Consider the following 230,686-nt stretch of genomic DNA (forward strand, 5'->3'; position numbering starts at 1 on the left):
GATGTGGATGACCTGGAACCGGCCCATGTGGTCCGGTTCGGCGAGCAGATGGACCGCGCCGATATTCAGGGACTGGTCCCGGGCCGCAAGGCTGACCGCACCGTCGGCTATGTCACCAAGTACCTGACGAAGTCCATCGCGGAAGTCTTGGAAACCGACTCCGAGCGGACCCGTCGGCACTATGACCGGTTGCACGAAGAGCTTCAGCACACCCCGTGCTCGAAAGGCTGCCCGGTCTGGCTGCGCTACGGCATCGTCCCGGTCGGCGCGAATGAGAAGACCATCCCCGGCCGGTGCAAAAGCAAAGCCCACCGGCGAGACACCCTCGGCGTGCGTGGTCAGCGGGTGCAGGTCTCGCGGCAGTGGTCGGGCAAGACCCTTCCGGACCACAAGGCCGACCGCGCGGAATTCGTTCGGCAACTCCTCGCTTCGGTCGGGATCGTCAAACGCGACGCCCCGAACCTGAAGTTGTCGGTGGTCAAACCCGGAGACCAATCGGCCCCACCTCGCGATCACCTGATCATGGCGGCCGTCGCTCAACGCAAAGTCTGGCGCGCGGAATACACCCGCGTCCTGCTGGAGGCCGGTCCACCAGCACTCCAAGAACATTCGGCAATTCTGGAAGCGGCATAGGGAGAACATGGTGAACGAGGAAGAGACCTACCTGCGGGCCAAGGACTGCGAGGCGCTGACCGGCATTCCGGAAGCTACCTGGCGGTGGTGGGCACATGTCGGTCGTGGCCCGGCAAGCTTCAAACTCGGACCACGTCGGCGGGTGTGGCGTAAGTCGGTGGTTCTGGCCTGGATCGCTGTGCAGGAGGAACTGACCGGAACCGGTGAGGCCGCCTGATGGCTGCCCGTCGTAATCGTCGCTCCGGGGTGGAAGACCGTTGGACCAGGGAGGAGCGCCAGGAGGACGGTACGGTCCGGCGAGTTCCCTCGACGCGCCATGGAACGGGTAAGCGGTGGATGGCTCGGTATGTCGACGGCGCGGGGAAGGAGCACGCGAGGAGTTTCGCCCGAAAGACGGACGCCCAAACCTGGCTGGACGGCCAGACTTCGGCAGTGGTCGTGGGACTGCATGCTCCGCCGTCCGCTGGGCGAGTGACCGTCGATGTGGTGCCACAAGCGTGGTTGGCGGGACATCCTTCATGGGAACGTGGCACACGGTCGCGGTATGAGTCGATTGTGAAGCGGCATATTCTCCCGAAGTGGGGCAGCGTGCGGCTCGCTGATCTGGTGGATATGCACGACGAGCTACAGGCATGGGTCACTGCCCAGGTAGCTGCGGGCGCGGCCGGTGGCACCGTCCGGAAGAACCTCGGTGTGCTGTCCCAGATCTGTGATCACGCGGTCAAGACTCGCAAGATAGCGGTCAACCCGTGTCGCACCCTGGACCGGCCGAAACAGCGACTTGCCAAACGGCGCTATCTGTCCGGCGTCGAGGTAGAGCGGCTGGCTGAGTGCGCTGGTTCCAACTGGCTGACGGTGATGGTGTTGGCCTACTGCGGCCTGCGATTCGCTGAGCTTGCGGGTATGCAAGCCTCGGCAATCAATCTCGGGCGCAAGCGGATCCAGGTCGAGCGGACGATTACCGAGGTGGATGGGCACCTGGTGATCAAAGCCCCGAAGGATCACCAGCGTCGAAGTGTCGCGTTCCCGGCATTCCTGGTCGAGCCGATGAAAGAGCGGGTGGCCGGCCGAAGTGATGACGCGGAGGTCTTCACCTCGTCACAGGGGGCGATCCTGCGGGTGCGGAACATGCGGCGGGATTGGTTCGATCCGGCCGCGAAAGCTGCGGGGTTGGCGGGAATCACTCCGCACGAGCTTCGGCACACCGCCGCCTCGCTTGCTGTGTCGCAGGGGGCCTCGGTGCTCGCACTACAGCGGATGTTGGGCCACGATAAGCCGAGTACCACGCTGGACTTCTACGCGGACCTGTTCGATGACGACCTGGACGACGTGGCCACAAGACTCGACTCGGCCCGGACTGGATTCGCTGCGGACTGGCTGCGGGCTGGGGGAGTGGCGGGACAGGAAGGCTTCGAGAAGAAACCCGCCTGACCTGCACAGATGTCTGTGCCCTCGGCAGGACACACAAAACATGGGCAACTGGAAAACGCCTGGTCATCGGGGGCGTGCACCCAGTCTGACGATTTCGTCGACACCGAGCCGGGGCTATCCCCTGAGGACGCCGACCAGGATTCGAGCGATTCCACCGAACGGACAGGCTCCTGGATTCGCACGAAGTTCCCATCTCTGCCCGGAGTCCGCGGATCGTATTCGGTCACAGTGCTCATCTCACCGATCTGAAAATGAGGGCCATGGCGGTCACCGCGCCACCGGTGACCGCCCACCGAGCTTCCGGTGCCGACGCCGAGCTGGTGCGTGATCGGATGCCCCGGCGCGGGACTCAGGTCCGGGTGCGCTAGCGCTGGTAGACCTCTACATAGGCGTTGGTGGCCACCGCGAGGATGCCGGGGCCTGCCCCGGTGCAGCCGGCGGTGACGCGGTCGCCGGACGGTGTGAAGGGGTAGCTGAGGGTGTGGTACGGGCCCACGGCGTAGAGCGGGAACGGACCGTTGGCGTAGAGGCCGAGGCATTCGACGCGCAGGACGTAGTTGCTGCCGCCGTCGGGCCGGCAGATCGCCGAGGCGCCGAAGAGGTCACGTTCGACGGTACAGTCCCGGGGTGCGGCCTGGGCGGTGCCGGAACCGATGATCGCGACGAAGGCCAGGCCCGAGATACCGGCGGTCGCGAGTCCCGCTGCCGAAACGATGTTCTTCTTCATTGAAGTTCTCCTGTGTCGAGGTGGTTGACGAGCTTCGCCGCATCAGCGGCGTCGGTTTCGATATCGAAGATCTCGGTGAGGAGCTTCGGAACATCGGAAGATCGCACCGTACGGGTCTCGCCGGTGCCGTCGGGGTAGTTGGTGTGCAGGGTGAGACCGTCGAGCATGTGGTGAACCTCTGGGTGGAGGCGCTGCGCGATGGGGCGAGTGGTGAACGGCGAATGCGAGGACGTCGAGACGTAGTAGTTGCCGACGGCCTGGTCGATCGGGTACTGCGGGTTCATCGTGAAAGTGCGACGAGTGAGCCAGCCGTTGCGGGAGAAGTGGCGCAGGGTCCACAAGCTGCCGCCCAGCACATCGGTGTCGCGTTCCAGCGTGAATCGCCATGCACCAGCGGTGAGTTCGCCGTCGACGGGGGTGAGTTCGATCGGTTCCAGCGGTCCGGAGCCGAAACCGACATCACACAACCAGCCTCGTTCGTCATCGGTCGTGGTGACGTGCAGCAGGGCGTGTGTGGCGGGGAGCAGGCGGGTGTCCGCGCCCAGGAAGATCCGTCCGGCCAGGCCGGTGACCCCGAAGCCGAGCCGTTCCAGCACCGCGGCGAACAACGCGCAGTTCTCGAAGCAGTAGCCGCCTCGGCGGTGTCGAACCATCTTGTCCTGCATGGACTCCACGTCCAGCCGGACCGGCCGGCCCAGGATGATCTCGAGGTTCTCGAAAGGGAAGGTCGTGGTGTGCCGATAGACCAAATCGCGCAATGTCGCCAGGGTCGGTGCACGCACGCCGGTGAAGCCGATGCGGGCCAGATACGCGTCCAGGTCCAGGTCCGCACCCCGCCAGGTGCTCATGCGCGGCCCAGTCGGCGGCCGAAGTGTTCGACCAGCCGGGAGTAGCTGTCGTCGCCGTGGCCGGCGACCAGGGCGTCGGCCACGAGTCGCCTGGTGTAGGTCGGTAACGCTATATCGATTCCGCGGGCCTCGCTTTCTGCGATCACATCGTCGATGGAGGGCAGGTGGTGTTTGAGGGCGCCGAACGGGGTGGCGAATTCGGCACGGTCGATCTCCCCGGCGAACAGCCCGAACAGCGACGGCAGCGCCGCCAGAGACGGCTCCGCCTGTTCGGTGTAGCGGCCGATCGGGATTCCGGCGTCGCGCAGCAGCGCCGCGGCGTGCAGGAACCCGTTCAGCAGACCCCACATGATGTCGTGGAATGCCATTCCGTACAGCAGTGGTACTGCGGGGTCGGTGGACACGTGGGTCGCGCGTCCGCCGAGTGCCCGCAGGACCGGTTCGTACCGGTCGAAGACCTGTCGGGGGCCGCCGAAGAAGATCACCGCGTCCGGCGAGCCGATCGCGGGGGCGACGGTCATGATCTGGCCGTGCAAGTAGTCCGCGCCCAGGCCGGTCACCAGATCCGCCGCGACCCCGGCCTGCTCGGACGGGCCGTCGGTCAGGTTGACCACGGTGCGCCCGCCCAGGGCGGTACCCGCCGCCCGCAGCAGCTTCTCGGCCGCTGCGCCGCCCTGGACGTTGACGATCACCAACTCGGCCGCACGCACCGCCGCTTCCGGCGACTCCGCGAGCCGGGCGCCCGCGGCCACCAGTGGCTCGGCCTTCTCGGGGGACCTGTTCCAGACGGTGAGCGGGTGCCCGGCCGCCAGCAGGGTGGCGGCCAGCGCGGAACCCATCTCACCCAAACCGAGCAGTGCGATTGTCATGATTCTCCGATCTCGTTGTTTGGTAGACGACCGTGCAACATCAACTTTTATTGAGGTCAAGAGGTGTGACGTAGGCGGCCTCGGCCGGCAGCGCGCGCCGATTGGGCAGCGACCAGGCCGTGAGGAGGCCGAGCAGGATGAGAGCGGAGGCGACGATGACCGTGCTGCGCAGACCGTCGGCGGTGGCCGTCGGCAGTGCGTCACCGTCGAGACCTGTCGCGCCCGCGTTCGCGATGCCGACGAGCACTGCGAGTCCGGCGCCGATCCCGACCTGCATGGCGGTGTTGGCCATCCCGCCCGCGGTGCCCTGCTCCTGTTCGGCGACACCGGTGCCTGCGGCGGCGTACATGGTCGGGTAGACCGTGCCCATCCCGGCCCCATATACCAGGATTCCGGCCACGATCGTGCGATAGGAACCGTCCGCGACCATCCCGGCGGCGAGCAGGGCGCCGCCCACCGCGCCGAGCAGCAGCCCGGCGATCAGGGTCGCGCGGATGCCGAGCCGCACGATCAGCCGCTCGGCGACGAAGTTCGCGACCGCGATGACCAGCGACAGGCTCAGGAACACCAGCCCGGTGACCAGCGCGCTGTAGCTCCACACGTTCTGCAGGAACAGCGTGAGGAAGTAGACGATGTTCTGCATGGTCGCGCCGAAGACGAAGATGACGGCCAGCACCGGCCCCAGCGCGCGGGCCAGCCGCAGCGGCATGAGCGGGCTGTCGCTGCGCGACTCGATGACCAGGAACGCGGCCAGCAGCGCCACCGCGAGCGCGCCACCGCCGAGGACGGGAACCGAGGTCCATCCGGATTCCGGTCCCTGCGCCACGGTGAACACCAGCAGCGTCACGCCGACGGTCCCCGTGAGCGCGCCGGGCACGTCGAACCGACCCTGATCGCGCGGACCGTCCGCGCGCAGCAGCGGGAACGCCGCCACCACGCCGAACACAACCAGCGGCACGTTGATCAAGAACACTGCCTGCCAGCCGAATGCGCTGGTCAGCACGCCGCCGAGCAGGGCACCGAGACTGAGCCCGCCCGCGCCGGCCATGGCCCACACCGCGAGCGCGTGGATCCGCTGCCTGCCCTCCTCGAACATGGTGTTGACCAGCGAGAGCGTCGCGGGGAACAGCAGGGCAGCGCCGATGCCCTGGATCGCGCGGGCAGCGATCAGCGCGATCGTGGTGGTGGCCAGGCCCCCAAGCAGCGACGCGACACCGAACACCACCATGCCGAGCACGAACATCCGCCGCCTGCCGAGCAGGTCCGCGGAACGTCCGCCCAGCAACAGCAGTCCACCGAAGAAGATGGCGTAGGCGCTGACCACCCACTGCATGGAATGCCCGGAGAATCCGACGTCGCGGGCGATATCGGGCAGGGCGACGTAGATGATCGTGAAGTCCAGCGAGGTGATCAGGCTGGAAAAGGCGAGCAGGGCCAGTGTTGTGGCGGGACGTCTCATGACGGTGTCCTTCTCTACAGCGGGTAGGGCCGGGCTTCGCGGGCGTTGTGCAGCGCGCGGGCCCACCAGGTGAGCTGGTTGAGCAGCGCGGTGGCGGCGGCGCCTGCACCGGCGCTGTCGAGCGGCTGACCGGCGTCGTCGAACTTGTTCCAGCACGAGTGGAAGCTGACGGTGTCGCGGATCGCGACGGCGTGCAGTTCGCCGAACACCTGGCGCAGCTGTTCGGCGGCGCGCAGACCGCCGGAGACCCCGCCGTAGCAGACGAACGCGACCGGCTTGGCCTTCCACTCGTCGACGTAGAAGTCGATGGCGGTCTTGAGCGCGGCGGGATAGCCGCGGTTGTATTCGGGCGAGACGATGACGAAGGCGTCGGCCCTCGCCAGACGTTTCGACAGGGCCGCGACCGTGTCGTCGGGCTGGTCGAGGTCGGCGGGGAGCGGGGTCTCGGCGAGATCGATCAGGTCGAGGTCGAGCCCGCTGTGCTCGACGGCCTGACCGTGGAACCAGCGGGCGACCTTCGGCCCGAATCGCTGGGTTCGGGTACTACCGATGATGATCGCCACGCGCAAGAGATCGGTTGCGGGCATCGGGCCTGCCTTCCGGTCGGGTCGTTGTCGTCACGACCTTCGCCGGTGTGGCCTACGCCGGCCCTACAGACGCCCTACACGGCCCGGAAAGCGGGTACGTATTGTCACGGTCATGCGGTTCGGTGTGCTCGGCCCCTTGACGGTGTGGACGGACCAGGGCGAGCAGGTCGAGATCCCGGCCGGGCAGGTTCGCACGGTGCTGGCCGTGCTCCTGGCGCATCGTGGGCGGTCGGTGTCGACCGATCGGCTCATCGAGATTCTGTGGCCGCGGCGGGTTCCGCGGGATGCGGCGGCCGCGCTTCAAGTCAAGGTCTCGCAACTGCGCAGTGCGCTGGCCGCCGCCGAGCCGGATGCGCGGGCCCTCGTGGTGTCGGGGCCGGCGGGATACAGCCTGGACGTGCCGGCCGGTGCGGTGGACGCGGGCCGTTTCGAGGACATGCTCGCCGACGTCGCCCCGAACCCCCGGCAACGTGTCGATACCCTGACCACCGCGCTCGAGCTGTGGCGTGGCCCGGCGTTCGGAGAGGTGACCGACGCGGAGTTCGCGGAGATAGAGATCGCCCGGCTGGACGAACTGCGATTATCCGCGGTCGAATCCCGGGCCGAGGCGCTGCTCGTACTCGGCGAATATGCCGCTCTGGCAAGCGAATTGGCACCGCTGGTCACTGAACATCCACTGCGTGAACGCTTGCGCGCGGCGCGGCTGTGGGCGCTGTATCGGGCCGGGCGGCAGGGTGAGGCGCTGGCCGAGTTCACCGATCTGCGGGCACGATTGCGCACCGAGCTCGGCGTGGATCCGGGTCCCGAGATCGTTGCCGTGCACCGGGCGATCCTGGCCCAGGACCCGCTGCTCGCACCCCGCTCGGCCACCTCGACGAACCTGCCCGGCCAGCTCACCGAGCTGATCGGGCGAGCCGAGGCAGTGCGCGACGTGCGGACGCTGGTCGGCGCACATCGCTTGGTGACTCTGGTCGGGCCCGGCGGTGTCGGCAAGACGCGCCTGGCCCTCGAGGTGGCGCACTCACTGCTCCCCGGCTGGCCCGACGGCGCGTGGTTCGTCGAGCTGGCCGGGATCGACGACACCGCCGCCGCGCGCGCGAGCGTCGGTCACACTGTGCACGCGGTGCTGGGCATCCGCGACGACGTCCGCTCCCCCGCCGGCCCGGTCGACCAGCTGATCAGCGCGTTACGCGGCAAGCGGGTGCTGCTGGTCCTCGACAACTGCGAGCATCTGGTCACCGTGATCGCCGAACTCACCGAGCGGCTGTTGCGCTCGGTTGCCGAACTGCGCGTGCTGGCCACGAGCCGCGAAGCACTCGGTGTGGCCGGCGAGGCCGTGTACCCGGTGGCCGCGCTCGAATTGCCTTACTCCCCAGCGGATATCGGCCCCGACTCGCTACCGAGATTCAGCGCGATCCGCCTGTTCACCGCACGCGCGGCGGACGCGGCGCCCGGATTCACCCTCGATGCGGAAAACGCTGCGGCCGTCGCCACCATCTGTCGCCGGCTCGACGGAATTCCGCTGGCACTGGAGCTGGCGGCCGCACGGGTGCGGGCGCTCGGCGTGCGGGAATTGGCCGCCCGGATGGACGATCGGTTCGACCTGCTGGTCGCCGGCCACCGCGGCGGGCCGAGTCGCCAGCAAACCCTGCGCGCGGTGATCGACTGGAGCTGGGAACAGCTCGCCGAGCCGGAACAGGTTGTACTGCGACGTCTTTCGGTCCACGCCGACGGTTTCGGACTGGCGGCGGCAGAGCGCCTCTGCGGGATCGGGGAGCTCCCCCGTGGACGGGTCCTCGGTCTGCTCGCCCGGCTGGTGGACCGTTCGCTCGTCACAACGACCGACACCGACGACGGCCCGAGATACCGGCTGCTGGAATCGGTCGCGCTGTACTGCTCGGAACGGCTGAGCGAGGCCGGCGAGGCCGACCTCGTCCACGAGCTTCGCAACGAGTACTACGCGTCGCTGGCCGAACAAGCACGCGATGCGTTACGCGGCGCCGAACAGTGGCGATGGCTCACGGTACTGGACGTCGAATACGCGAACCTGCGTGCTGCCGTGGAGGATTCCGCGCGTCGCGGGGGCGGTGTCGTCGCACTGCGCCTGGTGGAATCGATTGCCTGGTACTGGTTCCTGCGCGGCCGTATCGGCGAGGGCATCCGACTACTCGACGCGGCGCTGGACACCTCCCGCGAGGCCGCGCCCGTGCTGTGGGCCAGGACCAACGGTTGGCGGTCGGCGCTGATGCTGCTCGGCGGCGGCGACGCGAACCGTTCGGGATTGGTGCCCGCCGGGCTGGCCGGGTTCGAGAAGGTGGACGATCCGGCGGGTCGCGCGTTCGCCGAATGGCTACTCGCCGAGGTGCTGCTCGGCGGCGGAGACCAAGCGGCCAGCGATACGCTTGCGCAGCGTGCGCTCGCCGGATTCCGTACAGTCGGGGATCACTGGGGTGTCGCCGCGGGCCTGAGCAGCGCCGCGCACCATGCCATGCTGCGCGGGGATCTCCCCGCCATGGCCCGTGACGCCACCGAAAGCGCGCGGATGTTCACGAGCCTCGGTGATCGGTGGGGACAGTTGCGCGCCACCGAGCTACTCGCCCGCCACGCCGAGATCATCGGCGACTATTCCGAAGCCGCTCGCCTGCGCCGCGACGGCCTGTGCCAGGCCGAGGAGCTGGGGCTCTGGCCGCAGGTCGCCGACATGCTGTCCGGGCTGGGCCGGCTCGCCCTGCTCGCGGGCGATCTGGACCAGGCGCGCCGCCTCCACGAACGCGCGCTCGAGCTGTCGGTGCGCCAGGGCCACGAACTCGGCCGGGTCTTCGCCGAGGTCGGACTCGGCATCGGGGCCCGGCGCGAGGGCCGCCTCGACGATGCCGAACGCCACACCCGCGCATCTTTGGACTGGAATCGGGAAGTCGGCTATGCACCGGGCGTCGCACACAGCCTCGCCGAACTCGGCTTCATCGCAGAACTGCGCGGCGATCCCGAACAGGCACGCGCGCTGCACGAAGAGGGGATCGCGGTAGCCCGGCACACCGGCGACCCCCGCGCCATAGCTCTCGCGCTGGAAGGACTCGCCGGAGCCGCCGCCCTCGCGCGGGATGTCGAACAGGCGAGAACCTTGCTCGCGGACGCCACTGCGGCACGCGACACCGCGGGAGCGCCACTGCCGGAACGGGAACGCGCCGATGTGGACCGCATCGCGGCGGCCATTCACGCGGCCGAGTGATCCGGAGTTCAGCCGAGTTCGCGACTGAAAGCGCACGACGTTGGTTGGGGAAGCTCTCATCTGCGATAAGCGCGCGGTGAGCCGGATACGGTTCGTCACCGATCCTCCGTACTCGTCGGTGCGCTGATTGGTGTAGTCGGTGAGAAACTGGTCGAGCAGATAACCGTTCGCGCCATGGATTTCGACACCGTCGAAGCCGGCCGCTCGCGCGTTCTCGGCGGCGGTGACGAAACCGCCGACTACGTCGTCGATATCGCTTGCCGACATCTCTCGGGGCACACCCACGCGCCACCCGCTCCACCGTAATCGACCATCATCTGTCCGCGTGGCCGAACTGCCGATGGGCCTATGGGCTGGAAACCGCGGGAGTTGCCCTGCGAGATCGCGCCCGCATGCATCAGCTGGGCCGTTATCGCGGCTCCGCCGGAGTGGACGGCCTCGACCACAGCCTGCCAACCCTCGACATGCTGGTCGGTCACCAGGCCCGGCTGATTGAAGTAGCCCTGGCTGTGAGTGGTATCGGTGTAGATGCCCTCGGTGGTGATCAAACCGAAACCGCCCGAAGCGGATTCACGGTAGTGATCGACCATCTGCGCGGTCGGCCTGCCATCGGGTGTCGCGGATACGCGGGTCATCGGAGCGACCGCCAGGCGATTGCGTAGCGGTAGCGCCGCGAGGTGAAACGGCTCCGGGGCCGGGTGGGTCAGATCGCGTCCTGTGGTTGTCAACGGGTCAACTCCTCGTCTGGTGGGGCCGCGTGCACGGCGCCCTGCCGAGCACGCGACGACGAGCTTTCCCGGCCGTGTCGACAGGCACCAGTGCCCGGCGTACCACTGTTCCGAGAGCCTGGGTCCGGCAGACCTAGCTTTGCCGGTCGCGCTCGATGAGCGTGCGCAACGCCTGCTCGGTGCGACTACCGGGCTTGGCGGTGTAGGTCACCAGAGCGCGGACCCCCGGATCGGCTATCGGCGAGAAGAACTCATAGTCGAGCTCGATCCGGCCCAGCTCGGGATGCTCGATGTAATAGGTGCCGAACGCCACATCGTTGACATCATGGCTGGTCCAGAGCTCGTCGAACTGTGTGCTGGCCGCACGCATTCGTGTGATCAGCGCGGTGAGGGTGATATCACCGGGCCGGTGGCCGATCCGCAAGCGCAGATCGGTGGCCACCTGGCGAGCCAGGGCGGGGTACTCGTCGGCGAACAGCGCGCGGATGCGGGGATCCAGGAAGACCAGTTGCGTCCAGTTGCGCCGCTCGCCCGGTAACTCGGCGAAATCGATCCCGAAGACCAATTCCGCCGCCCGATTCCAGCCCAGCAGATTGGTGTGATGGCCGATGATGTAGGCGGGCACGAACTCGAGTGCGGCCAAGAGTACGCGCAGGGCCGGGCGCAAGGTCGGCGAATTCGGCTCGACGAGGTCGGCCGGCGACGGTGGGCGTGCCAGGTTGTGCAGGTGAATGCGCTCATCGGGGCTCAGTTGCAGGGCGGTTGCGACAGCGTCGAGGATCTCAGTGGAGACGTTCTCCAGCCGTCCCTGCTCCAAACGGGCGTAGTAGTCGGCGCTTATACCGGCGATTTGTGCGAGTTCTTCGCGACGCAGGCCAGGCACGCGCCGCCGGGTGCCGAAGTAGGGGAGATCGACGTCTTCCGGCCGTAGCCGCCCACGGCGCGAGGACAGAAAACTGCCGATTTGCTCAACATCGCCCACAAAGGACGATCATAAGGTGGGTCCGTCGGACCCAGGTTGACCAGTCCTTGGTGCATCAGGAGCTGGCTGTCCGAGCCGACGCTGGTCAAGCTCAGTGCTGACACTGCGTACCGACCAGCGGAAGGACTGCCCGATGGCCGCCCGAATCCACAAGATCGCCACCGACCCCGATTGGTATCACCCCTATCGCATCTCCCAGGCCGTCGTGGCCAACGGAATGATCTATGTATCGGGCCAGGCCGGTTTCACCGAGGACGGCACGACAGTGCCAGGAGGCTTCCGTGCACAAGGGCGCCAGGCCTTCCGCAATGTCGAGACCGTTCTGGCCGCGGCGGGCGCGACGCTGGCCGATGTGGTGAAGGTCGGCATTTTCGTGCGCGACATGGCCACCAATCTCCCTGATGTCCTCGAACTGCGCGCCGAGTTTCTTGCCGAGCCCTATCCGGCGGATACCCTCTTGGAGGTGTCTGCGCTGGCCCAGCCGGAATGGCAGATCGAAATCGAAGCGATCGCCCTCTGCCCGGTTGAATAATGTTCCATGCTGCGTGCGTTGATAGGAGGATGTGAGACCCCGAATTCTTCGCCGCGGCGACCGCGGCGAGCTCGGTCCTGGTGTCGGTCTCCGGCCATATCCTGTCGACGGCGACGTTCGATATCGCGTTCGCCGCCCTCGTGTTCTTCGTCGCGCGTGTGGTGCGTACCGGTGATCGGCGCTTGTGGGCGGTCGCCGGGATCGCGCTCGGGCTCGGTCTGCTCAACCGGGTGTTCATCGCCGTGTACGCCGCATGATTGTGCTCGGCATTGTTGTCGCGATGGGTCCGCGGAAGGTACTACGCGGCCCGTGGGTGCCGGTCGGGGTGGTGTTGGCGGCGGTGAGTTTCGGTGTCGCGTTCCTCGCACTGCTGGGACTACTTCTGGTCACCAGCGGTCAGCTGCACTATCTTGTCGACGCCTACCCGCCATTGCTGGCCGCGGCCGGTGTCGCTGCCTCGCAGTGGATGGCCGCCGGCGCTCGACAACTACGCACACTGGCAGTGGGCCTGCTGGTTGCCGTGTCGGCCGCGAACGCAGCGGTGTTCTCGCTGCCGATACGGCCGGTATCGGCGCTCGCGGACACCCTCTGGTCGGTGTGAACGGGGAAATCGGTGAAAAGATCGGTTGGCCGGAGATGGGTCGCACAGTCGCCGAGGTCGTTGACCGACTACCGATAGACGTGCGCGCCGAAACTGTTGTGGTGGCGGATAATTACGGTCAGGCCGGGGCGATCGCGCAGTTAAGTCCCGACTTCTCCGCCCAGGACATGCGATTTCTGCCTGTCTACAGTGGGCATCAGGCGTATGGCTGGTGAGGGCCTCCGCCCGAGCGCTACACAACGGCCGTCGTCATGGGTACCGATGCATCCAGCGATAGTCCCGGCGTGGACCGAGCAGGCATGCGGCCGGCTTACCGAGGTCGCCGTCGTGCACAACGATTACGGCATCGAGAATCAGGAGAACGGCACCCGGGTGTTCCTCCGCCAGGATTTGACGACGTCGTGGGCGCAGCTATGGCCCTCGATTGGTCGCATCGGGCCGGCCGATATTCCAGAATCCCGGCCCGGGTAATGGGATAGCCCGATGTTCGACCGTGATCTCGCCCGGTCGAACTCGCGGACGGTCGATTCTGTTGTCGGCCCGGTTTCGGCCCGGGGTGCGTCGAGTGCAATCGAGACGTGATGGGTGCCGGGGGCGAGTTGTATCCACATCCGTTTCCAGAGTTCCGCGGCGATACCCGAGCAGGGGCAGCACCGCGACGCCGGCCAGTATCGTCCGCACCACCGCGGTGACCCGGCGGTCCGCGGCAGTGGACTTCGCCGGCGGGGAGGTGCCGAACCACACACCCTCGTCTGAGTCCGCGTCCGGGTCCCGGAACCGGTGCGCTCCGGCGCCGAGAACGCTGGAGTAGTAGAGGGTGACGTGACGGTCTCGTCTTCTACGAGGTGGATCCGTGAGTGCGGATTCGCATCTCACCGTCGTCGGCGCACATTGTTGACGTCGGTCAACAGGCCGGTCGGCGAGCAGGCTCGCCGAGGCCGGCTTCGGATTCGGACTCAACCGGCACGATCCGGCACGTCTCGCCGCAGCCTCCATGGAGGCTGCGGTCGTGTCCGTTTCGTACAAGACCGGCGGCGGTTGTGCCCATATCGTCCGGAACGTGAATACGACCTCGGTTCTGGTAGGAGCGGGCGGTCCCGCCGCCCGCCTGGATTATGCCGTCCTTCTCTCACCCGGCAGTCCGGACCAGGGTGAATGCGTATATCCCCGATAGCGACCTGGCTGTGCCCTTCCGACGAGGGCTACCGTAGTGAACTCCACACCGACAACCACTCGGTCGTCCACCACCCACGGGTGGTGTGTCCGGCCGCATCGCCGGCCGAGGTGGCAGAGGCCGTGAACTTCGCGAGTGAGCGAGGCATGTCGGTCGCGGTTCAGTCCACCGGGCACGGAATGTCGCGGGCCGCTGACGGTGTCCTCGTCACCACCGGGCGACTGTCGCGCATCGCGATCGACCCGGTCCGGCGCCGGGCGCGGGTCGGCGCCGGAGTGCGCTGGCGTGAGGTGATCACCGCGGCGGCCGAGTACGGTCTGGCGCCGTTGAACGGATCGAGTCCACATGTCGGGGTGATGGGGTACGTCCTCGGCGGCGGCGTCGGGATGCTGGGCCGTCAGTACGGATACGCGGCGGACCACGTGCACTCCATCGAATTGGTCACCGCCGACTCCGTGGTTCGCACGATTTCACCGACCACGGACCTGGAGCTCTTCCACGTGGTCCGCGGTGGCAAGGACAATTTCGGGATCGCCACCGAGATCGAGATCGGTCTCTTCCCCGTGACCGATTTCTACGGTGGGAGCCTCTACTTTCCGGCGGGTCGAGCGCGGGAGCTGCTCAACCGGTATATCCGCTGGACCGGCGACCTTCCCAACACCCTCGCCACATCGATCTTCCTGCTCGGATCATCCCGATATCCGCCCGGAGCTACATCGCACAGCTGCGCATCGCCTATTTCGGCGCGCCCGAACGGGCCGAATCTCTGCTCGCGCCGATTCGAGCGGTCGGGCCGCCGGTGCTCGACACGGTGCGGCCGATGCGTTACACCGAGATCGGCATGGTCCATCACGAACCGGTCGGGCGGTACACGGTGCACGAATCCGGTTTCTACAGCGGACCTCTCGACGAAGCCGATGTCGACAGTATTCTGTCGATCGCGGGGCCGGGCGCCGCCGAACCACTGAGTTTCGAACTACGCCACCACGGCGGCGCGTACCGGAAACCGCCGGAAGTGCCGAATGTCGTGGGCGGACGCGACGCCGAATTCACGGTCTACCTCGGCTCGGCCATCGACCCCCGCCACGATGCCGACCGGGCCCTGCACGCTTCGGCCCGGGACCGAGTCCGCCGCCTCGACAGGGGCAGCATGCTGAATTTCCTCGGTGCTCACACCGACCCGGTCGTGGTGGCGGCCGCCTTCAGTGCCGCTGACCTGGGTCTGAACGCCTGGATATCGACGAATTGGGAGGATTGTGAGCGATCACAGACCCGGTCGAGATGGTCGGCTGTCCTGGTAGGGGCACATCCACATCCAGCGGTGCTGACAGCCCGCCTCGGGGCCACTGACACCTTCGCCATCTCTGACCTGCGGCAACGTTAACCGCGGACATGTGTGCTCGCAATTGTGACCTGATTGGAACCGTTCCAGGTGTCCAATTCGGTGCCCTCGGCGGGGCACGTCAAAGATGGGAACGTGCGCGACCTGCGGTTATCGGGTGGTCAGTTGGTGATCGAAGCCGAACACCAACTGTAGGCCGGACCCGTCGGTGATCATGAAGGCACATCGAACTGCTGATGGCAGATTACTGATTGTTCTTCGTGGGTTCCTACCTCGGCCGGTATATGCAAGTTCATGCCCGTCGAGGGATCGGCGTGCACGCCCTTCACTCGATGCGGACGAAATCGCCGGGTTTGTAGCGGCGGTCGAAGAACTCCGGTTGTGGTCCGTACCAGCGCAGTAGTCCGAACCAGCCGCGTCCGGGGACGGTTTTCAGCCAGTTCGTTGCTTCTCGGGGTCGTTGCGGGCCTACGTGGATGGTGTAGGTGCCGTCGTCGTTGCCGGTGATCGGATCCATGGAGTTCAGCGACGGGTAGGTTTGCCCGTCCGCGTCCACTCCGGAGGCTGTTTCGGCGTCGTAGATGGTCAGCGACCAGAGGATGCTCGCCGGTGGGCCTGCCGGGAGGTCGATCCGATAGGTGTTCTCCCCGCGGAGATACCGGCCGTCGCTGTCTTTGTAGGCGTTGCAGTACTTGGCGCCTTTACCCGGGGTAACGCTCATCATCCCGGTCGAGATCGAGAAATGGTTTATGAACATGTGCGCTTTCGCGTCGACATCGGTGTGGCCGGTATCGCGGTCGCGGAAGGTCTCGTCGAGCAGGGTGCGGTAGAAGTCGTCGGTTCTGGTGCGGGCGTGGGCTATCCAGTGGCGGTCAGCCCACCACAGCGCATCCTCGCCTCGGTCGAAGTCGGCCGCGATTCGTTTCGCCATGCGCCACGCCGTCTTCGCCGCGAGGTCGAGAAGCTCCCGTTGCCGTCCGGTGGGTGCGAATGTGCGACCCCGGCGAATACCGAGTGCGGCGAGCACACCGTGCATGTAGGGGTCGATCCGGTCGTCGCGCTCGCTCTGGATCATCCGGTCGAGCATCTCGAAGTAGGAGAAGTCGTGGGCGAATATCGCGTCGGCGCACACATCCGAGGCATGCGCATGCACCATCGGCTCGGCCGGGCCGTGCAACGGCCGCAGTGTGATCCCCTCGATACTGGCCACGCCGGGAGCGAGGTCGTCGACCGAACGGAAGAAACCACGTAACAGCAGGTAGATTCCGTTGGTCGGACTCGTGAAGACGTAGTAGCCGCTTTGATCGACACCCGGGTCGTCGCCCTCGCGAACGATCAGATATTTTCCGCCCTTGCCCTGATCGGGACCCGGTATGCCGATATCGGCGAGATACTGCACCTCCTCGATGCGCGGGCCGGGTAGGGGCCGATGCCATGCGTCGTCCACCAGGCCCTGCACGCGCTCCGGCGCCTCGATCACCAGCGGCCCCGTCTCCGACAGATCGACGAAGCACAGTCCGTAGATCACATCGGAGTTCGGGGTCGTGATTGCGGTATTGGGTTTGAGCCGTTTCTCGTAGACGGCCATCACGTTGTAGCCGTGCCCGAAATCGTGCCCGATGCTCTCCCGCATGGCGAAAAGGTTCACCGCGGGCAGAGCCCACAGATAAACCTGAACCGCTCGCTGGAAGAACAGCTCGGCGGCCAAGGCTTCCGCCGCATCGGAGGTGGGATATCCGCCTTCCATCGGCAGCTCCGCCAACGCCCGGTACCTGTCCATGAAGTCCACCAGCACACCTCCGACGATCGATCGCCAATACGGTTCGTATGCACTCCAGAAGACATCGTGCCCGCATTTCCGGCCGCCGCGGATCCGGCGCGCCCGAACGGAGCGGCCCATATGTGGAGCGCGGGCGGCGGCCCATACAACTCGGCGACAAGAGCGACGGGCAGCATTGGTGTGCTGGCACTAGCCGGTGCACACTGTTGCCCCTACCGTCCTCCCGCGGTGGCGCGGGATGCTCATGCCGGGGAATCGATATCGCGCCCGCCGCGGGCCTGGGACTGCTCGCGGTGATGCGCAAACTGGGCGACCGTCGTCAGGCCCGCAGCTGACCGGCCGGGAGCACCGAGCGGCCGAGCCATCGACAGGCGGTCAGGGCCAGCTCCAGGTTCAGCCGGTCCACGTCCAGCGATATCCCGCGGGCCTCGACGGCGTTCTGGCTGGTGCTCCGCACCTACGGACCCAGTGGCCCGATCCTGGACCGGAGCTGGCAGCCACCGACAGTCCAGAAACAGGGCTGACCGCGCCGCATCGGCTCGCGCAACCGGGCCGGCCCACGCGACCTGCCGGGTTACGATGTCCAGCGGACGTGCTCTGTTACAGTCCCGCGCATGAAATCCACCTCGAGCAGTCTTTTTCGGCGTGCGCTGGGAGTGGCGGTGCTTCTTGTTGCACCCATCGTGGCGGCACCGGCCGGACACGCGGAAGTGGTCTACCTGCCACCGCACGAGAAAGCGTTTCATACCGACGGCGGCCCCACTCTCGTCGTGGGTCACCGCGATGAGCAGATCGACAAGGTCCCGCCGCTCAACGCTTCGGGCACCGTGCGCGAGCTGTTCGTGTCCGGTGTCGCCTACAGCTCGGTCGATTCGGGCGGCGGTGAACTTGAGGTCGGCTATCACGTCGGGTGCGCGGTCGAACTGACCGGATCGTCCGGGCGGGGGTCGGTGACGAGCGGTCCGGGTGGTTTCTCGGTCGGAGTGGTACCAGGGCAGGTCGCGGACGTCGAGCTGATCAAGAAAAAGATCGAATCCGGCGTTCCCGGGCAGGTTGTCTACCACGACGTTCATCTGGTGATCAATGGATGTATCGGTCCGGCCGTGATCCGCCAGTACACACAGATCCAGGCGAAATCGAACGATATCGACGAATACGGTGTCGTATACGGGGACCCGCTGTGGATCTGATCATTCGGTGCGGGCGCTGGACGCTACGGGATTGCGACCCTCGGCGGCTTTTCGCGCTCGCCTGAGGACAGCGGGGCGGCCGGGGATTATCGGTGGGTAGACGAGAGTGAGCGTCGCCGCAAGGGTGAAATAGCTCCGCATAACACGGAACGCCAGGTAGGCGGAAATGTACTTCACCGAGCTCGGTCGCCACATCAGGCACACGCCGACGGTCATGATCATCGACATGCCCAGGAGCGTGGCGACGATCGGCTGCCAGCGCATCGAGGTGAATGTCGAGTGGAACGCGAAGCCCGCGATCGCGGCATAGATGAGCAACGGGGCGAGCATGGCGCGGCGAGCCGCGTTGACCAGGTTGAACGGCAGCACGAAAGTCCCGATCATGGTGCGCCGGTCCAGCAGCATGGCGCGGTTGCGGGCGCTGAGATGATAGATACTTCGGAACCAGCGGGTGCGTTGTTCACGAAGGTGAGCGAACGAGGCGGGTGTCTCGCTGTAGTACACGGCCGTCGGATCGGCGACATTGTGGTATCCGGCTGCCGCGAGGCGCATACAGATATCGGTGTCTTCGCCGTTCATCCCCTGGACCATCCCGCCGACGCGCAGGACCTGGCTGCGCCGGTAGATGGCGAACATTCCAGGAATGCCCATGACGCCCTGGTATCCGTCCAGCGATACCTGGAAGAACCCGTGGCGCATATAGACCTCGACCAATCGGCATTTGTCGATCCAGGTTTTCTCTTCGGCCGGCATCGGTATTCCGCCGACGCAGCCCACGTTCGGGTTCGCGAAATGCCGCATCGCGGTCCGCAGGCATCCAGGGCCGATGACGGTGTCGGCGTCGATGCGGACGACGAATTCCTCGGTGAGGTGCTCGATTCCCATGTTGAGGGCGATTGCCTTGCCTGGAGTCGGGCATTCGAGGACCTCACCGGAGATGTGGGAGCATTTCGCGATGGCCGTCTCGGCGACGGTATGCGTCGTGTCGGTCGAGGCATTGTTGACGACGCAGAGGTGGATCCTGCCGGGGTAGGTTGTCGCCGCCTCTTCCACCGAGGCGATGGTGGCGCCGATGCTGTGTGCCTCGTTGTGTGCGGGGACAAGGACCGCGACGGGAGGGGCGAACGCATGCCCGCGTGACCGGGCCAGGGCCCGGGCGCCGAAGAGCGCGGTGCTCGCCGCGAGTATCTGTTGCATGAGGAATACGCCGGCGCCTAGGCCGCCGAGAATTGCCCAGTTTTTGAGGATGTCCACGGCGGCACCGAAAATGTGGAGCGCGATCACGGCGCCGGCGGCCGAGAAAAGCAGGCAACCGGCCAGTGTCAGGAACGCGGTCGGCGGTATCGCCGGATCGAGCGGTCGCGGGCCTTGGGCAGGCAGCGTGGCTTGACGGAGGACCGTATGGGGGAAAATGGCCAGGGCGACCAGGCCGGAAACCATCTGCGCGCCGAAAACCGAAATCGAGAGAATGCCCGCATCGTGCAACAGCCACGCAACGGTGTCGACCACGACGCAGAAAAGCAAGAACTTTCCCAGCATGGACGATACGAGAAACAGCCGGCGCCAGATGTTCGTGTATGCGCGCAGGGCATAGGTCACGAAGAACACGACCAGGAACATCCGCAACGGGAACTGGACATCACCACGGCCCCCGGCGAGGATCACAATGTCGTTCGGTGCGTCGAGCACCTCGGAGTGGGCCAGGAAGGTACGCACACACATCGCCAGAATCGTGATTCCGGTGAAGGTCACCAGGAACCCGTTGACGCCGCCGGCGGGCCGGTCCACCGCGTATCCGGCCGGTGCGCTGTCCACCGACCGGAAGTGGTCGGCGATCGCACCGGTTGCGGGCGGTTCGGCGACCTCGGTCATCGGGGTGACATTTCGCGTACCGGTGTCGCCGGCAGCACGGATCCGTCCGCGCCGACCGCGAAGCTACCCTGCTCCGTCACCACCACAGCAGCCTCCCGGCCGAAATCCGGGAGCTGGGCTTCAACGATGTGGCCGGTGTGCTGAACCATGAGCCCCGGCATCTGTCCCCCGGATGTCACCACTTCGACAAGCAATCCGTTGTCGAACGCCGGGATGTTCAAGATCGAACCACCCGGGCCCGCTACCATGCGGCCGTCCTGGATGGATGCCGGCGCCACGACGTCCGGACTCCGGCCGACCAGGATGAACGGGGCATCCCCGGACGGCTGCTGTCCCCAGCGGAATTCTGGGGTGTACTGCGCAGGAACGAATTCGGTGAGCACCGGTACCACCGCGTCGAGTTGCTGGACCGGATTCCCGCCGTCGTCGGGCAAGTAGATCGCAAACCCCGGCGCGAACGCACGAGGTAACGCGGTGAATCCGGCACCGGGATCGTCACCGAGTTCGAGGGCCGCGCCCGGCTTCAGCTGTATCGGATAGCTGGTCACGCGAACATCGCACCCACCGAGGTTCCGGTCGCGTGCCACCGAGAGGGTCAAGGTGTTGCCCAGTAATGCGTCCTGCGGGGGCAGCTCGACGCGGACCGTGCCCGCGGTCGGGTTCAACGGCCGACTGCCGACGAGCCTGCCGTTGAGTTCGACGTTCAGTAGCCAGGTGAGGTCCGGTGGCGAGGCGGGCAGCTGCATCTCGACCCGGACTGCCCGGGGAATGCGGCCGCCGGGCAGGTCGGAGAGGGAGTACCGGAGGTGCCAGCGGCGAGCCTCGGTGATCTGTGCGGCCGACATATCCGCGCCGAGAGACTCCAGCGAGACCTCGTCTCCGGCCGGCCGAGGGGTCGTCGTGACGGCTGCCGGATCGCTGATCGCCGAATCGGCGGTGCTCACCACCGTTTCTGTCAGGTACTGGGAAACGAGTGTACCGTCCGGGGTCGTGACGCCGAGCGCGGTGTTATCCCCGACCGTTCCCGCCGCGATACCCGGCCCGGATATTCCCAGGGGTGTCCAGCGATAACGGTCTGCCAATGTGGCCGCCGGACCGACAAGAATCGCGTCGCCCACGTCGGTATCGGGCGGTGTTTCGGCGAACGACACCTCGTGTCCCGACCGGATCAATGCCATACCCAGCTGCGCCGCAGTCGTTCGCCAGGGGATTCCCGGATCGGCCGGCACGATTGTCACTCGGCGGTCCCAGGACGCCACGACATCACGCACCGTATGCAACGGTTCGGTGAGTGCGGCCTCCACCACGGAGTCCGAGCCGAGGTGGATCTGCATCCCCGCCGAATGATCCGGTGTACAGGTCTCGCCGTGCCGGGTCCCCTCCGCATGGATCCGGATCCGGACCCGGCCGTCACCGGCAATCTGATCGGGGATAGCGATATACGCATCGATCCCGTGCTCACCGGTGGACAATCTCTGCTCGTATACCTGCTGACCATCCATCGACACACTGAGGAAAACCGTGCTGTCGGCCGCGACCTGCGACGAACCGGTCAGATGCAGCCGAGTCTCCTCGCGTGCGGAATCGGCGGGCAGGCGGACCAGGAAACTCGTCGACGGCGAGTCGTCGGTCAACCAGGCACCGTCGGCATGCCCGGACCCGGCGAGCGTCTTCGTGAAATGCCGATCGGCCGGAACATCGAGACTTTTATCGTCCGCGTCGCGGGTGAACCACTCCGGCCGCAAGAACACGAAGGACACCAGGACAGCCAGCGCGATGCCCAGAACCCACCAGGCCGAACGCGGGACGACACGGTTGCGTTCACCGGGAAAGTACTCGGTCGCGCCCGCCCGGCCCGGGGGCTCGGTTGCCGGCCGGTCCGGCGGCTGGTCCTGGCTCAATCGGTGCGCCCTTCGACCGCGGACCTGCGGTTACGGTTCCAGTAGGAACGGGCGAGGATTCGGTCCCGGTCCACCCGGTCACAGTAGGCCTGCGCGAGTTTCGCCTCCGCCGACAACAGACCGGAATCGAGCATGATCGGCTCCAGCCCGAGGTCGAGCAGGCTGTCGTTACGGGCCGCGAGGTCATTCTCGTCCGCCTCCTGGCGCGGGTTGGTTACCCGGCTCACTTCGCCGCCCACGGTCGCGGCGACCAGATCGGCGAGTTCGGCGATCCGGTGGGTCTCGGTCATCTGATTCATCACCCGCACCCGCCCGCGCACCCGATCGCCCGATTCCACGGCCAGGCGAATGCAGCGCACGGTATCGCCGATATTGATGAACGCCCGGGTCTGCCCACCCGTACCGTGCACGGTCAAGGGGTAGCCGATCGCGGCCTCGACGAGAAAACGATTCAACACCGTGCCGTAGTCGCCGTCGTAATCGAAACGATTGACCAGGCGGGGATCTCGCTCCGTTTCCGCGGTTTGTGTGCCCCATACGATTCCCTGATGGAGATCGGTGACGCGCACGGCGTCATTGCGGGCAAAGAATTGGAACATCAACTGATCGAGAGATTTCGAGAGGTGATATACGCTGCCCGGCTGTGTCGGGTAAAGGATTTCGTGATCGTGCATCTCACCGTACCGGTCCGGGTAGCTCACGGTGAGATATCCCTCCGGGAGGTCCACCGGGACGGTCTCATAACCGTATACGCCCATACTGCCCAAATGCACGATGTGGATATCGAGCCCGGATTCGACCACCGCGGCCAGCAGATTGTGGGTGGCGTTGGCGTTGTTGTCGATCGTATACCGCTTATGCGCCGGCGACTTCATGGAATACGGGGCCGAGCGCTGCTCGGCGAAATGCACCACGGCATCCGGGCGCACGGTCCGCAGCAGCTCTACCAGCGCATCGTAGTCGTGAGCGACATCGAAGTCGGCGGTATCGATCCGGGAACCGGTGGCCTCGTGCCAGGCCCGGACTCGCTCGGAAAGCGAACAGATCGGGGTCAACGATTGCACACCGAGTTCCTCGTCGGCGCGCCGCCGCACAAAATTGTCGACGATCGTCACATCGTGTCCGCTCGCCGAGAGATGCAGCGCACTCGGCCATCCACAGAACCCGTCGCCACCCAACGCCACGATTTGCATCAGATCCCTTCCCTTCGAGGGGGCGGTCGCATGCGGTCTCGAAGAATCGACGCGCAGCGCGAGCCTTTCGTCCAAGAGGCGATCTGGACACACCTCGCCGACCACCCGGTGAGGTGTCGGGTCCGGAGATGGAAGTTCGTGTGAGGGTGTAGATCGCCGATTCTGTAGCCGCCGCCTCAACAGCGGCGAGCGATGCAGTTGTGTATCCGAACCAGGAAAGACCAAACACCTCTGTTGAGGAAGGTCCGACTGTTTCGACAGACTACGCAGCGGGGGCGTCCCCCGACTCCTTTCTTCGACCCTTTGTAGTGCGATCTACACGAAATCGTTTCCTCCGCGCTCCGGGACGTGTCTCTTGTGACATATGTCAGGAGCCGAGTGAGTGACTCCCATTTATGGGAATTGTGGGCGTGGATGAATACGCTTGAGGGGACTCGTGAACCGGCTGAATGATCACGATGATCGGGGCCGAGCTGTCTGCCAGTGGCCGGATGGTTGTGGGGCGTGGAGGCCGCAGCGCAGGTCCTGGACACGCCGATCGGGTCCAGTTAATCGCACAGTATCCGTATGGGACGGTTGTAGAGGTCGATCTCGAGCAGGTCACCCTTCAGGCCGACGACCGATTCGTCCGATCGGTGCTTCGGTACCGACGAACTCCGTTGTCGGTGACTCCGCGCCCGGGGGCCTTCCGCGACGGTGGCCGAGAATGCTCAGCGGGCATTGCCGGCGTGCCCGAAGGGACCAGTTCGGAGCGTGTCGCGGCAGGGGCTATCCAGCTGAGTGGCTCTGGTTCCCTTCAGCTCGTTGACCTGCAAGATTAGCTGTCAGGAACCCCCCAAGGCGCGGACCTGCGACGCATGACCTGTGGTTTTCTGAGCCGTCGCCGCATGCGTGGAAAAGGGGACCGCTTCTACCTGCGTAAACACGCTTCAGGTCTGTGCCCTCGGCAGGACACACAAAACATGGACAACCAGAAAACGCCTGGTCATCGTGGGTGATTATCGAATCCAGGCATCGTGATCTGCCTGTACCCGGTCGTCCGTAGCTCCTATCTTCATCGATACCTGTGCGGAGACATCGAAGACGGGAAGAGTAGACGACCTGGGAATTTACTCTGGTCGGCGGGTTGTCGGAACAGGGTCCGCGCCGACTTGACCGAAGGTGCGGGTTCGGGGTCGGTTCACGGGGAATGGATCAGATGGACTCGGCCTGGTCGTTGAGTTCGGCGATTGTCGCTCGGTTCACCATCGGTTCCGGTTCGGCGAGTTCGAGATGTTGCGGTACCTGTCCGAGCGGCTTCAAACCACGGGCAGCGATCACCGATCGCTCACCTTCGGCGGCCACATCACCGAAACCGGCGTCGACTACTACAGCCTGGCCGGCAACCGCGCCAGACGCAGCTGAAGCGAGGGCGAACGCGCAGGCTACTCGTTTGAACCGGCGTGTTCTCGATCTCTGCAGCTTCCCGGGAAGATGCGGTGATCTGCCGAGGCGATACCCGCAACGACGCGACCCGAAACCGCGCATGCTCGACCTTTCGATCAGGCTTCGGCTCGAGACTGTGCTCGGCGAAACCACGTAGGGTCGGGTAATGAGCATCGAGTGTTCGGCCGTGGTCGCGGCGCCTCGCTCCGAGGTGTTCGCGTGGTTCGCGCGTCCGGGGGCATTCGCGCGGCTCGCACCACCATGGCAGCCGGTGTCGTTGCTCGCCGAGGCCGATTCGCTCGCCGATGGGCGCGCGGTGCTCGGTTTGCCTGCGCGCTTGCGCTGGGTAGCCCGGCACGAAGCCGGTGAATACGACCCGCCGCACCGGTTTGTCGACGGGATCACCGCCGACGGTCCGGCCTCGGTGCCCGTGTCTGCTGTTTTGTCGTGGCGGCATACTCACGAATTCGAGGAGGTGGACCCCGCGCACACTCGGATCGTGGACCGAGTGCAGACGTGGGTGCCTGCCGCGATGCTGCGTCCGATGTTCGCCTACCGGTACCGGCAGCTCGAAGCCGACCTGGCAGCACATGCGCGCGCGGCCGATCACGGGCTAGGCGCGATCACGGTCGCGCTGACAGGTGCCTCCGGCTTGATCGGGTCGGCGTTGGCGGCCTTTCTCAGCTCGGGCGGGCATACCGTGATCCGCCTGGTGCGCGGCGAGCCACGTGATTGCGGGGAGCGGCGCTGGGATCCGGCCGATCCCGCCACTGATCTGCTCGACGGCGTGGACGCGGTTGTTCATTTGGCAGGGGCGCCGATCGCCGGCCGGTTCACCGAGGAGCACAAGAAAGCGATCGCCGGCAGCCGGATCTCGCCGACACGGAAATTGGCCGAACTCAGTGCGAAGGCCGGCGTGGCGGTGTTTGTCAGCGCCTCGGCCATCGGCTACTACGGATACGACCGCGACGAGGAAACCCTCACAGAACAGTCATCGCGCGGCACCGGATTTCTGGCCGATGTCGTCGCCGACTGGGAGGGCGCGGCGGCTGCCGCTTCCGGCACCACTCGCGTGGTGTCGGTACGTACCGGGATCGTGCAATCGCCGCGAGGCGGGACCCTACGGTTGCTGCGCCCACTGTTCAGCGCTGGACTCGGTGGCCGCATCGGTTCCGGGCGTCAGTGGATGTCCTGGATAGGGATCGACGATCTCGTCGATGTTTATCACCGCACGTTGTGGGACGTTCAGTTGCAGGGTCCGATCAACGCGGTGGCACCGCGACCGGTGCGCAATATCGAGTACACGCATACATTGGGCCGCGTCCTGCGGCGGCCAACGGTCCTCGCCGTGCCAGAGTTGGGCCCTTCCGTGCTGCTCGGCCGTTCGGGTGCTCGCGAACTCGCTACCGCCAGTCAGCGAGTCGTGCCGGATCGACTCGGCCGTGCCGGCCACGAATTCCGCGACCCCGATCTGGAATCGGCGCTGCGCCACGTTCTCGGCCGCACCTCCGAGTCGTCACGGTTGCACGTCGAGGGCTGATCGTGGTTGCACATAGCGACCCACACGGACGGGCAAAGTCCCCCGATCGTCCGATGACCGACCCGCGGGACGGACACGAAGTTCGCCGAACGCCACCTCGACACCGCCGTATGCATCATTTCTGCATCTCTATTTCTGTCCCGGTCGTCTAACCACTGCCGGTGGTGTCCGTCATGACCCGCGTGGCGTTGTGATCCGGTCGACCGCCTCGCCGAGCTTGTCGAGGCGGTACGCGAACTCCGGCAAGATCGCCGAATCCCAGCCCGGTCCACCGACGAAGATTCGGGAACCGGCGACGTGACAGGCACGTACCGCAGAGGTCAGCGCGGTGGACTCCTGCTGTGACCAGAGCACGGCGTCAGGCCGCCGATCATTGCGGGTGAGTGCGGCCGCGACAGCGTCGGTGGGTACATCGGCACCGAGCATCAACGCGCCGACATTGCGCTCGGCGAGACCGGCGCGCAGGGCTTCCAGCGGTAGCGCGTGGGTTTCGCCGCTGGTGCACGCCAGCACGACCGCATGGTTGTCCGCCGGAACGGGTGCCGGTGTATGGCGATGCAGCGCAACGGTGATCGACCAGGACAGCAAGTGCTCCACGTCGATGCAGCTTTCGCCGCCGAGCTGGCGTGTGACGACGGCCGCGAAGGCGGGGCGACACAGGAGATCCCACGTATCGACGACTCCGTATGCCTGCAGGTGCGCGGCCAGCAGAGCGGAGGTGGTTCGCGTGTCGAGCGCGAACGCGGCGTTCAGTAGTGGCTCCCACTCTCCGAGCGCGGGGGTGGGCGATGTGGCGGTCACCGCGGCGGCTGCTCCGGCCGGACTCGCGCCCGCGCGGATAAGGCTGAGCATCTGCTCGAGTGCCGCGATATCGGATGCGGTGTAGAGACGGTGCCGGCCCGGCCGGTGCTGGGTCGGGCCGATAGCGTAGCGGCGATTCCAGCTGCGCAATGTCGCGGTCGGAATGCCGAGTCGGTCGGCTACCGCGCGGACCGTATATCCGGCCGCGTCGGAAAGGGGAGCTTGACCGGCGGGCATCAGTCCATTGTGCCCGGTCCGGACGCCGGTTCACCAAGCGCCCGGACCGCTGTGTGCTGTGGGCCGCCTTCTGGAGCGCAACGATGAAGACCCGTCCGAGGCCATGAGGCTCGGATACGGGCCGTCCTCCCTGGGCACGCGACCGATAAATTCCCATGAATCGATTACGCATCGTGTTCTGTTGACGTAGAGCCCCGAGCCAGAGATTCGAGAAGTACCGGGTGTTCTCACATACAAGTTCTGCCTTCGACGAGTCGCGCCGCCGATGGGGACAGCGATTGGCTGCGTTCGGGGTGGCCTCGGCCGCTGTCGTGGTTTCTGTCGCGACCTCCGGCGGAGCGGGCGCGACGCCCGGCCGTGTTTCCGTTACCGGGCCGGCCCCGGTGGAGAAAATTGGAGCTGACCCGCTATCTGGGGACCTGGCATCAACACCGGCCGTCGCGCGAGAACATCAACCACGCCACATACCCGGCACCGATTATCGAGTGCGCAGGTATGTGGCGGTGGCCGGCGGGGTGCGTTAGCTGGTGGGAGGCGTCAGGACGCCGTCGATCAGGTAAACGGTGGCGTTCGCGGTTTCGACACCGCCGCAGAGCACTGTCGCCTCGTTGACGGTGATCTGGTCGCCGGTTCCTGTCACCGTCACCTCGGAGCCCTCGACTGTCTGGTGTGTGCCGGCGACCGCATCGGGTGACATACGACCCGGTACGACGTGGTAGGTGAGAATGCTGGTCAGCATGTCCGAGTCCGTTTTCAGCGTTTCGAGCGTGGCGGGATCGAGCGCGGCGAAAGCATCGTCCACCGGCGCGAAAACGGTGAACTCGCCGCTGTTGAGCGTGTCGACGAGGTTCACCTGCGGATTGAGCTGACCGGATACCGCGGAGGTGAGTGTGGTCAGCAGGGGATTGTTCGCGGCCGCTGTCGCCACGGGTTCCTGCGCCATCGAATCGATCGAGCCGGGCCCACTCGGTACCTGCTCGGCGTACGCTGCGCACCCGGCGCCGACCGGCCCGGCCATGGCACCGTCATCCTGCGCCGGCATCGTGGGCGAGGACGTGGTCATAGCGGGTGGAGACTCGCCGTTGCCTGATTCGTCGGTGTCGGTACACGCCGAGCCGGCGATAGCCATCGCCGACAGTACTGCGATCAGCGCCGCGGAGTGCTTTCGGATTCTCATGTCGTGCCTTCCTGTCAAGAACGGAGCCTGTACGTGCCGACGGCTCGTGGTCTGGTGGGTGTGCAGGAATGCGGCCAGAAACTCGCGACTGCTTTCCGTCATGGATCTCGAAACAAATTCTCGTGATGCGTCGATTCTGCATCATTTAGCGCGTAGTGTGAACCCTTACAGGCGGAAATTTCAGACGGCCGACAACACTCCAAAAGTGGGGCACGGCCAGGGACAAGCTCGGACAATGGAGGAGATCGTCATGTTTCGATTCACTGCTGCCCGCTCGCTCGGTCTGCTGGTGGGCGTAGGGACCGCGTCAGTGTTTGCGCTGGTCGCCGGACCGACGGCGAATGCCGCGCCGATTGCGTCGTGTCCGGCGCCCGGAGCCGCATCCGTGCAGACCGACACCGGTGGCGCGTCCTGCTCCGCGACGAGTAATACGGGCGGTGCGGCCGCCGCGTACGGAGTCGATGGCACCGCGGCTGCCGAAGCGGCCGCGACGAGCCTGTCGCTGGCCATCGCACAGAACGGCGGAACGGCGACATCGAGCTCGGCATTCTTGTCGGGCCCGGCCGCTATCGCCGTGGGACCCGGCGCGCAAGCGACACTGACCGGGGTCCGTCCCGGGCTGTCGATCGGTATCGCCGGGCCGGGAGCGGCGGTAACCGTCACTGGGGTATCCACCCCCACCTGCACCGGCGGTCCCGCATTCGCCGGAGACTTCCAAACATTGCAGGGGTGCTTGTCGCTGCGCTGAGCATCCGAACCGGATATACAACCGACCCCCGCGCCGCGCTCGGCCGTGCCGAGCGGTATGTCTTCTGGTCGCGTGGTGGATTCCAGCCGTTCGACGGTGACGCGGTTTGCGCCGTTTCGTTGAAAGGTGTGCCGAGCGTGGTCGAAGGTGGCGCGAGAGGTAGTGACTCGACATCCGGCTACACCGTCGGTGTCGTGGCGGCAATGCTGGGTATCCCCATCGCGACGCTACGTAGCTGGAACCAGCGGTACGGCCTGGGACCCGCGCACCACCGCCCGGGCAGTCACCGGCACTACACGACGAGTGACGTGGCGATGCTGAGCCGGATGGCCGATCTGGTCCGGTCCGGCGTGAGCCCGGCCAAAGCCGCGAGGGTTGCCCGTGCCGGAGCGGATTCACTGCCCGAACTGGGAAATGTGGCTCCGGTCCTGGCCGCTGCCGAGCAGCTTCGAGCCGCCGATCTCCTCGCCGAGATCACCGCCCATCTGACGTGTTTCGGCGTTGTGGCCACATGGAACCGGTTGTGCCGCCCTGCTTTCACCGACATCGTGAGCCGCCAGCATCGAGGAATCGACTTGATCGATGTGGAGCATGTTCTGTCCTGGGCGATCACCACCGGTTTGCACCGCGCGGTACCGCCGGCGCCCGACGTCGCCGGATTGGCTCCGGTGCTGCTGGCCTGCACTGCGGGCGAGGGGCACGTACTTCCACTGGAGGTACTACGTGCCGCGCTCGCGGAAGCCGGCGTACCGGCCTTGTTGCTCGGCTCCGCCGTGCCCGGTATCGCACTTGCCGACGCGATAGCCAAACAGGCGCGCAGTCCCGTGGTGGTGCTGTGGTCCCAATCGGGCCGGACGGCGGCAGCGGAACCGGTTCCCGCCGGGAGTGGCCGCCTTGTTCGACTACTCCTGGCCGGACCCGGTTGGCCGGCAGCTCCGGCGCTGCCCGGCGGCCGGCGCGTCGGCACGCTCGAGGAGGCAATCTCCGAGATCAGTCGACTGGTGCGGGCCGGCAAGTAGTTCACCATTCGATTAAACGATGCGGAAACGATGCAATTTTGGCGGAAAAGTGCCACAATCGGAGTGGTGAACGCACAACAGGCGGCACCCCTGTCCCCTCCGACGGACAGTGACAGTGACGATTCCGCATGGTTCGAGTCGTGGACGGCGCAAGTCCGGGCCGCGGTGCGCACCCACGTCGAGGACTTCGTACACGCACGGTGCGCGGAAGAGCTGCAGGCAAACGGGTTCGAATATCCGAGCCGGGTACTGCTCGATTTCGTGCCGGGTGGCAAGTCTGTGCGACCGACGTTCATGTACCTCGGCTGGTTGTGCGGTGCCGATGAATCCGAGGCGGCACTCCGGGCCGCGGCCAGTATCGAATTGCTGCACGGGTTCGCCTTGCTGCAGGACGATGTGATGGACGAATCCGATACCCGCAGAGGTCTCCCGGCCGCTCACGTGCGGCTGGCGCGCTGGCATGAAGAGCAAGGGTTGTCCGGATCGCCGGCGCGTTTCGGTGAATCCGCGGCAGTGCTCCTGGGGGATCTGTGCCTGGTGTGGGCGGAACGCATGCTGCGCGAAAGCGGTGTCGAGGCAGCGGCGCTCGGCCGGGTGTGGCCGCGCTACGACGCGATGCGTGCCGAACTGGCAGTGGGTCAGCTCGCCGACCTGGTCAACGACGCCGCAGGGGTGCCGACGCTGGAACAGGTACTCGATATCGCGCGGCGCAAATCCGGTAACTACACGGTGCGCCGGCCGCTCGAACTGGGCGCCGCGATGGCGGGCTGCGCGGAGCCGGTCCTGGAAGTACTGTGTGAGTACGGCGTGTTGATCGGCGAGGCATTCCAGCTGCGCGACGATCTGCTCGGTATCTTCGGTGAGCCTTCGGTCACCGGTAAATCAGCTGACGCGGATCTGCGGGAACGCAAAGCCACCACCGTCGTCGCGCTGGCCGAACACTTGGCCGGGCCGTCCGGGCGAGCTCGGCTACACGATCTGTGGCAGCGCGACACCTTCGATGACAGTGCGGTGCAGACGGCCCGGGAGTTGATCGTGGACAGCGGTGCGCCCCAGCGCGCCGAGCAGATGATCGCCGACCGCGTCGAGGACGCGCGGAAGCTTCTCGTGGACAGTGTTCTCGACCCAACGGTGACCGCTGCGTTGCAGCAGATGGCGCTGCTGTGCACCCGACGTAGCACCTGAACCCGCACACCCTCACGCGACACAGCCAGACAGCCGAACAAAGAAAGAAGGACCCATGCGGACCGTAACCGGGAGCACCGACCATGTCGTCGTGGTGGGCGCGGGACTCGCCGGGCTCGCCACCGCGCTGCACCTGGCGGGACGAGGCCGCGCTGTCACGGTGGTGGAACGCGAACCAGTTCCGGGCGGCCGAGCGGGGCAACTCGATATCGGCGGGTACCGCCTCGACACCGGCCCGTCGGTGCTCACCATGCCGGAAATTGTCGCCGATACCCTCGCGGCGGTAGGCGAGGACATCGAAACCCGGCTCGATCTGCACCCTGTCGTTCCGGCCTACCGCGCCTGCTTCGCCGACGGCAGCGCACTGGACGTGCACAGCGACCGCGACGCGATGGAACACTCCATCGCGGAATTCGCCGGACCGGGTGAGGTCGCCGGCTATCGACGACTGCGGCAATGGCTGACCGAGATATATCGCATCGAGTTCGACCGGTTCATCGCCGCCAACTTCGACTCACCACTGTCACTGGTCACCCCAGCGCTGGCCCGGCTCGTCGCATTGGGGGGCTTCCGCCGTCTGGACCGGGTCATCGCCGAGTTCTTGACCGATCCGCGGTTGCGCCGGGTCTTCACTTTCCAGTCCTTGTACGCGGGTGTGTCACCGCAACGAGCCTTGGCTTTGTATGCGGTGATCGCCTATATGGACACCGTCGGCGGCGTGTACTTCCCGCGCGGTGGGATGCGCGCCTTGCCCGCCGCGCTGGCAGCAGCCGCCACCGACGCCGGGGTGCGGTTCCACTACGGCGAAGCGGTGACCGACCTGGAACGATGCGGCACCCACATCGGTGCCGTACACACCGATAAACAGCAGCGGATCACCTGCGATGCCGTGGTGTTGGCGACCGAACTGCACACGGCCTACCAGCTGCTGGGCCGATCACCGCGGCGGCCGGTGCGGGCGCGGCCCGCGCCGTCGGCGGTCGTCGCGCATATCGGTGTGCCGGCCGGTGCGACGACCGCGCATCACACTCTGCTTTTCGGTGACGCCTGGGAGCAGACATTCGACGAACTGATCAACCAGGGCGTGCCGATGAGCGATCCCTCGCTGCTGGTCACCCGTACCACCGCCACCGATTCGACACTCGCCCCGCCTGGCCACGACCTGTTCTCGGTGCTGGCCCCCGCCCCCAATCTCGACCGTGGCGCACACCTGGATTGGCAGCGCCGAGCTCCTGGATACGGCGCGGACCTGGCCGCGATCGTCGAACAGAGGCTGTTGCCGGGATTCGCTGAGCACGCCGATATCGTGCATCTGGACAGTCCCGACGACTGGGCACAGCGGGGCATGCTGGCGGGTACACCGTTCTCGCTGGCGCACACCTTCGCCCAAACCGGGCCGTTCCGGCCGGCGAACCTGCCGCGCGGCGTATCGAATGCGGTGCTCGCCGGCTGCGGCACAGTACCCGGCGTCGGAGTGCCGACCGCCCTGCTGTCGGGCCGGCTCGCTGCCGACCGCATCACCGGCGCCGCCGGCCGCAACAACCCGGCACCGGCCGCGAACAGCAGCGGGGTACGGCCATGATCAGTTTCGAACTCGACGCCGCCGGCATCAGTGAACCGCGACTGCGTGACGCCTACCGGCGGTGCCGCGGCCTCAACGCCACCCATGGGCGCACGTTCTACCTCGCCACCCGGCTGCTCGCGCCGGCGCAACGCCCGCCGATCCATGCCCTGTACGGATTCGCCCGGTGGGCCGACGATATCGTCGACCTTCCGGGCGGGCAGCCCTTCACCCCGGCAGAACGTTTGGAATTACTGGCACAGCGGCTGTTCGACGGTATCGACAACAGTGCCGACGAAGACCCGATCGTGGCCGCGGTGAGCGACACCGTCGCCCGCTTCGATATCGACCGCGCGTTGTTCCAGGATTTCCTGGCCTCGATGCGGATGGATCTGACGGTGACCGACTACCCGGACCGGGCCGCGCTGGATCGGTATATGCGCGGGTCCGCCGAAGTGATCGGCCTGCAGGTTCTCCCGGTTCTCGGTACCGTCGGCCCCACCGAGAACGCGGCCCCCTACGCGGCCGCCCTGGGCAAGGCATTCCAGCTGACCAACTTCCTGCGAGATATCGCCGAAGACCTCGACCGCGGCCGGGTCTACCTTCCGGCCGACGAATTGGCCGCCTTCGGCGTGGACCGAGACCGGCTGCAGTGGTGCCGCGATCATCGACAGATCGACACCCGGGTGCGCTCGGCGCTGGCGGCCCAGCATGCGATCGCTCGCGACTGGTACCGGACCGCTCGCGCCGGAATCGAGCTACTGCACCCGGTGTCGCGGCCCTGCGTCACAACGGCGGCAATGCTGTACGCAGAGATTCTGGACCGGATCGAGGCAACAGAATTCGCGGTGTTCTCCCAGCGTGCGACCGTCGGCCGCGCCAGGCGCGCCGCCGTGGCGGGGCCCGCACTGGCTCGCGCGTTGTGGGCCCGCCGCGGCGGTCGCGCCGGCACACTCACTACGGCGATGCCGTCATGACGGGGCGATCCGAAGAGCGCGTGGTACTGCTCGACGACAGCGGCGAGCAGGTCGGCTCGATGCCGAAAACGCTTGTACATCACACGGATACGCCACTACATCTCGGGTTTTCCTGCTACCTGTTCGATCGGGACGGGCGACTGCTCGTCACGCGCCGGGCACTGAGCAAACGGACTTGGCCGGGAGTGTGGACGAACTCGTGCTGCGGACATCCAGCACCCGGCGAACCAGTAGGCGACGCTGTTCCACGCCGGGTACGCGAGGAACTGGGACTGGGCATCGACACCCCCACCTGCCTGTTGCCGCGGTTCCGGTATTCGGCCACCGCACCCGACGGGACCATGGAGAACGAAGTCTGCCCGGTATTCTGCGCCCGCGCCGACGGACCGGTGCATGCCGACGCCGCCGAAGTGATGGACTGGCGCTGGGTGCCGTGGCCCGACTTCGCCGTCGCCGCCGGCTTGCGCTGGCCGATCAGTCCGTGGGCCGCTGACCAGGTACCGCAGCTCGCGGCGGCGCCCGGGTTCAGCTTGTGGACGGATAGGAGGTGATCGTGGATCACTGGCAGCACCTGATCCTGATGGGCCTGTGCCTCATGGTGACCGTCCTACGGGAATTCGTCGGACACAGGGGCCACCGGTGTCCGGCGCGTCTTGCCGGTAGCGTGCTGCCCGTCGCGGGCATACTGCTGGTGTGGGACGCGATCGCGATCACCGCCGAAACGAACACCACCTCAGCCGGAAGGTAGCGCCGTGAACTGCGCCCGGCTCGGCCCGGACGGGCTCCCACGCGACCAGGTACCGGCAACCTTCGACCACGGCGCCGCCGAATACGACCGTCTCGTCGGGTACAACCCCGGCTATCACAAGCATCTGCGCCTGTCCGCGCGACGTATGCAGCTACCCGCCAACGGCGCCGGACTCCGGCTGCTCGACGCAGGCTGCGGTACCGGCGCCTCGACCGCAGCGCTGCTGTCGGTTGCCCCGGACGCCGAGATCGTCGCCATCGATGCATCGGCCCAAATGCTCGCCCGCGCCCGCGCGAAGAACTGGCCTTCCACAGTGCGGTTCCACCACACCCGCATCGAAGACCTCGACGCGGCCGGCTGCGGCGGCCGTTTCGACGGGATCTTCGCCGCATATCTGCTGCGCAACCTCGCCGACCCCGACGCCCAGCTGCGCGCGTTCGCCGCGCTGTTGCATCCCGGTGCCCCGCTCGTAGTGCACGAGTATTCGGTGCGCGGGTCACTGCCCGCCCGCGTGGTGTGGAACACGGTCTGCGGCGCAGTGATCATTCCGCTCGGCGCGCTGCTCACTGGCGACACCACCCTGTACCGGCACCTGCGTCGCAGCGTGACCGCGTTCGACAGCGTGCACCAGTTCCGGGCACGGTTACGTGAGAACGGCTTCACCGGGATACGGGTGGCGACTGTGCCCGGATGGCAGTACGACATCGTGCACACCTTCACCGCGACCGTGCCGGGGCCCGGCTCCGAATCAGAAGGGGCTCCATGATGCGTGCCGGCTCCGGACGCGACCGACGTGCTGTCCACCATCGCGCCCCAGCGGCCTCGGGACGCCGCGGCCTCGACCACCGCCCACACGTGGTCGTCATCGGCGCCGGTATCGCCGGACTCGCCGCGGCAACCGGGCTTGCCGAACGTGACATCGACGTGGAAATCATCGAGCGCCGGCCTTACCTCGGCGGCCGGGTCGGTGGCTGGACCGAAAACCTGCCCGACGGCACTGCGATCGCAATCAACCGCGGGTTCCACGCCTTCTTCCGTCAGTACTACAACCTGCGCGCGCTACTGCGCCGCACAGATCCGCAGCTGCATCGGCTCGTCGCGATCGACGACTACCCACTCATCGACGGCCACGGACGCCGCGACACCTTCCGGCGTCTGCCGCGCACACCACCATGGAATGCCCTCGCTTTCGCCGCCCGCAGCCACACTTTCCCCCTGCAGGACCTGCGCCGCATCGACGCGCGCGCCGCGGCACCTCTCGCGGCGGTCTCCGTACCCGGGATCTACGACCTGCTCGACCACACCGACGCCGAAACCTTCCTGCAGCAGATCAACTTTCCGGCCACCGCCCGCCATCTGGCTTTCGACGTGTTCTCCCGCAGCTTCTTCGCGCCACCCGCCCAGCTGTCGGCGGCCGAGCTGGCGACCATGTTCCACATCTACTTCCTCGGTTCGAGCGAAGGTCTGTTGTTCGACGTCCCCACTTCGAACTACGACACCGCACTGTGGTCGCCGCTGCAGGACTACCTCATCTCGCACGATGTCCGGATCCGCACCGGTAGCACGGTGACCGCCGTCGAGCCCGCGGGCGAGGGCGGCTTCCGGGTGCGCGCACAGGACGGTCGTGATATCGCCGCCGACGCCGTCGTCCTCGCCACAGATGCCGCCGGACTGCGTCGCATCGTCGAGAACTCGCCGCAACTCGGCGACCGAGTGTGGCGCGCATCGATCGAACGGTTACGCAGCGCGCCACCGTTTCTGGTGTATCGGATCTGGCTGGACAAGCCGGTCGCGCCGCATCGACCGGCGTTCCTGGCCACCGGAGGCCTCGCCCCCCTCGACAACGTCAGCGTGCTGAACCACTACGAGCAACAGGCCCGCACGTGGGCCGCGCGCCACGGCGGCGCCGTACTGGAACTCCACGCCTACGCCCTGCCCGCACAGCTGACACCGGCCCAGGAGCGCGATATCCCCGCTCGGCTGCGCGCCCGGCTGAACCGCCTCTACCCGGAAACCGCCGACGCCCGAATCCTCGGCGAACACCTGCAATGGAACCAGGACTGCCCCTTGTTCGGTGTCGGCGACCACGCGTACCGGCCCACCATCCGCACACCACACCGTCGGCTCGTGCTGGCCGGCGACGGCATCCGCATCGACCTGCCCGTCGCGTTGATGGAACGCGCCGCCACCACCGGATGGGCGGCGGCGAACGCGTTGCTCACCCAATGGGGCTTACCCGGCCACGATCTGCACACCGTGCCGACCAGCGGCCGCAACGCCCTACTGCGCCGACTCGCCACCCGCTACGCAACGGCAACCGCACCTGCCGAGGACCTCCGATGAACAACCTCCTGTTTCGGCGTTGGCCCGATCGATGGCCACTGCAACCCATCGACCCCGGAAACTGGGCAGACCAGGAACCCACCTACCACGCCGCGAAACCCGCCCTCATCGCCGCCACACTCCAACGCGCACAACAACGCCCGTCCGGGAACTGGTACGTCTTCGCCGCCAGCCGAGACATTCGCCCCGGCCGCCCGTTCGGATTCACGATCGCCGGAGTCGAACTCGTCGCATGGCGAGACCGAGGGCAACGACTTGTCGTAGGTCCGGGAGCGTGCCCACATCTGGGCGCGCCGCTGGCGCAGGCACATATCGACTGCGGTGCCCTCGTGTGCCGATGGCACGGGCTGCGACTGGACAGCGGCGGGGAGGCCGGCTGGACACCATTACCGTGCCACGATGACGGCGTACTGGCGTGGGTCCGCCTCGACCATATCGGCGACAGTAGCCCGCTCGAAACACCTGTTATCGGGGCCCGCCCGCCCGCGCACCGCGCCATCGCCGCGGTAGCAACCCTCAGCGGGGTGTGCGAACCGGCCGATATTGTCGCCAACCGACTCGACCCGTGGCACGGCGCCTGGTTCCACCCATACTCATTCACCCGGCTGGAAGTACTAGAGACTCCGTCCCAGCAACACGATTCGGCCGACTCCGACGACCGGTTCCTGGTTGCAGTCACCTTTCGGGTCGGCGGCCGTCTCGGTGTCCCGGTGCGCGCCGAGTTCACCAGTCCGGAGCCCCGGACCGTCACGATGCGCATCATCGACGGTGAAGGATCGGGCAGTGTCGTCGAAACCCATGCCACACCGCTCGGCCCCGGGCCGGACGGCGAACCACGAACCGCCGTCATCGAAGCCGTAATAGCCGACTCGACTCGCCTCGGCTTCGCCCGAGCCAGCCACGCCGCCCGCTTCCTACGGCCGATAATGACCCGCGCCGCGACCCGGTTGTGGCGCGACGACCTGGCCTATGCCGAACGGCGCTACCGACAGCGGACGCAGAAACCGGGATGACGACGTCTTTCGAGATTCGGTATGTCACCGGTGCGGAAGCAGAGCGCATCACTGCCGCGCAGGCGAAGGCTCTTGTTGCACTGCTGAGGTGGCAGGCAGGCCGCTTCGATGTTGGCTGACCCTGAATTCCATGAATTGCCGGTCCGGTTTCCCTTGTTTTGTGTTTCCTCGAGGATCGAACTAGGGGAACCGTTTGACCTGCACATATTTTGACCTGCACATATTCGGTTCTGCTGACGATTCTCGAGTCGTTCGCGGATCGTGAAGTCCGGTTGACCTGCGGAAACGCTGTCGCAGGTTGTGCCCTCGGCAGGACACACAAAACATGGGCAACCGGAAAACGCCTGGTCATCGTCGGTGATTACCAAATGTAGGTGCCGCGATGTGCGTGTACTGGTTGTCCGTCGTTCCCATCTTCATCGATCACCGGGCGGGGCACATCGAAGTTGGGAAACACGGGTGACCCGGGGATCGGCTTGGTCGGCTGTGTCGGGGTAAGACTTCGAGTCCCCTCAGCTCCACAGAAGTGGCAGGTCATGCCCGATAACATGGCTCGCGCTCATGTGCGCGTCGGATTCGTCAGCAGCTCTCAGCATGGGCGGGAACTCGACGGGTGTGGCGCACGACTAAGTCTGCGGACGGCAGACGGCTGTCGCATGGGCAGGTGGATGACATGGCGAGGCAATGAGCCCAACGATTCCCGATCGGCGATGTGGCGGCTGGTCGCCGGCGGTTCGAAGTTGACGTGGCATGTTGCCATCCCGGTCTCGGTGGACCGTGCGCGCAGCCTGTCGATTGTCTTCGGTTGCGTCACTTCGCAGTTGCGCAACCAGATCGGGCTGTACACAGAGATTTGGAAAAATGAACTCGACTCGGTTCATGGAATGGAGTGATGATGCGCCGAGCTTTGGCGACTCTGGCAGCAGCGCTGGCGTTGTTGGTGTCGTGTTTTGCGGTTACCACCAGTTATGCGGCTCCGGCTCGGGCGCAGGGTCCCTTTACGTTGCCGCCGCTGCCGTATGAGCCGAGCGCGCTGGAACCGGTGATCGACACGGAGACGATGACGATCCATCACGGCAAGCATCATCGGGCCTACGTCGACAGTTTGAATTCGGCGGTGGCAGCCTCTCCCGCACTGCAGGGTAGGCCACTGGAGGATTTGGTCGCTGCCGCGGGGACGCTGCCGGAGGCAGTGCGAAACAACGCGGGAGGGCACTGGAATCACAGTTTCTTCTGGAAGACCATGACCGCTCCGGGCACCGGAGGTGCGCCGTCTCCAGAACTCCGGGCGGCGATCGACCGCGAGTTCGGGTCGCTGGAGACGTTCACGGCAGAGTTCGGCAAGGGCGGAACCACTCGCTTCGGATCCGGGTGGGCGTGGCTGATCGTGGATCATTCCGGTCGGTTGGTTATCACATCGACTGCCAATCAGGACAATCCGTTGATGGATGTGGCGGAGGTCAAGGGCACTCCACTGTTGGGAAACGATGTCTGGGAGCATGCGTACTACCTGAAGCACCAGAACCGCCGCGCCGACTATCTCGGAAGCTGGTGGCAGGTCGTGGACTGGAACACGGTGTCGGACCGGTATGCCGAAGCGGCGATTCGCTAGGTTCCGCTCGGCTATCGATAGATGTCGGTGTCGGGCCGGGCTGCCGCCCTTACTTCCGGAACCGCAGCGCCCCGCTGTCCGACAGATAGACCCGTGCTGAGTGCGCGGGGTCTGGACGAGAAAGCTTCGAAGGGATGTCTATGAACGAGGTCTCCTACAAGGTGTCGGGTATGTCGTGTGCTCACTGCGCAGATGCGATTACTCGCTCGCTGAACGCGCTGCCCGGGATAGACGCCGTCGCCGTCGATATCGCCACCGGAACCGTCCGTGTGTCGGGCTCGGGCTCTGCGGAGGACATCCGTGCGGCCGTGGCCGAAGCCGGATACGAGGTCGTCCACGCGTGACGCGCAACGACGACCGTCACACCGCCGCGCGAGTCATCCGGTTCGTTTTCCTGCTGGTCGTGATATTCGCTATCGCCTGGCTGGCCGGACGACTGGGGCCCTGGCACGGATCTTCTTCGCCCTCGGAAACGAGTCACCACAGCCGGGATGGGACGAGCGATGTGTGGTCGGGACACGCTTCGACGAACGCGCTCGATGTTGCCACCCGGCTCGATATCTGGACGACGTGGCCACAACCGGCGAGTCGAACATCAACCGTCGCAATGTGATCTCGTGTTCTCCGAGCCGAGCCGAGCCGAGCCGAGCCGAGCCGAGCCGAGCCGAGCCGAGCCGAGCCGAGCCGAGCCGAGGTGGCCTGGCGCGAGTGGTCGGCGACGTAGCTCGGTTGCGGTCGGATCCGGGCGGGCATGGTGCATGTTCGAGCCTTGCCGGCTGGTCCGGTGGTGGCCCGGGCTGTGGTTGTCAGCCGGTGTAGGACAGGAACATTGCCGCGGTGGCGGTGGCCATGAGGGCTTGCATCGCGCCGGCGTGGCGGTGGGCCGACTCGGCGGCCGCCGGTCCGCGGTAGCTGTGGGCGATCCAGGTGGCGGCCACAGCGAGGTAGGCGAGTCCGATCGCCAAGTTCAGGTACGCGGCCCAGGACGGTGGTTGCATTGTCATCGTTGTGTGCATCGCCATGGTGCTGCCGTGGCCGGCGTGGGCGGATTCGCCGCCGGTGTGGATCGATGTGCCGCCGATCAATGTGGAGTCCATGACCGCGTACATCCACACCATCGTCGCCATCATCCCCGCATGGTAGATGTACTCGAGGTGGTGCTCGCGACGGGCGGCGAGCAGAGCGAGTGATACCACCGCGGCACCGGCGAACACCGTCATGCCGCCAACTGTGGGGATTTGCGGCAACCGGGACCACACCATTGTGAGCATCGCCAGGGACATGACGACGTGCAGGATCGCGGTGAGCCGGCTGGAGATGGTTGCCGTGCGCGTGGCGGATCGCGCCGCCCAGTACACCGCTGTCACCGTGAATGCGGTGACGGCAGCCCATTTCAGGACGGGATCGGTGATCATGACGCGATACGCTTCCGCCGCCGCGCAATTGCCCCGGCGATCACATCGCCGAGTACGAACGCGCCCAATGTCGCGCCGAACAGTGGAGCCAGCCACCCGACCGCCGCGAGGACGGCCACGGCGATCGCCGCTTCGATCGGGCGTAGGCCGGTGAGCGCGCCGCGCTCGGGTGCGGTGGGCAATCCGCTGCGGGTGGGGCGGCGTTTCCACCACATCCGGTAGCCGCGAACGATCACGGTGATCAGGCCGAGGGCGAGCAGCGCCAGCACGATCTGGTTAGGGAGGCCGAAGAGCACTCCCATGTGGGTATCGATGGCCCAGCCGGTCAGTTTGGCGGTGAGCGGCCAGTCCGCGAACCTGCTCTGGTCGGTGATCGCGCCGGTTGCGGCGTCGACCGCGACGGCGTCGAAACGGGTCGGGGCATCACGTTTTCGTTCGTATACTTCCCAGGCGTCGCCCGGCGCTGCCGGTGGTTTCATCCACATCGGTGGCTGCAGGCCGGCGGCCTGTGCACTGTGCAGGACCGTATCGGCGCTCGCCGCCGGATCGCCCGGTGCGCCGGTGGTGCCGTCGGTGTGCGGCAATGTCGTCGTCACCGACGGCGTGGTCCAGCTGAGTTCGGAACGCAGTTGTGCGATGTGATCGCCGGCGAAGCGTGACCAGGTCAAGCCGGTGATCGACAATCCGAGCAGCCCGACCACGATCCAGATGCCGACGGTGCCGTGCCAGCTGAGGATTCGGGTACGCGACCCTTTCGGGGTCCGGTGCCGGTCGGGCAGTATCAGTCTTTTCCGGCCGTGCCGGCGATTGCGGGAGATCCACATCGCGAGACCGCCCAGCGCGACCACGCTCAGCCAGCTCGCCGCGACTTCGCTGTAGTACCGGCCGGCTTCGCCCAGGTGCAGGTTGCGGTGCATTTCGTCGAACCAGGACCGGATCGGCAGCCACATACCGTAGGTGGTGAGCGTGCCCTGAACCTGCGCGGTGTACGGATTGACGAACACGGTGCGGGTGTAATCGGGCGGCGCATCATCTGTCGTGAAGGCGATCTGTGTCGTCTCGCTCGCCACCGTGGGCGGCTTCACGCTGGTGATCGGGGCCTCGGGATACACGGTGCGCGCGGCCGCTATCTGGTCGGCGAGACTGCGTGCCTGCGGAGCGTATTCGTCGACGGTCAGCTCGTTCCTGAAGACGATCCCGTCCAGCTGCGGCGTCAATGTGTACAGCAGGCCGGTGACGGCCGCGATCAGGATGAACGGCCCGGCGAACATACCGCCATAGAAATGTAGCCTCAGTAGCAGTGGCCGCCATCGCGACCACAAGCCCCGCGCCGCCCATCGGTCTCGTGTTCCGGGGACCGGTTGCTCGCTGTCGGGCGTGGGTGCTTCCGTATTTGCTTCGTGCCTTTCCGGCACCTCCGACACTTGATTCGTCATGCTGCATCCCTCATTCCCGAGCGTCCCTCACGGTGATTAGTCGGATCGAAGCCCGGGTTGGTTCCCGCGTGACGAGACGAATATTCGTCGGGCAGGCGGCATCACCGACGCGGCCGGAAGCGGGCGACTCCGCTCGTCGGCTTCGCTGACCGCAGTGATCGCGAGTCGCGTGCGGTAGGCGGTGGACCCCGCAGCTCAGGAACAGGGCGAGCTGAACCGAAGACTGTTCACTCGATCTTGGTTACCGTGAGATTGTCGCCGAGACTCGGAGGTGCGTATGGCGGAGGATCATTCACCACGCTACGACCGGCGTTCGGCCGCGCGGATACTCGCCGACTTGGCGAGTTCGGCTCTATTCGGTTAATCACCGTCGGTAGTGACGGTGATTGTCTTCTATACGGTTTCGCCGATACATCCGGAGCCGGGCAGTCATCTGACGTTGTCGCAGCGCTTGTATCTGGGATGACGACCGACCACGACCCGATGGAGATATTCCGGGTCGGTATCGAGGCGTGCGGCCGGGTACTGGCCCAGCATTCGTTTCTGACCGCGACCACCGAGTACCGCTCGGGCGTCGATTTCGCTCGTGGCCTGCATATTCCGGTGCACGATATCGACCTGACCAGTAAGCGAGTCGTGGCCGAGTTCCGTAGTCCGCGCGATCGTTTCCAGGCGTTCGAAGCGCTGCGTGACGGGGGATACAACCCGATCGGCACGATCACCGCGCCATGACGGGTTGTCTCCCGCGCCGTCGCTTTCACGACCGGATGGCTTCGGCCAATTGGGCGGGATCGATCGGCCGGCCGTCGAGGAGAACCGAGGGCGTGGATTGGATTCCGCTGTCGAGGATGTCGAGTGTGCGCGCCCGGACGAATTTGCCGTAGGTCTGATCAGTGACGCATTGGGCGAAGGCGGGGTCTGTGTAACCGATGGTCGCCGCGATGTCGACGAGTGTGCTGTCCGGGAGGCCCGCGCCGCCTTCCGGTGGCTGATGTTCGAACATGGTCTTCAGCCAGTCCGGGTAGGCGAGGGGATCTGCGGAGGCGGCGCAGTACGAGGCGTTTGCGGCGCGGGTCGAGTATTCGGTGGACGAGGCTCGGTCGAGGAAGGCGATGATGTTGTATTCGGCGGCTATGGTTCCCGCGTTGACCGCGTCGGTCAGTAGCGGGCCGTAGGTTGTCTCGAACTGGCGGCAGGCGGGGCATTGCAGGTCGGCCACCAGCCGGACTGTTCGGGTGGCCGACGGTTTCCCGATCCTGATGGCGCCGGTGTCGGTGAGGGTTGCGGCGAGACCGTTCGGGTTCGTGTCCGGTGCGGCGGTGACGGTGGGGGTGGCGCCGGGGTCGTCGCGTTCGGCCTTCTTGATCGCCACGTTGATTCCGATGGCGGCGATGAGTCCGACGAGGACCGCGGTGACCGCCAGCTGTACGAGGATTCGCCGGGTGCGGTCCGGTCGAATCGATGACAGCGAATTCTTTCGTTTTTTCTGTGTGCCCATAAGAAACTTCTTGTCGTGCTTTCTGTGTTCGGGGTGTCCGGCGGTGCCGGACGGTGGGAGTGCCGGGCGAGCGGAAAGGTGGTTCGGACGGACCGGCAGCGGGCCGCGCCCGGACCGGTGGGCGACGGCCCGCGCCGCCCACCGGTCACTGCGGGTCTGTCCGGCTGCGATCTCGGACCCGGTCAGCGTGCTCGGGCGACCGGTGTCGGGGACTGGTCACGCCTGGCCGCGCGGGGGAAGGCGTAGACCACGGTGGAGTCGGTATCGACGCTCTGCCACAGCTCGACCAGCGTTTCCCGGGCCCGCGCGACCCGGGAGCGGATGGTGCCGACGGGACAGCCGGCTGTCTGTGCGGCCTCGGCGTAACTGAGGCCCAGGATCTGGGTCAGCACGAACGCCTCGCGACGGTCGTCCGCCAGGTGGCGCAGGAAGTCCGAGACCACCATGTCCTCGCCGATATCGCTGTCGTGCCGGTCACGACGTTGGTCGATCGCTGTTTCCCAGTCCGCGCCGCCGGTGGTGCGCGGGCGTGCCGATGCGTTGCGGAGCCGGTCGATCACTGCGCGCCGGGCGATCGAGAGCAACCAGGTGCGTGCCGTTGAGCGTCCGGCGAACCGCGGCAGGCTACCCATCGCCCGCAGGAAGGTCTCCTGGGTCAGGTCGTCGGCGGACTGCACATCGGTCAGATGGGCGACGAATCGCCACACATCGGCCTGAGTCGTCCGGATGAACTCGGCCAGGGCGGTCCGGTCGCCTGCGCCGGCGGCGAGCGCCAGCGCGGTCAGCTCTTCATCCGAGGACATGGCGGCGAACCGGGTCGTGACCGGTGGATCGCGCGGGGCTCGGACGTGGTGCGGTGTGCTGCCCGGGGACGGGCGGCACGGGAGGGTACGTATCCATGGCGAATTCTTCTGGTCGGGACGCGTGAGCGGTGGCGCGGTCGCACTCGGCTCCGCCCATACACGGCAGCCAGGCGGATTCGGGGGACCACGTCACTGCCTGTTGTGCGCCGGTGACGGGACATCCGTCGCACACCACCGATATCCCGGTGAGGCCGGAAGATCCCGGGCCGCTCGGCCGGTTACGGTGTCACGACGGATTCTTGAAAGAGCACGGGGATACGGTGCGGCGGCCCGCGGCGGGCCAGCGCGTGACGCAGGAACTCGACGGCCGCAGCTGGTGTTCCGAGCTCGGTGGGCGGTCGAGTGACGAGTGTGGCGACGACTGGCGGTAGCGGTGGGATGAGCAGCAGCAGCGGCAGCACGATCCGGGTGTAGATCGACGCGGCGAGTGCGAACGCGGTGCGCTCACCCCACCACAACCAGAGACCACACACCAGAGCCGCCAGGCAATGCGCGGCCAGCATCGCCGGGGCATCGGTGTCGGCGGAGGTGCCGACCGCCGCAGCGTGGGCTGTGTGCCCGCCGGCGGGGTCGGTGGTGAACCACAGGTGCAGGGCGGCTTGGCCGGTCAGGAGCCCGGCGGTGATGGGGAGCAGACCACGCTGCCGGTCGGCGGCCGACCAGGCGAATGCCGCGACGAAGGCGACGGCGAGGCTGAGCGTCGACAGGGAAATCGGGTGGGCGGCCGTGAGTGCGTGTCCCGAGGCCGAGAGCAGGACACAGATCAGCGCAAAGATCCACGCACGGCAGGCCCGGGCAAGGGGCGAACGGTGCGCTGCGCTGATCATGGTGTTGTCTATCGTCGCACCCTTCCAGGGACGATGGCGGGGTGGGCCGCCGCTGCGCACTGCCGCGTCGTCTGCGACGGTGCGCGTTCCGATGCTCAGTATGCCGCAGAGGGATGGTGCGCTCAGCGGTGCCGGCCACGGAGCCAGGTGCCGAGTGAGCCCGGCACCCCGTGGGCGCCGGGGACTCTGCAGAGGGCGCAGATCCACCGGCGGCAGCGTCGCGCCGGAAGGACGGTGGGTCGCAGCGTTCGCTACGCGCGACGCGTGGACCGCTCCGGCAGGGGTATAGCAATCCAATCGTCTACCAGTTCGTTCCGGCGTTATCGGCAGTGCGCTGTCGCGCTGGGGGATTCGTGTCGCCGGGCAGGGCGAACCTGCGCAGCCGGACACTGTTGGACACCACGAACAATGACGACAGCGCCATCGCGGCCGCGGCGGACAGTGGGTCGAGCAGGAGGGCGGCGACCGGGAGCACCAGCAGGTTGTAGCCGAATGCCCAGCGGAGATTGGTCCGGATCGTGGCCAGGGTCGCCCAGGCCAGACCGATCGCGGCGGGTACGCGCGACAGGTCGCGTCCGGCGAGCACGATATCGGCGGCGTCGATCGCGGCATCGGCTCCGGTGCCGAGGGCGATACCCACATCGGCCGCCGCCAGGGCCGGGCCGTCGTTGATTCCGTCGCCGACGACGGTGACGTGCTTGCCCGATTCCTGAAGGTGGGCTACGACCTCGGCTTTGTCCTCGGGCAGGACACCGGCCACGACGTGGCCGATACCGACCTGGTCGGCGACGGCCTGGGCGGCGAACGGGTTGTCGCCGGTCAGCAGGACGGTACGCAGACCTAGACCGTGGAGCTGCGCGACGGTTCGGGCCGCTGCCGGGTGTACTCGCTCGGCCACGGCGATCACTCCCACGACCCGGTCGCCGGCGCCGACGAAGACAGCGGTGCGCCCGAGCCGTTCCTGGGCATGCCGCGCGGCGGCCAGTTCGGCGGGCACCGCGAACCCGCGTCGGCGCAGGAACGCCGGCCGGCCCACCGCCAGCCGGTGCCCGTCCGCGATCCCCAGCACACCGAGCCCTGGGAATTCGGTGACCGCGCGGGCGTCGGGGAGGTCGAGGTGCTCGGCACGGGCCGCCGCGCGCACCGCGAGCGCGACCGAATGCGCGGAGCCGGACTCGGCGGCCGCGGCCCAGCGCAGGACTTCCTGGCGCGTTACCTTTTGGGCCGGGGACACCTCGACCACCGACGGGGCCCCGTCGGTCAGCGTTCCGGTCTTGTCGAAGACCACCACCGCGCCGCCCTCGGCTTGTTCCAGGACCCGCTGGCCCTTGACGAATATGCCCAGTTGCGCGGCCCGGCCCGAGGCCACGAGCAGGGCCATCGGTGTGGCCAGCCCGAGCGCGCACGGGCAGGCGGCGAGCAGGACCGCCAGTCCCGCACGGGCCGCGTTATCCGGTCCACCGCCCGCGAGCAACCACCCGGTGGCGGCCACTGCGGCCAGGGCGAGTACCGCCGGGACGAACCGCCCGGCGATCCGGTCGGCGAGGCGCTGGAAATCACCGCGGTAGGCGTGGGAACGCTCCACCGAACGCAGGAGCCCGGACAGCCGTGTGCGCTCGCCGACCGCCGCCGCCTCCACCATGAGACTGCCGTCGAGCGCGACGCTCCCGGCGGTGACCACCTCACCTGTCTGGATGAGCTGCGGAGTCGGTTCTCCGGTGAGCACACTGATATCGAGGGCCGCCGTCCCGGAGACGACCAGACCGTCGGCGGCGACGATATCGCCGGGATCCACCCGGAAGGACTGACCTTCGCGCAGATCGCCCACGGGAATCCGGGTTTGTTTCCCGGTGTCGTCGAGGACGGTCACCGAACGGGCGAACCGTGCGGCCAGTTCGCGCAGGGCCGCACCTGCGCGTCGTTCGGCGCGACTCTTCAAACGGCGTCCGGCCACCGCGATGGCTGTCACCGTTGCGGCGATACCGGCGTAGCGACCGCCGTCCGTCCCGGCGACCGTGGCGACGGCGGCGTAGGCGAGCGTGCCCAGCAGACCCAGCGAGGTGAGGGTGTCCATGGTGGTGTGTCCGCGGCGGGCCGCCCGCCAGGCCGCGGCATGGATCGGTCCGCCGGCACCCGCGACCACAGCGAAAGCGAGGGCGAGGAACAGGAATTGCGGCGCAGCACCTGTGCCGTCGTGGAGTGCGACAGCCAGAAGAGCCGTAGCCGCAGTGAGTGTAGTGAGTACTGTCACAGTGCGCCGTGGCCCGATGTCCGCGCGCTGCTTCGGGGTCGGTGTGCTGTCGGGAGCGGATGGCCGGAGGTCGGCGGTGTACCCGGCAGCCTCGACCGCACGGTAGAGATCTTCGGTGCCGTAGCGCACCGGTGCGTGGACTTCCGCGGTACCGGTGACGATGTTCACGGTGGCGGTGGTCCCGGCGAGCTGCTCGAGGCCGCGGCGCACCCGATCCGCGCAGGCCGCGCAGGTCATTCCGGAGATGCGCAAGTGAACCAGGTGCCGGGTGATCGTCTCCGGTGGCCGGGTGATCGTGATCGTCACGGGGTGCTCTTTCCGGCGGGCGCCGCGTACGGCCGACGACGTCCGGGCACCGCGCGGGGCGGGAGGGTCAGCGACAGTTCGCTCTCGACCGGCAGTTCACGCCGTGCCGCGCGCCGTGCGACGGCCTGCTGAACCGTGACCGATACTCCGAGCGTGGCGGGCAGTGCGATCGCCAGGGCGCCGGCCGGTAGCCCGCTCGCGGTGACCAGCAGGCAGACCTCCGAGGCCAGGGCCGCGTGCACCACTTTCGTCCCGGTCCCGTAGCGCGCGGGCGCTGTCCGTGTGCGGGTCCGCGCTGGGGGTAACTGCTGTGCGGCGACGGCTTCGGCGAGTGATCCCGCCGGTCGGCATCCGCTGAACGTCGCGTCGGCAGGCGCGCCCTCGTGAATGGCGACCGGCACGGTCGTGTTGTCCGGCAGGAAGTGCGTCCGCTCACCGATGGTGGGCTCGGCGATGGCGGCGTAGTCCGCCAGGCTTCGCCAGGTCGCGCAGTGCGGGCACTGTTCCAGGTGGTCGCGTAGCCGGCCGGCCGGGACGGCGGGCGGTTCACCGTCCAGCAGCGCCGATACCGCTTCGCGGGCCGTCTCGCACCTCATACCTGAGTGGTCGGGTGGCGGCGGCCCCTGGTTCCCGTCGCCGTGAAGTGATTCCAGGCCCACCGTGTGCGGCCGGTGGCGGGGGTTGAGCGCCACCTGAGTCCACGCCATGCTGTGGACGTGTTGTCGACCCACCGGTTCACCTTCGTGCGTGCCGTGCTCGCCGGCGCAGTGCTGATGTGCGGGCTCGGCGGCGCCGGTACGGCGGGAGCCGCACCCGGCGATTCGCCGTCCTGCTGGTCGTTGCGGGATCCGGTATTCGCGAGTTCCCGCGGGGATCTGGGCCCGAGTGAGCGTGCCGACGGGGTGGTCGAGATCGTGAACGGATGCGCCCGGCCGGTCACGGTGCGCTTGTCCGCAGGTCGGACGGTGACCGGTCCGGACGGCGCGATCGCATGGTCGGATCAAGGGTCGGCGGGTGGGGCCCTTACCTTCGAGCGGCCCGAGGTCGTCATCGCGGGTGGCGCTTCCGAATGGGTGGCGGTCACCGTGACGGCGGCGGCCGACGCGACGCCGGGTGATCACCCGTTGGCTGTGGGTGCAGTGGACGCCGCGATGGCGCGGGTGTCCGGCGGGGTGGACCGCTGGCGCCCGGTGCCGTTGCGTATCGCGGGTGCGCTCCGGCCCGCCGTCGACATCACGCCGGTGGACGGTGTGTACCGGCCGGTGCCGAATCCGTTCGCGCCCGGCGCGGCCGAGATCGCGTACACCGTCACCAATACCGGGACGGTGACGGTATCCGGACAGGTGGTGGCCGGGCTGACCGGCCTGTACAGCCGGCGGGTATTCCCCGAACCCACGGATCTCCCGGAGGTGGTGCTGGTACCCGGTGCTTCCTATCACGGTTCGGTCCGGCTCGATCGAGTGTGGCCCGGTGTCCGGTTCGACGCCCAGGTCGGTTTCCGGCCCACCGATATCGGAGGTATCGCGGTGTCGTACACCGAACCGGGCGTGGTGCGCGGGGAAACGATGTGGGCGCTGCCATTTCCACAGATCCTGGTGATCGCGCTGTGCGGTGGGGTGCTGTTCGCGGGGGCGCTTGCCCGGCGTCGCCGCCATGTCCGCCGGGCGGGCGCCACCACGGCTGCGGCAGTGTGAACCAGGCCACGGGAACCGGGGGCGCCGGCGCCGCGACTACTCCGGGGAGTGGGTCGTGGTGGCCCGCGATCGGTGGACCACGGAGGGTGGATACACGGCGTGCGGACACGACGACTTTCCCGGATGGCCCTGTGCGGCCTGCTGATCGCGGGGGCCGGCCTCCTGGGCGCGTGCGGTTCGCCGGCGCTCGAGGACACCGCCGGATCCGGTGAGGTTCCTGCGGGATACCCGGTGACGGTGGACAATTGCGGTTTCCGGCAAACCTTCGACCGTCCCCCGTCACGGGTCCTGCTGTTGCAGGGGGCCTCGGTGGGCGAGGCGGAGACCTTCATATCGCTCGGGCTCGAGGACATCGTCGCCGCGAACACGCAGTACTACGGCATCTCCGATATCCCCGGAATGGCGGAGAAAGTGGACGCGCTGCCGAAGGGCGACCTGACGCTCAACGACGCCGCCGATGTGCCCGCCGAGCAGGCGCTGGCCCTGCGTCCCGACCTGGTGGTCTCGACCTGGTCCGGTGGATTCGACTCACGTTTCGGGTTCGCGAGCCGGGAGATGCTGGAACAAGCCGGGGTCCGCACCCTGGTCAACCCGGTGAACTGTGCGTACGGCAAGCCGGAGAATGTCACACCGGCCGAGGAACAGGCCTATCGCAGCGGTTCCACCGAATCCTCGCTCGAATTCATCGAACTGATCGGTGAGGTGTTCGGTGTGCAGGATCGCGCCACCGACCTCACCGAACGTTTGCGCGACCGCATCGAGGCGGTGCAATCGGCCGTCGAAGGCCGGGAACCGAAGCGGATGCTGATCGCCTTTCCGGATATGAGCGTGATGAACGCGAACGGGCTGCCGGCCGTTTTCTCCGGCACCATCTACGACTCGGTGGTGCGTGCCGCGGGCGGAGAACCCAGTTTCCCCGACGGCGGCTGGGATCTCACCGGCAATCTCAGTGCCGAACAGCTGGCGGCCGCGCAGGTGGACGTGCTGGTCGTCGGTGCCTACCGGCCCGGGGAGGATCTGGACGCGGAGGCCGCGAAGCTGTTCGCCGCCTACCCACAGTGGAACGCCTCGAAGAACAAGACCTATGTGAAGGTTTCCGATGGCATCTATCTCGGGCCCGCGAACGCCGACGCGATCGAGAAGATCGCCCACGTTGTCCACCCCGACGCCTTCTGACGGCGAACCCGCCCACTGGAAAAGTTCGGGGCGGCTGACTTTCGTCACCGTGCTCCTCGGCGGCGGGATAGCCCTCGTGCTGGCCTGCCTCGCCGGTATCGCACTGGGTTCGGTGAATGTACCCGTCGCCGACGTCTGGGCGACCCTGCGCTACCAGACTCTGGGTACGGGGTCGGCGCCCGACGATCTGTACGCGATGATCGTGTGGCAGTTACGGGTTCCACGCGTGCTCGCGGCCGTGCTGGTCGGCGCCGCGCTCTCGGTGGCGGGTGCGGTACTGCAGGGCATGGTGCGCAATCCGCTCGCCGACCCGTTCGTGCTCGGAGTGTCCTCCGGCGCGTCCCTGGCCGCGGTGGCGGTGATGTCATCGGTCTCGGCGCTGTGGATCCGCAATCTGGGTGTGCCCGTAGCGGCGTTCGCCGGTGCGATCGCGGCCCTGTTGCTGGTCCTGCTGTTCGCACAGCATCAGGGTGAGTTCACCGGCCCGCGCATCGTGCTGGCCGGTGTAGCGGTGGGACAGGTGGCGGCCGCGGCGACCAGTTTGATCCAGCTCAGTTCCGAACCTGCCGAGATCCGGGGAATCCTGTTCTGGATGATGGGCAGTGTCGCCGGTGCCGAACTCGACGCGCTGACCGTGCCCGCGGTGCTGGCCGTGGCCTGCCTGGCGTGGCTGCTGGTGCAGGGCCGCGGACTCAATGCCTTGTCGATGGGTGACGACGATGCGGTGGCGCTGGGCGTCGATGTGAACCGGCTCCGGATCCAGTTGATCGTGATCGTCGCGATTCTCACCGGACTGGCGGTCAGCGTCGCGGGAGGTGTCGGATTCGTCGGCCTGATCATTCCCCATATCGCCCGCTTCGCGGCAGGCTCGGACTATCGCCGGTTGCTTCCGGCCGCAGCCGTGCTCGGCGCGGCCTTCCTCGTCGTGATCGATCTCGCGGCCCGGGCGATCAACCAGCCCAACGAGTATCCGCTCACCATCTTCACGGCCGCGCTGGGCGGTCCGTTCTTCCTGTGGTTGCTCAAACGCAGCAGATCTGGGGGCGCGGTGTGAACGGCGCCGGAGAGGCCGCGCCCCGGGGCGCACGGGTGGAAGTGACCGGGTTGCGGGTCGATATCGACGGCGCGACCATTATCGACGATGTGGGGCTGATCGCTCCGCCCGGGCAGGTCACCGCACTTGTCGGACCCAACGGCTCGGGAAAGTCAACCCTGCTGCGGGCTGTCTACCGGGCATGCCGGCCCGCGGCCGGGATCGCGCTGATCGATGGCCGCGATGTGTGGCGGTCGCCCGCCAAGGAAATGGCGAGAACCCGCGCGGTGGTCACCCAGCATCAGGGCGCGGCAGCGGATTTCACCGTGGGTGAGATCGTCGCGATGGGCCGGTCCCCGCACAAGAAGTATCTGCAACTGGACTCACGCCGCGACCGCGAGATCGTCTTCGCGGCCATGCGCCGGGTCGGCGTCGAGTCGTTCGCCGACCGGCCGTTCACCGGTCTGTCGGGCGGGGAACGCCAGCGGGTGTTGCTGGCCCGGGCACTGGCCCAGCAGGCGCCGGTGATCCTGCTCGACGAGCCGACCAATCATCTCGATATCCACGCCCAGCTCGCGCTGTTGCAGTTGCTGCGCGAACTCGACGCCACGATCGTGCTGGCCGTCCACGATATCGGGCAGGCCCTGGCCTATGCCGATCATGCTGTGGTGCTCGCGGGGGGCCGGGTCGCGGCCGCCGGCGATCCGGCCACGACCCTGACTCCGGATCTCCTGCTGGAGGTTTTCGGGGTGCGGGCGCAGATTCTGACGAATCCACTCACCGGGCGACCACACGTCGTACTGGGTCTGCCGGACGAAAAGAGTTCCGGTGCAGTGGATATCGTGCACCACGCCAGCGCCGGGTGAGCTGCGGCACACCATTTTCCGGTGCGGGCGGGAACCACAGCGCGAGGCCGTCCGACTTGTCCGGTGAGTCGGTCGACAGGGGTACCGACCCGATCTGAGGACATACCGATGCCTACTGGCGGCCACTGGTACAGCGGACACAACCGCGGCAGGCGAACAGCGACAAGCAATTCCCCGGACCATGAAGCCGGACCGCGGATTTCGGTTGTCGTACCCGTACTCAACGAAGCGAAAAATCTGCGCCAGGTTCTGCCGACAGTTCCCGAGAGCTACGAGGTCATCGTCGTGGACGGTGGTTCGACCGACGATTCCATGGACGCCGTCGCGCAGCTGCGTCCCAGCGCGATCCGGTTGCGGCAGACCAGATGGGGGAAGGGGAATGCGCTGGGTTGCGGGTTCGCCGCCGCTACCGGAGATATCGTCGTCATGTTCGATGCCGACGGTTCGGCCGATGCCCGCGAGATCGATGCGTTCGTGGCCACCTTGCTGGCCGGCGCGGATTTCGCGAAGGGCACCCGTTTCGCTCCGGGTGGTGGCAGCGCCGATATCACGACGTTGCGAAGCACCGGGAACAACGGCCTGACGAGGTTGGCGAACCGGCTCTTCGGAATGCATTTCACCGATCTGTGCTACGGCTACAACGCGTTCTGGCGCGATGTGCTGCCGCTGCTGGGCCTGCCCGATCACCGGCCGGCCGACGGCGTGGTCCGCTGGGGCGACGGGTTCGAGATCGAAACCGTGATCACCTGCCGGGCAGCCGCCGCGGGCCTGGTTATCCGCGAAGTGCCCAGTCACGAGAAGCATCGCCTGCACGGACCCAGCAACCTGCACGCCTGGCGCGACGGACGCCGCGTGCTGCGGACCCTGCTGCACGAATGGCGCAGCCGTGACCGCAGCGTCCGGTTGTCCGCGGCGGCCACGCATTTCGCGCCGCGCCGCACCGAGCTGGGCTGCCCGGCGGGCGAGCGCCACACCGCTGCGGCGATCCGGGTCACCGGCGAGTCAGGAACCCGCGGGGCAGTGGAGTGATCCGGGACGAACTATCGGTGGGCGTGGTGATCTGCTGTTACACCGAGCGCCGCTGGGATCTGCTGGCGGCCTGCGTCGGCGCGGTGATGGACCAGGCCCGGGGCGCCGGGGCGAAGGTGCTGCTCGTCGTCGACCACAGTCCGGCACTGCAGGATCGGTGCGCCGCCGCGTTCCCGGGTGTCCTCGTCGTCGGGAACCGGTATCAGCGAGGTTTGTCCGGCGCCCGCAATACCGGTGTCGAATCCCTCGACACCGAAATCGTGCTGTTCGTCGACGATGACGCGATACCGGGTCCCGGCTGGCTGGCGGCACTGCGCGCAGCGTTCGCCGATCCGGATCTGCTGGCGGTGGGCGGCGAGGTGCGGCCGGTCTGGCCCACCTCGGAGCGGCCCGGCTGGCTGCCGCCGGAATTCGACTGGGCCGTCGGCTGCGACTACGTGGGGATGGCATCGCTGGGGCAGGAGATCCGCAACCCCATCGGAGCCAATATGGGCTTGCGGCGTGCGGCCGTGGTCGCCGCCGGTGGGTTCCGGCCGGTACTCGGGCGGCAGGGCGCGATACCGAGCGGGTGTGAGGAAACCGACCTCGCGATCAGAATGCGGGCACGTACCCCCAGCGGGAGTATCCGGCGCATCCCGGGTGCCCCGGTGGACCATCATCTCACCGCCGACAGGTGCACCGGAAGTTATCTCATCCGGAGATGTTTCGCCGAAGGCGGTTCGAAGGCCACTCTCATGCGGCTGGAAGGAGCCGGGCGCGCCATCTCGGCCGAGGCCGACCACGCGCTCGGCGCGATACCGCGTGCCGTGGCGCGTGATATCGCCGCGCTGGCCCGTGGTGAACGGGCGGCGGCACGGCGGATCTGGTGGACGGTGGCCGGTCTGGCCGCCGCGGTGACCGGCTGGGCACTCGGATTGCTTCGCCGGGGCCCCCGTACTCCACCCGACGAGCCCGAAGAGCAGTCCTGGGCACCGGTCTGGTGTGTCGATATCGCGGACCCGGCACCGGCATTGCCCACGGTGCCGTCCGGTGCCCGGCCGGATCGGGTGCACCTGCTGGTCCGGGCCGGCGGGCGTCCGGTGGGTCAGCTCGAGGTCACCGTACCCGGCGGCCGTGACCTGCCCGGATTCTTGCTGTCCAGCGCCCGGAACTGGTCGGCGCAACAGCAACTTCCCGCCTCGGCCCCGAGCTGGCCCGCAGGCAGCACCTCGGTGTCGGTGGTGATCTGCACGCTGGGCCGCGCCGGGTCGCTGGCCACCGCGGTCGATGCGGTGCTCTCGCGCCAGACGCGACCCGCGCACGAGGTGATCGTCGTCGACAACGACCCGGACGCGGGCCGGGTTGTCGACGCGCTGGCGAGGTTCGCGGGGGAGTCCCGGCTACGGATCGTGACCGCCGCCGAGCGCGGTGTGTCCCGGGCTCGGAACGCCGGGGTGGCCGCAGCCACCGGGGACGTCGTCGCGTTCACCGATGACGATGTGGAAGCCGAACCGGACTGGCTGGCCCGGCTGGCCGAGGTGTTCGACAGCGATCCGGGCCGCGAGATCGGTTGTGTCACCGGACTCGTCGTGCCGGCCGATCTGGGTCTGGCCACCCATCGCTGGTTCGAGCAGAGCAGCGGATTCGAGCGTGGCTATCTGCCCATGGTCTGGGGCCCGGCCGACTCCGGTGTGCTGGACCGGCTGCGGGAGTACGAGCCGCTGGCCGGACCGGGGCGCCGGGGTCCGGCATATCCCGTCGCCGGCAGTGAATTCGGGTCCGGGAACAATATGGCATTGCGCCGCGAACTGCTGGTCGCGGCCGGTGGGTTCGACGTCGTGCTCGGGACAGGTTCACCCGCGCGCGGTGGTGAGGATCTGGATATGCTCCGCCGGGTCGTGCTCGGCGGCGCGGCGCTCGTCTACCATCCTTCGGCGGTCGTGCGCCACCACCACCGCGCCACGATCAGGCAGTTGCGCAGGCAGATGTACGACTACGGGGTCGGCATGTGCGCGAATGTGCTCCGGTACGCCACCGGGAGCGCCGCAGGCCTGCGGGCCACACTGCGCGTTCTTCCGGGTGGGGTGCGCCTGCTGCTCGATCCGGCGTCGGCGAAGAACTCCGGCAAAGCCGACGGCTATCCCCGGGCGTTGACGTTCATCGAACTGGCCGGATATCTCACCGGACCGGTCCATCTGCTCCGCAGCCTCCGGACCGCGCGACGTACCGGCACCGGCGCGATATGACCACGCTGGATCGTCCTGCCACCATCCTCGGTACTGCCGGGCGGGACGCGGCCATACCCCCCGCGGTCGTGGTCGCGGCCCCCGTGGTGGCCGCACTGGCCACGGTCGCGGCGGCGACCGGAATCGGCGGCCCGCTGCGCGTGGTCGCGGTACTCGCGATGGTGTCGTGTGCGCCCGGACTGCCGGTGGTGGCCTTGCTGCGACTGCCCCACCGGGGAGTGTCGTTCGCGCTCGGGTTGAGTGCTTCGTGGGCCACCTGGTTGCTGCTTTCGCTCTGGCAGGTGACTGTCGGCTGGTGGGCGCCGGTGGCCTGTGCGGGTGTGGTGACGGGAATCTCCGCCGTGGCCGCGGGGTGGGCGGTCCGCGATGCCGCCGCGGCCGGTACCGGCAGGGCGTCCGCCGGTACCGGCCCGGTGTCGGCGCGGCACACCGCTCCGGCCGGTCGCGGGGCAGCCCAGGGTGTCCGAAGGGTGGTGTCGGGGCATATCGCCTCGCACGGTGGCGACCGATGGCGGTGGGTGGCCTTCGCCGCGTTGCTGTTCGCCGTGGCGATGGGCTGGTGGGAGACCCGGATCATCGACCTCGACGCGGCGGGACCGTACGGGCTGATCGGCGTCGTCAGTTGGCGGATCTTCGTGGCGCTGGCCGCGGTGGCCGTGGCCTTCGCCCTGGCCGTGGGCCGGCGGCGGGTGGACTCCCCGGTGGCGGCCGGTGCCGCGGCGCTGCTGGTCTGCCTGCTGTATCAGCTGGTATCGGTAGCGGACGGTAGTCCGGTGGTGAGCACCGCATTCGTCCATATCGGGTTCATCGATTACATCGGTACGGCGCATCAGCTGCCGCCCAGCCTGGACGCGCGGTTCAGCTGGTCGGGTTTCTTCGACGCCGCGGCGGTGCTGGTGGAGCTGTCCGGCCTCGACGATGCGGCGCCGCTGCTGCTCTGGGCTCCGGCGGTCTTCACCGCCCTGGCCGCGCTGCCGGTATTCACCATCGCCCGGCTGATCACCGGAAGCCGGCGCGCCGCCTGGATCGCTCTGGTGATCTACATCTGCGGGAACTGGTTCCAGCAGGACTACTTCTCCCCGCAGGCGCTCGTCTTCGTCATGCATTTCAGCGTCGTCGCCACGCTGCTGTGGCTGCTGCGCTCATCGCCCGTGCCGCGGGTGGAAGGTGCGCTGTGGCAGCGGCTTTCCGCACTGCCGGTCCGCGTACCCGGACTGCCGCCTTCGGTGCCACGGCGCCGAGCGCTCCTGCTGGAGGGAGTTCTCTTCTTCATCGTGGCGGCGACGGTGGTCAGTCATCAGCTGACCCCGGTACTCACGATCGCCACCTGCACCCTGCTGGCCGGGGTCGGTGCCCTGCGGCAGCGCTGGCTGCCGGTCGCGGCCGGGATCGTTTTCCTGGCCTGGCTCAGCTACGGCGCACCGGACTACTGGACCGGCCATCTGCACGTGATCCTCGGTGATTTCGGACGCGTCGGTGATTCGCTGCAGACCGGCCTGGGGGACCGGTTCAGCGGTGCGCAGACCTATCAGCGGATGCAGTGGGTGCGGGTCGCGTGGACGGGCGCGATCATGGGTCTCGCCGCTGCCGGCTGGTGGCTGAACCGGCGCGCGAAATGCGCGCCGGCCGTGGGAGTCCTGCTGATTGCGCCATTCCTATTGGTCGTCGGGCAGAGCTATGGCGGCGAGATCGTGCTGCGCTGTTGTTTCTACGCGCTGCCGGTGGCCGCGCCGCTGGCCGCGCTCGCCCTGGTCCGGATTCATCGGATCGTGCGGCCGGCGCTGCGGTGGCGGGGCGCCTCGGTCGTCGCGCTGAGCGCAGTGGTCGGAGTCTGCGCTGTCCTCGGCGTCACCGCCCGCGGCCTGAATACGGCGTTCGAGCGCAACCCGGCCGATCTCGTCGGAGCCGCCCGAAGGCTGCTCGACACGGTGCCGAACGGCACCGCCTTGCTGCCGCCCAACGGGGAGGGCGTGCTGAAGATGGGACGTCTCACCACGGTGGTGTGGCCGCAGGGCGGCGTGTGCTCGGTCTGGACCGTGGAATGCGTCGAAACCTTCGACGCCGATTACATCCTGCTCAGCACCAGCCAGCAGGCGGCCCTGGAACTGCAGTGGGGCACACCGCACGGCTGGCTCTACGAATTCGGCGACCAGTTGGTGGCCCGTGGCCTGTACCGGGTCGTCGAACGGACACCGCACGCTCTCGTACTCGCACGCACCTCAGGGAGGTAACGAATTGCTGTGGAATTTCGTGATCGGACCGGCCGGGGCGGTGCTGTTCGGCGCGGCACTGGTGCTGCTGGCCGCGTCCACAGTGCTGCGGGAACGCACGGTTTCCCGGGCGGGCACCACGGACCGGCTGGCGACCTCGCGTCCGGTGCTGCACGGACTCGTCTTCACGTTCCTGGTCCTGGGCATCGGCGCGACCGCCGTCCGGATGGGGGTGATGACATGACGCGCCGTTCGAACCTGCTGCGCTGGGGTGCGGTGCTCGCCTCTGTCGTGGCGTCGGTGGCCGTCTGCCTGGTGGTGTCGGTGAGCGGTCGCGCGGATGGTGCGGTATCCGCACCCTCCGGTATCGCGGCGCCGCAGGGAGATATCGAGGGCTGGCGGCAGGTCTTCGTCGACGACTTCGCCGGGTCGAGCTTGAACGAATCCGATTGGGGCCGCTACAGCGGCGTACCCGGTGGCGATCCCGTGAGCTACTGGGATCCGGGACACACCGTGGTCCGGGACGGGATACTGGTACTCCAGGGGTACGAGAAGTTCGGCCGGTTGGTGACCGGGGGCGCGGGGATGTGGTCGCACGCCCAGCAGTACGGCAAATGGGAGGTCCGGGTCCGCGCCGACCCCAGCGACGCGGTGACCTATCACCTGCTGCTGTGGCCGGAGAACGAGATATGGCCGCCGGAAGTGGATTTCGCGGAGAGCTTCGGCGGCGGGCGCGCCTATATCGACGCGTTCGTGCACTGGACCGATGCACAGGGCCAGGCGCACAAGGCCAAACAGGCACTGCCGGGCGACTTCACCCAATGGCAGACGCTCGGGGTGGAATGGCTGCCCGGCGAGATCCGCTACACCCTCAACGGCCGGGTATGGGGTACTGAAACGGGGGATCGTGTGCCGTCGGTGCCGATGTGGCTGGGTATCCAGGCCCAGGCCGGAGGCTGCCAGAAGGCGCTGGCCGACGGGATGCCTCCGTGCCCGTGGGTCGGCACCCCGGCGCTGACCGAGATCCAGGTGGATTGGGTCAGCGTGTACGAGCCCGCGGAGCAATCGTGAGGGCGGAGACGATCGAGCAGCTGGTGTGCCCCTACACCGGCGGGTCGCTGACCGTGCGTGTGGTCGCGCAATCCGGCGATGGGGATATCGAATACGGCCTGGTCGGCTCCGAGAGCTTCGATTTCCCGATCGTGGCGGGCGTGTTACTGCTCGGATTGGGCAAAGGGTACGGCGGCCACGAAGAGGGGCTGGCCCCCTACGTGGCGCTGCAGGCCGCGGCCATCGACCATTTGCGGCACCGTGACGTCGAAGGACTGCTGTGGTGGATGAGCAAGCACTGTCCGCTCGTGCACCGGCTCGCGATCGGGACATTCGCCGATTACCGCGCGTTCGCCACCGAACTGCACGCGCGCACAGTGCGGCTCGAGGCGGCCGTGCTGGCCGTCGACGCCGATTCCGGTGTTCTCGGCGATCTGGGTGTGCGCCGCCGGCTCACCCGTGGGCTTCCCGCAGCGATAGCGGGCGGAGTGCATCGGCGCTTGTCGGCGGTGCGTGCTTCGCTGGCTGCCCGCCGGGCGCGGCGGGAACCGGAAACTGTTCTTGCCCAGAACTTCTACGCGCAGCGCTTCTACTCCCCGCGCGCCGCGGCGACCACGTTGCAGCTGGCCCATCTGCCGGTGGGGCAGCGGGTGCTGTCGCTGTGCGGTGGGCACGGGATGTTCGAGAACATCCTCGCGCTGTCCGGGCGGATGCCGCAGCGGCTGGTCTGCGTGGACGGCCAGCTGGTGAATCTGCTGGCCGTCCGGCGATTCGTGACCCCGGCCGCCGACCCCGTCTGCCTGGATGTCCAATTCGATCTGCCGTTCGCCGACGGCGCCTTCGACGCGGTGTTCTCCTCGACCTGCCTGCCGGAGATCCCCGCTCAGGCCCATGTGGTGCGGGAGGCCGTCCGGGTGACCGCGGCCACCGGCTGGACGCTGTTCGATTCGCTGTGGGCACTCGACAGCGGTGTGCTGCGCTGTGATCCCTACCGCCCTTATCGGTATCTGCAGAACTTCCTGCCCCGGGCGGCAGATTACCGGACCGTAATCGATCGGTGGACCGGCGACCGCAGCGCGGGGTACGCGTTCTCCCGTGATCCCGGTGCCCAATTATCCGGTCCGATATGGGCTTTCGATGAGGCGGAGATCGAGGCCGAACTGTCCGCCGCCACCGATACCGAACTGAACGCGCTGGTGATCGACCGGGACCGGTTCGCGGGCTTCGTCCCCGCCGATCACGACTGGATGCCGGGTGCCTTGTCGGTGAGCCCGGCCTACCGGAGCGCCCCCGGTGCCGCGACGCTGCTGCGGCGCCGGGCGGAATTCGCCGAAATGAACGCGGTGTTCGCTTCCCTGGATTTCCCGGGGTTGCCCGAGCGCGTCGAGCTGGACACACCGCCGGCCCCCGGCAGCTGGGCCGGGCTCTTCGCGGCGGGTGTGCTGGCGGCGCTGCCGCCGGACTACGACGTGGCGCGGGGACCGCTTCCGCACTGAACCACTGACCGACACAACGTTGCGGGCCGTAGGGGCCCGTCTGCTGTCGTGCCGATATCCGGCGCGGCTGTCGCACAGAGAGATGAGGACATCATGGGATCGAAACACACGGGTCGCCGCGCGCGGGTCGCCGCGGCCGGCCTGGCCACCGCCGTGGCCTTGGTACTGAGCGCCGCACCGGCCGGTGCAGTGGTGGACAACGCAGATATCGTGGTCGACGCGCAGCAGCGCACCATCACCGCGATCCAGGCGGACACCATGATCCGGGGTCTCGCCCCGCTCGACCGCAACCCCCTGACCCGGATGTGGGAGCACGACGGCCGGGCCGAGTTCACGGTCACCGGCGATAAGGCCGACGAGTTCAAGGGCACGATCAAGATCGGCTACCTGGTCGGCTTCCCGGCCACCTTCGGCGGCAAGATCCGGGTCAGCTACTCCACGCCCTCGTTCGGGTGGAACCTGGGCTGGGGAACTCCGGGTTTGGGCTTCAACGGCAGCCTCGTCCCGACCGTCACCGGCGAGATCGAGGTCGGTTTCGGGCCGGGCGTACAGCAGGTGGAACTGGCGAGCGGCGCGATCACCGGGGCGAGCGGGCATATCAGCCTGGTCAACTTCGTCGGCACCGTCACGGGCGTGATCGGCCCGGCCACCATCCAGCCCTATGTCACGGTGATCGCCGATTCCGGGGACACCGTCACCACTCTGGGCCGGCCCTGGGATATCTGACAGGCTGGGCGTGGGCGCGGATCAGACGCGCCCACGCAGGATCTCGGGGCCGAGGCGCCGCGCGAGATCCCAGACCACCGGTCCGTCCCGGACCACGTCCATATGCCCGCCCGCGACGGTGACCACCGGGATCTCGCCCAGCACGCGCCGCCATCCCGGCAGGTGATGCGCGGTCTGCTCGGTCACCACCGCGAGCGCCGGGAGCCGGTGGGTGCCCAGCCGGTGCCGGTTCTGCACCCGGAGCCCGAGCTCGTAGAACAGCTCCTGTTGACGCCCGATCGGCCGGCGCAGCAACCCGGCGGTGAGCATGGCCGTGTACAGACCCAACCGCCGCGCGAGGGTGCGGCCCTGGACCGGCACTGCCCCGCTGGGCGCCGTTGTCGGTGCATCGAATATCCGGGCCGTGGCGCTGGGTAGCGGCGCGTCCAGCAGCACTACCAGGTTGATCTCTTCGCCACGGCGCCGCAATCGTTCGGCCACCTCCAGCACCGCCACCGCACCCATCGAATGTCCGAGCAGGACATAGGGGCCATGGGGTTGCGCTGCGCGAATGGCGCGGGTCGCGTACCGGACCAGCGACCGCATCCGATAGTGCGCGGCACCGCGACGTTCGAGACCGCGCTGGCAGATCGCCCGCAACACCACACCGTCGGGCATCCGCGCGGCCAGCGGCACGAACGACCACGAACTTCCACCGGATCCCGGCAGACAGAACACAGTGACCGCGGCGCCGGTTTCTGCCGGCGCGCGCCCTAACCGGGTGACCGGCGCCGCGCGCATCGAGAAGGCGCGGACCGATTGCCGGTCCAGCAACTCGGCGAGTTCGGCGACGGTGGCGGCTCCGGCCAGATCGGCGATGGACGGCCGGAGTCCGAAGCGCTGCTCGATCCGGTCGCGTAGTTCCACCACCTGCAACGATGTTCCGCCCAGCGCGGTAAAGGTGTCGTCCGGACGGATATCGTCCAGCTCGAGCAGATCGCGCCAGATCTCGGCTACCGCGTCGATGGCGATCCGCCGGTCGCGTGCTTTCATCGGGTCCTCAAAATTTGTGCGTAACAGCGGGGGAAGGCCAGCAGCACCAGTGCTGCCAACGCGAGCCGGATCCGGCCGGAAGCGGCCAGGCCGATCAGATCGGCCGGTCGTATCCGCCGCCGGGCCGTCGCTATCGCCCGGGCGGTGTCCTCGCCGGGGTCGGCCCGCATGGCCAGATGGGCCAGCGGGAACACCGATTCCCGCAGAACGAACGCGGCCGATTCGGAACGTGTGGGAGCCGCGCCGGCGGCGACGAGCGGGGCCAGTGCCCGGTCCGGCAGGGTCGAGAGTTCGAAGGTATGTGGGTCGAAGGTGGCCGAGGCTGATCCGGGGCGGCGGTGGTATCGGTACGGTGCGGCGGCCACGAGTGCGACGGTGTCCGCCGCACAGGCCAGCGCGATCGCCGACGCCAGGTCCTCGTAGCGCCGGACCTCGTCCCACGGCCGGTCCGGGAGGAAATCCCGGCGGAACATCTTCGTCGGGGCATAGGCGCGGGCCTGCCCGCGCATCAGCAGGGTCGCGTACTCGGGCCCGGTGAGTACCGCGCGCGGGGGAGGCGGCTCGTCGATACCTGTGACGGTGCCCTCCGCGTCGACGAGAGTGGTCCGGCATACCGCGAAATCGTGCCCGGCGATGGCCGCGCGCAGGATCCGCAGCGCGTCCGGTGCGACGGTATCGTCTGCGTCCACGAACCAGACCAGCGGTGCCCTCGCCTCGGCCAGGCCTCGATTGCGGGCCGCGCCGGGGCCCTGCCGCGCCGGCAGGGTCACCAGTGTGGCGGGTAATCCCGCCGCGGTGAGCGCGGCCATGGCCAGCGGTCCGCTGTGGTCGTGCGAATGGTCGTCCACCACGATCACGCGGTCGGGGCGCGGCTCGAGCCGGGCCAGGGATCGGACGCAGGCACCGAGATGGGCGGCGGCGTCGAACACGGGCACGATCACCTCCACTCCGGAGGGGCGCGCGGGGTCAGCGGGAACGGGCACGGTACAGCTCCATGAGGCGGCGGGCGGTATTGGCCGCCACGAATCGGGTGGTTTCCACTCCGGGGCCGCGGCGCAGCGCGCGCCCGGCGGCACGAAGCACTGGTCGCGGACTGTCCACGCGACCGGGCACCAGCAGGGCCAGTAGTTCGTCGGGCTCGGGCACGGAACGGCCGCGGTGGGCGGCATGAGTCCGGGCGATGGCGCAGTAGGACTCCAGCAGTTCTTCCCAGCGGGTGCGGGAAGCCTGCCCCGGATGCACGCGATAGGCGGTACCGACCAGCCGCAGGTTGGCGAAGGCGCCGTATTCGCTGAGCTCACACCACAGGGCGTAATCCTCACCGAGCCCGCCGGTCTCGCCGCGATAGCCGATGTTGTTGTCCGACAGCATCTGCGCGCGAAACATCACGCTGGAGTGCGCGAAACAACTGCTCAACAGCAGCCGCTGCCGGCACGCGCGATCACCGCGCGGCATCCGGACCCGCCCGGAGTCCGCGCCGAACAGCCGGTAGTCGGTACCCACCACGATCACCCGCGGATGGCGCCGCAGATACGCGACCTGGGCGGCCAGTCGTCCCGGCAGCATCCGGTCGTCGGCGTCGAGCCGGGCGATCAACGCGCCCCGGGCCTGTGCCAGTCCGGCGTTGGACGCGCTCACCACGCCCGCGCGGGGGCGGCGCAGCACCTCGATGCGTGGATCGGCGTAGCTCTCGGCGATCCGGGCGGTCGCATCCCGCGAACCGTCATCGACGATGAGCAACTCGTAGTCGGTGAACGACTGGGCCAGCACCGATTCGATCGCTTCGCCGAGGAAGGCGGCGGCGTCGCGGGCCGGAACGAGTACCGATACTTCCGGCCTCCGGCGTGCCGCGACGCTCATGCCGCTTCCCGCGCATCGGCATCGATCTCGCGCAGCATCCGGCGGATGGGGCCGGCGATCGCGAGGATCATCGCGAACTCCATAACGAGGTAGGCCAGGCCCACGGCGGTGAGCCCGAGGTGGGGGAGCAGCGACCAGGTGAGTCCGATCACTCCCGCGGCCATACCGGCCTGTACGCAGAGCGCGTACCGGAGGGTACGCCGCACCCGGACGAGACCGCCGAAAACATATCCCGGCACCGAGAGCAGCTGGGTCACCGCCATAATCCACAGCAGCGCCCGGGTGTTGTCCGCGTACTGCGTGCCCAGCAGGATCATCGCGACCGGGGCGATCGCGCCGAGGGCGATCGCCGCCGCGGCGGCCACGGCGACCAGCAGCCGGGTCTGGCCGTGCACCAGCGCGGGAAGCGCGGCGGGTTCGGCCGCGGCGGCACGCGCCACGAACGGTCCGCTGATCATGGACAACACCAGGGTGACCCCGGCGACCAGAGTCCAGGAAACCCCGAAGTACGCCGCCTCGGTGACACCGAGTTCGTGCACCACCAGCAGCGGTACGGTCACCGGCAGCAGTGCGTTGACCACGACGATCCCGTAGAGGGAGACGCATTCACGGACCAGCGACCGCGCCGGCGGAAGGGTCGCGGTGACACGGTCGAACACGCGCCGCAATCCCGCGCCCCCGGTAGTGATGAGTACCGTGACGACCCCGGCGGCCACCGCCGCCGGAACTGTCCAGGCCAGCAGGACCGCGGCCGAATCGGTGTAGACGAACCCGAAGACCAGTAACAGCACCAGTTTGGCCACCGCGTGCGCGATGTTCTTCCAGGCCGTCCACCGCCCCCGTAGTAGCCCGATCAGCACGGAGTCCTGGAGCGCGAAGGCGCCGACGACCACGACGGTCACGACGAACATCACGACCTGGCCGGTATCGGTGAATAATTCGCCGCGGGGCGCGACGGCCAGGTAGCCCGCCGCGAGCAGCGCCGCCACGGCGGCCACCACCAGATGTGTGCGCAGGATGAGGACGCGACCGGTAGCGCCCGCGGTGGGCAGGAAACGTTCGAAGAACGGGCCCATACTCAGATTCGACAGCGCACCCAGCGTTGTCGCGGCCATGACCGATGTGCTGGCCCGGCCCACCGCTTCCACCGGAAGCGTTCGCGCGGCAACCGCCCAGAAGACGAGGCCGAGGCCGCCGTTCACCACCCCCGCGAGCATGAGTGCGTGGGAGTCGGCCACGAAATGCCGCGCGGTGTCATCGTGCTCCGGTGTTCCGGTGCCGGTATGGATGTCGCCCACCGAGATATCGCTTTCGAGCTGAGCGGTCACGGACCGCAGCCGGTACGGCGAAGGCGGGGTGGGGCCGGAATCGGCCGGGGCGCAGGCGAAGACTAACACGCCGGTCCGCCGGTCGGCAGCTCGTTGCGCGCGGGAACTACCGGCCGGTCCACCGCGACTGTTAAGGGCGGAGGTGGTCGCTGTGACGGCTGTGCGAAGACGATCCGGCGGATCCGCGGAGCGGGCGGCGGTGCGTGACGAACTCGCCGAGGTGTGGACCCGGGTCCTGTCCGTCCGGCCCGGGCCCGATGATACGTTCACCGATCTCGGCGGTAGTTCGGTGCAGGTCGAGGAGGCGATCGCCCATTCCCGGGGGCATCTGATCGCACCGCTGGTCACCGCGGATTTCACCGGGGATCCCACTCTGGACGAACAAGCGGGAAGGGTGGCGCGGCGGTACCGTGCGGGATTCGGTGCGGGTGACACTGCCCTGCAGCAGTTGCGGCCCGGTGCCGCGCCCGCCGTGTTCTGCTTCGCCGGCGCCGGCGCGACGGCGGCCTGGTATCTACCGCTGGTCGCGGCCCTGGCGGCGGCGCCCGGCACGGCGCGCGGGGTGTACGGCCTGCAGGCGCACGGCCTGCAGAGCCGCGCCCGGGCCGCCTGGTCGGTGACCGGCGCGGCCCGGCGGCACCGGCGCGCGATCACCGGTGTGCAGCCTGCCGGACCCTATGTCCTGGTCGGACATTCGTTCGGCGGTATCGTCGCCCTGGCCACGGCCGAAGCGCTGCGCCGGCGCGGGCACCGGATAGCGCAGGTGGTGCTGCTGGACACGGTCGTCGACTCCGATCTCGCGCTGGCCCGGTGGGCACCGGAACAGGAGGGCTTCTCCGGGGCCACGGCCGGTTCACGACTGCCGCGTCCACTGCGCCTGCTGGGCGACCGGGCCCGGGCCGCGGGCGCGGGTCTCGTCCGCTACGACCCGGTCCGGCAGAAAGAGCTGTTCTGGGCGCTGGGCATGCGGGCCCAGCGCCGGTACCGGATCGGTGACTGCGCGCAGGTGTCCGTTCTGCTCACCGCGGATGCACCCGGACAGGCCGCGCTGTGGCAGGAGCTGGGGGTGCCCGAGACCCGGATCCATCAGGTGCCCGGTGGGCACCTGTCGATGGCCGCCGAGCCCGCGGTCGCCGACCGCCTGGCATCGATCGTCACCGCCGCCCTGCGCGGTGAGTACTGAGCGGGCCGGCAGGAGACGGCCGTCACTGCGCGGCCGGTCCGGGAACCGCACCGCGGTCGTATCCGACTATTTCCCATGACAGCAACGGCTCCTGGCGGGGGCGGCTCGTCGGCTCAGATTCACACCCGCGGTCGTTCGGGGCGCAATTCCGTCGGACCGCACAGCTGGACAGAGGACAACATGAGGATCGATACCCGGACTGGGGACGGTCGCGGCATCGAAGTGCGCGGTTTCTCGGCGGCGGCCACCACGGACGATATGGCGCTGCTGCGGCAACACGTCTATTACGACAAGATCGTCGTTCTCAAGGAACAAAGCCTCGGTATCGAAGAATTCGTCACTCTCGGTTCGGCATTGGGCAAACCGGTCGCCTACTACGAGCCCATGTATCACCATCCCGACAGCGAATACGTGTTCGTCTCGTCGAACGTGAATCGGGACACCGGCCGGGTGGGCGTGCCGAAAACCGGGGCATTCTGGCATTCCGATTACCAGTTCATGCCGGAACCGTTCGCCATCACCTGTTTCTATCCGCAGCGATTACCGGCGGCCGGACGCGGCACCTATTTCATCGATATGGCCCAGGCTTACCGGCGGCTGAGCCCCCGACTACGAGACGCGATCGAGAACACCTTCTGCCTGCACAGCGCGCGCCGGTACGTGAAAATTCGCCCCGAGGACGTGTTCCGCCCCCTCGGTGAGGTGCTCGCCGAGGTCGAAGACCGGACACCGCCGCAGCGCCGGCCCACGGTCCTGCACCACCCGGTGACGAAGGAGCCGTTGCTCTACGTCTCCGAGGCGTTCACCTACGCGATCCAGGACGCCGCCGGAACCGCGCTACCCGGCACGCTGCTGTCGGATCTACTGGCCGAATCGGGGCAGCTCGACGACACCTACTCGCACCCGAACATTTTCCTGCAGCCATACGAGCCCGGCGACCTGGTGCTCTGGGACAACCGCACGCTCATCCACCGTGCCCTGCACAACCCCGGTAACGACCTCACGGAGTCCTACCGGGTGACCGTAGTCGACGAATATCCGCTCACCCTCGAGGAAGCCGCATGACCGCCACCGATTCGCTACCTGCCGTCGCCGTCTCCGACGCCACCGAGGGCGATATCGCGTTGCTCGCCCGCACCATGCGGCCGTACGCGAGCAAGGACACCGTCTATCTGCGGCGCGCGCATGCCGCCCGCCGCGGCGAAACGGTGGTGGGTGTGGGCGAATTCGCGATCGAGCAGAGCTGCTATATCGAGGACACCGGCCATTTCAACGCGGTCGAGTTCAATATTTCCTACAACCAGCTGATCTACTACACGCTGGCCGTGGCCATCCGTGACCGGCTGATACCGGAGCTGGCGGACTGGTCGATGGACGACTACTGGGTCCGGCAACTGCCGTCGGTACTGATCAGCAAATTCGGCAGCCGCTACCGCCGTCCCATCGATTCCCGTTCCTACATCGCCGAACTCACCATCGGCGAGGTCACGTTCCGCAACCGTTCGCGGCCGCTGTACGCGCTGCAGACCGGGGTGGAGTTCACCGACTTGGCCGGGGGCAGCGCCGTCGGCGATATCGAGATCGTGCTGCTGGACCCGCCCGGGCATCCGGCGGCAGGTGCGGCGCGATGAGGGGCCCGCACACGCTGGTGGCGGCGTTGGCGCACAACGCCGCCACCCGAGCCCGGTGGCCGGCGCTGATCGACGGCTCGGGCCAGGTGGAGTACGGCGCGCTCGAGGCACGGTCGCGGGCCGTCGCGCACGCCCTGCGCGCGGCGGGGATCGGGGCGGGTGACCGGGTGCTGTACCTGGCGCAGGACACGGTCACGGTCTATGAACTGCTGTACGGATGTGCCCGCATCGGCGCTGTCCTGGTACCGGTGAACTGGCGGCTGACGACAGTGGAGATCGATTACATACTCGACCACAGCGGTGTCCGGCTCGTTGTCACCGACACCGCCGACCGGCTCGGCACGACCCCCGCCACGGTGGTGACGCTGCCGGATTACCCGTCCTGGCGCGACGGCGCTCCCGAAGCGGCAGGCGAGGAATTCCCCGCCACCGCCGATACACCTGTTGTGCAGATGTACACCAGCGGGACCACCGGGCGCCCGAAAGGGGTGGTGCTGGCGCACCGGACGTTCTTCGCGGTCCGGACGTTGCTCGACGAAGCCGGGCTGGACTGGATCGACTGGCATGCCGACGATGTGGGCCTGATCGCGCTGCCGTCCTTCCATATCGGCGGGATGTGGTGGGCCACCCAAGGGTTGAACGCGGGCGTGACCTCGGTCGTGCTTCCGTCGTTCACCGCCGCGGGCGCGGTCGCCACGGTGCGCGAACACCGGGTCACCACCTCCTGTTTCGTGCCCGCGATGCTGCTGCTCATGCTGTCCGAACCGGATACCGGGCCGGCCGATTTCGCTTCACTGCGCAAAATCGTCTACGGGGGGTCGCCGATCGGCCCCGACCTGCTCGCCCGCGCGGTGGAAACCTTCGGCTGCGATTTCGCCCAGATCTACGGGCTCACCGAGACCGGCAATACGGCGATCTGCCTGCCGCCCGCCGACCATCGGCCGGGCCGGCAGTTGCTGCACGCCGCGGGCCGGCCGTATCCGGGTGTCGGCGTGCAGATCCGGCGCCCCGATGGCACGGCCGCCGCTGCGGGGGAATCCGGTGAGGTGCTGCTGCACAGTCCTGCGCGGATGGTGGAATACTTCGCCGATCCGGACGCCACGGCCGCCACCGTGACCGCGGACGGTTGGGTGCGCACCGGGGACGCCGGCTACCTCGACGACGAGGGCTATCTCGTGATCCGGGACCGGGTCAAGGATCTGATCATCGTCGCGGGCGAGAACGTCTACCCGGCGGAGGTGGAGAAGGCCATCGGCGCGCATCCGGATGTCCACGACTGCGCGGTGGTCGGCGCGCCGGACGATCGGTGGGGCGAGCGGGTCCACGCCTTCGTGGTAGCGCGGCCCGGCACCGGGCTCACCACGCGGGATCTGGTGCGTTTCCTGACCGGGCGGCTGGCCGGGTTCAAGGTGCCCTCGCGCTACGACTTCGTCGAGGTGATCCCGCGCAATCCGAGCGGGAAGATTCTGCGCCGCGAACTGCGCGAACGATTCTGGGCCGATCGTGATCGACGCGTCAACTGAAGCGCCGGCCGACCGGCCGCGCCTGCGGACGGCGGCCCCGTGGCTCGTCCTGGCGCTGTCGGTGGCCGCGATGGCGGTGTTCCTGCGCGTCACCGCCGGTGAGTACTATCTCGGCGATCTCCGGGTCTTCGTCTCGGCATCACACTGGCTCGCCGAGGGTTCGCTGTACCGGGCGACCAGCCCTACCGGCGCCGGCGATGTCCGGATTCCGTTCCTGTACCCGCCGTGGGTGGCAGCGGTGTTCACCCCGTGGTCGTGGCTGCCGTTCCCGATCACCGCGGTGCTGTGGACGGTGCTCGGTCTCGCCGCGCTGGGGACGAGTGTGCTGCTGACACTGTCGCTGGTGACGGGGCAGCGGCACCTGCGTGACCGTACGCTGCTGCGGTCGGCGGCGTGGTGGAGTGCGGGCCTGCTGTGGATCACCCCGGTCCGGCACTGCCTCTACGAAGGGCAGGTCTCGTTGCTGCTGTTCGTCGCCGTGGTGGCCGGGGTGTGGTGTGCTCGCCCGGCGGCCGCGGTGGCGATCGGACTCGCGACGGCCACCAAGTTCGCGCCGGGTGCCGCCCTGGTCACCCTGGCGGTGCACCGGCGCCCGCGGGCCGTGCTGTGGGGTCTGGCGGGATTCGCGATTCCGCTCGCGGTCGGCTGGGCTGCCTATCCCGCGCAGTCGCGGCAGTATCTGGCGGACGGGGCGATCCTGGACGCCGTCGACCGGGTGGGCGGCGTGGCCACGGTGGCCAATCAGTCGCTGCGGGCAGCCATGAGCCGCTTCGCCGGTGCGGATGTAGGCTGGCAGGCTTTGTGGCTGCTGGCCGCGGTGTTCCTGACGGTCTGCGCCGGCGCGGTCCTGTACCGGCGGCGTGGCGACCGGGCGGTGGCCCTCTGGGTGCCGACAGTACTGGCGGCCGCGCTGATCCCGCTCGGCTGGACCCATCAGTGGGTGTGGCTGATTCCGATGCTGGTCTGGTTGCGGCGTGGGCCCGACCGGCGCAGCGGCTGGGCGCGGACACTGTCGCTGCTGTGGTTCGCCGGCCTGCTGAGCCCCGCGGTGGAGCTGCTGTTGCTGATCCAGAAATCGAACTATGTGTACGACCGGCCACTGTGGCAGGCCCTGGCCGGGGCCGCCTATGTACTCGGTGCGATCACCACACTGCTCGCTGTTGCGGTGCACAGCCGCTCGGAGCGGGGCACCCGCGTCGGGAAAGGACAGACCGAATGACGTTGACCAGGCAGGGGGTCGTCGAGGATATCGCGGAGCTGCTGTTCGCCGAACCGGCGGAACTGACCGCCGAGACCGATCTGGCCGAGCTCGGCCTGGATTCACTACGGCTCACCACGCTGGTCGACCGCTGGCGTGTCGCGGGGGCGCGGATCGGGTTCGCCGAACTGGCCGAAGAACCGGTGCTCGGAGCCTGGTTCGTGCGATTGGGCATATGACGGTGTCGCCGGAATACGCACTGACCGCGGCACAGCGCGGTATCACCGATGCGCTGCGCCTGTGGCCGGATGGTAGCGCGTTCGCGCTCGCCGAGTATCTGGCGATGCGGGGTCCGGTCGATCCACAGCTCTGGGCCACCGCGGTGCGCTGCATGATCCTCGATACCGAGGCGCAGCGGATCCGGCTGGTCCACACCGACTCCGGGCCGCGCCAGATCGTCGTCCCGGCCGACCGGGTGCCGGTGACCGTCACCGACCTCTCCGGCGCGGCTGCGCCGGAGGCGACGGCGCAGGCCCTGATGGAGGCCGACCTGCGCGCGCCGTGCGATCCGTACGCCGGGGTCACCACCGCACATCTGATCCTGATCACCGGCCCGGAAACGCTGCTGTGGTATCACCGGGCCCACCACGTCGCCCTCGACGGATATGGTTTCGCCCAGTGCGCTCGCCGGGTCGCCGAACATTACCGGGCCCTGTGCGGTGCCACTCCGGTCCCGGCACGCGAACGCGGACTCACCGAGGTCGTCGCCGAGGACAGCGCCTACCTCGGTTCGGCGCGATACGCCGCCGACCGTGCGTACTGGCATTCGGTCCTGCCGGGCCGTAGCGCCCCCACTCCGGCGGCCGGCACCGCCCCGCCGGCCGCGCAGGGGACCCGGACACGGCGCGCTCTATCTTTGCGGCACCCGCCGGCCGGAGCCCGCTACGGGGTGGGGGAGTCGGTGCTGGCGGCGGTGGCCATCCAGCTCAGCCGCCATCTCCGGGAACGCGATGTGGTGCTCGGCGTCCCGATGATGAACCGGATCGGCTCGGTCGCCGCCACCGTACCCGCCATGGTGCTCAATGCTGTCGCCGTGCCGGTATCCGTCGATCCGTCCGGCACCGTGGCCGAGCTCGCCGGACAGATCGGGAAGTTCCTCGCCCGCGCCCGCCGGCATTCCCGGTACCGGCACGAACTCTTACGCGGCGAACTCGGCCTGATCGGCGCGGGCCGCAGCCTGCTCGGCCCGATCGTCAACATCATGCCGTTCGACTACGAAATGGGCTTGCCTGGTATCGAGACCACAGCGGCGAATCTCGGCGCGGGCCCGGTCGAGGACCTGTCGCTCAATCTGTATCTGCGCGGCGGCACCGCGGAACTGATCGTCGACGCGAATCCGGGCCGCTACACCACTACCGAAGTCGACGCGTACGCCGACGCCGTGGTCCGGATGATCGAGGCCGTCACAGCGGCGGATACGGACACGATCGCCGATCTCGGAATCGACTACGTGCTTCTGCAATCCCCGGCAGCGGCACCCGCCGACGATCCGCTGCAACTGTTCGCCGGGCACGCCCGCGCCGATCCGGACGCCCCGGCCCTGATCGACGGTGCCCACGTCCGCTCGCGCGGCGAACTGCTGGCCGCCGCGACGGCGCGGGCGGAAAAGCTGCGCGCCCACGGGGTGCGGCCCGGGGATCTGGTCGCCGTGCTACCCGGAGGCGGGGCGGACGATATCGTCAGTGTGCTCGGTATCGCGGCAGCGGGTGCGGCCCATGCCGCCCTGGACACGGCGCTGTCCCACGATGATCTACGGGCCCTGGTCACCGCGCTCGCCCCTGCGGCGCTGCTGCACGACGGACGCCGCGCCGGGCTCGCGGCCACGGTCGCCCCCGGCGTGCCGATGGTAGCCACGGCACCGCCGCGCGAATCATCACCGGCGACCACCGGCGACTCGTTTCCCCCGGGAGCCGGCTACGCCGTGCTCACCTCGGGATCCACCGGCCGGCCGAAGGCCGTCCGGGTCGGCGGTGTCGCCCTGGCAGGCTTCGTCACCGACGCGATGCGGCGCTATCGCTGGCGACCCGGCGACCGTGTCGTGCAGTTCGCTCCATTGCACGCCGATACCAGCGTCGAGGAAATCTTCGTCACCCTGGTCGCGGGGGCGGCGCTGGTGGCCACCTCTCCCGCTGACCGCGGCTCGCCGGCCGCCCTGCTCGGATCGGCCGCCCGCAGCGCCGCCACCGTACTCGACCTGCCCACCGCGGTCTGGCACGAGCTGGCGGTAGCCCTGGGCTCCGGGTCCGTCACGATCCCGCCGACGATACGGATGGTCGTGATCGGCGGTGAGGAGGCCTCGCCGGAACTCGTGGTGCGCTGGCAGCGGCGCGGTGGTCCGCTGCTGCACAACAGTTACGGCCCGAGCGAGGCCGCGATCGTCTGCGCCAGCACCGATCTTGTCCCCGGCGCGGTACCACCGGTGCTGTTGGGCGAACTGTTCCCCCGCATCGGCGCGGCCCTGGCCGTGGACCGGCTCGCCGCTGAGCCGGACTGCCGCTGCGGCGTCCTTCACCTCTACGGGCCTATGCTCGCCGACGGCTATTTGCCGGCCGGCAAAGACAGCGGCTTTCGCGAAATCACCGTGGGCGCCCACACGGTTCGCGCCTTCGTGACCGGCGACCGGGTCCGGGTCCGCGACGACGGAGCGCTGGAATTCCTCGAGCGGGTCGACGGCACGGTGAAGATCGGTGGCCGCCGCGTCGGTGTGCGGGCCATCGAAGACGCGCTGCGCCGCGACGCCGATATTCGGGACGCGATGATCACCCGGCGTGGTGAATTCGCGCTCGACGCGCTCGTGACCGTGAACCGACCCCGGCCGGCGGGCTGGCCCACAGAGGTGCGGCAGCGGCTGGCCGAACAGTTGCCGCCCGCCTGGATCCCGGCGCGCATCCAGGTGGTCGACACCTTGCCGCGCACCCGAAATCTGAAGGCGGACCGGACAGCTGTCGTCGCGGCCGAACCGGCATCGGGCACCGGTGTCCGGCGAGTGCTGGAGATCTTCGCCGACATCCTCGGTCGCGACGACCTCACCGCTACCGACGATTTCTTCGCGGCGGGCGGCACGAGCATGCAGACCATCGCGGTGGCGAACCGGCTCACTATCGCGCTGGGCACACCGGTGACGGTGGACGATGTCCTCGCCCACCCCACCGCGGCCGAACTCGCCGAACCCGCGCACCGGAACCAGGAGCCGGCCCCCGACCTCGCGGCCGAATGCGCCGTTCTTCGACAGGAACTGGCCACGACGCCGCACGCCGCCGTGCGCGGCGGGCCGGTACTGCTCACCGGTGCCACCGGATTCCTCGGGGCATATCTGCTCGCGGAACTGCTGGAGTCCACCGCGGACGAGGTGATCGTCGCGGTCCGTGCCGACAGTGCCGGGCACGCTCGCCACCGGCTGCGGGCGGCATTCACGGCGATCGCGGCGGCGGAGGTGTTCGATACCGCGTGGCAGTCCGGGCGGGTGCGGGTCGTGACAGGTGAACTCACCGAGCTCTCCGGCCGGGCGGATTCGTTCGGTGCGCCGAGCCGGATTGTGCACAGCGCGGCCGAGGTCAGCGCCATCCGGTCCTACCACAGTCTGCGAGCCACCAACGTGGTGCCGACGAGACATCTGCTGCGGCTGGCCCGGAGCACGGCGGCGGCGTTCACCCTGATCTCGACCGCTACGGCGGCCGGTGCACGGGGCGGCCTGAGCGATCCGGCCGCGCTGCCCACCGGTTACGCGCAGAGCAAATCGGTCGCCGAACACCTGCTGGCGACCGCCGCCGGGGAATTCGACCTCACCGTGACGATCGCCCGTCCCGGCCGGGTCCTGCCGCATCCGGCGGATACCCGGGGCGCGCCGCGCGACTTCCTGCACGATCTCGTGGCGGCCGTGACCGCCGTGGACGCGGTGCCGCGAACCACACTGCGGGAACCGGTAATCCGCGCCGACGACCTCGCCCGGCTCGTCCTCGCACCCGCCCCGGAATCCCCCGCTCGATCTCCCCGCATACTCGATCTGTTCGGGCCCGAACCGGTCGCGATCGCCGAGGTACTGAGTGCTGTCACCACCGCTCGAGTGGCTCCGCTGGCGGAATGGCGCGGGCTGGTCGCCGCATGCGGGCAGCTTGCCCCGCCTCGCCGGTCCGCGGTGCTTCGCTGGTGCGATATCCAGCTCGGCGGATTCGCCCACGATTGGTTGTCCGACCACGCGGCACCCGTGCCCTGGCGTTCGGCCGGGGAGGTAGCAGAACTGCTCGGGCTCGCCATCGGATGAGACCCCGGTAGTCGTCGTAGTAGTTGCGGTCGCGGTTCTGGCCGCAGCCGCGCTCGGAGTCGGGAGTCATGGTGGCGGCCGTCGCAGTCGAGCCGGGACCGCAGACGCAGCGGGGGCGTGGCCAGGATCGGGATCGGAGTCGGGTCGGAGGTAGAGCAGTTCGCGCAGTCGCGGCCGGGGTTGTAGATCGGAGTCGGCGTCGGAGTGGGAGCTGCCATCGGAGCGGAGAATTGAAGTTGTGCCGGCCTGGGAGCCGCAACGGGAGTCGTCACAGGTACAGAAGGTGTTGCGAGAGGCTGCGCGGGTCCGTGCCCGTCGTGTGACCTGGGCTGCGCCGCCTGATGTCGTCAGGCTGCGGAGTCCTGGACCGAGGTGCCGATATCCGAGCGCCCTGGTCCGGTGGCCACGGTGCCCGAGGCCGTGGCGCGGCGCGCGCGGAGCGCGTCCCACCACGCAGGTACGCACAGCGACAGCAGCAGCACAGTTCCCAGCGCAACCGGCGAATGCGACGCCAGCCGCTCGACGGTCACCCGGTCCTGGAACCAGTCCACGACCACGAAACCGCTCAGAATCATCACGAAAACTCCCACGACCGGCAGCAGCACCGTGGCCGATCGCGGCCGCCACGCCGCGGTCAGGAACCCGGCGCCCAGCGCCAGGGTCCATGCCGTGCTCTCGTTGAACAGATGCACCGCGGGCCCCGCCTGGTGCCCGGCATGCGTACCGGTCATCCCGAAATCGAAGCCCCCGAGCTGAGCCGCACCCATTGCGAGTTGCCCGATGCCCACGAGCACGAGCAGAACACGTATCCCGAACCCGGCGGCCGGTCCGCGCCGACGGGGCGCGGCGGGTGCCGCGGCGAGAATCCGCTCGGTGAGATCGGGGACCGGTGGCGCCGGAGCGAGCCGGTGCTCAGGGGTCAGGGCGGTCGCCGTCGCATACCACCGGCGGCACGGCGGACATTGTGTGAGATGTTCGTCCAGCCGGGCAGCGGGCACCGGCCCGGCCTCGCCGTCGAGCCGAGCGGACAGCGATTCCCGTGCCACCGAGCATTTCACGCGCCGATTCTCGCACCACCGTCCGGCGTGGTGTCGCCGGGATCACCCGGGCTTCCGGGAACCGGGCGGCCCGCGCATCCGACTGCTCGACCGTGCCGAATCCATCGATCTTCCGTGCGCTGCCCGGACCCCGCCGATCCCGTGGAACAGCGCGATGATGCCGACCCGCCCCGAAGCCGTTGCGCCCGAGCGGACCATCCGCGTCAGTCTCACCGTCGGAGGGATGAGCTGCGCGGCCTGCGCCGCCCGGGTGGAACGCCGGCTCAACAAATTCGATGGCGTCACTGCGGCCGTCAACTACGCGACCGGCCGGGCCACCGTCGATACCGATCCCGCGATCACCGCGGACAGGCTGTGCGCGGAGGTCACCGCCGCCGGATACTCCGCCGAACCGGCCTCGGTCGACACCCCTGCCTTCGCCGCGACCGGCGCCGAGGACGCCGAGGTCACAGACCTGCGGCGGCGGTTGTTCGTCGCGCTGCTGGCCTTCTTCCCGCTGGCCGATCTGTCGGTGATGTTCGCGTTCATCCCCAGTGCCCGGTTCGACGGCTGGCAGGTGCTGCTCACCGCGCTGGCATTGCCGGTGGTGTTGTGGGCGGCCGCACCGTTCCACCGGCGGGCGCTGGCCAATGCCCACCATCGCGCGGCCAGTATGGACACGCTGGTTTCGGTCGGGGTGCTCACCGCCACGGTGTGGTCGCTGCACACCATGTACTTCGCGCCCGCCCGCACCGAGACACCGGAGGGTGTCTGGGCGGCGTTGTGGTCCAGCGATTCGATCTACCTCGAGGTCGCCGCGGGGATCGCCACCTTCGTCCTGGCCGGCCGCTATTTCGAAGCCCGGGCTAAACGCACCGCCGGCTCGGCGCTGCGTGCCCTCGCCGCCCTGACCGCGTCGGAGGTCACCGTGCTCACCCGGGACGGCCGCGAGATCACCGTGCCTACCGGCGAACTCGGTGCGGGCCAGCGGTTCGTCGTGCGTCCCGGCGAGACCGTCGCCGCGGACGGCACTGTGGTGGGCGGCGCCACCAGCCTCGACGCGAGCGCCATGACCGGTGAATCGGTGCCGCTCGAGATCTCTGCCGGTGACGCTGTGGTCGGCGGAACCGTTTCGCTGACGGGGCGGATCATCGTCGAGGCCACCGCGGTCGGTCCGGATACCGCCCTGTCGGGAATGATCCGGCTCGTCGACGAGGCGCAGCAGGGCAAGGCCCGGATGCAGCGCGTCGCCGACCGGGTATCAGCCGTGTTCGTCCCGTTCGTTTTCGTCGCCGCCATCGCGACGTTCGCCGGTTGGCTGGCTACCGGTGGGTCGGTGGACGACGCGGGCGCCGCGGCGATCGCCGTGCTGGTGGTCGCCTGCCCCTGCGCGCTCGGCCTCGCCATCCCCACCGCGCTGATGGTCGCCTCGGGTCGCGGCGCCCGCGCCGGCATCTTCCTCAAAGGACACCAGGCACTGGAAGCGACGCGGGATGTGGACGTGGTGGTCTTCGACAAGACCGGCACGGTCACCCACGGCGTGATGCGGATGGTCGCCGTCACCGCCCACGGAATCGAGGACAGCGAGGCGTTGCGACTGGCGGGTGCGGTGGAAGCCGCATCCGAGCACGCTGTCGCCGCGGCCATCGCCCAGGCGGCCCGCCGGGCCGGTCAGGTGCCGGAGGTCGAAGATTTCGAGGCGCTACCGGGACTCGGTGCGCGCGGGCGGGTGCTCGGCCGGGATGTGCTCGTAGGACGGCCCCGGCTGATGTCCGAGGAAGGCCGGGTCCCACCGGCCGAACTCGCCGCCGAACTCGACCGGCATGCCCGGGCCGGCCGGACCGCGGTGTACCTCGCGGTGGACGAGTCCGTGGTCGCTGTCCTCGCCGTCGCCGACACCGTGCAGGACTCGGCCCCGGCCGCGATCGCCCGGCTGCACCGGCTCGGCCTGCGCACCGTGATGCTCACCGGCGACAACGCTTTCGCCGCGCGGGCAGTCGCCACCGAGATCGGCGTCACCGAGGTGTACGCAGACCTCCTCCCGCAGGACAAGGTCACCCGCATCACCGAACTACAGTCGGCGGGGCACCGGGTCGCCATGGTGGGCGACGGGATCAACGACGGCGCCGCGCTCGCCACCGCCGATCTCGGGCTGGCCATCGGCGCGGGCACCGATGTCGCCATCGCGGCCGCCGATATGATCCTGGTCCGCGCCGACCTGGACACCGTCCCCGCCGCCATCGAGCTGGCACACGCGACCCTGCGCACCATCCGCATGAACCTGGTGTGGGCGTTCGGCTACAACGTCGTCGCCATCCCGGTGGCCGCGCTCGGCTGGCTCAACCCGCTGATAGCCGGGGCGGCCATGGCCTTCTCCTCGTTCTTCGTCGTCACCAACAGTCTGCGGTTGCGCCGTATGCGGATGACCTCATCGGCGTGAGCGGGCCAGCTCGGCCAGCATCGCGTTGTACGCATCCAGATCGGAATCGCCGTACGTCTCGTCCTTGCGGTCGGTGCGTACGGCGGTCCGCCGGTCCTGGGTGATCCACTGCGTCAGCAGCGCACCGACCACGAGCAGAACCGGCACCTCGCCGGACACCCAGGCGATACCGCCTCCCGCGTGCTGATCCGCCAGCAGGTCGATTCCCCAGGGCAATTGCAGGTTGGTGTAGAACCGGCCGCCGATCACCGTCGCCGTCGACATCACCACCACCCCGAAGAACGCGTGGAACGGCATGATCGCGAACAGCATGCCCAGCCGTCCCAGATGCGGCAGGCGCCGAGGTCCGGGATCGATTCCGACGATGGCCCAGTAGAAGAGGTAACCGACGATCAGGAAGTGCACGTTCATCAGAACGTGGCCCCAGTGATAGCTGATCAGATTCTCGAACAGCGAGGTGAAGTACAACCCGTACAGCGTCACCACGAACACCGGGATGGAGAAGCCCGGATGGGCGAGAACGGCGCTCGGTCTGGAATGCAATACCGCCAGCACTCCCTCACGCACCCCCCGGAGCTCGCCCTTGCCGGCGGGACGGGTCACCCGTAACAGCAGAGTCATCGGGGCGCCGAGTACCAGTAGCACCGGCACGACCATGTTGAGGGTCATATGGGTGATCATGTGCAGGCTGAACATCGCGTATCCGTAGGCGCCGATCCCCGACGAGGTCGCGACGAGCAGTGTCAGGCAGCCCAGTATCCACGACAGTGTGCGCCGCGGCGACCAGCCGTCGCCACGGCGGCGCAGGCACAGTACCCCGGCGCAATAGAGGACGATCCCGGCAAGTGCCGCGCTACCGAGCACCATATCGAAACGCCAGAAGGTCAGGAGCCGCAGCGCCGTCGGCGGTTCGACGATATCGAACCCGATGAACGCCTCGTGCGCGGTGAACCGGCGTCCCTCGAACGCCGGCGCCGGCCGCACTCCCGCCGCGGCAAGTACGGCGATGGCGACCAGGACCGTGGCTCCCGCCACGCCGAACATATCTCCGGCGCGGATCCCTTCCCGGCCGGACCGCCACGCCAGCAGCGCGACGAGAACTCCGAGAATCGCCGCCCCGAGGACGAGACGCCCGTAGCCGGTGGTGACCATCCGGTCCGGCGGCAGCAACAGTGCGACCAGCAGCAGGCCCGTGGCTGCCGCCACGATCAGGCAACCGGTGGTGAGCATCCGGACCCGGTGAATCACGGTGTCCCGATGAGCGCCGCCGCGCCGCAGATGCGCACTCGCGCACCAGAGCAACCCGCAGCACACGGACAAGGCCGGCTGGAACAGCAACACCGCCCCGGTCGCGTAGTCGTGCCCCGGCCCTTCTCCGGCGTTGCCGACGAGTACCGGCGGTAACACACCGATCGCGGCGAACAACAGCGTTGCCGCGGCGCCGAGCCATGACAGCGTCAGCCGGGCGACCAGAGCGACGATCGCGGCCAGCAGCGCGACCACCACCCATGCCTTGGGCTTCTCGCTCGCGTCCAGTAGCGGACCGAGTGTGCCCGCTCGCAGCAACTCCACAGTCGTGGTCCCACCGATATCCGCTGCGGTCACCGGGATCAACGCGACTGCCGTCACCAGCCATATCGTTGCCGCGCGCTCGACGACCCGGAGCCCGGCGTAGCCGTCCACGCCGACCCTTCCGCGTCTGGTGGTCCCGGTACAGCACACCGTATATACCGATGCGCCGAGGGTGAGCGCGCCCGCCACCATAGCGACCGCCCGGAGTACGGCGTAGCAGAGCGCCTGGGCGATCCCTGGAAAGGCTGTGCCCGCCGCGGTGTAGGTGGTCTCTCCGGCCGTGATCGTCGCGCCGGCCACCGCGACCACCGCGGCAGCCGCCGCGCCGGCCCATACCGCTCGCGTCGAGAACATCCCGATGCTCACCCTGTCTCTCGCAATCCGCCAGGCGCTCGGTGTGCCCGCTGTTGACCGGTAGTCGTGTGGACCGGTTGGACAGTTCCCGGAAAGCAGCGAATATGAGCTAGCTCTCGGTTCTTCAGCCGGGCGCCTTCGATCGCGCCGAACCGGCGGCACGCTACTCCGGATCCCCCGGTCGGACTGTGTCGGGCGGATCCGGCGGGCCGGCGGGGAAGGCCGTTGCGTGCGACCGAAGGCCAGCGGTTCTACTACGGCATTCGCCTCTACCGCCCGTTGGATGTCCGGCAGACCCGACTACATCGACATCCTCCGCCGAGAACCACCAGTACACCCAGGGTGAGCAGGCGTCGTCTTCGGGCGGTCCTGGGCGCAAGTGCCGAGCAAGAGGCCAGCGCGCCTGCCCGAGCTGCGGTGTGGTTCGGACGAGAATCCCTCGAATGGCTGGACGCAACGAGGTCGATCCTGTCTCGGTGGTGCCCGAGTCGGTTGTTCCTGGGAGTGAGGCGTCAATGGGCGACCGGGGCGGAGCTGTCGACCCGGCAGCATCAGGACCGGACGGCAATCCGGCCGACGTACCTGTCCAACATGCTGCCGACGTGGAGTGTGACGGGGTGACGGCGACTTTCGCGATTCGCTATGTCAGTGGTGCGGAAGCAGAGCGCATCGCGGCCGCGCAGGCGAAGGCTATTGCTGCACTGCTGAGGTGGCAGGCAGGATGTTCCGAAGTTGGCTGACCCCTGAATTCCGGTGAATTGCCAGTACCGTTGCCCTTGTTTTGTGTTTCCTGGAGGATCGAACCAGGGCAACCCTTTGACCTGTACATATGCGGTTCTACTGATGAAGCTCAAGCCCGTCGCGGAGCGAGAAACCCACTTGACCTGCGGTAATGCTGTCGCAGGTTGTGCCCTCGGCAGGATTCGAACCTGCGACACCCGCTTTAGGAGAGCGGTGCTCTATCCCCTGAGCTACGAGGGCCGGGCCGGGGGCCGGTGGGCGAGAGTCTACCGGGTGACCCGCTGTGAAGCCGCATCGTAGGTCGAGCGGCCCGGGATGGTTCAGGATGCGAGCGTGGTTTCGTAGTCGGCGGGGTCGAAGCGGCGGGTTTTCCAGCGGTAGAGGACCGTGGCGCCGGGCCAGTTGTTGGTGATGCGGCCCGAGGCGTTGCGGTACCAGCTGGAGCAGAAGTTCCAGGGTGTGTCTTTCAGGCGTTTCTGGAGCCAGTTGTCCCAGCGCTGTTCGGTTTCTGCGCGGGCGGCCAGGCCGCGGCCGGGGTGGTGGCGGAGGTATTCGACGGCTTGGCGGATGTAGCGGGCCTGGGATTCGAGCATGTAGACGATGGAGCCCGAGCCGACGTTGGTGTTCGGCCCGTACATCATGAACAGGTTGGGGAATTTCGGGACCGAGATGCCGAGGTAGGCGCGGGCGCCTTCGGCGGCCCAGGCGTCGGCCAGTTTGCGGCCGTCGGTGCCGTAGATGTTCATGGGGGCAAGGAATTCGGTGCCCTTGAAGCCGGTGCCGTAGATGATGACGTCGACTTCGTGGTCGATTCCGTCGGCGGTGCGCACGCCGGCGGGGGTGATCTCGGTGATCGGGTTGGTTTCCACGGTGACGTTCGGCCGGCCGAGGGCGGGGAAGTAGTCGTTCGAGAAGAGGGCGCGCTTACAGCCGGCGGCGTAGTCGGGGGTGAGTTTTTCGCGCAGGATCGGGTCGGGAATCTGCCTGGCGCGGTGAGCTTCGGCAACCTTCAGGACCGGGGCCTGGATCCCCTGCAGATCGGTGAGGGCCAGCGCCATCACTTCGAAGAACATCCACCAGCCGAAGCGCTCGGCCCAGCGGACCGGGGGCAGATACTTGAACACGGCGTGGTGGCGGGCGGCGTATGCGGCGTCGGCCTTGGGGAGCACCCAGGCGGCGGAACGCTGGAACAGTGTGAGGTGTTCGGCGATCGGCTGGATGCGGGGAATGTATTGGATAGCGCTGGCGCCGGTGCCGATACAGGCGACCCGTTTGCCGGTGAGGTCGGCGGAATGGTCCCATTCGGCGGAGTGGAAGGCGGGCCCGCCGAAGGTGTCGATACCGGGGATGTTCGGCATGGCGGGCCGGGAGAGCTGGCCGACGGCGGAGATCAGCACGTCGGCGGCGAGCAGGTCGCCGCCGACGGTGCGGATCTGCCATTTCGCGGTGGTTTCGTCGTATTCGGCGTCGCTGATCTCGGTGCCGAAGCGGATATAGCGTTCGAGATCGTATTTGCCGACCACGCGGCGCATGTAGTCGTGGATATCGGGCTGCTCGGAGAAACGCCGCGGCCAATCGGAGCGCGGTTCGAAGGACCACGAGTACAGGGGGCTCGGTACGTCGCAGGCCGCGCCGGGGTAGGTGTTCTCCCGCCATACGCCGCCGAGATCCTGGGCGCGTTCGACGATGGTGAAATCGTCTATCCCTGCCCGCAGGAGTTCGAGTCCCATACCGAGCCCGCCGAAGCCGGCCCCGATGATGATTATCGACGGCGTTGTCATGATCCAAGCGTAGGTCGGCGGCCGCTCGTATCGGAGGGGAACGAAGGTCAGTGAATCGATATTTCCGGCCAGATTTCCGGCCTCGAACGGCGCTGCGCGTGCATCTGTAAGTGATTCCGGATTTCTCCGCTCCGGAGGTCCGTGCCGATCATAATGCGTGGTCGCACGGCCGAGCCGGTGGTGGATTCATCCCATCAGTCGGTACACGGATACCGGCCGTGTCTCGTTTAGATGTCGTTTCGTTATCTGACTTGGCAGCGCACCGAATTCCCGGCTATCACAAGTGGGTGCTCGGCGGCGATGACGCAGTGCCGGTGGCCCGCAGGGGGCGTCGCGGGCACTGCGTCTCATCCCGCCGCCCGGCCGCCGTGGCCGCGCGTCGATTCTCGCCCGCTGACCAGCGCCTACCCTTATCTCGAACGGTTTTCGGCCTACCCTCCCCATGTCGGGCTACTCCGCGGTAGTCTCCGGCGGTGTGATGTGAGTCATGCCCGCTTCTGTGTCTCACCGAAGGGGACCGGGCTCGTATCGCGTGCCCTCCGCCACCCAGATCAGTAAGGGGTATTTCCGATGTTGAGCACCATGATGGACGACCAGCTCTCGCTGGCGACGCTGTTGCGCTACGCGTCCACCTTCGTCGGCGATTCCACGGTGTCCACCTGGACCGGCGACGGAGTGCGCACCATGACCTATCGGGAGGTCGGCGCCGAGTCGGCCCGGCTGGCCAATGCGCTCACCGATCTCGGCATCGGGCGGGGCGACCGGGTCGGCACCTTCATGTGGAACAACAACGAACATCTTGTTGCCTATATCGCCATTCCCGCGATGGGGTCGGTGCTGCACGCCCTCAACATCCGGCTCTCGCCCGAACAGCTGATCTATGTCGCCAACCATGCCGAAGACCAGGTGGTACTGGTCGACGGCAGCCTGGTGCCGATGTTCGGGCAGTATCTGCCCCAGCTGAAAACGGTCCGGCATGTGATCGTGGTGAACGGGGATGCCGCGGCCGTGCCCGCGGTCGACGGGGTCACCGTGCACGACTACGCCGAACTCCTCGCGAAATATCCCGACAGCTTCGACTTCCCGGTCGTCGACGAACGTTCGGCGGCAGCGATGTGCTACACCTCCGGCACCACCGGCGACCCCAAGGGCGTGGTGTATTCGCATCGCTCCAACTGGCTGCACTCCATGCAGGCCACTACCCCCTCTGCGATGGGGTTGCGTATCGACGACACCGTGCTCGGCATCGTGCCGATGTTCCACGCCAATGCCTGGGGTTTGCCGTATGCGGCGCTGATGACCGGTGCGAACGTGTTGATGCCGGACCGCTTCCTCCAGCCCGGCCCACTGCTGGAGATGATGGCGGCGGTGAAGCCGACCTTCGCCGCGGCCGTGCCGACCATCTGGGGTGGCGTGCTCGCGGCGCTGGCGGCGCAGCCGCAGGACATCACTCATCTGCGCGCGGTGGTGGTGGGCGGTTCGGCCGCGCCGCCGTCGATGATGAAGGCGTTCGAGGAGAAGCACGGGGTGCGGGTGGTGCATGCCTGGGGGATGACCGAAACCTCGCCGCTCGGCAGCCTGGCGCATCCACCGCACGGGGTGAGCGAGGAAGAGGCCTGGACCTACCGGGTCACTCAGGGGCGCTTCCCGGCCGCCGTGCAGGCGCGATTGGTCGGAGACGACGGGTCGGTGGTGCCCAACGACGGAAAATCTCTGGGAGAGCTGGAGGTCCGCGGGCCGTGGATCACCGGCTCCTACTACTCACCCGAGGGGGTGGCGGTGGACCCGGGCAAATTCGACGACGGCTGGCTGCGCACGGGCGACGTCGGCAAGATCACGCCGAACGGTTATCTGACGTTGGTGGACCGGTCCAAGGATGTCATCAAGTCCGGCGGTGAGTGGATCTCCTCGGTGGACCTGGAGAATGCCGTGATGGGTCATCCGGCGGTCGCGGAGGCGGCCGTCATCGGCATCCCGGACGAGAAATGGGACGAACGGCCGCTGGCGGCGATCGTGGTGGCCGAGGGCGCCTCGGTGCAGCCGGAGGAGTTGCGTGAATTCCTGTCGTCGCGGTTCGCGAAATGGCAGCTGCCCGAGTACTGGACCTTCATCGACGAGGTGCCCAAGACCAGCGTCGGCAAATTCGACAAGAAGCGGTTGCGGGCGCGGCACGCCGACGGCGAACTGGATGTGACCACGGTGCGCTGAGCACCGGAAACGCGCTCCCCGGCGCGAACCGCGCCGGGGAGCGGAATTCTCAGCAGTTGCGCAGTTCCGGGCTCTGGTTGAGCAACTGGTTGCGCGGGCTGATGAAGCGGTTGTACGTATCACCGCCGACGGCCGCGAGCGGGAACGCCGCGACGCGATGGCAGTTCTGGAATGCCAGCTTCACGCCGAAATGTCGTTCCAGTCCGCCTCGGATGGCGTCGGAGGCCAGGGCACGCAACAGCTGGCCACGTGCGGTCTCGTCCGGCGGGGCCACCTCGTTGTCGGCGAATTCCACGGTGCCGGTCTGCAGTTCATCGGCGACGCGGCTGACGACCTCCCATGCGTAGGGCAGTGAGGTGCGGACGCATTCGACGAATTCGGCGTCGCTGATCTCGCCGCTTTCGGCGCGTTCCAACAGGGCGGTGGGGACATCTAGGGACACGGCGACCTCCTGAGGTCAACTGGTCTGGGCGACAGGTGATGCGGAAACCCGCGGCAGATCTGCCCGGCCGAGTCTAATCGAAAGCGGTTGTCAATAACAGTGCATTGCCGTTGAAAGATGTTCGGTGGTGGCAGTTTTGGTTGTCCGCCGAACTGGCCGGTCGTCCGGTGGGCTCGCGGTGGTGGCGGTGGCCGGGCCGGCTTGTCGTGGGGTGAAACGGGCGCGGCCTCGGGCCGGGGGAGCGGACCGGGGAGTCGTGGACGATGTGGGTTCATATCGCCGGCGACTGGTTCATGGGCGGTAAGGTCACGGGAAATTCGCGCGTTCGTGACCGTTTCACTCCGGGATTTCAGGCCGCTGACCACCACGTTTCGGGGTAAGGTTGCGATATGGTCACGGGGCGGTAGAGTTACCGTCACAACGGATGCCTAAACGTTACGTTTACCGGGCTCGGGTCTGGATCCGCACGTGGGGCATTCGTGAACATGTTGACCGGATAGCGAGGACGGACAGTGGCGCACCATCGATCAGGCACCGGTTCCATCACCGTTATGAGCCTCATCGGCGACGAGGTCCGCGTGCGGCCTCATCGCCACCGGGCCGCGGCCACGGCCGTCGAGAAGGCCCGGGCGGCTGCCGGGGCCGCTGTCGCGGCGGGCGCGATCATCGGTACCGCCTCGCAGATTGCGCCGGCGCTGGCCTACGCCGCTCCGCTGCTCCCGGGCAGCGGTGAAAAGGAGGCCGCCGAGGCCGAACCCGCCCCTCCGGTCGCCGAGGAGATCGCACAGCCCGCCGAGCAGTCGGCGGCGGCGCACGTAGCAGCTCCGGCCCCGGCACCGGCCCCCGTTCAGGCCGCCGAGATCGCTGCCCCGGCTCCTGTTGCCGCCCCCTTCGGGCTGAGCAACCTGCCGCCCGAGGTCGCCGCGCCGCTGGCCCATGCGGAACAGACCCTGAAACAGCTGCACCAGCAGTTCGCTCCCGCGCCGGTCGTACGCCCGGTGGCAGGGATGGTCAGCTCCAGTTACGGAAGTCGCTGGGGCGCCATGCACTACGGCATCGATTTCGCCGATGCCCTGGGCGCGCCGATCAAATCGGTCGCCGACGGCACGGTGATCGAGGCCGGGCCGGCCTCCGGGTTCGGTATGTGGGTCCGGGTCCTGCACGACGACGGCACCACCGGCGTCTACGGCCATGTGAACGATATCTATGTCACACAGGGGCAGCGGGTACAGGCGGGCGAGGTGATCGCCACCGTCGGCAACCGCGGCCAATCCACCGGTCCGCATCTGCACCTCGAGATCTGGGACCAGGGTGGGAACAAAATCGATCCGATGACGTGGATGGCTTCCAAGGGGGTGCCACTGGAGTGGGGACCCTCGCACTGAGTTCCTCGAACTCTCTCGACCGTCCGATCCTTACCGGTCCCACCGGGCTGCAAGGAGACCTACGACCCCCCGGCGTGACCGAACTGGCGGAAATCTTCGAACCCGACTCCATCCACGGGCGCGTCTACGCGACCCTGGTGCAGCGACCGCGATCCGGTACCGCGGATATCGCGCGGCACACCGGCCTGTCCGACTCCGCCGTCGAAACGGCCCTGGACGAATTGTCGGAGCTGCGCGCGGTGCTCCGGGTAGTGGATGCCGACGGCACACCGCGCTGGGACGCGCATGCCCCCGAATCGCTGTCGGAGGCCGAAGCCCGCCGGCGCCGGCAACAGATCAGCACCATGCATGCCGCCGCGGCCCGGCTCAGCGAAACCTTCCGATCGGTACGCCGCGCCCAGGGCTGGAACGGTGCGGTGGTTCCCGTATTCGAACGGGCCGAGCTGCTGGCGGATTTCGAGACCCTGCACGCCAATGCCGCATACGGCGTGAAAATGGTGGAGCGCACTCCGCACCTCGGCGATACCGAACGCGACAGCCGGATCAGCGATCTCAAACAGGCCCGGATGGCCGAAGGCGTGCGGTATCGGATCCTCTATCAGGACACGATCTACCAGGATGCCGACCGGCTGCGGCATACGCTGGCCACCAACGCCCGCGGGGCGCAGGCCCGCACCCTGCCCGATCCGCCGTTCAAGCTGATCGTCGCCGACGACGAGCGGGCCAGTCTCGTCCTGCACGCCGACGAACGCCGGCCCGATCCGATGGCCTTGCGAATCAGCGGTTCCCCCCTGCTGGATCTGCTGGTCCGCAGTTTCGATGTGTTGTGGACACTGTCGGCGCCCATCTCGGTGCAGCCTGCCGCCGACGAACTCGACGAACGCGACCGGGCCATTCTCACCATGATGAGCATGGGCGCGACCGACGATACGATCGCGCGCCGGCTCGGGATGTCGCGGCGCACGGTGGTCCGCCGGACCGCGCGGCTGCTCGAACGGCTCGGAGCAAGCACCCGGTTCCAGGCCGGGGTACAGGCAATTCGCCGCGGCTGGCTCTGAACTGATCGCAAGACCGGTCCGGCCGATATGATGGCCGGACCGCGCTCGCCCCGGGCACTCCGATTCTCCGCCGTTCGGGCACGCGGGGGCCGGATCCGGGTTCGATGCGAGAGGGTGAATGCACTCGAATGGAAACTGCCCGTCGTTCCCCTCGTGGCAGTCGCCGGCGTCGTGCGGGCACCCCTCCTCTCGGCCAGTTGCTGACCGCTGCGGTGGAATCCGCCGCGGATGAGGTCGCGATTCGCTACAACCCGACGGGCGCGCCCGCCGATCAGCTGGAGCTGACCTACCGGGAGCTGGACCAGCGGTCCTCGCAGGTCGCGCGGGAACTCATCGAACGCGGAGTCGGACCGGGCGATGTGGTGGCGATCGGCATAGCGCGCAGCCCGGAATCGGTGCTGTCGGTATGGGCGGTCGCCAAGACCGGTGCCGCCCACATTTTCATCGACCCCGCCGACCCGGCCGACCGGATCACGTCCATCGCCACCGATTCGGGGGCTGCCTTCGGCCTGACCACCTCGATGTACCGGCGGGTCCTGGGACGCGCCCTGTACTGGATCGAACTCGACGACCCGGTCCAGGCCGACCGTATCGCCCGGCGGCCCCGGCATCCCATCTCCTACACCGACCGGATCCGGACACTCGACGAGCGTCATCCCGCCTATATCACCTACCCCTGCGGTCCCTCCGGTGAACTCGCAGGCATCGTGGTCCCGCACGCCGGACTCGGCGCGGTGGTCGCCGCGGTCGGCGACAGCTATGGGATATCCAGTGATTCCCGGGTCGTGCACAGTTGCTCGCCGACCGTCGATATCGCTGTTCTCGAATTACTCCTCACCTGTACCGCGGGCGCGACCCTGGTCATCGCCCCGGCCGGTGTATCCGGCGGGCGCGAACTGGGCGAACTGATCCATCGGGAACAGGTGACGCACCTGATCACCACCGCAGCCGTCGCGGAATCAGTGGACCCGGCCGGGCTCGACGACCTGGCGCTGGTCGCCGTCATAGGTGATCGGAACGGATCCGCGCCGACCGGTCGCTGGGCGAGAGAACACTGTTTCGTCACCTCCTACGGCTGCTCCGAGGCCGGGATCGTCGCCACGAATACCGGCCCGGCGCTGCCGGACCGGCCGGGCACCATCGGTACCGCGGCGGCCGGGGTCGAGATGCTGGTTCTCGACGCCCGGTTGCGACCGGTCCTCGCGGGCGACGTGGGCGAACTCTATCTGGTGGGCCCGGTCCTGGCGCAGGGCTATGCGAATCTGCCTGCACTGACCGCGTCACGTTTCGTCGCCGTCCCCGGCGGCAACGGCAGGCCGGGCACCCGCATGTACCGGACGGGCGACCTGGCCCGGTACGTCGAAACACCGCAGGGCCTGGAGATCGAGTTCTCGGACAGTGTCGATTCCCGGCTGCGGGCCTACGGTGGCGAGTCGGCGAATGCTGTCGCCGGTGCCCGCCTTGCCGCACCGTGGCCGCGCGAACTGCGGGGCGGCGCCGGTTCGGTTGGCTACGCCGGTTCGGTGGACGGCAGCGAACGCGTGACCCCCGGCGGTGAGCCGGGTTTCGTGGAGACAGTGACCGATCCGGCAAGCGACCGTACGGGCGAGGTTCCGCTGACCCCGCTTCTCGGCCGTTACCTTGCCGGTGGGGTGTTTCCGGGGTTCGCGCAGAGTATGGTGCTGTCGCTGCCGGAAGGTATCGATCGCGCCGGGCTGGCGGCCACCGTGGGTGCGGTACTGGCCGGCCATGAAATGTTGCGCGCCCAGGTGGTGACCGAGGGCGACCGATACTGCTTCGAGTTGCCGGACTACCTGCCGGGGGCCGGTGTACTGATCTCCGAGGTCGAGGTGCCGGCGGGCACCGGCGGTACCGCGCCGGCCGAGATCCTCCGGGCGGCAGCCAATTCTGCGGTGGCTCAGCTGGACCCGCTGGGCGGCCGGATGGTCGCCGCCACTTGGCTGCGCCGGCCCGGCGCGCGGGACGCACTGCTTTTGGCCGTGCATCAATACGTCGTCGATGCCGCGTCCTGGCGCATTGTCGTCGACGATCTGGCACGAGCGTGGGAACACATGGCTGCGGGTCGCGATGTCGAGCTACCGCCCGCCGGAAAATCGTTCCGGACCTGCGCGCATACGCTGTTCACAGCGGACCGGGAAAACGAAAAAGACTACTGGCGTGCTGTTCTGGCCACGCCCGACCCGTTACTCGGGGCCCGGCCGGTGGACCCTGCCACCGATATCCACGCGGCGGTGTGCCGGTTCGCGGTCGAGGTACCGGCCGGTATCGCCGGTAAGGTCCGGGCCGCGCTACCGGACCGGTACGGAACCGGCACCGACGATCCGCTGGTGGCGGCGCTGGCGCTGGCCGTGCGGAACTGGCGGTTACGGCGTGGTGTGGATTGTGCTTTCACCCGGGTTCGCCTCGAAGGGGACGGTCGTTCGTCGGCAGTGCTGTCCGAGGTCGATATCGCTCGCACGGTCGGCCGATTCAGCACCGAATACCCGGTGGCCCTGGACTTGTCCGGTATCGCCGGCGATGCCGCGTTACGCGGTGGCGTCGAAACCGCCGAACTGCTGCAGACCGTATCCGCGCAGCTCGGCGCGGTTCCGGACGGGGGCGCCGGTTTCGGAGCACTGCACCCGGCCGCCCCCGGTGCGGCCCCGGCGCAGATCGGTTTCACCTGCCGCGACGGGGGAGTGGCCGCCCGCGCCGATCCGGCCTGGGCGCCGACCGGTGAACTGGGCGACGTCCCCGGCGAACCCGACCCGAGTATGCCTGTGGACCTGGTTGTCGATATCGATGCCGTCGTGCGATCCGACGGCGCGCTGACCGTGGTGTTCGGTTATCTCGCGGATATCGTCGACGAATCCGCCGTCCGGGAGCTTGCCGGTGACTGGCTGGCCGCTGTGCGTGCACTGGCCAGGCATGCCGGGGGCCCTGCCGCGGGCGGGCTCGATTCGCCGCTGATACCAGTGGCGGAAGCGGAACTGGAGGCGTGGCGGGCGGTATATCCGCGCCTGGCGGAGGTGCTGCCGCTGGGGCCCTTGGGTACCGGTCTGTTCTTCCGTTCCCAGCTCGCCGCGGAGGGATCCGGCGGCGATGCGATGCTTTTCGCGCTGGAACTCGGCGGTGTTGTCGACCTCGACCGGTTGCACAGTGCCGCGCAGGCGCTCTCCGACCGGCATCCGGCGCTGCGTTCGATATTCACTACCGGCGCCGACGGTATCCCGGTGCAGTTGGTCATCGAAACCACCGAAGTCCCGTGGCGGGTGGTCGAGGATGTCGGCGACTACGAGATGGCCGACCTGCTGGCTACCGAACACCGCATCGGATTTGCCCTGGACAGCGCGCCACCATTGCGGTTCACCGTCTACCGCACGGTGTCGGGGCGTACGCATTGCGTGCTGGTCGCGCATCCGCTGCTGTTCGATACCGCGTCGGCGGCGATTCTGCTGCGGGATCTGCTGGCCCTGTACGGGCGGCACGGCGACGGGGCGGCGCTGCCCGATCCGCCGCCCTACCGCGAATACCTCCGATGGCGCGCGCACGGCGATGCCGAGGCCGCCCGCGCCCGCTGGTCGGAGGTGCTGCGCGGCGTCCGGCCCACCGAACTCGCCGCGGTACTCGCTCCGTCCGCGCAGCCGGAGGACGGGTACGGGGAGACGGTGCACGTGCTCGGCGAAGAGGAAACTGCGGCGATGGCCTCCTACGCGGTGGCCTCCGGTGTCACGGTCGAAACCGTGGTGCGGGCCCTGTGGGCGCTGGTCCTGGCGAGTCTCACCGGGCGCACGGATATCGTCTTCGGCGCTGTCGTGCCGGGCCGCCCGCCGGAGCTCGGTGGAGCGGACGAGATGGCCGGGCTTCTGGCCGATACGATTCCCGTGCGGGTTCAGCTCACGCCCGGCCGGACCGTGCGGGAATTACTCACCCGGATCCAGTCGGAGCAGGCCACCCTGCTCGAACACCACTATCTCGACCCGGCCGGTACCCCGCCGGGCGCCGCCCACCTTTTCGATACCGTGCTGGTCTTCGATCCCGACCCGATCGACGCGGCCGGGTTGCGCGCCGCGGCCGGTGCGCTCGACGGTCTGGAGGTCGTGGATATCACCACCCGGATCGACAGCCACCACCCGGTGACACTGGTGGTGGAATCGGCCGACCGGTTGCTGCTGCGGTTGCGTTACCGCCGCGACAGTGTCGCCGAAATCTGCGCGCAAGCACTCTCGGAGCTGTTGCGAGCGCTCGTAGGGCAGCTGCTGGCCGTGCCCGCGCAGGTTGCCCTACCGGCCGCGGGCTGGTGGGACCCTCCCACAGCGCTCGGCGTTCACGGCGAGCTACCTGCCGACCGGCCGCGGCCGGTTACCGCGTCCCGGCGCAGCGGTGTGTTACGCCGGGAATTGGACAGCGAGCTGCACGACGCACTGGATATCGCTGCCGGGCAATGTGATACGAACGATTTCACCGTGGTGCAGGCTGCGCTGGCCGTATTGCTGGCGCGATTGTCCGGATACCGGGAAACCGCGGTGGGCGCGTATGCCACCAAGGGGTCTGCGGCGGGGCTGTCGGTTCTGCATACTCACGTGAATCCGGCGGGCAGTTTCGATGCGCTACTGGTCGAGGCCCGGGAAGCCGGGGCCGCGGCCCTGGGCACAGTCGGCCGGGGCAGCGAACGCCTCGGTCACCTGATCGACACCCTCCGCACGGTGGCCGGTCAGCCGCCCTTCCGGGTTTTGCTGTCGACCGACAGCGAACCCGCGGAGCTACCGGAAAAGCTGGATCTGCGCGTGGATCTGGTGGCCGACGGCGCCGGTGCCACCCTCACTTTCACCTACGCCCGCGACCTGTTCGACGCACCGACTGTCGGAGATCACGCCGACCGGTTGCTCCGGATCCTGGCCGCCGTGGCGGCCGATCCCGGCGTCGTCGTGGGCGATATCGACCTGCTCTTCCCCGGGGAACGTGAACTGGTTCTGCGGGAATGGAACAGTGCGGGCGCCGCGGTGCCGCCGGTGACCGTGGTCGACCTGATCGAGGCCCGTGCCCGCCTGGATCCGGCGGCCCCGGCCGTGCGGTCCGGGGATGTGGTCTCGAGTTTCGACGAATTACTCGGTTGCTCCTACCGGGTGGCGCGCGGATTGATCGATGCGGGTGCCGGCCCGGAAACCCTGGTGGCGGTGGCGGTACCGCGCACCGAGGTCCTTCCGGTGGCCCTGCTCGGCGTGCTGCTGGCGGGCGCCGCGTACCTGCCGATCGATACGGCGCGGCCCGGGTACCCGGAAGGGCAGTCCGTCGTTGTTCTCACCGTCGCGGCGATGCGGGATGCGGTGCCCGCGGGCCTGGCCGTGGTGGTTGTCGAAGAAACCACACACCATTCCGCGGCCCCGGTCACCGACATGGACCGGCATGCGCCACTGCGGCCCGGCAACCTGATGTATGCCGCGCACTCGTCCGACCCCACCGGCGTGACCCATCGCAATGTGGTGGAGCTGTTCGCGAACACTCAGTTGCTGTTCGATTTCGACGACGCCGATATATGGGCGCTGTTCCATCCCGTCACCTCCGGCTTCTCTGTATGGGAGCTGTGGTGCGCACTCGCCGGCGGGGGTTGCGTGGTGGTGGTCGACGAGGAGACCGCCGAGTCGCCGCAACGATTCCGCGAACTACTCGTACGCGAACGGGTCACGGTGATCGGTCAGACTCCGCCGGAGTTCTACCGCTTCACCGAGGCCGACCGCGTCGCGGACCCGGCGGATGACACGTCCGCCCTGCGGTATGTGGTGCTGGGCGGCGAAGCGCTCGACCTGCGCAGGCTGCGGCCCTGGTACGAGCGTCACGGCGCCTCCGGGGGCGGCGAAAGGGACGCGCCGTGGGTGGTGAGTATGTACGGCACCGCCGAAACCACCGTGCACGCCTCGTACCTGATCCTGGACGAACATCTGGTGGACAATCCGGCCAGTGTGATCGGGCGGGCGTTGCCGGGCCTGGACGCGCTTGTTCTCGACGACCGGTTACAGCCCGCACCGGTGGGCGTACCCGGCGAAATCTACGTGGCGGGCGCCCAACTGGCGCGTGGCTACCTGGACCGGCCCGGACTCACCGCGACACGATTCGTCGCCGACCCCTTCGGTGCCCCGGGGGCGCGGATGTACCGGTCCGGGGATTTCGGGCGGTGGGCAGGATTCGCCGGACGCGCCAACCTGGAATACACCGGTCGCCGGCAGTCGCGCGAGTGGGGGGACGGGCCCGAAACGGTCGATGCGGTATCCCCCGGACCTCCGGTGGAACGCGCGGCCTATGCGGAACCCGCGGACAGTACGGAAACTGTTGTCGCCGAAGTGTTCGCCGAGCTCCTCGACGACGACCGGGTCGGCGCGGACGACGATTTCTTCGCCCTCGGCGGTAACTCGCTGCTGGCGAGCCGGGCGGTGGCCCGTATCAACGAAGCGCTGGGCGCCGATCTCACCCTGCGCGCGGTGTTCGAAGCTCCCGTTGTCTCCGCGCTGGCCGCCCGGGTGGAACCCGGTGCCGGCCGGGCGATGCAGCGGCCGGCCCTGGATCGGGCCGAGCGGCCGGAGCGGATCCCGCTCGCGCCCAACCAGCACCGGATATGGCTGGGGGGCCGGGCGGACCCGGGCGCGCACAATATCGTGCTCGCCGTGGGACTCACCGGTGCGCTCGACACCTCGGCGCTGCGGTACGCGATCTCGGACCTACTGGAACGCCACGAACCGCTGCGCACCCGCTACCCGGCGGGCCCGGACGGGGTGCCGTATCAGGACATCCTGCCGGTGGCCCAGGTACTGCGCGGCGGCCTGGAAATCGCGGATACCGACGACCCATCCGGCAGTATTGCCGAATTACGCGCCACCGCTTTCGATATCACCACCGCGGCGCCCATTCGTGGACTGCTGCTCGCTACCGGCGCGGACCGGCATATCCTCGCACTGGTGGCACACCGGATCGCCGCGGACAGTGCGTCCCCGGCGCCGTTGCTGCGGGATCTGATGACCGCGTACCTGGCACGGGTGAGCGGGGAATCGCCGCGCTGGTCGCCGCTACCGGTGCAGTACAGCGATTACGCGATCTGGCAGTGCGCTCTGCTCGGTGCCGAGGACGACGAGAATTCCCTGACGGCACAGCAATTGGGATATTGGCGGCAGCAGTTGCGTGGGTCTGCCGGGAACAGCGGGCTGCCACCGGACCGGCCACGCCCGGAACGGATATCGCTACCCGATGCCGCAATCGATATCGCTATGCCCGCGCACGTGCACCGGTCGCTGGACGCGTTGGCCGAGGAACGCGGTGCCACCGTTCTCCTGATCGTGCATGCGGCAGTGACCGCACTGCTGCACCGGTCGACGGGTGCCGCTGATATCGCGGTCGGCCGCCGGATCACCGGCCGCGACGAACCGGCGCTGGCCGATCTGGTCGGCCGGTTCGCGAATACGGTTACCGTGCGAACGCGAGTACGGGCCACACAGACCTTCACCGAACTCCTGGACCGCACCCGGGAAACGAATCTGGCCGCCACCGCCAACGCCGATACTCCTTTCGAACAGGTCGTCGACGCTGCAACATCCGCACGTGAGCCGCTGTTCGGTGTGTTGTTGTCGCAACTCGACAAACCGGCCGTCGTGAATCTGCCGGGACTGGCGGTTCGCGAACTGGATCACGGGATATCGGACGCGCAGGTCGATCTGCGAATAGATATCGACCCGTGCCGCGAGCGAGACGGCGCTCCCGGCGAGCTCCGGATGGCGCTGGCGTACCGCACCGACCTCTTCGACGAGGAGACGGTGCTCTCGTTCGGCGACCGGTTGGCCCGGATCCTCACCGCGGTCGCCGCGGAGCCACGGTTGCGGGTCGGGGAGATCGATATCATCGGTGACTCCGAACCGGAGCATGCTGCCGAACCCCTCGATGCTGCGGACGTGGCGCTCGGCTCCGAATCAGTGGTTCCGGCGGATATGCGGGGCGCTGGGTCCGGTGTCCCGGCGGTGGCGGCGGGGGTGCCGGGAACTGAGTCCGGTGGTGGGGCAGTAGTTTCGGTGGGCATGGATGGCACGTCCGGTGGTGGGCCGGATGTTCCGGCGGGTATGACCGGGATAGCCCCGGCCGAAACGGGCATTGCCGCGGATAAGGGAGTCATCCGGCCTGCCGAACGGGCCGACCCGGTGGGCGCGACCGGTCCCGCTGCGGCGGGACTCGTTGCCGAGGCGGGTTCTGTGGGAGGCGCATCGGTCGCCGACACCGATGTTGCCGAGAGAACGGGCGATACGGCGCCTGCTGATCAGGCCGGCCCGGTGGATACGGTCCGCCGTGCCGCTGCTCCGGGGTGGGGTGTCCCGGCGGGTTCGCCCGGGACAGTGCCTGCCCCGGCGGTATTCGGACCGCCGGATGCGGTGGGGATCGAATACGCCGGCGGACCGGCGGTTTCGACAGCTACCGCGGGAATAGCGCTTGCGCGGACCCTCACGGTCTCCGTGGAGGACGATCCGGACGGACCGGCAGTGATCCGCGGCGACGAGGTGATGACCTACCAGGAACTGGATACCCGTTCGTCTCGGTTGGCGCGGGTTCTGATCGCTCGCGGCTGCGGGCCGGGGACCGGGGTGGTGACCGCACTGGAGCGCGGTATGGATTCGGTGGTGGCCACCTGGGCGGTACTCAAAGCCGGTGCGGCCCTGGTGCCGGCCGACGCCGTGCAGGTGGCGGTGACCGCCGGTCTGGTGGTGGAGTTCGCTCTGGCGGTGACCGCCGCGCCGCGGACGCCGGAGGCGGAGTGGCTGATACTGGACGATCCGGCAATACAGGCCGAAATGGGCCGGCAGTCCTCACGGCCGGTCACCCACGCGCACCGGGTCCGGCCGCTGCGCGGCGGCGATCTCGCGGTGGTGGACGCCACCGGCCGGCGGGTGACCTACGACCGGTTGGCGGCCGCGGTGGCGCGGGTACACGCCGCCACCGAGCTGACCTACGAGGCCAGGACATACGGTTACGGCCGTGGCGACGGTCCGGCGGCGGTGACGGAGTTCGTGGCGGCCGGGGCCGCGGGGGCCTCGGTGGTGCTGCCCCCCGGCGACGGCCGGAAGGTGACTACCGCCGAGGAATGGATCACCCATCTGTGGTCCGACAACGAGGGGCTCGGGTTCCTCCGTCCCGGGGCACTACCCGATCTCATGGCGCTGATCCTGGCGGAGGGCGGTCCGCCCGGTCCGGCCTGGCACGAGGTCGCCTGGGTGCTGGACCTGCCTGCTCTGATCGGCTGACGGCCGGTCGGTCCGGATACGGTCACCGGATGGTCGAACAGTGACCGGGGCGGTAACCTGCCGGGTGCCATACCGGGGACCGGCGGGTTGTGGCAGGCTGCCACCATGCCGCGGCCACGGTCGGCGCGGCGGTGAAGTGCGATAGGCAGGCGAGGCGGATAGATGGATGCGGTAGTCGGTCAGCGGGATGACCTCCTCCGGAGCGCAGCATGACGCGGCCGGTCCGGACCAGGCCGCAGCGAACCCGGCGGCCCCGCGTGACCACTCTGCCGCAACTGATCGCCAATGCCGTCGAAACGAATCCCGATGGTGTTGCCCTCGTTCTCGCCGACGGTACCGGGCCCTTGGAACAGGTCGGTTACGCCGATCTGGACGCCTGGTCCAGCCGGTTGGCGCGGGCGCTGATAGCCCGCGGTATCGGCCCGGAGGACCTGGTCGCCGTGGCCATACCGCGTTCGCTGGACGCGGTTCTCGCCGTATGGGCCGTGGCCAAGACCGGTGCCGGGTTCGTCCCGATCGACCCGGCCTATCCACCGGGCTGGGTCGCGCACCTACTCGTCGACGCCGGCGCCCTCTACGGCCTGGCGGTGTCCTGGGTGCGCAACGAACTGCCGGAAGAAATCGAATGGTTGCAGGTCGACACCGTCGATACGGCTCGTTCGCTGGAGCAGTTCTCCGCCGACGCGGTCACCTACGCCGACCGGGTCCGCCCGTTGCGGGCCGAACATCCCGCCTACGTCACCTATGTCGCCGACGCCGAGACATTGCCGGACGGGGTCGTGGTGACCCAGGCCGGGCTGTCCGGTCTCTGCAGCGAACAGCAAGGCCGCTACCGGGTCGAACCCGATGACCGCACCCTGAACTTCGCGCCGCTGCCCTCGGATTCGTCGGTACTGGAACTGCTGCTGGCGCTGGGCGGCGCGGCGACCATGGTCGTGGTGTCCCCGCTGGTCTCGCGGGCCGACGAACTGGCCGCACTGCTGCGGCGCACCGGCGTCACCCATGCCTACCTGCCCGCGGACGCGCTCGAACTGATCGACCCCGCCGGATTGGACGAACTGGGTGTGGTGATCGCCGGCCGGCGGCCGTGCCCCCCCGAGACGGTGCAGCGCTGGGCGATTCCGGTGACCGGCGGTTCGTCCCGGGTTCTCTACCAGGGGTACGGCCCGGCCGAAGTCACCGTCATGACCAATATCAGCTCACCGCTGGTTCCGGGTGGCCCGCTCACTCTCGGCGCACCGATCCGTGGGGTGACGGCGCATATTCTGGACGAACAACTCGCCGCGGTTCCCGACGGTGCGGTGGGTGAGTTGTACCTGGGTGGTCTGCAATTGGCGCGCGGTTACCATCGCCGGCCCGGCCGGACCGCGCAACTGCTGGTCGCCGACCCGGTCGCCGCGGACGGCTCCCGCCTCTACCGCACCGGTGACCTGGTGCGGCGCGGGTCCGGTGGTGCCATGGAGTATGTGGGGCGGGTCGAGTTACCGGCTCTCGAAGGTCCCGCCGTGGTACCGCGGCCGAGTCGCGGCGAAACGGCCGTACCCGCGGCGGACGAGTCCCCGGCGCCGGAGACTCCGGCCGTATCCGGCCGGTGGCCCGCCGATGAACTACCCGATTACGAGCAGAGCCTGCCGATTCGGGACCCGGCGGAGCCGGGCCGGCCGGTTCGTGACGCCGATCCGACGACGAGCGGATTCGGGACCTCCGGACCGGATTCCGCTCCCGGCATCTCCGCACCGCGTGGACCGGACCCCGCGAGCGGTTCGCCGGAGCCGGTATCGCGCAGCCACGGGTTCGCCGGTCACCCCGACCGGCTTTCCCCGGACTCGTTACCGGAGCAGGGCAGCCGGCTGGCTTCCGAACAGCGGGATATGGAACTGACGGGCCGTGGCTACCTCGAGATGCCCGACCGTCAGCAATCCCTTGCGGGCCGCGGGCCCCGTGGCGCTGCGGAAGCGTTCGAACCGGCAGTGGCCGATTCGCCCGGACCCGGTCTGTACGGCGCACCGGAAACAGCAGGACACGGTGCGGCCGAACGGGCAGAGGGGGAGTCTGCGGATTCGGCGTTGTCCCGGCCGGGATTCGCCGCGGCCCCCGAGCAGCACCGGTTCCAGGATTCGGCCGACGACTGGTTGCGTAGCGGCCAACAGCTTCCCGGACCCGTGGGTGGCCCCGGGGATCCCGCGAATCAGTTCCCGGCCGCCGCGGACCTGTTGCCGGGCGCCGCCCTGCGGCCTACCGGCTCCCCGGCCGCGGGGCCGGGCCCGGCGGATCTACTGTCCGGCGCCTCGACCCGGCCGGGCACCACCGACGCGCTACCGTCCCGGGGCGGCTCCGCGCCGATCCCCAGTGACGCCACTGCCTTCTACGAACACCCACTGTCCACCGGGCGGGAGCCGGATCGCGTGGCCGAACGCGATGCCACGGCGCCCGGCCCCGCACAGCCGCTGTCCAATCGGCCGGACTGGGCAGTACCTCCCGCCTGGTCGGCGGAGCAGGAACTGCCGAACCGCTCCGATGGCGGGCCGGGCATTTCCGCCGACCCGGACGGGGCCCGGCCGGCCGGGCCGCCGGACCCGGTGGAACGTCCTGCGACCATTCCGCTCTCACCCGGACAGTTGCAGTTGTGGGAACGTAACCAGAGGGCGCCCGGTACCGCCGTCGAAACGATCACCGCGGCAATGCGGCTGACCGGGACCCTGGACGCCGCGGCCATGCAGGCCGCGGTCGCCGATGTGGTCGACCGGCACGAAACCCTGCGCACCGTCTACCCGGCGAGCGGCGCGGCACCGCAACAGGTGGTGCTGCCCCGCGAACAGTCCGTGCCCGAAGTGGTCGCCGAACCGGTGCCCGCCGCAGACCTGGGCGAATGGCTGCACGCGTTATCGCAGACCGATTTCGACGCCGCCGCCGCCGACCAGGTCCCGGTACGGTTCGCCCTGGCCGAGCTGGGTCCGCGCGAACATGTGGTCGCGGTCGTGGTCCACCGGATCCTCGCCGACGAGGTCTCGGCCGGGTTACTGCTCCGAGACCTGCTGCGGGCATTCCTGGGCCGCCGCAACCGGTCGCGGCCGCTATGGCAGCCGCTGTCGATCCAGTACCTCGACTATTTCCTCGGCCGCCGGGCCGAACTCGGCGATATCGCGGACCCGGAATCACTCGCCGCCCGGCGCCTCGCGTACTGGCGCGAGTACCTGGCCGAACTGCCCCCACGGCTCGAGTTCCCGGCTGATACCCCTGCCGCCACCGGCGAAGGTGTGCACGCCTTCGATATCGGTACCCGCACCCATCGCCGGATCGCCGAAATTGCCCAGCGGGCCGGCACCTCCGAATTCATCGTGCTGCGGGCGGCCTTCGCGGTGCTGCTGGCCCGGTCGGCGGCGGTCGCCGATATCGTATTGGGCAGTTCCGTACGCGGAAGTGACGAACGCGAACTCGACGACTCGATCGGACCCTACGCCAACACCGTCGTCCTGCGCACCCGTATCGATCCGGCCGAATCCTTTCTCGACCTGGTGCAACGCGTCGCGGAATCCGATCGCCGCGCCTTCGCCAACGCGGACCTGCCGTTCGAACTGCTCACCGAGGCACTCGGTATCGACGGCTCCCTGTTCGATGTGGCGATCGCACTGCGGCACAACGATATCCCGCGGCTGGAAATGCCGAGCCTGACCACCGAACCGGTCGAGGTTCCCGCCGCACCGGTCGGGGCGGCGTTACGCCTGGTCATCGATCCGCACCGCGCGCCCGACGGTTCCCCGGACGGAATCGCCGCCGCGTTCCGCTTCGCGGCGGACCGGATCGGGCGCACCTCCGTCGCCGAGATCGCCCGGCGATTCCAGCGGGTGCTCACCGTCGCCGGCGGTGACCCGGACGGCCCGGTCGGCGATATCGACCTACTCTCGCGTGCCGACCTGGACCGACTGCTGGTGGTGTGGAACGACACCCGCTACCCGGTGGCGTCCGAACTGCTGCTCGACGGCTACCGCCGAACCGTCGCCATCCGGCCCGATACGGTGGCCGTGGCCGATTCGGAAACCGAACTGAGCTACCAGGAATTCGACGCCCGGGTCAATCGTCTGGCACGCCGATTGATCGACGCGGGGGTAGGCGCGGAAACTGTGGTGGGTATCGCCACCCGGTGCACTCCCGATCTCGTGGTCGCGATCTATGCCGTGCTCACCGCGGGCGGCGCCTACCTGCCGCTGGACCCGCGGGACCCGGCGCACTGGACCGCTCAGGTCCTCGATACCGCCGTACCGGCCATGGTCGTGGCCGACCGCGCAAGCGAATCCCGGGCCGCCGAAGCCGTGCGCGCGAGCCGGCAGTCCGCACCGGTCCTCCTGGTCGATTCGGACGAGCTCGGCCGGTACTCCGCCGAGCCCGTACATTCCGCGGAACTGGCCCGCCCGGCACGGCCCGGTAACGCGGCCTGCGTGATGTGTGCATCGGCCGCCGTGGACGGACCCGAACTGGCGATCCTCTCGCATACCGCCCTCAACAACCAGATCACGCTGATGCTCGCCCAGACGCCGCTGGGCTTCACCGATGTCTACCTGCAGCGCAATTCGGCCACCGCCGCCACCTCCCTCTGGGGTTTCTTCCTGCCGCTGCGCGCCGGTGCCGAACTGGTATTGACCGGGCCCGCGGATACCCGGCAGATCGCCGAGGCCGTTACCGACCACGGGGTGACCGTCACCGATTTCGGGCCGGCCGAACTCGCCGAATTCGCCGAACTGGTCGATCCCGATCGCGTGAGCAGCCTGCGCGAGATCTTCGTGACCGGCGAACCGCTGTCGCCGGAGATCGTCTCCGCGCTGCGCACCCGCTGCGGCGCTCAGGTACACAACCTGTACGGGACCTGCGAAACCGCGGTATCGGCCACCGCCTGGCCGGCCGCCGGATCGGCCGAACAGTCGGTCCCGATCGGCCTGCCGCAGTGGAACACCCGGGTCTATGTCCTGGACTCCCGCCTGCGCCCGGTCCCGCCGGGCGTGCCCGGCGAACTGTATCTCGCGGGTGACCAGCTGGCCCGCGGATACGCCGGCCGGATGGCGCTCACCGCGGATCGTTTCGTGGCCAACCCCTTCGGATACGGCCAGCGCATGTACCGCACCGGCGATCTGGTGCTGTGGCGCGATGCCACCCACACCACACCGCAGCGTCTGGACCTGCTCGGCCGCACCGACCACCAGGTCCGGTTCCGCGGCCACCGCCTCCGGCCACAGATGATCGCGGCAGCCCTGCGCACGCTGCCCGGGATCGCCGATGCCGCGATCCTGGCGCGTACCGTCGCCGCGGGTAACGACCCGACCGCTCCGGGCGGCCGCTTGGCCGTCTATGTGGTGCCCGAACCCGGTGCCGATCCGGACCTCGACCGGGTCCGAGCCGGGCTCGCCCGGCTGTTGCCGGCTGCCCTCCTGCCGGTGGCGTACCAGACCGTCGAACGGATTCCGTGGAACTCCGCGGGCGAACCCGACCGCGACCGGCTGCCGGACCCCGACGAGATTGCGGCGCTCACCACCCCACTCGAGCCGGGCCCGCCGGAATCCGTCGCGCAGTTGCAGGGCCGTGGCGGAGAACCCGGAGCCGCGCCGGCCTCGGCAGCCGGCGCTTACGGGCTCGGCGATGCGCATACCGCGCACACAGACCTGCCCGGCCGCGCGGATACCCGGACCACTGCGGCGGGGGTCGTACGCGATGCCGGTGCCGCAGACACGGCCGGTGGTGCCGATGCGGAAACCGCGAACGCAGACCTGCCCGGTCGCGCCGGTTCCCGAGCCACGGGCACGGCCGGCCGTGCCGGTGGCGTACCTGCGGATGCCGCGGACGTCGTTGGCGAGGCCGTTGGCACAGGCGTGGCGGACACGGCCGGTGGTGGGCCGGCGGACGCCGATATCGCCGCCGCTGCCGGTCTCGGGTCCGCGGCTGCGGACGTGGCCGACGATTCCGCGGGCGGCCTCGCGGACGCGGAGGCAGACAGCCGCACCCGGGGCGAAACCGCGGATGAGGCACATACCGCCGGCGCAACCGCGGCTGCCGGTGCTGCCGGGGCCGGGTCGGCCGGTCGCCCGGGTACCGGGACCGGCGGCGGCGCCGACACGGCGACGGCCGCCGGTGTGGCAACCCGGCCGGGGGACAGTGCTGTCGTCGATACCGGTGCCTCGGAGCTCGCGGGTGCCGATATGCGCTCCGGAGCCGGCGTAGTCGACGGCGCGCGGGACGCCGAGCGCGATACCGCCGCGACCGATACGGGTACCACCCGGAAGCCGGGGCAGGCTGCGGCAGTTTCCGAACCGCAGCGTGTACCGGCCGGCGAGGGTGAGAGTTCCGGTGGTTCCGAGGTTTACGGCGAACTGCCTGCGACCCCCACCGTGATCCGTCTCCTCGACAATCCACTGCCGGGGGTCGAAGTCCGGTCGATCGTGCTGGATCTGCCCGCGGACCGGCCGCTCGATCACACCGAAGCAGTCGTTCGTGCACTGGTCACTCGCCATCCGCTGCTGTCGGCCCGGCTCGACACCAGCGATCGGTCACCCACCCTGTGGATTCCGCCGCGGGACCAGCGTGGCGACCGGCAGCATTGGTGGCTCGATTCCGGATCGGGCGAGAACACGGTGGCGACCGACGATGTGGTGCAGGCAGCCGCGGATGCCCTCGATCCGGCGACCGGTCGCAATATCCATTTCGTGGTCACCGGCGTCGAATCTGCGCGTCGGCTGGTGATCGTGGCGAACGGTCTCGTGGTCGACGATCGGTCCTGGCGCGTGATCGTCGATGAACTGATCGCCGGTGATACCGCGCCGGCGGCGTCGGAATCGCGGCTGCCGCAGCTCGTACAGGCCCTCGATCAGCGCGCCCGGTCCATCGATCTCCTCGACGAGGCCGGTTGGTGGCGCCGGAATCTGGCGGGTGCCCGTACCGCGGCGCCGCTGGGTACCGTCGATCTGCGGGCTCGGCGCCGGGTATCGCTGGCCATCACCGCCGAAGGCACCGCCGCGGTGACCGCCGCGGCCGACGCCTATCAGGCCACCGTGCCCGAGGTACTGCTGACCGCGGTCGCGATCGCATTGCGCACCGGTGAACAGGGCGCAGTCGTCCGGGCGCTGGGCTCACTGGTGCGCTACGACGCCGATGCCCGCTCGCTGATGAGCCGCAGTGACGACCTGGTCGGCGGATTCGCCACCGAGTTCCCGTTGTCGGTGCAAGTGGCCGATATCGATACCGCCGATGCTCTGGTGGGGGGCCCCGCCGCAGGAGCCGCGCTCGCCCATATCCGCGATCTCGTCCGCTCGGTCCCGGGCGGCGGCGCCGGGTACGCGCTGCTGCGCTATCTGAGCGCGGAGACCTCCGCCGAATTCGCCGCCGCCGATTCGGGGCGGTTCACGTTGCGCTACCGCGACCTGCGGCCCGCCCGCGTGCACACCGACGGCCCGGCCGACGGGGTCCCGCTGGTCTTGACGGTCGACGTCACCGACGACGGCCTGCTGTGCCGATTCGACTACGCCACCGAGGTTTTCCTCGGCGAAGATGTCAAAACCTTTGCCGAGCACTGGGTTCGCGCTTTGGGGGGACTGGCCGAGCACGGCCTCCGTCCGGCCCCGGTGCCACAGACACCTACCGCGCCGGACCACTATGCGCCGTCGGCAGCTGTTTCGGGCCCACCGACCGGGCCGGACTCGTACGCGCCGCAACCAGCCGACGCGAGTGCACCATCGGATCGGCAACCGCCGACCGCCCCCGAATCACCCGCCGAGGGCCACTCCGGCGACCGAGCGTGGCGCCACGGCGGGCCCGGGCAAGAACCTGCGGACCGGGAATCCCACCCGGAGCACGATCCGCCGGTGCCGGTGCCGGTGCCGGTGCCGGTCCCGGACGCGGAGGTCACTTCCCTGCTGCGCCCGGTCACCGACCCACCGCATCCCCCCGTCGGCTCCGGCATGCCGCAGCGCCGGCGACGGGTCGGTGACCCGGCTTCGGACGCACCCGACCCCGCCGAAGAGGGCCTCCCACAGCGGCAGACCGCGGATCTCGATGATCGCGCCGGAACCGCAGCCGGTCTGAACCCGAGCGGCCTGCCGCAGCGCCGCCCGCGGTCGCAGGATGGTCCGACCCCACCGGATTCGTCCACTGAGCCAGGCCTGCCGCAGCGCGCACGTCGGACAGGCGACCAGGTCGCGGGAACAGAAGACCGGCGGTACGAAGCATCCCCGTCCGGTGCGATCGACCGGCCGCTGGACGGCGAGGAGCCGGGAGAAGCCGCGGACCGGGCCGGTCGAGTATCCCGGCTGAGCTCGAATGGCCTGCCGCAGCGCCGCCCGCAGATCGCTGATCAGGACGCTGGAACAGAGAACCGGCGTCCGGAGGTATCGCTGTCCGGGCCCGCCGATTCGTCTACGAACGGCGAGGAATCAGAAGACTTCGCGGCCCCACGTGGAATGGCCGCCGGGCCGGGCCAGAGCGGTCTGCCCCAGCGACGCCCACTCTCGCGAGATGATTCGCTTTCGCCCGCCGGCCCGGCCCTTCCACAGCGCCGCCCCGATACCGGTGGTCCGGCCGTGGCATCCGGAAATGAACACCCGGACGCACCGACATCCGGCCCTGGCGTTTCGTCGCGACCCGCCGAGGAACCGTCGGCCCTGTCACCTGCCTCGGGCCTGCCGCAGGGTCAACCGCGGTTGCACGATGGCCCGCTGCTCCCGGGGTCGCCGTCTTCATCGGAACTGCCACAGCGCGGTCGGCAGTCCGCCGACCGGTCGGCAGGTGGCGCACCCACACCCGGAACCGGTGGTTTGCCGCAGCGACAGTCGCGGTCCGAAGACGGCTCGCCCTCGTCCGAGCCGCCGACCGGCTCCGGCCTGCCGCAACGGTCGCAGAACGGCTCGCTCTCGTCCGAGCCGGCGGCGGGTCCGGGCTCACCGCAACGGCAGCCCGATGGGGCGGACAGCTCGCTTCCGTCGGAGCCCGCATCCGGTCCGGCACTGCCGCAGCGGCACCACCCGGCCGGTGAGCAACTCGCGGAGACCGGGGCACAGCATCCGGAATCACCGCTCGCCGGACTTGTCGATGCGCCGCGGGTGAGTGCGGACTCCGGAAGCCCGCATGACGAGGCTGCCGATACGGGTTCGAACGGACTGCCGCAGCGCCGGCCGACACTGCAGGGGGGCCCGGGTTCGTCGGAGCAGCCGGTGTCGCTGCGTTCTAGGGGCCTTCCGCAGCGGCGGCGGCAACCGGCCGATCACGGCGTCGATGAGGCCTCTGCCCAGGACCGGCCGACTACCGGGTCCGATTCACGAGAGGCCGCGCCCGGCGCCGGGCCGGTTTCGCTGCCGCAGCGACGCCCTGTTCAGGTCGAAGAGCCGGCGTATTCGGCGCCGACCGCCGGACCATCGCTGCTCCCACCGCGGCGGCCCGAATCCGGCGGGCGGTCCGTATCCGAAGCCGCGGCGCCACTACCGCAGCGCCGGCCGGAACTCGCCGCAGTGGCGGACGAACCTGCGGAGGGAAGCCTGGAGTTGCCGCCCGGGGGCGAGTCCACGGCCGATCCGGAGCCGACAACCTTCCTGCGGCCGGTCACCGATGTGGAGACCACCGCGTACCTGTCGCCGATCCGCGATCTCGACCACGGCGACGACGAGAACACCCTGCTGTCGCTGTTCGACGCACAGGTGGCGCGCACACCTGCCGACCCGGCGGTCCGGCAGGGGGCACGGTTGCTCAGCTATGTCGAACTGGAGCGTAAATCGCGGGCTCTGTCGGTGGAGCTGATCCGGTTCGGTGTCGGAGCCCAGACCCCGGTCGCGGTCGCCATGCGACCCGGAATCGACCTGGTGGTCGCGGTCTGCGCGGTGCTGCGGGCCGGCGGTGCCTTTGTACCGGTGGATCCGGGCGGTTCCGCCGAGGACCTCGACGGGGTGCTGGCATCGGCGGAGCCGATCTGCGTGCTGAGCATTTCCGACGACGGCGTCAGCACGGGGACCGGTATCCCGGTCGTCGCGATCGACCTGCTCTACCTGGATCTGCCGACCGATCCGGCCGCCGACCCGTTGGTTGCCGCCGACGATATCGCCGATATCCGCTATCGGCCGGATATGTCGGCGGGCGTCGCGGGTACGCACCGGCAGATGGTCGAACGGTTGCGCCGCGCGCAGCGCAGCCATCCGTACGATTCGGCGGATCTGGTGTTGCACGCGGCGCCCACAGTCGGCGACATCACACTCTGGGAGTTGTTCCGGCCGCTGCACAGTGGCGCGCAGATCTTGATGCCCGACCATCCGGGCCGGGCTGCGGACCTGTCGCGGTCGATCGCCGCCCACAAGGTGACGGTCGTGCATGTCGTCCCGGCGCTGCTGGACCGGTTCCTCGATTCGGTGACCGACGGTGGTGGCCGGGCCGCGCATCCGAGCCTGCGGCGTCTCGTCGTGGACGGTGCCGCGCTCCCGTCGGGCGGGGTGGAACGGTTCATGAATCTGCTGCCGGGCGCGGAGTTGGTCATCTGGTACGGGCACGACGAGACGGGTGTGATCACCGTCGGGTCGGTCGGTGGGCGGCCGGTCACCAACGACCGGGTGTATCTGCTGGACGAGCAACTGCGACCGGTGCCGCCGGGCACCGCCGGAGAGATGTACATCGGCGGGCCGCAGCTGGCGCGTGGTTTCTACGATGCTCCGGGCGCCACCGCCGTCCATTTCGTCGCCGCCGCGGGCGGCGGCCGGTTGTACCGCACGGGCGATATCGTGCGGCGGCGCGAGGGTGTGCTGGAATACCTGGGTCGCGCGCAGCGATTCGGCGGGTCGTTGCCGGTCGGTTCGCGGCGCGGCAGGCATGATTAGCGCGGTCGATGCTGTTTCGGTTTGTCGCGGCGGGGACGCATCGGTGTCCGGAGGCGATACGTCCCCGTGGCGCGCTGGTGCCCGATGGGTACGGAAGGATCCCGCCGTACTGAATCGGCACAGCATGCGCGACCGAACCGAGATATCGGGACAACGCTACGGTAACGATATGTCCACACCGTACGACTACACATGCGGAAACTCCGGGGCGGCCGAGTCGTGCCCGGTTACTGTGAGGCGTTCGGGTCCAGGAGCCGGCGGGTGCCGGTGTGTGGAAAGAGCCCGATGAACATTCGAGACGAAGCGAAGGTGCGAAATTGATACGTCGACTCAGCCGGCGTGGCGGAAGACGCGCCGCGGCGATGGTCGCGGCCACAGCGGTGTTCGCGGGAGTGATGACGGGGCTCGGTGGCGGTACTGCGGCGGCGGCCGACCCGATCATCGAGTCCAAGACGCTGCTTGCCGACCCCACCTCGCCCAACGGGTCGCGGATCGTCAAGGCGGAGTACAAGGACGATCGCAACCTGCGCCTGTACGTGCACTCCACGGCTATGGACAAGGAGATCGTCGTCGATGTCCAGCGTCCGGCCGACGCCTCGGTACCCCGGCCCACGCTGTATCTGCTGAACGGTGCGGGCGGCGGCGAGGATTCCGCGTCGTGGCAGGCACAGACCAATACGCTCGAATTCCTGTCCGACAAGAATGTGAACGTCGTCCAGCCGATCGGTGGTAGCTGGACCTACTACACCGACTGGATCTCCGATGATCCGGCGCTCGGTCGCAACAAGTGGAAGACCTTCTTCACCGAGGAACTTCCGCCGCTGGTCGACGGCGCGCTCGGCACCAACGGCGTGAACGCCCTCGCCGGTCTGTCGACCTCCGCCACCACCGTGCTGGCCCTGCCGATCGGGAACCCCGGTCTGTACAAGGCGGCCGCTTCCTACAGTGGTTGCGCGCAGACCAGCGATCCGGTGGGTTCGGAATTCGTGAAGCTCACCGTCGAGACATGGGGCGGCGGCGACACCATGAACATGTGGGGTCCGCAGGGTTCCGAGGCCTGGGTCGCGAACGATCCGTATGTCCACGCCGAGGCGCTGCGCGGTATGGAACTCTACGTATCCACCGGTAACGGCCTGCCCGGCCGCTGGGACACGCTGAACGGCCCGCATACGCTGCCGGGGTCCTACGGCCTGGCCAACCAGCTCATCGTCGGCGGTGTGATCGAGGCGGGTACGAACTTCTGCACCCACAATCTGAAGGGCCGGCTGGATTCGCTGGGTATCCCCGCGACCTTCAACTTCCGTGATTCGGGCACCCACTCGTGGGGTTACTGGGAAGACGAGTTCCGGGCTTCCTGGCCGGTGCTCGCCCGCGGTCTCGGCGTCTGATCTCGCCTTGCGGATAAGGGAAATCGAATAATGGGGCCCGGTCGATGACCGGGCCCCATTATTTGTATAGGCAGTCCATTATCCGCGGTCGCGGGAAGCCGTCTCCCGCTGATCCGCGGCCGCTCAGTTGTTGGGCGGTCTCGGATATGGAACGGCTCAGAGCATGACAACGGCCCGGTCGCGTGACCGGGCCGTTGTCGTCGAGTACGACTGATCTACTCCGCGAAGACCGCTTTGCGCTTGCCCAGCATGGCGGCTGCACCTTCGAAGAAATCGGGCGATTGGAGTAGTTCCACCTGCCCGGCTTTTTCGTCGGCGAGCGCGGTGTCCAGCGCGGCCAGGGTGGCGCGATTGAGTGCCTTCTTGGTGAGTTCCAGCGCCCGGCGCGGGCCGTGGCCGATCTTCTCGGCGGCGGCCTCGACGGCGGCGTCGAGTTCCTCGGTGGTCGCCAGGACATCGGTGAACAACCCCTCGGCGTGGGCGGCAGGAGCGGGCAGGCGCTCGCCGAGCAATGCCAGGCGGGCCGCCAGTGGACGTCCTGCGGCCGCGGCGACCAGGGCTGCGGCACCACCGTCGGGCATCAGGCCGATATTGATGAAGGCCAGCAGTAGGTAGGAGTCGGCTTCGGCGTAGACCAGGTCGGCGGCCAGCGCGATACCGACACCGACGCCGGCGGCCGCGCCGCGGATCCGGGAGATCACGGGGACCGGCATATCGACAATGGCGCGGACCAGTCGGTTCGCGGCATCCATCACCATGTCCGGGGTGATGCCGCGGGCACCTTCTTCGGCACTGGAGGCCAGATCGGCGCCGGTGCAGAAATCGCCACCCTCACCGGTGAGCACGACGACCCGGACCGACTTGTCCTCGGCCGCGGCGAGGAAGGTATCACCGAGCGCGACCAGGCCGGCGTAGTCGAGGGCGTTCTTGCGTTTGGGTTTGGTGAGCGTCACCCGCAATACCCGGCCGTCGTGCACCGCGGAGAAACCCGCCGGCTGTGTGGTGGGGGAATCTGTGTTGACCATATGTGCTCCATCAGGTGCTGTCCGGTGCCGACCGGCTCGCGAATACCGGTTAACATTGCGAATTGTGGTTAACTTAGGTTGACTTGTCGGGCGCTGTCAACACCGGCGGCGCCGAGGCGAACGGAGAATGCATGGTCGCGGAGAGCAGCCGGGTGGATCCGGTGCGCATTCGTCCGGCCGACCGTGGCAACGGCCAGGGCGGGCGCCGGCGTCCCAAGGACCGCAAGGTGCAGATCATGCGCGCGGCGGCCCGCGCCTTCAGCGAGCGCGGCTACTATCCGGTCGGCGTGGACGAGATCGCGGCCGAGGTGGGGATCTCCGGTCCGGCGCTGTACCGCCATTTCGCCAACAAATACGCGCTGCTGGTGGCCGCGGCAGAAGAAGGCGCCCGGCAACTCCTGGACGCCGCACGCGGCGCGGACGAGCCCGGCGCGACCCCGGAGCAGCATCTGGACGCCCTGATCCGCGCCGTGGCCGAACACACCATCGAGATCCGCCGCGAGGCCGGCCTGTACCGCTGGGAGGGTCGCTACCTGGAGCAGCCCGACCGCGCCCGGATCCGCACCCTCTACAACGACATCAACCGGACCTTCGCCGGGCCTATCGAGAGGTTGCGGCCGGACGCGCCGCCGGAGGACGTCGCGCTGCTGGCGGCCGCGGTGCTCAGTGTGATCGGCAGTATCTCGGCGCATCGCACCGCCCTGTCCAGCGCCAAACTCCTGCCACTGCTGTGCGATATGGCGTGGGCGATCGTAGGTACCGAACTCCCGCCCGCGCCCGGCCCCGGTGAGGCGGATCCGCAGCCGCGCGGTCTGCCGGTGACCTCCAAACGGGAACAGTTGCTCACCGAGGCGATCCGTATATTCGGCCGCCGTGGCTATCACGAGGCCAGTATCGAGGAGATCGGGGCCGCCGTCGGTATCAATGCCTCCAGCGTCTACCGGTACTTCAGCAGTAAATCCGATCTGCTGGCCGCGGCGTTCCACCGCACCGGTGACCGGCTGGCGTTCGCGATCACCGAAGCGCTGGCGGAGGCCAGTGGCCGCGCGGATGCGGTGAACAAGATCGCCGACCGGTATGTGCGGCTCAGTTTCGCCATGCCGGAGATCATGCCGGTGTACTACGCGGAATTCCCGAATCTGCCACAGGCCGAGCAGCACAAGTTGCGAGCGATCCAGCGGCAGAACGTGCACGAATGGGCGAACCTGCTCGACGACGACGCCACCGAGGCGCGCTTCCGGGTGCATTCGGCGATCGGCCAGGTGATCGATGTGGGCCGGTTGATCCGCTTCGATTCCCGCCCGCAGCAGATGGCCAGATTGCACGCCCTGATGATGGCCACGCTGCTCGGATCCGCCAACCGCTGAACCGCTCGGCCGGAATGCCGTGGCACTCGTTTCGACGTTGCGCTGGTCGGCGGGCGAGAGCGCCAGCACCACGCCCGCGAACCACGCGCTGATCCGCTCGATCACCGACGGACCGGATATCGGCCCGGCCGGGTTCGTGCGTGACTGCGCCGGCCGAACGTGCTCGCCGGTCCCTGCTACCCGTGCCGGAACCGGAAGACGGTGCGCGCGAATCGCAGTCGCCGGGCGTTGCGGTAGAAGCCGGACAGTCCCAGCGCTTCCCCGTAGCGGTTCCGGGCGATGGACAACGTCCGGCTGAATTCGCGCAGGCCCAGATCACCATGGCTGTGGCCTTGCCCGTACTCGCCCACACCGCCGAACGGTAGCGCCGGGATACTCGCGTAGGTGGTGGCGGTATTGACCGTGACCACGCCCGCCCGCAGGCGTTCGGCATAGATTTCGACCTCGGCGATATCGCGGGTGAACACCGAGACCGCGATACCGCGACCGGCATCGTTGATACGGGTGACGGCATCGTCGAGGTCGCGCACCTTGTTCACGATGAGGACCGGGCCGATGCCTTCCTCGGTGATGGCGATGCTCTCCTCCGGGACATCGGCCAGAACGATGGGTTCGACATAGGGCTCACGTATCGAATCCAGGCCGCCGACAACCGCTCGGCCGCCCCGGGCCAGGGCATCGCGGACCTGTTTGCGCACCACCTCGGTCTGCGATTCCAGGATCATCGGGCCGTAGGACGATCGGCGGTCGGCGCCCGGGCGCAGCGCGCGCGCCCGGTCCACGACCAGATCGAGGAACTGGTCGTATATCGACGCCGCGACATAGGCACGCTGGACGCCCGTAGCGTTCTGGCCCGCATTGGCCATGGCGCCGAATACGGCCGCCTCGGCGGCATCATCGATTTTCGCATCGACGTGCACGATCATCGCGCCCTTGCCGGAGTTCTCCACCACGACCGGGGTCATGGTCTGCGCGCACAGCGAGATCACCTCCCGGCCCGGTGCCTCGGGGCCCGCGTACGCGATCTTGTCGACACCGGCGCGGCACAGCGCGGCGGCGGTGGAATCGTCACCGGAGACCGCCGACAGCACCGGTTTGCCCGGCGCGACCTCCCGCCAGGTCGATGCCAGCCACAAACCGGTACCGCTGGTGAGTTCGTGGGGTTTGAAAACGACGGCGTTTCCGGCGGCCATGGCGTATGCGATGGAACCCATCGGAGTGAAGACCGGATTCTGCCAGGGCCCCAGCACACCCACCACGCCCAGGGGCAGATAGCCGACCGACGCGTGCTGGTTACGGGTGAGCCAGTTCGATGCCAGTGTGCGCCGACCCAGTACCCGGCCCGCGTTACGCGCGGCCCAATCGAGGTTCTCTACTGCTAGCATCACTTCGATCGCGGCGTCGGCCTCGGGTTTTCCGGTTTCCTCACGCAGAATCTCCACCAATTGTCCTGCGCGGCGCGTGATAACACGCTTCCATTCGAGCAGCAATCGTTTACGGGGTCCGAAACCCGCTGTCGACCACCAGCTTTCGGCTGCACGGGCTTCGGCTACGGTGCGTTCGAGTTCGCCCGGTCCGGCGATGGGGTAGTTGCCGACGATCTCTCCGGTACGGGGATCGTAGGAGGTGAGCACGCTCGGTCGGCCGGATCCTCCCGAACGCGCCGCCACCTCGGGCTGCGCGGTATCGGCCATGTACGTCAGATTATTGTGGTGGCGGCCACGCCGACAAGGCATTCGCGCTGCCCGTGCGCTGCCACAGCACCGCCGACCAGGCGGGATGGCCTGTTCAGGCAGTGCTGTGAGCAACCGCACAGATGTTCGGTACCCTCCGCTATCGGCGGTGGCGCCCGGGCCGCCGAAACGGCGATCGGTAACATCGCGTCCAGTGCGACGGATCATCTACCGGGGTGGCGATGCTTCAGTCCGCCCCACAGTCTCATCCGGCCGATAGTGGAGAGTTGATGCCGAGTTCGAATGATGCCGGGACAGCCGCCCGCGACAATGTCTCTCCTGCCGAGTCGGGCGGTAAGCCCGACCTTCCGGTCGACGCGGTCGCAGCCCGGCGGGACAACCCACCCACGGAGGTGAACCGGGCGTCCGCTCGGATATCCGGCCTCGGCACCACCGCTGTGGCGGCGACGGTAGAAGTCGACGGGATCACGAAATCGTTCGGCGAGGTACACGCGCTGCGCGGGGTGAGTTTCACCGCGGACCGCGGCACCGTGCTCGGTATCCTCGGGCCCAACGGGGCGGGGAAGACCACTGCGGTGAAAATCCTCTCGACCCTGCTGCGGCCGGATGCGGGGCGGGCGATCGTGGCCGGTCACGATGTCCGGCGGAATCCCGCGGCCGTGCGCCGTTCGATCATGATGACCGGCCAGTATGCGGCACTGGACCTGAACTTGTCAGGGCGGGAGAATCTCGAACTATTCGGTCGGCTCATGGGCCTGAATAAATCGGCGGCACGTAAACGCGCGGATGCGTTGCTCATCGAATTCGATCTTGTCGCCGCCGGTCGCCGCCCGGTACACCAGTATTCGGGTGGTATGCGGCGGCGGGTGGATATCGCCTGCGGTCTGGTGGTCCGGCCGGAAGTGGTGTTCTTGGACGAGCCGACCACGGGCCTCGACCCACGTAGCAGGCAAGGCGTTTGGGAGCTGGTGGACGGCCTGAAGCAACAGGGCATCACAGTCCTGCTGACCACGCAGTACCTGGAAGAGGCCGATGTGCTGTCCGACAATATCATCGTGGTCGATAAAGGCATGGTGATCGCCGAAGGCACGGCCGACGAACTCAAGGAGAAGACGGGCGGCAGCCACTGTGAGGTGGTGCCGTTGGATCCGACCGAGATACGACGTGCCGCCGCCGCGCTGGGTGACCTCGTCCCGCCCGCGGTCGCGGCCGATCTCGGCGGTTCCGAACGGCTGTCCATCCCGGCGCCGGAGGGCGCCGCGACGCTCGCCGAAGCACTGCGCCGGTTGGATGCCGCCCATATCGTGCTTGCCGACATCGGGCTGCGCCGTCCCTCTCTCGACGATGTCTTTCTTTCCATCACGGGCCGTTCCGGCAGCGCCGATCGGCCCGGTGAGCCCGCATGAGCGCCCCCGTCGTCGATCGCACCGAGCTATTCGCCGAGCTACCGCCGCCTCGACTCTCGTCCTTCGGACAATGGTGGGCGCTCACCAGCCGAATCGTCTGGACCATGGTGAGCAAGGGCGAGTTGATCGGCGCGATCATCACGCCGCTGGTGTTCACCGTCGGTTTTTATCTACCGCTGCGCCTGGTGATGCAATTTCAGGGCATCGACTACGCGCAATTCGTTATGCCGATCATTGTGTTGCAAACCATGGCGTTCACCATGATGTCCAACGCGCAACTCGCGGCTTTCGAAGCGCGCACCGGCTTCAATACCCGGTTGCAGACACTCCCGATCGGCATGCTGATCCCGTTGACATCGCGGATCGCGGCGGGGCTCGTCCGTTCGGTGATATCGCTGGCTGCCTCCTTGATCTATGGGCACATCATCGGATTCGAGTTCACGTCTGGGTGGGCACAAACGGTGGGCTTTTGTTGCTTCGCGCTCGCGGTCGGCACCATCCTGGCAATCGGCGCGGACGGCTTGGGTAGCCTGACGAAGAGTCCACAAGCACTGAGTCAGGCACTGACCTTGCCGACCCTGATTTTCGGCATGATGTCCTGTGGCTTCGTGCCAGAAACGCAATTTCCCGAATGGGCCCAGCCCTTTGTGCGTAATCAACCCATTACCCAGTTCGCCTACGCTCTGCGCGATATGGCCGGTGACGGCGTGAGCTGGGAGGTGCTGCGGGTGGGGTTGGTCTGGCTGGTCGCCGGCGCGGTTGCGTTCGTTCCGTTCGCCGTCTGGGCGAGTGTGAGGCGGTCATGAGTATTACCGATACGTCCGTGGGGTCGCGACCCTCCGTGTCGTCGGCCGCCGCGATTGCCCTGCCGAAGGTCGATCCCCGGCGGGAGAGTTCGCTGGCGGCTTGGGCGACACACAGCTGGATCCAGTGCAAGAGATTGCTGATGGGCTGGTTGCGCGACCCGTCCACCACCATCCAGACCATCGTGTACCCGGCGCTGACTCTGGTGATGATCTGGATCGTGCTCGACGAGTCCATTTCCAGCTTCTCCGGGAAACCTGCCGTCTACGGCACTGTCCCGATGATCACCCTGATCGCGGCGATGGCAGGAGCTGTGGTGAGTGCGCTCGGCTTCAAAACCGAGAAGGCCAGCGGCCTGCTCGGCCGGCTGTGGACCATGCCTGTTCATCGCGCTGCCGGCCTGACCGGCCGATTACTCGCCGAGGCAATCCGGGTCCTCCTCACTACACTGATCGTGATCGCCGTGGGCTTTTGCCTCGGCTTCCGATTCGAGCAGGGGCCATTGGCCGCGCTGGGCCTCATCGGGATCCCGATTCTGTTCGGTATCGCATTCGCGGTGTTCATCACCGCGATCGCCGCGATCACCGAAGGACCGCTGCTGGTGCAGTTGGTCGGTCTACTCACCAACCTGCTGATGTTCTTCAACTCCGGTTTCGTGTTGATCGAGGCCTACCCGACTTGGCTGCAGTCCACCGTGGCGAACCAGCCGATGAGCTGCGCCATCGAAGCGATGAAGGGGCTGTCCTACGGTGGCCCGGTCGCCGAACCGCTCATCGACACCCTGCTGTGGGTGGGCGGGGTCATCCTGATCTTCGGCTACCCGGCGATACGCGGTTACCGGAAGGCTTCGGAAACCAGCGGCTGAGGACTCGCCGCCGCGGCGAAGTACTGCGGGCCGCCATCGGCTCGGTGCAAGGCATCCGCACCGGGCCCGGACCGGCCGGTGGGCATACGGCCGGCAGCTGTGGGCACCGTCGGGGACCGCTTCCGGCGCTCGGTGGGGTGGTCGGAGCGCTGCCGTGCGCCCGGCCGGGGTTTATTTCGGCGGGTAGGCCGGGGGCAGGAGACCGCCGACTCCACCGGGTCCGACGCCGCGGCGGGCGCCGGAGTCAGCCCCGGTTGTCGGCCGGTCCTGCTCGGGTCGGTCCCGCCTGTCAGGGGGTTCGGCCCGGGATCACTTGTGGCTGTCGGCCGGTACCGCGGGAGCGAAGGGGTAATCGGCCCACCGGTTGCGGTTGGTCCAGCCGACGAGGTCGTAGCGCCAGCGGAACGGCCAGGTGTGGGCGACGGTGTTGAACAGCACCGCCCCCAGGACGGCGTAATCGTCGTGCGCCGACAGCAGCGCCCGCTGCCCGCGCGGGGAAGCGGAGAAGAACGAATCGAACATGGCAATGGATTGTTCGGCGGTCAACCGGCCCAGCCCCCAGAGTCCGCGCATCCGCATCCAATAGGTGAGGCGTGCCTGCCACGGCCACAGCGCGGCGATCGGATCCGCACCGCGCCCGATCGCATCGACCGCGGTATCGGCCAGCGCGAACGAATCGGCCACGCTGTAGCCGGTGCACGGATGCATCATCCCGCCGCGGGAACCGAACGGCACCACCCGCCCGACCCCCTTGGCCGGCGGCGGCGTGTCCAGCGGATAGTGTGCCGCCTCGCTCGGTTCTTCCCCGGTCAGTTGGATACCGTGCGCGGCGAGCCGGTTCAGGGTGCGTTTACGCAGTTCGTGCTGCGGCATCCCGCCACGCAGCCCGAGGCTGGTCTCCTCGAAGATCACCGTGCCGTCGCCGAGCGGCACCGAGTACAGGAACGACGGCGGCTCGTCGGGGCCCGCGCCGTTCTCCGGCCGCCAGTCCAGCAGCAGCCCCTCGCCCTCGCGGACCATCGGCTCAGCGGTTTCGGCGGCGACGAAGATCCCGTGCGCGCTGGCCGTACGGCGATCACCCGGGCCCGGCATACCGCGGGAATCGATCACCACCCCCGCGCGGATCACCGTGCCGTCGGCGAGTTCGACCTCGTGCGCATCCACCCGGGCCGCGCGCTGCGCGAACACCCGGGCGTCGTCGAGCGGTAGCGCATCCCGCAGCAGCGGTTTCGACAACACGCAGTAGGGGCGTTCGATCCGGAGCTCGGTAGTGGTCCAGACGACCGGCGCCGGAATCCGGCTCGCGATCACGCTGTGCGGCAGCCATTCCGGCAGTTCGTCGATCCAGCAGGAGAACGTCGGCGGCCACAGCCGGTCGGGCCGCGGATCCACGGCCGCCACCCGCAGTCCGGCCACGGTGGCGCGGTGCGCGAGAGCCCGGCCGGACGGGCCCAGCCCGACGACACAGAGATCGAACTTATCGGTACTGGCTGCCATACAACGCATTCAACGGGGTTCACCGGAGGAGAGCAACAGGCGGTCGTTTGCGATGGTTGTGAGCTGGATCGCGGGGGTAGTGGGTGGCTCTGCTCGCGAAAGTGCTGTGTCTTTTGCGTCACCTCCGGCGGCGTGGGTTTCGGCCCCTTCGGTCCCCGCTGTCCGCACTCGACACTCGCCGCATCGCATCGAGCAGGACAGCAGGGACGGGCCGAAACCTTGTGGAGCCTCGATGAACTCGGCGCCGGCGCTGGTCAGGTGGGGATCGGAGTGAGCCCCGTGCCGGTGCCGGTGCCGGGTGCGGGGATGGGTGGGCATCCTCTTGGGGGCTGCCGGACTCGCGCTCGGTTGCGGGCCGGGCTGGGAGTCAGTTCTTGGGGGTCACCCAGGTGGTGATGTCGGCGTGCACGACCTCGCGCCCGGTCTTGTCGTAGATCGATACGGGGACGGTCAGGTCGCGGCCCTCGGTGAGGGTGGCGAAGTCGGGGAGCTCCGTGAGTTCGGCCACCGCGCGGAGACCGGTGGTGGCCTTGGTCAAGTACTGGACCTGCATCGCCTTGGGAATCCAGCGGTGTGTGGTGGGAACCGTCGCCTCGCTCAGCATGCCCATGGCGATCTCCGCCAGGTTGCAGGCGGCGATGGCGTGGAAGGTGCCGAGGTGGTTGTGGACACCGAACCATTTCGGGGCCTTCACCTCGCACAGGCCGGGTTCGAGCCGGACCACCCGGGGCAGGACTGTGGCGAAATAAGGGACGCGGGCCACCATCGACAAGGAGAACAGGCCGTGGCCGACGGGGTTGTCCGGCAGTTTGCGCCAGCCGCGGTAGGTACCGGTGAGGTTCGTCATGCGGCTATCTTACTCAGCGGTAAGATAGCGGTTCGGCGGTATGGTTGCCGCAGTGCGCGACCTCGGTCGACCCCGATTTGAAACGCCTCGGGGGCCTCGTGCATACTGTTCGGGTTGCCTTGCCCCGGGTCGCCGTCGTTTCCCTGAAATGGCACGGCTGGGCGGGGTGAGTAAAACCAGCGAGTACCTCGCCGTATGCGGCGCGGGTACGTCCGGGACGAAGTTCCGCAGGCCACGATCGAAGTTTTCTTCCGGGGCCGAGGAATGAGCGAGAAGGCGACACGCCCGACCGCGTGGACCGGAGAACCATGACAGATGAACAGCGGCACGGACCGGGTTATCCCTGGTCGTGGTCTCCACTGAGACGTCATCGTGTGTTCGGGCTGTGCAAATGAAGGTGGTACGGACGCCCTAGCCGGTATCCGGATCACGGACGAAAGCGGAGAAAAGGACACTTAGCGTGGCGGGACAGAAGATCCGCATCAGGCTCAAGGCCTATGACCACGAGGCGATCGATGCGTCTGCACGCAAGATCGTCGAAACGGTGACCCGCACCGGGGCCCGGGTCGTCGGGCCGGTGCCGTTGCCGACCGAAAAGAACGTGTACTGCGTCATCCGTTCGCCGCACAAGTACAAGGACTCGCGCGAGCACTTCGAGATGCGTACGCACAAGCGGCTGATCGACATCCTCGACCCGACGCCGAAGACGGTCGATGCCCTCATGCGCATCGACCTGCCGGCCAGCGTCGACGTCAATATCCAGTGACGGGGACTCTCGATATGACTGACAACAAGAGCAGGCCCGCGGCCGGCATCCTGGGCACCAAACTGGGCATGACCCAGGTGTTCGACGACAAGAACCGGGTCGTCCCGGTCACCGTCGTCAAGGCCGGACCGAATGTGGTCACCCAGATCCGTACCGTCGAGCGCGACGGCTACAGCGCCGTGCAGGTCGCCTTCGGCGCCATCGACCCCCGCAAGGTGAACAAGCCGGAATCCGGCCAGTTCGCCAAGGCCGGTGTCACCCCGCGCCGGCATGTCGCGGAGATCCGTGTCGCCGACGTCGCCTCCTTCGAGGTCGGCCAGGAGATCTCGGCCGATGCCTTCGAAGAGGGCACCTACGTCGACGTCACCGGTACCAGCAAGGGCAAGGGCTTCGCCGGCACCATGAAGCGCCACGGCTTCAGCGGCCAGGGCGCCTCGCACGGTGCACAGGCCGTGCACCGTCGCCCGGGTTCCATCGGTGGCTGCGCCACCCCCGGCCGCGTGTTCAAGGGCATGCGCATGTCGGGTCGCATGGGTAACGACCGCGTCACCACGCAGAACCTGTCGGTTCACAAGGTGGACGCCGAGAACGGCCTGCTGCTGATCAAGGGAGCGATCCCGGGTCGCAAGGGCGGCGTCGTGATCGTCAAGAGCGCCGTGAAGGGTGGTGCGCACGCATGACCAGCCTCGAGAAGAAGGCCAACCTGACGCTGCCGGTCAAGGAACTCGGTGGCAAAACCAACGGCACCGTCGATCTCCCCGCCGAGATCTTCGATGTGACCGCGAATATCGCGCTGATGCACCAGGTGGTCGTGGCCCAGCAGGCCGCTGCCCGCCAGGGCACGCATTCCACCAAGACCCGCGGCGAGGTTCGCGGCGGTGGAAAGAAGCCGTACCGGCAGAAGGGCACCGGCCGCGCCCGCCAGGGATCGACGCGCGCCCCGCAGTTCGCCGGCGGTGGCACCGTGCACGGCCCCAAGCCGCGCGACTACAGCCAGCGCACCCCCAAGAAAATGATCCAGGCCGCCCTGCGTGGGGCGCTGTCGGATCGGGCGCGCAGCGAGCGGATCCACGTGATCAGCGAGCTCGTCGCAGGCCAGGACCCCTCCACCAAGACCGCGAAGACCTTCTTGTCCGAGCTTTCGGACCGTAGGAAGTTCCTCCTGGTCGTCGGCCGTGAGGACGTCACCGCCTGGAAGAGTGCCCGCAACCTGGAATACGTGCACACCATCGCACCGGACCAGCTGAACACCTACGACGTGCTGGACAGCGACGAAGTCGTGTTCTCCGTCGAGGCGCTCAACGCCTTCGTGCACGGCCCGGCTGAGGCTGCACAGGAGGAGAGCAAGTGAGCGAGCGCAGCGAGCGAACCATCGAACACAGCAGCCGCAGTGCTCACGCGGCTGCCGAGCGAAGCGAGGTAGCCGCGTGAGCACCATCGCCGATCCGCGCGACATCCTGCTGGCGCCGGTCATCTCGGAGAAGTCCTACGGCCTGATCGAGGAAGGCACCTACACCTTCCTGGTTCACCCGGACTCCAACAAGACCCAGATCAAGATCGCGGTCGAGAAGGTCTTCGGGGTGAAGGTCACCAGCGTCAACACCGCCAACCGTCAGGGCAAGCGCAAGCGGACCCGCTTCGGTTACGGCAAGCGCAAGGACACCAAGCGCGCGCTCGTGACCATCTCGGCCGACAGCAAGCCCATCGAGATCTTCGGAGGCCCGGTCGCGTAGGCGCCTGGGAATCCAGAAAGCAGAGAAGAACTCATGGCAATCCGTAAGTACAAGCCGACTACCCCGGGACGCCGCGGGTCGTCCGTCTCGGACTTCGCCGAGATCACCCGGTCGACCCCCGAGAAGTCACTGGTTCGCCCGCTGACCAAGAGCGGTGGCCGTAACGGCCACGGCCGGATCACCACCCGGCATCGCGGTGGCGGTCACAAGCGCGCCTACCGGCTGATCGACTTCCGCCGGCACGACAAGGACGGTATACCGGCCAAGGTCGCTCATATCGAGTACGACCCCAACCGCACCGCCAATATCGCGCTGCTGCACTACCTCGACGGCGAGAAGCGTTACATCATCGCCCCCCGGGGCGTGGTGCAGGGCACCAAGATCGAGTCCGGTCCGACCGCGGATATCAAGCCCGGCAACAACCTGCCGCTGCGCAATATCCCCACCGGTACCACCATCCACGCGGTGGAACTGCGTCCCGGCGGCGGTGCCAAGATGGCCCGCTCGGCCGGTGCCAGCATCCAGTTGCTGGGTAAGGAAGGCCCCTACGCCACGCTGCGTATGCCCTCCGGTGAAATCCGCCGCGTCGACGTGCGCTGCCGCGCCACCGTCGGCGAGGTCGGCAATGCCGAACAGTCGAACATCAACTGGGGCAAGGCCGGCCGTATGCGCTGGAAGGGACGCCGTCCCACGGTCCGTGGTGTCGTCATGAACCCGGTCGACCACCCGCACGGCGGTGGTGAAGGCAAGACCTCCGGTGGTCGCCACCCGGTCTCGCCGTGGGGTCAGCCGGAAGGCCGCACCCGTAAGCCGAACCGTCCGAGCGACAAGCTCATCGTCCGTCGCCGTCGCACCGGCAAGAAGCGCTAAGGAGGAGGTAAGAAATGCCACGCAGCCTCAAGAAGGGCCCGTTCGTCGACGACCACCTCCAGGCGAAGGTGGACGTGCAGAACGACAAGGGCACCAAACAGGTCATCAAGACCTGGTCGCGTCGTTCGACCATCACCCCCGATTTCATCGGCCACACCTTCGCCGTCCACGACGGCCGCAAGCACGTGCCGGTGTTCGTCTCGGAGAACATGGTCGGGCACAAGCTCGGTGAGTTCGCGCCGACGAGGACGTTCCGTAGCCACGTGAAAGAAGATCGGAAGAGCAAGCGGCGATGAGCACAGAAACGCAGAATCCGACTGCGCGCGCGACCGCCAAGCACGTGCGCGTGACCCCGATGAAGGCTCGCCGGGTCGTGGACCTGGTCCGCGGCAAGCGCGTCTCCGATGCGCTCGACCTGCTCCGGTTCGCCCCGCAGGCCGCCAGCACCCCGGTCGCCAAGGTCGTGGCCAGCGCCGCGGCGAACGCCGAGAACAACCTCGGCCTGAACCCGGACACCCTGGTCATTTCGACGGCCTACGTCGACGAGGGCGCGACCATGAAGCGGTTCCAGCCGCGCGCCCAGGGCCGGGCCTTCCGGATCCGCAAGCGCACCAGCCACATCACCATCGAGGTCGAGAGCGTCCCCACCGCCGGTGGCACTCGTGGCCGCCGGAAGGGAGGGGCAAAGTAAATGGGACAGAAGATCAACCCCCACGGCTTCCGCCTCGGTATCACCACCGACTGGAAGTCCCGTTGGTACGCCGATAAGCAGTACGCGGACTACGTCAAGGAAGACGTCGCCATCCGCAAACTGCTGAGCACCGGCATGGAGCGGGCCGGCATCTCCAAGGTGGAGATCGAGCGCACCCGCGACCGGGTCCGCGTCGATATCCACACCGCGCGTCCCGGCATCGTCATCGGCCGCCGTGGCGCCGAAGCCGACCGGATCCGCGCCGCGCTGGAGAAGCTCACCAAGAAGCAGGTCCAGCTGAACATCCTCGAGGTCAAGAACCCCGAATCGGATGCCCAGCTGGTTGCTCAGGGTGTCGCCGAACAGCTGTCGAACCGTGTGGCGTTCCGTCGCGCGATGCGTAAGGCCATCCAATCGGCCATGCGCTCGCCGAACGTCAAGGGCATCCGCGTGCAGTGCTCGGGCCGCCTCGGTGGCGCCGAAATGTCGCGCTCGGAGTTCTACCGCGAAGGCCGCGTCCCGCTGCACACCCTGCGTGCCGATATCGATTACGGCCTGTACGAGGCCAAGACCACCTTCGGTCGTATCGGTGTCAAGGTCTGGATCTACAAGGGCGATATCGTCGGCGGCAAGCGTGAGCTGCCCGCCCCCAGCGCCCCGGCCGGCGATCGCCCGCGCCGGGAGCGGCCGAGCCGCCCGCGTCGTTCCGGTTCTTCCGGCACCACTGCGACCAGCACCGAGGCCGGGCGCGCCGCTACCGCGGTGGCCGAGCCCCCGGCAGAAAAGCAGGAGGGCTGACCCATGCTGATGCCCCGCAAGGTCAAGTTCCGTAAGCAGCATCATCCGAGCCGCAGCGGTCTTTCGAAGGGCGGCACCTCGGTGGCGTTCGGCGATTTCGGCATCCAGGCTCTGGAACCGGCGTACGTGACCAACCGGCAGATCGAGTCGGCACGTATCGCGATGACCCGCCACATCAAGCGTGGCGGCAAGATCTGGATCAACATCTACCCGGATCGCCCGCTGACCAAGAAGCCCGCCGAAACCCGTATGGGTTCCGGTAAGGGTTCTCCGGAGTGGTGGGTCGCGAACGTCAAGCCCGGTCGCGTGATGTTCGAGATGAGTTACCCCAACGAGGAGATCGCTCGTGAGGCCCTGCGCCGCGCGATGCACAAGCTCCCCATGAAGTGCAGGATCGTGACGAGGGAGGAGCAGTTCTGATGGCTACCGGTACTCCGGCCGCAGAGCTCCGCGAGCTGACCGAGGACGAGCTCGTTCAGCGCCTGCGTGACTCGAAGGAAGAGCTGTTCAACCTGCGCTTCCAGATGGCGACGGGTCAGTTGACCAACAATCGCCGGCTGCGTGTGGTGCGTCACGAGATCGCGCGTATCTACACGGTCATGCGTGAGCGCGAGCTCGGTTTGGCCACCGGACCCGCTGACAAGGGAGATGCGGCATGAGCGAGAAAGAGCAGGAGCGCGGCCGCCGCAAGGTTCGGGTCGGTTACGTTGTCTCCGACAAGATGAACAAGACGATCGTCGTGGAGCTGGAAGACCGTAACCGGCATGCTCTCTACGGCAAGATCATCCGCACCACCTCCAAGGTGAAGGCGCACGACGAGAACGAGGTCGCCGGTGTCGGCGACCGCGTGCAGCTGATGGAGACCCGGCCCACGTCGGCCACCAAGCGGTGGCGGCTGGTCGAGGTCCTGGAGAAGGCCAAGTAAGGTCTTCTTCCGGCTGTCGAGTCGATAAGCGTGAGGCCCGCTTCCCCTTCCGGGAGGCGGGCCTTCGTCGTGCTCGGTGTTCGATTGATTCGGTCTCAGCGTTCAGCGGCCGTCGGGGTGCGTCACCGGAACGACGGTAACCAGGCCGTCGAGCGCGAGGAAGTCTTTGGGGTTCACCGTGTAGAGCGGGATGCGGTGGGCCGAGGCGATCGCGGCGATCATGAGGTCGATCCGGCGCGGCCTCGGATTGCGCCCTGCTTGTAGGACAGAGGCCACCAGGTGTCCGTATCGGCGGCCTGCTGTGGTGTCGAAGGGGAGCGGATCGAAGTGCGCCTCGGCATTTTGGAGTCTTTCGATGCGTTCGGCACGTTCGATCGGGTTATCGGTGTAGTGCGGTGCCGCGGCGAGTTCGGCCATGGTGATCGTGCTGACCGAAATCTCGTCGGGAAGTTCCTCGGGGATCAAGCGACCGATCAGAATGAGGACATTCGTGTCGACGAGACCCCGGCGCGGCGTCGTCATTCGCCTGATTCCTCACTGAACTCACCACGTCGATAGGCACGGTCGTACGGGTCGTAGAGCGAATCGTCGACGTACCGATCCAGATCAGCGGAGTAGCTCTGCGGCGACGACAGGTTACCGAAGGCGGACAGGATCTCTGCCCTGGGCACTGAGACCCGGCGCTCGGCGTGACGGTGTGGCACCAGGTCGGCGACCGGGGAACCGTCGACTGTGACCGTGTAGGACCGGCCCGCCTTGACCTCCCGGAGGACCCGGCTCACCTCATTGCGTAGTTCGCGCTGTGGTATCTCGGAGAACTCGGCTGCCGATGTCATATATCGAGATTAGCTCTAGCCGCTACGGAGTTGCTACGTAAATGCTACGCGGCCTCGGCTGCGGCGGTGTGCCGCGACGTCATCATTGCCATGGGGCGGTTGGAGCAGCGGGTGAACCTCCTGCCGAGTTCGATCGTGCATTGCTCACTCCCGATGTTACGGCGGCAAGCCGGAATCCTGGAACGCTCGCGTCGTGCCGACCGCTGTGTGATCCGATAGCCGGGTGGCGACCATCGACGAAGCGGTGAGTTCCGCACGAGCGCGGCTGGCGGCCGGTGCGCTGTTCGTCCGGGGAAACGACATACTCCTGGTGCACAAGATCTACGGGAACGGCTGGGATATTCCCGGGGGTTATGTGGAGCCGGGCGAGACGCCGAGTGCCGCGTGTCGCCGTGAGGTCCGGGAGGAACTCGGGTTCGACCGGACGCCCGGGAGGCTGCTGGTGCACGATTGGGCACCGAGTTCCGGCGAAGGCGACAAGATCCTCTATGTGTTCGACGGTGGCGAACTCGGCGCGGCCGCGGAGTCGATCGTTCTTCAGGAAGCCGAGCTGGACCGGTGGGAATGGGTCGATATCGGCGTAGTCGATGATTTCGTGGTGCCGAGGTTGGTTCGCCGGCTCCGCCGAGCACACGCCGCCAGGTCGAGTGGGACGCCGGTCTATCTGGAACATGGTGAGCCGGTGTGGGTTTCGGGCGGTGTACCCCGGACGTGAGGTGGGGTCGCGGTGGGTGAAGCGAAGGCGGTCGACCTACTTCCGGACGATATCGGCGACGACGGAGGAGCGGGAAGGCTGCACGGGCATCGGCTGTCCAGCACAGGGCGGTCGTGCGTGAGATGGTCGTCGCCGTGGCGGTCGAGGAATGTGAAATGTGGTATAGGGGAGGGCGGTTGATCGGGCGGGAACTGGTGGCGCTACGGTGTACGGGCTATGAGGGACGCTGCGACAACGATTTCGGGGGCCTGGCGGAGCGAGGACGGAACGGCGGTCGCCTTCCGTGATGCCGCAGTGGCCTGGGCTATGGCCGCTCATGAGGTGCTGGCGGAGACCGCGACGGAGTACGGGTACTTCGTCACGGTGCAGGAGCTGGCCGAGCGGGTACAGGAGATGTCGGGGGTGCGCACCGACGCACCGACCCGCACCTGGATGGACGCGATTCTGCGAAAGGTGGCCCGGCGCTGCCACAACGCGGGGGAGCCGCCACTGACGGCGCTGTGCGTGAAGCGGAATCTGAAGGTGAGCGACAGCTACAAATATGTGCTGGAGCTGGCCGCGCTGCCGGTGCCGGCGGATATCGAAACCCACGCCGCGTATGCCCGCTGGGCCTGCTATGCCGCGCACGGTGCCGATGTTCCCGCCGACGGCGGCACCCCGCCGCTGATTGCGCGGGGCGGATCGGCCAAGCGCTCCAGCGGGTCCGTCGTAACCCGGCCGGCGCCGCCGAAAACCGAATCGCGGACGGTCGTGTGCAAGAGCTGTTTCATCCAGCTGCCCGCCACCGGGATCTGCGAACACTGCTGACAGCCTCGACCGGTCCAGCGCCGGCGAGCACGGTCTTCGGTTTCGAACGCGGCCCACGATGGGCTTTGTCGCCCGCCTGTGCGGACGGTGCCTAGCCGAGTGCCCCGCCTCGCCCGCCTGTCCCGGCCGAGTGACTGTGCCGAAAGCGCTCTCGTCGTCCTCGATAGTTCTGCTGCGGCGGGCTGCTACGGTCGCGGATTCCGGTACGGCTGGTCGGACATGCGGGCGTGGTTGAGAACGCACGCACCCGGCGGCGGACCGGTTCCGGGTATCCGGTGCCGTGGATCCGGCCCGACCTGATCAACGCGTTCGACACCAGGTAGGAACCGATGCTGCGGGCCGGGGGCTCGAGCGTTGCGTCAGGCCAAGGTTGTGTGCCAGAGGAATGCGGCGGTGAGTGCGCCCGCGCCGTTGACGGCCCAGTGCAGGGCGATGGGTGCCAGTAGGCTGCCGCTGCGGTGGCGGAGCCAGGTGAATACCACCGCCGCGGCCGCGGTGGCGGCGACGGCGAGCATGATTCCGGTGATCTGGCCGAGCAGGCCGCCGCCGAGTACTCCGGACAGGCCGCGGTTGCCGGTGGTGAGGCCGAAGGACGAGGCGATATGCCAGAGGCCGAAGAGGAGTGACCCGGCGGCGAAGACACCACGAGCGCCCCACAGCCGGTCGAGTGTGCCGTGCAATACCCCGCGGAAGGCGAGTTCTTCTGGGATCACGGTTTGCAGGGGAATGACGATCATCGAGGCAATCAGGGCGCCGGAGATCGTGGCGTAACGGTCGGCGAGGAAGAACGGCCTGGTCCAGGGAAGGGCGGCGCCGATCGCTACCGCGGCCAGCACCACCCCGACAGCGGCGAGGGCGTACTTGGTTCCGGTACGCCAATGCCGCGGCGACAGGCCCAGCTCCGACCAGTGCAGACCCCGGCGGCGCATCAGCGCCAGCAGCACCAGAGCGGCGACCGGGACGCTGACGATATTGGCCCACGCCGTAGTGAAGTGGGCGATCAGGTTGGTGCAGACGAGTACGACCACCACGACCGCGACATCGATGTAGGCGTGGATTTTATGCCGCGGAGCAGCCGTTTTCTCGGGAACCGGGTGGAGCATTCGGCCCAGTGTACGGATCGGCCGCAACGACTCACAGGGACCTGCCGGGCGACCGTCTTCACTCGGCGGGACCCCGGCTGCTCGACTACCATATGCGGCGCGGCAAGGCTGCGAGTTCTGGCTTGCCGGCGGTACAACCAGCTGTTTCCCGGGGAAAGTGGGTTGTGATGTCGACCGGCGATACGGACGCCGAGCGGCGATCCGGCCGTGCCCGGTGGCGCGCGGTGGGGTGGCTGCTCGCGGTGATCGTGCTGGTGGCGGTGGCGCCGGTACTGGCCGGTGACCGGATGCGGATTCCGTTTTACAGCCAGGAACTGGATTGGGCGTTGTGTAATACGCCTTCGGTCGATTCTCCCGGTGTCGAATGCGCGGACGTGGTGGTCCCGCTCGACTACTCCGACCCCGACGGCCGCACCCTGACCGTGGTGATCTCCCGGGTGCCGGCCACCGACCCGGATCGGCGGCGCGGAATCCTGATGTCGAACCCGGGCGGCCCGGGGGCGGCGGGGTTGGACAGCCCGGCGCTGCTGGGGGATGTGCTGAGCCCCGATGTGCTCGCACAGTACGACTTGATCGGCATGGACCCGCGCGGTATCGGTGCCTCCGATCCCGCGCCGCCCTGTGGCTGGCCGGTCTCGGAAGCCGTTCGGTCGGCCGGGCCGACCCCGGCGGGTTTCGACGAAGAGGTGCTGTTCGCCGGTGAGCTGGCCGCCGCCTGCCTGGACGGCGATATCCAGAAGCTGCGCCATCTCACGACCCGTAATACGGCGCGGGATATGGATCTGGTTCGCGCCGTGCTGGGCGAGGAGAAGATCAATTACTTCGGGTTGTCCTACGGGACGTATCTGGGCGCGGTGTTCACCGAGATGTTCCCGCACCGCAGCGACCGGATCGTGCTCGACAGCGCCATCGATCCGGACCGCTACTGGACCGGACTCGTCCAGGATTGGGGCCCGGCCGACGAGATCGCCTTCGACGACTGGGCCCGCTGGGTCGCTGCCCGCCACACGACCTACCGTCTGGGCGCAACCGCGCCGGAGGTCCGCGCAACGGTGGACGGGCTGTATCAGCAGACCGCGCGGGAGCCGATCGTGGTCGACGGCTACCCGATCGACGACCATATCTTCCCCTTCATCCTGCACAACCTGCTGCGCAGCTATCAGGTGAACGAAACACTGGCCGCGACGGTGCGCGATATCGCCGCCGCCACCGCGGGGGATACGCGGAGTTCCGCCGAATCCGGGCTCGCGGACCTGCTCGAGGCACTGTTCACCGGCGAGAACTCGGAACTGATGTTCGTCGCCTGCGGTGACGCCGATGCCCCGGACGACCCGCAGTGGTACCGGCGCAATATCGAAGCCACCCGCGCCACCCAGCCACTCTTCGGGGCGCTGGCGAACAATATTCAGCCGTGCGCGTCCTGGCCGCCTCCGGTCGAACCGGCGACCGTGGTGCGCAACGAGGTGCCGGTGCTGATCGCGCAGGCGACCGGTGACCCGCGGACGCCCTACGGCGAAGCGGTTCAGCTGCACCGGCATCTCAGCGGGTCACGGCTGGTGACGCTGCGCGATGTCCGCATCCACCTCACCTTCCGGCCCGGGCTCAGCAGTTGCGTGAACAACGCGATCAACGGCTATCTCGGCACCGGGCAACTCCCCGCCACGGATATCGTCTGCACCCCGAATCAGCCGGCGCGATGACCGGAGACCGGCTCACCGGCCCACCCGTCGGGGTCGGTCCAGGCCTGTAGGGATCGCGTGGTTTCGAATCGCCGGGGCTCGCCGGTGCGTGGATCGGTGAATTCCAGGGTTGCCGCCAGCAGCTGGAGAGGGCGGCGGTAGTCGTCGAGCTGTTTATCGGTGATCACCGGGTAGAAATCGTCGCCGAGGATGGGGATACCCAGCGAATTCATATGCAGGCGCAGCTGATGGGTGCGTCCGGTCGCCGGGTGCAGCCGGTAGCGGCCGAGCTCACCGCGCTGTTCGACGAGTTCGATGCGGGTGCGTGCGTTCGGCGGGCCCGGCACCTCCTGTGCCGCGAGGATGTGTTTCTCCTTGATGATCCGGCTCACCAGCTCGACCGGGAAATCCAGTTCGGGCCGTAATCCGGCCACGGCCTCGTATTCCTTGCGGACGTGTTGCCGCTGGAACATCGTCTGATAGGCGCCGCGGGATGCCGGGTCGATCACGAACAGCACCAGCCCGGCGGTCGCGCGGTCGAGCCGGTGCGCGGGTATCAGATCGGGCAGATCGAGTTCGCGGCGCAGCTTGACCAATGCGGTCTGCAGGATATGGCTGCCGCGCGGGATGGTGGCCAGGAAGTGGGGTTTATCGGCGACCAGGATGGTGTCGTCGCGGTAGACGATCGGAATATCGAACGGGACCGGGTGTTCGGCGGGGAGGTCGCGATGGAACCAGACCGCGCCGCCGGGGACAAAGGGGGAGTCGGGGCCCAGCGGGCCGTTCAGGTCGACGATATCGCCGGCCCGCAGCATCTCGTCGATCCGCGCCGGTTCCACGCGGGGCAGTCGGTGGATCAGATGGTCGCGCAGGCTCGGCCAGTCACCGTCCTCGGGAAGCCGTAGCCGGGCCGGGTCGAGCCCGTACCGCTTCGGCAGCGGGGGTTGCTGCCTTCGTCGCATCGTCGCAGCATAGTTGGTGCGAGCTGGGCGGTCGCTGCGCGGACCGGCCGGTTACTTCCAGTAGCCCTGGGCTTTGATCCGGTTTTTCGGCAGTGTGACGCGCAGGGTTTTCACTACTGCGCGGGTGCTGGCGGTATCGCAGGCCACCCAGGCGAACGCATCCTGGGCGACCGTGAGCCCTTCGGCTGCCTCGCGGATAAGGCGCCCATCGTCGATGCGCTGGAGCCAGGTCACCGTATGGTGCGGTTTGTTGCGTACGGGCAGGGTGGGGTCCGATTCGTGCTGCCATTCCAGCCACACCTGTGCCGGGGTGTCGCCGATCGCTTCGAGCAGGGTGTTCACGGCGGGTAGTGAGGCGGTGTCACCGAAGGCCACGTATTCGCCAGGGGGGACGGCCGGTAGTTCGAAGTTCGAGCCCAGTACGGAGGTTTCGATGATCGCACCGACCTGCGCCCGCTCCGCCCATGCGCCGGCCGGGCCGTTGTGGACGGCGAATTCGATGTAGAAATGGTCGTTCCCGGGGTCTTGGTCGATCGGGGTACCCGCGGTGGTGCAGTTTGTCGGTTGCCCGGCTCCGCCGGCCCGGCTGCTTCCGTGTACCTCGTGGATCCTGTTCGCGTGACGCGAGTGGGGATGTTAGCTTAGCCTAAGCGAATCGTGATGTGAAAATGCGAGATGTCGATATGGAGAATCCCACTCTCGCAATGTAAGGTAAGCCTAAGCGCAATATGGTGTCAGGGTTCGGTGGTGACCGTGCCGAGCAGTGAAGCGGGAGCGGTGGTGAGCGATCCAGTGGTGATCGGTACCCGAGCGCTGCCCGCGCCAGGAGGTGACTGATGACCGTCGTCGACGATATCCGGGGGATCGATTCGCTCGTTGTCGCGAGCCCGACAGCCGGTGAACGGGAACGCATCCTCGGTGAATGGGCCACCGGTGTCGAACCGTACGACCTGTCTCCGCTGGTCACCGTGATCCGGCACGGTCATATGGTGCCCGGTACGCGCGTCGCGGCCCGCTGCGGCGGCGATGTGGTGACCTACGGCGAGCTGTTCGGCCGGCGCGACGGGATCGAGGGGGTGCGTGGTTCGTCCGCGCTGCCCACGCCTACCGGATTCGCCGCGCTGCTCGCCGAATTCGTCACCGCCTCCCGGGTCGGTGTGGGCCGTTTCGGTTGCTCCGGCCTGCTGCTCGGCGCCGATGCGCTCGCCGTGGCCGTCGCCGACCGTCGCGGTGTCGCCGCCGACCGCCGGCTGCGCCGGGTGGATCCCGCGATGCGGCCCGCCGATGTCCGGTTGCTGGCGCTGCCGTGGGGTGATCCACAGAACACTGCCGATCTCTTGGCGGCCTGGTCTTCGGGTGCGACCGTCGTGGTACCGACGGAGGCACAGCGCCGTGACCCGGCCGCGCTGGCCGCGCTGATCGAGAGCCACGCGGTATCGCAGATCGTCGCCGAGGCCGAACTGCCGATCCGTCTTGCCGAACGTGGGCTGGACCGGTTGCCGACCGTCGCGCGCTGGGATCTGGTCGGCACCACGGGCGGTTGCGCACTGCCGGAAGCGGTGCGCCGGTTGTCGCCGGATGCGGTGGCAACCATCGCCTATCACGCCGCGGCCTACTTGGGTGCGGTTGCGCGCGGGCCGCTGGCGGCGACCGCGTGGACCCGTCCGGTCCCCGGCGCGAAAGTACTGCTGCTGGACGAAGGCCGGTTGGTCCCGCCGGGTGTCGTCGGTGATGTCCACGTCGGCGGCCGCGCGCTGGGCGCCGAGTTCGCCGGCGGCCTCGAACGTGAGCGGTTCGTCGGTGATCCCTACGAACCCGGCGCGCGTCTGTTCCGGACGGGTCACCGGGGTTGGTGGACCTCTGAGGGCCGGTTGATCATCGAATCCTGAGTACCGGCTGCGCGAATCGGCTCGAATGCGGTTGTCTGCACCGCGGGGATGATTCTCCACTGGTCGGATGCCGCCGACCATGGAGTGGGGCGGACCGTTCTCGTGTTGCGCTTTCCGGCCTCACTCGGAACCGAAGATGAGCGGCCCGGCGGTGTCTCGCCGTATCGCCGCGACGGTCGAATCATCGCCCCGGACTCCGGGGAAAGGCCTCGGTGTGCTGCCGTACCCCCGGGGTGTGGACATGTCGGGATCGTTTTGTCAAAGGCCTGCGGCTCTCGGGTGCCGTTCGAGCTCCGTCGGAGCCCCGTGATCGCTGCCGGGGCGACCGGGTGTGCTGTATTCGGACCAGTCTCGGCAGCCCGGCCCGGTCTCGGCAGATGGCTCACGGTATGCGGGTGGATGGGGCGGCTGCGGGGGCGGGCCTCGATTTCCGGCTGCCGGCGCAGGTATTCGCGCTGTTCGCAGGCTGTTCGGCGGTGCTGATGGCCTATTTTCCGATCGGACCGGAGGTTTCGCGAACCAACCTCATGTAAGGTAAGCCTATGCGAACTCGGGTGGTTCGGGCTGTCCTGCGCGACAGGCGCCACCGTGTACAACGAGGCGCGACGCCATCGGGCTGTCGGGAAAGTGGGAGAACCAGTGGACAGACTTCTGGTGGTCGGTGCGGGGCCCAAGGCCATGGCGGTTGCCGCCAAGGCGTATGTGCTGCGCGAACTGGGTCTGCCCGCGCCGCAGGTCACTGTGGTGGAACCCAATGCGGTAGGCGGGAATTGGCTGGCGGCCGGCGGGTGGACCGACGGCCGGCACCGGCTGGGGACCAGCCCGGAAAAAGATATCGGCTTCCCATATCACTCGACCTGGGCGCGCGGCCACAATCATGCCGTCAACCAGGCCATGATGGCCTTCGGCTGGACGGCCTTCCTGGTCGATCGCGGCACCTACGCGGAATGGGTGGACCGCGGGCGGCCGAGTCCGGAACACAACTTGTGGGCGAAATACCTGCAGTGGGTGGCACGTAAGTCCGGAGTGGAAGTGGTGCGCGGCCGGGTGCGCACCATACGTGCCGAGGAGGCCGGCTGGCGGGTCACCGTGGAAGGGGCGGACGGAGAAACGGCCGAGATCGACGCGCAGCGGTTGATGGTCACCGGTCCGGGCGACAGCAGGCGAGCGCTGGCCGAGCATCCGAAGCTGTTGAGCATCGCCGACTTCTGGGATCTGGCCGGCCGGCGGAAACTACCGCCGTCCTCCCGGGCCGCGGTGATCGGTGGGGGCGAGACGGCGGGCTCGGCCATGGACGAGCTGGTTCGCCATGATGTGCTGACGGTGTCGGTGATCTCGCCCGCGGCCACCATCTACACGCGCGGTGAAAGCTATTTCGAGAACTCGCTGTTCAGCGATCCTGCCAAATGGCGGGCGCTGAGCGTCGCCGAACGCCGGGATGTGGTGCGGCGGACCGATCGGGGTGTGTTCTCGGTGCGGGTGCAGGAGACGCTGCTCGCGGATAACCGGGTTCATCATCTGCAAGGACGGGTGGTCCGGGTGGCGGATCAGGGGGGCGGGGTGGCGCTGACCCTGCGTAACGAATCCCGGCCCGACCAGACGCACGCCTTCGATCTGGTGGTCGACGCGATCGGCGGTCAGCCGCTGTGGTTCCTGGACCTGTTCGACGACGAGGTCGCGGATCTGTTCGAACTGGCGGTGGGTGGCCCCGTCACGCAGGCCCGGATCGAGGCGGTGATGGGGTTCGATCTGGCGGTCGAGGGCTTGCCCGCGAAGTTGTACCTGCCGAATATGGCCGGTCTCGCGCAGGGGCCGGGTTTCCCGAATCTCAGTTGCCTGGGCGAACTTTCCGACCGGATCTTGGCGAGTGCACCGGCACCCGCGGGCGCGGCGGTGCGTTCGGAGCTGCTGGAACACGTCCCAGCGCACTGACGGACCAGCCCTAGGCTAGGCTTGCCTTACTTTTGTCCAGCAACATATAGATGAGGTTCGTTGATGCGTATCGTGTCGTTCGGGTTCCAGACCTGGGGCCGAAAGACTCTGCAGGCGCTGATCGATTCCGAGCACGAGGTGGTGCTCGCGGTCACCCACCCCGCCAGCGAGGATTCCTACAAGGGGATCTGGTCGGATTCGGTGGAGGAACTGGCCCGCGAACACGGTATACCGGTCCATCTCACCGAACGGGCCGATACCGAGACGATCGACCTGGTGAAACGCGCCGAACCCGATGTGATCGTGGTGAACAGCTGGTACACTTGGATGCCGCCGGAGCTGTACACCATGCCCACCCACGGCACCCTGAACCTGCACGATTCGCTGCTGCCGAAATTCACCGGTTTCTCGCCGGTGCTGTGGGCCCTGATCAGCGGAGCCGACGAATTCGGCCTCACGGTGCACCGGATGGACGAACAGCTCGACACCGGTGACATCCTGGTGCAGCATTCGCTGCCCATCGGTCCCGACGCCACCGGAACCGAGTTGGTCCTCGCCGGTATGGAACTCATTCCCGGCGCGGTGCACGAAGCGCTGGAAGCGCTCGCCTCCGGTACCGCGCAGTGGCGCCCGCAGGACAAAGCTGCCCGCACCTATTTCCACAAGCGTTCCGACCGCGACAGCCGGATGGACTGGAACTGGCAGGCCGCGGATCTGGAACGTTTCGTGCGGGCACTGTCGGCGCCCTACCCCCGCGCATTCAGTCACTACCGCGGTGAGCGGATCGAGATTCTGGAATCCAGTGTGTCGGCGGCCCGCTACGGCGGCACCCCGGGCCGGGTCATCGTGCAGGAGAACGGCGGAGTCGTGGTGTGCGGTCCGGACGCCTACCGCGGTGACAACCACGGCCTGCTGATCACCCGAGTCCGTTCGGCCGGCGGTACCGAGTACAGCGGTGCCGAATTCTTCCGGCGCGGCGGATATCTGACCGATAGGCCGGAATAGCGTCCGCCCGGCCGGTGCGGGTGCACCGGCCGGAGCCGACGTTCGAACGAGTACAGGGCCGGAGAAAATCATGTCGATCATCGCCAACGACGCGAACCGCGCGGCCCGGCCGGACGAAGGTGACCGGACCCTGCCGAACCGGTACCCGCTCTCTTCCGGCCAGCGGCGCGCCTGGTTCCTGCAGACCCGTGACCCCGGTGACACCGCGCTCAACCTGCCCGTCGTCTACCGGTTGCACGGCACGCTCGACAGCGAACGGCTGTGCGCCGCCGTCCGGTCCGTCGTCGATCGGCACGAGATACTGCGTACCACCTACGGACTGGACTCGAACGGCGAACCGTATCAACAGGTACGCACAGACCTGCCTTTGCCATGGCAGGAACACGATTTAACCGATCTGGCAGCCGAACCCGCCCGCCGCCGGGCCGAGGTGTTCACCAGGCGGGCGCTGGCGCGGCCCTTCGATCCGGCCGCGGAAACACCACTGCGGGTGACGCTGATCCGCCTCGCCGCGAGCGAATATCTGCTGGTGCTGGTGGTGCATACGATCGCATGGGACGACGAATCGGCCTCCGTATTCGCCGCCGACCTATCTGCCGCATACAACGGCACAGCCCGTGCGGCACAACCGGTACGGTTCGTCGAACAGTCCGTCGAGGCGGCCGGGGGCGATGGGGCGATCCCGTCGGCCCGTGTGCCGCACGCGGGACGCCCCGCCCGCGAAACTGCGCCGCCCGACGGTCCGGAGTACTGGCGGCAAGCCCTGACTCCGCTGCCCGAGGCACTGGAGCTACCCGGTCGGCCGGTGCCGCGCGAGGTCGGGCCGGCAACGATCGACACTACGTCGCGACCGCTGCCGGTCTACATACTCGACCAGGTCCGCAAGGCCGCCACCGAGCCGGGGACCAGCGAAACCACCGTGCTGCTCGCGGGTTTCGCCGCACTCGTCCATCGCTATACCGGCGCCGTCGATTTCCTGGTGGCCCTGCCCGCCGATACCCGCGGACCGCGAGCGGCCGGGATGATCGGCTATTTCGGCAACACCGTACTGATCCGTGCGACCCCACGGCCCGTACAGAGCTTCGCCGAATTCCACACCGGCCTCGCCGGCACGGTGGCCGATGGCCACGCGCATCGCCATATCGGCATCGACGAGGTGGTCCACGCGGTCAACCCGGACCGCACGGGCGCGCGGGACGGGCTGGAACAGCTGGCGCGGATCGGGTTCGCTGTACGGGAGCCGCACGCCGTGCCGGAACTGGCCGGGGTGCGCGCGACCCTGGAGAAGGCCGGGTCACCGGATGCGCGGGTGCCGCTGCGGATCACGGTGGTCCTCGATCGGGATCGGCCGCGGCTGGTTGCCGATCACCGGCCGGGGCAACTGGATCGGGCGCTGGTCGAGCAACTACTCGCTCACTATGTCCAACTGCTGGACAGCGCGCTGCGCGACCCCGCCGCCCGGCTCGGCGAACTCGACCTGTTCGGTGATCGCGACCGGGCGGCGCTGCTCGCGCGATCGCACGGTGAGCTGGTGCCCGAGGCCCCGGCGACGCTCGTCGCGCTGGTGGAACAGCGCGTTGCCGCCGCGGGGGATGCCACCGCCGTGGTGGCACCCGCAGCAGCGGGCGGCGCGGATCTGGAACTGAGCTACCGCGAACTCAACAGCCGGGCGAACAGGCTGGCCCGCGGACTCGTCGCGCACGGGATCGGCACCGAGGATCTCGTCGGCGTGCGGATTGCGAATTCCGCCGAGTTCGTGGTGGCGGTGCTGGGGGTGTTGAAGGCGGGCGCTGCCTACCTGCCGATCGATCCGTCCTACCCGGATCAGCGGATCGACTTCCTGGACAGGGATGCGCGGCCGCGGCTGGTGCTCGGCCGCGCCGAACTGGCGGCCGCCGAGGCGAGTGCGGCCGATCTGCCCGGCCACGACCTCTCCGATAGCGAACGGGTGCGGCCACTGCGACCCGGCAACCTGGCCTACGTCATCTACACATCCGGTTCCACGGGGACACCTAAGGGGGTCGGTGTCGCCCATGCGGCGATCGCCGACCACCTGCGTGGTTTCGGCGCCGAATGGGATATGACGGCACAGGATCGGCTGCTGCAGTCGTCGTCGGTCAGTTTCGATGCCTCCCTGCTCGATATCTTCGTCACGCTCTCTCTCGGTGCCTGCCTGGTGATCCCGAAACCCGATGCCTTGCGCGATATTCCGTATATCTCGGAACTCATCGGCCGCTACGGGGTGACCGTGCTGCATATGGTGCCCTCGCTGCTGAGTACTTTCCTGCTGCTGCCGGAGGTGACCGAATGGCGTGCGCTGCGGCGGGTCCCGGTGGGTGGCGAGGCACTGCTCGGGGAGGTGGCCGATCGCTTCGCCGGGGTTTTCGACGCGGAACTTCGCAACCACTACGGCCCGACCGAGGCCGTCGTATCGGCCACCCATCTGACTGTGCGCGGGCCACAGGGCACGGGGATGGTCCCCGTCGGGGTGCCCAACCGGAATGTGTATGTCTACGTGCTGGACAACCGCCTACAACTGGTTCCCGGCGGTGTGCTCGGCGAAATCTACCTCGGTGGTGCCCAGCTGGCCCGCGGTTATCTGCATCGTCCCGGCCTGACCGCCGAGCGGTTCGTCGCCGATCCTTTCCTGCCCGGGCAGCGGCTTTACCGGACCGGTGATCTGGCGCGGCGCAACAGTCGCGGAGAGATCGAATTCGCCGGCCGCGCCGACGAACAGGTCAAAGTTCGCGGGCACCGGATCGAATCCGGTGAGGTGCAGGCGGCGCTGTCCGCGCATCCCGGGGTCGGGGCCTGTGCGGTGGTCGCGTTCCCGGAGCCGGTCACCGGAACGGCGCTGGCCGCCTATCTGGTTCCCGCCGCGGGCGACCTGGACGTGGCCGAAGTCCGTGCGTTCGCGGCGAAATCGCTACCGGACTACATGCTGCCCACCGCATGGGCGGTGCTCGCGGAAATCCCGCTCACCGAACACGGCAAGCTCGACAAGCGGGCACTACCCGAGCCGCGCCGGTTCGGAACCGGACAGCGACGTCCGCCGAGTTCCCCCACCGAGGTCCGGCTGGCCGGGTTGTTCGGCGCGCTCTTCGGTTGCGCGGATATCGGCGCCGACGATTCGTTGTTCGAACTCGGTGGGCATTCGCTGCTGGCGAACCGGCTGATACTGCTGATCCGAGAGGAATTCGGCGTCGAGATCGATGTGCGCGCGCCGTTCGACACTCCGACGGTCGCGGGGCTGGCGGCGCTCGTCGACGCGACACCGGTCACCGCGACGGGCCGGCCCGAACTGGATCGCCGGCCACGGCCCGAACGTATCCCGCTGTCCTACAACCAGCGGGCCGTTCTCGGCGGTGCCGATATCGGGCCGGTCGAGCTGATGGCCGATGTGGACGGCCGGCTGGACCGGGATGCGCTCATGGCCGCCGTCCACGATGTATTCGAACGGTACGAGATCCTGCGGACGGTCCCCGCGGTCGTGGACGACGAGTGGTATCAAGCGGTTCGCGCGGGCCCGTATCCCGATACTGCGGTGTTCGAGATCGCCGAGGAAGGGCGGTCGGCGGTCCGGTGCGATCGCGCGGCGGGGCCACTGCTGCACTTCCGGCTCCGCGTTACCGGTGCGGACCGGTATGTGCTGGAGCTGACGGCCGACCGGTTCGTGGCCGACGAATGGTCGCTGCGGATCGTGCTCGACGATCTGGCCACGGCATACCGGAGCCGCGCGGCACAAGGTACGGCGCCCCGATGGCCGGGGCCGGCCGTCGATTACGCCGACTACGCCCTGTGGCAGTCGAATGTCGTCGAATCGGCGGGGCCGCAGCTGGAGCAGTTGCGGGCGGGGCTGCGCGAGTTACCCGGACCGTCGGCCGGGACAGAGAGCGGGCAGGCCACCGAGCCCGCGCGGTCGGCGACATTCACGGTGTCCAGTGCACTGCGCCGCCGGTTGCGTGCCCACGCCGAGACGGTCGGTGCCTCCGAATACATGCTCTACCAGGCGGTGGTCGCCGCTCTGCTGCACGCGCTCGGGGCGGGGGTCGATATCGCGCTCGGGGCGCCGCTGTCCGGGCGGGCCGACAGCGCCGTATCCGAAATGGTCGGGCCGCTGTCGGCGGCCGTGGTGCTGCGCCACGACCTGTCGGGCGACCCGGCCCTGCGAACCGTTCTGGACCGGGCGCGCGGTACCGCGTTCGGGGTGTACGGCGGCCACGACATGCTGATCGACGCCATCGCACCGGCCGTATGCCCGGGACGTTCACCGTACGACTTGTGCCGGGCCGTCGTGGATTTCGGCGAACTCTGCCCGCCACAGCAGATCTGGCTGGGTGACGAGGTAGCCGCCCGGATCACCGACTCCTCGCCCGGTATCGCGCACCGGCTCGTTTTCGCGTTCGGTTCCGCGGGCGACGGGGGGCTGCACGTCACGCTGCGCGCCGACGCTGCGCGGCACGACCAGCAGACCACCGAACAGCTTGCGCGGTACCTCGAAGAGCTGCTCACGACCTTCGTCGAATCGCCCGATATTCCGGTATCCGAGGCAGTCTCGCTCGACGCGACGCGTGCATTGTGGACGGCGGACGGTGGACTTGCCCTGCGACCGTCCGGGTCCTGACCGGGGGCACCGCCACCGCGGTGTGATCCCGGCGCGCGGACGACCGTGCCGGTACTTCTCGGGGCTGCCTGTCCCCGGCCCCCGGGAGTAGCCTGCGGCTATGCGTCGAATCACCGTGCCACTGTGGGTGATCGGCGCCGTTCTGACCGGATGGCTCGGCCCGGCGGCGCCGGCGAATGCGGAATCGGTGCAAACCACACCGCTACGGACGCTGACCAGCGGATTATGCGTCGGAGAGCTGGCGATAACCGCCCACTCCGGTAGCGAACCGGGGGTTATGGGCGTCTCGATGCCGTCGGTGTCGAGCTCGATCGGGGTAGCCCCCTTCTCGGGGGCGTGCTCATTCGAGCTGATCCTGCGCTGGCGCAACCTCGATACCGGGGCCACCGGTGAAGAGCGGTCCGACGAGGTCGTCGGCTGGATCGGCTGCGATGTCTTCGACTGCCGGGCGTGGAATATCTCCACCGGGCGAGGCCGGGTCGCCGTCGAGGTCGCCTCGAACCTGCCGCATTCGGCCGGTCATGCGGAGATCTTCGTCCCCTGAGCGGGGAGCGCGATCGCTCCCCGCCCAGAGCTCACAGCTCGACCCGCTGATCCTCGGGTAGGAACAGGGCGTCGGCTTCGACCACGCCGAAGGTCCGGTAGAACTCGGCGATATTGCGCACCACCTGGTTCACGCGGAACTCGTCGGGGGCATGCGTATCCCCGTGGAGCAACCGCTCGACGTACTCCGGTGTCGACTTCGAACGCCAGATCCGGGCATACGACAGGAACATGGTGTGGAAGTCGGGCGGCGATACCCCCGCCCGCTCCTCGGCCATCCGGAAGGCGGTCAACGCGATCTGCAGACCACGCAGATCGGCGAGGTTCTCACCGACGGTCAGTTCGCCGTTGACATGCTGGTCCGGCGCGAGCCCCTCCGGCACCAGCGCGTTGTACTGGTCGACGAGTTGTTTCGACTTGGCGTCGAAGGCGGCGCGATCGGCCGGTGTCCACCAATCCCGCTGATTACCGTCACCGTCGAACTTCGACCCCTGATCGTCGAAGCCGTGCCCGATCTCGTGCCCGATCACCGCGCCCACGCCGCCGTAATTGACGGCGGGTACAGCGTCCTTGTCGAAGAACGGCGGCTGCAGGAACGCGGCGGGGAAGACGATCTCGTTCGCGGTGGGGGAGTAGTAGGCGTTCACCGTCTGCGGTGAAGCACTCCATTCGGTTTTGTCCACCGGTTCCCCGAGTCGATCGAACGCCCGCTTCACCTCGAAATCATTGATGGCACGCAGGGATTCGATCAATTTCCCGCGGGTGACCGTCAACTTCGAATAGTCCACCCACTTGTCGGGGTAGCCGAGTTTGAGGCCGATCTTGTCCAATTTCTCGATCGAGGCCTGCCGCGTCTCCGGTGACATCCAGGTCGAATTCGTGAAATTCTCCCGGTAGGCGGCCGTCAGGTCGTCGACCATGACCTGCACCCGCTCCTTGGCCTCCGGCGGGAAGTATTTCTCCACATACAGCTTGCCGAGCTGTTCGCCGAGATTGCCGTTCACCGTGCCGATCGCGGATTTCCACAACTCGGGCCGCTGCTGCAGACCGGACATGAGCCGGCCGTTGAAATCGAAATTGGCGTCCGACAGTTCCTTGGGCAGGAACCGCGCGTAGGTCTGCAGAACCGACAGTTTGAGGTATTCGCGCCACACCGCGATATCGGTGGCGGCCCAGATCTTGCCGGCCTCGGTGACGAAGGACGGTTGATTCACCACCAGTTTCGCGAACAGGTCGCGGGGGCGGTCGGTGATTCCCGCCAGCCAGGGCTCCCAGTCGTACTCCGGCGCCAGCCCGGTGGCTTCCGCCCAGGACATCAGGTTGTAGGTGGCCTCGGTATCGCGATTGCGCACATTGTCCCAGTGGGCGGCGGCGATCCGGGTCTCCAGATCGACCTGCCGGGCGGCGATCGCCGCAGGATCGGGGAGGCCCGCGCCCTTGGCGAGGCGTTCCAGATAGGTCCGGTAACCGGCGAGCTCCTCGGCGAACTGCGGATCCCGATAGTACTGCTCGTCCAGGCCGATTCCGGACTGGCCGATCGAGGCGATATAGGCGGAGGAATTCTTCCGGTCGATGCTCACCCCGATACCGATCAGTCCGCCGATCGGCAGCCGCCCCATCACCTCCGCGAGAGCCGGCTTGTCCTTCGCGGCGTCGATCTCGTCGAACATCGAATCCAGCGGCGTCAACCCGAGCTGTTCGATTTCGTCGAGGTTCATCCGGGCGTCGTACAGATCGCGGATCTGCTGGGCTTCGCTACCCGGCTCCGGATCGCTGATGCTCTCGACGATCTCCCGCAGCTGCGCCTGGGTGCGCTCCGCGGCCTCGCTGAACGCACCGTAGGAGGTCTTGTCCGGCGGCAGCTGATACTCACGCAGCCATTTGCCGTTCACGTGCCGGTACAGATCGTCCTGCGGGCGCACCGCCGGGTCCGAGCCGTCCATGTCCACGCTGACCAGCCGCACCGGCTCGTCCTCGGAACAGGAGGTCAGCCACGCGGCCGCGGGCACCAGCCCCAGGGCCACCAGGAACGAACGGCGATCGAGCACCGCCCGACGATCCGAAGACTTCAACAGAACTCTCTCCCCGATGCGGGACCCGCACCTCGCTAGGCGAACCGGCATCATGAGGCTACCGGCGGGTTTCGGCGGCGTCGCGCCGGACGCCGCGCCCCACCCCGATTTTTCTCCGAGCTGCGGGTTCGCTATCCTTGACCGGTTGCCTGCGGGCCCTGAGCCCGCGATTCGGCCGCGAACCCCCGGTGGTTGATCGCATAGATCAGATGAAACCGCTGGTAGGCGTGCGTTCGGGTGGTAACAGACCATGCCCGTCGGGTCGGCAATCCGGCGTGCTTTACGTCCAGGTCTAGGAGGCTGAAGTGATTCAGCAGGAGTCGCGGCTGCGCGTCGCCGACAACACGGGTGCCAAGGAGATTCTCTGCATCCGCGTTCTCGGTGGTTCGTCGCGCCGCTATGCCGGTATCGGCGATGTCATCGTCGCCACTGTGAAAGACGCGATCCCCGGCGGCAACGTCAAACGGGGTGACGTCGTGAAAGCCGTCGTGGTGCGCACCACCAAGGAACGGCGCCGTCCGGATGGTTCCTACATCCGTTTCGACGAGAATGCCGCCGTGCTCATCAAGCCGGACAACGACCCGCGCGGCACCCGCATCTTCGGCCCGGTCGGCCGCGAGCTGCGCGACAAGAAGTTCATGAAGATCGTTTCGCTGGCCCCGGAGGTGCTCTGACATGAAGGTGCACAAGGGCGATACCGTGCTCGTCGTCTCGGGCAAGGACAAGGGCGCCAAGGGCAAGGTCATCCAGGCCTTCCCGCAGCAGAACCGGATCCTGGTCGAGGGCGTGAACCGGATCAAGAAGCATGTCGCGAACTCCGCGAACCTGCGCGGCGCGTCGTCGGGCGGCATCGTTACCCAGGAGGCGCCCATCCACGTGTCCAACGTGATGGTCGTCGACTCCGACGGTAATCCGACCCGGATCGGCTACCGCACCGACGAAGAAACCGGCAAGCGGGTTCGGATCTCCCGTAAGAACGGGAAGGACATCTGATATGACCACCACTGAGAAGATCCAGCCGCGGCTGAAGGTGCGCTACCGCGAGGAAATCAAGGATGCGCTGAACGGCGAGTTCGAGTACGCCAACGTCATGCAGATCCCGGGCGTGGTCAAGGTCGTCGTGAACATGGGTGTCGGCGACGCCGCCCGCGACGCCAAGCTGATCAACGGCGCGATCGAGGATCTGGCCCTCATCACCGGCCAGAAGCCGCAGATCCGCAAGGCCACCAAGTCCATCGCGCAGTTCAAACTGCGTGAGGGTATGCCGATCGGCGCGAAGGTCACCCTGCGCGGCGACCGGATGTGGGAGTTCCTGGACCGCCTGGTCTCGATCGCGCTGCCCCGTATCCGCGACTTCCGCGGTCTGTCGCCCAAGCAGTTCGACGGCAACGGCAACTACACGTTCGGTCTGAGCGAGCAGTCGATGTTCCATGAGATCGATGTGGACAAGATCGATCGTCCGCGCGGTATGGACATCACCGTTGTTACCACCGCGACCAACAACGAAGAAGGCCGTGCCCTGCTGAAGCACCTCGGCTTCCCGTTCAAGGAGAACTGAGACATGGCCAAGAAAGCACTGGTCAACAAGGCCAACCGCAAGCCGAAGTTCGCTGTTCGCGCCTACACGCGCTGCCAGCGCTGCGGCCGGCCGCATGCGGTGTACCGCAAGTTCGGTCTGTGCCGTGTGTGCTTGCGTGAGATGGCGCACCGCGGCGAGCTGCCGGGCGTGCACAAGAGCTCCTGGTGAGCTGATCCCGGTCGGGTAGTGCCCGACCGGGATCCCACACCACCGAAGAGGACCCGAGCCGCGGCTCGGGTCCTCTTCGTGCTTCCAGGGTCTGGGCACTGTCCTCGCAACGCCCCGCTACGCGCTCTGAATATGAGGAAGTACACTTAGCGGAAGTGTACTTCCTCTGATTAGGAGGTTCGGTGGTGCTGGCAAAGCCGGTCGATATGTTCGACCGCGATCGGGAGTGGGCGGCATTGACGGCCTTCGCCACGAGTAACCAGCCGAATGCGACGCTGGGTGTGGTGTCCGGGCGCCGCCGGCAGGGCAAGACCTTCCTCTTGGAGTCGTTGTGTGAAGCAGCCGACGGCTTCTACTTCGCCGCCGATCAGGCCACGGAGGCGGAATCGTTGCGGTATCTGGCGGCCGCTGTCGGTGAATTCGCCGGGGCGCGGTTCCCGATCGCATTCGACGATTGGCGGCAAGCAGTCGATGGACTGCTGGCGCTGGCGGAGGATCGGCAACTGCCCGTCGTAATCGACGAATTCCCCTACCTGGTGAAAGCGACTCCCGGCCTGCCGTCGATAATTCAGTCCGCGCTTGCGCCGCGCCGCGTCGAGCGTCGACGATCACGGGCGCGGCTGTTGCTGTGCGGATCGGCGATGTCGTTCATGGGTTCCTTACCGGCCGGAACGGCGCCGTTGCGAGGGCGCGCCGGGCTGGAATTGATCGTGCCCACCCTGGACTATCGGCTTGCCGCCAGTTTCTGGGAGCTGAATGATCCGCGCCTTGCGCTGCGCGTACACGCCGTGGTGGGCGGAACGCCCGCATATCGACGAGAGTTCGTGGAAGGTGACAGCCCCGCGGGCTTCGACGACTTCGACCCGTGGGTATTGCGTACCGTGCTCAATCCCGCCAGTCCGTTGTTCCGGGAGGCGCGGTACCTGCTGAGCGAAGAGCCGGGTATGCGCGATCCCGGCCTCTATCACTCCGTGCTGGCTGCGGTAGCGCACGGTAACTCGACGACCGGGGGGATCGCGTCCTACGTCGGGCGTAGATCCAGCGATATCTCACACCCACTGTCGGTGCTCGAGGACAGCGGTCTGCTCCGCCGCGAACCGGATGTCTTCCGAGCCAACCGGATGCTTCATCGCGTGGCTGAACCGCTCATCACTTTCTACCAGGCTGTGCAGCGGCCGGATTGGGCCGAATGGGAACGGGCGCGCGACTCGGCGCGTCTGTGGGAACGCCGGCAGCACCGATTCGAGAGCAACGTGCTCGGTCCACATTTCGAGCAGGTTTGCCGCGACTGGTCTTTCGACTATGCCCCCGCGGGTTTCTTCGGTGGATACGTGAACCGGGTCGGTAGCGGGGTGGTCAACGACGCTGACCGACGGGTGTCGCACGAGGTCGATATCGCGGTGTTCGGAGAGCGGGCCGACGATACCGAAGCGCTGCTGTGCATCGGCGAAGTGAAATGGAACGACGTCATGGGTATCGGGCATTTGGAGAGGCTGCGACGGATCCGGCACCTGTTGTCGGCGAAGTTCGACACCACCCATACACGACTGGCCTGCTACAGCGCGGCTGGGTTCATGCCGGCCTTGCATACTGCAGCGGAGGAGGGCGAAGTGCTACTGATCGGGCTCGGAGATCTTTACGGGTAGGCCGGGGCCGGTGCATGTCGACGGCTGGGCCCCCACATGGACTCGGCCCGAGCTCGGTTGCTGTCAGAGCCCTCCCGATCGCAAGCCGAAGTTCGCTGTTCGCGCCTACACCCGCTGCCAGCGCTGCGGCCGGCCGCATGCGGTGTACCGCAAGTTCGGTCTGTGCCGTGTGTGCTTGCGTGAGATGGCGCACCGCGGCGAGCTGCCGGGCGTGCACAGAGCTCCTGGTGAGCTGATCCCGGTCGGGTAGTGCCCGACCGGGATCCCACACCTCGAAAGGGACCCGAGCAGTCGCTCGGGTCCCTTTCGTGCTTTCGAGGTTGCTCCTTGCAGTGAGGTCATGCACTGATGTGTGATGTATCGGGGACTTCCTCGGCCGGATCTGTGCAGGATCTGCCGCAGTGAGTACCGCCGTGTAGCACTCGTACGTCATCGACGACGATTGGCAGGGGTGACATATGGGTGGCTTCGGGCCGGGAGGCGATGACCTCGATTTATCCCGGATGGGCGTCAGTCGAGGGATAATCCAGGCCAGAATGCTCGCTCGGCGACTCGAGCGAATTGTCGAGGACATGGGCGAGGGGATATCCGAGCCCCTGTATCGCAGAGCCCATTCCGCGGTAGTGCGCGGAAACCACGACTTCATATTGGCCGATGCGGATACCAATCGGATAATGCGGGACCTCTTGCGGCACGGGAATATTCCGGCGCCGGTGACACCGGTGCGTCCGGATATCGGATTGCCCGGTGAGCCACGGCAGCTCCGGGAACTCTGGGAGAATACTTCCGCATCCGACCGGGACGAGATATTTCGCTTGGATCCATTCGTCGGTAATCGGGACGGGATTCCCCAGGTGGATCGAGACTTGTACAATCGTCGCAACCTGGACGATCTCCTGCGGCAGGCTCAGAATTCCGGTGATCAGTCGCGCGTCGATACCTACAGTGGCATAAGGGAGATGCTGAACAGTAAGAATGGCCCGCCTACCTACCTATCGTATATCGACGAGAACGGCAAGATGGCCTTTTGGTCTGACAATCCGGACTTGTCCGATAATGCGGCTGTGCTGTTACTGCCGACGGGTCGCGACAATACAGTACTGGAATACGCGAAACCGGCTGTGGATCAGTTACGTGAAGTGGCGTTGCGTACCGCACCCGAGTCCAGAACGGCGGTGGGGTTCTGGGGGGCTTACGACCAGCCGAAGTCCTATATGCAATCGATCTTTGCCCAGCCGGCCCAAGAGGGTGCGGCCCGAGTGCGGGACTACCACGAGGGTCTGCGGGCAACCCATGAGGGAAGGTCCGCGAATACTACAACTATCGGGCATTCCTACGGGGGAGTCCTCACTGGTGAGTCCGCCGGCCCCTCGGACCACCGAGCGGGGGCCGGGGGCGTTCGGTCAGGTGCGGAGCAGGCCGCTGACGAGGAGGAGCAGGGATTCCTGGGTCTGGCGGCGGGCGGTGTCCTTGTCGTCGGCATGGGCGACGATCAGGCCGGCTTCGGAGACGGCGCTCAGGATGAGTTGCGCCAGGGTGGGGACGGCCGTGGCGGTGATCAGGCCGGTATCGCGGGCGCGTTCCAGTTCGGCGGTGATGAGGCCCAGGCCGTGGCGGGCTTCGAGTTCGCGCCATGCCTTCCAGCCGAGGACCGCCGGGGCGTCGAACAGGGCGATGCGGATCATCTCCGGGCGCTGGCAGATCTCCAGGAAGGTGTTCAGGCCGGCGGCCATGGCGGTGAGGATGTCTTCGGCGGGGGCAGCGCGCAGCGCATTCTCGATTTCGGTGGTGATCTCGGTTTCCAGCTGTTCCAGTACCGCCAGGAACAGGCCGCGCTTATCGCTGTAGTGATGGTGTAGCGCGCCGCGCGTTACACCGGCGTCGGTCACCAGTTGCTCCGCGGAGGTGCCCGCGAATCCGCGCTCGGTGAACAGGCGGCGACCTGCTTGTTCGAGCGCGGCGCGGGTGGTGCGGGAGCGATCCTCCTGGCTACGGCGTGGCATGCAGCCGAGTGAACTCCAGAATTCGTCCGGTGAGCAACTCGGGCTGGTCCTCCGGGATCAGCGTGTAGGAATCTCCGATCAGCTCGAGCGTGGCGTCGGGCAGGTCGCGGACGAGGCGTTCGGCGTAGGAAACCGGGAACAACCGGTCCTCGCGGGCCCAGACGACGAGTACCGGCACCCTCACGGAGTCGAATCGGGTAGCGGCATCAAGGGTGTAGCGGCGCCGCGCGTGCTGTAGGAAACGGCGCAGATCGGCGCGGATAGCAGCCGATTCGCGGCTGGGCCGGAGGTAGGAATCGACGGTGGCGGGTGGGATCGGGCGTTTGCTCAACCAGCCCAGTGCGATCGGCAGGCGTTGCAGGAACCGGAATCGCAGCAGTTCGGTCATGAGCCGGACCGATCCCGGAACCCGGGCCAGCAGGGGAAGCAGAGTGAAGGGCTGTGGCAGGAAGCTCTCGTAGGAATCGACCGCGGCGAGCACGACACGGCCGATCCGTTCCGGACGGTGGGCCAGCAGTACCTGAGTGAGTGCGCCACCGGTGTCGTTGGCGACGATCGTGACATCGTGCAGGTCCAGATGGTCCAGAAAATCGGCGATGAGGCCGGCGACGCCGGTGGGGGTGAGGTCGGCGTCCGGCGCCGGGATCGAATGGGATCCGAGGGGCCAGTCCGGGACGAGGCAACGGTAACCGGCCGCCGCGACCGGCGCGACGATATGCCGCCACAGGCCCGAGTTGACGAGTAGTCCGTGGACGAAGACGATCGGCGGCCCGCTGCCGGTATCGCTGTACCGAATGGTGGCGGTGGGCAGGTGGGCGATATCGGTGCGACCGAGTTCATTGGTGTTCGACATATTTCCTCCCAGGTCGGTTCCGCATCGATAGTTACATACATTCGGTATGTATGTCTATGGGTATCTGCCGGGATCACGCGAAGTGGGATTTGTAGATCTGCCCGTGCACGCCGACCGTGCGGTCCACGACCTGGGAGACGGTGAAATCGGCCGCCGCCGAGAGGTAGGCGTACGCGGTGGCGCGGTCCATGCCCTTCTCCTGCTCGCGGAAGTCGAGGGCGTTGACGACGGCCCGGCGCATGGCGATATCCAGATCGCCGGACTGGCCGCCCAGCGAACCGTCCGGATCGGAGAGACCGATCGGGATCCAGGCCTGCTCGGTTTCCCCGAACGGATAGGTGTAGGCGACCTCCGGTGCGTCCCCGGACCCCGGTGTGCAGACGGTGAGCCGGAAGGTGCCGCGCAACGAACCCTCCATCGCGGTGAGCGCGGCTTCGCCGTCCCCCATGGTCCTATGCGGGGCGTCGACATAGAACAGTGCGCCTTCGGCGAAAACCGGCAGATAGAAGGCGGATCCAGCGCCCAGCAGGCGGATATCGATATTGCCGCCGCCGCGGGTCGGGGGAATCGAATTGGCCGAGGCCGCTTCCGGATCGGTATCGGGGGAGAAGGCCACGCCCATCATGCGCATGAATGGTCGTAGCGGGAAGCGGACTTGCGCGTCGCCGTACGGCATAACGCCCAGGCCTTCCTCGATGGCAGTGAAGGTGGAGATATTGCCGTAGTCGGGCGGGCCGCCGGGTCCGGGCGCGATCGCTGTCCGATAGCTGTCGCGATGCGGTCCGGATCGTTCCCAGTGCCGGAAATGTCCCGGTTGTCCCGGTATGGAAGCCGCCCTCTAGTATCGGCGGCTGTGAGGCATATCGGGCGGCCGCCGAACCTGGCGCGCGTTGTCGTTCTGGTATTCGCCCTTGTGGTCCTGACTTTCGGAATCCAGCACGGCCCGAACCCGGAAACTGCCTCGTCCGAGAAGCTTTCGTTCGTGCACACGGTAGTCGCAATGCACGAACCGATCGGTTACGCCATCGCGGTGTCTCCGGATAAGGGCAGTGAGACGGTGCACTGCCCTTATCACTGTGTCCGCGCCCCGGCTGTTCGCCCGCGGGTGGGTTACCTCTGGTACCCGGCCCTGTTGATCGCCGGACTGCTGATCGCAGGTGTCTATTGCCGCCGGTGGGATATCCGGCCCCGCGCTGCCCGGCGAACCGCTATCGGGGCAGTGGGCGCGGAGTTGTTGCTACACCTCTGCGTTTGCCGGCGCTGACAATCCGTCGGTGAGCGTAGCTCGTCCATCGCCGCGTAAGCCCGCTGTGGTCCTCGGCTCCATCGGCAGCGTGCGCCGACGGGCATCCGGAAAGCACTGTGGGGCAGTCGTTCAGCCGGTGCGTATGCGTGACCTCGGGTAATTGGCGACGAGAAGGGGCGGCCATTGCTTCCGGTCGATCCACAAGCGTCACCGGGCGCCCCATTCGTGTCGGCGGTGCAGTCGTCGACGCGAATACGTCAGTGCAACAACGCTTTGCATCACCAGTCAGGAGAAAATTTCGTGAGAATCCGCACACCTCTGCTCACTCTCGCCGTCCCGATCGGCTGTCTGGCCTTCGGGGCCGGTACCGCTTCGGCGGTGACGACGGAGCAGACGCCGAATACGGTTACGGTGAACTTCACCGATGTGGAGGCGCGCATGATCGATGCGCTGGATCTGGGACCGGTTCTGGGTGCGCTGCCGCCCAATTTCACGCCGGAGGCGAAACAGCGGTTGGGGGAGAACCTCGCCGAATTCGCCGGTCGTGCCGCGCGAACCCCGGGGTCGACGCTGTCGGTGATCATCGATCAACCGGTGGGTGCCCCGCCCGGTATCGGTGTGACTGTTATCCCGTGATGCGGTGAACGGCGGCGCCGCTCGGTCCGGGTGGGCCGAGCGGCGCCTGCGGGCGGAGGGTCGTCAAGAGAGCGCGGCCCGGGCCTCCTCGAGATGGGATTGCCAGGCGTCGCGGTCCACGTGGTGGTAACCGGAGGCGCCTGCGACGAAAGCGCTCGATACCACCATGTCCGGTTGGACGGTGGCCAGTATGTCCAGGGCGGCGAACAGGCCGTCTTTATCGCTGTATCCCGGGATGTATCCCACCCGCCAGCCCTCGCGGTAGCGCAGCAGCGTATCGCCGGTGAACAAATAGCGGCGGCCGTCGTGGCCGGGGACCATATAGCAGGTGCTGCCCGGGGTATGACCGGGTGTGGGAATCACTTCCACGCCCGCATCGTCCACACCTCGTTCGGAGACTGCGATATCGATCGGTGCGTGGCTTCCGATTTCGGTGGCTTCGGCGGCCGGGGCGTGCAGGCGGCTGCCGAAGCGCCCGGCCACGGTGCGCAGCATCGGTCCGGCTTCGTCCTGGTGGCTCAGGTACTGGCGGGCGACCCCACCGAGTTGTTCGAGCCGGTCGAAGTCCTGGTCGCTACCGGGGGAGTAGAAGAGGATGTTCTGTCCGGAGGGCGGGGTCCACAGGTAGGCGTGGGTTCGTGGCCCGCCGGGGACGACGAACTCGCGGGTTTCCCAGAGATCGGGCGCCACCTGTTGCATTGTCGGTTCGATGGGGTCGGTTTCCCGGATTGTTTCGGTGCGCATGACCTGACGGTAAAACCTCAATAATGATTCAGGTCAAGGCCTCGGAATCGCGGTCTCCGGAGAAATTTCAGCGCGAAGTGATGAGCGGGACGAGCTGTTCGCCGGAGGTCCAGGCGCCGTGATGGCCGACCATCGCCGATTCCAGCGGTTCGGACTCCGGCCGCACCAGTACCGCGCCGCCCTCGGCCACCGCCAGCAGGTCACCGATGCGGTGCGCGATCACGGGTTCGGGCGGTGTAGGGCCGAACCAGTGCTCGTCCAGTGCTTGCTCGCGCGTGACGACACGTGCGTGTCCGGCCAGTTCTCCGGTCCAGCGGTCGAAAGTATCGGACAGTGCGGCCGGCTCGCGGAGGTAGATGTGGCGTACGCGCGCCTCACCGGCGATCAACAGCACGCCGTCGTGCAGTCCGGGCCGGGTATCCAGGTCGATGACGGGATCGGCGTGGACCATTCCGTGGTCGCCGGTGACCAGCAGTGTGCAGGTATCCGGGAGATCGGTGAGCAGATCGGCCGCGAAGGCGTCGATATCGCGCAGAACCGCGAGCGCCGCCGGGGATTCGGGACCGTGGAGATGACCGTTGCCGTCCAGATCGGGGAAGTATGCGTAGGCGAAACGCGAACCCGTACCGGCATGGTCGGCGACCGCCCGGATTCCGGCGCGTACCTCGTCCAGTGTGGTTGCGGGGTGCAGGGTTCCGGTGGCCCGGAACGATGCGCGGGTGAGGCCGGAGGTCTGCTGATATCCGGGAATCACGTAGTGCACCTCGACCCCGTGGGCGGCGAGATCCTCGAGCCGGCTGGTGCCCGGCTGAACCGTTTCGGGCGGATGCGTTTCGCGGGCGTCCTCGCCGGTCGCGCCGTCGAGCCGCCAGCGCAGTGAATTGAACAGCCGGAGGCCGTCCGGGCCGGGGACGGCGAAGCTGTAGCCGATGATGCCGTGCGTCGCGCACGGGGTGCCCAGGGCCAGGCTGGTGAGGCTGGTCGAGGTGGTCGCCGGGAAACCGGCGGTGAGGGTGGTGGCGGTATGTGCCGCCAGCGTGGGGGCGAGGTCGCCGTGCCGGGCGAGCAGTTCCGCGCCCAGGCCGTCGATCAGCAGCACCACCACGTCACGGTTGGGTGCGATTCCCAAGTGGTTGGGTTCGTCCATTCCGAACGAGGCGGCGACGGAGGGCAGGACGTCGGCGAGTGAGTACGGCATCGCTACATATCGTGCCGTATTCGGCGGTTCGGGGGTGGTCCGTTCGACCGGGCGGTGGGGTGTCCGAATTGGTTAGATTGCATCATGCATGTTATGTGTATTATGCACATCGACTGAACTTTTCTTGCGAGGAGCAAGCTCGTGACCAAAACCGAACCCGCAGTCCGCCCCGGGGCGGTACTTGCGGTGCTCGCCTTCGCTGGGATCGTGGCGTCACTGACGCAGACCCTGGTGATGCCGTTACTCGGGCAGCTGCCGGAGATCTTGAGCACCGACCCGTCGAACGCGACCTGGGTGGTGACCGCGAGCCTGCTGGCCAGCGCGGTGACCACCCCGGTCGCCGGCCGCCTGGGCGACCTCTACGGCAAACGCCTGGTCCTGGTGGGCTCGGTGGTTCCGCTCATCGTCGGATCGGTGCTGTGTGCCCTGTCCACGACGCTGTGGCCGATGCTCATCGGCCGCGCCCTGCAGGGGATGGCCGTGGGCCTCATCCCGGTCGGTATCGCCGCACTGCGCGATCTCCTGCCACCGGCGAAACTCGGCTCCGGTATCGCGCTGATCAGCTCCTCCCTCGGTGTCGGTGGTGCGCTGGGTATGCCGCTGGCCGCGGCAGTCGTCGAATACAGCAGCTGGCAGTACTTGTTCTGGGGTATCGCCGTGCTCGGCGCGATCGCGGGCCTGCTGATTTTCCTGGTGGTTCCGGCGACCCCGCCGCGTGCCGAACGCGGCCGCTTCGACGTGCTGGGCGCGCTCGGACTCGGCGCCGCGCTGGTCTGCCTGCTGCTCGCCGTCTCCAAGGGGGCGAGCTGGGGCTGGACCAGCGTCACCACGATCTCGCTGTTCGCCGCCGCGGTGGTGGTACTGCTGCTGTGGGGCCTGTGGGAACTGCGCTCACGCGATCCGCTGGTCGATCTGCGGGTGACCGCACGCCCGCGGGTGCTGCTGACCAACGTCGCGTCGATCGTCATCGGTATGGCCATGTTCGCGCAGGCGCTGATCTTCCCGCAGCTGCTGCAGCTGCCCGAAGCCACCGGCTACGGCCTGGGCCAGTCGATGGTGGCGATGGGCCTGTGGATGGCGCCCGGTGGTCTGACCATGATGCTCACCTCGCCGCTGAGCGCGAAGCTGTCCGCGCTCGCCGGGCCGAAGATCACCCTCATCGTCGGGTCGCTCATCATCGCCCTCGGTTACGGCGCGTCGGTGCTGATGATGGGCGAATCGTGGGGCCTGATGCTGGGCGCCATCATCATCAGCCTCGGTGTCGGTTTCGCCTACGGCGCCATGCCCGCGCTGATCATGAGCTCGGTGCCGGTCACCGAGACCTCGGCCGCCAACAGCTTCAACACGCTGATGCGTTCGATCGGTACCTCGGTGGCCTCGGCCGCCATCGGCGCGGTCCTGGCGCAGATGAGTGTCGGCTTCGCCGGTGGAGTCAGTGTCCCGACCGAGAACGGTTTCCGGACCGGCATCCTGATCGGCTGCGGTGTCGCAGTGGCGGCCGCACTGGTCGCGCTGACCATCCCGACGGCCAAGCGTGCCGCCGCGGCGGCGGTCGCGGCCGCACGGCCCGATGAAGCGAAGGCCGAAGCGCATGCGGTGGCCGAAGCGGTCCCGGCCGCACCCGCGGGACTCTCGGCGGAAGCCGAGCAGGTGGTCGACGATGTTGCGGCGGCGACCGCGGTCACCGACGACATCCCGGCCGCCCAGGGGCCGCGGCATGCGGCGCCCGCGACACCGGCCGTTGCTCCGGCGCAGCGCAACGGTGCCAGCGAACCCGCCCCGCAGCCGGCCGGCAGCGGATCGGTGCTGTTCGGCCGGGTGTCCGATACGCGCGGCGGCGCGGTATCCGGCGCGACCCTCACCTTGATCTCGCCCGCCGGGCAGCAACTGGGCAGAGCCCGGTCGGGACCGGACGGGTTCTACGAACTGGCCGCTCCGGCGCCGGGGTCGTATGTGCTGATCGCCTCCGCGGAAGGCCGGCGGCCGGATGCGTCGACTGCGGTTCTCGGCAGCAACCCGGTGTCCTACGACGTCACGCTCAGCTCGCTGACCGGGCTCGAAGGTGTGGTCCTGCGTATCGGTGACGGCACGCCGGTGTCCGCCGCGATGATCACCGCCCTGGATCTGCGGGGTGAGGTCATGGCGGCAGGCGAATCCGATCACACCGGACGGTTCGAGCTCACCGGTCTCCCGGAGGGCGAGTTCACCATCGCGGTGAGCGCGTTCGGCTACCACCCGACCGCCGTCTCGGCGGAGGTGACCGGGCGGGACACCGCCCGCCTCGAGGTGCTGCTGCGCCCCGGCGTGCGAGTCGCGGGGGTCGTCAACGGTGGTGGACGTCCACTGGCCGGTGCGCTGGTCACCCTGACCGATTCGCTGGGCAATGTGATCGAGAGCCGCACCACGGGCGCGGACGGTTCCTATACATTCGGCAATCTCGCCGAAGGCAGCTACACCGTCGTTGCCACCGGCTACGCGCCGGCCAGCGCGCAGGTGCGGGTCGGGGAACAAGACGTCGAGGGCTTCGATATGGAACTGCGTGCCGCCGGCACAGACGAACCCGCCGAGCCGGTCGAGCCGGAAACCGGGCAGTTCGACGATCTGCCGGAGGTGCACAAAAGCTCCTGGTGAGCCGAAGCGCTGAATACAGAAACGAGAACAGGGCCCCGGAGAAACCGCTCCGGGGCCCTTGTTTGCTCGATACCGGATACGCCGGGACTCCGGCTACTTATCGCCACCCTGGTCGTGGATTGCGAGCGTGATCAGGTTCACGATCTGCTACTGTCCGGCGGTTCCCCTTCTCTGCCATGAAGGCCCAGAGCGTCTGGTTACGGAAGTATTCCGGGGGTCTGATTTTGTCGTAAACGAGCCAGCTCCTACACTAGACCGGTTGCCAGGGCACATCTGTGTCCGTGGGCGGCTCCGCGTGGGCCCCCGGGCGATACGAACTCATCCGGCGGTGATTGCCGTCCGGACCAGCCGAATTGTTGTAGGCCCACGGCCTGCGCCCGCGTGGCGCGGGTGTTGTATGGGAACCGCAGCGAGAAAGGTGTCGAGGTCGAACTATGACCATGACCGATCCGATCGCAGACTTCCTCACACGTCTGCGCAACGCCAACTCGGCGTACCACGATCAGGTGAAGGCTCCGCATTCGAAGCTCAAGGCGAATATCGCCGAGATCCTGAAGCGTGAGGGCTATATCGCCGATTACCGCACCGAGGACGCGACCGTGGGCAAGGCCCTCGTTGTCGACCTCAAGTACGGCCCCAGCCGGGAACGCAGCCTTCAGGGCCTGCGCCGCGTCTCGAAGCCGGGTCTGCGCGTGTACGCGAAATCCACCAACCTGCCCAAGGTCCTGGGCGGCCTCGGCGTGGCGATCATCTCCACGTCGACCGGTCTGCTCACCGACCGTCAGGCGGCTCAGCAGGGAGTAGGCGGGGAAGTCCTCGCCTACGTCTGGTAAGGGAGGTACGGACATGTCGCGTATCGGCAAAGACCCCGTCGTGATTCCCTCGGGTGTCGAGGTGACCATCAACGGCCAGGACGTCGCCGTGAAGGGCCCGAAGGGTCAGCTCGCGCTGACCGTTTCCGAGCCGATCACCGTCGCGCAGGAAGACGGCCGCCTGGTGGTTTCCCGCCCGGACGACGAGCGCCGCAATCGCTCGCTGCACGGCCTGACCCGGACGCTGATCGACAATATGGTCACCGGTGTCACCAAGGGCTACGAGAAGAAGATGGAAATCTTCGGCGTCGGCTACCGCGTGCAGCAGAAGGGCAGCAACCTCGAGTTCGCCCTCGGCTACAGCCATCCGGTGCCGATCGAGGCGCCCGACGGCATCACCTTCGCGGTGGAATCGCCCACCAAATTCTCCGTATCCGGGATCGACAAGCAGAAGGTCGGCCAGATTTCGGCGGTTATCCACGGCCTGCGCAAGCCCGACCCGTACAAGGGCAAGGGCATCCGCTACGCCGGCGAGGTCGTTCGCCGCAAGGTCGGAAAGACGGGTAAGTGATCATGGCGCAAACCGAGAACCAGAAGTCCAAGCGCATTCCGCTGGGCAAGGATGTTTCGACCCGCCGTCGGCTGTCCAAGGCGCGGCGGCACTTCCGCCTGCGCAAGAAGATCGAGGGCACCAGCGTCCGGCCGCGGCTGATCGTGCAGCGCTCCTCGCGGCATCTGCATGTGCAGCTCATCGACGATTCGGCCGGTCGCACCCTGGCCTCGGCCTCGACCATCGAAGCCGATGTGCGGGCGCTGGACGGCGACAAGACCGCCAAGGGCAAGAAGGTCGGCGAACTGATCGCCGAGCGTGCCAAGGCTGCCGGTGTGGAGGCCGTGGTGTTCGACCGTGGCGGTCACGACTACCACGGCCGGATCGCGGCGCTCGCCGACGCCGCCCGGGAAGGCGGGTTGAAGTTCTGATGATCATCGACACCACTGCACATACCAGCGTGAACGGAAGGAACGTCTGATGCCGGGACGTCAACGGCGTGACGGCGGAAACGGACCCGCCGGACAGAACCCCAACGCCCCCGAGGGCGGCCGCGACAACCGTCGCGGCGGCGGCGACCGCCGCGGCGATCGTCGTAACGATCCCGCCGAGAAGAACCAGCTCGAGCGCGTCGTAGCGATCAACCGCGTTTCCAAGGTCGTCAAGGGCGGCCGGCGCTTCAGCTTCACCGCCCTCGTCATCGTGGGCGACGGCAACGGCCTGGTCGGTGTCGGCTACGGCAAGGCCAAGGAAGTTCCCGCGGCCATCCAGAAGGGTGTCGAGGAAGCGCGTAAGGGCTTCTTCCGCGTCCCGATGATCGGCTCCACCATCACCCACCCGGTGCAGGGCGAAGCGGCGGCCGGTGTCGTCATGCTGCGTCCGGCCTCCCCGGGTACCGGTGTGATCGCCGGTGGCGCCGCGCGTGCCGTACTGGAATGCGCGGGCATCCACGACATCCTGGCCAAGTCGCTCGGTAGCGACAACGCGATCAACGTCGTCCACGCGACCGTCGCCGCACTCAAGATGCTGCAGCGGCCGGAAGAGGTCGCGGCGCGCCGCGGTCTGCCGATCGAGGACGTCGCTCCCGCGGGCATGCTGCGTGCCCGTGCCGGACAAGGAGTCTGATATGGCAGATCTCAAGGTGACCCAGATCAAGAGCTCGATCGGCGCCAAGCAGAATCAGCGGGAAAGCCTGCGGACCCTCGGTCTGCGGGGTATCCGTAAGTCGGTGATCCGGGAGGACAACCCGCAGAACCGTGGTCTGATCAATGTCGTGCGCCACCTCGTAACTGTTGAGGAGGTCTGACATGGTCGGGTCAAGCGCGGAGGAGGTAGCGCAGCGTAACCACGCAGCGCTCCCGACCATGTCGAAAGGGACACTGACATGACCATCAAACTGCATCATCTGCGCCCGGCCCCGGGTGCCAAGACCGATAAGACCCGGGTGGGTCGCGGTGAAGGCTCCAAGGGCAAAACCGCCGGCCGCGGTACCAAGGGCACCAAGGCCCGCAAGAACGTGCCCGCCGCGTTCGAGGGCGGTCAGATGCCCATCCACATGCGCCTGCCGAAGCTGAAGGGCTTCACGAACCCGTTCCGGGTGGAGTACCAGGTTGTGAATGTGGGCACCATTGCCGAGCTGTTCCCCGAGGGCGGCACCATCGGCAAGGACGAGCTGGTCGCCAAGGGCGCGGTGCGCAAGAACCAGCTGGTGAAGGTGCTCGGCGAGGGAGAGATCTCCGTCGCCGTGCAGGTCAGTGCGGACAAGTTCTCCGGCTCCGCCAAGGAGAAGATTTCCGCCGCCGGTGGTACCGCCACCGAACTGGGCTGACGTTCGCCATTCGACGCGCGGCTTCGCGTCGGCCCCGGAGGCGGTAGCTTGCGTGACCACGCAGGGGTAGCGAAGCCGCTATTCGATGCAGCGACGCCGGACGAGTGCAGGCTCGTCCGGCGTCACTGTTAGAGTTCAAGTGGTTCTGCCAAGACCCGTCATGGGTTCGGCGATTTCCGAGTCGGGACACGCTGAAATTTCCATGGCCTGACCATGTCGTTCGCCAGGAGGATCTGTGCTTTCCGCCTTCGTTACGGCCTTCCGGACCTCGGACTTGCGGCGGAAGATTCTCTTCACGCTGGGGCTGGTCGCGCTGTACCGCGCCGGTGCCGCGCTGCCCTCGCCGGGCGTCGACTACAAGGCGGTGCAGGAGTGTATCGACCTGGTTTCCGGTGGTGATTCCGCCGGTATCTACCAGCTGATCAACCTGTTCTCCGGTGGCGCGCTACTACAGTTGTCGGTCTTCGCGATCGGCATCATGCCCTACATCACAGCGAGCATCATCGTCCAGCTGCTCACCGTGGTCATCCCACGGTTCGAGGAGCTGAAGAAAGAAGGCCAGGCCGGCCAGACGAAGATGACGCAGTACACTCGATATCTGGCGATCGCGCTGGCGATTCTGCAGGCCACGGGTCTGGTGGCGTTGGCCGCTCGCGGGCAACTCCTGCAGGGGTGTCAGCAGGATATTCTCGCCGACACCAGCATCTTCGGCATGATCATCATCGTTCTGGTGATGACCGCGGGTGCCGCCCTGGTGATGTGGTTCGGCGAGCAGATCACCGAACGCGGCGTCGGCAACGGTATGTCGCTGCTGATCTTCGCCGGTATCGCGGCCCGGATCCCCTCCGAGGGAAAGAACATCCTGGACAGCCGTGGCGGTCTGGTGTTCGGTGTGGTGTGCGCGGCGGCGCTGGCGATCATCATCGCCGTGGTGTTCGTCGAGCAGGGCCAGCGCCGGATCCCGGTGCAATACGCCAAACGTGTGGTCGGCCGTAAAATGTACGGCGGTTCCTCGACTTATCTGCCGCTGAAGGTCAACCAGGCCGGTGTGATCCCGGTGATCTTCGCCTCCTCGCTTCTTTACCTGCCGAACCTGGTCGTGCAGCTGACGGGCTCCACGAACGAGACCGACCCGAGCTGGTGGCAGGAAATAATCCAGACCTACCTGGTAGATCCCACCAACCCCGTCTATATCGCGATCTACTTCGGACTGATCGTGTTCTTCGCCTACTTCTACGTGGCCATCACCTTCAACCCGGAGGAACGGGCCGACGAGATGAAGAAGTACGGCGGTTTCATTCCGGGCTACCGGCCCGGTAAACCGACCGCGGATCATCTCGGCTTCGTACTGAGCCGGATCACCCTCCCCGGCTCCATGTACCTCGGAGCGGTGGCTGTCCTGCCGACTGTGTTCCTCGGCTCCACCGGCGGGGCGCAGAGCATGGTATTCGGCGGTGCCGCGGTGTTGATCATCGTGAGCGTCGGCCTGGACACCGTGAAGCAGATCGAAAGCCAACTCATGAATCGCAATTACGAAGGGTTCCTCAAGTGAGAGTCGTACTACTCGGGCCGCCGGGAGCGGGCAAGGGCACTCAAGCCGTGCTGCTATCGGAAAAGCTGGGCGTACCACATATCTCCACCGGGGACCTCTTCCGCGCGAATATCAGCGAGCAGACACCGCTGGGCCTCGAGGCCCAGCGCTACATGGACGCCGGCGAGCTGGTGCCCAGCGATGTGACCAACCGGATGGTCCGGTCCCGGGTCGGCGAACCCGATGCGGCGCGCGGTTTCGTCCTCGACGGATACCCGCGCACGGTCGACCAGGCCGACGCGCTGGCGAAGATCCTCGACGAACTGGGCAGCGGGCTCGACGCGGTGCTGTGCTTCGTGGTGTCCGAGGACACCGTGGTCGAGCGGATGCTCTCGCGGGGCCGCTCCGACGACAACGAGGAAACCATCCGGACCCGGCTGCGTGTCTACCGCGACGAGACCGAACCCCTGCTGAAGTACTACGACGGCCTGGTCGTCTCGGTGGACGGTATCGGTGAGGTCGACGAGGTCAACGCGCGCGCCCTGGAGGCACTGGGCCGTAATGCCACGACCGGTTAGCTCGGTTTCCGGGTTCGGAGCCGAACCTTCGACGAGGGAGAGTCGTGGTCTTCGGTCGTAAGAACAAGAAGGTCGTGCCGTTCCGCACCGCCGGGGAGCTCGACGCCATGGCTGCGGCCGGCGCAATCGTCGGCCGCGCATTGGTGGCGGTCCGGGCCGCCGCCGCGCCCGGGGTCTCCACACTCGAACTGGACCGGGTGGCCGAACAGGTGATCCGGGACGCCGGTGCGGTCCCGTCTTTCAAGGGCTACCACGGCTTCCCGGCGTCGATCTGTGCGTCGGTGAACGATCGGGTGGTGCACGGTATCCCGGGCGAGGCGGAAGTACTGGCGCCGGGCGATCTGGTCTCCATCGATTGCGGCGCGATCCTCGACGGCTGGCACGGTGATTCGGCCTGGACGTTCGGTGTCGGCGAGGTATCGGAAGCCGATCGGATGCTGAGCGAGGCCACCGAGAAGTCGATGGTCGCGGGGATCGCGGCCATGGTGCCGGACAACCGGCTCACCGATATCTCGCATGCGATCGAGCTGGGGACGCGGGCCGCGGAAGCCGAACACGGCCGGTCCTACGGAATCGTCGACGGTTACGGCGGGCACGGTATCGGCCGCGAAATGCATCTCGACCCGTTCCTGCCGAACGAGGGGCAGCCGGGTAAGGGGCCGCGGCTGGTGGTCGGTTCGGTGCTCGCGATCGAACCGATGCTGACCCTGGGCACCTCGGATACGAAGGTGCTCGACGACGACTGGACCGTGGTGACCACCGATGGTTCGCGTGCCGCGCACTGGGAGCACACCGTCGCGGTTACCGAGGACGGCCCCCGGATCCTGACTCTGCGCCCGTCCGGCACCGGGTAGGAGCAAGTATCGGATCCGGCGCCGGACGGATGGGGCGATCGCGGTGGCCGGCTACCCGGTTCGGTTGTCACGGGGCGGAACAGGATATTTCGCCGGTACCAGGGGCGTAGCCGCAACTGCTGAGGGGGCCGTCCGCGTGGGTCGTCGACCCGCCTCCCACCGTGTGTCGTCGGAAATGTCCATTCTGCGGTGAATGTCGTGTGTGGGGGGCGGCATCATCGCACTAGCGTGGGGCCCCGTGCGTCTGGAGGAGACGTACGGAACAGATCGGGGTGTTTTCGTGGTCTACGCAAATCTGCTCACCGGATTATCCGGGTTCGGGGACGGCGGCGTTCTCGCCGTGAGCGGCGAACTGCTGGCTCGCAGCCGCGGCGGTGGTGGTGGGTCGGGGGTGATATCCACTGGGGCTGGGTAATCACTTTTATTGTTCTGGTCATTGTGGCGATTGCCGTCATCGCCTGGTGGAAGGCGCGGCAGCTACAACAGTCGGCGGCACCGAGACCGCCGATGCAGCAGGATGCCCACCCGCCGGGCGGGTTCGCGCAGCAGGCCGGCCCTTCCCAGTCGTATGGCGCGCCGCCCGCACCGTACGGAGTCCCGCCACGGCAGCCGGGTGGGATTCCGCCGCAACCGGGTGGGGGTTGCGGCGCAGCAATATGGCGGTGCGCCGCAGCAGTACGGTGGGGTTCCGCCGCAACCGTACCCGCCGAACCCGCAGTACGGGGGCTACGGGACTCCGCCCGGTCGTTGAGGACTCGGTTTGTCACGGCGCCGGTGCGGCGTGACAGGCCGTGGTTCAACGGCCGGGCGGAAGCTGTATTCGGCCCGATATCAGATTTCCAGCATGACCGTGACCGGCCCGTCATTGGTGAGTTCCACCTGCATATCCGCCCCGAAACGTCCCTGGGCGACTGGTGCGCCCAGCCTGCGGAGAGCTTCCGCGAAAGTATCCACCAATGGTTCGGCCGCCGGGCCCGGGGCCGCGGCGGACCAGGATGGACGCCGGCCTTTGCGGGTGTCGGCATACAGGGTGAACTGGCTGACGACGAGGATCGGTGCGTTCAGGTCGGCGGCGCTGCGTTCGCCATCGAGAATCCGTAGGCGCCAGGTTTTTTCGGCCAATGCGCCGGCTGTGTCCTCGGTATCGTCGTGTGTCACACCGACCAGTGCGACGATCCCATGGGGCAGCTGGTCTCCGGCCGGGTCGATGTGGGCGACGACCTCGCCGCCGACCGATACCCGAGCCGATGTCACTCGTTGTAGTAGTGCGCGCACGCCATCGATCATGCCGGGTGTCGATCGCAGGCCGTTAATCTCGGCGTCATGTCTCGTTCGTTCTCGACTGCCATCGTCGGACCGAATACACTCGTGGTGCGGAGGAACCGCGCCCACCGGGAGGAGTGGACGCCATGGGCGAGGGAAAGAATGTCGAGTACGACGAAGACGCCTTCCGGCGCGCCGCGGCGAAAACCGGTGCTGTACGGGACAAAATCCAAGGGGTAGTCGATACCCTGCAAAACTCCATCGCATCCCGCGGGGCTCCCTGGGGCACCGATTCGCTCGGTGATACCTTCGCCAACGGCCAGAACGGAAATCCCGGATATACCACCGCTCGAGATAATTTGATCGAAGGCGCGGAAAATGTGGCGGGGACATTCGACAGTTTTCACGACGGCCAAGTCGAGAGCGCTGATCTGTTGCGCGATATGGAAGACGGCAATCGCGACGGCCTCCGCTGATCGAACGACGGAGGGGCGCGGAGGCGACGATGACGAATGAACGAGCCAAGGCCGATCTCGCGGCAATTCTGGACGGCGTGCAGGAACAGATGCGCACCATTGCCGAACTCCAGCAGCGACGTGCCGAACTCACCGCCACCGCGACTGCACGCGGTAAGAAGGTTAAGGTCACCGTGAACGCCGACAACAAAGTGATCGACGTGAAATTCTCCTCGGATATAGACGAATTGACCTACTCCGAGATCGCCAAAGCGGTGATCGAGGCCGCACAGCGTGCCTGCACCGAGGTGGCCCGGGAGACGGCCGGATTGATGGCTCCGCTGGACAGCCAACGCGCCAGGATGCCGAAACTGTCCGACCTCGTCGAAGATCTGGCGGGCATAGAGATTCCGGATCCGGTGGATGCTCCCCTCACCCGGCCGAACAACCGTGATACCCAGACGATTTCCGACGGTAGTGCGGCGCCGGATACCGCGGGCCCAGAGTCGCGTGGACGGGGTGGTTCGGCCACCGATTCCAGCTGGTGAGCAGGGTAATTCGAGATGATCGAACTGCCGGGATGGGCACAGAGTCTTTCCCTCATCGCCGGCGTGGAGTGGCCCACCGGAAACGAAGACGAAATGTGGGGGCTGGGCGACGATTGGCGTACGGCTGCCGCCGCGCTCGATGATATCGTTCCCGACATCATCGATGCGAAGAACGCGTCGATGGAGGCGTATCCGCAGGGTGACGGCGTCGACGAAATGATCAAGGCTTTCGACAGCCTCCTCTCCGGCGATGGATCCGACAGGGATCAATCCCTGCCGAAACTGGCCGAGTATTTCGAGAACATCGGTGATTCCGCCTACAACACCGGCACCGAGATCGAATACACCAAGTTGATGTACATTTCGTCGCTGGCTTTGCTGGCGGCGGAACTCGCGGCCGCATGGATCTGGCCGCCCACCGCGCCCTTGGTGCAGGGGGCGGCGATTGCCTTGACCAGGGTCGCCGTCCGGATTCTCGGACAGCGGGTGGTCCAGGCGATCGCCCGAGCCCTTACCAAGCTGATCGCCAACCGGGTCGTAAATTTCCTGCTGCGACATGTCGCGATCGACACGATCATCGGCACGATGCAGGAACTGGCGATCCAGCAGTACCAGGTGGACGCCGGGCACCGGGAGGAGATCAACTGGGATCAGGTGGCAGTCACCGCGGTGAGTTCGGCCGCGGGCGGTGCCGCTGCCGGGCCGTTCGCGGATATGCTCGGACGCCGACTGGACAACATGCTGGGTGGGGTGGACGCAGGCGGCGTCCCGCTGCCGCTGACCATGCCTCAGCAGTACCTCAAAGCGGGAATCACCGGGGCCGGCGCGGGCCTTGTCGGTGCCGGCGCGGGGCTGGGCGCCGCGATTCCGGCGCAGATCGTGGCAAGTGCCACGGGGGAGAACGCGGTGAGCTGGGGGGAGGCCGCGAGTCAGGCCTACTCCTCGCTACCCGGTCAGTTCAGCCCGCTGATGTTCAGTGCCGGGGCGTCCAACGGGATGCTCACCGGACTGGGCAAATTCGGTGCGAACCATGCTTACAGTTCCCTCGGGGTCGGCATGTTCAACCCGGAAAATCAGTCGTTCATGTCTCAGTTCAACGATGTGGTCACCGGTCCGGGGCCGGGAATCGGTGGTCTCCCACCGGGCGCGGGGGCGTCCGGAGCCGGGGACGGAGCCGGGAGGAGTTCGGAAGCGGCGCGGACTTCCGGCGGCGCCGGGGCGCCGGATGGGCGATCGACGACATCGGCTGCTGCCGGACCTCATGGCGTTTCTGCCCCGGTTGCCGATGGGTCGGCGGCACCGGGACCCGAGGCGCGCAACAGCGCAGGTGACCGGTTACCGGCCGAGAGCAACGATTCCAGCGGGTCCGGGCCTGGCAGGACATCGGAAACCGGTGGAGACAGCGACGCCCCGGCCGCGGGTGACCGGACCGCCGAGGCATCGCAGCCGGCCCGGCCGGAGGCCGAAACTCCCAGCGGGCACCGAGAGTCCCCCGGTAGTGAGGTCGGCGGGAACGAATCCGGCGCGGGCCTGCCGACGGACTCGCCGGAAAGCCGGCCGCAGCAAGCCGAGGAACCCGGTATCGCCGCCGGCCGGCAGGACGACAGTCCGGTCGTGCCACGCGCCGACGAGATGCTGTCCGGTTCGGGCGACCGGACTACGGAAACCACCGGTGCCGAAGCGGATCCGGTCACTGTGCCGCCGCTTGTGAACACGCCGGGTCCCGTGTCGGGCCCGACCACGCCGGGAGCGCCATTGGGTACCGGTGTGCAGTCCGGTACCCAGCCCGGCGTGGGTACGCCCGCCGCGGCGGGCGCCAGTACGGCAGCACAGGCTCCGCCGAATTCCTCCGCTGCTCCGGCCGAGACGAGGACCGCCGCTCCCACGACGGGGGAGTCCCGGACTCAGCCGGGGGGAACGGACGCTGCGACCCGCCCGCGGGCCGGTGCGGGTGAGCGTGCGGGGCTTTCGACTCGTTCGGCTTATTCGGATGCCGACAGTGGTCTCCGTGCGGGCCGGACGGAGACCGGACCGCACGGATCCGATGGTGCCGATCGAACCGATCCGCAACAGGTCTCGCCTCGAGACGAGGTTCGGGTCGGCTATCGCGACGGCCGGCTCGATCCCGGAGATATCGTGCCCGTGCCCACAGTCGATGCGTCCGGTACGACCGCCGACCGAGGTACCGGACCCCGTGACACATCCCAGCCCGCGGAATCTCGTGGCCCGCAACCCGCGGGCGAGCAGCGTACGCCCGCCGGCGACGAGGGCAGTGCACCCGGCCGCGACGAAGGCAGTCTGCGCGACGATCCGGTTCGGATTCCGGACGAGTCCGGCGTATCGCCCAACTCGCGTAATCGCGGGGAATGCGCGCGTCTGACGCTCGAAGAGATTCAGAGCGAAACCGGCAGCGACCGGATCAGACCACCCCGGAACCCGGTCGGTCCCGGTGGTATGACCCGATCCGAATTGGAAGCGGCCGCCGGCGGGCGACTGTACGACTTCCCGGGCGTGGGCGAGGACCTGCCGCGACACCAGGGCGTGGCCGACGAACTGCTGCGGATGGCCGCGCAGATGAAACCCGCCGATATCGCCGAAGGGCGCGGTCCGCGGGCTCTGGTCGTCGACGAATACGCAACTCCGGTGGATGAGCACGGAGTCGGCGCGCACGCCTATTCGCTCACGGTGCGGATGGACCCAGAGACCGGGGAATACCGGATCGAAGTGTCGGACCCGGCCGCGGGGCAGCGCAAGGGGTTTCCGCCGGATATTCCGGTCGACCTCCGATCGGTTTCGGCGATCCTGTTCGACGGCGCGGGCAATGCGATTCGCCCGGGCCCGGCCGATGTTCGTATCCGCCCCACCAACGAACGCTATCTGCACGCCGGCGACCAGGACTACGGAGACAGCCGCCGGTCGCGCGAAACCCCGGACGAATTCGCGGCACGGACGCGTGCCGAACGCGCGGATATTCATGCCCGATTGGAAACCAACCGGGCGGAGTATCTCCGCGGACGTGCCGACAGCCTCGACGCGACCGGCCGGACGGACGATGCGGCGGCCTACCGTGATCACGCCGACCAGGCCGATTCGAGCGCGGCCCGCCACCGGGACGAGGCCGACGGCTTCTGGGAGGCTGCCGGCGGGCGGCCAGAGTGGGATACCGGGCACCGCTACCCGTTCGCCGACTCGACGCTGCCTGCCGATGACTCCGGTCCGGGGATCGGGCGACGGTCGCCGGAGGAGATGTTCCGCGGCGAAGACGGGAAGTTGCACGCCGAGGGGGATCCGCCGGAGACGTTCCGGAGTGCGGACGGTCTGCTGCACAAGCCCGGTGACCCCGGGGGCACCTACCGTGACGAGTCCGACGGTTTGCTCCATGAACCGGGCGATCCGGAGGGCACCTACCGCGACGACGACCCGCCGCACAAGATGCACCGGCCGGGCGACCCGCCGGACACCTCCCGGGACCAGCGGAACGGCCTGCACGGCCCGGACGGGTTGTATGTCCAACAGAGCACGACGAGCGGATACAAGTTCGAAGCGGACAAAGGACCGTGGACTCCCCACCGGATCGACGATACGAACACCCCGGCCGAACGGCGGCAAGCCTGGGAGGAGGCGCTGCAGGCCCGGGATGCGGTGATCCGCGATCGAAACACGGCACGAGAAGCCGTCCGGGACCATGCGGAAAAGTTTCTGAGGCTGGCACAGCAGTACGGGATCGATATCCCTCAGCGATCCGACGGGAAACCGGGTAATCGATATCAATCCGCTGACGACGTCATCCATCTCTCGAAGAGTAAGCTCCAGACCGAGATCGACCGGATGCTCGCGGAAACCGAACGCCGCGCACCGGAGGAGCTGGCGGAGCGGGAGGATTTCCTCGACGAACTCCAGCAACTGTCGGCGGATTTCCACGATCTGACGCCGGATCTGGTCAAGGCCTCGAAGGATATGGGCGAAGCCGCGGCGATGGCGTACGCCGTCGATACCGTCGAACGGCCCGGTGCGATCCTGCTCGTCCCGTTCAAGGGCGCCTTCGATGGGAGAGACGTTGTCGATGTCGCGGCCCTGGTGCCGGGAACCAACGGGCGGCCGCCGAAACTGATCGTGGTCGAAGCCAAAGGTGGTTCGAGCTGGGAACTCAAAGCAGCTGATGTGTACGACCCACAGACCCGTGCGATCGAACGGGCACAGCAGGGCTCTCCCGAATATCTGCGCAGGACCCTGAATCTCGATCAGAATCTGCAGCGATTTCTCACCGAAACGCTGGAGGAGATGCGGGCCCGCGGTATCGATCCGAGGAGCCCGGCCGGCGAGGCACTCATCGATGCCCGCAAAGAGCTCCTCGCAGCACACCGTGATGGCAGCCTGGAGATCGAATACCACTTGGTGCACGCCAATGACAAGGGTGCGATACGGGCCGCCGAGTTCGACCTGAATCCCACGGATCCACCCGGTCGAGTGCGGGTCGAGATGGACCGAATCGGCGGACTCGACCGGGATACCCGTATCGGTACCCGGCTCGACGATCTGTCGGCCGAATCGGGGCCCGACCGGGACGGGACCGAGTCCGAACCCGAGACGCGGGCGGAGCCGCCGGAGGAAGACGGTCCGGAGGCAGGCGCCGGTGCGCGACGACCCGATGCCACGGCACCCCTCGACGATGCCCTGGCCGATGCCATCGCCCGCCGCGACGAACTATCCGGCCGGATAGCCGAAATTGCCCGCGACCTGCGCGTCGAGGTGGCCTCGGGCGCCTGGGAGCCGGATCGGATCGCGGCGACGATCCGCGACCTCGCGGGCCGCGACCTCGATGCCTCGGACAGCCGCCGGGTGGATGACCTCGCCGAACTCATGCCCCAGCTGGTTCGGGCCGAGGACCAGGCACGGCTGTTCGCCGACCGCGTCGAATACGACCGTTTGCTCAACGAGCGGCAGGCCCTCACCAGGGAACGGGAATTCCTGCGCGCGAAACTCACCGATCGCGCGCGTAACCTCGGCCTGGAGGAGCCCAGCACCTGGGCCGAGCAGGATCCGGATGCGCGCGAGGAAGCGATTCTCGGGCTCGAGGTCCAGACCCGCGTCGATACCATCCATCACCCGGGGGGTCTGGACGAGGCCCCCCACAGCGACCGCCACCCGGTCGGTGGTCGAGAACAGGAGTACCGGCGGACGCTGCTGGAGAAGCTGATCGCCGACAGTGAACGATTCGACGATCTCGCCACCACACTTCGCGAGATCGACGAGCGCATCGCAGGTATGGACCGGGCCCCGGAAGGGCTGGGCCGCCCGCAACCGGAGGATGTCGTCGCGGAGCTGGAGCATCTGGCGCGCAATCGCGCCGCCGAACTGCACCGGATCAAGCCACGACGGTCCATGCGCGACGATCTGGCCGGGCGACTGGACGTGGGTGACCCGGAGGAGACGCTGACTCCAGACCGGCTGGACGATACTCTGGCCGCCGCGCAGGACCGGGCTGAACGGGCACACACCGAAGGCCGTTTTTCCGCGGATGATCTCGCGGCCACACTCCGCGATCTCGAGGGGTTGGCGGATGCCGCACGCGATGTGAACGCCGCACACATCCGTATCGGCCGGATACAGGACGATATGGCCCGCGTCGCGGGTGCGTGGCGGGCGCTCGCGGAAGCCGAGGGCGGCCGGATGGTGACCGACCGTGTGGGCCTGGTGGAGGGCGACTCTCCCCGCATCATCGTGTACGGCCCGCGTCTGAACCCGGCCGATCCACGGGGCGACCACGACGCGGCATTGGCCGACGCGCTGCGCCGCGATCCGGCCGCAGCGCTTGCCATGGTGCGTCCCGAAACAACGGTCGAATACCGGCGAGTTCTGGCCGGCCGTACCGGCGACCGGCGGGTGGAGGACATGGATCCGCCGGAGGTGGAGCATCTGAGCACCGGCTGGGTTGCCGGCCGCCGGCTCGATATCACCACCTGGCGTGACAGCCACGGCACCGTGCACACCGTGGATCCGAGCCGCCCCAGCTGGCGAACCGGGCGCGACGACAACCCGCCTCCGGACAAGTTCACCCCCAAAGACCCGCCCGACGGCGTCAGCGGGTGGGCGATGACCGACGTCGTCAACGACATCACGCTCCCGGCCGATGAGGTTCCCGCGGGGCAGATTCCGGAAAGCACTCTGCCGGTCAACGCCCCTCAGGCGCCGCAGCAGTACGACACCTCCGGCGTCGATCCGAAGGATATATTCACCCAGCACTGGGGTGCGGACTCCTACAACATCGTGCGTTTGCTACTGATGGCGGCGCTGGTGCCGAAACACCCGGCGGTCAAGAGCTGGATCCAGCGGCATCCCGAGATCGGCCGGTGGGTACAGGAGCGCCCCTGGCTGCAGAAACTGCCGCCCTTCGGAACCGTTTTCCGCGACTACGAATGGTTCGCGCCACCGGAACGCGACGTCCAGCCGCTGCACCGCGGCTGGGATGTCACCGACCACACGCCACCACCGGCCGGCGCCGAAATCCCCGACGGATTGCGCCGCCGATGGGAGACCGATATCGAGGCATGGCGCGAAGTCCAGCAATGGGCGGATGGCGAATACGACCGCTTCCGCAGCGACGATCGCGATATCGACCGAATCGCCGAGGGGATCGATCGGCATCGGCGGTCCGAGCAGCAAGCAGCGGCCCGGGAGGGCATCGATACGGTCCGCGAGCGGTTGGTCCGCGAACTCGGCGGAATCGATCCGAACGGTGACGTGCCCGCACAATTGGCGCGTATCGAAATCACGATCGACCGGGTGGCCGGCGAGCTGGCGGACCGGTTCGTTTCCGCGGACTCCGCCGCGATCCGCCATACCGTCGAACAGATCCGGGAAATGCTGGTGGGTGTGGTCGATCCCGCCGAGATCGTGCCGGGAGCCGATCCGGACGAGATCGTGCGCCTGGTCGACCCCGACGCCATCGTCGATCGCCTGGCCCCGCATATGCGAGTCGAGGTCCCCGAGTTCACCCGGGACAACCTGCTCCGCATAAAGAACCATCTGATGCGCGACGAACACCGGGTCCGGGACTACACCGACCCCGCAGCGGGTTTCGTGATGCGGCCGATGGATCAGCTCGCCGATGTCGCGGAGGCATGGAACCGGCTGCAGGCCGGTACGCCGCTACCGCAGGATTTCGTGTTGCTGCGCGATGCGTTGATCGAAGCCCAGTACCTGACCGACCATCCGCTGGCCACCTGGAAACAAGCCAACGCCCATGCGATTCGGCTCGGTTATCACTGGGACGCAGACCGTCCGCCGCTGACCGGTTGGCGGGCCGGCCGGCCCTACGCTCCGGAACCGGTGCAGCGGCACCCACTGCTTCCCCCGGAGCCGGGGCCGGCTCCGCCGCATTCGCCGGACGGTCCGGACTACACCCCGGGGCCGGCCCCCGCCGTGGGCTCGGCAGGTGACGGCACACCACCGGATCCGCCTGTACCCGCCGGACCGTCTTTGTCGCCGGACCCGGACGAGCCCGAAAGATCTCCCGGGACCGCAGGGGACGAATCCGCGCTGGGCAGGGATCGGCACGAGTCGCGTCCGGTTGGCGATCTGGACGATCCGGACGGCCCGGATGCGGCCTGGTTCGACCGGATGGAGCTGGAGCAAGCCGAATGGGCGGCCCGGATGGCGGCCGACCATGCCGACTGGTACCGGGAAATGGCGGCCGCACATCCGGGCGAGAACTTGCTCCGGTTCCATGCCGAACAGGCGCAGTGGCTGGTGAAGATGGAGCGGGAACGGGTCGATTGGCTGCGTCGTGTGCACGCAGATCGAGCCGCGTGGCGGGCGGAGTGGCGGGCCACGCAGCTACGCCGCCTGGCGGACGCCGACCCAGAGAACTGGGCCGCGGGGCAGCGGGCGGAGCTGGCGGAATGGTCCGCGCGGATGGCCGCGGAGCGGGTGGAGTGGTTGCATCGGATGCTGGATCCCGGGGACGGTGAGACCCCGCCGGACACACCACAACCGCCGGCGCCACCGGAAGATCCTGATGGGTTACCACACGCCCCGGGTACGCCGCCGCAACGTCCGCCCACATCGTCCGGCGGGGAGGCGCGGCCCCGAACCGATGAAGCGCCCGCTCATGAACCGGCCCCGGCGCAGGGTGTCCAGAGCCCGCCGGAGGAGGGGGAGCAGTCCGGTAGCGGTGCGGGATCGGACGGGTCAGCACCGGGCGGACCGCCCCGGCCCGCGGATGAATCCGGCGGAAGTGCTCCTTTCACGGGCGATCCGCTGCGTGATCTCGCGGCATTCCTGCGTGCCGAAGCAGACCGGCCCGCTCAACTCGATGCGCGAACGCCCGCAGGCGGCGATGCCGAACGGATACGCCGATTCGCTGCCGCGCTCGGGCTCGAAGCAGTTTTCGGTGAGCTGCGAGATCCCGCTGCCGCGCTCGCCGAACTGGCTGAAATCGCCCGCGCGCGCGGCTTCCTCGACGATGTGGAAAACGCTCCACGGATGCGTTACCCCGCCGATTTCGCCGAGCTCACCGCGACCGAGCGTTACGGCGGCGAGGAGTACTGGCACAACGAGGCCGATCCCGAAACCGCTCGAGGGATCCGCGAGGAACTTCGGCGTGCCGGGCTGCCGGTAGAAGAGCCTGCGCGCAACGCGCTGCCCACGGCAGAGGCGGTTCCCCCGATCGGGGCCGAGGCGAGGGCGGGCGAGTCGATGCGACCCCGGCCCGAGGGAGCACCGGAGTATTCCACCGCCGATACACCGGAACCGGCGCGAGGGATGCCGCGGGTGGAGTCCGCACAGGAGACGGTGACGGTGCTGGCCCGTGCTTTCGGGCTGGACACTGCCGCACTGACACCGGAGCACCTGGGCGCGACCATATCGGAGTTGCGCTATCGCGTGCTGCTGCGGGCGGCGGCGGTCGAGGCATTGGCCGCGGCGAATCAGCGGGTACTCGCCGAACCGGAGCCGCGCGCGCGGTCCCAGCTCGAGTCGGCCCGTACTGCCTGGGCCCGGCGACTCGGGATCGATCCGGCGGCACTGTCCAGGGATCCGGACACTGTGGCGGCCGAAGCGCGCGCTCGTACGCACCGGATGGCCGGCGATATCGCTGTGCTCGCGGATGCGGCTCGCGCAGCCGATCGATCGGACGAGGCAGTGGCCGCGGCGGCGCCCGTCGATACCCGCCGATATACCGTCGAGATCGAGGGAGACCGTGTCGGGGTGCGGCTGGTCGCCGCCGCCGACGACGAATCCTGGCGCGTTGAGGAAGCCGAACGGTTTCCGGCGCCGGTACCGGGAGCGGAGCCCGAATTCGCGCCGGGGCCGCGGTCACTGTTGCGGCGGGTCTGGGAGTGGTTGCGCGATACCGCCTTCCTGGGACAGACGCCGAAGTACCCGTCGGGTTCCGGAATCGACAGTGCCGGCCAATCGATGCTCAGCGATATGGCGGGTGTCCCGCTGCGGCAGGAAAAGGACCCCTCGCCGGCGCCGGGCGACGAGTACGAGGTTCTCGGAACCAAGTTCAACCCCGTACGGATCGTCAAAGAGGCCGTCGAGCTGTTCCGCAGGCGAGAGGTCCTTCCGTTACTGCGTCGGCTGACCTCACGGGTCGCCGACCGCAGTGGCGAATACGATCCGCCACCGACCGAGGACGGCGAACAATACCGGTACTGGCTCGACGAGGCCGACCCGGATCTCGTGCGGGCCGAACTCGGTGTCGAACTCGACGACCTGCGGCGGCAGGCCGCGATCGAGGCGGGAGACAGCGGTGAGCGGGCGGTACCGCACGAGGCCGAGACAAATCGGCCGGAGCCGGACCGACAAGCCGATCGGCTGCCGCGCAGTGCCGGGGAAATCGGCGAATGGATAGCCGAATTGTCCGATGCGGTGGCTCACCGAGACAACCTGCTCGATGAGCTGCGGGCAGCTGCACAGGATCTGGGTGCCGAACTCGGCGCACCGACGGCGGACGCTGTTCGCCTGCTCCGTGACCACCTGGTGTATCAGCAGGCTCGGCGGATAGGTGCGCTGACCGGCCTGGCCGAAGCGGCCCGGCGGTACAACGCGGAGCACGCCGATATCCCGTACAGCGACAGTGTGTCCTTCTTCGATACCGACCCGCTGGGCCGGTTCCTGCGCGAGGTCGTCGTCGCCCAAGGCGGTGACCCGCGGCTCCTCGACTGGCGTGGAGTCAACAACGGCGGTGAACCGAGCCGCGAGTGGGGCGATCTCTACGACTCCGATCAGCCGGGTCGCGATGACGGGCGCCGCAGCTTCCTGGAACGGGCGTTGCGCAGAGACCAGATCAGGGACGAGCGGGCCGTCTGGGCGCAGATCCTCGGGGATATCGACCTGAACAGGCTCGACGCCGACAATCTGGCCGCCACGTTGACCGCTGAGCTGGCCCGTATCCAGGCGGCCGCCGAGAAACTCACGGAATTCGCCGAACGCGCCGGCGAATTCCTCCGGGCCGACGCCGGAATAGCCGAGTTGACCGGACTGATCGGCGATATGGCCGCACAGGAGTGGGTCCTGGCGCAGGGCGGCGCAATGCTCGATGAACCGGCCGGTCTCGCTCTGGTACCCGGATCCGCTGCGGACGGGCCTATGCGGTTGGTGGTGTTCGACGCCCGGCTGGAACACGATCGGATACTTGCCGGCGCGTTGGCGCGCTATCCGGATCTCGCGTCTGCGGTGGGCGACGGTACGGTGGAAGTGACGTACAAGATCATCGATACACGCCCCGGACAGCCCCTGCCCGAAGGTGGTGCCGGACCGGAGCGGATCACCGTCGTCGACGCGGGGACGCCACGGGTCCGGCATTTCGCCGGTGTGGTCGAGGGCCGGCAACTGGAACTCACCGTGATCGACGACGGCTCCGGTTGGCGGCTGATTCCGGATGAAACCGCCGCAGCCGCTTCGGAACAAACGCCCGGAAGCGAACTCCCAGCTGATTCGGAGAACGATACTGCGGCACCGGAAGCGGCGCGTCGTCTCGGACTGTCTGTCGAGGAACTGGCCGATTCGCACAAGCTCGCCACGAAACTCGATATCCTGCGCGCCGAAAACGAGATCCGCGCCGCGCGTATCGAATCGATCATCGACTACGCCCGGACCGCCTGGGATATCGACACCTACCACGATATCGAGCAGGCCCGCGAAAACCTGCTCCACCGGATCGCTCCGGAATCGACGGAACCGGTGACGGCACGGCAGGTTGCCGAAACCCTCGCCCATCCCGATACCCCGGCCGCCCGCCGTAGCCAGCAGATCGACGATCTCATCGGCTACGCGAAAGAGCTCGCCGCGCTGGATCCGGCCGCGGTCGATACCGCGACAGCGCGGCTGCTGCGTCGCCTCGACGCACTCGTCGGGACAGTGCAGGTACACACGGTCGACCAGGTCGGCGAGACGATACGCAACCTGGCACCACGACAAGGTGATAACGAACGGCTGGCCGCGGCCCTCACCGAATACCTCGGCGCATTGGGCGATATCGATATATTCGACCACCGCATCCACGGCGCGGACGCCGCCGATCCGCGGGTGGGAGTCAGTGAACTCCCGATGCACGACAAAGCGGTGCGTCATCTGCTGGATCTCATTGCCGATATCGGCGCGCTGGCCGGTGCCCCGGAGAACCTCGGCGTGCTCGACGCGGGCACAGCACTGCCGCCCTCTGCCGAACGTGGGGCAGACAGTGACTTCGCCCGCACCATCGGAGTCGAACTACCCCTCGCCGACCTGAATCGCTGGGACGAGGTTCTGGCCCGCCACCGCCGCGGCGAAATCGGTGACGACGATCCCGAACTGACGGACGTCCGCGCGCAACTGAGCCGCTGGAACGAGGTCTACGAGAAATACCGTGACGGCAAACTGGATAAAGACGAACGATTGACACCCGACCAGCTCGCTCGCATCCAGGCGGAACTACGCGCCGAGGTCGTGCAACGGTCCGCCGATATCGCGGCGGTCGCGGAACTGATCGAGCGGGCCGGCCTGGAAGGGCCGGTCGAGGAGCGTGCCGAGGTCGCAGCAGCCCGGGACGAGCGGACCGCGGCGGCACACGGACTGCCACTGCGTGACGCGGCGCCGGCCACCCATGAGGCGGTGGACGGAGAAGTCGAATATCTGCTGGATCGGACATTGCCGGTCGACGAGCAGCAGCTTTGGCGCGAACGCGTCGAGCGGTTCGAACGTGCGGCGCGACGCGTGATCGATCTCTCCGCCGACCCTGCTCGCGGCGGCGAGGAGAACCCTCAAGCGGACTCGGAAACCCATGCGGAGCCCCCGCCGGACCTCGGTGAATCCGGGTCCGCAGGTGAGCCGGCCGCGCGGAGCGACCACGGCGATACCCCACCGCCGGATGACGGATCCGATGTGGAGCCGGGGGCCGCCGGCCCGGTGCCACCGCTGCGGGGTTCGTCACTACGCTCGCACATTCCGCATCCGCCGCACGACTACGAAGCAGAAATGCCGCCTGCTTACCGGTACGAACGGAAACCGTGGCCTGTTCCGCCGATTGCGGCACCGGAGCCGCCTGTCCCGCCGGTTCCGCCTGTGCCGCCTGTGCCGCCTGTCCCGCCGGTTCCGCCTGTGCCACCTGTTCCTTCCGAGCCGCCGGTTCCGCCTGTTTCTCCGCAACCTCCGGTGCCGGAGCAGCCCGGCCGGCCACAGCCCATGCCTCCGGTGCCGCAGCCTCCTCGGCAACCCGAGTCGCCGCTTCCCGGCCTGCCCGATGTGCCCGGCACCCCGGCTCTTCCGGCCCCGGAGACCCCACCCCACGGATATCCGGAGCCGCTATCGCCCTACCCGGCCGCGCCGCCCGGTGCCGCCGCGGATCCGCCGGCGAGTAGGTTCCCGGGTCCGTCGTGGCCGCCGGACAGTCCCGGCGCCCCCGGGCCTGGATCGCATCGATCGCCGGTCCCGGAGGGCGCCGGTGGCAGCATGCTTCCACCACCCGTCGTCCCTCCACCGGTACTGCCCGGTTCCGGCGCGCAGCAGCCGGGACGCCGGCACGACCGTTTCGGTCCGAACGGAAGGGGCCCCGGAGGAAGCGGTCGTTCCGGCGGGCCCGCCGACAGCGCAGGTTTGGTTGTGCGGCCGTTCTCCGGACCAGGCGTACCGGCCGAATTCGATCCGGAAACCGGGGCTTTGCGTGCCGGCCACGGTCTGGGGGGTTACCGGAGCGGGGTGTACGGCGAGCTCGGTGGAGTGCCTGTCGTGTTCTACCGCGGACATGACGGGCGGCTGGGGCTGCGCGTCGGTGATCGCAACGTTGTGCTCGACGGGTCGGCCCAGGTGGAGTGGGGGCAGGTTGCGTGGCGGACCATTCGGTTCGCGGTTACGGTCGGCGGCGAAACGTCGACAGAGCTGACATACCGCGCATTCCCCCCCGAGATGGATCTCGGCGCGTATATCCGCGATGTGCTCATGGACGGCGAGCTTCGCGAAAGGCTGTTCACGTGATTCGCGGCCACCTCGATGGCCCTGGTGCCGAGCGTCACCGCGCGGCGCCGATTCGGCGGATCGAGGAACTTCACCGTGACTGGCATCGGCATATGATCCGGTCGGGGCAGCCGACAACGAACCGCAGGGAGGTCTCATGACGGAGTGGCGTACCTTGACCGACTCCGAACTCGTCGAGCTGGTGCGGAAGCTGCGCGCGCTCGACTGGTCGTGGCGGCTGGCGGACGCGGAGCAGGTGGCGGCCGAGCTCGGCTGGCAGATCGAACGGATCAGGCCGGTCGCGGTCGTCCTCGATACCGGACTCGGCCCGGGCAGTGGCCGGATTCGCGGCCGGGACGGTGTGGCTACCGAGATCGAGGCCAGGGTGACGTCTTACACCACAGACGACGCGGCGGGCCGCGATCGCACCCGTACCGCCTTCGCCGAGATGACGGCGGCGTTGAGTGCCGAATTCGGAGCGCCCACCACACGGGTGCCGGGCGTGAATCCGCGGGTGCGCTGGGCCGGCCCGGCAACGACGACCGTGTTACGCGATTCCGGGGTCTCGGTAGCGCTGCACTTGGTGACCAATGAGGTGCTCGCACGCGAGGATCTGATCGAAGAGCTGGAGCAACAGGGGCTGCCGTGACCGAATGGCCGGAATTCGCCGCGGGATTGGCCGAGCAGCTGGCCGGTCTGCCTGCCGGCGCGATACTGACGATAGTCGAAGCCGGAGGTTCGAGGTATGCACAGTTCCGGCAGTTCGACGACCTGCTGTATGCCGAACTCGTCGGTGACGAATGGCTGGCCACGGAGAACCGCACCGGTGATTCGGGCGCCCGGCTGCTGGCCGAGGCCGGGTGGCGGCGTCCCGACAGGTATCACACCGACAACTGGTGGATCGAGTACCCCTGGCCGTTGACACCGCAGCGGTACCGGGATCTGGTGTCCATTGTGTTGATCGGATTGCGCCGAGTTTTCGAGATCGCCGAGCCGGCCGACCTCGTCTACAACGCCTGGAATACCGAGGACGGGGATCGTGATCTGGTGTTGCCCGGACTCGGCCTCCGCCGGGTCTCGAAGTGAGGTGCGGGAAATGAGCAGATCAGACGAGGAGCGGCCGGAATCCGAGGGATCATCGCGCCCCGCCGGAGCATCCGAGGCGCCCGGCGATCGGCCGCTTCCGGGGCCGGCAACCGCACCGGGTCCCGAAGCGTCCGGTCCCGGCTCGACAGTCCCCGCAGACGAACCAGACCTGGGCTTCACGCTGGGTGGGTCCCCGGATGTCGCTGCGCAGGCCAGAGCCCTGATGCACCAGGTCGCCCGGAAACTGGCTGCCGACGGCCCGGCCGGCTGGCAGCGGCTGGACGCGGTGTTCGCGGCGACTGTGGTCGCGAGCACCGGAACCGCCCTCTATACCGATGAAAACCAGCAGCTCGTAGCGCGTACGACCCCGTCACCGGAGGTCATGACACTGGTCCGTGACCATCGGCGTCTGTCGTCCGGATTCGGCGACGGACCCTGGTGGCGCCTGCTCTTGACACTCACCGGCGAAGGCCGCATCGAGGTCGACTACGACTTCGGTACCGAACCGTTCCCGGACGACCAGCTCTTCGCTCCCGAGGCGTACCGCGCCGACCTCGAGGCGTATCCGCGCGAAAAGCTGCCGGTCTGGCTGGCTGCCCATGTTCGTCACGCAGGTCGGCAGCTTCGCCCGCCGGAGGTGGCCGCCGCCGCGGCCGGTGAAGCGGGTATCGGCACAGCGGCAGATGGCGGTTTGCTTCCGCCGCTGCCGGTGATGACGGCGCGCTGGGCGGTGCTTTCCGCGGCATTCGTCGCGGCTCGCTCGCAGTGGGGTCCGCGCTTGATGCCGGCGATGCGCTGGTTCGAAGGCGCAAAGCGCAGCGGTTGTTCGCTATACACACTGCCCGGTGGCCGCGCGGTGCTTTCCGGCGGTCGGTGGGACGCGCCGGAACTGGACGCCGCCTACAACCGGGGCGAAACCCTGCCCGAACTGTATCGGGGCGCACCCTTTTGGGTTGCCGACCCGGTACTCAACCACCGTGCGAACAGAGGCCTGCTGACCTTTTGCTACTGGTGGGACCACGGCCGATGGTATCGCGGCGATTCACCGGATCCCGGCGATTGCGCCGAGGCTCTTCCCGGCCTGTGGACCACCGATACCGTCGCCCGGATAGTGACCGGTCTGCTCGGCGAGCAACCCACCGAGCGGCAGCGTACCGGGGTCGGCACCCTGATCGCCGCGGCTGAGGTAGGGGAGGTGACACGCGACGCGCTGGTGGAAGTTTTCGGCACGGCGGGGTCTTTCGACCTCGAAAACGCGTTTTACCAGCTCTTGTTGGGTGGCGTGACAGCCCCCGAGCCGATTGCCGCCACCGATGCCGTCGACCGAGTCGCCCGGCATTTGACCGACCGTGGGGCGGATACCGCCGCGTACCGCGTGGACGACCTGCGTGCCGACCGGATATCCGCAGGATGGATGGTGTACGTACCGGTGGACCCGGGGGAGATCGCGATCGGGCGGGCGATCTTCTATGTGGCGGATGACGGAGTGCTGGAACGTTCGTCGTCCTCGGTCGCCCCGTCGCAGTATCTCCCGGATTTCGAACGGCGCTTCCGGGAACGGAATCGTGCCCTCACGTAGGCGCCGGGCCAGATGATCGGACCGGGCAGTGGCTTTCCGGCGCACCGAAACGTCGATGTCTGTTCAGAAACAGGTCGGGCGGGCGTAGCAGCCCGGCGGTACGCTCGGAAGAGGTCCGTGCTGCGTTCGGGGTGTCGAGTTGTGAGGAGGCGCGCATGGTGTGGAACACCGGAATTGCTGTAATGGCATATCGGGTCCACGACCGCGGGCCGCTGTACCCGATGCCGAGTGCAAGAGACCTACGTACTGTCGAGTTTCGAGTTCGCAGGAGCACGTGCTATGGCACCTGAACCCGCCAACCCATGGTCGGGCCTGTCGTCCCAGGCCGAAAGTGGAGCGCTGGAACTCCAGTCCGGAGTGGTCGAGGACCTGGCGGGGGAGTGTAACGAGGTGCTCGGCCGGGTGCTGGCTGTGCGCGGCAAAGTGGATCTCGTCGATTCGCTGGCGCCACCCAGCAATCTGGGATCGAGTGAGGCGCTGGCCGAGCGATTCAATCAGAAAGGCCGGGAACTACGCGAAATCCTCGACGATCACGAAACCATCCTCAACGATATGATGGATACGTTCATCGCCGCGGGAAAAGCCTATTCGGATACCGACGACGACTCCGCGCTCGATATCGATCGGGTGGATACACCGGGCTCGCTGAGTGATCGGCCGGGGCCGAAGCTGGAGGAAACCACCAATGTGCCCGGGTTCGTCTATCCGGGGCTGACGGAAGACGGCGGCGGTATGCCGAGAAGCCTGCACAACCCGGCCGACGGTGTGGAGTTCGAATCTGCGCAGGTACACGGTGAGGATCCGCATTCTCTCTCCTTCGAACGCTACGAGTCGATGCAGGAGTCGTTCGGAAGCACCGGTGATTTCACCTTTGTGAAGATCGCGCAGGCCGCCGCCGATTGGCGATGGCTGGCAGGGCAATTGAACGAGAAGTTCGACGATCTGGTCAACAAGATGATCTCGACCCAGAATTCGTGGCGTAGTCCCGGCGTCGAAGGCGGAGCCGAGGCGGCTCGCGGAGCCGTCACCGCCTACGGCGCGGACACCGACAAACTGGTCGCCAATATGAACTTGATCGGCGACAACCTGGAGTACGCGTCACAGTGGCTGTCGGCGACCTGGTACGAGATGGGCCAATGGGATGCTCCCGGCCTCGACGAGGGAGAGACCACCACCAGCGCGTCCTATGTGCAGAAGGAAAAGGAAGCGCGACGTCAGGCGGCCATCAGGGCGATGGAGGAGGCATACCTTCCTGGACTGGAGCTCACCGACGCCAAGATCGCGATACTCCCCGATCCGGTTCCGCCCACCAAACCCGGTCAGGACGGTGGAAACAACGGGGGGAACAACAACGGCGGTAACGGCGGCGGTGGCACCGGCGGTGGCGGTGGTGGCGGACAGAATCAGCAACAGCAACAGCAGGCCGCGCTCGACCAGATCGGACAGCAACGTCAGGAGCTGCTGGCCGCACAGCGGGAGCTCGAAACCCAGGCCCAGCAACAGCGGGCCGCACTTCAGCAACAGCAGCAGGCCCTTCAGCAGCAGTCGAGCACTCAGCCCCTGATGCAGGCGGCGCAGCAGGGGCTGCAGCAACTCGGGCAGATGGGCCAGCAGTTGTCCACCGCGGCTCAGCAGGCCCTGCAACAAGCTGGTATCACGGGTCTTCCGGGGATGCCTGCATTACAGGACGCGGTAAAAAACTACCAGTCCGCTCTCCAAAAGGCAGGCAAGCTCCCCTCCGGTCTAGGCGGCGGAGCGGGCGGGAGTAGTCCTGCGGCGCCGGGGGGTGTGAAGGCGCCACCGGCACCGAATGTGGAGAAAGCGGCGAAGCTCTTCCCACGGGCCTCTGTCGCGACAGGTGTGGCGAGCGGGCAGTTCACGGGCGTCGCCGCGGCGTCGACGGGACAGAGTGCCCCCATGGGCGGGATGCCGATGGGCGGTGGTGGTGCCGGCGGGGGCGCGCAGGGCGCACAGCAGAAGGATCACAAGCGCGCCGATTATCTGGATTCCACCGAATGGCTCGAGGAAGGACTCGGCGATCCGGCGATCGTTGCCAAACCGGTGGTCGACCAGTGAGTCGTACGTGGACGTTCACGGATATCGAATTCGTTGCGGCCTGGGAATCGACGAAAGAGGGGTACCTTCCGGAACCTTTCGTATTCACCAGTGAGCCCGGCCGCCACCGTGATCACCGGCGCGCGCGGATCGAGGCGGCCGAGCGAGTCCGATCGCGCTGCGGACCGGAACTGGCGGAAATCTTGGCGACCATGGCACAACCGGATATCCGAATCGTGGTACGCGGGTTCGATGGTCACGATCTGCAGAATGCCGAACGCTCCATCAGGATTCTGGCCGCACGCAAGGGCGATAACGCACATATGGTGATCCAGACGCCGGGGCAGACCCTGTGGCACGCCGAAGGATTCACCATGACCGAGCACGGTGTGATTGGTCTGGCCGATGCCGTGGTCGCTGCCCTACCCGAGGTCGGGGCGGGGCGGCAACCGGATTTCACATTCGCCGGCGGCGCCGGAGGGGATCGAATGGATCGGCCTCGTACCGGCCCGGCAGTGCTGCATCGTGGCGACGAGCCGGCTGTGATGGGCGAATCGTTCGGCGCCGCACCGGCCGATCTGACCGGGACGATAACGGTTGCGCAGGGATACTCTCGACTCGGTCCGCGTGGAATCCGGCGGCGCAGCCTCGGCTGGCGTGATATCACCGGCGACGGCCGCTACCTGATCGTCTCGGGAAATCCGGCGACCGTGCTGGCGGTGGACCGCAAACGTATGGTGGGTGTGCTCAACCGCCAGATCGCGGATGTCGTGCGGGCGATCAAGGACGAGCGGACCAGTCTGGGAAATTGACGCGTAGCCTCAAGGGCTCGGCGCCTGCAGTCCGAGGTGGGCCCAGTCCCGGACGGCCACGGATGCGCCGTGGTTGTCGTAGAGGGTCGCCGTGGCCGGCCGTCCGTCCGGGTGCCAGCGTCGCATCACTCCGCACGGTCTGCCCCGATAGTTCTCACCTTCGGACTTCAACCGGCCGTCCGGCCACCATTCGCGGGTGCTGCCGTGAGGGAGGCCGTCGACGTAGAACTCCTGGGACAGCAGCTGTCCTGGTGCGAGTTCCTCTACCACCTCACCGGTGAACGGTTCGCCGCCGTACTCGAGCCGTAGATCGTCGCCGATCGAGGTGGCGTCCGAGTTCAGGTCGATACGCCTCATTGCGGATCTTCCGTCCGTTCGTACACGTAGATCAGGTTATCGGGCCCGAGGGGCGAATCCGGCGATCCGTGGTCGGCGCGGCGGATATGTGTACATGCGCCGCTCTCGCGTCGTCCTGGGGTAATCGCGTTGCGGCGCGAAAAGACTTCCGGCATGGCCGGATCGACAGGCACACTGTTAACAGACGTGGCGCAGGTCGGGAAAACCCGGTCGAGCGATATGGGGTGACGCACCGCCGTGGGGAGCGCAGAAGGTCAGGAGGGTTCTGTGGGGATGCGATTTCCGTCTGTGAGTGCAGCGCATATCGCCGACCGGCCGCGATCGGGCTGTGCCGCGGCGCAGCATGCCGACGCGGGCCGTATCGGCAGGGTTGTTGTTCAGTTGTGGGGTCCGGGGGTGGGAGTCCCGGGATTGGACTGTCACAGCGTATATCCGGGCAGGACGGCCGAGTGTGAGACATATCCCCAGCGGTGGCAACCAGTTTCCGGAACGTCTCGTTATCCGAGTATGCACGGATGTCCGCCATTTGCCATACTGGTTGGTAACCCCCGGTTCACCTGCGCGATCCACACTTCTCGTGACCACGGTCCGGGAGCGGTTCACGCTCGGGCTCGGCAGCGACCGCGCCGGTGGAACGGAGTTCCGGGGGCGCCGGGGCCTCGGCCCTGCGCCACCATCGACACAGGAGGAGGACGATGAGCGCGGACAGTCCGGGGGGCCTCGAGTTCCCTACCGAGTTCACCGCCCATTCGCTCACCGGTTCGATCCGGATCCGGACCACTGAAACGGGCTTGCCCGTGGCGGTATCCGTCGAGCCCGGTGAACTCCGCCGCGACCCCGATGCACTGGCCGGTGAGCTGTTGCGGCTGTGCAGACAGTCCGCGGCCCGTGCCGGCCTCGCGCGCCGTAAACAGCTGCAGGAAGCGGGTTTCACCAGCGAAATGCTGAAGTTGGCGGGTCTGCCGACCGAGGAGCAGGTTGCCCGCCAGGAGTTGGTGCAGGAGCAGGAATACGAGACCGAACCGGAGAGCTGGCTTCGTTCTGTATAGGTCCGGAAGGGATTTCGAGGGGATGTCATGGTCGAAACGATGGACGAACTCATCGCCCGGGTGCAGCAGCAGGTCTATCGGCTGACCGACCTGCAGGAAGCGATGGGCGCGATCGTGGTCGGCGAGACCTCACCGGACGGTTCGGTGACGGTGGAAGTGGACGGAAACGCGGCCCCCGTCGGGCTGCACTTCACCGCTGGGATCAACAAACTGAGCCCCAGCGAGTTCGAGAAAACGCTGGTCGAGACCGCGCGGGCGGCCGCCGCGCGGGCGATGGCCGAGAAGGCCGCCCTGATCGACACCTTCAATTCGGAAAGCACGAGGTAGTCACCGACTGTTAACCGGTCGGCGGTCCCGGCCGGAGGTGCCCGCTGGGTACTGTTGACGTCGAAACATTGTGGGATGTTTCGGGATTGGACACAAGACATGAACAATGTGCATGTTGTACCGGATGCGGTTCGCCTGTATGGCAGCGAATCCGCGGCCATGGCCGCCGGAATCGCCACCACCGCCGGCGTCGATCAGGCGGCGACGGTCGGGTTCGCGGTACCGGCGTTCGGGCTCATCGGCCAGGAATTCCTGATCGCATTCGCCTACGGGCAGGCCAACCATCTGTCCTCGGTCGCCGAACTCGCCGCGGTGCACGCCGGTACCGCGCTCACCGCACATCAGGCCGCCGCGAACTACGAGCTCACCGACGCGGGTAATGCAGCGAATATCGGCGCGGTGAATCCCGGATCATGAGCACTCCAGGAGCGGCCCCGCTCCCGGGCGCCCAGCCGCCGGGCGGCGCGGATCCCCTGGACCCGGCCATCCTGGAGCTGCTTCGGGGTAGCGCGCTCGCGCCCATGCTCGATATGCCGGTGAACGACATCCTCGACAGCATGGGCCTGCCGAATCTGCCGGAGCTGCCGGCGTTCGGTCACCTGCCAGGGCTACCGGAGCTACCGCCGCTGCCGATGCTCGACCTGAGTGCGCTCATGCGACCGCTCACCGATCTGGCGGCTGCGTTCGGCTCCGGACAGTTGGGCGGACCGGCTCCGGCACCGGCCACCGAGGGGCATCCGGCGGCCGCGCCGGCCCCGCCGGCGGGTGTGGATCCGACGCAGCTGCTGGCGCAGGTGTCGACAGTGATGCAGACCGTCATGCAGGTCGGTACCTCCGCGCTGCAGGCCGCGATGAGCCTCTGGCAGGGCATGGGGGCCAGGGAGGCCGCGGAGAAAGCGGGTCAGGCGCAGACCGATGCCGCGAAGCTCGAAGCGCAGAGCACCGGGGAAAAACTGCATCTCGCCAAGGGGGCCACCAGTGTCGCGATCGGCCGCGGGGAAATGGCCGTGGTAATCGGGGCGTTCTCCGCGAAACTGGCACTCGCCCCCCTCTACGCGACGTCCGGTGGCGGTGCGGCCTACCTGGTGGCCTCGGCGATCGAGGCGGCGACCGAAGCACTGGCCATCACCGTCAAAACCAAAACCGAGCTCGGTGTCGAAGGTGCGGCACTGGCGCAGACCGGCGAGAAGGTGAAGATCACCAACGCGCCGACCGGGGTCGATCCGAGCCAGCAGATGAACCAGCTCATGCAGATGATCGGTGTGGTTACGCCGCTGATCAGCTCCGCGAGCCAGGCCGCGCAGGCGCTGGGCAAACTGGCGCCCGCGAATACCGCACTATCCGCCCCGAAACCGGTGGGTGGTGAGCCCAGTAGCGGTGAACCCGGCCCACCGGATACCGATAAGCCCGGTACGCCGGGCGGTCTGAGTGCCGGCGGGGGCGTCGGTGCCGGTGGTGCGGTGGGTGCCGCACCCGCTCCACTCGGTGCTTTCCCGGGATCCAGGGCGGCGGCGCCCGGGCCGCTCGGTCCTGTCGGAACCCTCGGTGCAACGTCCCCGGGTTCGGTCGCGGGTATGTCGTCCGCGGCAGCTCCCGCGGGAACGAGTTCGGCCGGCGGCAACAGCCCGGGCTATATGCCGATGGGCGGAGCGGGTATGGGAGCCGCGGGGATGGCGCGCGACGGTGAATCGGTCACCGACGGTTCGCCGCGTGGCGCGGTCTCGGCCGAACACGGTGACGAAGTGGTCGGGCCGATCGAAGGTATCGCCGTACCGGTGGTCGGTGCCGCGGAATCGACCTCGGAACCCCCGCCGGACAAGGAACTCACGCTCTGACGCGAGCCGGCAACCGGGACACACAGGAGGGTCTCATGGAGAACGAGATGGGTGAGGTGTACGACGGCGTCCGATTCGACCCGGCCGCCGCCGGGAAGGCATCGTCGGGCCTGGATGCGCTGGCAGATCGGCTCGCCGCCGATCTGGCGGCGGTTCAGGAGGCGCTGACCGTGGTGCCGGCGGGTTCGGACGAGGTGTCGGGCCGGGCGTCGCAGACCCACAACGATGTGGCGACGTCCTATCTGACAAGTGCCCAGGCCGGCGTGCAGGAAATGCGCAAACTGGCGGCCACATTGCGGCTCAGCACGAACCGGTTCGACGGCATGGAGTCCGATAACGCCGCCGACCTCGGCGGACCCAAGGCCTGACCGGCCCCCACAGTGCCGATGAGCGAAGGATATTTCCTGGCGATGATCGAACCACCACGGCCCGGCTTCACCGGTGTGGTGTGGCCCGCACGTCCGGCCGACCGGTTGGCCCGCGAGCTCACCACCGGCGCCGGTTCGGTGCCGATGGCCGAGGCCGTCCAGGCCTGGACCCGGCTGGCCGCGTCCATCGGTGCGGCGGTGGTGGAATACGACAAGGCCGTCGTCGAAATTCGCGGCGCATGGGGATCGGGCCGCAGTAGCGAAGTACTGCAGCGTATTTCGGCACTGCGGGATTGGCTGGTGGAAGCGGCGGGGGCCGCCGCGGCCAACGCGGCGCGGTTCCAGGCGCAGGTTGCCGCCTACGAAGTGGCGCGGCTGGCGATGCCGCATACCGCCGATATCGAACAGATCCAGCAGGTCCAGCGCATGCTCGAATCGGTCGGCGGAATGGTCGGTGCGCCGATCAAAGCTGTCGCGGCCGAGACGGACAAAGATTCCGACGTGGCGAAGGCCGTGGCCTCCCGGGTCATGGAGAACTACGAGAAGGCCACCGAACCCCTCGCGCTGCCCTGGCAGCAGACCACACCGCCGGTGGTGGCGCCGGAGACCGCGCTGGCCGCCGAGCATGCCGCCGCGCCCGCACCGGCGCCGCGTGTCCGGGGCGGTGTTTCGCTGGGATCGATGGGTATCGGAGCCGTCCCGATCCCGGGCGCCGTTCCGCGGGTACCCACTGCTTACAGCGCCCCGCTATACGCACAATCGGCGACGACGCCGGAAACCACCCCGCAAACAACCCCGGTCCCCAGTGCCGGAGCCTCGTCCCAGGCGGCCCCTCTCGCCCCGGGCTCGCCGGCCGGCGCCGGTGGAGCGGCTCCGGACACGTCCCGCTTCCCGCGCGCCGGACTCCCGGGTGACGAGAGCGATCACCTCGGTGCCGAAAACGAACTGCGGGCCGCGCCCGCGGTACTCGGTGGTGTCGAACCGGTGGCCCCCGCGCCGGAGTCCCGGGCTGGAGGTACGTCGTGACGACTCTGACCAACGACGCGCTGCTCGCGGTCGCCGACCGCATGGGCGTGCAGACCCTGCCCGTGGTACTCGATGTCGGGCCGCAGCAGGACTCCTACGAAGAGTGGCAGGCAGCCCGCGAGCGCGCCGTTATCGAGCTGACTGCGGCGGGCGTCTTCGATATCGAAGGCGATGTCGACGCCGAGACCGGGCAGGCATTGTTCGTGCTGGCGCAACCGGATCGCGAGCTGGTGGCCCGCGGCTTTGCCGAAGACCGCACCCTGCGACTGTGCCTGGCCCGGCGCGGCGAACAGCATGCCCTGGCGGTACGCTGCGGGGACAGCTTCGAGATCGCGACGATCTGGTGCGACGGTTCAGCGGAGGCGCTGGCGCGCCCGCTGCTCGAAGCGCTGGGCCCGGCCGAGGCGGCCGAGGTCGCGGGGTTCAGCGCACCGGCCGACGAACTCGCCGGTCGGCTCGATACTGCCGAAACTACCGGCGATTTCGCCGATGCCATCCATGCCCTGGGAGTGGGGGACCACGATGCCACGGTGCTCGCCGCGGCATTCTCGTCCTGCCAGGGCTTCACCGAAATCGTGGCCTACAGCCATAAGGACGGACTCAGCACGCGCGCACCGGGCGCCGTCGCGGTCTATGACACCGATCGCGGGCGGCTCGCGGCCGCGCCCACAGTCTCGCCGGATCGACAGATCTGGTCGACGGTCACAACGGGTAGCGACCATCGGGTGACGCAGGCAATTGCCACCTTGCTCGAAGGCCTCCCTGGGGGGAGGTGGCTGACACCGTAAATCCCCAGGTGACAACCCACCGGCGCGAGATCCCGCGATCTCGGCGTACGTACAACCTCAGGAAAGGAACACCGTAATGTCAACTCAGGGTGTTGATCTCGACCTCGAGCTGGTCAAGAAGGCGACCGGCGAAATGTACCAAGCGATCGAAAATCTGCGGCTGTCGGTGAAAGCCGTCGATTCGGCCAGCGACGCGGCCCGTGCGGGCTGGAAGGGTGATGCGAACGCCTCGTTCGTCACCACCTCGCAGGCGTGGAGCGACGAGTCCGACCGCCTGAATCAGAAGCTGGACGAGCTGACCCAGGCCACCGAGGACGCCACCCAGACGATCCTGGGCATGGACGAGGATGCCTTCATTCCCGGCGGCGGCTACACCAGCCTTTGATCCTGCCTCGCGGCACTTCACCTATTGCTGGACTGAGAAGGAATTGGGAACATGAGCGATATTTTGTACGACCGTCCCACTATGGAGGCGCTGTTCGACTCGCTGAAGACCGAAGGCAGCAAGATCCAGGGCGAGATCGAGGCCCTGGGTACAGCCAAGGACAACTTCCTGCAGGCCATGGCCAGCCAGGGCGCCCAGGAGGGCTTCACGGCCGCGCACGCCTCGGTGAACACCGAACTCGAGGATACCTTGCACAAGCTGGACCAGCTTGCCATCGCGGTCGAAAACGCGCTGCAGCGCGCTCTGGAGACCGATAAGAAGATCGGCGACGGGTTCGCTGCCTTCGGCTGACCGGAACCACCGTTTCGGTGCACAGACGGCACCGGCCGGTTGGATCGGATGAGGATCCAACCGGCCGCTGCCGTATCGGCGGCCGGGTCAGCGAGCGGCGAGTGATTCGCCGATGTAATGCATTTCCTCCCGCGTCGTGACCATGTTCACCGTCGTCGTCACCGCCGGCGTGCGCACCGTGATGCGATTTGGGGTGGCGGGATCCTGGAGCAGCGAAACGTCCGCATCGACCGTCGCCGGCGGTTCGTGCGGTTGCCGCACATGCACGATGGTGGCGCCACCGGCATGGGCGATCGGTGGGACGCCGTCGAATACCAGCAGTGTGGTGCTCGGATAGGGAGCCGTCGGCAATGGAGGTGGTCCGGGCGGGTGGTAGCTGGCCCCCGCGGCACGGGGCGCGATGGTGAGCAACTGGGGAGTGTCGAGATTCCGAACCATCGTTTGCCATGCCTCCGGGCGAGCGGTATGCACGATGGCATGCGCACCGAGCGCGGTGGCTCGAAGAATCACCTGCTGCGCCAGGTCCAGGCTGCCGATGACCTCGAGCTGGCGGGTTCCTTCACCGACCAGGGGGACAGCAATACCCTGCCCCAGGTCGTCCGCGCCGATGAGCTGGCCGCATCCGGCAGTGGGAACGGTGAACTCGCTCAGTGCGGTCAGAGTGCCGCGATAGGCGATATCGCGTCCCCACCGTCCCGTGAAGCCGACCGGCAGCGTATCGAGCAAGATGCGGAGCTGATCTCCATACAGTTCACGTAATCCGTCGAGTGGCGGCCGTTCCGGCGGTTCGACGGTATCGAAGCGGACCACTGCATTCAGTACGACGGTATCGACGAGTTCGGTATGTGGATCGTCACGGTTGATCCCTGGCCGCAGGCGCAGCGTAACGGTGGTCGACAGGCTGGGCACGGTCCAGATATCGGCCAGCCCGCCCGGGCCTACCATATCGGCGCTGATCTGATACTGGGCAAGGTGCCGACCCTGGGATTCCAGCCACCTGGGTGATTCCGTGATCATATCGACCGCGAAACCGTGAGTGAGTTCGCGTACCGCCATATTCATCTCCGTCGCGGTGAGAACCGAGGCGGCGATATCGTGAGCGGCCAGCCGGTTCGCCACCCGCCTGGTCGCGATGATGGCCGCACGGAGGGCGCCCGCGCCGCCGCCACCCCGGTTGTCCACGGCTTCGGCGTTGGCCAGCGGATCCAGTCGCAGTACCAGCCAGCAGGTGCGGTGCGCGATCGCGGGGAGGGGGCCGAGGATCCGGTCGTAGAGGTGTGCGGCGACACCGGTGCCGGCCGTGCGCGCACCGGTGCTGACCACATCGATACCAGCCAGGGTGAGGTCGAACTGATCGAGGCAGCGCGCTATTTCGGGCAGCGGTAGCAGCTGCTCGGTGTTGAGCGCGCCGGGCCGCAGAAGGGTCAGGGTGTCCGGCGGTGGATTGATGCGCAGCATGGTCAGTAGCAGATCTCCGTCCCAGCGCACCCCGTAGCCGCCGCCCTCGGGGAGCGGGACGTCGAACGCGGCCGCTTGGTCCAGCCGTTCGGCCGGGACCTGTCCGCGCCGGGCTGTCATCCCGGCGACCCGCGCGATCAGGGTTCGGCCGCCGATGGGCGCCAGACCGATGAGCCCGGCGGTGGCTCCGGCGCCGAGCGAATACCAGACCGATTCACTGAACGCCAGCACGATCCAGGCGGCCGCCGCCGCGACCAGGATGCCGGGAACAACTATTCGAAGTGGAAAAATGCGGAACAACCAGAATTCGGGATCTCGCAAGGTGTCGTATGCCGACCGGCGGAAATTTACCGAATCCTGAGGAGCCGTTCGGTCGGTTTCTTCGGGCTCCGGAGAAACGGAACCGATGTCATCTACAGCTTGATCAGCGTTCATTGTCTCGTTCACAATTGCCTGTTCCTGCCTCGGCCGCCGCATTCGCTTACCGGTGCGCGATCGCTGATTTCGACCGACGTGGCCCTCGAGAATTACGGTACCGTGTCGAAAGAGATTGCGGTCGACAGCGCGATGGAGTCCCGAGTGCCAGCACAGCTGACTACCCGTGCCCAGGTGAACGGGTACCGTTTCCTGCTACGACGACTCGACCACGCCCTGGTCCGCCGCGATGTGCGTATGCTGCACGATCCCATGCGTTCCCAGATCCGTTCGCTGCTGGTCGGTCTGGTGCTCGGCATACTGGTCATCGCAGGCGCGGCCATTCTGGCCTTCCTGCGTCCGCAGGGCGCGATCGGCGATGCGTTGATCGTCTCCGGCAAGTCCAGTGGGGCACTGTATGTGGTGGTCGAGAAGGAGGACGGCAGCCGGACACTGCACCCGGCCCTGAATCTGGCCTCCGCGCGGTTGATCACCGGCAGCAACGCCGAACCGCATGCGGTCAAGGACGATAAACTGGGTGACCTCCCGCGCGGCCCGCTGCTCGGAATACCCGGCGCCCCGGCTGCGCTGCCGGGCTCGGCGCAGGGCGGCGATTCGCATTGGTCGCTGTGCGAGAGCATCGAGTTGTCTGCGGGCGGTAGTGCGGCGTCGGCGGTCGGCGCGACCACCACGGTTGTCGGGGGCGCCCCGAACCTCACCGACCGGATCCGTGCCGCCGGCCCGGCCGAAGCCTTGCTGGTGACCCGCGACGATAAGACCTACCTGATCTACGACGGGAAACGCGCCGAGATCGACCCGGACGATTCGGTGGTCGCCCGCGCTCTCGACCTGCCGGCCCACCGGCCGCGACCGGTCGGTACCGGATTCCTCGGCGCCACCACGCAGGTCGCCCCCTTGAAGGCACCGGTCATCGACCGCGCCGGCGAATCGGGTCCGGGACCGCTGGCCGAAGTGCCGGTCGGCGGGATCATTTCCGTCGCGAGTGTCGGCGGTGACGCCCGCCCGGAGATGTATGTCGTGCTCGCCAACGGTGTGCAGCCGGTCTCGCCCTTCGCCGCCGAGGTGATCCGCTACGCCGATTCACAGGGGATGAGTGAGGTGCCGGTGCTGCCCCCCGATGTTCTCGACGAGATCCCAGTGGTCCAGCGGTTGCCCGTGGCGGATTTTCCCGGCGAGATTCCGGAGATCGTCTCGGCCGAGGACGGACCGGTGACCTGTATCGCCTGGTCGAAATCACCGGGGACCGCGCCCGCGGAAGAGGGTGCCGGGGACGGGCCGGGCGAAAGGGCAGCGGTGGGGTTGCTCATCGGGACCGAACTGCCGATTCCGGATTCGGCTGAACCGGTCCGGCTGGCCACCGCGGACAGCAGCGGTGACCGGGTCGACGCGGTCTACGTCGAACCCACCCACGGTGAATACGTCCAGATCACGGGTATGGAACCGGGCAGTCCGCGGCGCGGGAGTCTCTTCTACGTCGCCGACAATGGAATCCGCTACGGCGTACCCGACCCTGCCACCGCTGGCGTCCTCGGTCTCGGCGATACCCCACACCTCGCGCCCTGGGCGATTCTCGGCCAGCTCGTCCCAGGGCCCACTTTGGACCGGCGCGAGGCGCTGGTCAGCCACGATTCATTGACGGAGGGCTGAACCGGGCGCGCCCGGCGAGGGCTCGGCCAGGCTTTTCGTAACCGCTGACACCTGTCGTCGCGGATCGTGGGCCGTGGCTGACTACTGTCGGACAGATGGTGGTGTGCATCGCCGCTGGTCTGATTTCTCACCACTCCTCGCGCCGAATTCGATACATCGGTGTGGAGTGCGGGCGCGCCGGAGAAGGACCCGCGTGGCGTGACCCGCCCTGCGTCTCGGTTTCCGGTCGGGGCGATTCGGTCGGTCGCCCAATGTGTTCGCCTGCAGCAAACGACCCGTGGCTGCGCTGCTGCCGGCCGCAGGTGGGAGCCGGGTTGGATCGAGCGGCCGGAGACGCGCGGACGGGTAGTCCGGCGTTCACCTATCATGAAGTCTCTCCGGTGCTGGAACCAATCACGCGGCAGGGCCCCCTTTCGTGGCCTGTCGCAGCGGCTCAGTCAGGGTCGGTCCAGCCGATGTTCAGTGATGCCAAGACCGTGGCGAGCGCGAGCCGCATATCGGGTTCCTCGATACGCCGCAATACCGCTTCGTCGATATCGGTGAGGTCCAGCGTTTCGTCGTTGGCCAGCCGGAACTCACGTTCCTCTTCGGCCGCCTCGATCACATTGCGGATGAACCGGCCATTGCCCGCGAGGTCGACGCCGCGGCGCGGCTGTCCACTCTGATCGGTGCTCTCCATCGCGTACAAGCGGTCGCAGGCCCTGATCAGCACCTTCAGTGCCGCCTCGGACAAATCGGAATCGCGTTTCTTGGCGATCACCTCACCGATCTGTCCGAGTTCGGTCGCATTGTAGGACGGGAACTGCAGACGTTTGGCGAAACGGGAAGCCAGACCATCGTTCGCCGCGAGCAACCGGTCGATCTCACCGTCGTAGCCCGCGATGATGACCACCAAGCGGTCGCGGTCGTTCTCCATCCGCGCCAGCAGCGTATCCACCGCTTCGCGACCGAACGCGTCACCGCCGGAAAGTCCCGTCTGGATGAGGGTGTAGGCCTCATCGATGAACAGAACACCGTCCATCGCACCATCTATCAGTTTGTTGGTCTTGATCGCCGTACTGCCCAGATGCTCGCCGACGAAATCCGCGCGTTTGGCCTCCACCATCTTCTCGGTCTGTAGCAGGCCGAGACCGCAGTAGATCTTGGCCACCACCCGGGCGATGGTGGTCTTACCAGTACCGGGCGGTCCGGTGAAGGCCAGATGCTGGCCGCGCGGCACACTGGCCATCCCTTTCTCGGCGCGGATCTTGGCCAGCTGTGCGGTCGATTGCAACTTGGCGACCTGGGTTTTCACCGAGGCCAGCCCGATCTGTGAATCCAGCTCCGCCCGCGCCTCGGTCAACGTTTCCTTGGCGCGGTCCTGCACCTCCGCCCGGTTCATCTGCTCCATCGTGGGGGAGGAGGCCGGATCCCATTTATCGGTGCGAGCGGCGATGACATCGCGGCTGGTGACGGTGATCCGGAAGGTGCGATCGCGCATAGCCGAAGCGTTGGCCTCGAAGTCCGGCGCCTGCGAGTACACCTTCTCGAACAGGGCCTGCGCCTCGTCCTCGTTACCGGTTTCGCGCAGGCACAGGCCGCGGCAGAACATGGCGGTTGTCCGGGCGGCGGGGATCGGGCCTTGTTCGGCGGCCTGCATCCGGCGGATCGATTCGGCGAACAAACCAAGTTGGGCGCAGGCCGTCCCGACCATCACATGCGCCCCCGCTGCCAGATAAGGATCGTCCCATTCCGCCGAGCCCGCCAGGACGGTCATCACGTCTGACCAGCGTTGCGTGGTGTAGTGCAACACTCCGCGCACATACGCGGCGATGCGGTTGTCGGCTTCGCGTCCGGCATCGTTCAGTTGGCCCTTACGGTATTGCTCGAGCTGGTCCAGGACCCGCTCCGCCTCGTCCAGGTCCTTGTCCGCTATGAGCTGCGCGGCCCAGGCGAGGGAGATCTCGGTGCGGCTGGACAGCGGGTAGTCGATGTAGAGGCCGGGCTGGAAGCGACCTGCCAGTTCACGCGGCCGCAGGCCCACCCGGCGTTGCTCCCGATACAGCGTGCTGTCACAGGTCTTCTGCAGGTTGAACAGCACATCCTTGGTGAGCTCACCGGCGGCCGCCCGGCCCAGCCAGGCATCGCACATACCGGGATCCCATTCGGTGGCGCGCTGGAAGGCCAGCTTGGCGTACTCGAGGTCGCGGGCGGACTCCTGCCCCTCGATGGACAATCCGAGCGACAGAACCCCGGCGTCGAATGCACGTTGAGCTTGGCGGTTGCCGGTCATTGCAGGCGCTCCCCGAATTCTTGTATAGGCGTGAAGAGAACGATTATCTGGATACCAGACTACCGATCGCGCACGCCTCGGTGCTCCGATACATTGGTTCAGTTGCCGGGAGGACGCAACGCCAGGTCATCCAGCTGGGAGTGCTCGACAATTGCGGAAGTTACTGATACAGCCACTGTCCCGCATCGCGGCAGCACCGGAGAACGAAATGCGGATGGCGGTAAAATGAATTGTCTACGTCCGAGGCGTGAATTGTTGATCGGAACGTGGGTGGGGAGGTGAGTACAGTGGTCGAAACGCCGAGCGCCACCCGCGCGCAGGAACCGGAGCTGAGCCGGGTTTCGGTGATCGGGGGCAACACTCAGGTCGATGTGGGGCTGCCCGCGACGGTGCCGATCGCGAGCTTCATCGCGGATCTCGTGGCACTGATCGAATCGCGTAACCCGGCTCTGCCGGATTCCGAGGACGATGCGGGTCCGCTCGACGCCCAGCACTGGACCCTGGCCCGGCTGGGCCGCGAGGCGATCGCGCCGAGTCGCACCCTCACCGAGGCCGAGGTATACGACGGTGAACTCCTGGTACTGCGCAAGGTCGGCGCGAAGGAAGCGCCCGCGTTGTTCGACGATGTGATCGATGCGGTATCCCGGCTCACGGCCGAGGAATTCACCGGATGGTCGGGCGCGGCAGCGCGCTGGATGGGCCTTGTCGTCTCGCTGTTCGCCGTACTGACCACGCTGGCCGTGCTGGTGCTGTCCCGCGGCGCCGGTGATCCGCTGGCGCCGGGGCTGGCGCTGCTCGGCGCCGGCCTGGGCGCACTGGTAGCGGCGGGGATCACCGCACGCAGATACGGCGACGAGATCACCGGTACGTGGTTGTCGGCCGACGGGCTGCTGCTGTTGTTCGGTGGCGCCGGACTGCTGGTTCCGGGGACTCTCGGCAGTCCCCATCTGCTGCTGGGGAGTTCGGTTCTGCTGGTGGCCGCGGTCCTCGGGTACCGGCTGACCGGAGTGGGCGCCACGCTCTTCTCCTGCGCGGCGGCCGCCGCGGTAATCGGTTTGGTCACCGCCGTGATCTATCTCCTCTGGCATCCGGGCCTGCCGAAGGTGGGCGCCGGACTGCTGGTCGCCGGCATCATGATCCTGTCCATGGTGCCGCGGCTGGCGGCGCTGCTGGCCAGGTTGCCGGTCCCGCCGGTACCGACAGCGGGCGCGGCGATCGATCCGGCCGATCACGAACCGCGGCCGACCATCGAAGGTATCGGCGCGATCGGCGCGACCGCCTTGCCGTCCGCGGCCGGGCTGGGAGAGCGGGCCCGGCGGGCCAACCAGTTCCAGACCGGTCTCGTCGCCACCTGCACCGCCACCGCGGTGATCGGCGCGTTCGCGGTCGCCGACCCGCTGGGCCCCTACCGTTGGCAAGGCATCACCCTGGCCGTCATCACCGCGATCATCCTGGCGTTGCGAGGCCGGTCGTTCGCCGATATCGCCCAGGCTGCCGTGCTGATCGGTGGCGCCTGTACGACCTTCGTGGCGCTGATCGCCGGATTGTCGTTCGGCGACAGCGGTCTCATCCTGCTCTGCGCCGGCATCCTGCTCGCCTTCACGCTCGGCGTAGTCGGGTTCGGGGTGATCGGTCCGCGTATCGAGGTCACCCCGGTCGTCCGCCGGATGATCGAGCTCTTCGAGTATGCGCTGATCATGGCGGTGATCCCGCTGGTGCTGTGGATGATGGGTATCTACGGCATGGCCCGGAACCTGAGCCTATGAGCGTTCGATCACCGCGACGGCTGCTGCGAATGGTATGTGCCCTCACCGTATTCGGTGCGGTGGCGCTGCCCGGCTCGGTCGCAGCGGCCGTACCGCCACCGGCCGTCGACCCGGGTGGGCTGGCGGCCGCGCAGGCGATCAGCGGCCGGCCCGCCCCGCTGGAACCCACCGAACAGAGCGCGGTCTGTGCCGAGCCGGTGCTCACCGGTGCACCACCCAGTGCGCCACCGGTATCGCAGCAGGTGCTGAATCTACCGGCGGCCTGGCAGTTCAGCCGCGGCGCGGGTCAGAAGGTCGCGGTGATCGATACCGGAGTGAACCGGCATCCGCGGCTGTCGCGGTTGCAACCCGGCGGCGACTACGTCTCCGATACCGACGGCACGGTCGATTGCGATGGGCACGGCACGCTGGTCGCCGGGATCATCGCCGCCCAGCCCAGCCCCCACGACGCCTTCGCCGGCGTCGCTCCCGACGCGGAGATCCTGAGTATCCGCCAGCTGAGCCTGGCGTACGAGAAGAAGGACAACAACAACCGCGACGCTCCCGGCAAGATCAGCACCGCCGGTTACGGCACCGTGCTCACTCTGGCCGGTGCGGTGGTCCGCGCCGTGGACATGGGTGCCACGGTGATCAATATTTCCGAGGTGGCCTGCACCCGGGCCGGGCTGGACACCGCCGACGGTGCTCTCGGCGCCGCGGTGAAATACGCCTACGACCGCAATGTGGTGGTCGTGGCCGCGGCCGGGAACCTGCAGAGCGACGGTGCCTGCCAGAACCAGAACTCCGGCTCCGGCTGGGAATCGGTGGCCACGGTGGCCAGCCCGGCCTGGTTCTCGCCCTATGTGCTCGCCGTCGGCTCTGTGGACCCGAACGGCCAGGCTTCTGAGCTGTCGCTGAACGGGCCGTGGGTGCAGGTGGCCGCGATCGGCCGAAATATCGTCTCGCTGGACAGCAAACCCGGTGGCACCGGACTGGTCGACGGCGTGCAGACGAGCGAGGGTATCCGGTCGGTGGAGGGCACGAGTTTCGCCGCGCCCTATGTCGCGGGCCTGGCGGCGCTGGTGCGGTCGCGGTTTCCCGAACTCACGGCCGCGCAGGTGATGGACCGGATCACCCGCACCGCGCATGGCCCGGGCACCGGCCGCGACGACGAGATCGGGCACGGCCTGATCGATCCGCTGGCCGCCCTCACCGCCGAGTTGCCAGCCGAACCGGTCGGAGTGGGAGCGGCGGCCGCCCGGCCCATCGCCGCGCCGGTTCCTCCCCCCGGCCCCGATCCGCGACAGCGCTGGATCGCGATCGCAGGTTCGGTGGTGTGCCTGTCGGCGTTGGCCATCGGTGCGGCGATCGCCTACCCGTTCCGCCGTCCGCAACGCGAACTCGACCTGGAACCGGACCCGTAACCACGGTCCGGTATCGACCGCCGGCTGCCGAATCGAGAAGGAATCATGGCTACCGAAGGCTTTGTACGCCGACCCCGTATCGCCCCGCCGCGGGCGCCGGGCGGTGAGGTCGCACTGACGGCGCCCCCGGAGGTTCCACGCGCCATACCGGCGCCGCTGATGATGAAGATCATGCCGGTGGTCATGGTGATCGCGGTGATCGGCATGATCGCCATGATGGCGATGATGGGCCGCAATATGCTGGCCAATCCCTTCATGATGATGTTCCCGATGATGATGATCATGTCGATGGTGGGCATGATGGCCGGGTTCAAGGGCGGCGGTGGTAAACGTGCGGTCGAGTTGAACGAGGAACGCAAGGACTACTTCCGCTATCTGGACCAGATCCGTAAGGAAGTGCGCCGCACCGGTGGCAAACAGCTCGAATCACTCGGCTGGAGTCATCCCGAACCCGCCGATCTGCTGTCGCTGGTCGGCACCCGCCGGATGTGGGAGCGCCGTCCCAACGACCCCGATTTCGGGCATGTACGCGTCGGCCTGGGCAGTCACCGGCTCGCCACCAAACTGGCCCGTCCGGAAACCGGCCCGCTCGAAGACCTGGAACCCGTCTCGACCGTGGCGCTGCGCCGTTTCGTGCGCACGCATTCGGTGGTGCACCGGCTGCCGACCGCGGTATCGCTACGCGCCTTCCCCGCCATCAATATCGGCGGCGACCCGGCGGAGGCACGCACCCTCGTGCGCTCGATGATCACGGAATTGGCCGCCTTCCACGGTCCGGATCATCTGGCTGTCGCCATCGTCTGCAGTGACCCCGATGCACCCGTCTGGTCGTGGGCGAAATGGCTGCCGCATCTGCAGCATCCCGTCCAGCGCGACGGGATGGGTTCGGTGCGGATGATGTACCAGTCGCTCGGCGAACTGGAGACCGCACTCTCGGCGGAGCTGCTCGAGCGCGGCAGGTTCATGCGCAACCCGCAACCCACCCAGGGCCGGCTGCATCTGGTCGTCGTCATCGACGACGGCTATGTCAGCGGTAACGAGCGGCTGGTGGCCGAATCGGGCCTGGATTCGGTCACCGTTCTCGACCTCACCGCCCCGGAAGGGGGCCTGGCCGTACGGCGCGGTCTGCAGCTGGTCTGTTCGGACGGCGAGGTGTCGGCAAAGAGCGCCGCAGGCATCGAGCGGTTCGCGACCGCGGATTCGATGAGCACCGCCGAAGCAGAAGCCTTTTCCCGTGCGCTCGCGCGGTATCGCCTGGCGACGGCCGCGCAGATCGTGAGCCTGGGCGAGGGCACCACCGCCGACCCCGGTCTGATGGCACTGTTGAAGATCTCCGATGCCGCCCAGATCGATCCGGCCCGTGTCTGGCGGCCGCGCACCGCCCGCGAACGTTTGCGGGTGCCGATCGGGATCACCCCCGACGGGACGCCGGTGGAGATCGATATCAAGGAGTCGGCCGAGAACGGTATGGGGCCGCACGGCCTGTGTATCGGTGCCACCGGCTCGGGTAAATCGGAATTCCTGCGCACCCTGGTGCTTTCGCTGGTGACTACCCATTCGCCGGATGCGCTGAACCTCGTACTGGTCGACTTCAAGGGCGGCGCGACCTTCCTCGGCCTGGATCCGCTACCCCATGTCGCGGCGGTGATCACCAACCTGGAAGACGAACTGTCACTGGTGGACCGGATGAAGGACGCGCTGGCCGGCGAGATGAACCGGCGTCAGGAGCTGCTGCGTTCGGCCGGTAACTACGCCAATGTCAACGATTACGAGAAGGCCCGAGCCGCGGGGATCCCGCTCGACCCGCTACCGGCGCTGTTCGTGGTGGTCGACGAGTTTTCCGAACTACTCTCGCAGAAGCCGGATTTCGCCGAGCTGTTCGTGATGATCGGTCGGCTCGGCCGCTCATTGCACGTACATCTGCTGTTGGCGTCGCAGCGCCTCGAGGAGAACAAGCTACGCGGGCTGGAATCGCATCTGTCCTACCGGATCGGCCTGCGAACGTTCTCCGCCAACGAATCCCGTGCCGTTCTCGGTATCACCGACGCCTATCACCTGCCCAGTGTCCCCGGCTCCGGGTACCTGAAGAGCGACGCCTCCGACCCGCTGCGGTTCAACGCCAGCTACGTATCGGGCTCCTACGAGGCGCCGCAAAGTACCGCCACCGAGGACGGCGGTCCGGTGGCCCGGCAGCGCCCCGGTTTGTTCACCGCCGCGCCCGTCGAAGTCCCGGAAACGGCCGCCGAGAACACCGAGCCGGAAGAAAGCGCGGCTCCGTTCAACCCGCTGCTCGAACTTCCGCCGCCGCCGTCGCGAGTGGCCGCAGCGGCGCCGGACGGCGAGGGGGTGCCCGATTCGCTCCTCGATGTGGTGGTCAAACGGCTCACCGGCCATGGCAGGCCCGCCCACGAGGTGTGGTTGCCGCCGCTGGAGGAGTCGCCGACAGTGGATATGCTGCTGCCCGACCCGGATTGGCGTTCGCCGGTGAACCGGCACGGCCAGTTGTGGATGCCGATCGGCGTGATCGATAAACCGTACGAGCAGCGTCGCGATGTACTCACCATCAATCTGTCCGGTGCGCTGGGCAACGTGGCGGTGGTCGGCGGCCCGCAATCGGGTAAGTCGACCACTCTGCGCTCGATCATCATGGCCACCGCCGCCACCCACACCCCCGAACAGGTGCAGATCTACTGCCTGGATTTCGGCGGCGGCAGTATGGCGGGCCTGGTCGGGACCCCGCACGTCGGTTCGGTGGCCGGCCGGCTCGACGGCGACCGGGTGCGCCGGACCATCGCCGAACTCACCTCGCTCATGCGCCAGCGCGAGGAGCGGTTCGCCGAGCAGGGTATCGAATCGATGGCCGAGTACCGCCGCCGCAAATTCGTCGCTCTGCAGCAGGGGATAGCCGATCCGTTCCCCGAGGACGCGTTCGGTGACGTCTTCCTCGTGATCGACGGCTGGGCCGCCATCCGCGAGGAATTCGAAACGCTGGAACCGCAGATCAACGCGATTGCCGGGCAGGGACTGTCGTTCGGAATCCACCTGCTCATCGGCGCCTCGCGCTGGGCCGAGATCCGGCCCGTGGTCAAGGACCAGATCGGTACCCGGATCGAACTACGGCTGGGCGATCCCACCGATTCGGAGATGGGCCGCCGGGTCGCGCACCAGGTGCCGGTGGGCCGGCCGGGTCGCGGTCTGACCGCCGACCATCTCCATATGCTCATCGCCCTGCCGAGGCTGGACTCCGACTCGGATGCGGCAAGTCTCGCCGAAGGGGTGTCGCGGGCGCGGACCGAACTGGCACAGCTGTACCCGAACCGCCGCGCGCCGCAGGTGCGGATGTTGCCGTTGAAATTCGAGCGCGCCGAGTTGCTCGAACAGGCACGGACCCGGGGAATCGAGGGCGACGCCACGAAGGTCGTGGTCGGGCTCGGGGAGTCCGAGTTGCAGCCGCTGGTCATGGATTTCAATGCCGAGCCGCATTTCATGGCCTTTGCGGACGTCGAATGCGGTAAGACCACGCTGCTGCGCAATATCGTCATGGGGATCACCGAGAACTCGACGACCGAGCAGGCGCGGGTGATCATGATCGACTACCGCCGCACGATGCTCGGTTTGATCGAAGGTGATCAGCTCGCGGGCTATTCGACGTCCTCGCAAACCTGTGGCCCGATGATCAAGGAAGTCGCCGGCTATCTGGCGAAACGTATTCCCGGATCGGATATCACACCGCAGCAGCTGCGCGACCGGAGCTGGTGGTCCGGGCCCGAAATCTACATCGTGGTAGACGATTACGATATGGTCGCCGCCGGCAGTGCGAACCCGTTCCAGCCGCTGGTCGAATTCCTGCCGCAGGCCCGCGATATCGGTATGCATCTCATCGTCGCCCGGCGTATCGGCGGCGTGTCGCGGGCGTTGTTCGACCCGATTCTGGGCACCATGAAGAACATGTCGGTGGAAACGCTGATCATGAGCGGTTCCAAGGACGAGGGCAAACTCGTCGGCGATGTGCGGCCCACCAAACTGCCACCCGGACGTGGCGTGCTGGTATCACGGAGTCGCGGTATCGAGATGGTGCATATCGCCCATCTGGACCCGCTCTGAGCGGGCTTCTCGGAAATAGCCGGCGGGTCGTTGTCCGGCCGGCGTCGTCGCGCCGGCCGGACAGGGGTCAGCCGTACGCCGGCAAGACGATCGGGTATCGCGCCAGCGGTCTCATCCGCAGGCTTGCCGATTGCGCCCCGACGAGGATGTCGCCGGCGGGCCAGCTGTCGATATGTCGTTCGAACAGCGCGCAGGAGGGGCTGCGGGTGTCCGGTCCGGCGATCCGCGCCAGGTGGAATCCGGCCCGCCGGTAGTAGGCGTGCAGATCGGAGTTGGAGGTCCAGGCATCCAGCCGGACCCAGTGGCGGCCGCGGGCACGGGTGAGGGTGGCGGCATGGGCGAGCAATCGGCGGCCGACACCCTGGCCCGCGAAGCGCAGGTCCACGATCAGATAGTGCACGATCAGCGAATCGGCGAGCTCGATCTCAGTCCACAGTTGTTCATCGGCGCGGTCGTTGACGGTGATCGTCCCGGCCGGGTCCCCGTTCACTTCCGCGATCCAGGTTTCCCCACCCGTCAGCGCGCGGTCGACCACTTGCGCGAAATAGTCGATCGATAGTCCCGAGGCCTCGGTGGACCATTGGTCGGAGCCGCGGGCGGCGAGCCATGAGGCGCGTTGTAGCCGCAGGTGACAGATCAGGTTCAGATCATCGAGAGCGGCCGGCCGAATCTGCACGGTCATGGGCTAGAACCATATCCCGGACCGTTCGGTCTGTTCCAGCACGGCGCGAATAACGCCGGTACCCGCGGCGTCACCCAGTTCATAGGCCAAACGGTTACTGGCGGCGATCGATCGATGCCGGGTGACCCTGGTGACCCGGTCGTGATTCGCGCCGATACGTACGTGATCCAGCAGGACGGTCCCGATGGCGACCCCGAGGACCACCGCCTCCTCGGCATTCGCCGGGCGGGCGACGATCGTATCGCGGTGTGCGGTTTCGGCGTACCCGCGGTCGGCCAGGCGCCGGGTCGTGCCCTCGGCGATATCGTGCGGCGAATCTATTCCGGTGGCCTCGGCCAGATCTCGCGGATAGAAGCTCACCTCCCACGACCACGGCTCGTTGTCCAGGAATTGCACGACCGTACGGGCCAGAACCCAGGAATCCACCGGAACATCGAGCAGTTCGGCGATCTGCTGATCCGCCGGCTCCATCCGGGCGTTGAATTCCTTGGTCGGGACACGCCCGGCGGCTCGGGCGATCTCTTCGAAAATATCGTGCGACGCGCGCGGCCGATTCGGCCGGATGTGGTCGGTCACCACGGATTCCAGTACTTCGCGGTTCCGGACGATCGTGCCGCGAGAGGTAGCCGTATAGACGAGGTTTTCGGTGACCAATACCTGGATGGCGTTACGTGCCGTGGTCAGCGAAACCTGCATTTGCTCGGCGAGTTCCGAGTGGCTGGGCAGGCGGTCCCCGGGCCCCCACTTACCTGCTCGTATTTCCTCGCGGAGGTGGTCCGCGATCCGTCGATACGTCGGACCGTCCGCCATCGTGCTCCTCGGGTGGTCTCCAGGTAACGAAGTGTACGCTTTTCGTGTCGGGGGTGGCCGTTATCGCTTGACAGCCGACTTTCGCGGTTTATTGTAATCAACGTACTGACCCGGTGTTGTGCGGCGATGAACGGCGAGGCAACCGTGACAGGTTCGGATACAACAGTCGTAATGGCTCTTCCCAGCGCCCAGCGAGGCGCTGATCCTTTGGCGCAGAAAGGGACTGCCGGTCCACTGCCCAATTCCGACCTACTGGTGCGGGCCGCGCGCGGGCACCGGGTGGTCGGTGGGCAGCTGCTCTGGTACGCCCGCGATCTCGCCGTCCTCCACGAGCGCAGACTGGTGGGGCGCGGCGGGTCGATCGTCACCGACCCCGACAGACTGGTCGAGATCGATCGCCGGCGGATGGAATTGGTGCTGGCGATCGACGATTGGGTGGGGCGCAACGTTCCACAGCACCGTCTCGGGGTCACCCTGCACACCGAGACCATCGGCGCGATCATCGACCGGCTCGCGGAATCGGCGGTCCGCGCACACCACGCGCTGATGACCCTGGATGCCGATGACGATCTCCTGCACGGCGCCTGGCACCACCTGGCCGAACTGGCCGACGCCTACGACGCACTGGTCGGAGATGTCCTGGCCGGTCGGCGCCGGCTGCCGGAGTGGTGAGCTCGCCGCCGCGGCACGGAGATCGTGCTCCGCGATAGGCAGGGTTCTCAGAACGCGCGGATCGGATCGGCCGACCGTGGGGCGAGCAGCCGCATGCACGACGTGCCTACTCGCTCACCGGCCGGTCGGGGTTCGGCGTCTCGCCTGCGATATCGACGACACACGCCTCACCCATGGCCGCTTCGGGCGGAGGCCTGGGCGCGAGTTCCATGGTGGCGACCTGGGTGACCGCCGGCCGATGGCGTCGAGCTCGATATCGGTGATGTACTCGCAGGCCAACGGTTCTCGTCCTCTGCTGGGGCCGAGTGATACCGGGGCTTCCGCCGGGCAATGAGGTCGGCGGCCGGAACGGTCGTCGGTACCGGAGATCCTCCTCGGCCGGCACCGTCACAGTGCGGCATCCACACAACGGACTCCGCCGCGCCGGGTACACGGGCAGGCAGCACTTCGTTGCTGCCTGCCGTTCCGTCGGCTCACCGGCACCATCGAGTAGTACGGCTACTGCGTCGGGGCCTTCGCCGGACATCCAGGTGCTGAGGGACCGGACCCGGCCGCAACTCGTTCGAAGCCTTCGAGTCCGCGCCTGACCGACTCCGGCCTGCGAGCGGCTCGCCGACGGACCCGGTCCCGGCCTGCTGTGGTCGCGTAGCGTTCCGGCGCGGTACGCGGCCGCTACTCGAATCCGGGCGGTATCTGTCCGGCGCCGGGGGCGGTGGATGGGGCCGAATCCGGGTCCGGTTCAGCCGGCGTGCTGCGGACCGTAGCTGCGGCCGAAATCGTCGGCCACCGTAGCCGCCAGCTCCACATACGCGCGCTTGGTTTCCTTCTTCAACCGCGGCAGATCGATCTCCGCGCCCTCGGACATATGCGGGTCGAACGGGATCATATGCACGGCGCGGCAGCGGGACAGGAAGTACTGCCGCAGCTGCTGGACGTCGATATTCGGGGTGCCGTCGCGCGGTGAATTGATCACCACCACAGCGTTCTGCACCAAATGGTGGTAGCCGTGCAACGACAGCCAGTCGAGCGTGGCCGAGGCACTCTGCGCGCCGTCGATCGCGGTCGGGGAAATCAGTACCAGCGAATGTGCCAGCTGGAGGACACCCGCCATCGCCGAATGCATCAGGCCGGTTCCGCAGTCGGTGAGAATGATGTTGTAGAACCGCTGCAGGATACGGGCGACCGCGCGGTACTCGTCCTCGTTGAACGCCTCCGAGGCGGCCGGATCCCGTTCGCTCGCCAGTACTTCGAGCCGGCTGGTGGCCTGCGAAGTATGCCGGCGCACATCCGAATAGCGCTGGATCGCCGGGTCGAGCAGTAGATCGCGCACCGTGGACCGGGTCTGCAACGGCACCCGCTGCGAAAGCGTTCCGAAGTCGGGGTTGGCGTCCACCGCGATGACGCGGTCGCCGCGGATGGAAGCGAAGGTCGAACCCAAGCCGATAGTGGTGGTGGTCTTACCGACACCACCTTTCAGCGAGAGTACCGCGATCCGGTAGTCGCCACGGACCGGCTGGCGGATCCGCGCCACCAGTTCCAGCATCCGCCGCTCTTCGGCGGACATCCCCGGATTGATCTTCCCGCCGGAGGCGTGGTGCACGACCTTGCGCCAGCCGCTGCCGGCCGGTTTCTTGGCGCGCCGCACCGAAACGTTGTCCAGGGTGGGGCCATTGGGACCGAACTGTTGCGGCGGGTTCTGTGGGTTCTGCCACTGGCCGCCCCGCGGCCCCTGCTGCTGCCAGGCTCCCGGGCCGGCCTGCTGAGGTGGGGCGGGGTTCGCCGGCGGCGCCTGGTTCTGCCACTGCTGGGCGGGCGGCTGATTCGGCTGCTGATGCGGGCCCGGGGCCGGATGGCCCGTGGGCGGACCACCGTGCTGTGCCGGCATGCCGGGCGGCGCACTTGCCGGACCCGGTTCCTGCGGGATGGAGTGCTGCGCACCCGATGGCCAGTTCGTGGATTGCTCCGGCGCTTGCCACTGGGAACCCGGCGCGTTCTGCGGCCGGGGCCCGGGTGCGCTCTCCGGAGCCTGCCACTGCGGGGCGACGTTGGCGGGGGGTGCCGGCGCGACCGGGTGACCGGCCGCACTGGTCCGCCGGTCGGGCGCGGGCGGAGCCTCCGGTGCCGGGACGGACCGGTCGGCCGGAGAACTGTCGGATACGAGGGCGGCACCCGACCGTGGCCCGAACTCCGGCGCGGTACCGGCCCCGGCTGGATCGGTCCGGTTCGCGGTCGGGTGTGCGCCGCTGCCGTGCGGGACCGGCACGCTGTGGGCCGGATCGGGCCGGTTCGAGACCGGGTGTGCGCCGCTGCCCTGGCGGACCGATCCGCTGTCGGCCGAATCGGGCCGGTCGGCGGTCGGGTGTGCGCCGCTGCCGTGTGGCCCCGGCGCGCTGCGGGCTGGATCGGCCTGGTTTGCGAGCGGGTGTGCGCCGCTGCTGTGTGCGGTCGGACGGCCGTCGGGCGAGTCGGGCTGCTGCGGCCCGGGGGCGACCGATGGGTCGGCCGGGAACTCGGTGGGCGTGTCCGCCCGCGACGATTCCTCGTCCGGCGGGGGCGGCAGGTCGGGGAGCCGGCGCAGTGGTTGCTGCGCTACCGGTGTGTCGCCGGTCGGAGGCGCGTCGGGTAGCGGTGGCGGCGGGGGCCGGAAATCGCCCGCGCCGGTCGTGGGCGCGCCCGCCGACCGGTTCTGGGTGGGTGGTGCGCTTGCGGAATCGTCCGATGGCGCCGGGTGGGGTGGGATCGGATGATGCGGCCGTAGCCGGTCGAACTCGGGAGCGGGTTGGCTCGGGGTGCGTACCGGCAGGCCGGTCCGGTCCGATTCGGGGGCCTGGAAGGCCGTCGACGCAGCGGGCGCGGAGGGGCCGGAACCGGAATCGGCAGCCGGGGTGCTCGGCCGGTCCGGTCCGGGTGCTTGCGGTGGCGCCGGCGTATCGGCCGGCGGGGCCGCCGCGGTGAACTGCTGCCGAGGCGGTGGTGCCGGTGGGAGACCCGTACCGTTCGGCTGTTGACCGCCGGGGCCCCATGCCGGCTGTCCGTCCGGGTCCTGCGCCGGCGGCCCCTGCTCGGGTGGACCGGGGATATTCGGCGGGGCCACCGGGGGAAGCTGTGCCGGGGGCGCGCTCGGACCGGCCTGCGACAAGGCGTCCGGAGACGGGCCGGGCGGCGTGGGCCCGTCCGCGGCGTGCGGATCGGTGGCGGACTGCGGAACCTGCTGCGTGGACCACTGCGCCGTACCTTCGGCCCAGTTGTTGCGCTGCGACGGCCGCGGCCCGTTGTTGTTCGGCAGCAGTTCGCCGACGCGTTCTTCGAGCGAGGGCTGCTCGGGCTTGTTCTTGTTGCGGAACCAGCCCTTGCCCTTCTTCCTGTCGCCGTCGGAATCGGATCGGTCGCCGCGCCCGCGCCGGTTGAAGAAGCCGTTGGCCGGTTCCGGAGTCTCCGGGATGAGCTCGTCCTGCGGGAGGTTCTCGACCGGTGGCGGCTCGTAGTTCCGGAAGTTCGTCTGCCCGACCCCGGTGACCTCGGTATCGGCCAGCCATGGCGGCAGCATGGGGAGGCCGTCGTTGCTGCGGCTCACCGGTTCCCCTCCTGGAATGGTCGTCCTCGGTCAGCGGCCAGTTTACGCGACAAGTCCCATTCCACCCGGCGTCGGGGAGACATCCACGCACGCCGCGCGACGCCACCAGCACTTACCCCTTTTTGCCCGATGGCAGACCTACCGGTAAGCTGACCAGGCGGTGTATCAAAGCGCCGCCTGTTCGTGTGCGATCGGTTGTGGTCATCCGCGTTGTGCAGTGCGAGCCACCGTGGGTGGCTACCGCGGGCTTCGGCCGGGTGCACCGGGCAGTACCAGGTAATCAGACCAGGTTGAGTGTAACCGGGATCGCGGAGGATATGGCGAAGAAAGACGGGGCCATCGAGGTCGAGGGGCGGGTTGTCGAGCCGTTGCCCAATGCGATGTTCCGGATCGAGCTCGAGAACGGGCATAAGGTCCTCGCGCATATCAGCGGCAAGATGCGTCAGCACTACATTCGCATCCTGCCGGAGGACCGGGTCGTCGTCGAGCTGTCACCGTACGACCTGTCCCGTGGTCGGATCGTCTATCGATACAAGTGAATCGGGGGCACGTGTGCTCGCGGAGAGCGCTCGCCGATGCCGATTCACTCGGTGTTTTGCGGGGGTGCAACCCCCGCACCCCGCCCGGCGGGCTTCGGCCCCGGACCCCGGGTCCGGATGGCATCCGAGTTCGCCCCGGTCCGGCCGGATGACGTTCAGGCAGGGACACGGAACCGCATGCGGTGCCCGGCCCTACCGGATGACCCGGATAGGAACCGGGTCGAGTGTGAGCTCGATCGGCCGCTCACCTGGGCGGTGACAACTGAAGGCTTCCCCGGTCGGTTGGCCGGGGAAAAACTGTGTTCACAACCCATGTGGACCCAACGAAAGATTGGACGGACGTGAAGGTTCAGCCGAGCGTCAAGAAGATCTGCGAGAAGTGCAAGGTGATCCGGCGTAACGGCCGGGTCATGGTGATCTGCGACAACCTGCGGCACAAGCAGCGGCAGGGCTGACACCGGCACCGAGCACCGAACGCGGTTCGGATTGGCACACAGAAGAACTCCCAGCGCCAGCCGCACACTGAGGTTTTCCGGAATTTTTCCGGAGGGTGTGCGTGCCTACCCCCGGTACGGAGGCCGGGGCCCCACCAGACGAGGGGACGGACAGGGAGCAGACCTCCGCAACAGTGAAGGAACTGCCAGATGGCACGTCTCATGGGCGTCGATCTCCCGCGCGAGAAGCGCATGGAGATCGCACTGACCTACATCTACGGCATCGGTCGTACCCGCTCCAAGGAGATCTTGGCGGCCACGGGCGTCAGCCCGGATCTGCGCTCGAAGGATCTCACCGACGAGCAGGTCACGCAGCTGCGTGACTACATCGAGGGCTCGTCGCTCAAGGTCGAAGGTGACCTCCGCCGCGAGGTCCAGGCCGATATCCGTCGCAAGATCGAGATCGGCTGCTACCAGGGCCTGCGTCACCGCCGTGGCCTCCCTGTGCACGGCCAGCGCACCAAGACCAACGCGCGCACCCGCAAGGGCCCGAAGCGCACCGTCGCCGGCAAGAAGAAGTAGGGGATAACAGATGCCTCCGAAGTCCCGGGCCTCCGGCCCGAAGAAGAGCCAGAAGTCGCGTCGCAGGGAAAAGAAGAACGTTCCCCACGGCCACGCGCATATCAAGAGCACGTTCAACAACACGATCGTGTCCATTACCGACCCCACGGGCAATGTCATCTCCTGGGCGTCCTCGGGTCACGTCGGGTTCAAGGGTTCGCGCAAGTCGACCCCGTTCGCCGCGCAGCTGGCCGCCGAGAACGCGGCCCGCAAGGCGCAGGAGAACGGCGTCAAGAAGGTCGACGTGTTCGTCAAGGGCCCGGGTTCGGGCCGCGAGACCGCGATCCGTTCGCTGCAGGCCGCCGGCTTGGAGGTCGGCACGATCTCCGATGTCACTCCGCAGCCGCACAACGGCTGCCGTCCGCCCAAGCGGCGTCGCGTCTAAGCGGGAAGGAAGGTAGAGCACAATGGCCCGTTACACCGGACCCATCACCCGCAAATCGCGTCGCCTGCGCGTCGACCTGATCGGCGGTGACCAGGCTTTCGAGCGTCGCCCCTACCCGCCCGGCCAGCACGGCCGCGCGCGGATCAAGGAGAGCGAATACCTGCTGCAGCTGCAGGAGAAGCAGAAGGCCCGCTTCTCCTACGGCGTTATGGAAAAGCAGTTCCGCCGGTACTACGAAGAGGCCAACCGCCTCAAGGGCAAGACCGGTGACAACCTGCTGCGCCTGCTGGAGACCCGGCTGGACAACGTCGTGTACCGCGCCGGTCTGGCCCGGACCCGTCGTCAGGCCCGCCAGCTGGTCAGCCACGGCCACTTCCTGGTGAACAACAAGAAGGTCAACGTTCCTTCTTTCCAGGTCACCCAGTACGACATCATCGATGTCAAGGAGAAGTCGCTGGCGACCCTGCCGTTCCAGGTGGCCCGTGAGACCACCGGCGACCGTCCGGTCCCCGGCTGGCTGCAGGTCATCCCGGGCCGGCTGCGGATCCTGGTGCACTCCATGCCGGAGCGCGCCCAGATCGATGTGCCGCTGCAGGAACAGCTGATCGTCGAGTACTACTCGAAGTAACGGCCGGCTGTGCCGCTGGTGCGGGTCGTCGGAGTGACGGCCCGCACAACCCCTAAACGTGGCGTCAAATAGCGGGCGCCCAACACAGGAGGATTGATCCCATGCTGATTTCCCAGCGTCCGACCCTCACCGAAGAGGTCATCGCCGACAACCGCTCGAAGTTCACCATCGAACCCCTCGAGCCGGGTTTCGGGTACACCCTCGGTAACTCGCTGCGGCGCACCCTGCTGTCCTCGATCCCGGGGGCCGCGGTGACCAGCATCCGCATCGACGGCGTTCTGCACGAGTTCACCACCGTGCCCGGTGTCAAGGAAGATGTCACCGACATCATCCTGAATCTCAAGGGCCTGGTCGTGTCCTCCGAAGAGGACGAGCCGGTCACCATGTACCTGCGCAAGCAGGGCCCGGGGACCGTTACCGCCGATGACATCGTGCCGCCCTCGGGTGTGGTCGTGCACAACCCGGATATGCATATCGCCACCCTGAACGACAAGGGCAAGCTCGAGATCGAGCTGGTCGTCGAGCGTGGTCGCGGTTATGTCCCGGCGGTGCAGAACAAGGCGACCGGCGCGGAAATCGGCCGGATCCCGGTGGATTCGATCTACTCGCCGGTGCTCAAGGTGACCTACAAGGTCGAGGCCACCCGTGTCGAGCAGCGCACCGACTTCGACCGGCTCATCCTCGACGTGGAGACCAAGAACTCCATCAGCGCGCGGGACGCGCTCGCCTCGGCGGGCAAGACCCTGGTCGAACTGTTCGGCCTGGCCCGTGAGCTGAACGTCGAAGCCGAAGGTATCGAGATCGGCCCCTCCCCGGCCGAGGCGGATCACATCGCCTCCTTCGGGCTGCCGATCGAGGATCTGGACCTCACCGTCCGTTCCTACAACTGCCTGAAGCGCGAGGGTGTGCACACCGTCGGCGAGCTGGTGGCGCGTACCGAATCGGATCTGCTGGATATCCGCAATTTCGGCCAGAAGTCCATCGACGAGGTCAAGGTCAAGCTGCACGCGCTGGGCCTGTCCCTCAAGGACAGCCCCGCGTCCTTCGATCCGTCCAGCGTGGTCGGCTACGACGCGGCCACCGGCACCTGGTCCGACAGCGGCACTTTCAGCGACGACAACGGCGGCGAGCAGGACTACGCCGAAACCGAACAGCTCTAGGTCTGCGCAGGGGTAGGCACCCGCGACGGCCTTGCGCCCGCGACGTGACCGCGCGGTCGCTGCCGTGATACTTGACAACGGACAGCGACCGCCGGATACGCCGCACATACACAAGGAGAACCCACAATGCCCAAGCCCAAGAAGGGTGCTCGCTTCGGCGGGTCGGCGTCGCACCAGAAGGCGATCTTTGCCAATCTGGCCACGGCGCTCTTCGAGCACGGTCGGATCACGACCACCGAGGCCAAGGCCAAGGCGCTGCGCCCCTACGCCGAGAAACTGGTCACCAAGGCCAAGGCCGGTACGCTGGCCGATCGCCGCGAGGTACTCAAGGTGATCCGGAACAAGGACGTCGTACACGATCTCTTCGCCGAGATCGGTCCGTCGTTCGAGGGCCGCAGCGGCGGCTACACCCGGATCATCAAGACCCTGCCGCGCAAGGGCGACAACGCCCCGATGGCGATCATCGAGCTCGTCCGGGAACAGACCGTGACCAACGAGGCCGATCGCGCCCGCCGGGTGGCTGCGTCCAAGAAGACCGAGGACCAGGCCCCCGAGACCGAAACCGAAGCGACCGAGGCTCCGGCCGAGGAAGTTGCGGCCGAGGAGAAGGCCGACGACAAGGCGTAATTCGTCTGCTGCGGACGCCGCCGCGCGTCTGTGGTTCGTCGACGAGCCCGCCGCCCGTTCCGGGCGTGCGGGCTCGTCCCGTATCCGGAGGATGGTCAGGTGAGCGAATACGACCCGGGAGCGCCGGTGCCTCGGGACGAGCCGGGGCACCGGATAACCCGGTTCCGGCTGGACATCTCCTACGACGGCACCGATTTCACCGGCTGGGCCCGGCAACCCGGGCTGCGGACCGTGCAGGGCCGGCTCGAGGAATCGCTGGGCAAGGTGCTGCGGGAACCGGTGCAATTGACGGTGGCCGGGCGGACCGACGCCGGTGTGCACGCCGAAGGGCAGGTCGCACATTTCGATACCGCGGCGGACGTGGACCCGGACAAGCTGATCCATCGGATGGCGAAGTTCCTGCCCCGCGATGTGCGAATCGCCGGTATCCGCCCGGTATCCACCGAATTCGATGCCCGTTTCTCGGCGATCCGCCGGCACTACGTCTACCGTCTCACCACCGCGCCTTACGGTGCCGACCCACTGGCCGCGCGCAGTGTGGTGGGGTGCCGGCCGGTCGATCTGGAAGCGATGCGTGCCGCTTCCCGCACTCTTCTCGGCCTGCACGATTTCGCCGCCTTCTGCCGCCGCAGGGAGGGCGCCACCACGATCCGGGAATTGCAGCGCTACGAATGGGTGCGCGACGGTCACCGGCTCGACGCCTATGTGAGTGCGGATGCCTTCTGCTGGTCGATGGTGCGCAGCCTGGTGGGGGCGGTCCTCGCGGTCGGCGAGGGACGGCGTACGCCGGAATGGGTTGCCGGATTGCTCGAAGAACGGCAGCGTTCGAGTTCGGTGACGGTGGCGCCGGCGCACGGGCTCAGCCTGATCGGGGTCGACTACCCTGCGGAGTCCGAACTCGCGGCCCGCAACGCGCAGACCCGGGAAGTCCGCTCGATTGCACCGGGTGGCTGTTGCGGGGACTGAGAAGCATAGCCAGCACTGGGCATGGCCATCGCGCTCGTTCAGCGCGCCGATTCGGGGAGCCTCGTCGTCCGGATGCCCGGCGCGCCTGTCGTTGCCGAGGTACGTGTGAGAATGGCACTGCTGCAGTAGGTTTCGCTGACTCGGTAACGTCTCTCGGGATAGGAAGGTCGGCGGACGACCTCGGGGCGGCAGGCGCGGGGATAGGGTCGATGGCGGAATTGTCCGGTCGACGACAAGGTTGCGGTAGACATGACGATTGATCTCGGACGTTACGGCGTATGGCGTTACTACAAACTGTTCACCCCGGAAGCGGCAGCCGAGCTGGAGGGTCTCGGATACGGGGCGCTGTGGCTGGGTGGTTCGCCGACCGCCGATCTGCCGGTGGTGGAGGACCTGCTCGCAGCGACCGAAACACTGAAGGTGGGCACCAGCATCGTCAATATCTGGACCGCGCCCGCCGGTGCGGTCGCCGAATCGTTCCACCGGATCGAGCAGCGGTTTCCGGGGCGTTTCGTGCTCGGTATCGGCTGCGGGCATCCCGAAGCCGATAAGCCCTACCGTTCTCCGTACGAGGCGCTGGTCGAGTACCTGGACGAGTTGGATGCCGCGCAGGTGCCGGTTTCCGGCCGGATGCTCGCCGCGCTCGGGCCCAAAGTGCTGAAACTGGCGGCCGACCGCACCGCGGGCGCCCTGCCCTACCTCACCACGCCGCAGCACACCGAGCAGGCCCGCACCGCGGTCGGTGACGCGCTGCTGGTGCCCGAGCAGAAACTGGTGGTCGATACCGACCCGGAACGTGCCCGGGCCACCGGCCGTACGGTGGTCGAGATGTATCTCGGGCTGCGCAACTACACCACGAACCTCCAGCGGCTGGGCTACACCGACGACGATATCGCCAAGCCCGGCAGTGACCGCCTGCTGGACGCGCTCGCCGTGCACGGGTCCGCCGACGAGGTCGCCGAACAGGTCCGCGCGCATATCGACGCGGGCGCCGACCACCTGGCGCTGCAGGCGCTGGGCGAGGACTACCTCGCCACCCTGCGCGCCCTGGCCCCGTTGCTCACCGGGAACCCCTGAACAGTTCCGGTCGCGAGCTATTCGTAGCGGAAGCGGCAAGCGAAGACCACGACCGTTTCGTGGTCGATCAGGAAGACGAGACGGTGCTCTCCGGTGATCCGGCGCGTCCAGTGGCCGGAGAGGTTCTGTCGCAGCGGCTCGGGTTTTCCGATGCCTTCGGTCAGGAGCGGACGAGGCGGGCGATGGCGTCGGTGGCCTCTTTGATCTTGGCTTCGGCCTCGGGGCCCCCGGCGACCGCCGCGTCCACCACACAGTGGCTTATATGGTCCTCGAGCAGCCCCATCGCGACGGCCTGTAGCGCCTTGGTCATCGCGGAGACCTGCGTGAGGATATCGATGCAGTATTTCTCCTCTTCGACCATCCGCTGCAAGCCTCGCGACTGGCCTTCGATCCGGCGTAGCCGCTTCAGATAGTCTTCCTTGCTGGTGATGTAGCCGTGGTGTGCGTGGGCGGTCGCCGTGTCGGCGGCCGTGTCGGCCGGGGTCGGGTCGGAAGTCACCGGGTATCTCCTCTGTGCCGGTCGGAAGACCGTATATACCCCCATAGGGTACAGTCACCGGCGATTTCTGTCAGGTGCCCGCCGTGCGTTCGTGGTCCGGGCGCGCGAGAATCGACACTATGACATCCCACGATCGGCCGGCACTGGCGGTTATCGGCGGTAGCGGATTCTACGACTTTTTCGACGGCGCCATGGAACCCGTGACGGTACGCACCCCGTACGGGGACCCGAGCGCACCGATAACGGTCGGCACCGTCGAAGGGCGTTCGGTCGCGTTCCTGCCCCGCCACGGCACCCGGCACGAGTATTCCCCGCACACGGTGCCCTACCAGGCGAATATGTGGGCGTTGCGTTCGCTGGGTGTACGGCGGATCTTCGCCCCGTGCGCGGTCGGCAGCCTCCGCCCGGACTGGGGGCCGGGCACCGTGGTCATCCCGGACCAACTCGTCGACCGGACTTCCGGCCGGGCCCAGACCTACTTCGATGCCAACGGCATCCACGTATCGTTCGCCGACCCGTACTGCCCCGATCTGCGCGCGGTCGCGGTGAAATCCGCCGACAGTGCCGTCCACGTGCAACCGCACGGAACCATGGCCGTGATCCAGGGCCCGCGTTTCTCCACCCGCGCCGAAAGCCGGTGGTATGCGGCTCAAGGCTGGGAGCTGGTCAATATGACCGGTTATCCCGAAGCCGTCCTCGCCCGTGAACTGGAAATGTGTTACGCCGCCCTCGCGCTGGTCACGGATCTCGACGCCGGGCTCACCGAAGGCGAAGGGGTGCGGGCGGCGGAGGTCTTCGCCGAATTCGAACGCAATATCGGTCCCTTCAAGAAGCTCGTCCACGACGCCGTCGCCGCCATCGCCGATACCGGAACCTGCGAGCACTGCCGGGTACACGCCGGTGTCGCACTCCCGTTCGAGCTGCCGTGAACCGAGCGGATGCAGCAGCGGGCGGGGCACGTGCCGTGGACGGTCCGCTCCGCTTGGAGGTGATAATCGCCAGTATCCGGCCGCAACGTCTCGCGCCCGTGGTCGCCGACTGGTTCGTCCGCACGGCGCGCGCCCGGCCGGAATTCGAGACCGGGATCATCGATCTACTGCACACGCCGCTCCCGACGGACCTTTCCGACGCACCGGAAACCGAGCGTTTCCGGCAACGACTCGCGGACGCCGATGCCTTCGTCGCGGTGACCTCGGAGTACAACCACGGTTATCCGGCCTCGCTGAAAACCGCGCTGGACAGCGCCAAACACGAGTGGCGGGCCAAACCGATCGGATTCGTCTCCTACGGCGGTCTGTCGGGTGGCCTTCGGGCGGTGGAGCAGCTACGGCAGGTCGTCGCGGAAATCCATATGGTCTCCGTGCGTGAATCGGTGAGCTTCCACCGCGCCCGCAAACAGTTCGACGCCGACGGAAATACCGGCGACGGCGCCGCCATCGACGCTGCCGACCGCATGCTCTCCCAGCTGGCCTGGTGGGGAAACGCCCTGGCCGCGGCCCGGGTGAGCGAACCGTATCCGGGGTGAAACTGGTTCACGAGTAGGTAAAGCAGCCACCTCGTTGCGGGCGGAATTTCCGGCGCGCCGACGCGCGGTCCTCTCGGCTCCTCGGTCCGTGCCCGCGTAGCTGATGTGCGGTACGACCACTGTCCGATGCCGGGGAGTGGCGGCCCAACTGCTCGGGGCCTGCCCGGATTACTCGCCGCTGCGCCACATTGTCTCGTGAGCGGAACACACGGCCGGTGCGGCGAGCGGGTCGGCGGTGATCAAGTAGGGCGCACCGATGGTTGCGGCGCTGCTGATGGCGCCGCCGGGGTGACGAGCACGGCCGCCACGACCTGCCCGCGGCTTCGACTGTTCGCTGAACTCGGCACAGCCGGCCGGCGCGGGACGACACCTGCACGCACTCCGCCGACGGATGCTTTCGGTGGCAGGTGTGCCGGTTGCGGCCCCTCCGTCGAATACTGCTGCGCCGCCTTGTGGTGCGGTCGGATCGGCGCTGGGGACTCTCGACGGTTTCATCTGTGGTCTGTCGGGACGAAATGCGATGATGGCGTGCGGGAGGAGGATTCGATGGAATCGACAGATCCACCGGAGCCGCGGCGGCCGGTATCGACGCGGGAATGGGTGGCGCGGGCCTTCGCGGTGGTACTCCTCGTTCCGGTGCGGCTGGTCTGGAGGGATTGAAGCTGTGCGGGCGGGCAATTGTGGCGGCGGGCGTCTTCGTCCGGGACAGGTTGCTGGTTCCGGTGTGCCGGTTCGTCTGGTCCTGGCTGCTGCGGCCGCTGTGGTTGTTCCTGAAAGACGGGGTGTGGGGCTGGGCCGTACAGCACGTGCTGTGGGGAATGGTGCTCACGCCGCTGGGCGCGTTCATGCTGGACCGGGTGCTGCGCCCGCTGCGGTATGTCGTAGAGCAATGGCTCTGGCGGCGCGCAATACGACCGGTGCTCGTCCTGGTGTGGCGGTGGGTGCTCCGGCCGGTGCTATACGCGATCGCGGCAACTGGCGATTGGTTCTGGCGGTGGCTCCTGCGGCCGGTGCTGCATGCGGTAGCGGTCACCGGCCGGTGGCTGTGGGAATGGTGTGTCGTATGGCCGGTGCGCATGGTGCAGCGATGGATACTGTGGCCGTGCGGGATCCTGCTCGCGAGCCTGGCCGAGTACGGCTGGCGGGGCGCTACCGCGGTGGTGCGTGTGCTGGTCGTCGTGCCGTGTGTGGTCGTCTACCGCTATGCGTTGCGCCCGGTGCTGCGTGCACTGGCAGTGGCCGGTGAAGTGGTTGTGGTGCGCCCGATCGCCTGGGTGCACCGGCGGGTGGTGGTCCCGATGAACCGGATCGCGGCCGACCTGTGGAACACCGTATTCGGACGGTGAAACGCGGCGCTGCGCGGATATGGGCCCGGCTTCGTCAGCGGCGCTGTGGCTGGCGCGCGGGGGCCGGATGGGGCCGCTCCACCGGCTGGCGGGTCCGCGGTTCGCCGATATAGGTGTGCTCGCGGGGGATCGAGACCAGGTTCAGCGGGATCTGGGTGGTCGCGGTGCGCAGAACCACGCGGCTACCGATCGCGCCGGGCTGCTGGATCGACAGATCCGGTTTGGTGGCCGGCCAGCCCATCGGGTCACCGGTGACGTAGATGGTGGTGATACCGGCGTGCGGGGCGGGCGCCATCACCCCGTCGACGACCGTCGCGGTGAATCCGGCGTCCGACTGATGGGTTTCCATTGCCAGCATCAGGCGCTCGGGGTTGCCGATCGTCTCGATCAGCTGATACCAGGCCTGTGGCCGGTTCGTGCGGACCAGAATCCGCTCGCCGACGGCCAGCGCGCGGAAGACCAGCTGCTGGGCCAGGTACAGCTCACCGGCGACGTACACCGCGGAGATACCGGCACCGATGATGCGCAGCGCCACACCGTTACCCTCGTCGTCCGAGCCGATCAACTGACCGCAGCCCGACGACGGCAGGGCGAGCGCATCCAGGACCTCGACGGGGTACTCGGCGGTCGGCACCACATCTTCCAGATCGGGGATACCGATCGGCAGATGCGCGAGCAGGCTGTCGCGATGCCGGCCGTTCACCGACACCATGCCCTTCGATTTCGTCTTCTCCGGCATCTCCCGCAGCGTCGACCGCCAGGCCGCTCCCACATGCACAGTGTCCGCGGTCGTGCCCGGTCGCAACCGCACCGCCACCGTGGTACCGCGCGACTCGGCGACCCACAACTGCGAGAGGATCTCCGACCCGAGCTGTTTCGGGTCGATCGCCGCCCCTATGTTCACGCTGTTGCCGAGTTCGGCGTAACGCCACCGATGGGTGAGATCGCGCGCATCGGCACCGTGGATGACCTGCCGCACGGCCGACCGGATCTCCGATGCGGTGAGCAGGCGCGAGGCGCAACCGGCGTCCTCCAGAGTGCGCACGATCCGCTGGGTTGCGATGGTCACCGACCGTGCGGCTCCCTCGTCACCACCACCGCGCCGAGCCGCGGCGCCGGGGCAGTCGACCATATCGAATCCGATTGCCAGCCAGACGGTTCGATGCGCCGTTGCGGGTAGGGGGCCCAGCAGCGATTCGTAGATGGCGCCCGCCGGTGTGCCGGAACGGCTGCGGTGGCCGTGGCTGATGATGTCGATACCGCTGAGCAGGATATCGTGCTGGGCGAGGCAGGTTGCCAGTTCGGCCATCGGCAGCAGATGTGACGCATGGACCGCGGTGCGGTCGATCCGGGTCAGCCCACCCGGCGGGGGCAAAACCTCGACAACGGCGACCACTCGGCTCTCGTCCCAGTACAGGCCCAGTGAACGGTCGTCGGGACCACGGAAATCATCGCTGTCGCCGATCAGGTATTCCCGGTGCGCGCGGTAATGCCACCAGGTGGCGATCCAATCCAGCAGTACCCGGCGGCCGATCGGGATCAACGGGATCAACCCGGTGACCACTGCGACTCCCAAGGCGATCCACGGGCTCAACCCCACCAGCAGTACGACGGTCGCCGCGCCGAGCGCGAGCACCTGTGCGATGAGCAGGTTCGGCATCGAAATACGCCCGAACAGCAGGTTGCGCCTGCGTCCCGATGTGGCTGGCACGGCCATTAAGAGTCCCCCAGGTACCCGGTGTCGGCCGATTATCGGGCGGCCGAGCTGAACTACGTCCCCGGGAACTGTACTGTGTTCCGCGAGCACGAGCACAGTTCGGGGGAAGACGATGCCTTCAAAGCCCACAACTCGGTGGCAGATCAGCGGCTACAACTTTCTGGTTCGCCGGATGGAACATGCGCTGGTGCGGCGCGATGTGCGAATGCTGCACGATCCCATGCGTTCCCAGGTGCGCGCCTATGTGGTGGGTTTGGTCCTGGCCATTGTGGTGCTGGCGGGATGCGGTGTGCTTGCGCTGCTCCGCCCGCAGGACAAGGTCGGCGACAACAAGCTCCTCATCGGTAAGGAATCCGGTGCCGTGTACGTGGTGCTCAACGATGTGGTGCATCCGGCGCTGAACCTGGCCTCCGCGCGGCTGGCCGCCGGTGACGCTCCGAAGGCGGTGATCGTCAAGGAATCCGAGGTCGGCAAGAAGGCACGCGGCCCACTGATCGGTATTCCCGGCGCGCCCGGCGCGATCCACTTCGACTCCGAAGGCAAAGGCCGGCAGTGGACCATCTGTGACGTGCTGAAGAACGACGGCAGCCAGGACCGCACGACCTCGGTGCTCGCGGGCGGTCTGGAACTGGGCGCGAAGGCCTCGGCCGTGGAACCCGGCAAAGCGCTGCTCGTGCAGGGGGAAAAGCACACCTACCTGGTGTACGACAACAAACGCGCCCGGGTCGATATGAACGATCGTCCGGTCACCGACGCCTTGAATATCACCGGCGCCGCTCCGCGCCCGGTGAGCGAGGGCCTGATCAACGCGATCCCCGAAGCGCTGCCGCTGATCGCCCCGCCGATCGCCGATCCCGGCGGTGTCCCCGGTTACGAGATCGGCGATCACCGGATCGGTGAGGTGGTGCAGGTGGGCACCTCTCAGGAGTTCTATGTGGTGCTCGCCGACGGGTTGCAGCAGGTTTCGCCGTTGACGGCGGACATCATCCGCAACGCCAATCCGCAGACCTCCAGCGATTTCATCATCGATCAGGCCCAGCGCACCCGCGCCGCCGTGTCCTCGGCTCTGCAGATCCAGAGCTACCCGGCGACGGCACCGAGCATCCTCGAGGCCATGGACCGGCCGGTGAGCTGCCTGTCCTGGAAGCCGGTCCCGGAGGCGGGGGAGAACACCGGCACCCGAGCCGAGCTGCAGTTGATCACCGGAGTGAGCCTGCCGATGAAGGACGACGCCAAACTGGTTCCGCTCGCGCAGGCCGACGGTTCGGGCCAGAACGTCGACTCCACCTACATCGCTCCGGGTACCGGGGCCTACGTCCAGACCACCGGTATCGAACCGGACAGCAGGCGGAAGGACAGCATTTTCTATATCGCCGACACCGGTGTGCGGTTCGGGATCAAGAACGCCGACGCGGTAAAGGCACTCGGGATGCCGGACAAACCAGAACCAGCACCATGGCCGATCGTCGGACTCTTGGCGGCCGGCCCGACGCTGGGCCGTGAAGAGGCCCTGGTCGCCCACGACGGCGTCGCTTCGGACCCCTCGCCAGCTGACCAACCGGTCGCATCGACGAAATAGGGGCCCGCGTCGGCGCGCCGCGGCCGGAGTGTTGTGCGCCGGTCCCGAAGCGGTGACCCATGGGGGACGACGCTGGGACGGCGGGCAGCCGACGATCAGGGTGCCGAGTATTTCGTTGCCAGGCAGCATAATTTGTCCGGCGGCATGGGTAGGGCAAGCAGATTTCACGCAGTCTAAACAATTCGCAAATTCGCTGCATCGTACGGCTGGAGTCCGAAAATGATCGGTTAAACCGGATAGCATTCCGATCATCTCCGGCGCGTGTGGTCTCCTCGGCCGCGTCGTACCCGGCTATGAGAAGAGGCATTCATGTCCGGCAGCAGCGGCGAGTACGAACTCCAAGAACGAAACGGCACCCGGGAGCGGGCGGACCAGTTCTATCGTACCCAGGTGCTCGATCATCTCAATGCGCGCATGATCGCGTTCGTCGGCCGAATGGATATGGCATTCATTGCCACGGCGAATGATCAGGGAGAATGCGATGCCAGCTTCCGGGCCGGTGACCCAGGATTCCTGCATGTCATCGACGAACACGCCATCGCCTACCCGGAATACCGGGGAAATGGGGTAATGGCCAGTCTCGGCAATATTCACACGAATCCGCATGTCGGTATCCTGCTCATCGATTTCACACAGGACCGCATCGGTCTGCACATCAACGGCCGTGCCCACATCACAGATGATGCCGTCCTGCGCAGTTCGGTGTCCGAATTGCCGCTGGACCATCGCGGGCGCGGCGCGCGACTCTGGGTGGTCGTGCAGGTGGTGGAAGCATATATTCACTGCCGGAAACATATCCCACACCTGACACCGGGGCGAGGAGACGACCGGCACTGGGGCACCGACAATCCACGCGCAAAAGGCGGTGACTATTTCCATACCAAGGCCGAATCGGAGGTTACCCTCTCGTCCATATCACCGGGCGGTGAACGAGATATAGCCAAAGCATAGTCAGGCGTCGTCTTCGCCGACTCCGAACCGGCGCCGGGTGGGGAACGACGCCAGGTAGCCGATGATCAGGCTGCCACCGATGATCCCGCTGCCGATCAGTGCCACATTGCGGGCCGTATGGTCCGGTGGGTCGGGTGGCGCGGGAACCGCGAGTTGTTTGCTCACCGGCGGGTTCGGTTCCTTGGGGCGGAGTTCGTCGGTGACCTCGTTGGTCAGGGCGGCGACCGGATCGATCGCACCGTAGCCCACGTACGGATTCCAGCCCTCGGCCGGTGCATGCGCGGTGGCCTGGATCCGTTTCATCACTTCTACGGCGGAAAGCTCCGGGAAACGTGAGCGGACCAGTGCGACCACACCGGAGACATAAGGCGCGGCGAAGCTCGTTCCGTTGATGCTCTGCTGGCCCTGGCCGCCGACGGTGCCGTTGATGACCCCGGTGCCGACAGAATCCAGGGACACGATGTTCTCGCCGGGTGCGGCGACGCTCAACCACGGTCCGGGAACGGTGAATTCGGAGGGTGCTCCGTCGGCGTCGATGGAGCCGACCGAGAGCACCAGATCGTCATAGCGGGCCGGCGTGACATTGACGGTTGTTTTGCTCCACGGATCCGCGGTGGGATCCAGCGGATCCAGAATGTTGGTGTTGCCCTTGCAGTTGTCGTTGTCGGTGTTACCCGCAGAGGTGACGACCACGGCGTTCTTCGTATGCACCGCGTAGTGCAGTGCCGCACCCAGCGAACCGTCGGAGATGGGGCTGGAACTGCAGGCGACCTCGGAGATGTTGATAACCGTGGCGCCCATATCCGCGGCGCGGCGGATGGCCTGCGCCATGGTCGCGACATTGCCGTATCCCTCTTTGGAGAGGTCCTCGGGGGATTTGGTGGCGTTACTGCCCGCCTTCACGTATTTATCGCTCGTCTGGCGAATCGCGAGGATGGTCGCCGCCGGAGCTACACCGGAAAAGCCTTGTCCCAGAACGTGACTCGCGCCGATGATACCGGCCACCAACGTGCCGTGCGCATCGCAGTCCTCGGTGCCGTCGCCGCTGTTCGCCACGAAATCCCCGCCGGGGCGCAGGCCCGGCAGTCGCGGGTGCCGGGCGACGCCGGTATCGATCACCGCGACCAGTTGACCTTCCCCTTTGGAGAACTGCCACGCGTGCGGGAGATCCAGGGCCGCCTGTGCGGCGGGCACTGTCGGGCCCTCGCCGCCGGCGACCGTGCTGGTGCACGGGGCGTTGGCCTTGCGTTCGGTCGGTTCGCTGGGTCTCGCCGGATCACCGGAGGGCACCTGGCCCGGATCCACCGCCGGTGGCCGGTCGGCGTAGGCGGTCGGTTGCGCGAACCCCAGTGATGCGCTCACCCCCAGAACCGCGGCCACGGCCGCGGTGCGGATCCCCCGGCTCACAGCCCGCGGACGAGGGAGTAGAAGTCGGCCACCCAGAAAACGAGCGGCAGTACCGCGGCCACGAAGCCGTATTCGATCAGTTCGGCCGCGCGCCGCATCGGCGGTGTCGCCGACTGGTTGGGGACAATGATGCCGAGGACCAGCGCCGCGATCACCATCACCAGCGCGGCCCCGAACGCCGCCATCGGCAGATCGGCCACGAAGGCCATGGCCGCGAGCATGACCAGCAGGATTGCGGCACCCGCGACGATCAGGATGACGGCCTGTTCCGCGCCGGCGTAGGTGCGGCTGCGGAACATGAGGACTGCCGCGCAGACGAGCGCGAGCGCGATGCCCTGCCAATAGAAGCCGCCGTAGTCGGGATCGGTGGCCACCAGTGCGCCGACCACCGTGACCAGTGCGGTCGCGGTGACCAGCCCGCTCAAATAGGTGCGCGCCCGCATGGATTTCGCATGCAGGATATCGAGGGTGGGCAGGGCGCGATGGTCGTCGGGATCGTCCTCGGTGGGATCGATCGGGGTGCCCGGGGCCGGAACCGGCGGTAGCGGCAGTTTCGCCAGCATCATCGAAATACGCGGCGCCAGCGACAACGCGCCCAGTCCGACGGCCGCCACCACGGCGCCGACCGCTTCGAGCCGCTGCGCGGTGAGCAGGCCGACCAATGCCGAGGGGACCAGGAAGATCGCAACGGTGCCGGCGCCGATGAACACCCCGAGCCCGACACCGGTCACGCGCCAGGCCAGGATCGCGGTGGCCCCGAACAGCGTGGACCCGAGCAGCAGATGCGCCCAGCCGTAGTGGTCCGGGACGATGAGCATGCCACCGGTGAAGGCGAGCGGCAGCGCGCAGCCGCCGAGTACCAGTGCCGTTTTCGGATCCCCGTAGACGCGGCTCAGGATCATCGCTGCCACCACCAGCAGCACGGTCACGCCCAGCGCGATCGCGCCGGTGATCCAGCCGGGCATCGCATCGGGCGCCGCCAGCAGGCCCGTGCAACCCGCCAGCATGGCGAGAACGGCCAGTACCGAGCCGGTGATCCGCGCAGTTTTCGGATTCCAGCCGCGGAAGTGTTCGGCATCGGCGACGGCGACGTTGTACATGATGTCGTCGAACAGGGGAGTGGGTGCAGTGGCCGCGGAGTTCTCCAGCATGAGCAACTCGCCGTCGCGGATACCCTGTTCGCCCAGGCTCAGCGAGTTCGACAGCGGCGGCTGACCGATCCGTGCCAGTACCCAGTCGGCAGGTTCGTACCGTTCGCCCTGATTGTCGAACTCATTGGTGCGGCTGTGCGCGGCGACCATATCGACGACGCTGGGAATGACCAGGGCCACGGGCACATCTACCGGGATGGCCATATCGACCTGTGTGTGTTTGGCCAGAATGGTGACCCTGGTGAGATCCGGTGCGCGGACTATACCCCGCGAGGAATCTTCCTCCATATGGTCGAGTCGCGCATGCGTCACGCTTCCCCCAAGTTTGTTTGCTACCCTGCCGTTTTCACATTCTCCCAGCAGATGGCGCGGGTTGCGTGCCCACGTCGCGGCCAGCAGAATGCAGGTCGAACTGTACGACATGTTCGCGCCTGCCTCTACACTGAGCCCGAACATCGCATTGCCACAAGGGGGATCTCGCTCGATGACCACGGTTCGGTTTCAGAGGCGTGCGCGCCGGGAGGTTCCACGGACCCCGGGCGGCGAAGTGACACTGCAACCGCCCCCCGAGATTCCCCGGGTAACGCCCGGAAACCTGCTGATGAAGCTCATGCCGGTGGTGATGATCATCGGCATGGTCGGGATGATGGCGTTGATGTTCACGCAGGGTGGCGGTATCGCGTCCAACCCGATGTCGCTGATGTTCCCGATGATGATGATGGTCTCGATGATCGGTATGTTCGCCGGTCAGGGCAACGGCAAGGGCGCCAAGGCGGCCGAGGCCAACGAGGACCGCAAAGATTACCTGCGTTATCTCGACCAGGTCCGCAAAGATGTCGACGTGACCGCCACCGAACAGCGGGCCGCGGTCGAATGGAGTCATCCCGAACCCGGTCTGGTCTGGATGCTCGCGGGCACCTCCCGGATGTGGGAACGCCGCCCCAGCGACAAGGACTTCTGTCATGTGCGCATCGGGATCGGTGGCCAGCGGCTGGCCACCCGCCTGGTGGCGCCGGAGACCGGCCCGGTGGAGGAACTCGAACCCATCGCCGCGGTATCGCTGCGGCGTTTCGTCCGGGCCCATTCCACGGTCCCGGATCTGCCGACCGCGGTCGCGGTGAAGGGGTTCGCCACCATCGCGCTCGACGGCGACCGTGCCCAGGCCCGCGATATGGTGCGCGCGATGCTGGTCCAGCTGGCCATGTTCCACGGCCCCGACCAGGTGCTCACCGCGGTGGTCTGCGGGCCCGACACCAGCGCGGAATGGGAATGGACCAAATGGCTGCCGCATACCCAGCATCCGGATGCCCAGGACGGTATCGGCAGTCAGCGCATGTTCTACGGGTCGATCCGGGAGATGATGGCCGGTTTGGCGCCGATCCTGGCCAACCGTGTTCGCTATTCCCGTAATCAGCCCACCAACTCCGCCATGGTGCATGTGGTGATCCTGGTGGACGGCGGTCTGCTCGAAGCCGAGGAAGATCAGCTGCGCGAGGCCGGCTACGAAGGCGTCACAGTCATCGATCTCTGCGGCTACGCTCCGCGGCTCGCCGTATCCCGCGGTATCACGCTCACCATCCGCAACGGCGAATGCCTGGGTCGCGGCGCCACCGGCAACCAGGAACGTTTCGCGATGATCGACCGGCTCAGCCCGGAGCAGGCCCAGCAGGTGGCCCGCCGGCTGGCCCCTTACCGGGCGGCAACCCAGCGCAGCAGCGATGTCGAGGTCACCGAGGGCGAAACCATCGACACCTGGGCCCAGCTCATGGGCCTCGGCGACCTCGGTTCCTTCAACCCGGAGCGCGCCTGGCATCCCCGCTACGGCCGGGAACGCCTGCGGGTGCCGTTCGGTGTCGGCGCCGACGGCCTGCCGGTCGTTCTCGATATCAAGGAAGCCGCCGAATCCGGTATGGGTCCGCACGGCTTGTGCATCGGTGCCACCGGTTCCGGTAAATCGGAGTTCCTGCGCACCCTGGTCCTGAGCCTGCTCGCCACCCATTCACCGGACCAGCTGAACCTGGTCCTGGTCGACTTCAAGGGTGGTGCGACCTTCCTCGGTCTCGACCAGGTCCCACATGTCGCGGCCGTTATCACCAACCTCGAAGAAGAGGCCGACCTCGTCGACCGTATGCGTGACGCCCTGGCCGGTGAGATGAACCGCCGGCAGGAAGTCCTGCGTCAGGCCGGTAACTTCGCCAATGTTTCCGACTACGAGAAAGCTCGCGCCGCCGGCGCCGACCTGGATCCGTTGCCCGCACTGTTCGTCGTGCTCGACGAATTCTCCGAATTGCTCACCCAGCACCCGGATTTCGCGGAACTGTTCGTGATGATCGGCCGGCTGGGCCGCTCGCTGCACGTGCACCTTCTGCTCGCCTCGCAGCGGCTGGAAGAAGGCAAACTGAAAGGTCTCGAATCCCACCTGTCGTACCGGATCGGCCTGAAAACCTTCTCCGCCAACGAATCTCGCCAGGTGCTGGGCGTTCCCGATGCGTACAATCTGCCCGGTGTCCCGGGCGGCGGCTATCTGAAGTCGGATTCGGGCGAGATCCAGCGCTTCCAGGCCTCCTACGTTTCGGGTCCGTATGTGGGTGGCGGTCCGCAGCGCGATATATCGGTCGCCACCAGTGCCGGTGAACTCGATGTCACCGCGCGGCCGTTCCTGGCCAAGCATGTGGAATTCCGTGCCGCGGACCGTGTTCCACTCGCTCCCGAACCCGTCGACGAGCCGGAACCCCTGGTCGAGGACGGCGAGCAGATCTCCAACCTGGGCATGATCGCCGCCCGGATTCGCGGGCACGGTCGCCCCGCGCACGCGATCTGGTTGCCGCCGCTGGACGCCGCCCCGCCGCTCGACCAGCTCAACGAGCGTTCGATTCTCACCGGCGAATACAACGCCGTCGCGAGCCTGCGCGCACCCATCGGTATCGTCGACCGACCGTACGACCAGCGGCGTGATCCGCTGGTCGTAGACCTGTCCGGCGCCCGCGGTAACGTCGCCGTGGTCGGCGGTCCGCAGTCCGGTAAGTCGACGATGTTGCGTGCGCTGATCATGTCGATGTCGATGACCCACACCGCCGAACAGGTGCAGTTCTACTGCCTCGACTTCGGTGGCGGCACCCTCGCCAGCCTCGAGGGGCTACCCCATGTCGGTTCGGTCGCGGCCCGCCTCGACCAGGACAAGGTCCGCCGCACAGTCGCGGAGATGACCACCATCGTGCGCAACCGCGAATTGCGGTTCCGCCAGCTCGGTATCGAATCGATGTCGGAATTCCGCCGCCTGCGTGCCGGCGACCCGGCCGTCAGCCAGGCCGCCGCCGGCGCCCACGAGGACCCCTTCGGCGACGCCTTCCTGGTGATCGACGGTTACGGCTCCATCCGCCAGGATTTCGAGCCCCTCGAACAGGCCATCATGAACCTCGCCGTCCAGGGCCTCTCCTACGGTGTGCACGTGGTGATCGCCCTGTCCCGCTGGATGGAGGCCCGCCCCCAGCTCAAGGACCAGATCGGCACCCGCCTCGAACTGCGCCTCGGCGATCCGGCCGACTCCGAATTCGGCCGTAAGGTCGCCGCATTGGTCCCGCAGGGCCGCCCGGGTCGCGGTATGACCCCGGAGAGCCTGCATATGATCACCGCGCTCCCACGGGTCGACGGTTCGTCCGACCCCGAGGACATCAGCCGCGGTGTCGCCGATGCCGTCGCCCGGCTACAGCAGGCGACGCCGGGTCGCCCGGCGCCCCAGGTCCGCATGCTGCCCGAACAGCTCGACCGCGAGCAGTTCGTCCGCGCTATCGGCCCCTGGCAGGGCTCGCCGGACCGGCGCAATGCCGCGATTCCGATCGGTATCAACGAATCCGAGCTGGCTCCGGTTTTCCTCAACTTCGACGAGAATCCGCATTTCCTCATCTTCGGCGACACCGAATGCGGGAAGTCGACCCTGCTACGCAATATCGTCAGCGGGATCATCGAATCCAATGCGCAGAACCAAGCTGCGCTGATCCTCGTGGATTTCCGGCGCACCATGCTGGGTGCATTCCCACAGGAGCGTCTGGCCGCCTACGCGACCGGTGCCGAGGGCCTGAAGACCAATATGCGCGACCTCGCGGGACTCTTGCAGACCCGGCTGCCCGGCCCGAACATCACGCCGCAGGAACTGCGGGAACGCTCCTGGTGGACCGGCCCGGACCTGTATGTGGTCGTCGACGACTACGACCTGGTTGCCAGCGGGTCCGGCGGTAATCCCATCGCGCAGATCGTGGACTACCTGGCACATGCCAAGGATATCGGCCTGCATCTGATCATCGCGCGGCGTTCCGGTGGCGCGGGCCGCGCCATGTACGAAGCGGTTATCTCACGGATGCGGGATCTGGCCACGCCCGGCCTCGTCATGAGCGGTAGCCGAGAAGAAGGCAACTTGATGGGCAATGTGCGCCCGAGCGCGATGCCGCCCGGCCGGGGAACCCTGGCGGGCCGCTCCGGTGCCGAGCTCATCCAGACCTCATGGATGCCGGGCCTGTAATGCCCGCCGTCGAGATCGCGCTGACCGAAACCCGGCTGTGGGCATGGAGTGCGAACACCCACGCCGACTTCGTGCCCTCGGTCGTCCCGGGCAGCGACGGTCGCACTCTCGTGGTCGGCGAGCCACTGGCACCGCCGTCCATCGCGGTATCGCCCGCACAGCTCATCACCGCTGACCGCATCGCCTACGACCCGGGGATGCCGAAACCGGTGGACGCCCTGGCCACCGTTTTCGGCCACACCCTCACCCAACTGCGTATCAATTCACCCTGCGAGCGTTTGACGGTGGTGCACCCCAGCGAATGGGATCCGCACCGCCTGACCGTCCTGCAGTCCGCGGCGACCCGGCATGCCGGCCGAGTAGAACTGCAGCCCGCGGCTCTGCGTGCCGTGATCGCGACCCAGCGGATCCGGGACGTGCGCACCGTGGTCCTGGAATTCGGTCCGTTGTCGACCACCGCGTCGACGGTCGTGCCGAGCGACAGTGGCCCGCGGCTCGAATTCTGTGAGCACGAACCACTTCTGGCCGCGGTAGAGATCAGTGGCGACGAGTAC

General features: G+C 67.5%; 186 protein-coding genes, 1 tRNA gene and 6 pseudogenes (1 of these 193 cut by a window edge). 134 read left to right on the plus strand and 59 right to left on the minus strand.

Annotation, left to right across the window (positions count from 1 at the left end):
* From NFL01S_RS36115 to NFL01S_RS18380, 3 genes are all read left to right on the plus strand, one after another.
* Positions 1 to 633, plus strand: a 633-nt coding sequence (locus NFL01S_RS36115) for a replication initiator (RefSeq protein ID WP_371851834.1), incomplete at its 5' end; no start/stop codon positions are given.
* Positions 634 to 643: 10 nt separating this feature from the next.
* Positions 644 to 850, plus strand: a complete 207-nt coding sequence (locus NFL01S_RS18375; protein WP_245670776.1) for a helix-turn-helix transcriptional regulator — start codon at positions 644 to 646, stop codon at positions 848 to 850.
* 338 nt (positions 851 to 1,188) lie between these two features.
* Positions 1,189 to 2,064 carry a tyrosine-type recombinase/integrase gene (locus tag NFL01S_RS18380; RefSeq protein WP_062976968.1) on the plus strand — a complete coding sequence of 292 codons (876 nt, stop codon included), beginning with the start codon at positions 1,189 to 1,191 and terminating at the stop codon, positions 2,062 to 2,064.
* A 364-nt stretch (positions 2,065 to 2,428) separates the two neighbouring features.
* On the opposite strand, the gene NFL01S_RS18385 is transcribed toward NFL01S_RS18380, so the two are convergent.
* From NFL01S_RS18385 to NFL01S_RS18405, 5 genes are read right to left on the minus strand one after another with little or no spacing between them, the layout of a single operon-like run.
* Entirely contained in the window at positions 2,429 to 2,791 is a 363-nt protein-coding gene (locus NFL01S_RS18385) for a hypothetical protein (RefSeq protein WP_062976970.1), read from the minus strand.
* Positions 2,788 to 3,639 carry an arylamine N-acetyltransferase family protein gene (locus NFL01S_RS18390; protein WP_062976973.1) on the minus strand — a complete coding sequence of 284 codons (852 nt, stop codon included), beginning with the start codon at positions 3,637 to 3,639 and terminating at the stop codon, positions 2,788 to 2,790. Before NFL01S_RS18390 ends, NFL01S_RS18385 begins: the two co-directional genes overlap by 4 nt.
* On the minus strand, positions 3,636 to 4,568 hold the full coding sequence (locus tag NFL01S_RS18395; protein WP_280507550.1) for an NAD(P)-dependent oxidoreductase: 933 nt from the start codon (positions 4,566 to 4,568) through the stop codon (positions 3,636 to 3,638). The genes NFL01S_RS18390 and NFL01S_RS18395 overlap by 4 nt, the downstream gene beginning before the upstream one ends.
* Positions 4,549 to 5,967, minus strand: a complete 1,419-nt coding sequence (locus NFL01S_RS18400) for an MFS transporter (protein ID WP_062976979.1) — start codon at positions 5,965 to 5,967, stop codon at positions 4,549 to 4,551. The genes NFL01S_RS18395 and NFL01S_RS18400 overlap by 20 nt, the downstream gene beginning before the upstream one ends.
* Positions 5,968 to 5,981: 14 nt before the next feature.
* Complete coding sequence (locus tag NFL01S_RS18405; protein ID WP_062976981.1) at positions 5,982 to 6,554, minus strand: NADPH-dependent FMN reductase; 573 nt, start codon at positions 6,552 to 6,554, stop codon at positions 5,982 to 5,984.
* Between the two features lie 112 nt (positions 6,555 to 6,666).
* Here NFL01S_RS18405 and NFL01S_RS18410 point away from each other — a divergent pair, with 112 nt between their 5' ends.
* Entirely contained in the window at positions 6,667 to 9,783 is a 3,117-nt protein-coding gene (locus NFL01S_RS18410; RefSeq protein WP_062976984.1) for an ATP-binding protein, read from the plus strand.
* Between the two features lie 138 nt (positions 9,784 to 9,921).
* On the opposite strand, the pseudogene NFL01S_RS37345 reads toward NFL01S_RS18410, so the two are convergent.
* The 3 genes and pseudogenes from NFL01S_RS37345 to NFL01S_RS18420 all read right to left on the minus strand — a co-directional run.
* A pseudogene (locus tag NFL01S_RS37345) lies at positions 9,922 to 10,050 on the minus strand (oxidoreductase); the annotation flags it as partial.
* The gene (locus NFL01S_RS37005) at positions 10,023 to 10,511 is read right to left on the minus strand and encodes an oxidoreductase (protein ID WP_210744696.1); all 489 of its coding nucleotides are present in this window, start codon (positions 10,509 to 10,511) and stop codon (positions 10,023 to 10,025) included. The gene NFL01S_RS37005 and the pseudogene NFL01S_RS37345, both read right to left, overlap by 28 nt.
* Before the next feature lie 133 nt (positions 10,512 to 10,644).
* Entirely contained in the window at positions 10,645 to 11,493 is an 849-nt protein-coding gene (locus NFL01S_RS18420) for a helix-turn-helix domain-containing protein (RefSeq protein WP_062976990.1), read from the minus strand.
* Positions 11,494 to 11,626: 133 nt separating this feature from the next.
* Here NFL01S_RS18420 and NFL01S_RS18425 point away from each other — a divergent pair, with 133 nt between their 5' ends.
* The 6 genes and pseudogenes from NFL01S_RS18425 (at position 11,627) to NFL01S_RS18450 (ending at position 15,184) form a co-directional block, all read left to right on the plus strand.
* Positions 11,627 to 12,025 carry a RidA family protein gene (locus tag NFL01S_RS18425; RefSeq protein WP_062977515.1) on the plus strand — a complete coding sequence of 133 codons (399 nt, stop codon included), beginning with the start codon at positions 11,627 to 11,629 and terminating at the stop codon, positions 12,023 to 12,025.
* A gap of 80 nt (positions 12,026 to 12,105) precedes the next feature.
* The gene (locus NFL01S_RS35575; RefSeq protein WP_157116681.1) at positions 12,106 to 12,282 is read left to right on the plus strand and encodes a hypothetical protein; all 177 of its coding nucleotides are present in this window, start codon (positions 12,106 to 12,108) and stop codon (positions 12,280 to 12,282) included.
* Between the two features lie 23 nt (positions 12,283 to 12,305).
* The gene (locus NFL01S_RS18430; protein ID WP_157116683.1) at positions 12,306 to 12,626 is read left to right on the plus strand and encodes a hypothetical protein; all 321 of its coding nucleotides are present in this window, start codon (positions 12,306 to 12,308) and stop codon (positions 12,624 to 12,626) included.
* On the plus strand, positions 12,623 to 12,841 hold the full coding sequence (locus NFL01S_RS18435) for a hypothetical protein (protein ID WP_062976995.1): 219 nt from the start codon (positions 12,623 to 12,625) through the stop codon (positions 12,839 to 12,841). Before NFL01S_RS18430 ends, NFL01S_RS18435 begins: the two co-directional genes overlap by 4 nt.
* A gap of 940 nt (positions 12,842 to 13,781) precedes the next feature.
* Positions 13,782 to 14,258 (plus strand): annotated as a pseudogene (locus NFL01S_RS37655) (FAD-binding oxidoreductase); the annotation flags it as partial.
* 362 nt (positions 14,259 to 14,620) lie between these two features.
* Positions 14,621 to 15,184: a hypothetical protein gene (locus NFL01S_RS18450; protein WP_245670777.1), complete on the plus strand. Its 564-nt coding sequence runs from the start codon at positions 14,621 to 14,623 to the stop codon at positions 15,182 to 15,184.
* A 283-nt stretch (positions 15,185 to 15,467) separates the two neighbouring features.
* Here the strand turns inward: NFL01S_RS18450 and NFL01S_RS18455 are convergent, their stop codons facing one another.
* Together NFL01S_RS18455 and NFL01S_RS35580 are read right to left on the minus strand one after the other, a co-directional pair.
* Positions 15,468 to 17,042 carry a DUF1214 domain-containing protein gene (locus tag NFL01S_RS18455; RefSeq protein ID WP_062977004.1) on the minus strand — a complete coding sequence of 525 codons (1,575 nt, stop codon included), beginning with the start codon at positions 17,040 to 17,042 and terminating at the stop codon, positions 15,468 to 15,470.
* A 199-nt stretch (positions 17,043 to 17,241) separates the two neighbouring features.
* Complete coding sequence (locus NFL01S_RS35580) at positions 17,242 to 17,379, minus strand: hypothetical protein (protein ID WP_157116685.1); 138 nt, start codon at positions 17,377 to 17,379, stop codon at positions 17,242 to 17,244.
* 157 nt (positions 17,380 to 17,536) lie between these two features.
* On the opposite strand from NFL01S_RS35580, the gene NFL01S_RS18460 reads away from it, so the two are divergent.
* Positions 17,537 to 18,112, plus strand: a complete 576-nt coding sequence (locus NFL01S_RS18460; RefSeq protein ID WP_062977006.1) for an MspA family porin — start codon at positions 17,537 to 17,539, stop codon at positions 18,110 to 18,112.
* On the opposite strand, the gene NFL01S_RS18465 is transcribed toward NFL01S_RS18460, so the two are convergent.
* The 4 genes from NFL01S_RS18465 to NFL01S_RS37350 form a co-directional block, all read right to left on the minus strand.
* Positions 18,113 to 19,984: a glycosyltransferase family 2 protein gene (locus NFL01S_RS18465; protein WP_062977008.1), complete on the minus strand. Its 1,872-nt coding sequence runs from the start codon at positions 19,982 to 19,984 to the stop codon at positions 18,113 to 18,115. It abuts the gene before it with no gap.
* Positions 19,981 to 21,885: a hypothetical protein gene (locus NFL01S_RS18470; protein ID WP_062977010.1), complete on the minus strand. Its 1,905-nt coding sequence runs from the start codon at positions 21,883 to 21,885 to the stop codon at positions 19,981 to 19,983. The genes NFL01S_RS18465 and NFL01S_RS18470 overlap by 4 nt, the downstream gene beginning before the upstream one ends.
* A complete protein-coding gene (locus NFL01S_RS18475) occupies positions 21,882 to 23,078 on the minus strand; it encodes an NAD-dependent epimerase/dehydratase family protein (protein ID WP_062977012.1) in 1,197 nt (398 codons plus the stop codon). The genes NFL01S_RS18470 and NFL01S_RS18475 overlap by 4 nt, the downstream gene beginning before the upstream one ends.
* Before the next feature lie 1,194 nt (positions 23,079 to 24,272).
* Positions 24,273 to 24,398 (minus strand): hypothetical protein, encoded by a 126-nt coding sequence (locus NFL01S_RS37350; protein ID WP_255218508.1) that lies wholly within the window; start codon positions 24,396 to 24,398, stop codon positions 24,273 to 24,275.
* A gap of 271 nt (positions 24,399 to 24,669) precedes the next feature.
* On the opposite strand from NFL01S_RS37350, the gene NFL01S_RS18480 reads away from it, so the two are divergent.
* Entirely contained in the window at positions 24,670 to 26,043 is a 1,374-nt protein-coding gene (locus NFL01S_RS18480; protein WP_033244214.1) for a TIGR01777 family oxidoreductase, read from the plus strand.
* Between the two features lie 171 nt (positions 26,044 to 26,214).
* Here NFL01S_RS18480 and NFL01S_RS18485 read toward each other — a convergent pair whose 3' ends face one another.
* Complete coding sequence (locus NFL01S_RS18485; RefSeq protein ID WP_033244215.1) at positions 26,215 to 27,081, minus strand: MerR family transcriptional regulator; 867 nt, start codon at positions 27,079 to 27,081, stop codon at positions 26,215 to 26,217.
* A 520-nt stretch (positions 27,082 to 27,601) separates the two neighbouring features.
* Positions 27,602 to 28,258: a fasciclin domain-containing protein gene (locus tag NFL01S_RS18490; protein ID WP_033244216.1), complete on the minus strand. Its 657-nt coding sequence runs from the start codon at positions 28,256 to 28,258 to the stop codon at positions 27,602 to 27,604.
* A gap of 250 nt (positions 28,259 to 28,508) precedes the next feature.
* Here NFL01S_RS18490 and NFL01S_RS18495 point away from each other — a divergent pair, with 250 nt between their 5' ends.
* From NFL01S_RS18495 to NFL01S_RS18555, 13 genes are all read left to right on the plus strand, one after another.
* Entirely contained in the window at positions 28,509 to 29,006 is a 498-nt protein-coding gene (locus tag NFL01S_RS18495) for a DUF6764 family protein (RefSeq protein ID WP_033244605.1), read from the plus strand.
* Positions 28,988 to 30,025 (plus strand): MerR family transcriptional regulator, encoded by a 1,038-nt coding sequence (locus NFL01S_RS18500; protein ID WP_231508564.1) that lies wholly within the window; start codon positions 28,988 to 28,990, stop codon positions 30,023 to 30,025. Before NFL01S_RS18495 ends, NFL01S_RS18500 begins: the two co-directional genes overlap by 19 nt.
* A gap of 30 nt (positions 30,026 to 30,055) precedes the next feature.
* Positions 30,056 to 31,210 (plus strand): polyprenyl synthetase family protein, encoded by a 1,155-nt coding sequence (locus NFL01S_RS18505; RefSeq protein ID WP_033244217.1) that lies wholly within the window; start codon positions 30,056 to 30,058, stop codon positions 31,208 to 31,210.
* 55 nt (positions 31,211 to 31,265) lie between these two features.
* Entirely contained in the window at positions 31,266 to 32,792 is a 1,527-nt protein-coding gene (crtI, locus tag NFL01S_RS18510; RefSeq protein ID WP_033244218.1) for a phytoene desaturase family protein, read from the plus strand.
* Entirely contained in the window at positions 32,789 to 33,748 is a 960-nt protein-coding gene (locus tag NFL01S_RS18515; RefSeq protein WP_062977014.1) for a phytoene/squalene synthase family protein, read from the plus strand. The genes crtI and NFL01S_RS18515 overlap by 4 nt, the downstream gene beginning before the upstream one ends.
* Positions 33,745 to 34,299 (plus strand): isopentenyl-diphosphate Delta-isomerase, encoded by a 555-nt coding sequence (idi, locus tag NFL01S_RS18520; RefSeq protein WP_033244220.1) that lies wholly within the window; start codon positions 33,745 to 33,747, stop codon positions 34,297 to 34,299. The genes NFL01S_RS18515 and idi overlap by 4 nt, the downstream gene beginning before the upstream one ends.
* 2 nt (positions 34,300 to 34,301) lie before the next feature.
* Positions 34,302 to 34,496, plus strand: a complete 195-nt coding sequence (locus NFL01S_RS18525; RefSeq protein ID WP_156052294.1) for a hypothetical protein — start codon at positions 34,302 to 34,304, stop codon at positions 34,494 to 34,496.
* Positions 34,497 to 34,500: 4 nt separating this feature from the next.
* A complete protein-coding gene (locus NFL01S_RS18530; protein WP_033244221.1) occupies positions 34,501 to 35,262 on the plus strand; it encodes a class I SAM-dependent methyltransferase in 762 nt (253 codons plus the stop codon).
* Positions 35,262 to 36,839: an FAD-dependent oxidoreductase gene (locus NFL01S_RS18535; protein ID WP_033244222.1), complete on the plus strand. Its 1,578-nt coding sequence runs from the start codon at positions 35,262 to 35,264 to the stop codon at positions 36,837 to 36,839. Before NFL01S_RS18530 ends, NFL01S_RS18535 begins: the two co-directional genes overlap by 1 nt.
* Complete coding sequence (locus NFL01S_RS18540; protein WP_033244223.1) at positions 36,836 to 37,852, plus strand: Rieske (2Fe-2S) protein; 1,017 nt, start codon at positions 36,836 to 36,838, stop codon at positions 37,850 to 37,852. Before NFL01S_RS18535 ends, NFL01S_RS18540 begins: the two co-directional genes overlap by 4 nt.
* Positions 37,853 to 38,388: 536 nt before the next feature.
* Positions 38,389 to 38,745 carry a hypothetical protein gene (locus NFL01S_RS35585; RefSeq protein ID WP_157116687.1) on the plus strand — a complete coding sequence of 119 codons (357 nt, stop codon included), beginning with the start codon at positions 38,389 to 38,391 and terminating at the stop codon, positions 38,743 to 38,745.
* Entirely contained in the window at positions 38,745 to 39,464 is a 720-nt protein-coding gene (locus NFL01S_RS18550) for a superoxide dismutase (protein WP_084492865.1), read from the plus strand. Before NFL01S_RS35585 ends, NFL01S_RS18550 begins: the two co-directional genes overlap by 1 nt.
* 134 nt (positions 39,465 to 39,598) lie before the next feature.
* On the plus strand, positions 39,599 to 39,808 hold the full coding sequence (locus NFL01S_RS18555; protein WP_245670778.1) for a heavy-metal-associated domain-containing protein: 210 nt from the start codon (positions 39,599 to 39,601) through the stop codon (positions 39,806 to 39,808).
* A gap of 462 nt (positions 39,809 to 40,270) precedes the next feature.
* Here NFL01S_RS18555 and NFL01S_RS18560 read toward each other — a convergent pair whose 3' ends face one another.
* Positions 40,271 to 40,879 carry a DUF5134 domain-containing protein gene (locus NFL01S_RS18560; protein WP_062977021.1) on the minus strand — a complete coding sequence of 203 codons (609 nt, stop codon included), beginning with the start codon at positions 40,877 to 40,879 and terminating at the stop codon, positions 40,271 to 40,273.
* Positions 40,876 to 42,315 (minus strand): PepSY-associated TM helix domain-containing protein, encoded by a 1,440-nt coding sequence (locus NFL01S_RS18565; RefSeq protein ID WP_084492868.1) that lies wholly within the window; start codon positions 42,313 to 42,315, stop codon positions 40,876 to 40,878. Before NFL01S_RS18565 ends, NFL01S_RS18560 begins: the two co-directional genes overlap by 4 nt.
* A gap of 462 nt (positions 42,316 to 42,777) precedes the next feature.
* On the opposite strand from NFL01S_RS18565, the gene NFL01S_RS18570 reads away from it, so the two are divergent.
* Positions 42,778 to 43,047 (plus strand): hypothetical protein, encoded by a 270-nt coding sequence (locus tag NFL01S_RS18570; protein WP_062977025.1) that lies wholly within the window; start codon positions 42,778 to 42,780, stop codon positions 43,045 to 43,047.
* Positions 43,048 to 43,072: 25 nt separating this feature from the next.
* Here NFL01S_RS18570 and NFL01S_RS18575 read toward each other — a convergent pair whose 3' ends face one another.
* The 5 genes from NFL01S_RS18575 to NFL01S_RS18595 form a co-directional block, all read right to left on the minus strand.
* Complete coding sequence (locus NFL01S_RS18575; protein ID WP_062977027.1) at positions 43,073 to 43,813, minus strand: DsbA family protein; 741 nt, start codon at positions 43,811 to 43,813, stop codon at positions 43,073 to 43,075.
* Positions 43,814 to 43,995: 182 nt separating this feature from the next.
* Positions 43,996 to 44,616, minus strand: coding sequence for a sigma-70 family RNA polymerase sigma factor (locus NFL01S_RS18580; RefSeq protein WP_063915987.1), 621 nt, complete (start codon positions 44,614 to 44,616; stop codon positions 43,996 to 43,998).
* A gap of 278 nt (positions 44,617 to 44,894) precedes the next feature.
* Positions 44,895 to 45,503, minus strand: a complete 609-nt coding sequence (locus NFL01S_RS18585) for a hypothetical protein (protein WP_062977029.1) — start codon at positions 45,501 to 45,503, stop codon at positions 44,895 to 44,897.
* A 301-nt stretch (positions 45,504 to 45,804) separates the two neighbouring features.
* Positions 45,805 to 48,060 carry a heavy metal translocating P-type ATPase gene (locus NFL01S_RS18590; RefSeq protein WP_062977031.1) on the minus strand — a complete coding sequence of 752 codons (2,256 nt, stop codon included), beginning with the start codon at positions 48,058 to 48,060 and terminating at the stop codon, positions 45,805 to 45,807.
* On the minus strand, positions 48,057 to 48,656 hold the full coding sequence (locus NFL01S_RS18595; protein ID WP_084492952.1) for a zf-HC2 domain-containing protein: 600 nt from the start codon (positions 48,654 to 48,656) through the stop codon (positions 48,057 to 48,059). Before NFL01S_RS18595 ends, NFL01S_RS18590 begins: the two co-directional genes overlap by 4 nt.
* Before the next feature lie 120 nt (positions 48,657 to 48,776).
* Between NFL01S_RS18595 and NFL01S_RS18600 the strand changes: the two genes are divergently transcribed.
* The 11 genes from NFL01S_RS18600 to NFL01S_RS18650 all read left to right on the plus strand — a co-directional run bounded on the left by NFL01S_RS18600 (position 48,777) and on the right by NFL01S_RS18650 (position 61,565).
* Positions 48,777 to 49,754, plus strand: a complete 978-nt coding sequence (locus NFL01S_RS18600) for a hypothetical protein (protein WP_157116689.1) — start codon at positions 48,777 to 48,779, stop codon at positions 49,752 to 49,754.
* 99 nt (positions 49,755 to 49,853) lie between these two features.
* Positions 49,854 to 50,930, plus strand: a complete 1,077-nt coding sequence (locus tag NFL01S_RS18605) for an ABC transporter substrate-binding protein (RefSeq protein WP_210744694.1) — start codon at positions 49,854 to 49,856, stop codon at positions 50,928 to 50,930.
* Entirely contained in the window at positions 50,908 to 51,984 is a 1,077-nt protein-coding gene (locus tag NFL01S_RS18610; protein WP_210744693.1) for a FecCD family ABC transporter permease, read from the plus strand. Before NFL01S_RS18605 ends, NFL01S_RS18610 begins: the two co-directional genes overlap by 23 nt.
* Positions 51,945 to 52,829 carry an ABC transporter ATP-binding protein gene (locus NFL01S_RS18615; RefSeq protein ID WP_245670779.1) on the plus strand — a complete coding sequence of 295 codons (885 nt, stop codon included), beginning with the start codon at positions 51,945 to 51,947 and terminating at the stop codon, positions 52,827 to 52,829. The genes NFL01S_RS18610 and NFL01S_RS18615 overlap by 40 nt, the downstream gene beginning before the upstream one ends.
* 108 nt (positions 52,830 to 52,937) lie before the next feature.
* Positions 52,938 to 53,858: a glycosyltransferase family 2 protein gene (locus tag NFL01S_RS18620; RefSeq protein ID WP_063915988.1), complete on the plus strand. Its 921-nt coding sequence runs from the start codon at positions 52,938 to 52,940 to the stop codon at positions 53,856 to 53,858.
* Positions 53,855 to 56,083 (plus strand): glycosyltransferase family 2 protein, encoded by a 2,229-nt coding sequence (locus tag NFL01S_RS18625; RefSeq protein WP_062977039.1) that lies wholly within the window; start codon positions 53,855 to 53,857, stop codon positions 56,081 to 56,083. Before NFL01S_RS18620 ends, NFL01S_RS18625 begins: the two co-directional genes overlap by 4 nt.
* On the plus strand, positions 56,080 to 58,314 hold the full coding sequence (locus tag NFL01S_RS35590; RefSeq protein ID WP_062977041.1) for a hypothetical protein: 2,235 nt from the start codon (positions 56,080 to 56,082) through the stop codon (positions 58,312 to 58,314). The genes NFL01S_RS18625 and NFL01S_RS35590 overlap by 4 nt, the downstream gene beginning before the upstream one ends.
* 4 nt (positions 58,315 to 58,318) lie before the next feature.
* Positions 58,319 to 58,537, plus strand: coding sequence for a hypothetical protein (locus tag NFL01S_RS35595; protein WP_062977043.1), 219 nt, complete (start codon positions 58,319 to 58,321; stop codon positions 58,535 to 58,537).
* On the plus strand, positions 58,534 to 59,364 hold the full coding sequence (locus tag NFL01S_RS18640; RefSeq protein ID WP_062977045.1) for a glycoside hydrolase family 16 protein: 831 nt from the start codon (positions 58,534 to 58,536) through the stop codon (positions 59,362 to 59,364). The genes NFL01S_RS35595 and NFL01S_RS18640 overlap by 4 nt, the downstream gene beginning before the upstream one ends.
* Positions 59,361 to 60,839: a class I SAM-dependent methyltransferase gene (locus NFL01S_RS36555; protein WP_062977047.1), complete on the plus strand. Its 1,479-nt coding sequence runs from the start codon at positions 59,361 to 59,363 to the stop codon at positions 60,837 to 60,839. The genes NFL01S_RS18640 and NFL01S_RS36555 overlap by 4 nt, the downstream gene beginning before the upstream one ends.
* Positions 60,840 to 60,932: 93 nt before the next feature.
* Complete coding sequence (locus NFL01S_RS18650; protein ID WP_063915989.1) at positions 60,933 to 61,565, plus strand: MspA family porin; 633 nt, start codon at positions 60,933 to 60,935, stop codon at positions 61,563 to 61,565.
* A gap of 21 nt (positions 61,566 to 61,586) precedes the next feature.
* On the opposite strand, the gene NFL01S_RS18655 is transcribed toward NFL01S_RS18650, so the two are convergent.
* From NFL01S_RS18655 to NFL01S_RS18670, 4 genes are read right to left on the minus strand one after another with little or no spacing between them, the layout of a single operon-like run.
* On the minus strand, positions 61,587 to 62,597 hold the full coding sequence (locus NFL01S_RS18655; RefSeq protein ID WP_062977049.1) for an alpha/beta hydrolase: 1,011 nt from the start codon (positions 62,595 to 62,597) through the stop codon (positions 61,587 to 61,589).
* Positions 62,594 to 63,580 carry a glycosyltransferase family 2 protein gene (locus tag NFL01S_RS18660; RefSeq protein WP_063915990.1) on the minus strand — a complete coding sequence of 329 codons (987 nt, stop codon included), beginning with the start codon at positions 63,578 to 63,580 and terminating at the stop codon, positions 62,594 to 62,596. The genes NFL01S_RS18655 and NFL01S_RS18660 overlap by 4 nt, the downstream gene beginning before the upstream one ends.
* On the minus strand, positions 63,564 to 64,457 hold the full coding sequence (locus tag NFL01S_RS18665; RefSeq protein WP_062977054.1) for a glycosyltransferase family 2 protein: 894 nt from the start codon (positions 64,455 to 64,457) through the stop codon (positions 63,564 to 63,566). The genes NFL01S_RS18660 and NFL01S_RS18665 overlap by 17 nt, the downstream gene beginning before the upstream one ends.
* Entirely contained in the window at positions 64,454 to 65,785 is a 1,332-nt protein-coding gene (locus tag NFL01S_RS18670; protein WP_084492877.1) for a lipopolysaccharide biosynthesis protein, read from the minus strand. Before NFL01S_RS18670 ends, NFL01S_RS18665 begins: the two co-directional genes overlap by 4 nt.
* Before the next feature lie 151 nt (positions 65,786 to 65,936).
* On the opposite strand from NFL01S_RS18670, the gene NFL01S_RS18675 reads away from it, so the two are divergent.
* The 7 genes from NFL01S_RS18675 (at position 65,937) to NFL01S_RS18705 (ending at position 75,641) form a co-directional block, all read left to right on the plus strand.
* Positions 65,937 to 66,968: an alpha/beta fold hydrolase gene (locus tag NFL01S_RS18675; RefSeq protein WP_168433896.1), complete on the plus strand. Its 1,032-nt coding sequence runs from the start codon at positions 65,937 to 65,939 to the stop codon at positions 66,966 to 66,968.
* Positions 66,969 to 67,148: 180 nt separating this feature from the next.
* Positions 67,149 to 68,033 carry a (3R)-3-[(carboxymethyl)amino]fatty acid oxygenase/decarboxylase gene (gene scoE / locus NFL01S_RS18680; protein ID WP_084492881.1) on the plus strand — a complete coding sequence of 295 codons (885 nt, stop codon included), beginning with the start codon at positions 67,149 to 67,151 and terminating at the stop codon, positions 68,031 to 68,033.
* Entirely contained in the window at positions 68,030 to 68,599 is a 570-nt protein-coding gene (locus NFL01S_RS18685) for an FcoT family thioesterase (RefSeq protein ID WP_062977060.1), read from the plus strand. Before scoE ends, NFL01S_RS18685 begins: the two co-directional genes overlap by 4 nt.
* Positions 68,596 to 70,122, plus strand: a complete 1,527-nt coding sequence (locus tag NFL01S_RS18690) for an AMP-binding protein (RefSeq protein ID WP_062977062.1) — start codon at positions 68,596 to 68,598, stop codon at positions 70,120 to 70,122. Before NFL01S_RS18685 ends, NFL01S_RS18690 begins: the two co-directional genes overlap by 4 nt.
* Positions 70,103 to 71,341, plus strand: a complete 1,239-nt coding sequence (locus NFL01S_RS18695; RefSeq protein ID WP_062977064.1) for a glycosyltransferase 87 family protein — start codon at positions 70,103 to 70,105, stop codon at positions 71,339 to 71,341. Before NFL01S_RS18690 ends, NFL01S_RS18695 begins: the two co-directional genes overlap by 20 nt.
* Positions 71,338 to 71,559, plus strand: coding sequence for a phosphopantetheine-binding protein (locus NFL01S_RS18700; RefSeq protein ID WP_062977066.1), 222 nt, complete (start codon positions 71,338 to 71,340; stop codon positions 71,557 to 71,559). Before NFL01S_RS18695 ends, NFL01S_RS18700 begins: the two co-directional genes overlap by 4 nt.
* Positions 71,556 to 75,641, plus strand: a complete 4,086-nt coding sequence (locus NFL01S_RS18705) for an AMP-binding protein (protein WP_062977068.1) — start codon at positions 71,556 to 71,558, stop codon at positions 75,639 to 75,641. The genes NFL01S_RS18700 and NFL01S_RS18705 overlap by 4 nt, the downstream gene beginning before the upstream one ends.
* Positions 75,642 to 75,988: 347 nt before the next feature.
* Here NFL01S_RS18705 and NFL01S_RS18710 read toward each other — a convergent pair whose 3' ends face one another.
* Positions 75,989 to 76,699 carry a zf-HC2 domain-containing protein gene (locus NFL01S_RS18710; protein WP_084492883.1) on the minus strand — a complete coding sequence of 237 codons (711 nt, stop codon included), beginning with the start codon at positions 76,697 to 76,699 and terminating at the stop codon, positions 75,989 to 75,991.
* Between the two features lie 154 nt (positions 76,700 to 76,853).
* Here NFL01S_RS18710 and NFL01S_RS18715 point away from each other — a divergent pair, with 154 nt between their 5' ends.
* Positions 76,854 to 79,118, plus strand: a complete 2,265-nt coding sequence (locus NFL01S_RS18715) for a heavy metal translocating P-type ATPase (RefSeq protein ID WP_062977072.1) — start codon at positions 76,854 to 76,856, stop codon at positions 79,116 to 79,118.
* Here the strand turns inward: NFL01S_RS18715 and NFL01S_RS18720 are convergent.
* Positions 79,107 to 81,044, minus strand: a complete 1,938-nt coding sequence (locus NFL01S_RS18720) for a cytochrome c oxidase assembly protein (RefSeq protein WP_063915998.1) — start codon at positions 81,042 to 81,044, stop codon at positions 79,107 to 79,109. The genes NFL01S_RS18715 and NFL01S_RS18720 overlap by 12 nt on opposite strands.
* A 443-nt stretch (positions 81,045 to 81,487) precedes the next feature.
* Between NFL01S_RS18720 and NFL01S_RS35600 the strand changes: the two genes are divergently transcribed.
* Complete coding sequence (locus NFL01S_RS35600) at positions 81,488 to 81,784, plus strand: hypothetical protein (protein WP_157116691.1); 297 nt, start codon at positions 81,488 to 81,490, stop codon at positions 81,782 to 81,784.
* Between the two features lie 168 nt (positions 81,785 to 81,952).
* Here the strand turns inward: NFL01S_RS35600 and NFL01S_RS18725 are convergent.
* Positions 81,953 to 82,025: transfer RNA gene (locus tag NFL01S_RS18725), tRNA-Arg, on the minus strand.
* 80 nt (positions 82,026 to 82,105) lie between these two features.
* Positions 82,106 to 83,566, minus strand: a complete 1,461-nt coding sequence (locus NFL01S_RS18730; RefSeq protein WP_062977075.1) for a flavin-containing monooxygenase — start codon at positions 83,564 to 83,566, stop codon at positions 82,106 to 82,108.
* A gap of 570 nt (positions 83,567 to 84,136) precedes the next feature.
* On the opposite strand from NFL01S_RS18730, the gene NFL01S_RS18735 reads away from it, so the two are divergent.
* Positions 84,137 to 85,774, plus strand: coding sequence for a long-chain fatty acid--CoA ligase (locus tag NFL01S_RS18735; RefSeq protein ID WP_062977077.1), 1,638 nt, complete (start codon positions 84,137 to 84,139; stop codon positions 85,772 to 85,774).
* Positions 85,775 to 85,823: 49 nt separating this feature from the next.
* On the opposite strand, the gene NFL01S_RS18740 is transcribed toward NFL01S_RS18735, so the two are convergent.
* Positions 85,824 to 86,216 (minus strand): SCO5389 family protein, encoded by a 393-nt coding sequence (locus tag NFL01S_RS18740; protein ID WP_062977079.1) that lies wholly within the window; start codon positions 86,214 to 86,216, stop codon positions 85,824 to 85,826.
* 551 nt (positions 86,217 to 86,767) lie between these two features.
* On the opposite strand from NFL01S_RS18740, the gene NFL01S_RS18745 reads away from it, so the two are divergent.
* From NFL01S_RS18745 to NFL01S_RS18765, 5 genes are all read left to right on the plus strand, one after another.
* Positions 86,768 to 87,601: a M23 family metallopeptidase gene (locus tag NFL01S_RS18745; RefSeq protein WP_062977080.1), complete on the plus strand. Its 834-nt coding sequence runs from the start codon at positions 86,768 to 86,770 to the stop codon at positions 87,599 to 87,601.
* A gap of 74 nt (positions 87,602 to 87,675) precedes the next feature.
* Positions 87,676 to 88,659: a LuxR C-terminal-related transcriptional regulator gene (locus NFL01S_RS18750; RefSeq protein ID WP_062977082.1), complete on the plus strand. Its 984-nt coding sequence runs from the start codon at positions 87,676 to 87,678 to the stop codon at positions 88,657 to 88,659.
* 128 nt (positions 88,660 to 88,787) lie between these two features.
* Positions 88,788 to 97,931 (plus strand): condensation domain-containing protein, encoded by a 9,144-nt coding sequence (locus NFL01S_RS18755; protein WP_157116693.1) that lies wholly within the window; start codon positions 88,788 to 88,790, stop codon positions 97,929 to 97,931.
* Between the two features lie 209 nt (positions 97,932 to 98,140).
* Entirely contained in the window at positions 98,141 to 108,763 is a 10,623-nt protein-coding gene (locus NFL01S_RS18760) for an AMP-binding protein (RefSeq protein ID WP_084492887.1), read from the plus strand.
* A gap of 362 nt (positions 108,764 to 109,125) precedes the next feature.
* Complete coding sequence (locus tag NFL01S_RS18765; RefSeq protein WP_062977088.1) at positions 109,126 to 110,151, plus strand: alpha/beta hydrolase; 1,026 nt, start codon at positions 109,126 to 109,128, stop codon at positions 110,149 to 110,151.
* A 215-nt stretch (positions 110,152 to 110,366) separates the two neighbouring features.
* Here NFL01S_RS18765 and NFL01S_RS18770 read toward each other — a convergent pair whose 3' ends face one another.
* On the minus strand, positions 110,367 to 111,176 hold the full coding sequence (locus tag NFL01S_RS18770) for an enoyl-CoA hydratase-related protein (protein ID WP_062977090.1): 810 nt from the start codon (positions 111,174 to 111,176) through the stop codon (positions 110,367 to 110,369).
* Between the two features lie 131 nt (positions 111,177 to 111,307).
* On the opposite strand from NFL01S_RS18770, the gene NFL01S_RS18775 reads away from it, so the two are divergent.
* Positions 111,308 to 112,543 carry a TetR/AcrR family transcriptional regulator gene (locus tag NFL01S_RS18775; RefSeq protein ID WP_084492957.1) on the plus strand — a complete coding sequence of 412 codons (1,236 nt, stop codon included), beginning with the start codon at positions 111,308 to 111,310 and terminating at the stop codon, positions 112,541 to 112,543.
* A gap of 176 nt (positions 112,544 to 112,719) precedes the next feature.
* Here the strand turns inward: NFL01S_RS18775 and NFL01S_RS18780 are convergent, their stop codons facing one another.
* Positions 112,720 to 114,237, minus strand: a complete 1,518-nt coding sequence (locus tag NFL01S_RS18780; RefSeq protein ID WP_084492890.1) for an aldehyde dehydrogenase family protein — start codon at positions 114,235 to 114,237, stop codon at positions 112,720 to 112,722.
* A 269-nt stretch (positions 114,238 to 114,506) separates the two neighbouring features.
* On the opposite strand from NFL01S_RS18780, the gene NFL01S_RS18785 reads away from it, so the two are divergent.
* From NFL01S_RS18785 to NFL01S_RS18795, 3 genes are read left to right on the plus strand one after another with little or no spacing between them, the layout of a single operon-like run.
* Positions 114,507 to 115,643 carry an ATP-binding cassette domain-containing protein gene (locus tag NFL01S_RS18785; protein ID WP_084492892.1) on the plus strand — a complete coding sequence of 379 codons (1,137 nt, stop codon included), beginning with the start codon at positions 114,507 to 114,509 and terminating at the stop codon, positions 115,641 to 115,643.
* A complete protein-coding gene (locus NFL01S_RS18790; protein ID WP_062977092.1) occupies positions 115,640 to 116,449 on the plus strand; it encodes an ABC transporter permease in 810 nt (269 codons plus the stop codon). Before NFL01S_RS18785 ends, NFL01S_RS18790 begins: the two co-directional genes overlap by 4 nt.
* Positions 116,446 to 117,312, plus strand: a complete 867-nt coding sequence (locus NFL01S_RS18795; RefSeq protein WP_084492894.1) for an ABC transporter permease — start codon at positions 116,446 to 116,448, stop codon at positions 117,310 to 117,312. Before NFL01S_RS18790 ends, NFL01S_RS18795 begins: the two co-directional genes overlap by 4 nt.
* 309 nt (positions 117,313 to 117,621) lie before the next feature.
* Here NFL01S_RS18795 and NFL01S_RS18800 read toward each other — a convergent pair whose 3' ends face one another.
* Positions 117,622 to 118,809, minus strand: a complete 1,188-nt coding sequence (locus tag NFL01S_RS18800; RefSeq protein ID WP_062977094.1) for a lycopene cyclase family protein — start codon at positions 118,807 to 118,809, stop codon at positions 117,622 to 117,624.
* 367 nt (positions 118,810 to 119,176) lie between these two features.
* Positions 119,177 to 119,656 carry a hotdog fold domain-containing protein gene (locus NFL01S_RS18805; RefSeq protein WP_062977096.1) on the minus strand — a complete coding sequence of 160 codons (480 nt, stop codon included), beginning with the start codon at positions 119,654 to 119,656 and terminating at the stop codon, positions 119,177 to 119,179.
* Between the two features lie 460 nt (positions 119,657 to 120,116).
* Here NFL01S_RS18805 and rpsJ point away from each other — a divergent pair, with 460 nt between their 5' ends.
* The 11 genes from rpsJ to rpsQ all read left to right on the plus strand — a co-directional run bounded on the left by rpsJ (position 120,117) and on the right by rpsQ (position 125,439).
* Positions 120,117 to 120,422 (plus strand): 30S ribosomal protein S10, encoded by a 306-nt coding sequence (gene rpsJ, locus NFL01S_RS18810; protein WP_003938093.1) that lies wholly within the window; start codon positions 120,117 to 120,119, stop codon positions 120,420 to 120,422.
* Between the two features lie 14 nt (positions 120,423 to 120,436).
* Positions 120,437 to 121,102, plus strand: coding sequence for a 50S ribosomal protein L3 (gene rplC / locus NFL01S_RS18815; protein ID WP_062977536.1), 666 nt, complete (start codon positions 120,437 to 120,439; stop codon positions 121,100 to 121,102).
* Positions 121,099 to 121,773, plus strand: a complete 675-nt coding sequence (rplD, locus tag NFL01S_RS18820; protein ID WP_062977098.1) for a 50S ribosomal protein L4 — start codon at positions 121,099 to 121,101, stop codon at positions 121,771 to 121,773. The genes rplC and rplD overlap by 4 nt, the downstream gene beginning before the upstream one ends.
* 76 nt (positions 121,774 to 121,849) lie before the next feature.
* Entirely contained in the window at positions 121,850 to 122,155 is a 306-nt protein-coding gene (gene rplW, locus NFL01S_RS18825; protein ID WP_019045018.1) for a 50S ribosomal protein L23, read from the plus strand.
* Positions 122,156 to 122,188: 33 nt separating this feature from the next.
* Complete coding sequence (gene rplB, locus NFL01S_RS18830) at positions 122,189 to 123,025, plus strand: 50S ribosomal protein L2 (RefSeq protein ID WP_062977100.1); 837 nt, start codon at positions 122,189 to 122,191, stop codon at positions 123,023 to 123,025.
* A gap of 14 nt (positions 123,026 to 123,039) precedes the next feature.
* Complete coding sequence (gene rpsS / locus NFL01S_RS18835; protein WP_030522695.1) at positions 123,040 to 123,321, plus strand: 30S ribosomal protein S19; 282 nt, start codon at positions 123,040 to 123,042, stop codon at positions 123,319 to 123,321.
* Positions 123,318 to 123,716 (plus strand): 50S ribosomal protein L22, encoded by a 399-nt coding sequence (rplV, locus tag NFL01S_RS18840; protein WP_033244237.1) that lies wholly within the window; start codon positions 123,318 to 123,320, stop codon positions 123,714 to 123,716. The genes rpsS and rplV overlap by 4 nt, the downstream gene beginning before the upstream one ends.
* Positions 123,717 to 124,514 carry a 30S ribosomal protein S3 gene (gene rpsC, locus NFL01S_RS18845; protein ID WP_033244238.1) on the plus strand — a complete coding sequence of 266 codons (798 nt, stop codon included), beginning with the start codon at positions 123,717 to 123,719 and terminating at the stop codon, positions 124,512 to 124,514.
* Between the two features lie 3 nt (positions 124,515 to 124,517).
* Positions 124,518 to 124,934 carry a 50S ribosomal protein L16 gene (rplP, locus tag NFL01S_RS18850; RefSeq protein WP_033244239.1) on the plus strand — a complete coding sequence of 139 codons (417 nt, stop codon included), beginning with the start codon at positions 124,518 to 124,520 and terminating at the stop codon, positions 124,932 to 124,934.
* The gene (gene rpmC, locus NFL01S_RS18855; RefSeq protein ID WP_033244240.1) at positions 124,934 to 125,173 is read left to right on the plus strand and encodes a 50S ribosomal protein L29; all 240 of its coding nucleotides are present in this window, start codon (positions 124,934 to 124,936) and stop codon (positions 125,171 to 125,173) included. Before rplP ends, rpmC begins: the two co-directional genes overlap by 1 nt.
* Positions 125,170 to 125,439 carry a 30S ribosomal protein S17 gene (gene rpsQ / locus NFL01S_RS18860; RefSeq protein WP_039822436.1) on the plus strand — a complete coding sequence of 90 codons (270 nt, stop codon included), beginning with the start codon at positions 125,170 to 125,172 and terminating at the stop codon, positions 125,437 to 125,439. The genes rpmC and rpsQ overlap by 4 nt, the downstream gene beginning before the upstream one ends.
* A 102-nt stretch (positions 125,440 to 125,541) precedes the next feature.
* Here rpsQ and NFL01S_RS18865 read toward each other — a convergent pair whose 3' ends face one another.
* Complete coding sequence (locus tag NFL01S_RS18865; protein WP_062977102.1) at positions 125,542 to 125,961, minus strand: type II toxin-antitoxin system VapC family toxin; 420 nt, start codon at positions 125,959 to 125,961, stop codon at positions 125,542 to 125,544.
* Positions 125,958 to 126,275 carry a type II toxin-antitoxin system Phd/YefM family antitoxin gene (locus NFL01S_RS18870; protein WP_062977104.1) on the minus strand — a complete coding sequence of 106 codons (318 nt, stop codon included), beginning with the start codon at positions 126,273 to 126,275 and terminating at the stop codon, positions 125,958 to 125,960. The genes NFL01S_RS18865 and NFL01S_RS18870 overlap by 4 nt, the downstream gene beginning before the upstream one ends.
* 223 nt (positions 126,276 to 126,498) lie before the next feature.
* Here NFL01S_RS18870 and NFL01S_RS18875 point away from each other — a divergent pair, with 223 nt between their 5' ends.
* Positions 126,499 to 126,990 (plus strand): NUDIX domain-containing protein, encoded by a 492-nt coding sequence (locus NFL01S_RS18875; RefSeq protein ID WP_062977105.1) that lies wholly within the window; start codon positions 126,499 to 126,501, stop codon positions 126,988 to 126,990.
* 216 nt (positions 126,991 to 127,206) lie between these two features.
* Positions 127,207 to 127,797 carry a hypothetical protein gene (locus tag NFL01S_RS18880; RefSeq protein ID WP_245670780.1) on the plus strand — a complete coding sequence of 197 codons (591 nt, stop codon included), beginning with the start codon at positions 127,207 to 127,209 and terminating at the stop codon, positions 127,795 to 127,797.
* Between the two features lie 359 nt (positions 127,798 to 128,156).
* Here the strand turns inward: NFL01S_RS18880 and NFL01S_RS18885 are convergent, their stop codons facing one another.
* Entirely contained in the window at positions 128,157 to 128,900 is a 744-nt protein-coding gene (locus NFL01S_RS18885) for a CPBP family intramembrane glutamic endopeptidase (protein WP_062977109.1), read from the minus strand.
* A 167-nt stretch (positions 128,901 to 129,067) separates the two neighbouring features.
* Here NFL01S_RS18885 and NFL01S_RS18890 point away from each other — a divergent pair, with 167 nt between their 5' ends.
* Complete coding sequence (locus NFL01S_RS18890; RefSeq protein WP_062977538.1) at positions 129,068 to 130,600, plus strand: alpha/beta fold hydrolase; 1,533 nt, start codon at positions 129,068 to 129,070, stop codon at positions 130,598 to 130,600.
* On the opposite strand, the gene NFL01S_RS18895 is transcribed toward NFL01S_RS18890, so the two are convergent.
* Positions 130,585 to 131,541 (minus strand): RluA family pseudouridine synthase, encoded by a 957-nt coding sequence (locus NFL01S_RS18895; protein ID WP_062977111.1) that lies wholly within the window; start codon positions 131,539 to 131,541, stop codon positions 130,585 to 130,587. The genes NFL01S_RS18890 and NFL01S_RS18895 overlap by 16 nt on opposite strands.
* Before the next feature lie 51 nt (positions 131,542 to 131,592).
* The gene (locus tag NFL01S_RS37010; protein WP_245670781.1) at positions 131,593 to 131,916 is read right to left on the minus strand and encodes an SIP domain-containing protein; all 324 of its coding nucleotides are present in this window, start codon (positions 131,914 to 131,916) and stop codon (positions 131,593 to 131,595) included.
* Positions 131,917 to 132,377: 461 nt separating this feature from the next.
* On the opposite strand from NFL01S_RS37010, the gene NFL01S_RS18905 reads away from it, so the two are divergent.
* The 6 genes from NFL01S_RS18905 to NFL01S_RS18925 all read left to right on the plus strand — a co-directional run bounded on the left by NFL01S_RS18905 (position 132,378) and on the right by NFL01S_RS18925 (position 141,535).
* Entirely contained in the window at positions 132,378 to 133,430 is a 1,053-nt protein-coding gene (locus tag NFL01S_RS18905) for an AMP-binding protein (RefSeq protein WP_062977113.1), read from the plus strand.
* Positions 133,431 to 133,807: 377 nt separating this feature from the next.
* Positions 133,808 to 133,963 carry a hypothetical protein gene (locus NFL01S_RS35605; RefSeq protein ID WP_157116697.1) on the plus strand — a complete coding sequence of 52 codons (156 nt, stop codon included), beginning with the start codon at positions 133,808 to 133,810 and terminating at the stop codon, positions 133,961 to 133,963.
* A gap of 106 nt (positions 133,964 to 134,069) precedes the next feature.
* Positions 134,070 to 135,362, plus strand: a complete 1,293-nt coding sequence (locus tag NFL01S_RS18910) for a SidA/IucD/PvdA family monooxygenase (protein WP_062977116.1) — start codon at positions 134,070 to 134,072, stop codon at positions 135,360 to 135,362.
* A gap of 63 nt (positions 135,363 to 135,425) precedes the next feature.
* On the plus strand, positions 135,426 to 136,367 hold the full coding sequence (locus tag NFL01S_RS18915) for a methionyl-tRNA formyltransferase (protein ID WP_062977118.1): 942 nt from the start codon (positions 135,426 to 135,428) through the stop codon (positions 136,365 to 136,367).
* 70 nt (positions 136,368 to 136,437) lie between these two features.
* Positions 136,438 to 140,991: a non-ribosomal peptide synthetase gene (locus NFL01S_RS18920; RefSeq protein ID WP_062977120.1), complete on the plus strand. Its 4,554-nt coding sequence runs from the start codon at positions 136,438 to 136,440 to the stop codon at positions 140,989 to 140,991.
* A gap of 100 nt (positions 140,992 to 141,091) precedes the next feature.
* Complete coding sequence (locus tag NFL01S_RS18925) at positions 141,092 to 141,535, plus strand: hypothetical protein (protein WP_062977122.1); 444 nt, start codon at positions 141,092 to 141,094, stop codon at positions 141,533 to 141,535.
* A 31-nt stretch (positions 141,536 to 141,566) separates the two neighbouring features.
* On the opposite strand, the gene NFL01S_RS18930 is transcribed toward NFL01S_RS18925, so the two are convergent.
* The gene (locus NFL01S_RS18930) at positions 141,567 to 143,582 is read right to left on the minus strand and encodes a M13 family metallopeptidase (RefSeq protein WP_062977124.1); all 2,016 of its coding nucleotides are present in this window, start codon (positions 143,580 to 143,582) and stop codon (positions 141,567 to 141,569) included.
* A 329-nt stretch (positions 143,583 to 143,911) separates the two neighbouring features.
* On the opposite strand from NFL01S_RS18930, the gene rplN reads away from it, so the two are divergent.
* The 7 genes and pseudogenes from rplN to NFL01S_RS37660 all read left to right on the plus strand — a co-directional run.
* Positions 143,912 to 144,280, plus strand: a complete 369-nt coding sequence (gene rplN / locus NFL01S_RS18935) for a 50S ribosomal protein L14 (RefSeq protein WP_033244618.1) — start codon at positions 143,912 to 143,914, stop codon at positions 144,278 to 144,280.
* A gap of 1 nt (position 144,281) precedes the next feature.
* Positions 144,282 to 144,599 carry a 50S ribosomal protein L24 gene (gene rplX / locus NFL01S_RS18940; protein WP_033244256.1) on the plus strand — a complete coding sequence of 106 codons (318 nt, stop codon included), beginning with the start codon at positions 144,282 to 144,284 and terminating at the stop codon, positions 144,597 to 144,599.
* 1 nt (position 144,600) lies between these two features.
* Entirely contained in the window at positions 144,601 to 145,164 is a 564-nt protein-coding gene (rplE, locus tag NFL01S_RS18945; protein WP_062977126.1) for a 50S ribosomal protein L5, read from the plus strand.
* A 3-nt stretch (positions 145,165 to 145,167) separates the two neighbouring features.
* Positions 145,168 to 145,353, plus strand: a complete 186-nt coding sequence (locus NFL01S_RS18950) for a type Z 30S ribosomal protein S14 (protein ID WP_014349101.1) — start codon at positions 145,168 to 145,170, stop codon at positions 145,351 to 145,353.
* A 182-nt stretch (positions 145,354 to 145,535) separates the two neighbouring features.
* Positions 145,536 to 146,999 (plus strand): AAA family ATPase, encoded by a 1,464-nt coding sequence (locus NFL01S_RS18955; protein WP_245670782.1) that lies wholly within the window; start codon positions 145,536 to 145,538, stop codon positions 146,997 to 146,999.
* A 79-nt stretch (positions 147,000 to 147,078) separates the two neighbouring features.
* Positions 147,079 to 147,249: pseudogene (locus tag NFL01S_RS34600) on the plus strand (type Z 30S ribosomal protein S14); the annotation flags it as partial.
* A gap of 769 nt (positions 147,250 to 148,018) precedes the next feature.
* A pseudogene (locus NFL01S_RS37660) lies at positions 148,019 to 148,351 on the plus strand (alpha/beta hydrolase); the annotation flags it as partial.
* Between the two features lie 51 nt (positions 148,352 to 148,402).
* On the opposite strand, the gene NFL01S_RS18965 reads toward NFL01S_RS37660, so the two are convergent.
* The 3 genes and pseudogenes from NFL01S_RS18965 to NFL01S_RS18975 all read right to left on the minus strand — a co-directional run.
* Positions 148,403 to 149,002 carry a TetR/AcrR family transcriptional regulator gene (locus NFL01S_RS18965; protein ID WP_062977130.1) on the minus strand — a complete coding sequence of 200 codons (600 nt, stop codon included), beginning with the start codon at positions 149,000 to 149,002 and terminating at the stop codon, positions 148,403 to 148,405.
* Entirely contained in the window at positions 148,989 to 149,855 is an 867-nt protein-coding gene (locus NFL01S_RS18970; RefSeq protein ID WP_062977131.1) for an alpha/beta fold hydrolase, read from the minus strand. The genes NFL01S_RS18965 and NFL01S_RS18970 overlap by 14 nt, the downstream gene beginning before the upstream one ends.
* A 73-nt stretch (positions 149,856 to 149,928) precedes the next feature.
* Positions 149,929 to 150,588: pseudogene (locus tag NFL01S_RS18975) on the minus strand (acetamidase/formamidase family protein); the annotation flags it as partial.
* Positions 150,589 to 150,708: 120 nt separating this feature from the next.
* On the opposite strand from NFL01S_RS18975, the gene NFL01S_RS18980 reads away from it, so the two are divergent.
* Both NFL01S_RS18980 and NFL01S_RS18985 read left to right on the plus strand, forming a co-directional pair.
* Positions 150,709 to 151,119 (plus strand): hypothetical protein, encoded by a 411-nt coding sequence (locus NFL01S_RS18980; protein ID WP_062977133.1) that lies wholly within the window; start codon positions 150,709 to 150,711, stop codon positions 151,117 to 151,119.
* A 282-nt stretch (positions 151,120 to 151,401) separates the two neighbouring features.
* Positions 151,402 to 151,737, plus strand: coding sequence for a hypothetical protein (locus tag NFL01S_RS18985; RefSeq protein WP_062977135.1), 336 nt, complete (start codon positions 151,402 to 151,404; stop codon positions 151,735 to 151,737).
* A gap of 63 nt (positions 151,738 to 151,800) precedes the next feature.
* On the opposite strand, the gene NFL01S_RS18990 is transcribed toward NFL01S_RS18985, so the two are convergent.
* On the minus strand, positions 151,801 to 152,436 hold the full coding sequence (locus NFL01S_RS18990; RefSeq protein WP_062977541.1) for an MBL fold metallo-hydrolase: 636 nt from the start codon (positions 152,434 to 152,436) through the stop codon (positions 151,801 to 151,803).
* 112 nt (positions 152,437 to 152,548) lie between these two features.
* Positions 152,549 to 153,679: an alkaline phosphatase family protein gene (locus NFL01S_RS18995; RefSeq protein WP_062977137.1), complete on the minus strand. Its 1,131-nt coding sequence runs from the start codon at positions 153,677 to 153,679 to the stop codon at positions 152,549 to 152,551.
* 141 nt (positions 153,680 to 153,820) lie between these two features.
* Here NFL01S_RS18995 and NFL01S_RS37015 point away from each other — a divergent pair.
* From NFL01S_RS37015 to map, 11 genes and pseudogenes are all read left to right on the plus strand, one after another.
* Positions 153,821 to 155,248: pseudogene (locus NFL01S_RS37015) on the plus strand (MFS transporter); the annotation flags it as partial.
* Between the two features lie 249 nt (positions 155,249 to 155,497).
* On the plus strand, positions 155,498 to 156,310 hold the full coding sequence (locus tag NFL01S_RS37020) for an MSCRAMM family protein (protein WP_245670800.1): 813 nt from the start codon (positions 155,498 to 155,500) through the stop codon (positions 156,308 to 156,310).
* Positions 156,311 to 156,744: 434 nt separating this feature from the next.
* The gene (gene rpsH, locus NFL01S_RS19005; RefSeq protein WP_062977139.1) at positions 156,745 to 157,143 is read left to right on the plus strand and encodes a 30S ribosomal protein S8; all 399 of its coding nucleotides are present in this window, start codon (positions 156,745 to 156,747) and stop codon (positions 157,141 to 157,143) included.
* Positions 157,144 to 157,156: 13 nt separating this feature from the next.
* Complete coding sequence (rplF, locus tag NFL01S_RS19010) at positions 157,157 to 157,693, plus strand: 50S ribosomal protein L6 (protein WP_062977141.1); 537 nt, start codon at positions 157,157 to 157,159, stop codon at positions 157,691 to 157,693.
* 2 nt (positions 157,694 to 157,695) lie between these two features.
* A complete protein-coding gene (rplR, locus tag NFL01S_RS19015) occupies positions 157,696 to 158,103 on the plus strand; it encodes a 50S ribosomal protein L18 (RefSeq protein WP_062977143.1) in 408 nt (135 codons plus the stop codon).
* 49 nt (positions 158,104 to 158,152) lie between these two features.
* On the plus strand, positions 158,153 to 158,797 hold the full coding sequence (gene rpsE, locus NFL01S_RS19020; RefSeq protein WP_033244269.1) for a 30S ribosomal protein S5: 645 nt from the start codon (positions 158,153 to 158,155) through the stop codon (positions 158,795 to 158,797).
* Position 158,798: 1 nt separating this feature from the next.
* Complete coding sequence (rpmD, locus tag NFL01S_RS19025; protein ID WP_062977145.1) at positions 158,799 to 158,978, plus strand: 50S ribosomal protein L30; 180 nt, start codon at positions 158,799 to 158,801, stop codon at positions 158,976 to 158,978.
* 78 nt (positions 158,979 to 159,056) lie between these two features.
* Positions 159,057 to 159,500, plus strand: a complete 444-nt coding sequence (gene rplO, locus NFL01S_RS19030) for a 50S ribosomal protein L15 (RefSeq protein ID WP_062977147.1) — start codon at positions 159,057 to 159,059, stop codon at positions 159,498 to 159,500.
* A gap of 235 nt (positions 159,501 to 159,735) precedes the next feature.
* Positions 159,736 to 161,052 (plus strand): preprotein translocase subunit SecY, encoded by a 1,317-nt coding sequence (gene secY, locus NFL01S_RS19035; protein WP_062977149.1) that lies wholly within the window; start codon positions 159,736 to 159,738, stop codon positions 161,050 to 161,052.
* Complete coding sequence (locus NFL01S_RS19040) at positions 161,049 to 161,609, plus strand: adenylate kinase (protein WP_062977151.1); 561 nt, start codon at positions 161,049 to 161,051, stop codon at positions 161,607 to 161,609. Before secY ends, NFL01S_RS19040 begins: the two co-directional genes overlap by 4 nt.
* A 44-nt stretch (positions 161,610 to 161,653) precedes the next feature.
* Complete coding sequence (gene map / locus NFL01S_RS19045; RefSeq protein WP_062977153.1) at positions 161,654 to 162,463, plus strand: type I methionyl aminopeptidase; 810 nt, start codon at positions 161,654 to 161,656, stop codon at positions 162,461 to 162,463.
* An 831-nt stretch (positions 162,464 to 163,294) separates the two neighbouring features.
* Here map and dtd read toward each other — a convergent pair.
* Entirely contained in the window at positions 163,295 to 163,738 is a 444-nt protein-coding gene (gene dtd, locus NFL01S_RS19050; protein ID WP_062977543.1) for a D-aminoacyl-tRNA deacylase, read from the minus strand.
* A gap of 134 nt (positions 163,739 to 163,872) precedes the next feature.
* Here dtd and NFL01S_RS19055 point away from each other — a divergent pair, with 134 nt between their 5' ends.
* The 8 genes from NFL01S_RS19055 to NFL01S_RS19090 all read left to right on the plus strand — a co-directional run bounded on the left by NFL01S_RS19055 (position 163,873) and on the right by NFL01S_RS19090 (position 183,695).
* Entirely contained in the window at positions 163,873 to 164,202 is a 330-nt protein-coding gene (locus NFL01S_RS19055; RefSeq protein WP_062977155.1) for a WXG100 family type VII secretion target, read from the plus strand.
* A gap of 29 nt (positions 164,203 to 164,231) precedes the next feature.
* A complete protein-coding gene (locus tag NFL01S_RS19060) occupies positions 164,232 to 164,729 on the plus strand; it encodes a YbaB/EbfC family nucleoid-associated protein (protein WP_062977157.1) in 498 nt (165 codons plus the stop codon).
* 15 nt (positions 164,730 to 164,744) lie between these two features.
* Positions 164,745 to 178,184: a WXG100-like domain-containing protein gene (locus tag NFL01S_RS19065; RefSeq protein WP_062977159.1), complete on the plus strand. Its 13,440-nt coding sequence runs from the start codon at positions 164,745 to 164,747 to the stop codon at positions 178,182 to 178,184.
* A gap of 136 nt (positions 178,185 to 178,320) precedes the next feature.
* A complete protein-coding gene (locus tag NFL01S_RS19070; protein ID WP_062977162.1) occupies positions 178,321 to 178,812 on the plus strand; it encodes a DUF6301 family protein in 492 nt (163 codons plus the stop codon).
* Entirely contained in the window at positions 178,809 to 179,249 is a 441-nt protein-coding gene (locus NFL01S_RS19075; RefSeq protein ID WP_062977164.1) for a TY-Chap domain-containing protein, read from the plus strand. Before NFL01S_RS19070 ends, NFL01S_RS19075 begins: the two co-directional genes overlap by 4 nt.
* Positions 179,250 to 179,259: 10 nt before the next feature.
* Entirely contained in the window at positions 179,260 to 180,828 is a 1,569-nt protein-coding gene (locus tag NFL01S_RS19080; protein WP_245670783.1) for a hypothetical protein, read from the plus strand.
* Positions 180,829 to 181,107: 279 nt separating this feature from the next.
* The gene (locus NFL01S_RS19085; protein ID WP_062977168.1) at positions 181,108 to 182,904 is read left to right on the plus strand and encodes a hypothetical protein; all 1,797 of its coding nucleotides are present in this window, start codon (positions 181,108 to 181,110) and stop codon (positions 182,902 to 182,904) included.
* Positions 182,901 to 183,695: an ESX secretion-associated protein EspG gene (locus NFL01S_RS19090; protein WP_062977170.1), complete on the plus strand. Its 795-nt coding sequence runs from the start codon at positions 182,901 to 182,903 to the stop codon at positions 183,693 to 183,695. Before NFL01S_RS19085 ends, NFL01S_RS19090 begins: the two co-directional genes overlap by 4 nt.
* 9 nt (positions 183,696 to 183,704) lie before the next feature.
* Here NFL01S_RS19090 and NFL01S_RS19095 read toward each other — a convergent pair whose 3' ends face one another.
* Positions 183,705 to 184,052 (minus strand): toxin-antitoxin system YwqK family antitoxin, encoded by a 348-nt coding sequence (locus NFL01S_RS19095; RefSeq protein ID WP_062977171.1) that lies wholly within the window; start codon positions 184,050 to 184,052, stop codon positions 183,705 to 183,707.
* A gap of 695 nt (positions 184,053 to 184,747) precedes the next feature.
* Here NFL01S_RS19095 and NFL01S_RS19100 point away from each other — a divergent pair.
* The 9 genes from NFL01S_RS19100 (at position 184,748) to NFL01S_RS19140 (ending at position 190,181) form a co-directional block, all read left to right on the plus strand.
* A complete protein-coding gene (locus NFL01S_RS19100; protein ID WP_062977173.1) occupies positions 184,748 to 185,101 on the plus strand; it encodes a hypothetical protein in 354 nt (117 codons plus the stop codon).
* A gap of 27 nt (positions 185,102 to 185,128) precedes the next feature.
* Positions 185,129 to 185,428 carry a YbaB/EbfC family nucleoid-associated protein gene (locus NFL01S_RS19105; RefSeq protein ID WP_062977175.1) on the plus strand — a complete coding sequence of 100 codons (300 nt, stop codon included), beginning with the start codon at positions 185,129 to 185,131 and terminating at the stop codon, positions 185,426 to 185,428.
* Positions 185,429 to 185,527: 99 nt separating this feature from the next.
* Positions 185,528 to 185,845, plus strand: coding sequence for a type VII secretion target (locus NFL01S_RS19110; protein WP_062977177.1), 318 nt, complete (start codon positions 185,528 to 185,530; stop codon positions 185,843 to 185,845).
* Complete coding sequence (locus tag NFL01S_RS19115) at positions 185,842 to 187,263, plus strand: hypothetical protein (RefSeq protein WP_062977179.1); 1,422 nt, start codon at positions 185,842 to 185,844, stop codon at positions 187,261 to 187,263. Before NFL01S_RS19110 ends, NFL01S_RS19115 begins: the two co-directional genes overlap by 4 nt.
* Positions 187,264 to 187,298: 35 nt before the next feature.
* Positions 187,299 to 187,631, plus strand: a complete 333-nt coding sequence (locus NFL01S_RS19120; RefSeq protein ID WP_062977181.1) for a PE domain-containing protein — start codon at positions 187,299 to 187,301, stop codon at positions 187,629 to 187,631.
* A gap of 18 nt (positions 187,632 to 187,649) precedes the next feature.
* Positions 187,650 to 188,657, plus strand: a complete 1,008-nt coding sequence (locus NFL01S_RS19125; protein WP_245670784.1) for a PPE domain-containing protein — start codon at positions 187,650 to 187,652, stop codon at positions 188,655 to 188,657.
* Positions 188,654 to 189,445, plus strand: a complete 792-nt coding sequence (locus tag NFL01S_RS19130; RefSeq protein ID WP_062977184.1) for an ESX secretion-associated protein EspG — start codon at positions 188,654 to 188,656, stop codon at positions 189,443 to 189,445. Before NFL01S_RS19125 ends, NFL01S_RS19130 begins: the two co-directional genes overlap by 4 nt.
* 76 nt (positions 189,446 to 189,521) lie before the next feature.
* Entirely contained in the window at positions 189,522 to 189,830 is a 309-nt protein-coding gene (locus NFL01S_RS19135) for a WXG100 family type VII secretion target (RefSeq protein ID WP_062977187.1), read from the plus strand.
* Between the two features lie 51 nt (positions 189,831 to 189,881).
* On the plus strand, positions 189,882 to 190,181 hold the full coding sequence (locus NFL01S_RS19140) for a hypothetical protein (RefSeq protein WP_062977189.1): 300 nt from the start codon (positions 189,882 to 189,884) through the stop codon (positions 190,179 to 190,181).
* Between the two features lie 87 nt (positions 190,182 to 190,268).
* On the opposite strand, the gene eccE (NFL01S_RS19145) is transcribed toward NFL01S_RS19140, so the two are convergent.
* Positions 190,269 to 191,960 carry a type VII secretion protein EccE gene (gene eccE / locus NFL01S_RS19145; RefSeq protein WP_062977546.1) on the minus strand — a complete coding sequence of 564 codons (1,692 nt, stop codon included), beginning with the start codon at positions 191,958 to 191,960 and terminating at the stop codon, positions 190,269 to 190,271.
* A gap of 258 nt (positions 191,961 to 192,218) precedes the next feature.
* Here eccE (NFL01S_RS19145) and eccB (NFL01S_RS19150) point away from each other — a divergent pair, with 258 nt between their 5' ends.
* A complete protein-coding gene (gene eccB, locus NFL01S_RS19150; RefSeq protein ID WP_062977548.1) occupies positions 192,219 to 193,721 on the plus strand; it encodes a type VII secretion protein EccB in 1,503 nt (500 codons plus the stop codon).
* Positions 193,722 to 194,154: 433 nt separating this feature from the next.
* On the opposite strand, the gene eccA is transcribed toward eccB (NFL01S_RS19150), so the two are convergent.
* Positions 194,155 to 195,993, minus strand: a complete 1,839-nt coding sequence (gene eccA, locus NFL01S_RS19155; protein WP_062977191.1) for a type VII secretion AAA-ATPase EccA — start codon at positions 195,991 to 195,993, stop codon at positions 194,155 to 194,157.
* Between the two features lie 278 nt (positions 195,994 to 196,271).
* On the opposite strand from eccA, the gene eccD (NFL01S_RS19160) reads away from it, so the two are divergent.
* The 3 genes from eccD (NFL01S_RS19160) to eccCa (NFL01S_RS19170) are packed head-to-tail and all read left to right on the plus strand — an operon-like array spanning position 196,272 to position 203,266.
* On the plus strand, positions 196,272 to 197,759 hold the full coding sequence (eccD, locus tag NFL01S_RS19160) for a type VII secretion integral membrane protein EccD (protein WP_245670785.1): 1,488 nt from the start codon (positions 196,272 to 196,274) through the stop codon (positions 197,757 to 197,759).
* Entirely contained in the window at positions 197,756 to 199,162 is a 1,407-nt protein-coding gene (gene mycP, locus NFL01S_RS19165; RefSeq protein WP_157116699.1) for a type VII secretion-associated serine protease mycosin, read from the plus strand. The genes eccD (NFL01S_RS19160) and mycP (NFL01S_RS19165) overlap by 4 nt, the downstream gene beginning before the upstream one ends.
* A gap of 45 nt (positions 199,163 to 199,207) precedes the next feature.
* On the plus strand, positions 199,208 to 203,266 hold the full coding sequence (gene eccCa / locus NFL01S_RS19170) for a type VII secretion protein EccCa (RefSeq protein ID WP_062977195.1): 4,059 nt from the start codon (positions 199,208 to 199,210) through the stop codon (positions 203,264 to 203,266).
* 67 nt (positions 203,267 to 203,333) lie between these two features.
* On the opposite strand, the gene NFL01S_RS19175 is transcribed toward eccCa (NFL01S_RS19170), so the two are convergent.
* Positions 203,334 to 203,948 (minus strand): GNAT family N-acetyltransferase, encoded by a 615-nt coding sequence (locus tag NFL01S_RS19175; protein ID WP_062977197.1) that lies wholly within the window; start codon positions 203,946 to 203,948, stop codon positions 203,334 to 203,336.
* Positions 203,949 to 203,951: 3 nt separating this feature from the next.
* On the minus strand, positions 203,952 to 204,758 hold the full coding sequence (locus NFL01S_RS19180) for a GntR family transcriptional regulator (protein WP_062977199.1): 807 nt from the start codon (positions 204,756 to 204,758) through the stop codon (positions 203,952 to 203,954).
* Positions 204,759 to 204,929: 171 nt separating this feature from the next.
* Here NFL01S_RS19180 and NFL01S_RS19185 point away from each other — a divergent pair, with 171 nt between their 5' ends.
* Entirely contained in the window at positions 204,930 to 205,430 is a 501-nt protein-coding gene (locus NFL01S_RS19185; RefSeq protein WP_062977201.1) for a DUF4254 domain-containing protein, read from the plus strand.
* Between the two features lie 739 nt (positions 205,431 to 206,169).
* On the opposite strand, the gene NFL01S_RS36125 is transcribed toward NFL01S_RS19185, so the two are convergent.
* Positions 206,170 to 209,004, minus strand: coding sequence for a MinD/ParA family ATP-binding protein (locus tag NFL01S_RS36125; protein ID WP_307615503.1), 2,835 nt, complete (start codon positions 209,002 to 209,004; stop codon positions 206,170 to 206,172).
* Between the two features lie 317 nt (positions 209,005 to 209,321).
* Between NFL01S_RS36125 and infA the strand changes: the two genes are divergently transcribed.
* From infA to NFL01S_RS19235, 9 genes are all read left to right on the plus strand, one after another.
* A complete protein-coding gene (infA, locus tag NFL01S_RS19195; RefSeq protein WP_003418601.1) occupies positions 209,322 to 209,543 on the plus strand; it encodes a translation initiation factor IF-1 in 222 nt (73 codons plus the stop codon).
* A 341-nt stretch (positions 209,544 to 209,884) separates the two neighbouring features.
* A complete protein-coding gene (rpmJ, locus tag NFL01S_RS19200; protein ID WP_025347279.1) occupies positions 209,885 to 209,998 on the plus strand; it encodes a 50S ribosomal protein L36 in 114 nt (37 codons plus the stop codon).
* Positions 209,999 to 210,187: 189 nt separating this feature from the next.
* Positions 210,188 to 210,559, plus strand: a complete 372-nt coding sequence (gene rpsM / locus NFL01S_RS19205; RefSeq protein WP_062977203.1) for a 30S ribosomal protein S13 — start codon at positions 210,188 to 210,190, stop codon at positions 210,557 to 210,559.
* A gap of 10 nt (positions 210,560 to 210,569) precedes the next feature.
* Positions 210,570 to 210,983 carry a 30S ribosomal protein S11 gene (rpsK, locus tag NFL01S_RS19210; RefSeq protein ID WP_033244291.1) on the plus strand — a complete coding sequence of 138 codons (414 nt, stop codon included), beginning with the start codon at positions 210,570 to 210,572 and terminating at the stop codon, positions 210,981 to 210,983.
* Positions 210,984 to 211,005: 22 nt separating this feature from the next.
* On the plus strand, positions 211,006 to 211,611 hold the full coding sequence (gene rpsD / locus NFL01S_RS19215) for a 30S ribosomal protein S4 (protein ID WP_062977205.1): 606 nt from the start codon (positions 211,006 to 211,008) through the stop codon (positions 211,609 to 211,611).
* Between the two features lie 101 nt (positions 211,612 to 211,712).
* Complete coding sequence (locus NFL01S_RS19220) at positions 211,713 to 212,771, plus strand: DNA-directed RNA polymerase subunit alpha (RefSeq protein WP_033244293.1); 1,059 nt, start codon at positions 211,713 to 211,715, stop codon at positions 212,769 to 212,771.
* Between the two features lie 126 nt (positions 212,772 to 212,897).
* Positions 212,898 to 213,398 carry a 50S ribosomal protein L17 gene (rplQ, locus tag NFL01S_RS19225; RefSeq protein ID WP_062977207.1) on the plus strand — a complete coding sequence of 167 codons (501 nt, stop codon included), beginning with the start codon at positions 212,898 to 212,900 and terminating at the stop codon, positions 213,396 to 213,398.
* Between the two features lie 99 nt (positions 213,399 to 213,497).
* Complete coding sequence (gene truA / locus NFL01S_RS19230; protein WP_062977209.1) at positions 213,498 to 214,364, plus strand: tRNA pseudouridine(38-40) synthase TruA; 867 nt, start codon at positions 213,498 to 213,500, stop codon at positions 214,362 to 214,364.
* A gap of 249 nt (positions 214,365 to 214,613) precedes the next feature.
* On the plus strand, positions 214,614 to 215,441 hold the full coding sequence (locus tag NFL01S_RS19235) for an LLM class F420-dependent oxidoreductase (protein WP_062977211.1): 828 nt from the start codon (positions 214,614 to 214,616) through the stop codon (positions 215,439 to 215,441).
* Positions 215,442 to 215,458: 17 nt separating this feature from the next.
* Here NFL01S_RS19235 and NFL01S_RS34610 read toward each other — a convergent pair whose 3' ends face one another.
* Both NFL01S_RS34610 and NFL01S_RS19240 read right to left on the minus strand, forming a co-directional pair.
* Positions 215,459 to 215,695, minus strand: coding sequence for a Txe/YoeB family addiction module toxin (locus tag NFL01S_RS34610; protein WP_084492972.1), 237 nt, complete (start codon positions 215,693 to 215,695; stop codon positions 215,459 to 215,461).
* Positions 215,602 to 215,985 (minus strand): metal-sensitive transcriptional regulator, encoded by a 384-nt coding sequence (locus NFL01S_RS19240; protein ID WP_210744690.1) that lies wholly within the window; start codon positions 215,983 to 215,985, stop codon positions 215,602 to 215,604. The genes NFL01S_RS34610 and NFL01S_RS19240 overlap by 94 nt, the downstream gene beginning before the upstream one ends.
* Positions 215,986 to 216,059: 74 nt before the next feature.
* On the opposite strand from NFL01S_RS19240, the gene NFL01S_RS19245 reads away from it, so the two are divergent.
* The 3 genes from NFL01S_RS19245 to NFL01S_RS19255 all read left to right on the plus strand — a co-directional run bounded on the left by NFL01S_RS19245 (position 216,060) and on the right by NFL01S_RS19255 (position 218,811).
* A complete protein-coding gene (locus NFL01S_RS19245; protein WP_062977215.1) occupies positions 216,060 to 216,869 on the plus strand; it encodes an S-methyl-5'-thioadenosine phosphorylase in 810 nt (269 codons plus the stop codon).
* Complete coding sequence (locus NFL01S_RS19250) at positions 216,866 to 217,465, plus strand: NADPH-dependent FMN reductase (protein ID WP_245670786.1); 600 nt, start codon at positions 216,866 to 216,868, stop codon at positions 217,463 to 217,465. The genes NFL01S_RS19245 and NFL01S_RS19250 overlap by 4 nt, the downstream gene beginning before the upstream one ends.
* Before the next feature lie 656 nt (positions 217,466 to 218,121).
* Positions 218,122 to 218,811: a hypothetical protein gene (locus NFL01S_RS19255; protein ID WP_157116701.1), complete on the plus strand. Its 690-nt coding sequence runs from the start codon at positions 218,122 to 218,124 to the stop codon at positions 218,809 to 218,811.
* A gap of 34 nt (positions 218,812 to 218,845) precedes the next feature.
* On the opposite strand, the gene eccE (NFL01S_RS19260) is transcribed toward NFL01S_RS19255, so the two are convergent.
* The gene (gene eccE / locus NFL01S_RS19260; protein ID WP_084492911.1) at positions 218,846 to 220,528 is read right to left on the minus strand and encodes a type VII secretion protein EccE; all 1,683 of its coding nucleotides are present in this window, start codon (positions 220,526 to 220,528) and stop codon (positions 218,846 to 218,848) included.
* Positions 220,529 to 220,640: 112 nt separating this feature from the next.
* On the opposite strand from eccE (NFL01S_RS19260), the gene eccB (NFL01S_RS19265) reads away from it, so the two are divergent.
* Positions 220,641 to 222,107, plus strand: a complete 1,467-nt coding sequence (gene eccB, locus NFL01S_RS19265; RefSeq protein ID WP_062977221.1) for a type VII secretion protein EccB — start codon at positions 220,641 to 220,643, stop codon at positions 222,105 to 222,107.
* A gap of 309 nt (positions 222,108 to 222,416) precedes the next feature.
* A complete protein-coding gene (locus NFL01S_RS19270; protein WP_062977223.1) occupies positions 222,417 to 223,058 on the plus strand; it encodes a pyridoxamine 5'-phosphate oxidase family protein in 642 nt (213 codons plus the stop codon).
* Here the strand turns inward: NFL01S_RS19270 and mycP (NFL01S_RS19275) are convergent, their stop codons facing one another.
* Together mycP (NFL01S_RS19275) and eccD (NFL01S_RS19280) are read right to left on the minus strand one after the other, a co-directional pair.
* Positions 223,059 to 224,420: a type VII secretion-associated serine protease mycosin gene (gene mycP / locus NFL01S_RS19275; RefSeq protein WP_245670787.1), complete on the minus strand. Its 1,362-nt coding sequence runs from the start codon at positions 224,418 to 224,420 to the stop codon at positions 223,059 to 223,061. It abuts the gene before it with no gap.
* A gap of 41 nt (positions 224,421 to 224,461) precedes the next feature.
* The gene (gene eccD / locus NFL01S_RS19280) at positions 224,462 to 225,928 is read right to left on the minus strand and encodes a type VII secretion integral membrane protein EccD (RefSeq protein WP_062977227.1); all 1,467 of its coding nucleotides are present in this window, start codon (positions 225,926 to 225,928) and stop codon (positions 224,462 to 224,464) included.
* A gap of 172 nt (positions 225,929 to 226,100) precedes the next feature.
* Here eccD (NFL01S_RS19280) and eccCa (NFL01S_RS19285) point away from each other — a divergent pair, with 172 nt between their 5' ends.
* Together eccCa (NFL01S_RS19285) and NFL01S_RS19290 are read left to right on the plus strand one after the other, a co-directional pair.
* The gene (eccCa, locus tag NFL01S_RS19285) at positions 226,101 to 230,132 is read left to right on the plus strand and encodes a type VII secretion protein EccCa (RefSeq protein ID WP_062977229.1); all 4,032 of its coding nucleotides are present in this window, start codon (positions 226,101 to 226,103) and stop codon (positions 230,130 to 230,132) included.
* Positions 230,132 to 230,686 carry the beginning of a type VII secretion-associated protein gene (locus NFL01S_RS19290; RefSeq protein ID WP_062977231.1) on the plus strand. It continues 882 nt past the right edge of the window, so 555 of the gene's 1,437 nt are visible here — the first part of the coding sequence; it begins with the start codon at positions 230,132 to 230,134; its stop codon lies beyond the right edge, outside the window. Before eccCa (NFL01S_RS19285) ends, NFL01S_RS19290 begins: the two co-directional genes overlap by 1 nt.

The organism is Nocardia flavorosea NBRC 108225 (assembly GCF_001613385.1).
Taxonomy (GTDB): Bacteria; Actinomycetota; Actinomycetes; order Mycobacteriales; family Mycobacteriaceae; genus Nocardia; species Nocardia flavorosea.

What these genes read in the sequence shown, in the direction of transcription:
- NFL01S_RS18385 (WP_062976970.1), bottom strand. Translation starts at nt 2,791, where the DNA reads ATGAAGAAGAACATCGTTTCGGCAGCGGGACTCGCGACCGCCGGTATC.
- NFL01S_RS18390 (WP_062976973.1), bottom strand. Translation starts at nt 3,639, where the DNA reads ATGAGCACCTGGCGGGGTGCGGACCTGGACCTGGACGCGTATCTGGCC.
- NFL01S_RS18400 (WP_062976979.1), bottom strand. Translation starts at nt 5,967, where the DNA reads ATGAGACGTCCCGCCACAACACTGGCCCTGCTCGCCTTTTCCAGCCTG.
- NFL01S_RS18405 (WP_062976981.1), bottom strand. Translation starts at nt 6,554, where the DNA reads ATGCCCGCAACCGATCTCTTGCGCGTGGCGATCATCATCGGTAGTACC.
- NFL01S_RS18410 (WP_062976984.1), top strand. Translation starts at nt 6,667, where the DNA reads ATGCGGTTCGGTGTGCTCGGCCCCTTGACGGTGTGGACGGACCAGGGC.
- NFL01S_RS18425 (WP_062977515.1), top strand. Translation starts at nt 11,627, where the DNA reads ATGGCCGCCCGAATCCACAAGATCGCCACCGACCCCGATTGGTATCAC.
- NFL01S_RS18430 (WP_157116683.1), top strand. Translation starts at nt 12,306, where the DNA reads ATGGGTCCGCGGAAGGTACTACGCGGCCCGTGGGTGCCGGTCGGGGTG.
- NFL01S_RS18450 (WP_245670777.1), top strand. Translation starts at nt 14,621, where the DNA reads ATGCGTTACACCGAGATCGGCATGGTCCATCACGAACCGGTCGGGCGG.
- NFL01S_RS18455 (WP_062977004.1), bottom strand. Translation starts at nt 17,042, where the DNA reads ATGGGCCGCTCCGTTCGGGCGCGCCGGATCCGCGGCGGCCGGAAATGC.
- NFL01S_RS18460 (WP_062977006.1), top strand. Translation starts at nt 17,537, where the DNA reads ATGAAATCCACCTCGAGCAGTCTTTTTCGGCGTGCGCTGGGAGTGGCG.
- NFL01S_RS18465 (WP_062977008.1), bottom strand. Translation starts at nt 19,984, where the DNA reads ATGACCGAGGTCGCCGAACCGCCCGCAACCGGTGCGATCGCCGACCAC.
- NFL01S_RS18475 (WP_062977012.1), bottom strand. Translation starts at nt 23,078, where the DNA reads ATGCAAATCGTGGCGTTGGGTGGCGACGGGTTCTGTGGATGGCCGAGT.
- NFL01S_RS18480 (WP_033244214.1), top strand. Translation starts at nt 24,670, where the DNA reads ATGAGCATCGAGTGTTCGGCCGTGGTCGCGGCGCCTCGCTCCGAGGTG.
- NFL01S_RS18485 (WP_033244215.1), bottom strand. Translation starts at nt 27,081, where the DNA reads ATGCCCGCCGGTCAAGCTCCCCTTTCCGACGCGGCCGGATATACGGTC.
- NFL01S_RS18490 (WP_033244216.1), bottom strand. Translation starts at nt 28,258, where the DNA reads ATGAGAATCCGAAAGCACTCCGCGGCGCTGATCGCAGTACTGTCGGCG.
- NFL01S_RS18495 (WP_033244605.1), top strand. Translation starts at nt 28,509, where the DNA reads ATGTTTCGATTCACTGCTGCCCGCTCGCTCGGTCTGCTGGTGGGCGTA.
- NFL01S_RS18505 (WP_033244217.1), top strand. Translation starts at nt 30,056, where the DNA reads ATGCAATTTTGGCGGAAAAGTGCCACAATCGGAGTGGTGAACGCACAA.
- crtI (WP_033244218.1), top strand. Translation starts at nt 31,266, where the DNA reads ATGCGGACCGTAACCGGGAGCACCGACCATGTCGTCGTGGTGGGCGCG.
- NFL01S_RS18515 (WP_062977014.1), top strand. Translation starts at nt 32,789, where the DNA reads ATGATCAGTTTCGAACTCGACGCCGCCGGCATCAGTGAACCGCGACTG.
- idi (WP_033244220.1), top strand. Translation starts at nt 33,745, where the DNA reads ATGACGGGGCGATCCGAAGAGCGCGTGGTACTGCTCGACGACAGCGGC.
- NFL01S_RS18535 (WP_033244222.1), top strand. Translation starts at nt 35,262, where the DNA reads ATGCGTGCCGGCTCCGGACGCGACCGACGTGCTGTCCACCATCGCGCC.
- NFL01S_RS18540 (WP_033244223.1), top strand. Translation starts at nt 36,836, where the DNA reads ATGAACAACCTCCTGTTTCGGCGTTGGCCCGATCGATGGCCACTGCAA.
- NFL01S_RS35585 (WP_157116687.1), top strand. Translation starts at nt 38,389, where the DNA reads ATGCCCGATAACATGGCTCGCGCTCATGTGCGCGTCGGATTCGTCAGC.
- NFL01S_RS18550 (WP_084492865.1), top strand. Translation starts at nt 38,745, where the DNA reads ATGATGCGCCGAGCTTTGGCGACTCTGGCAGCAGCGCTGGCGTTGTTG.
- NFL01S_RS18555 (WP_245670778.1), top strand. Translation starts at nt 39,599, where the DNA reads ATGTCTATGAACGAGGTCTCCTACAAGGTGTCGGGTATGTCGTGTGCT.
- NFL01S_RS18560 (WP_062977021.1), bottom strand. Translation starts at nt 40,879, where the DNA reads ATGATCACCGATCCCGTCCTGAAATGGGCTGCCGTCACCGCATTCACG.
- NFL01S_RS18565 (WP_084492868.1), bottom strand. Translation starts at nt 42,315, where the DNA reads ATGACGAATCAAGTGTCGGAGGTGCCGGAAAGGCACGAAGCAAATACG.
- NFL01S_RS18570 (WP_062977025.1), top strand. Translation starts at nt 42,778, where the DNA reads ATGACGACCGACCACGACCCGATGGAGATATTCCGGGTCGGTATCGAG.
- NFL01S_RS18575 (WP_062977027.1), bottom strand. Translation starts at nt 43,813, where the DNA reads ATGGGCACACAGAAAAAACGAAAGAATTCGCTGTCATCGATTCGACCG.
- NFL01S_RS18580 (WP_063915987.1), bottom strand. Translation starts at nt 44,616, where the DNA reads ATGTCCTCGGATGAAGAGCTGACCGCGCTGGCGCTCGCCGCCGGCGCA.
- NFL01S_RS18585 (WP_062977029.1), bottom strand. Translation starts at nt 45,503, where the DNA reads ATGATCAGCGCAGCGCACCGTTCGCCCCTTGCCCGGGCCTGCCGTGCG.
- NFL01S_RS18595 (WP_084492952.1), bottom strand. Translation starts at nt 48,656, where the DNA reads ATGAGGTGCGAGACGGCCCGCGAAGCGGTATCGGCGCTGCTGGACGGT.
- NFL01S_RS18620 (WP_063915988.1), top strand. Translation starts at nt 52,938, where the DNA reads ATGCCTACTGGCGGCCACTGGTACAGCGGACACAACCGCGGCAGGCGA.
- NFL01S_RS35590 (WP_062977041.1), top strand. Translation starts at nt 56,080, where the DNA reads ATGACCACGCTGGATCGTCCTGCCACCATCCTCGGTACTGCCGGGCGG.
- NFL01S_RS18640 (WP_062977045.1), top strand. Translation starts at nt 58,534, where the DNA reads ATGACGCGCCGTTCGAACCTGCTGCGCTGGGGTGCGGTGCTCGCCTCT.
- NFL01S_RS18650 (WP_063915989.1), top strand. Translation starts at nt 60,933, where the DNA reads ATGGGATCGAAACACACGGGTCGCCGCGCGCGGGTCGCCGCGGCCGGC.
- NFL01S_RS18655 (WP_062977049.1), bottom strand. Translation starts at nt 62,597, where the DNA reads ATGAAAGCACGCGACCGGCGGATCGCCATCGACGCGGTAGCCGAGATC.
- NFL01S_RS18665 (WP_062977054.1), bottom strand. Translation starts at nt 64,457, where the DNA reads ATGAGCGTCGCGGCACGCCGGAGGCCGGAAGTATCGGTACTCGTTCCG.
- scoE (WP_084492881.1), top strand. Translation starts at nt 67,149, where the DNA reads ATGAGGATCGATACCCGGACTGGGGACGGTCGCGGCATCGAAGTGCGC.
- NFL01S_RS18685 (WP_062977060.1), top strand. Translation starts at nt 68,030, where the DNA reads ATGACCGCCACCGATTCGCTACCTGCCGTCGCCGTCTCCGACGCCACC.
- NFL01S_RS18690 (WP_062977062.1), top strand. Translation starts at nt 68,596, where the DNA reads ATGAGGGGCCCGCACACGCTGGTGGCGGCGTTGGCGCACAACGCCGCC.
- NFL01S_RS18700 (WP_062977066.1), top strand. Translation starts at nt 71,338, where the DNA reads ATGACGTTGACCAGGCAGGGGGTCGTCGAGGATATCGCGGAGCTGCTG.
- NFL01S_RS18705 (WP_062977068.1), top strand. Translation starts at nt 71,556, where the DNA reads ATGACGGTGTCGCCGGAATACGCACTGACCGCGGCACAGCGCGGTATC.
- NFL01S_RS18715 (WP_062977072.1), top strand. Translation starts at nt 76,854, where the DNA reads ATGATGCCGACCCGCCCCGAAGCCGTTGCGCCCGAGCGGACCATCCGC.
- NFL01S_RS18720 (WP_063915998.1), bottom strand. Translation starts at nt 81,044, where the DNA reads ATGTTCTCGACGCGAGCGGTATGGGCCGGCGCGGCGGCTGCCGCGGTG.
- NFL01S_RS35600 (WP_157116691.1), top strand. Translation starts at nt 81,488, where the DNA reads ATGGCTGGACGCAACGAGGTCGATCCTGTCTCGGTGGTGCCCGAGTCG.
- NFL01S_RS18730 (WP_062977075.1), bottom strand. Translation starts at nt 83,566, where the DNA reads ATGACAACGCCGTCGATAATCATCATCGGGGCCGGCTTCGGCGGGCTC.
- NFL01S_RS18735 (WP_062977077.1), top strand. Translation starts at nt 84,137, where the DNA reads ATGTTGAGCACCATGATGGACGACCAGCTCTCGCTGGCGACGCTGTTG.
- NFL01S_RS18745 (WP_062977080.1), top strand. Translation starts at nt 86,768, where the DNA reads ATGAGCCTCATCGGCGACGAGGTCCGCGTGCGGCCTCATCGCCACCGG.
- NFL01S_RS18755 (WP_157116693.1), top strand. Translation starts at nt 88,788, where the DNA reads ATGGAAACTGCCCGTCGTTCCCCTCGTGGCAGTCGCCGGCGTCGTGCG.
- NFL01S_RS18760 (WP_084492887.1), top strand. Translation starts at nt 98,141, where the DNA reads ATGACGCGGCCGGTCCGGACCAGGCCGCAGCGAACCCGGCGGCCCCGC.
- NFL01S_RS18765 (WP_062977088.1), top strand. Translation starts at nt 109,126, where the DNA reads ATGGTCGCGGCCACAGCGGTGTTCGCGGGAGTGATGACGGGGCTCGGT.
- NFL01S_RS18770 (WP_062977090.1), bottom strand. Translation starts at nt 111,176, where the DNA reads ATGGTCAACACAGATTCCCCCACCACACAGCCGGCGGGTTTCTCCGCG.
- NFL01S_RS18775 (WP_084492957.1), top strand. Translation starts at nt 111,308, where the DNA reads ATGGTCGCGGAGAGCAGCCGGGTGGATCCGGTGCGCATTCGTCCGGCC.
- NFL01S_RS18780 (WP_084492890.1), bottom strand. Translation starts at nt 114,237, where the DNA reads ATGGCCGATACCGCGCAGCCCGAGGTGGCGGCGCGTTCGGGAGGATCC.
- NFL01S_RS18785 (WP_084492892.1), top strand. Translation starts at nt 114,507, where the DNA reads ATGCCGAGTTCGAATGATGCCGGGACAGCCGCCCGCGACAATGTCTCT.
- NFL01S_RS18790 (WP_062977092.1), top strand. Translation starts at nt 115,640, where the DNA reads ATGAGCGCCCCCGTCGTCGATCGCACCGAGCTATTCGCCGAGCTACCG.
- NFL01S_RS18795 (WP_084492894.1), top strand. Translation starts at nt 116,446, where the DNA reads ATGAGTATTACCGATACGTCCGTGGGGTCGCGACCCTCCGTGTCGTCG.
- NFL01S_RS18800 (WP_062977094.1), bottom strand. Translation starts at nt 118,809, where the DNA reads ATGGCAGCCAGTACCGATAAGTTCGATCTCTGTGTCGTCGGGCTGGGC.
- NFL01S_RS18805 (WP_062977096.1), bottom strand. Translation starts at nt 119,656, where the DNA reads ATGACGAACCTCACCGGTACCTACCGCGGCTGGCGCAAACTGCCGGAC.
- rplC (WP_062977536.1), top strand. Translation starts at nt 120,437, where the DNA reads ATGACTGACAACAAGAGCAGGCCCGCGGCCGGCATCCTGGGCACCAAA.
- rplD (WP_062977098.1), top strand. Translation starts at nt 121,099, where the DNA reads ATGACCAGCCTCGAGAAGAAGGCCAACCTGACGCTGCCGGTCAAGGAA.
- rplB (WP_062977100.1), top strand. Translation starts at nt 122,189, where the DNA reads ATGGCAATCCGTAAGTACAAGCCGACTACCCCGGGACGCCGCGGGTCG.
- rpsS (WP_030522695.1), top strand. Translation starts at nt 123,040, where the DNA reads ATGCCACGCAGCCTCAAGAAGGGCCCGTTCGTCGACGACCACCTCCAG.
- rplV (WP_033244237.1), top strand. Translation starts at nt 123,318, where the DNA reads ATGAGCACAGAAACGCAGAATCCGACTGCGCGCGCGACCGCCAAGCAC.
- rpsC (WP_033244238.1), top strand. Translation starts at nt 123,717, where the DNA reads ATGGGACAGAAGATCAACCCCCACGGCTTCCGCCTCGGTATCACCACC.
- rplP (WP_033244239.1), top strand. Translation starts at nt 124,518, where the DNA reads ATGCTGATGCCCCGCAAGGTCAAGTTCCGTAAGCAGCATCATCCGAGC.
- rpmC (WP_033244240.1), top strand. Translation starts at nt 124,934, where the DNA reads ATGGCTACCGGTACTCCGGCCGCAGAGCTCCGCGAGCTGACCGAGGAC.
- rpsQ (WP_039822436.1), top strand. Translation starts at nt 125,170, where the DNA reads ATGAGCGAGAAAGAGCAGGAGCGCGGCCGCCGCAAGGTTCGGGTCGGT.
- NFL01S_RS18865 (WP_062977102.1), bottom strand. Translation starts at nt 125,961, where the DNA reads ATGACGACGCCGCGCCGGGGTCTCGTCGACACGAATGTCCTCATTCTG.
- NFL01S_RS18870 (WP_062977104.1), bottom strand. Translation starts at nt 126,275, where the DNA reads ATGACATCGGCAGCCGAGTTCTCCGAGATACCACAGCGCGAACTACGC.
- NFL01S_RS18880 (WP_245670780.1), top strand. Translation starts at nt 127,207, where the DNA reads ATGAGGGACGCTGCGACAACGATTTCGGGGGCCTGGCGGAGCGAGGAC.
- NFL01S_RS18885 (WP_062977109.1), bottom strand. Translation starts at nt 128,900, where the DNA reads ATGCTCCACCCGGTTCCCGAGAAAACGGCTGCTCCGCGGCATAAAATC.
- NFL01S_RS18890 (WP_062977538.1), top strand. Translation starts at nt 129,068, where the DNA reads ATGTCGACCGGCGATACGGACGCCGAGCGGCGATCCGGCCGTGCCCGG.
- NFL01S_RS18895 (WP_062977111.1), bottom strand. Translation starts at nt 131,541, where the DNA reads ATGCGACGAAGGCAGCAACCCCCGCTGCCGAAGCGGTACGGGCTCGAC.
- NFL01S_RS18905 (WP_062977113.1), top strand. Translation starts at nt 132,378, where the DNA reads ATGACCGTCGTCGACGATATCCGGGGGATCGATTCGCTCGTTGTCGCG.
- NFL01S_RS35605 (WP_157116697.1), top strand. Translation starts at nt 133,808, where the DNA reads ATGGCTCACGGTATGCGGGTGGATGGGGCGGCTGCGGGGGCGGGCCTC.
- NFL01S_RS18915 (WP_062977118.1), top strand. Translation starts at nt 135,426, where the DNA reads ATGCGTATCGTGTCGTTCGGGTTCCAGACCTGGGGCCGAAAGACTCTG.
- NFL01S_RS18920 (WP_062977120.1), top strand. Translation starts at nt 136,438, where the DNA reads ATGTCGATCATCGCCAACGACGCGAACCGCGCGGCCCGGCCGGACGAA.
- NFL01S_RS18925 (WP_062977122.1), top strand. Translation starts at nt 141,092, where the DNA reads ATGCGTCGAATCACCGTGCCACTGTGGGTGATCGGCGCCGTTCTGACC.
- rplX (WP_033244256.1), top strand. Translation starts at nt 144,282, where the DNA reads ATGAAGGTGCACAAGGGCGATACCGTGCTCGTCGTCTCGGGCAAGGAC.
- rplE (WP_062977126.1), top strand. Translation starts at nt 144,601, where the DNA reads ATGACCACCACTGAGAAGATCCAGCCGCGGCTGAAGGTGCGCTACCGC.
- NFL01S_RS18950 (WP_014349101.1), top strand. Translation starts at nt 145,168, where the DNA reads ATGGCCAAGAAAGCACTGGTCAACAAGGCCAACCGCAAGCCGAAGTTC.
- NFL01S_RS18965 (WP_062977130.1), bottom strand. Translation starts at nt 149,002, where the DNA reads ATGCCACGCCGTAGCCAGGAGGATCGCTCCCGCACCACCCGCGCCGCG.
- NFL01S_RS18970 (WP_062977131.1), bottom strand. Translation starts at nt 149,855, where the DNA reads ATGTCGAACACCAATGAACTCGGTCGCACCGATATCGCCCACCTGCCC.
- NFL01S_RS18990 (WP_062977541.1), bottom strand. Translation starts at nt 152,436, where the DNA reads ATGCAACAGGTGGCGCCCGATCTCTGGGAAACCCGCGAGTTCGTCGTC.
- NFL01S_RS18995 (WP_062977137.1), bottom strand. Translation starts at nt 153,679, where the DNA reads ATGCCGTACTCACTCGCCGACGTCCTGCCCTCCGTCGCCGCCTCGTTC.
- rpsH (WP_062977139.1), top strand. Translation starts at nt 156,745, where the DNA reads ATGACCATGACCGATCCGATCGCAGACTTCCTCACACGTCTGCGCAAC.
- rplF (WP_062977141.1), top strand. Translation starts at nt 157,157, where the DNA reads ATGTCGCGTATCGGCAAAGACCCCGTCGTGATTCCCTCGGGTGTCGAG.
- rplR (WP_062977143.1), top strand. Translation starts at nt 157,696, where the DNA reads ATGGCGCAAACCGAGAACCAGAAGTCCAAGCGCATTCCGCTGGGCAAG.
- rpsE (WP_033244269.1), top strand. Translation starts at nt 158,153, where the DNA reads ATGCCGGGACGTCAACGGCGTGACGGCGGAAACGGACCCGCCGGACAG.
- rpmD (WP_062977145.1), top strand. Translation starts at nt 158,799, where the DNA reads ATGGCAGATCTCAAGGTGACCCAGATCAAGAGCTCGATCGGCGCCAAG.
- rplO (WP_062977147.1), top strand. Translation starts at nt 159,057, where the DNA reads ATGACCATCAAACTGCATCATCTGCGCCCGGCCCCGGGTGCCAAGACC.
- NFL01S_RS19055 (WP_062977155.1), top strand. Translation starts at nt 163,873, where the DNA reads ATGGGCGAGGGAAAGAATGTCGAGTACGACGAAGACGCCTTCCGGCGC.
- NFL01S_RS19060 (WP_062977157.1), top strand. Translation starts at nt 164,232, where the DNA reads ATGACGAATGAACGAGCCAAGGCCGATCTCGCGGCAATTCTGGACGGC.
- NFL01S_RS19065 (WP_062977159.1), top strand. Translation starts at nt 164,745, where the DNA reads ATGATCGAACTGCCGGGATGGGCACAGAGTCTTTCCCTCATCGCCGGC.
- NFL01S_RS19070 (WP_062977162.1), top strand. Translation starts at nt 178,321, where the DNA reads ATGACGGAGTGGCGTACCTTGACCGACTCCGAACTCGTCGAGCTGGTG.
- NFL01S_RS19080 (WP_245670783.1), top strand. Translation starts at nt 179,260, where the DNA reads ATGAGCAGATCAGACGAGGAGCGGCCGGAATCCGAGGGATCATCGCGC.
- NFL01S_RS19085 (WP_062977168.1), top strand. Translation starts at nt 181,108, where the DNA reads ATGGCACCTGAACCCGCCAACCCATGGTCGGGCCTGTCGTCCCAGGCC.
- NFL01S_RS19095 (WP_062977171.1), bottom strand. Translation starts at nt 184,052, where the DNA reads ATGAGGCGTATCGACCTGAACTCGGACGCCACCTCGATCGGCGACGAT.
- NFL01S_RS19100 (WP_062977173.1), top strand. Translation starts at nt 184,748, where the DNA reads ATGAGCGCGGACAGTCCGGGGGGCCTCGAGTTCCCTACCGAGTTCACC.
- NFL01S_RS19105 (WP_062977175.1), top strand. Translation starts at nt 185,129, where the DNA reads ATGGTCGAAACGATGGACGAACTCATCGCCCGGGTGCAGCAGCAGGTC.
- NFL01S_RS19110 (WP_062977177.1), top strand. Translation starts at nt 185,528, where the DNA reads ATGAACAATGTGCATGTTGTACCGGATGCGGTTCGCCTGTATGGCAGC.
- NFL01S_RS19115 (WP_062977179.1), top strand. Translation starts at nt 185,842, where the DNA reads ATGAGCACTCCAGGAGCGGCCCCGCTCCCGGGCGCCCAGCCGCCGGGC.
- NFL01S_RS19120 (WP_062977181.1), top strand. Translation starts at nt 187,299, where the DNA reads ATGGAGAACGAGATGGGTGAGGTGTACGACGGCGTCCGATTCGACCCG.
- NFL01S_RS19125 (WP_245670784.1), top strand. Translation starts at nt 187,650, where the DNA reads ATGAGCGAAGGATATTTCCTGGCGATGATCGAACCACCACGGCCCGGC.
- NFL01S_RS19135 (WP_062977187.1), top strand. Translation starts at nt 189,522, where the DNA reads ATGTCAACTCAGGGTGTTGATCTCGACCTCGAGCTGGTCAAGAAGGCG.
- NFL01S_RS19140 (WP_062977189.1), top strand. Translation starts at nt 189,882, where the DNA reads ATGAGCGATATTTTGTACGACCGTCCCACTATGGAGGCGCTGTTCGAC.
- eccA (WP_062977191.1), bottom strand. Translation starts at nt 195,993, where the DNA reads ATGACCGGCAACCGCCAAGCTCAACGTGCATTCGACGCCGGGGTTCTG.
- mycP (WP_157116699.1), top strand. Translation starts at nt 197,756, where the DNA reads ATGAGCGTTCGATCACCGCGACGGCTGCTGCGAATGGTATGTGCCCTC.
- eccCa (WP_062977195.1), top strand. Translation starts at nt 199,208, where the DNA reads ATGGCTACCGAAGGCTTTGTACGCCGACCCCGTATCGCCCCGCCGCGG.
- NFL01S_RS19175 (WP_062977197.1), bottom strand. Translation starts at nt 203,948, where the DNA reads ATGACCGTGCAGATTCGGCCGGCCGCTCTCGATGATCTGAACCTGATC.
- NFL01S_RS19180 (WP_062977199.1), bottom strand. Translation starts at nt 204,758, where the DNA reads ATGGCGGACGGTCCGACGTATCGACGGATCGCGGACCACCTCCGCGAG.
- NFL01S_RS19185 (WP_062977201.1), top strand. Translation starts at nt 204,930, where the DNA reads ATGGCTCTTCCCAGCGCCCAGCGAGGCGCTGATCCTTTGGCGCAGAAA.
- infA (WP_003418601.1), top strand. Translation starts at nt 209,322, where the DNA reads ATGGCGAAGAAAGACGGGGCCATCGAGGTCGAGGGGCGGGTTGTCGAG.
- rpsM (WP_062977203.1), top strand. Translation starts at nt 210,188, where the DNA reads ATGGCACGTCTCATGGGCGTCGATCTCCCGCGCGAGAAGCGCATGGAG.
- rpsK (WP_033244291.1), top strand. Translation starts at nt 210,570, where the DNA reads ATGCCTCCGAAGTCCCGGGCCTCCGGCCCGAAGAAGAGCCAGAAGTCG.
- rpsD (WP_062977205.1), top strand. Translation starts at nt 211,006, where the DNA reads ATGGCCCGTTACACCGGACCCATCACCCGCAAATCGCGTCGCCTGCGC.
- NFL01S_RS19220 (WP_033244293.1), top strand. Translation starts at nt 211,713, where the DNA reads ATGCTGATTTCCCAGCGTCCGACCCTCACCGAAGAGGTCATCGCCGAC.
- rplQ (WP_062977207.1), top strand. Translation starts at nt 212,898, where the DNA reads ATGCCCAAGCCCAAGAAGGGTGCTCGCTTCGGCGGGTCGGCGTCGCAC.
- NFL01S_RS19235 (WP_062977211.1), top strand. Translation starts at nt 214,614, where the DNA reads ATGACGATTGATCTCGGACGTTACGGCGTATGGCGTTACTACAAACTG.
- NFL01S_RS19240 (WP_210744690.1), bottom strand. Translation starts at nt 215,985, where the DNA reads ATGGGGGTATATACGGTCTTCCGACCGGCACAGAGGAGATACCCGGTG.
- NFL01S_RS19245 (WP_062977215.1), top strand. Translation starts at nt 216,060, where the DNA reads ATGACATCCCACGATCGGCCGGCACTGGCGGTTATCGGCGGTAGCGGA.
- eccE (WP_084492911.1), bottom strand. Translation starts at nt 220,528, where the DNA reads ATGGCCGTGCCAGCCACATCGGGACGCAGGCGCAACCTGCTGTTCGGG.
- eccB (WP_062977221.1), top strand. Translation starts at nt 220,641, where the DNA reads ATGCCTTCAAAGCCCACAACTCGGTGGCAGATCAGCGGCTACAACTTT.
- NFL01S_RS19270 (WP_062977223.1), top strand. Translation starts at nt 222,417, where the DNA reads ATGTCCGGCAGCAGCGGCGAGTACGAACTCCAAGAACGAAACGGCACC.
- eccCa (WP_062977229.1), top strand. Translation starts at nt 226,101, where the DNA reads ATGACCACGGTTCGGTTTCAGAGGCGTGCGCGCCGGGAGGTTCCACGG.